Annotated in this window: 206 protein-coding genes, 7 tRNA genes, 1 pseudogene and 1 riboswitch (2 of these 215 only partly in view); of the genes and pseudogenes, 88 read left to right on the forward strand and 126 right to left on the reverse strand. The window is 60.0% G+C overall.

Translation table 11 applies throughout. The features are described 5' to 3' along the window. Nucleotides 1–345, forward strand: partial view of a YqaA family protein gene (locus F3J08_RS07820; RefSeq protein ID WP_122038707.1) — the 3' portion only. Its footprint begins 234 nt before the window's first position; 345 of the gene's 579 nt are visible here — the last part of the coding sequence; the start codon falls outside the window, past its left edge; it ends in the stop codon at nt 343–345. Between the two features lie 20 nt (nt 346–365). After that, complete coding sequence (locus tag F3J08_RS07825; protein ID WP_166929168.1) at nt 366–1,367, forward strand: SDR family oxidoreductase; 1,002 nt, start codon at nt 366–368, stop codon at nt 1,365–1,367. 70 nt (nt 1,368–1,437) lie between these two features. Here F3J08_RS07825 and F3J08_RS07830 read toward each other — a convergent pair whose 3' ends face one another. From F3J08_RS07830 to F3J08_RS07840, 3 genes are read right to left on the reverse strand one after another with little or no spacing between them, the layout of a single operon-like run. Next, nucleotides 1,438–1,824, reverse strand: a complete 387-nt coding sequence (locus tag F3J08_RS07830) for a hypothetical protein (RefSeq protein WP_122038709.1) — start codon at nt 1,822–1,824, stop codon at nt 1,438–1,440. Nucleotides 1,825–1,856: 32 nt separating this feature from the next. Continuing rightward, nucleotides 1,857–2,759 carry a 4-(cytidine 5'-diphospho)-2-C-methyl-D-erythritol kinase gene (locus tag F3J08_RS07835; protein ID WP_240149215.1) on the reverse strand — a complete coding sequence of 301 codons (903 nt, stop codon included), beginning with the start codon at nt 2,757–2,759 and terminating at the stop codon, nt 1,857–1,859. A gap of 8 nt (nt 2,760–2,767) precedes the next feature. Continuing rightward, complete coding sequence (locus F3J08_RS07840; RefSeq protein ID WP_166929170.1) at nt 2,768–4,630, reverse strand: tetratricopeptide repeat protein; 1,863 nt, start codon at nt 4,628–4,630, stop codon at nt 2,768–2,770. 48 nt (nt 4,631–4,678) lie between these two features. On the opposite strand from F3J08_RS07840, the gene F3J08_RS07845 reads away from it, so the two are divergent. Both F3J08_RS07845 and F3J08_RS07850 read left to right on the forward strand, forming a co-directional pair. Then, the gene (locus F3J08_RS07845) at nt 4,679–5,494 is read left to right on the forward strand and encodes a uracil-DNA glycosylase family protein (protein ID WP_166929171.1); all 816 of its coding nucleotides are present in this window, start codon (nt 4,679–4,681) and stop codon (nt 5,492–5,494) included. Between the two features lie 178 nt (nt 5,495–5,672). Continuing rightward, on the forward strand, nt 5,673–7,679 hold the full coding sequence (locus F3J08_RS07850) for a transglycosylase SLT domain-containing protein (RefSeq protein ID WP_166929172.1): 2,007 nt from the start codon (nt 5,673–5,675) through the stop codon (nt 7,677–7,679). 103 nt (nt 7,680–7,782) lie between these two features. On the opposite strand, the gene F3J08_RS07855 is transcribed toward F3J08_RS07850, so the two are convergent. From F3J08_RS07855 to hpnH, 4 genes are all read right to left on the reverse strand, one after another. Continuing rightward, complete coding sequence (locus tag F3J08_RS07855) at nt 7,783–8,406, reverse strand: ATP-binding cassette domain-containing protein (RefSeq protein ID WP_166929174.1); 624 nt, start codon at nt 8,404–8,406, stop codon at nt 7,783–7,785. Then, a complete protein-coding gene (locus F3J08_RS07860; protein WP_166929175.1) occupies nt 8,403–9,704 on the reverse strand; it encodes a hypothetical protein in 1,302 nt (433 codons plus the stop codon). The genes F3J08_RS07855 and F3J08_RS07860 overlap by 4 nt, the downstream gene beginning before the upstream one ends. Nucleotides 9,705–9,749: 45 nt before the next feature. Continuing rightward, nucleotides 9,750–11,042, reverse strand: coding sequence for a hemolysin family protein (locus tag F3J08_RS07865; protein ID WP_023978793.1), 1,293 nt, complete (start codon nt 11,040–11,042; stop codon nt 9,750–9,752). Nucleotides 11,043–11,187: 145 nt separating this feature from the next. Then, nucleotides 11,188–12,375 (reverse strand): adenosyl-hopene transferase HpnH, encoded by a 1,188-nt coding sequence (hpnH, locus tag F3J08_RS07870; RefSeq protein WP_062163765.1) that lies wholly within the window; start codon nt 12,373–12,375, stop codon nt 11,188–11,190. A 544-nt stretch (nt 12,376–12,919) separates the two neighbouring features. Here hpnH and F3J08_RS07875 point away from each other — a divergent pair. The 4 genes from F3J08_RS07875 (at nt 12,920) to hpnK (ending at nt 17,294) form a co-directional block, all read left to right on the forward strand. Then, nucleotides 12,920–13,618, forward strand: a complete 699-nt coding sequence (locus F3J08_RS07875) for an ABC transporter substrate-binding protein (RefSeq protein ID WP_166929177.1) — start codon at nt 12,920–12,922, stop codon at nt 13,616–13,618. 54 nt (nt 13,619–13,672) lie between these two features. Further along, on the forward strand, nt 13,673–14,878 hold the full coding sequence (gene hpnI, locus F3J08_RS07880; protein WP_240149216.1) for a bacteriohopanetetrol glucosamine biosynthesis glycosyltransferase HpnI: 1,206 nt from the start codon (nt 13,673–13,675) through the stop codon (nt 14,876–14,878). Nucleotides 14,879–14,988: 110 nt separating this feature from the next. Then, entirely contained in the window at nt 14,989–16,413 is a 1,425-nt protein-coding gene (gene hpnJ / locus F3J08_RS07885; protein ID WP_023978797.1) for a hopanoid biosynthesis associated radical SAM protein HpnJ, read from the forward strand. 23 nt (nt 16,414–16,436) lie between these two features. After that, a complete protein-coding gene (gene hpnK, locus F3J08_RS07890; protein ID WP_166929178.1) occupies nt 16,437–17,294 on the forward strand; it encodes a hopanoid biosynthesis-associated protein HpnK in 858 nt (285 codons plus the stop codon). A 96-nt stretch (nt 17,295–17,390) separates the two neighbouring features. Here the strand turns inward: hpnK and trxA are convergent, their stop codons facing one another. Beyond that, complete coding sequence (gene trxA / locus F3J08_RS07895) at nt 17,391–17,717, reverse strand: thioredoxin TrxA (RefSeq protein WP_031240847.1); 327 nt, start codon at nt 17,715–17,717, stop codon at nt 17,391–17,393. A 172-nt stretch (nt 17,718–17,889) separates the two neighbouring features. Between trxA and F3J08_RS07900 the strand changes: the two genes are divergently transcribed. Together F3J08_RS07900 and F3J08_RS07905 are read left to right on the forward strand one after the other, a co-directional pair. After that, a complete protein-coding gene (locus F3J08_RS07900; protein ID WP_166929179.1) occupies nt 17,890–18,828 on the forward strand; it encodes a VOC family protein in 939 nt (312 codons plus the stop codon). Continuing rightward, the gene (locus tag F3J08_RS07905) at nt 18,825–19,079 is read left to right on the forward strand and encodes a hypothetical protein (protein WP_162922194.1); all 255 of its coding nucleotides are present in this window, start codon (nt 18,825–18,827) and stop codon (nt 19,077–19,079) included. The genes F3J08_RS07900 and F3J08_RS07905 overlap by 4 nt, the downstream gene beginning before the upstream one ends. 106 nt (nt 19,080–19,185) lie before the next feature. On the opposite strand, the gene addA is transcribed toward F3J08_RS07905, so the two are convergent. From addA to tsaE, 3 genes are read right to left on the reverse strand one after another with little or no spacing between them, the layout of a single operon-like run. Further along, nucleotides 19,186–22,734 (reverse strand): double-strand break repair helicase AddA, encoded by a 3,549-nt coding sequence (gene addA / locus F3J08_RS07910; RefSeq protein ID WP_166929181.1) that lies wholly within the window; start codon nt 22,732–22,734, stop codon nt 19,186–19,188. Continuing rightward, entirely contained in the window at nt 22,731–25,712 is a 2,982-nt protein-coding gene (gene addB / locus F3J08_RS07915; RefSeq protein ID WP_166929184.1) for a double-strand break repair protein AddB, read from the reverse strand. Before addB ends, addA begins: the two co-directional genes overlap by 4 nt. After that, the gene (gene tsaE / locus F3J08_RS07920) at nt 25,709–26,143 is read right to left on the reverse strand and encodes a tRNA (adenosine(37)-N6)-threonylcarbamoyltransferase complex ATPase subunit type 1 TsaE (protein ID WP_166929186.1); all 435 of its coding nucleotides are present in this window, start codon (nt 26,141–26,143) and stop codon (nt 25,709–25,711) included. The genes addB and tsaE overlap by 4 nt, the downstream gene beginning before the upstream one ends. A gap of 205 nt (nt 26,144–26,348) precedes the next feature. Here tsaE and F3J08_RS07925 point away from each other — a divergent pair, with 205 nt between their 5' ends. Beyond that, nucleotides 26,349–27,104 (forward strand): hypothetical protein, encoded by a 756-nt coding sequence (locus F3J08_RS07925; RefSeq protein WP_166929188.1) that lies wholly within the window; start codon nt 26,349–26,351, stop codon nt 27,102–27,104. 54 nt (nt 27,105–27,158) lie between these two features. Here F3J08_RS07925 and F3J08_RS07930 read toward each other — a convergent pair whose 3' ends face one another. Both F3J08_RS07930 and F3J08_RS07935 read right to left on the reverse strand, forming a co-directional pair. Further along, nucleotides 27,159–27,797, reverse strand: coding sequence for a trimeric intracellular cation channel family protein (locus F3J08_RS07930; RefSeq protein ID WP_370458688.1), 639 nt, complete (start codon nt 27,795–27,797; stop codon nt 27,159–27,161). Beyond that, nucleotides 27,794–28,819, reverse strand: coding sequence for a low specificity L-threonine aldolase (locus F3J08_RS07935; protein WP_370458689.1), 1,026 nt, complete (start codon nt 28,817–28,819; stop codon nt 27,794–27,796). Before F3J08_RS07935 ends, F3J08_RS07930 begins: the two co-directional genes overlap by 4 nt. 58 nt (nt 28,820–28,877) lie before the next feature. Continuing rightward, nucleotides 28,878–28,989, reverse strand: a riboswitch (SAM-I-IV-variant riboswitch). A gap of 209 nt (nt 28,990–29,198) precedes the next feature. Here F3J08_RS07935 and F3J08_RS07940 point away from each other — a divergent pair. The 3 genes from F3J08_RS07940 to F3J08_RS07950 are packed head-to-tail and all read left to right on the forward strand — an operon-like array spanning nt 29,199 to nt 32,681. Next, nucleotides 29,199–30,221: an NAD(P)/FAD-dependent oxidoreductase gene (locus tag F3J08_RS07940; RefSeq protein WP_166929191.1), complete on the forward strand. Its 1,023-nt coding sequence runs from the start codon at nt 29,199–29,201 to the stop codon at nt 30,219–30,221. Nucleotides 30,222–30,279: 58 nt separating this feature from the next. Beyond that, nucleotides 30,280–31,425: an alanine racemase gene (gene alr, locus F3J08_RS07945; protein ID WP_166929193.1), complete on the forward strand. Its 1,146-nt coding sequence runs from the start codon at nt 30,280–30,282 to the stop codon at nt 31,423–31,425. Then, complete coding sequence (locus F3J08_RS07950) at nt 31,422–32,681, forward strand: D-amino acid dehydrogenase (protein WP_166929195.1); 1,260 nt, start codon at nt 31,422–31,424, stop codon at nt 32,679–32,681. The genes alr and F3J08_RS07950 overlap by 4 nt, the downstream gene beginning before the upstream one ends. An 86-nt stretch (nt 32,682–32,767) precedes the next feature. Here F3J08_RS07950 and F3J08_RS07955 read toward each other — a convergent pair whose 3' ends face one another. The 4 genes from F3J08_RS07955 to F3J08_RS07970 all read right to left on the reverse strand — a co-directional run bounded on the left by F3J08_RS07955 (nt 32,768) and on the right by F3J08_RS07970 (nt 37,456). Beyond that, nucleotides 32,768–33,601, reverse strand: coding sequence for an SDR family oxidoreductase (locus F3J08_RS07955; RefSeq protein WP_023979250.1), 834 nt, complete (start codon nt 33,599–33,601; stop codon nt 32,768–32,770). Between the two features lie 226 nt (nt 33,602–33,827). Continuing rightward, nucleotides 33,828–34,124 (reverse strand): hypothetical protein, encoded by a 297-nt coding sequence (locus F3J08_RS07960; RefSeq protein ID WP_122048949.1) that lies wholly within the window; start codon nt 34,122–34,124, stop codon nt 33,828–33,830. A gap of 222 nt (nt 34,125–34,346) precedes the next feature. Continuing rightward, nucleotides 34,347–36,170 carry a translational GTPase TypA gene (gene typA, locus F3J08_RS07965; protein WP_062163757.1) on the reverse strand — a complete coding sequence of 608 codons (1,824 nt, stop codon included), beginning with the start codon at nt 36,168–36,170 and terminating at the stop codon, nt 34,347–34,349. 308 nt (nt 36,171–36,478) lie between these two features. After that, nucleotides 36,479–37,456, reverse strand: a complete 978-nt coding sequence (locus F3J08_RS07970) for an adenosine kinase (RefSeq protein WP_166929197.1) — start codon at nt 37,454–37,456, stop codon at nt 36,479–36,481. 477 nt (nt 37,457–37,933) lie between these two features. Between F3J08_RS07970 and F3J08_RS07975 the strand changes: the two genes are divergently transcribed. Beyond that, nucleotides 37,934–38,449, forward strand: a complete 516-nt coding sequence (locus tag F3J08_RS07975) for a polymer-forming cytoskeletal protein (RefSeq protein ID WP_166929198.1) — start codon at nt 37,934–37,936, stop codon at nt 38,447–38,449. A 79-nt stretch (nt 38,450–38,528) separates the two neighbouring features. Here the strand turns inward: F3J08_RS07975 and F3J08_RS07980 are convergent, their stop codons facing one another. Beyond that, nucleotides 38,529–39,278 (reverse strand): GcrA family cell cycle regulator, encoded by a 750-nt coding sequence (locus tag F3J08_RS07980; protein ID WP_166929199.1) that lies wholly within the window; start codon nt 39,276–39,278, stop codon nt 38,529–38,531. Between the two features lie 298 nt (nt 39,279–39,576). Continuing rightward, nucleotides 39,577–40,761 carry a ribonuclease D gene (rnd, locus tag F3J08_RS07985; RefSeq protein WP_166929200.1) on the reverse strand — a complete coding sequence of 395 codons (1,185 nt, stop codon included), beginning with the start codon at nt 40,759–40,761 and terminating at the stop codon, nt 39,577–39,579. Between the two features lie 29 nt (nt 40,762–40,790). Between rnd and queF the strand changes: the two genes are divergently transcribed. Together queF and F3J08_RS07995 are read left to right on the forward strand one after the other, a co-directional pair. Continuing rightward, nucleotides 40,791–41,261 (forward strand): preQ(1) synthase, encoded by a 471-nt coding sequence (queF, locus tag F3J08_RS07990; RefSeq protein ID WP_023979818.1) that lies wholly within the window; start codon nt 40,791–40,793, stop codon nt 41,259–41,261. Between the two features lie 120 nt (nt 41,262–41,381). After that, nucleotides 41,382–42,446, forward strand: coding sequence for a hypothetical protein (locus F3J08_RS07995; protein WP_166929201.1), 1,065 nt, complete (start codon nt 41,382–41,384; stop codon nt 42,444–42,446). A gap of 79 nt (nt 42,447–42,525) precedes the next feature. Here F3J08_RS07995 and atpC read toward each other — a convergent pair whose 3' ends face one another. From atpC to atpH, 5 genes are read right to left on the reverse strand one after another with little or no spacing between them, the layout of a single operon-like run. Then, a complete protein-coding gene (atpC, locus tag F3J08_RS08000) occupies nt 42,526–42,945 on the reverse strand; it encodes an ATP synthase F1 subunit epsilon (protein WP_122038477.1) in 420 nt (139 codons plus the stop codon). 4 nt (nt 42,946–42,949) lie between these two features. Continuing rightward, a complete protein-coding gene (gene atpD / locus F3J08_RS08005; RefSeq protein WP_122038476.1) occupies nt 42,950–44,404 on the reverse strand; it encodes a F0F1 ATP synthase subunit beta in 1,455 nt (484 codons plus the stop codon). 26 nt (nt 44,405–44,430) lie between these two features. Next, nucleotides 44,431–45,306, reverse strand: a complete 876-nt coding sequence (locus F3J08_RS08010) for a F0F1 ATP synthase subunit gamma (RefSeq protein WP_062163754.1) — start codon at nt 45,304–45,306, stop codon at nt 44,431–44,433. Between the two features lie 9 nt (nt 45,307–45,315). Continuing rightward, the gene (gene atpA, locus F3J08_RS08015) at nt 45,316–46,851 is read right to left on the reverse strand and encodes a F0F1 ATP synthase subunit alpha (protein WP_035444199.1); all 1,536 of its coding nucleotides are present in this window, start codon (nt 46,849–46,851) and stop codon (nt 45,316–45,318) included. Further along, nucleotides 46,851–47,399 (reverse strand): ATP synthase F1 subunit delta, encoded by a 549-nt coding sequence (gene atpH / locus F3J08_RS08020; protein WP_031241589.1) that lies wholly within the window; start codon nt 47,397–47,399, stop codon nt 46,851–46,853. The genes atpA and atpH overlap by 1 nt, the downstream gene beginning before the upstream one ends. 469 nt (nt 47,400–47,868) lie before the next feature. On the opposite strand from atpH, the gene F3J08_RS08025 reads away from it, so the two are divergent. Continuing rightward, complete coding sequence (locus tag F3J08_RS08025) at nt 47,869–48,429, forward strand: cupin domain-containing protein (protein ID WP_122038475.1); 561 nt, start codon at nt 47,869–47,871, stop codon at nt 48,427–48,429. A gap of 80 nt (nt 48,430–48,509) precedes the next feature. On the opposite strand, the gene F3J08_RS08030 is transcribed toward F3J08_RS08025, so the two are convergent. Next, a tRNA-Gly gene (locus F3J08_RS08030) sits at nt 48,510–48,583 on the reverse strand. A gap of 184 nt (nt 48,584–48,767) precedes the next feature. On the opposite strand from F3J08_RS08030, the gene F3J08_RS08035 reads away from it, so the two are divergent. From F3J08_RS08035 to nusG, 3 genes are all read left to right on the forward strand, one after another. Continuing rightward, nucleotides 48,768–48,844 (forward strand) — tRNA-Trp (locus F3J08_RS08035). 83 nt (nt 48,845–48,927) lie between these two features. Next, on the forward strand, nt 48,928–49,224 hold the full coding sequence (gene secE / locus F3J08_RS16945; RefSeq protein WP_081866850.1) for a preprotein translocase subunit SecE: 297 nt from the start codon (nt 48,928–48,930) through the stop codon (nt 49,222–49,224). A gap of 11 nt (nt 49,225–49,235) precedes the next feature. Further along, a complete protein-coding gene (gene nusG / locus F3J08_RS08045; protein WP_023979810.1) occupies nt 49,236–49,766 on the forward strand; it encodes a transcription termination/antitermination protein NusG in 531 nt (176 codons plus the stop codon). A gap of 121 nt (nt 49,767–49,887) precedes the next feature. On the opposite strand, the gene F3J08_RS08050 is transcribed toward nusG, so the two are convergent. From F3J08_RS08050 to F3J08_RS08060, 3 genes are all read right to left on the reverse strand, one after another. Then, complete coding sequence (locus F3J08_RS08050; protein ID WP_166929202.1) at nt 49,888–50,487, reverse strand: membrane integrity-associated transporter subunit PqiC; 600 nt, start codon at nt 50,485–50,487, stop codon at nt 49,888–49,890. A 61-nt stretch (nt 50,488–50,548) separates the two neighbouring features. After that, on the reverse strand, nt 50,549–52,192 hold the full coding sequence (locus tag F3J08_RS08055; RefSeq protein ID WP_122038520.1) for an intermembrane transport protein PqiB: 1,644 nt from the start codon (nt 52,190–52,192) through the stop codon (nt 50,549–50,551). Between the two features lie 38 nt (nt 52,193–52,230). Continuing rightward, nucleotides 52,231–53,706, reverse strand: a complete 1,476-nt coding sequence (locus F3J08_RS08060) for a paraquat-inducible protein A (RefSeq protein WP_122038474.1) — start codon at nt 53,704–53,706, stop codon at nt 52,231–52,233. A 92-nt stretch (nt 53,707–53,798) separates the two neighbouring features. Here F3J08_RS08060 and F3J08_RS08065 point away from each other — a divergent pair. Continuing rightward, nucleotides 53,799–53,873 (forward strand) — tRNA-Thr (locus F3J08_RS08065). A 26-nt stretch (nt 53,874–53,899) separates the two neighbouring features. Here the strand turns inward: F3J08_RS08065 and F3J08_RS08070 are convergent. The 3 genes from F3J08_RS08070 to F3J08_RS08080 all read right to left on the reverse strand — a co-directional run bounded on the left by F3J08_RS08070 (nt 53,900) and on the right by F3J08_RS08080 (nt 56,790). Further along, entirely contained in the window at nt 53,900–55,348 is a 1,449-nt protein-coding gene (locus tag F3J08_RS08070) for an APC family permease (RefSeq protein WP_166929203.1), read from the reverse strand. 115 nt (nt 55,349–55,463) lie between these two features. Next, on the reverse strand, nt 55,464–56,420 hold the full coding sequence (locus tag F3J08_RS08075; protein WP_240149218.1) for a hypothetical protein: 957 nt from the start codon (nt 56,418–56,420) through the stop codon (nt 55,464–55,466). Nucleotides 56,421–56,715: 295 nt separating this feature from the next. Then, nucleotides 56,716–56,790 (reverse strand) — tRNA-Gly (locus F3J08_RS08080). A 219-nt stretch (nt 56,791–57,009) separates the two neighbouring features. On the opposite strand from F3J08_RS08080, the gene F3J08_RS08085 reads away from it, so the two are divergent. Further along, entirely contained in the window at nt 57,010–57,984 is a 975-nt protein-coding gene (locus F3J08_RS08085; RefSeq protein WP_166929205.1) for a tetratricopeptide repeat protein, read from the forward strand. Between the two features lie 109 nt (nt 57,985–58,093). Next, nucleotides 58,094–58,273, forward strand: coding sequence for a Trm112 family protein (locus F3J08_RS08090; protein ID WP_166929207.1), 180 nt, complete (start codon nt 58,094–58,096; stop codon nt 58,271–58,273). A 23-nt stretch (nt 58,274–58,296) separates the two neighbouring features. Here the strand turns inward: F3J08_RS08090 and F3J08_RS08095 are convergent, their stop codons facing one another. After that, the gene (locus F3J08_RS08095; RefSeq protein ID WP_166929209.1) at nt 58,297–59,043 is read right to left on the reverse strand and encodes a class I SAM-dependent methyltransferase; all 747 of its coding nucleotides are present in this window, start codon (nt 59,041–59,043) and stop codon (nt 58,297–58,299) included. Beyond that, complete coding sequence (locus tag F3J08_RS08100; RefSeq protein WP_166929211.1) at nt 59,040–59,348, reverse strand: hypothetical protein; 309 nt, start codon at nt 59,346–59,348, stop codon at nt 59,040–59,042. Before F3J08_RS08100 ends, F3J08_RS08095 begins: the two co-directional genes overlap by 4 nt. Nucleotides 59,349–59,441: 93 nt before the next feature. On the opposite strand from F3J08_RS08100, the gene F3J08_RS08105 reads away from it, so the two are divergent. After that, complete coding sequence (locus F3J08_RS08105) at nt 59,442–60,104, forward strand: tyrosine-protein phosphatase (protein ID WP_166929213.1); 663 nt, start codon at nt 59,442–59,444, stop codon at nt 60,102–60,104. A 33-nt stretch (nt 60,105–60,137) separates the two neighbouring features. Here F3J08_RS08105 and F3J08_RS08110 read toward each other — a convergent pair whose 3' ends face one another. The 5 genes from F3J08_RS08110 to F3J08_RS08130 all read right to left on the reverse strand — a co-directional run bounded on the left by F3J08_RS08110 (nt 60,138) and on the right by F3J08_RS08130 (nt 64,101). Then, nucleotides 60,138–60,638 carry a helix-turn-helix domain-containing protein gene (locus tag F3J08_RS08110; RefSeq protein WP_240149219.1) on the reverse strand — a complete coding sequence of 167 codons (501 nt, stop codon included), beginning with the start codon at nt 60,636–60,638 and terminating at the stop codon, nt 60,138–60,140. A 65-nt stretch (nt 60,639–60,703) separates the two neighbouring features. Next, the gene (gene lnt, locus F3J08_RS08115; protein ID WP_166929217.1) at nt 60,704–62,167 is read right to left on the reverse strand and encodes an apolipoprotein N-acyltransferase; all 1,464 of its coding nucleotides are present in this window, start codon (nt 62,165–62,167) and stop codon (nt 60,704–60,706) included. A 78-nt stretch (nt 62,168–62,245) separates the two neighbouring features. Further along, entirely contained in the window at nt 62,246–63,145 is a 900-nt protein-coding gene (locus F3J08_RS08120; RefSeq protein ID WP_122038465.1) for a GNAT family N-acetyltransferase, read from the reverse strand. After that, nucleotides 63,145–63,636 carry a Fur family transcriptional regulator gene (locus F3J08_RS08125; protein ID WP_023979764.1) on the reverse strand — a complete coding sequence of 164 codons (492 nt, stop codon included), beginning with the start codon at nt 63,634–63,636 and terminating at the stop codon, nt 63,145–63,147. Before F3J08_RS08125 ends, F3J08_RS08120 begins: the two co-directional genes overlap by 1 nt. Before the next feature lie 66 nt (nt 63,637–63,702). Next, a complete protein-coding gene (locus tag F3J08_RS08130; RefSeq protein ID WP_031241519.1) occupies nt 63,703–64,101 on the reverse strand; it encodes a MucR family transcriptional regulator in 399 nt (132 codons plus the stop codon). A 98-nt stretch (nt 64,102–64,199) separates the two neighbouring features. Here F3J08_RS08130 and F3J08_RS08135 point away from each other — a divergent pair, with 98 nt between their 5' ends. Next, nucleotides 64,200–64,433: a sulfurtransferase TusA family protein gene (locus F3J08_RS08135; RefSeq protein ID WP_166929219.1), complete on the forward strand. Its 234-nt coding sequence runs from the start codon at nt 64,200–64,202 to the stop codon at nt 64,431–64,433. Here the strand turns inward: F3J08_RS08135 and rimI are convergent. From rimI to F3J08_RS08220, 17 genes are all read right to left on the reverse strand, one after another. After that, a complete protein-coding gene (rimI, locus tag F3J08_RS17535) occupies nt 64,406–64,870 on the reverse strand; it encodes a ribosomal protein S18-alanine N-acetyltransferase (protein WP_166929221.1) in 465 nt (154 codons plus the stop codon). The genes F3J08_RS08135 and rimI overlap by 28 nt on opposite strands. Beyond that, the gene (locus F3J08_RS08145; protein WP_166929223.1) at nt 64,867–65,529 is read right to left on the reverse strand and encodes a tRNA (adenosine(37)-N6)-threonylcarbamoyltransferase complex dimerization subunit type 1 TsaB; all 663 of its coding nucleotides are present in this window, start codon (nt 65,527–65,529) and stop codon (nt 64,867–64,869) included. Before F3J08_RS08145 ends, rimI begins: the two co-directional genes overlap by 4 nt. Beyond that, the gene (locus F3J08_RS08150) at nt 65,529–66,242 is read right to left on the reverse strand and encodes a malonic semialdehyde reductase (RefSeq protein WP_240386395.1); all 714 of its coding nucleotides are present in this window, start codon (nt 66,240–66,242) and stop codon (nt 65,529–65,531) included. The genes F3J08_RS08145 and F3J08_RS08150 overlap by 1 nt, the downstream gene beginning before the upstream one ends. A 4-nt stretch (nt 66,243–66,246) precedes the next feature. Continuing rightward, nucleotides 66,247–66,810: a NifU family protein gene (locus F3J08_RS08155; RefSeq protein ID WP_122038459.1), complete on the reverse strand. Its 564-nt coding sequence runs from the start codon at nt 66,808–66,810 to the stop codon at nt 66,247–66,249. Nucleotides 66,811–66,885: 75 nt separating this feature from the next. Then, nucleotides 66,886–68,169 (reverse strand): ATP-binding protein, encoded by a 1,284-nt coding sequence (locus tag F3J08_RS08160; RefSeq protein ID WP_240149221.1) that lies wholly within the window; start codon nt 68,167–68,169, stop codon nt 66,886–66,888. Between the two features lie 84 nt (nt 68,170–68,253). Beyond that, on the reverse strand, nt 68,254–69,030 hold the full coding sequence (locus F3J08_RS08165; RefSeq protein WP_240149222.1) for a response regulator: 777 nt from the start codon (nt 69,028–69,030) through the stop codon (nt 68,254–68,256). A 98-nt stretch (nt 69,031–69,128) separates the two neighbouring features. After that, a complete protein-coding gene (locus tag F3J08_RS08170; protein ID WP_370458690.1) occupies nt 69,129–70,385 on the reverse strand; it encodes a hypothetical protein in 1,257 nt (418 codons plus the stop codon). Continuing rightward, complete coding sequence (locus tag F3J08_RS08175; RefSeq protein ID WP_023979755.1) at nt 70,386–70,820, reverse strand: biopolymer transporter ExbD; 435 nt, start codon at nt 70,818–70,820, stop codon at nt 70,386–70,388. A 121-nt stretch (nt 70,821–70,941) separates the two neighbouring features. Beyond that, the gene (locus F3J08_RS08180) at nt 70,942–71,364 is read right to left on the reverse strand and encodes a biopolymer transporter ExbD (RefSeq protein ID WP_023979754.1); all 423 of its coding nucleotides are present in this window, start codon (nt 71,362–71,364) and stop codon (nt 70,942–70,944) included. Between the two features lie 2 nt (nt 71,365–71,366). Next, complete coding sequence (locus tag F3J08_RS08185) at nt 71,367–72,440, reverse strand: MotA/TolQ/ExbB proton channel family protein (RefSeq protein ID WP_122038456.1); 1,074 nt, start codon at nt 72,438–72,440, stop codon at nt 71,367–71,369. Between the two features lie 200 nt (nt 72,441–72,640). Further along, nucleotides 72,641–73,300 carry an energy transducer TonB gene (locus F3J08_RS08190; RefSeq protein WP_023979752.1) on the reverse strand — a complete coding sequence of 220 codons (660 nt, stop codon included), beginning with the start codon at nt 73,298–73,300 and terminating at the stop codon, nt 72,641–72,643. A gap of 387 nt (nt 73,301–73,687) precedes the next feature. Then, a protein-coding gene (gene prfB / locus F3J08_RS08195) for a peptide chain release factor 2 (RefSeq protein WP_122048714.1) occupies nt 73,688–74,819 on the reverse strand; the annotation gives its coding sequence in 2 pieces (ribosomal slippage) (nt 73,688–74,749 and nt 74,751–74,819; 1,131 coding nt in all). A gap of 29 nt (nt 74,820–74,848) precedes the next feature. Beyond that, nucleotides 74,849–77,506, reverse strand: coding sequence for a penicillin-binding protein 1A (locus F3J08_RS08200; protein WP_166929507.1), 2,658 nt, complete (start codon nt 77,504–77,506; stop codon nt 74,849–74,851). A gap of 155 nt (nt 77,507–77,661) precedes the next feature. Next, complete coding sequence (locus F3J08_RS08205) at nt 77,662–78,546, reverse strand: aldo/keto reductase (RefSeq protein WP_166929227.1); 885 nt, start codon at nt 78,544–78,546, stop codon at nt 77,662–77,664. Between the two features lie 163 nt (nt 78,547–78,709). Continuing rightward, on the reverse strand, nt 78,710–78,892 hold the full coding sequence (locus F3J08_RS08210) for a hypothetical protein (RefSeq protein WP_166929229.1): 183 nt from the start codon (nt 78,890–78,892) through the stop codon (nt 78,710–78,712). Continuing rightward, the gene (locus F3J08_RS08215; protein WP_166929231.1) at nt 78,889–80,334 is read right to left on the reverse strand and encodes a Hint domain-containing protein; all 1,446 of its coding nucleotides are present in this window, start codon (nt 80,332–80,334) and stop codon (nt 78,889–78,891) included. The genes F3J08_RS08210 and F3J08_RS08215 overlap by 4 nt, the downstream gene beginning before the upstream one ends. 480 nt (nt 80,335–80,814) lie before the next feature. Continuing rightward, nucleotides 80,815–82,002 carry an SMP-30/gluconolactonase/LRE family protein gene (locus F3J08_RS08220; RefSeq protein WP_370458700.1) on the reverse strand — a complete coding sequence of 396 codons (1,188 nt, stop codon included), beginning with the start codon at nt 82,000–82,002 and terminating at the stop codon, nt 80,815–80,817. A gap of 247 nt (nt 82,003–82,249) precedes the next feature. Between F3J08_RS08220 and pgm the strand changes: the two genes are divergently transcribed. Beyond that, on the forward strand, nt 82,250–83,896 hold the full coding sequence (gene pgm / locus F3J08_RS08225) for a phosphoglucomutase (alpha-D-glucose-1,6-bisphosphate-dependent) (RefSeq protein ID WP_166929234.1): 1,647 nt from the start codon (nt 82,250–82,252) through the stop codon (nt 83,894–83,896). A gap of 263 nt (nt 83,897–84,159) precedes the next feature. Next, entirely contained in the window at nt 84,160–85,545 is a 1,386-nt protein-coding gene (locus tag F3J08_RS08230; RefSeq protein ID WP_166929236.1) for a S9 family peptidase, read from the forward strand. A gap of 50 nt (nt 85,546–85,595) precedes the next feature. Here the strand turns inward: F3J08_RS08230 and F3J08_RS08235 are convergent, their stop codons facing one another. The 6 genes from F3J08_RS08235 to F3J08_RS08260 all read right to left on the reverse strand — a co-directional run bounded on the left by F3J08_RS08235 (nt 85,596) and on the right by F3J08_RS08260 (nt 93,817). Continuing rightward, on the reverse strand, nt 85,596–87,920 hold the full coding sequence (locus F3J08_RS08235; RefSeq protein ID WP_166929237.1) for a TonB-dependent receptor: 2,325 nt from the start codon (nt 87,918–87,920) through the stop codon (nt 85,596–85,598). A gap of 173 nt (nt 87,921–88,093) precedes the next feature. Further along, nucleotides 88,094–88,651 (reverse strand): cytochrome b, encoded by a 558-nt coding sequence (locus tag F3J08_RS08240; RefSeq protein WP_166929239.1) that lies wholly within the window; start codon nt 88,649–88,651, stop codon nt 88,094–88,096. 43 nt (nt 88,652–88,694) lie between these two features. Then, nucleotides 88,695–89,195, reverse strand: a complete 501-nt coding sequence (locus F3J08_RS08245; protein WP_240149223.1) for a pseudoazurin — start codon at nt 89,193–89,195, stop codon at nt 88,695–88,697. Nucleotides 89,196–89,333: 138 nt separating this feature from the next. Then, a complete protein-coding gene (gene katG / locus F3J08_RS08250; protein WP_240149248.1) occupies nt 89,334–91,529 on the reverse strand; it encodes a catalase/peroxidase HPI in 2,196 nt (731 codons plus the stop codon). Nucleotides 91,530–91,832: 303 nt separating this feature from the next. Continuing rightward, the gene (hemC, locus tag F3J08_RS08255; RefSeq protein WP_166929243.1) at nt 91,833–92,885 is read right to left on the reverse strand and encodes a hydroxymethylbilane synthase; all 1,053 of its coding nucleotides are present in this window, start codon (nt 92,883–92,885) and stop codon (nt 91,833–91,835) included. A gap of 149 nt (nt 92,886–93,034) precedes the next feature. Beyond that, on the reverse strand, nt 93,035–93,817 hold the full coding sequence (locus F3J08_RS08260) for a GntR family transcriptional regulator (protein ID WP_240149224.1): 783 nt from the start codon (nt 93,815–93,817) through the stop codon (nt 93,035–93,037). Nucleotides 93,818–93,959: 142 nt separating this feature from the next. Between F3J08_RS08260 and F3J08_RS08265 the strand changes: the two genes are divergently transcribed. From F3J08_RS08265 to F3J08_RS08275, 3 genes are all read left to right on the forward strand, one after another. Further along, nucleotides 93,960–96,329 (forward strand): TonB-dependent receptor, encoded by a 2,370-nt coding sequence (locus tag F3J08_RS08265; protein ID WP_240149225.1) that lies wholly within the window; start codon nt 93,960–93,962, stop codon nt 96,327–96,329. Between the two features lie 65 nt (nt 96,330–96,394). Further along, a complete protein-coding gene (locus F3J08_RS08270; RefSeq protein ID WP_205206829.1) occupies nt 96,395–97,684 on the forward strand; it encodes a cation:dicarboxylate symporter family transporter in 1,290 nt (429 codons plus the stop codon). Nucleotides 97,685–97,695: 11 nt separating this feature from the next. Beyond that, nucleotides 97,696–98,742: an Ldh family oxidoreductase gene (locus tag F3J08_RS08275; RefSeq protein ID WP_166929245.1), complete on the forward strand. Its 1,047-nt coding sequence runs from the start codon at nt 97,696–97,698 to the stop codon at nt 98,740–98,742. Between the two features lie 300 nt (nt 98,743–99,042). On the opposite strand, the gene F3J08_RS08280 is transcribed toward F3J08_RS08275, so the two are convergent. Genes F3J08_RS08280 through F3J08_RS08290 form a run of 3 tightly spaced genes read right to left on the reverse strand, consistent with a single transcriptional unit; the run spans nt 99,043 to nt 101,585 of the window. After that, entirely contained in the window at nt 99,043–99,894 is an 852-nt protein-coding gene (locus F3J08_RS08280) for a hypothetical protein (RefSeq protein WP_122038443.1), read from the reverse strand. Next, on the reverse strand, nt 99,891–100,898 hold the full coding sequence (locus tag F3J08_RS08285) for a hypothetical protein (protein ID WP_023979737.1): 1,008 nt from the start codon (nt 100,896–100,898) through the stop codon (nt 99,891–99,893). The genes F3J08_RS08280 and F3J08_RS08285 overlap by 4 nt, the downstream gene beginning before the upstream one ends. An 18-nt stretch (nt 100,899–100,916) precedes the next feature. Next, nucleotides 100,917–101,585 (reverse strand): ATP-dependent Clp protease proteolytic subunit, encoded by a 669-nt coding sequence (locus tag F3J08_RS08290; RefSeq protein ID WP_166929247.1) that lies wholly within the window; start codon nt 101,583–101,585, stop codon nt 100,917–100,919. A gap of 184 nt (nt 101,586–101,769) precedes the next feature. Here F3J08_RS08290 and F3J08_RS08295 point away from each other — a divergent pair, with 184 nt between their 5' ends. From F3J08_RS08295 to F3J08_RS08330, 8 genes are all read left to right on the forward strand, one after another. Continuing rightward, nucleotides 101,770–102,771 carry a hypothetical protein gene (locus F3J08_RS08295; protein ID WP_166929248.1) on the forward strand — a complete coding sequence of 334 codons (1,002 nt, stop codon included), beginning with the start codon at nt 101,770–101,772 and terminating at the stop codon, nt 102,769–102,771. Between the two features lie 99 nt (nt 102,772–102,870). Continuing rightward, complete coding sequence (locus F3J08_RS08300; protein WP_062163717.1) at nt 102,871–104,076, forward strand: LL-diaminopimelate aminotransferase; 1,206 nt, start codon at nt 102,871–102,873, stop codon at nt 104,074–104,076. Then, nucleotides 104,073–105,386, forward strand: a complete 1,314-nt coding sequence (locus F3J08_RS08305; protein WP_166929250.1) for a homoserine dehydrogenase — start codon at nt 104,073–104,075, stop codon at nt 105,384–105,386. Before F3J08_RS08300 ends, F3J08_RS08305 begins: the two co-directional genes overlap by 4 nt. An 84-nt stretch (nt 105,387–105,470) precedes the next feature. Continuing rightward, complete coding sequence (gene glpX / locus F3J08_RS08310) at nt 105,471–106,463, forward strand: class II fructose-bisphosphatase (RefSeq protein ID WP_023979732.1); 993 nt, start codon at nt 105,471–105,473, stop codon at nt 106,461–106,463. 21 nt (nt 106,464–106,484) lie between these two features. Further along, a complete protein-coding gene (gene recJ, locus F3J08_RS08315) occupies nt 106,485–108,293 on the forward strand; it encodes a single-stranded-DNA-specific exonuclease RecJ (RefSeq protein ID WP_166929252.1) in 1,809 nt (602 codons plus the stop codon). 47 nt (nt 108,294–108,340) lie between these two features. Continuing rightward, nucleotides 108,341–108,416, forward strand: a tRNA-Glu gene (locus F3J08_RS08320). 228 nt (nt 108,417–108,644) lie between these two features. After that, nucleotides 108,645–109,661, forward strand: coding sequence for a tyrosine-type recombinase/integrase (locus F3J08_RS08325; protein ID WP_240149226.1), 1,017 nt, complete (start codon nt 108,645–108,647; stop codon nt 109,659–109,661). A gap of 431 nt (nt 109,662–110,092) precedes the next feature. Then, nucleotides 110,093–110,500, forward strand: coding sequence for a VOC family protein (locus F3J08_RS08330; RefSeq protein ID WP_122038513.1), 408 nt, complete (start codon nt 110,093–110,095; stop codon nt 110,498–110,500). A 310-nt stretch (nt 110,501–110,810) separates the two neighbouring features. Here F3J08_RS08330 and F3J08_RS08335 read toward each other — a convergent pair whose 3' ends face one another. After that, nucleotides 110,811–111,182, reverse strand: coding sequence for a helix-turn-helix domain-containing protein (locus F3J08_RS08335; RefSeq protein ID WP_166929254.1), 372 nt, complete (start codon nt 111,180–111,182; stop codon nt 110,811–110,813). Between the two features lie 101 nt (nt 111,183–111,283). Between F3J08_RS08335 and F3J08_RS08340 the strand changes: the two genes are divergently transcribed. The 5 genes from F3J08_RS08340 (at nt 111,284) to F3J08_RS08360 (ending at nt 114,333) form a co-directional block, all read left to right on the forward strand. Continuing rightward, complete coding sequence (locus F3J08_RS08340) at nt 111,284–112,318, forward strand: zinc-binding alcohol dehydrogenase family protein (protein WP_166929255.1); 1,035 nt, start codon at nt 111,284–111,286, stop codon at nt 112,316–112,318. After that, complete coding sequence (locus F3J08_RS08345) at nt 112,315–112,500, forward strand: hypothetical protein (RefSeq protein WP_166929257.1); 186 nt, start codon at nt 112,315–112,317, stop codon at nt 112,498–112,500. The genes F3J08_RS08340 and F3J08_RS08345 overlap by 4 nt, the downstream gene beginning before the upstream one ends. Continuing rightward, nucleotides 112,497–112,919 (forward strand): cupin domain-containing protein, encoded by a 423-nt coding sequence (locus F3J08_RS08350; protein WP_166929259.1) that lies wholly within the window; start codon nt 112,497–112,499, stop codon nt 112,917–112,919. Before F3J08_RS08345 ends, F3J08_RS08350 begins: the two co-directional genes overlap by 4 nt. A gap of 136 nt (nt 112,920–113,055) precedes the next feature. Further along, the gene (locus F3J08_RS08355) at nt 113,056–114,048 is read left to right on the forward strand and encodes an L-dopachrome tautomerase-related protein (RefSeq protein ID WP_370458691.1); all 993 of its coding nucleotides are present in this window, start codon (nt 113,056–113,058) and stop codon (nt 114,046–114,048) included. Between the two features lie 117 nt (nt 114,049–114,165). Then, the gene (locus tag F3J08_RS08360; protein WP_166929263.1) at nt 114,166–114,333 is read left to right on the forward strand and encodes a hypothetical protein; all 168 of its coding nucleotides are present in this window, start codon (nt 114,166–114,168) and stop codon (nt 114,331–114,333) included. A gap of 482 nt (nt 114,334–114,815) precedes the next feature. Here F3J08_RS08360 and F3J08_RS08365 read toward each other — a convergent pair whose 3' ends face one another. The 8 genes from F3J08_RS08365 to F3J08_RS08395 all read right to left on the reverse strand — a co-directional run bounded on the left by F3J08_RS08365 (nt 114,816) and on the right by F3J08_RS08395 (nt 121,228). Continuing rightward, nucleotides 114,816–115,838 (reverse strand): helix-turn-helix domain-containing protein, encoded by a 1,023-nt coding sequence (locus F3J08_RS08365; RefSeq protein WP_166929265.1) that lies wholly within the window; start codon nt 115,836–115,838, stop codon nt 114,816–114,818. 82 nt (nt 115,839–115,920) lie between these two features. Then, nucleotides 115,921–116,376, reverse strand: coding sequence for a nitrile hydratase accessory protein (locus F3J08_RS08370; RefSeq protein WP_166929267.1), 456 nt, complete (start codon nt 116,374–116,376; stop codon nt 115,921–115,923). A gap of 1 nt (nt 116,377) precedes the next feature. Further along, nucleotides 116,378–116,731, reverse strand: a complete 354-nt coding sequence (locus F3J08_RS17380; RefSeq protein ID WP_205206830.1) for an SH3-like domain-containing protein — start codon at nt 116,729–116,731, stop codon at nt 116,378–116,380. Next, nucleotides 116,728–117,033 carry an SH3-like domain-containing protein gene (locus F3J08_RS17385; protein WP_205206831.1) on the reverse strand — a complete coding sequence of 102 codons (306 nt, stop codon included), beginning with the start codon at nt 117,031–117,033 and terminating at the stop codon, nt 116,728–116,730. Before F3J08_RS17385 ends, F3J08_RS17380 begins: the two co-directional genes overlap by 4 nt. After that, on the reverse strand, nt 117,030–117,689 hold the full coding sequence (gene nthA / locus F3J08_RS08380; protein WP_166929269.1) for a nitrile hydratase subunit alpha: 660 nt from the start codon (nt 117,687–117,689) through the stop codon (nt 117,030–117,032). Before nthA ends, F3J08_RS17385 begins: the two co-directional genes overlap by 4 nt. Before the next feature lie 39 nt (nt 117,690–117,728). Beyond that, a complete protein-coding gene (locus tag F3J08_RS08385) occupies nt 117,729–119,252 on the reverse strand; it encodes an amidase (RefSeq protein WP_166929271.1) in 1,524 nt (507 codons plus the stop codon). Then, nucleotides 119,249–120,295: a phenylacetaldoxime dehydratase family protein gene (locus F3J08_RS08390; protein ID WP_166929273.1), complete on the reverse strand. Its 1,047-nt coding sequence runs from the start codon at nt 120,293–120,295 to the stop codon at nt 119,249–119,251. The genes F3J08_RS08385 and F3J08_RS08390 overlap by 4 nt, the downstream gene beginning before the upstream one ends. A 33-nt stretch (nt 120,296–120,328) precedes the next feature. Beyond that, nucleotides 120,329–121,228: a transporter gene (locus tag F3J08_RS08395; protein ID WP_205206833.1), complete on the reverse strand. Its 900-nt coding sequence runs from the start codon at nt 121,226–121,228 to the stop codon at nt 120,329–120,331. A gap of 864 nt (nt 121,229–122,092) precedes the next feature. Between F3J08_RS08395 and F3J08_RS08400 the strand changes: the two genes are divergently transcribed. Further along, nucleotides 122,093–123,409, forward strand: a complete 1,317-nt coding sequence (locus F3J08_RS08400; RefSeq protein WP_205206834.1) for an LLM class flavin-dependent oxidoreductase — start codon at nt 122,093–122,095, stop codon at nt 123,407–123,409. 771 nt (nt 123,410–124,180) lie between these two features. On the opposite strand, the gene F3J08_RS08405 is transcribed toward F3J08_RS08400, so the two are convergent. Further along, entirely contained in the window at nt 124,181–125,044 is an 864-nt protein-coding gene (locus tag F3J08_RS08405) for a helix-turn-helix domain-containing protein (RefSeq protein ID WP_166929275.1), read from the reverse strand. Between the two features lie 98 nt (nt 125,045–125,142). Here F3J08_RS08405 and F3J08_RS08410 point away from each other — a divergent pair, with 98 nt between their 5' ends. The 7 genes and pseudogenes from F3J08_RS08410 to F3J08_RS08435 all read left to right on the forward strand — a co-directional run bounded on the left by F3J08_RS08410 (nt 125,143) and on the right by F3J08_RS08435 (nt 131,074). Then, a complete protein-coding gene (locus F3J08_RS08410; RefSeq protein ID WP_166929277.1) occupies nt 125,143–126,036 on the forward strand; it encodes an SDR family oxidoreductase in 894 nt (297 codons plus the stop codon). Nucleotides 126,037–126,306: 270 nt separating this feature from the next. Then, nucleotides 126,307–127,185: a LysR family transcriptional regulator gene (locus F3J08_RS08415; protein WP_166929279.1), complete on the forward strand. Its 879-nt coding sequence runs from the start codon at nt 126,307–126,309 to the stop codon at nt 127,183–127,185. A gap of 210 nt (nt 127,186–127,395) precedes the next feature. Then, a complete protein-coding gene (locus tag F3J08_RS08420; RefSeq protein WP_166929281.1) occupies nt 127,396–128,352 on the forward strand; it encodes a DUF1852 domain-containing protein in 957 nt (318 codons plus the stop codon). A gap of 96 nt (nt 128,353–128,448) precedes the next feature. Then, the gene (locus F3J08_RS08425; protein ID WP_166929283.1) at nt 128,449–129,480 is read left to right on the forward strand and encodes a methionine synthase; all 1,032 of its coding nucleotides are present in this window, start codon (nt 128,449–128,451) and stop codon (nt 129,478–129,480) included. A gap of 134 nt (nt 129,481–129,614) precedes the next feature. Then, nucleotides 129,615–129,743: pseudogene (locus tag F3J08_RS17540) on the forward strand (hypothetical protein); the annotation flags it as partial. 22 nt (nt 129,744–129,765) lie between these two features. Next, a complete protein-coding gene (locus F3J08_RS17160; protein ID WP_370458692.1) occupies nt 129,766–130,167 on the forward strand; it encodes a flavin reductase family protein in 402 nt (133 codons plus the stop codon). A gap of 25 nt (nt 130,168–130,192) precedes the next feature. After that, nucleotides 130,193–131,074 carry a methylenetetrahydrofolate reductase gene (locus F3J08_RS08435; protein ID WP_166929514.1) on the forward strand — a complete coding sequence of 294 codons (882 nt, stop codon included), beginning with the start codon at nt 130,193–130,195 and terminating at the stop codon, nt 131,072–131,074. Between the two features lie 78 nt (nt 131,075–131,152). Here the strand turns inward: F3J08_RS08435 and purU are convergent, their stop codons facing one another. The 5 genes from purU to F3J08_RS08455 all read right to left on the reverse strand — a co-directional run bounded on the left by purU (nt 131,153) and on the right by F3J08_RS08455 (nt 137,831). Further along, complete coding sequence (gene purU, locus F3J08_RS08440; RefSeq protein ID WP_023978189.1) at nt 131,153–132,037, reverse strand: formyltetrahydrofolate deformylase; 885 nt, start codon at nt 132,035–132,037, stop codon at nt 131,153–131,155. A gap of 198 nt (nt 132,038–132,235) precedes the next feature. Further along, nucleotides 132,236–133,351 (reverse strand): metallophosphoesterase, encoded by a 1,116-nt coding sequence (locus F3J08_RS08445; protein ID WP_205206836.1) that lies wholly within the window; start codon nt 133,349–133,351, stop codon nt 132,236–132,238. Between the two features lie 143 nt (nt 133,352–133,494). After that, on the reverse strand, nt 133,495–134,667 hold the full coding sequence (locus F3J08_RS17165; protein ID WP_370458701.1) for a TonB-dependent receptor domain-containing protein: 1,173 nt from the start codon (nt 134,665–134,667) through the stop codon (nt 133,495–133,497). A gap of 18 nt (nt 134,668–134,685) precedes the next feature. Continuing rightward, entirely contained in the window at nt 134,686–136,848 is a 2,163-nt protein-coding gene (locus F3J08_RS17170) for a TonB-dependent receptor plug domain-containing protein (RefSeq protein WP_240149227.1), read from the reverse strand. Nucleotides 136,849–137,135: 287 nt separating this feature from the next. Then, a complete protein-coding gene (locus F3J08_RS08455) occupies nt 137,136–137,831 on the reverse strand; it encodes an aspartate/glutamate racemase family protein (RefSeq protein WP_166929287.1) in 696 nt (231 codons plus the stop codon). A gap of 375 nt (nt 137,832–138,206) precedes the next feature. Between F3J08_RS08455 and F3J08_RS08460 the strand changes: the two genes are divergently transcribed. From F3J08_RS08460 to F3J08_RS08475, 4 genes are read left to right on the forward strand one after another with little or no spacing between them, the layout of a single operon-like run. After that, nucleotides 138,207–139,577 carry an NAD(P)-dependent oxidoreductase gene (locus tag F3J08_RS08460; protein ID WP_166929289.1) on the forward strand — a complete coding sequence of 457 codons (1,371 nt, stop codon included), beginning with the start codon at nt 138,207–138,209 and terminating at the stop codon, nt 139,575–139,577. A 2-nt stretch (nt 139,578–139,579) separates the two neighbouring features. Next, nucleotides 139,580–140,848: an NAD-dependent dihydropyrimidine dehydrogenase subunit PreA gene (preA, locus tag F3J08_RS08465; RefSeq protein WP_166929291.1), complete on the forward strand. Its 1,269-nt coding sequence runs from the start codon at nt 139,580–139,582 to the stop codon at nt 140,846–140,848. Nucleotides 140,849–140,864: 16 nt separating this feature from the next. Next, a complete protein-coding gene (locus F3J08_RS08470; RefSeq protein WP_166929293.1) occupies nt 140,865–142,100 on the forward strand; it encodes a M20 family metallo-hydrolase in 1,236 nt (411 codons plus the stop codon). A 59-nt stretch (nt 142,101–142,159) separates the two neighbouring features. Next, the gene (locus tag F3J08_RS08475) at nt 142,160–142,927 is read left to right on the forward strand and encodes a TetR family transcriptional regulator C-terminal domain-containing protein (RefSeq protein ID WP_240149228.1); all 768 of its coding nucleotides are present in this window, start codon (nt 142,160–142,162) and stop codon (nt 142,925–142,927) included. Here F3J08_RS08475 and F3J08_RS08480 read toward each other — a convergent pair. After that, complete coding sequence (locus F3J08_RS08480) at nt 142,887–144,341, reverse strand: NCS1 family nucleobase:cation symporter-1 (protein WP_166929295.1); 1,455 nt, start codon at nt 144,339–144,341, stop codon at nt 142,887–142,889. The two genes, F3J08_RS08475 and F3J08_RS08480, sit on opposite strands and share 41 nt — an antisense overlap. A 226-nt stretch (nt 144,342–144,567) precedes the next feature. Here F3J08_RS08480 and hydA point away from each other — a divergent pair, with 226 nt between their 5' ends. Beyond that, nucleotides 144,568–145,962, forward strand: coding sequence for a dihydropyrimidinase (gene hydA, locus F3J08_RS08485; RefSeq protein WP_166929518.1), 1,395 nt, complete (start codon nt 144,568–144,570; stop codon nt 145,960–145,962). Nucleotides 145,963–145,983: 21 nt separating this feature from the next. Here the strand turns inward: hydA and galE are convergent, their stop codons facing one another. From galE to F3J08_RS08505, 4 genes are all read right to left on the reverse strand, one after another. Continuing rightward, nucleotides 145,984–146,973: a UDP-glucose 4-epimerase GalE gene (gene galE, locus F3J08_RS08490; protein WP_166929297.1), complete on the reverse strand. Its 990-nt coding sequence runs from the start codon at nt 146,971–146,973 to the stop codon at nt 145,984–145,986. 281 nt (nt 146,974–147,254) lie between these two features. Beyond that, nucleotides 147,255–148,568 (reverse strand): folylpolyglutamate synthase/dihydrofolate synthase family protein, encoded by a 1,314-nt coding sequence (locus tag F3J08_RS08495; protein WP_166929299.1) that lies wholly within the window; start codon nt 148,566–148,568, stop codon nt 147,255–147,257. Between the two features lie 76 nt (nt 148,569–148,644). Next, nucleotides 148,645–149,514, reverse strand: coding sequence for an acetyl-CoA carboxylase, carboxyltransferase subunit beta (gene accD, locus F3J08_RS08500; protein WP_062163697.1), 870 nt, complete (start codon nt 149,512–149,514; stop codon nt 148,645–148,647). 194 nt (nt 149,515–149,708) lie between these two features. Continuing rightward, a complete protein-coding gene (locus F3J08_RS08505; protein ID WP_166929301.1) occupies nt 149,709–151,190 on the reverse strand; it encodes a sugar porter family MFS transporter in 1,482 nt (493 codons plus the stop codon). A gap of 67 nt (nt 151,191–151,257) precedes the next feature. Here F3J08_RS08505 and F3J08_RS17390 point away from each other — a divergent pair, with 67 nt between their 5' ends. Next, nucleotides 151,258–151,383, forward strand: a complete 126-nt coding sequence (locus tag F3J08_RS17390; protein ID WP_255493460.1) for a hypothetical protein — start codon at nt 151,258–151,260, stop codon at nt 151,381–151,383. A 136-nt stretch (nt 151,384–151,519) separates the two neighbouring features. Here the strand turns inward: F3J08_RS17390 and F3J08_RS08510 are convergent, their stop codons facing one another. The 3 genes from F3J08_RS08510 to F3J08_RS08520 are packed head-to-tail and all read right to left on the reverse strand — an operon-like array spanning nt 151,520 to nt 153,932. Next, a complete protein-coding gene (locus F3J08_RS08510) occupies nt 151,520–152,353 on the reverse strand; it encodes a metal ABC transporter permease (RefSeq protein WP_166929520.1) in 834 nt (277 codons plus the stop codon). After that, complete coding sequence (locus tag F3J08_RS08515) at nt 152,340–153,017, reverse strand: metal ABC transporter ATP-binding protein (protein WP_166929303.1); 678 nt, start codon at nt 153,015–153,017, stop codon at nt 152,340–152,342. Before F3J08_RS08515 ends, F3J08_RS08510 begins: the two co-directional genes overlap by 14 nt. A gap of 6 nt (nt 153,018–153,023) precedes the next feature. Further along, nucleotides 153,024–153,932 (reverse strand): metal ABC transporter solute-binding protein, Zn/Mn family, encoded by a 909-nt coding sequence (locus tag F3J08_RS08520; protein ID WP_166929305.1) that lies wholly within the window; start codon nt 153,930–153,932, stop codon nt 153,024–153,026. 90 nt (nt 153,933–154,022) lie between these two features. Here F3J08_RS08520 and F3J08_RS08525 point away from each other — a divergent pair, with 90 nt between their 5' ends. Genes F3J08_RS08525 through F3J08_RS08540 form a run of 4 tightly spaced genes read left to right on the forward strand, consistent with a single transcriptional unit; the run spans nt 154,023 to nt 157,503 of the window. After that, nucleotides 154,023–154,523 (forward strand): Fur family transcriptional regulator, encoded by a 501-nt coding sequence (locus F3J08_RS08525; protein ID WP_023978207.1) that lies wholly within the window; start codon nt 154,023–154,025, stop codon nt 154,521–154,523. Between the two features lie 19 nt (nt 154,524–154,542). Continuing rightward, complete coding sequence (locus F3J08_RS08530) at nt 154,543–155,037, forward strand: hypothetical protein (RefSeq protein WP_166929306.1); 495 nt, start codon at nt 154,543–154,545, stop codon at nt 155,035–155,037. 33 nt (nt 155,038–155,070) lie between these two features. Continuing rightward, nucleotides 155,071–156,078: an asparaginase gene (locus F3J08_RS08535; protein ID WP_166929307.1), complete on the forward strand. Its 1,008-nt coding sequence runs from the start codon at nt 155,071–155,073 to the stop codon at nt 156,076–156,078. Between the two features lie 9 nt (nt 156,079–156,087). Then, the gene (locus F3J08_RS08540) at nt 156,088–157,503 is read left to right on the forward strand and encodes a sugar porter family MFS transporter (RefSeq protein ID WP_166929308.1); all 1,416 of its coding nucleotides are present in this window, start codon (nt 156,088–156,090) and stop codon (nt 157,501–157,503) included. 171 nt (nt 157,504–157,674) lie between these two features. Here F3J08_RS08540 and F3J08_RS08545 read toward each other — a convergent pair whose 3' ends face one another. Then, on the reverse strand, nt 157,675–158,646 hold the full coding sequence (locus F3J08_RS08545) for an AraC family transcriptional regulator (RefSeq protein ID WP_205206837.1): 972 nt from the start codon (nt 158,644–158,646) through the stop codon (nt 157,675–157,677). 60 nt (nt 158,647–158,706) lie between these two features. On the opposite strand from F3J08_RS08545, the gene F3J08_RS08550 reads away from it, so the two are divergent. Both F3J08_RS08550 and F3J08_RS08555 read left to right on the forward strand, forming a co-directional pair. Next, nucleotides 158,707–159,825, forward strand: coding sequence for a zinc-binding alcohol dehydrogenase family protein (locus F3J08_RS08550; protein WP_166929309.1), 1,119 nt, complete (start codon nt 158,707–158,709; stop codon nt 159,823–159,825). A gap of 326 nt (nt 159,826–160,151) precedes the next feature. Continuing rightward, nucleotides 160,152–161,501, forward strand: coding sequence for an inorganic phosphate transporter (locus F3J08_RS08555; protein ID WP_166929310.1), 1,350 nt, complete (start codon nt 160,152–160,154; stop codon nt 161,499–161,501). Between the two features lie 25 nt (nt 161,502–161,526). Here the strand turns inward: F3J08_RS08555 and F3J08_RS08560 are convergent, their stop codons facing one another. Next, the gene (locus F3J08_RS08560) at nt 161,527–162,903 is read right to left on the reverse strand and encodes a glycosyltransferase 61 family protein (protein WP_166929311.1); all 1,377 of its coding nucleotides are present in this window, start codon (nt 162,901–162,903) and stop codon (nt 161,527–161,529) included. 300 nt (nt 162,904–163,203) lie between these two features. Between F3J08_RS08560 and F3J08_RS08565 the strand changes: the two genes are divergently transcribed. Then, nucleotides 163,204–163,968 (forward strand): EAL domain-containing protein, encoded by a 765-nt coding sequence (locus F3J08_RS08565; protein ID WP_370458693.1) that lies wholly within the window; start codon nt 163,204–163,206, stop codon nt 163,966–163,968. Nucleotides 163,969–164,405: 437 nt separating this feature from the next. On the opposite strand, the gene F3J08_RS08570 is transcribed toward F3J08_RS08565, so the two are convergent. Together F3J08_RS08570 and F3J08_RS08575 are read right to left on the reverse strand one after the other, a co-directional pair. Beyond that, nucleotides 164,406–164,480: transfer RNA gene (locus tag F3J08_RS08570), tRNA-Thr, on the reverse strand. Between the two features lie 480 nt (nt 164,481–164,960). Beyond that, nucleotides 164,961–165,491 (reverse strand): SRPBCC domain-containing protein, encoded by a 531-nt coding sequence (locus F3J08_RS08575; protein ID WP_240149229.1) that lies wholly within the window; start codon nt 165,489–165,491, stop codon nt 164,961–164,963. 127 nt (nt 165,492–165,618) lie between these two features. Here F3J08_RS08575 and F3J08_RS08580 point away from each other — a divergent pair, with 127 nt between their 5' ends. Next, nucleotides 165,619–166,590 (forward strand): LysR family transcriptional regulator, encoded by a 972-nt coding sequence (locus F3J08_RS08580; RefSeq protein WP_166929312.1) that lies wholly within the window; start codon nt 165,619–165,621, stop codon nt 166,588–166,590. A gap of 57 nt (nt 166,591–166,647) precedes the next feature. On the opposite strand, the gene glnA is transcribed toward F3J08_RS08580, so the two are convergent. Further along, a complete protein-coding gene (gene glnA / locus F3J08_RS08585; protein ID WP_023978322.1) occupies nt 166,648–168,135 on the reverse strand; it encodes a type I glutamate--ammonia ligase in 1,488 nt (495 codons plus the stop codon). 456 nt (nt 168,136–168,591) lie between these two features. Between glnA and F3J08_RS08590 the strand changes: the two genes are divergently transcribed. Then, nucleotides 168,592–169,788 carry an aminotransferase gene (locus tag F3J08_RS08590; protein WP_166929314.1) on the forward strand — a complete coding sequence of 399 codons (1,197 nt, stop codon included), beginning with the start codon at nt 168,592–168,594 and terminating at the stop codon, nt 169,786–169,788. Here the strand turns inward: F3J08_RS08590 and treF are convergent. Then, entirely contained in the window at nt 169,776–172,061 is a 2,286-nt protein-coding gene (gene treF / locus F3J08_RS08595) for an alpha,alpha-trehalase TreF (protein ID WP_166929316.1), read from the reverse strand. The genes F3J08_RS08590 and treF overlap by 13 nt on opposite strands. A 199-nt stretch (nt 172,062–172,260) precedes the next feature. Here treF and F3J08_RS08600 point away from each other — a divergent pair, with 199 nt between their 5' ends. Together F3J08_RS08600 and tldD are read left to right on the forward strand one after the other, a co-directional pair. Then, on the forward strand, nt 172,261–173,394 hold the full coding sequence (locus tag F3J08_RS08600; RefSeq protein WP_205206838.1) for an MFS transporter: 1,134 nt from the start codon (nt 172,261–172,263) through the stop codon (nt 173,392–173,394). Between the two features lie 126 nt (nt 173,395–173,520). Next, entirely contained in the window at nt 173,521–174,984 is a 1,464-nt protein-coding gene (tldD, locus tag F3J08_RS08605) for a metalloprotease TldD (RefSeq protein WP_166929318.1), read from the forward strand. Between the two features lie 87 nt (nt 174,985–175,071). Here tldD and F3J08_RS08610 read toward each other — a convergent pair whose 3' ends face one another. Together F3J08_RS08610 and F3J08_RS08615 are read right to left on the reverse strand one after the other, a co-directional pair. After that, the gene (locus F3J08_RS08610) at nt 175,072–175,512 is read right to left on the reverse strand and encodes a hypothetical protein (RefSeq protein ID WP_240149230.1); all 441 of its coding nucleotides are present in this window, start codon (nt 175,510–175,512) and stop codon (nt 175,072–175,074) included. An 84-nt stretch (nt 175,513–175,596) separates the two neighbouring features. Beyond that, nucleotides 175,597–176,001 carry a hypothetical protein gene (locus F3J08_RS08615; protein WP_166929320.1) on the reverse strand — a complete coding sequence of 135 codons (405 nt, stop codon included), beginning with the start codon at nt 175,999–176,001 and terminating at the stop codon, nt 175,597–175,599. A 137-nt stretch (nt 176,002–176,138) separates the two neighbouring features. On the opposite strand from F3J08_RS08615, the gene F3J08_RS08620 reads away from it, so the two are divergent. Together F3J08_RS08620 and F3J08_RS08625 are read left to right on the forward strand one after the other, a co-directional pair. Continuing rightward, on the forward strand, nt 176,139–176,402 hold the full coding sequence (locus F3J08_RS08620) for a DksA/TraR family C4-type zinc finger protein (RefSeq protein ID WP_122038400.1): 264 nt from the start codon (nt 176,139–176,141) through the stop codon (nt 176,400–176,402). A gap of 56 nt (nt 176,403–176,458) precedes the next feature. Beyond that, nucleotides 176,459–177,514 (forward strand): hypothetical protein, encoded by a 1,056-nt coding sequence (locus F3J08_RS08625; RefSeq protein ID WP_166929322.1) that lies wholly within the window; start codon nt 176,459–176,461, stop codon nt 177,512–177,514. On the opposite strand, the gene F3J08_RS08630 is transcribed toward F3J08_RS08625, so the two are convergent. From F3J08_RS08630 to F3J08_RS08655, 6 genes are all read right to left on the reverse strand, one after another. Then, entirely contained in the window at nt 177,481–178,416 is a 936-nt protein-coding gene (locus F3J08_RS08630; protein ID WP_166929324.1) for a 2-hydroxyacid dehydrogenase, read from the reverse strand. The genes F3J08_RS08625 and F3J08_RS08630 overlap by 34 nt on opposite strands. 136 nt (nt 178,417–178,552) lie before the next feature. After that, nucleotides 178,553–179,428, reverse strand: coding sequence for a 2-keto-4-pentenoate hydratase (locus F3J08_RS08635; protein WP_166929326.1), 876 nt, complete (start codon nt 179,426–179,428; stop codon nt 178,553–178,555). 90 nt (nt 179,429–179,518) lie between these two features. Continuing rightward, on the reverse strand, nt 179,519–180,331 hold the full coding sequence (locus tag F3J08_RS08640) for a hypothetical protein (protein WP_166929328.1): 813 nt from the start codon (nt 180,329–180,331) through the stop codon (nt 179,519–179,521). Nucleotides 180,332–180,433: 102 nt separating this feature from the next. Next, the gene (locus tag F3J08_RS08645) at nt 180,434–180,913 is read right to left on the reverse strand and encodes a YaiI/YqxD family protein (protein ID WP_023978310.1); all 480 of its coding nucleotides are present in this window, start codon (nt 180,911–180,913) and stop codon (nt 180,434–180,436) included. Nucleotides 180,914–181,086: 173 nt separating this feature from the next. Continuing rightward, nucleotides 181,087–182,643: a DegQ family serine endoprotease gene (locus tag F3J08_RS08650; RefSeq protein WP_166929330.1), complete on the reverse strand. Its 1,557-nt coding sequence runs from the start codon at nt 182,641–182,643 to the stop codon at nt 181,087–181,089. 107 nt (nt 182,644–182,750) lie between these two features. Continuing rightward, nucleotides 182,751–183,197 carry a nucleoside deaminase gene (locus tag F3J08_RS08655; protein WP_166929529.1) on the reverse strand — a complete coding sequence of 149 codons (447 nt, stop codon included), beginning with the start codon at nt 183,195–183,197 and terminating at the stop codon, nt 182,751–182,753. 203 nt (nt 183,198–183,400) lie between these two features. On the opposite strand from F3J08_RS08655, the gene F3J08_RS08660 reads away from it, so the two are divergent. From F3J08_RS08660 to F3J08_RS08680, 5 genes are all read left to right on the forward strand, one after another. Then, a complete protein-coding gene (locus tag F3J08_RS08660) occupies nt 183,401–184,174 on the forward strand; it encodes a gamma-glutamyl-gamma-aminobutyrate hydrolase family protein (protein ID WP_166929332.1) in 774 nt (257 codons plus the stop codon). After that, the gene (locus F3J08_RS08665; protein WP_051757741.1) at nt 184,171–184,977 is read left to right on the forward strand and encodes a pseudouridine synthase; all 807 of its coding nucleotides are present in this window, start codon (nt 184,171–184,173) and stop codon (nt 184,975–184,977) included. Before F3J08_RS08660 ends, F3J08_RS08665 begins: the two co-directional genes overlap by 4 nt. Beyond that, nucleotides 184,977–185,531 (forward strand): 16S rRNA (guanine(966)-N(2))-methyltransferase RsmD, encoded by a 555-nt coding sequence (gene rsmD / locus F3J08_RS08670; protein ID WP_166929334.1) that lies wholly within the window; start codon nt 184,977–184,979, stop codon nt 185,529–185,531. Before F3J08_RS08665 ends, rsmD begins: the two co-directional genes overlap by 1 nt. Nucleotides 185,532–185,926: 395 nt before the next feature. Then, nucleotides 185,927–188,590 carry a DNA translocase FtsK gene (locus tag F3J08_RS08675; RefSeq protein ID WP_166929336.1) on the forward strand — a complete coding sequence of 888 codons (2,664 nt, stop codon included), beginning with the start codon at nt 185,927–185,929 and terminating at the stop codon, nt 188,588–188,590. A gap of 61 nt (nt 188,591–188,651) precedes the next feature. Further along, entirely contained in the window at nt 188,652–189,341 is a 690-nt protein-coding gene (locus F3J08_RS08680) for an RluA family pseudouridine synthase (protein WP_240149231.1), read from the forward strand. Here the strand turns inward: F3J08_RS08680 and F3J08_RS08685 are convergent. The 12 genes from F3J08_RS08685 to F3J08_RS08740 all read right to left on the reverse strand — a co-directional run bounded on the left by F3J08_RS08685 (nt 189,314) and on the right by F3J08_RS08740 (nt 205,977). Continuing rightward, nucleotides 189,314–190,333, reverse strand: coding sequence for a glycosyltransferase (locus F3J08_RS08685; protein WP_370458694.1), 1,020 nt, complete (start codon nt 190,331–190,333; stop codon nt 189,314–189,316). The genes F3J08_RS08680 and F3J08_RS08685 overlap by 28 nt on opposite strands. Before the next feature lie 2 nt (nt 190,334–190,335). After that, the gene (gene rfbD / locus F3J08_RS08690) at nt 190,336–191,238 is read right to left on the reverse strand and encodes a dTDP-4-dehydrorhamnose reductase (protein ID WP_166929338.1); all 903 of its coding nucleotides are present in this window, start codon (nt 191,236–191,238) and stop codon (nt 190,336–190,338) included. Next, nucleotides 191,235–191,795, reverse strand: coding sequence for a dTDP-4-dehydrorhamnose 3,5-epimerase (gene rfbC / locus F3J08_RS08695; RefSeq protein ID WP_122038388.1), 561 nt, complete (start codon nt 191,793–191,795; stop codon nt 191,235–191,237). Before rfbC ends, rfbD begins: the two co-directional genes overlap by 4 nt. Nucleotides 191,796–191,805: 10 nt before the next feature. Then, on the reverse strand, nt 191,806–192,717 hold the full coding sequence (gene rfbA, locus F3J08_RS08700; RefSeq protein WP_122038387.1) for a glucose-1-phosphate thymidylyltransferase RfbA: 912 nt from the start codon (nt 192,715–192,717) through the stop codon (nt 191,806–191,808). Further along, nucleotides 192,714–193,769 (reverse strand): dTDP-glucose 4,6-dehydratase, encoded by a 1,056-nt coding sequence (rfbB, locus tag F3J08_RS08705; protein ID WP_166929340.1) that lies wholly within the window; start codon nt 193,767–193,769, stop codon nt 192,714–192,716. Before rfbB ends, rfbA begins: the two co-directional genes overlap by 4 nt. Nucleotides 193,770–194,260: 491 nt before the next feature. Then, the gene (locus F3J08_RS08710) at nt 194,261–195,538 is read right to left on the reverse strand and encodes an MATE family efflux transporter (RefSeq protein WP_166929533.1); all 1,278 of its coding nucleotides are present in this window, start codon (nt 195,536–195,538) and stop codon (nt 194,261–194,263) included. 321 nt (nt 195,539–195,859) lie between these two features. Continuing rightward, complete coding sequence (locus F3J08_RS08715) at nt 195,860–197,647, reverse strand: DUF885 family protein (RefSeq protein ID WP_205206839.1); 1,788 nt, start codon at nt 197,645–197,647, stop codon at nt 195,860–195,862. Nucleotides 197,648–197,697: 50 nt separating this feature from the next. Continuing rightward, nucleotides 197,698–199,197 carry an efflux transporter outer membrane subunit gene (locus F3J08_RS08720; RefSeq protein ID WP_166929342.1) on the reverse strand — a complete coding sequence of 500 codons (1,500 nt, stop codon included), beginning with the start codon at nt 199,195–199,197 and terminating at the stop codon, nt 197,698–197,700. After that, nucleotides 199,194–202,286, reverse strand: a complete 3,093-nt coding sequence (locus F3J08_RS08725) for a CusA/CzcA family heavy metal efflux RND transporter (RefSeq protein WP_166929344.1) — start codon at nt 202,284–202,286, stop codon at nt 199,194–199,196. The genes F3J08_RS08720 and F3J08_RS08725 overlap by 4 nt, the downstream gene beginning before the upstream one ends. A 34-nt stretch (nt 202,287–202,320) precedes the next feature. Then, the gene (locus tag F3J08_RS08730) at nt 202,321–203,466 is read right to left on the reverse strand and encodes an efflux RND transporter periplasmic adaptor subunit (protein ID WP_166929346.1); all 1,146 of its coding nucleotides are present in this window, start codon (nt 203,464–203,466) and stop codon (nt 202,321–202,323) included. Nucleotides 203,467–203,749: 283 nt separating this feature from the next. Then, nucleotides 203,750–204,562, reverse strand: coding sequence for an SDR family oxidoreductase (locus F3J08_RS08735; protein WP_166929348.1), 813 nt, complete (start codon nt 204,560–204,562; stop codon nt 203,750–203,752). A gap of 254 nt (nt 204,563–204,816) precedes the next feature. Beyond that, entirely contained in the window at nt 204,817–205,977 is a 1,161-nt protein-coding gene (locus F3J08_RS08740; RefSeq protein ID WP_240149253.1) for an AI-2E family transporter, read from the reverse strand. Between the two features lie 367 nt (nt 205,978–206,344). Here F3J08_RS08740 and pqqA point away from each other — a divergent pair, with 367 nt between their 5' ends. The 5 genes from pqqA to pqqE all read left to right on the forward strand — a co-directional run bounded on the left by pqqA (nt 206,345) and on the right by pqqE (nt 209,579). After that, the gene (gene pqqA, locus F3J08_RS08745; RefSeq protein ID WP_023978294.1) at nt 206,345–206,425 is read left to right on the forward strand and encodes a pyrroloquinoline quinone precursor peptide PqqA; all 81 of its coding nucleotides are present in this window, start codon (nt 206,345–206,347) and stop codon (nt 206,423–206,425) included. Between the two features lie 115 nt (nt 206,426–206,540). After that, nucleotides 206,541–207,452 carry a pyrroloquinoline quinone biosynthesis protein PqqB gene (pqqB, locus tag F3J08_RS08750; protein WP_166929350.1) on the forward strand — a complete coding sequence of 304 codons (912 nt, stop codon included), beginning with the start codon at nt 206,541–206,543 and terminating at the stop codon, nt 207,450–207,452. Then, nucleotides 207,449–208,195: a pyrroloquinoline-quinone synthase PqqC gene (gene pqqC / locus F3J08_RS08755; RefSeq protein WP_166929352.1), complete on the forward strand. Its 747-nt coding sequence runs from the start codon at nt 207,449–207,451 to the stop codon at nt 208,193–208,195. Before pqqB ends, pqqC begins: the two co-directional genes overlap by 4 nt. Then, entirely contained in the window at nt 208,192–208,500 is a 309-nt protein-coding gene (gene pqqD / locus F3J08_RS08760) for a pyrroloquinoline quinone biosynthesis peptide chaperone PqqD (protein WP_370458695.1), read from the forward strand. Before pqqC ends, pqqD begins: the two co-directional genes overlap by 4 nt. Next, nucleotides 208,497–209,579, forward strand: a complete 1,083-nt coding sequence (pqqE, locus tag F3J08_RS08765) for a pyrroloquinoline quinone biosynthesis protein PqqE (RefSeq protein ID WP_166929356.1) — start codon at nt 208,497–208,499, stop codon at nt 209,577–209,579. The genes pqqD and pqqE overlap by 4 nt, the downstream gene beginning before the upstream one ends. Before the next feature lie 104 nt (nt 209,580–209,683). On the opposite strand, the gene hemJ is transcribed toward pqqE, so the two are convergent. The 3 genes from hemJ to hemE are packed head-to-tail and all read right to left on the reverse strand — an operon-like array spanning nt 209,684 to nt 211,883. Continuing rightward, entirely contained in the window at nt 209,684–210,136 is a 453-nt protein-coding gene (gene hemJ / locus F3J08_RS08770) for a protoporphyrinogen oxidase HemJ (protein ID WP_166929358.1), read from the reverse strand. Then, on the reverse strand, nt 210,133–210,840 hold the full coding sequence (locus tag F3J08_RS08775) for an HAD family phosphatase (RefSeq protein ID WP_166929360.1): 708 nt from the start codon (nt 210,838–210,840) through the stop codon (nt 210,133–210,135). The genes hemJ and F3J08_RS08775 overlap by 4 nt, the downstream gene beginning before the upstream one ends. An 8-nt stretch (nt 210,841–210,848) precedes the next feature. Further along, nucleotides 210,849–211,883 (reverse strand): uroporphyrinogen decarboxylase, encoded by a 1,035-nt coding sequence (gene hemE / locus F3J08_RS08780; RefSeq protein ID WP_166929536.1) that lies wholly within the window; start codon nt 211,881–211,883, stop codon nt 210,849–210,851. A 339-nt stretch (nt 211,884–212,222) separates the two neighbouring features. Between hemE and F3J08_RS08785 the strand changes: the two genes are divergently transcribed. From F3J08_RS08785 to F3J08_RS17175, 7 genes are all read left to right on the forward strand, one after another. Beyond that, complete coding sequence (locus F3J08_RS08785; RefSeq protein ID WP_166929362.1) at nt 212,223–212,855, forward strand: nucleoside triphosphate pyrophosphatase; 633 nt, start codon at nt 212,223–212,225, stop codon at nt 212,853–212,855. 82 nt (nt 212,856–212,937) lie between these two features. Next, nucleotides 212,938–213,013 (forward strand) — tRNA-Ala (locus F3J08_RS08790). Nucleotides 213,014–213,183: 170 nt separating this feature from the next. Further along, nucleotides 213,184–213,477 carry a YtcA family lipoprotein gene (locus tag F3J08_RS08795; RefSeq protein WP_166929364.1) on the forward strand — a complete coding sequence of 98 codons (294 nt, stop codon included), beginning with the start codon at nt 213,184–213,186 and terminating at the stop codon, nt 213,475–213,477. Nucleotides 213,478–213,486: 9 nt separating this feature from the next. Further along, a complete protein-coding gene (locus tag F3J08_RS08800; RefSeq protein ID WP_035439556.1) occupies nt 213,487–214,509 on the forward strand; it encodes a biotin/lipoyl-binding protein in 1,023 nt (340 codons plus the stop codon). A 23-nt stretch (nt 214,510–214,532) separates the two neighbouring features. Continuing rightward, nucleotides 214,533–216,710: an FUSC family protein gene (locus F3J08_RS08805; RefSeq protein WP_166929366.1), complete on the forward strand. Its 2,178-nt coding sequence runs from the start codon at nt 214,533–214,535 to the stop codon at nt 216,708–216,710. Nucleotides 216,711–216,738: 28 nt separating this feature from the next. Continuing rightward, the gene (locus F3J08_RS08810; protein WP_166929368.1) at nt 216,739–218,316 is read left to right on the forward strand and encodes a TolC family protein; all 1,578 of its coding nucleotides are present in this window, start codon (nt 216,739–216,741) and stop codon (nt 218,314–218,316) included. After that, complete coding sequence (locus F3J08_RS17175) at nt 218,313–218,771, forward strand: MarR family winged helix-turn-helix transcriptional regulator (protein WP_062165576.1); 459 nt, start codon at nt 218,313–218,315, stop codon at nt 218,769–218,771. The genes F3J08_RS08810 and F3J08_RS17175 overlap by 4 nt, the downstream gene beginning before the upstream one ends. A gap of 78 nt (nt 218,772–218,849) precedes the next feature. Here the strand turns inward: F3J08_RS17175 and F3J08_RS08820 are convergent, their stop codons facing one another. The 10 genes from F3J08_RS08820 to dnaK all read right to left on the reverse strand — a co-directional run. Next, entirely contained in the window at nt 218,850–219,977 is a 1,128-nt protein-coding gene (locus F3J08_RS08820; RefSeq protein ID WP_122038496.1) for an alanine--glyoxylate aminotransferase family protein, read from the reverse strand. Nucleotides 219,978–220,018: 41 nt separating this feature from the next. Next, on the reverse strand, nt 220,019–221,269 hold the full coding sequence (locus F3J08_RS08825) for an allantoate amidohydrolase (RefSeq protein WP_240149232.1): 1,251 nt from the start codon (nt 221,267–221,269) through the stop codon (nt 220,019–220,021). A gap of 459 nt (nt 221,270–221,728) precedes the next feature. Next, a complete protein-coding gene (locus F3J08_RS08830; RefSeq protein WP_023978279.1) occupies nt 221,729–222,643 on the reverse strand; it encodes an FAD-binding protein in 915 nt (304 codons plus the stop codon). A gap of 2 nt (nt 222,644–222,645) precedes the next feature. After that, nucleotides 222,646–223,395, reverse strand: a complete 750-nt coding sequence (locus tag F3J08_RS08835) for an electron transfer flavoprotein subunit beta/FixA family protein (RefSeq protein ID WP_023978278.1) — start codon at nt 223,393–223,395, stop codon at nt 222,646–222,648. A gap of 59 nt (nt 223,396–223,454) precedes the next feature. Then, a complete protein-coding gene (locus F3J08_RS08840) occupies nt 223,455–225,098 on the reverse strand; it encodes an electron transfer flavoprotein-ubiquinone oxidoreductase (protein WP_205206840.1) in 1,644 nt (547 codons plus the stop codon). 24 nt (nt 225,099–225,122) lie between these two features. Next, on the reverse strand, nt 225,123–225,836 hold the full coding sequence (locus F3J08_RS08845; RefSeq protein WP_166929540.1) for a tRNA (guanosine(46)-N(7))-methyltransferase TrmB: 714 nt from the start codon (nt 225,834–225,836) through the stop codon (nt 225,123–225,125). A 9-nt stretch (nt 225,837–225,845) separates the two neighbouring features. Beyond that, entirely contained in the window at nt 225,846–227,033 is a 1,188-nt protein-coding gene (gene metK / locus F3J08_RS08850) for a methionine adenosyltransferase (protein ID WP_166929370.1), read from the reverse strand. 146 nt (nt 227,034–227,179) lie between these two features. Then, entirely contained in the window at nt 227,180–227,923 is a 744-nt protein-coding gene (gene dapB / locus F3J08_RS08855) for a 4-hydroxy-tetrahydrodipicolinate reductase (protein WP_166929372.1), read from the reverse strand. Nucleotides 227,924–227,928: 5 nt separating this feature from the next. After that, the gene (gene dnaJ / locus F3J08_RS08860; protein WP_023978273.1) at nt 227,929–229,071 is read right to left on the reverse strand and encodes a molecular chaperone DnaJ; all 1,143 of its coding nucleotides are present in this window, start codon (nt 229,069–229,071) and stop codon (nt 227,929–227,931) included. 183 nt (nt 229,072–229,254) lie between these two features. Then, nucleotides 229,255–230,686 carry the 3' portion of a molecular chaperone DnaK gene (gene dnaK / locus F3J08_RS08865; RefSeq protein WP_166929374.1) on the reverse strand. The gene runs 473 nt beyond the window's last position, so 1,432 of the gene's 1,905 nt are visible here — the last part of the coding sequence; its start codon lies off the right edge, out of view — the gene reads right to left on this strand; the stop codon is at nt 229,255–229,257.

The following is a 230,686-nucleotide window of genomic DNA, read 5'->3' on the forward strand; positions in this document are numbered from 1 at the left end:
CAGCACGTCGCGCTTCCCATCGTCCATTTCTATCATGCCGAGCACACACTTGCCGTCATGCAGGAGAAGTTCCGCCAGTATGGTGTGGCCATCATCCTGCTCAAGGGGCTGACACCCATCCCTTTCAAGATCGTCACGATCGCGGCAGGTGCAGCGCATTTCGCGATCCTGCCGTTTATCGCAGCCAGTCTGGTCACACGCGGGGCACGCTTCTTTCTGGTTGCAACCCTGCTCTGGTTCTACGGGGCACCTATCCGCGATTTCATCGAGCGCCGCCTGACCCTCGTTCTCGCAGGCTTTCTCTTTCTCATCATCGCTGGCATTCTGGCTGTCACCCTTCTGTAGACCAAATAAGGATTGCCGCCATGCCCAACCAGATTGCCGTCGTCACAGGCGCCGGAGCCGGTATCGGGCGAGCCACCGTGCGTATGCTGGCATCCTATGGCTTCGATATTGCCCTGATTGGTCGAAACGAGCAGCGACTTCAGGACGCCGCTCAGGAACTTGAGGCAAGCGCGGTGCGCACCCTCACCCTGCAGGTGGATGTGTCAGACGCCGCAGCGCTCGCCCAGGCTGCCGAGCAGGTCGAACGCAATCTGGGTCCGATCACGGTCTGGATCAACGCAGCGGGCGTTACCGCCATCGGCCCGGTCCTGTCGCTCGATGAGGCCACATTGCGCCGCGTGACCGATGTAACCTACCTAGGCTCCGTTTTCGGCACACAGGCAGCGCTGGCCTGCATGCGCCGCCGTGGCAGCGGCACGATCGTCAATCTGGGTCTGGCTCACCCGCTGCGCGGCCTGCCCTTGCAGTCTGCCGTCAATGGCGCTCATGCGGCAATCAGCGCCTTTTGCGACAGTGTCCGCCCCGAAATCCGCGCACTTTCTGATCGCATCGATCTCACAGTCGTGCATCTGCCCTCCATCAACACGACAAGACTGGGCTGGAGTCGCAACCTCTCGGGTCATACCCTCAAGCCAGTCGGGCGCATCTACGAGCCCGAGATTGCAGCCCACGCGATCTGCCAGGCTGTCCTGGGCCATCATCGTGACATCTGGGTTGGGGCATCATCCATTCTGCCAAGCCTGATCAATGGGCTTGCCCCTTCGCTGCGCGACCGCTTTCTGGCGCGCAAGGGTTTCAAGGCACAATTTGGCACCGGCACGCCGGAAGATGCACCGGACTCCTTTCTGGAAAGCGTCGAAGGCGCTTACGCAGCACACGGTCCCTATGAGGGAATTCCGCTCCGCGAACAGGGTCGCAAGCCGCTGCTGCTGACAATTCCGCGGCGCATCGGTCTGGGTGCGTCCCTGCTGGCTCTGGCCGGGATCGTGGCCTTGTGGCGCGCTGCACGGGACAAGAACTGACGCCGCGTCCCGTCTCCTGAAAGCCTTGACCCCCTGATTGTCAGCAAACGGACAATCAGGGCTTTCACGCCTAGCTCGGTCGGCGGCTGGTATTCGTCGACATGATCGCACGATGGTGCTTGAGGCCATTGACCAGCTTCTCGGCGTCCTCCGGCCCGAACACCAACCCGACCGGCCCGAATGCCGGATGCTGGAAAGCCAGCGTCGAGCCTTCAGTCAGGGCATCGATCTGAAGCGCCCAATTCGTGCTGTAAACGGGCAGGAACGGCGCATTGCCAATGGGGGGCTGGGCCTGCCCGGCTGTCATGGCAAAACGTACCCGACCAAGGCTCGCAATAAGCTGGCTCAGCTGGTTCAGGGTCAGATCTATTTCTCCGGAGATCCCGCTACCTTCGAGAAAGCGCAATGTCGCGCCTGTGCCATCGTCTTTCTGCACAACCTGCATTCTTGCACCCATGTCGTGATCGTCCTCTTCCCGGGTTTTTCAGATCAGTTTGCTGGTGCGTGGATCCATCCAGCCTCGGCCCACCATCCATGGCGACGAAGACTACTCACAGCACGCATTGCCTCAGACAGGTTTTCATATAGCCCGAAACAGGTCGCGCCCGAACCACTCATGCGTGAGAAAAGGCAGGATTCGGTATCGGCAAGGGCGTCGAGAACGGTGCCAATAACCGGATGAAGCGCAATGGCCGGGGGTTGAAGGTCGTTCGATGTCGCTGCCAGCGTCGCGCACATGGCATGCACATCATCCCAGCGCGCGGGCAGACTGGCTGGCGGTCGAAACCCTGCGCCCGATTCCTTCCATGCCTTGAATACGGCGGGCGTCGGCACCGCGATACCGGGATTGACCAGCACCATGGCACAACGCGGCAAGACCGGCGCAGCCACCAGCGTCTCACCAATACCCTGCATACGCTGTGTTTTCTGAGCCAGACAGACAGGCACATCAGCCCCCAGCCCTGCCGCAACCGTGGCGAGATCAGCCGATTCACACGACCATGCCTGAGAGAGGAGGCGAAGTGCAGCAGCAGCATCGGCCGAGCCACCGCCGATGCCTGAAGCGACAGGCAGGTTCTTGGTCAGGCGCATATGCCAGTCCGGGGTCGAGGATGGCACCGCGGCAGCTTCGCGCAAGGCCGCGGCGGCACGGAGCACCAGATTATCCGGACCGGCATCCAGCCCGGCCCCGAAGGGCCCGTCAATGACAAGACGCCCTTTTTCACCGGGTAAAGCCGGTGCCTCCAGAACCAGACGATCGGCCGTGTCTGCAAAAACGGCCAGCGAATCCAGCTCATGGTAACCGTTGTCACGTCGACCCGTGACGTGGAGAAACAGGTTGATCTTGGCGCGGGCGCTGGAGTGATCGGGGGTCATGCCGTCTGGGCTCATGGTCTGTCTCATCGTGACGGGGGGATGGGCCGACCACGCAAAACAGGCAGATCGGGCCCATTGGCGAGCGCAGCCTCGATCAGGGCCTTTGTTTCCGGCTCGGGCTTGTTGTTGAGCGCCTGGCTCCACTGGTCGCGCGCTTCGAGCTGGCGCCCCTGATACCAGTAGGCCACGCCCAGATGATACGCGATCTCGGGATCGCCCGGCGCAGCATTGACGGCGGAAAGCAGAAGCGGAAGCGCCTGCGCCAGATCACCATTCTGCTTGAGAAGCGCCCAGGCATAGCTGTCCCGTATCTCGGCGTCATCCGGTGCAAGGTCCATGGCGTGACGAAGAAGCTTGAGCGCCTGCTCCGGTCGCTCGCCATGCAGCACATCGGAGTAACCCGCATAGTTGAGCAGCATCGGCTCCGAAGGCGCAAGCGCAAGCGCCCGGTCGAGATCGGCCTGAGCCTTGTCGCGTCGGCCCATATGATCCCATGCCATCGCGCGCCCAAGCAGCAACGGCCAGACCCGCGCCTCCATGACGCTGACATGATTGAGCGCCCGCGTGTAGGTATCCACCGCTGCCTGATACGCCCCAAGCTGGTCCTGCGTGGCGCCCAGTTCATTGAGGATATCAGGGTTGTCAGGATTGGCCCTGGCCACACGCTCAAGCGCCCGCAACGCTGCTTTCAGGTCATGGCGCCTGAGGGCGATCTGGGCCTGGGCATGGTCTGACAGGGGGGCCAGCGGATCCTCATCCGCCACGTGGTCGAGTGCCGTCTGGGCCAGGTCGGCCTGACCATCGTTGCGAAGTTCCTCGGCCAGAAGAATCTTTGCCAGGGTCAGATCCGGCCGGAGCAGCAAGGCCTGACGCAGGAGCAGGATCTTGAGCTGCCGGATATCCTTCAGCTTGTCATCATTCTGGTCAGCCTGATCGGCGGGGCCGGCGGTTCCCTCCTCACCACGGTCGCGGGTGGTGGTGTCACCCAGAAGGGTGGTGATACCAACATAGAATTCCGCCAGCCCCTGGGACGGGTCAAATCCGGCGCCAAGTTCCTGCGGGCGCAGCCGGTCAGCCACGAGCTGAAACGCGGGGAGCACCCCACCAACCTGATGCAGTCTTTTGAGCGCAGCGTCACGATGATGTCTGAAGGCAAGCCAGTCGGCCTCGAACTGCATCGTCTGCACCCGCAGAAGCGGAGGCATGGATCCGGCGCTGGCATCCAAGCGGGCAAACAGCCCATCGGTGCGGGCCTCGTCGCGCAGCGATGCGATACGTGCCTCTTGCAGCAAGGCGAGATAGGCCACCGGGTCGAGCGAAGCGGTGGATTGTGCCGGACGATTGGCATCATCCTGCGTGGGAGAGACTCCGTACTGGCACCAGTCCAGCAATCCCTGTCCAGCCAGACGCAGGAAACCCTGAGAGGCCTTGCTATGCAGGGAGAAATAAGCTGCCGCGTCTTTCCACTGCCTGTCACGAAAGGCTGCGGTTCCCATCACGATGCGTGAGAGGCTCTCCTTTGGCAGAAGGCGCGCCAGCGTCAGGGCGTGGCCGGCAGCTTCCTCGCCTGCGTCCATGGCGTTGTAGCGCAGGGCCATGAGCATGAAATCCGGCTCGCGATAGCCGTGCATCACGGCACCGAACAATGCCTGCGCCGCATCGGGAATATTGTTGCGCTGAACCGATACGATACTTCCAAGCAGGCTCCCTGTGAGCGACCAGGCCGGGGCGGCAGCCTCCCGCACCTGAAAGGCTCCGGGCTGATGGTCACGTGCCGACGGGATTGCCTCGGCCGCATGAGGGGCAGCGCCCGGCACCGTCACGAGGGGCACGGCTGTCAGAGTGGCGAGAAGAACGCGCCGGAGCGGAGAGTGCTTGGTTTGCATCGTGCCGCAATCTAGACTGAACGCGAGCAGACACCAAACTGATAAGATATGATGCCCCTTTCCCTGTCCGGTCAGGACCAATCCGAAATTCTCGCCCTGCTGGAGCTCTACCGGGAGTGGGGGGTGGACTGTCTTCTGGATGAGACCCCGCCCCAAAGGCTCGATCGTCCTGCCTTGCTCACAGCACGACCGTCAGGCCGAGCCGCCACCGGGGGCAATAGCCGCACGGGTGACCGTGTGCATGGCGGCGCACCGGGCAGTGCTGCGCCGGCGGTCACAGCACGTGCCGCACCGATCGATCCTGAAACGGCACGGCTGTGGGGTGTGGGGGCCTTTCCGGAGTGCGCCCTGTCACGCACCGCCTCGACCAGTGTCCGGCCCCATATCGTGCCCGGCGCGAAGCTGATGCTCATTGGCGATGCGCCCGACGCCGATGAAGACCGGTCGGGTGATGTGTTTGCCGGAGAGACAGGCAAATTGCTCGACATGATCCTGCCCAGCATCGGGCTCGATCGCAGTACGCTTTCGCAGGCACCTGCCCTTCCCTGGCGTCCGCCGGGCGGCCGCGCTGTCTCGACCATAGAGAGCCGGGAATGTCGGGCCCTGCTCAATGCGGTCATTGCCCATGCCCGGCCAGAGCGGCTGATTCTCCTTGGACCGACACCGCTGCGCATTCTCGTTGATGAACAGGCGAGCGTGGCCCGTTCGCGTGGCGCGTGGATCGCTTTGCGACTCGACGATGGACATGACGTGCAGGCGCTCGTTCTGCAGCATCCACAACAGATGATTGCGAGTGCCCGTGCCCGCCGGGAGATGTGGAAAGACCTTGTTTTCATGGCAGAAAGCCTCGCCGCTGCGGGCTGACACGGACAGTTGCAAAGGCTTAATAAAAAAAATTGATTTTTGCCCGGAAAAACGCGGTTTTTCGCCTGTATCCCTCTGGTAGAATTCAGCAAACAATCTTAGAATAGCGAACTCCTTTGGTGTGACCTTTTGGCCACTCTTGCTTTGACATGCAGGAGGGGCTACGAGCATCCCCACCATGCGAGGAATTTCTTATTTCGCGTCGAGTAATAGCGCCCGTGCTTTCATGCTGTGCGCGATGCTTGTGGCGGGAGCGACGTTCAACCCGCTTCGTGCCCAGGAAAGCAGACCGACGCTTAACCCTGCCGATCATGACAATGCCCAGAGCGAGGAAACGGCGTTTGCTACGCCGCGATCCTACACGCCTGGGGGTTCGAATGGTCTTCCCCATCCCCTTACCGCGTCAGATGCCGCGCTGCTGAAAGAGGCGTTCCGCGCCCAGCGTGCCGGTGATTTCGAGACCGCCATTGCCCGCTCCCGTGCTGCCCATGATGGCATCCTGATGGGTGACCTTCTGGCGGAACGCTATCTCAACCCATCCTATCACCCACAGCCGGTGCAATTGCGCCTGTGGCTCAAGACCTTCTCGAGCCTTGCCGATGCCGGGGCCATACAGAACCTGCTGGTCTCACTCAGCCCCAAAGGCAGCGTGACCCTGCAGAACTTCCCAACGCCTCTAGCCCCTTCAGATACGGCATCAAACGTCACCACGGGTACGACAGACCCGCTCTCTCACCTTCTCAACCGTAATCCCCTGCTGGACCGCACCGTTAGCGAGCGTGTTTCCTGGGGGCTGAAGGGCGGTCAGAGCGCCGTCAAACTCATTGATTCCACCCCAGGCATGACGCCGCTCTATGCCGCGCAGCTCAAGGCGGAAGTGGCGCTAGGCATGTTGAGCGCCGGTGAAACCGGCTTTGCCCTGGAAACGGCCCGCAAGGGATTCGCCCAGAGCGAGAGCCAGCTTGGCTATGCCGGGTACGTGGCAGGCCTTGCCGCCTGGCGTCAGGGCAAACTGAGTGATGCGGCCCGACTTTTCGAGCAGGCCTCACGCGCCCGGACCACCAACAACGACATTCGCGCTGCCAGCGCCTACTGGGCTGCTCGTGTGCACCGTCATCTGCCGGGCCCTGCCACTCTGGCAACATCGTGGTTGCAGCGCGCTGCGGCTGAACCGGGCACATTCTATGGCATTCTGGCCAGACAAACCCTTGGGCTGCATCATGCTGGCAAGATCGCTGCCAGTGCAGAGGACACCCAGGCAGGGAATGCCACGGCGCTTCAGTCGGACGAGACCGCGCTCCAGAATCCGATCCCGGTGATGGGCGAAATCGATATCGATGCCGTCGCCGCTACGCCGCAGGGACCGCGCTTGTTCGCCCTGCTTCAGATTGGCGAAACGGCCCGTGCGGAAGCGCTTCTGCGTCGCATGTGGCCCGACATCGTCTCCGATACCGCACTCTGCCATTCCGTGCAGCTGGTTGCCGCTGCGGCCGGGCTGCATGACCTGTCAGAGCAGATTGCCACCATCCTTGGCTCACGCGACGGGCGTCCGGCCCATCTGGCCGGGTTCCCCACTCCGCAGCTTTCACCACGTCATGGTTTCAAGATGGATCCGGCGCTCGTCTATGCCCTGACGCGTCTGGAATCGAATTTCGATCCGAAGGCGTCATCCAGTGCCGGCGCGCACGGTCTGATGCAGATCCGCCCCCTGACGGCGAGCTTTGTGAGCGGGCCCAAACCCGCTCTCGACTCCCACGGCGTCGCGATCATCAACGTCCCGGCCGATATGGTCGGTCGCCTGCATAACCCGGCGGTCAATCTCGAGATCGGCCAGCTTTACGTTCAGTATCTGGCTGGCCTTTCGGAGCGCTCGGATGCTTCACCCAAGGGGGGCGATCTGATTCACACCCTTGCCTCCTATAATGCCGGACCGGGTGCCATCGCGCGCTGGGAAAGCGGCACGCCCCACGAGGCAGAGCTGGCCCATGATCCGCTTCTCTTCATGGAGCTTCTCCCCAACGGCGAGACGCGTGACTACGTCCATCACGCCTTCACCTATCTGTGGATCTATGCCGACAAGCTCGGCCTGCCCGCGCCGTCGCTCCATGCTCTGGCCCACGCCCAGTGGCCGGCCTTCGCCGAGGAACAGGAAATCGCCAGCGCGCGGCCAGTGACCTATCACTGAAGGTCTCAGGTCGTCAGGCGTCGCCTGACCTCCACGACTTGATGCCTGCCTCAGGCAGGCAAGCGGTTCCTGATGAGGGCGATGCCGGAACACGGTGTCGCCCTCACTCTTTTCCCAGCGTTTCCATTCTGATGATCCGCGCCCCAAGCGCCTTGAGAAAAAGGCTGTCATGGGACGAGAGCAGGATACAGGCCGACCGCGCTGTTTCTGCAAGCAGCGTCATCAGATAATCGCGTGAGGCCGCATCGAGCCCGTTGCCTGGCTCATCCATCAGCAATAGCTGCGGTGTACCTATGAAAGCCGAGGCGATGAGCATCTTGCGCCGCGTTCCGAGCGACAGCGCGTCATAGCGCTTGTCGAGATGCGATGTGAGACCGAACCCCTCGATCAGATCCGGCGAGACATCGGGCGCCTTGCGTGCCCAGGCGCACAGGGCCATGAGGTCACGCCCGGTCATGAACGGATAGACCGCTCCTTCGTCCGGGACATAGGCAAGGCATGATTTGGCTGCGACGGACTGGCGTGCGAGGTCATGGCCCGCGATCATCACCCGGCCCTTCTGCGGTTTCGCGACCCCGGACAAACCACGAAGCAGGGTTGATTTCCCCGTGCCGTTGCCGCCCCAGAGCCCATGCAGACCCACACCAAGTGCGAAGGTCACCGAAGAGAATACTGGCCGTCCCTTATAGGCCATCTCAAGGTCGGTGCAGAGCAGTATATCGGTCATGCGAAAGCCCCAAAGAGGATGACTGAAATCCACAGCGCGGAAAGGGCGAGCGCAGGCATGGGTCGCCAGCGCGGATCGATCGGGATGATGGCTCTCAGCGCCGAAACCAGTAACAGATAGGAGGCGAGCACGAGGAGCGCGCCCAGCAGCGAGATCAGCCCATGCAGAACAAGAGGCAGCAGACAAAGAAGCCCCGGGATCACAAACAAACCCACTACGAGACCGATATCGCGCCTGACCCAGAAGAACCGAGGCAGAGGCAAGGCCAGACAGAATCCCGAGGCCTGCTCATGCGCTTCGGCAAGCGCAGCGAAAGGCACCAGACTGCCTTGCGCGATGAGCCCCATGGCCACGATCTCAACGGGCATGGAGCGGGAATCGTAATCAAAGCCATGCAGAAGTGCCCATAGGGCAACCGGCAGGACCCAGACGATCAGCATCACACCGGGCGTTGTGTTACCGCGCTCGATACAGCACCGTATCTGTAGACGCAGGATCGGGTTCAGGCGGCTCAGTCCCGTGAGGGGAAACGACGAGACCCGGCGTGCGTAACGTCCGGCGCCGTTCCAGTCCCCCAGACGCGCACTCAGGCTCAGGCCTGCCCCGGCAATGAGAACCGGCAAGGCGAGCATCGGCAGGGTGGCGCCAGAAGCCTCCATACCGCACGCCATCGCGAGTGCCGCATCGGCCATTACGATGAAGGGCACCAGAACTGGCGCAGCTTCGATACGCGCGGCCTGCAGCAGAATGGTCAGCCCCGTAAAAACAAGGCCTCTCATTATATAGAGCAGGACAACCATCGGGGCCTTGAAGCCGATCAGCACGAGGCCGACCGGCAGAGGCAGAAGCAGGGGAAGATCGAGCACAAAGGCAAGCCCTGCGGCAATCGTCAGACGCTCGCTCAGTGGGATGGGCAGGCTGTCCAGATAGCCGCGAAAGGGTCCGCCACGCAGGATCGGCCGGAGTCCCTCCACCCAGAGCAGGGCGCTGATCTGCGCAAAAGCCATTGCCCCAAGATGCAGGCCCATTGCCTGCGGAAAAACGCCCGGCGTGGCGAAAAGGAAAACCATGAAATGCGCCGCCCGAACCAATAGGGCGACGATTGGCAGGGCCGGGGAAAGGAAAATAATGACAAGCAGCACGAGCCAGCGCTGCATGAGACGCGCCTTGCCAGCATGCAGCAGATAACGCAGCCTCAGGCGAAAGAAGGCAGAAAGGCTGTAAGGGGCAACAGCCATGCGCGTCGGGAGGGATTCCGCCGAATGGGAAGAGGACGGTGTCGCGTGCTCTGTCGTCACATTATTCCCTCACGCCATTTAGAGGTCAGAGCGCGACACTGAACCTCAGTTTTCAGCCAGAACCTGACGGCTTGCGCGCACCTTGGTCACGCGGCGCTGTTCCATTTCCACCACCTCGAACAACCACCCCGCAAAAACCACCTTGTCACCCTTGGCGGGGACGCGGCGCAGCAGGGCAAGAATGGCCCCGGCCAGCGTATGATAACTGCCTGCAGCAGGCAGATCGGGCAGATCCAGCACCGAGCGCACCTCATCGGCAGGCATGAAACCGTCGAGCACATATTCGTCGCGCTGCTGCGGATTTTCGCGCTCTGTCTTGTTCTTCTCAGCACTTTCATCGCCCACGATCGCCTCGAAGATATCAGACGGTGTCACGATGCCCTCGAATGAGCCGTATTCATCCAGCACGAAGGCAATGCCAAGACGCTCGCCGCGCATCCGCTCGATCATGTCCTGTGCCGTCAGGCTATCGGGTACAACGATGGGCTGGCGCAGGGCCGCTTCAATCGAAATCGGCAGCCCCTGAAGCAGACGATCCATCAGGTCCTTGGCCAGCACCACACCCACAGGATGATCCACATCGCCCTCGCAGACGAGAATACGTGTGTAGGTGGACTGGCGCAGCTTCACGATCAGTGCATCGCGGCTTGCATGCCGGTCGACCCAGAACAACTCGTTACGCGGGGTCATGATGGCACGCACAGGACGATCAGCCAGACGAAGCAGGCGCTCGATCATGATGCGCTCTTCGGTCTCCAGCACCCCGGCCTGGGCACCTTCTGCCAGAATGGCGCGCAACTCCTCCTCGGTAATGGCGGCACGGGTCAGGCCGCCTACCCCGAACACGCGCAGCACGAGATTCGATGTGCCGCTCAGCAGGGCCACAATCGGACGTGAAATGGTGAGTAGGGCAGAAAGGATGAAAGAGAGGCGTGCCGCCATTTTTTCGGGCTGCTGAAGCGCCAGTTGCTTGGGTACCAATTCGCCGAACACCAGCATGGCGAAGGTAATGGCCATCACCACAATGCCAATCGACAATTCATTGGCGAAGGGCCGCAGCATGTCGCTGCGTCGTATCAGCAGGGCCAGATCCTCTTCAATCTGGCTACCGCCGAAAGCACCTTCGAGAATCGAGACAAGCGTCATGCCGATCTGCACGGTGGGCAGGAAGGCATGCGGCTCATCAGCCAGACGCAACGCCCGCTCTGCGCCACGTACCCCACGCTTGACCAGCGCCGCAAGCCGCGGCCGCTTGGCCGAGATCAGCGCCATTTCGCCCATGGCGAAAATGCTGTTCAGGGCAATGAGAAGACAGATGACCAGAATGGGGGTGAGCATGGTGCCCTTCGTTCAGAGAAAAAGAAAAGGCGGACATACACATCGTATGTCCGCCCTTTCAGGATAAGGCGCTCATGCCTGTCTTGACCAGTATGCCGGGCATGGTTGCCCTGCCCTGCAAAGGATGGTCCGGGTGCAAGGCCCTTTAGTCAGCGGCGTCAGCGACCTCGACCGGCTTTTCCTCAGCCTTGTGGACGCGCACACGCGGGCCACGAGCCGGCTTGCGGGATTCGAGCAGGGTCACCTGTTCGGCCACCTGAGCCTCGTACTTGTATTCCGCCGGGCGCTGGTTCTCGAGCGAGATCTCGGGGACCATCGGCTTTTCGGTCTCAGGGCCGAACAGCGCAACCTTCGCAATGTGCCAGGGGCGCTTGACTGCATCCATGACAGCTGTGGATTCGTAGCCTGAATGGACCATGCAATCGGCGCATTTTTCATAGGCGCCAGTGCCGTACTGTTCCCAGGCCGTATCGTCCATCAGCTCCTTGAACGTCTTGGCATAGCCTTCGCCCAGCAGGTAGCAGGGACGCTGCCAGCCAAAGACGGTACGCAGGGGCTTGCCCCAGGGCGTGCAATGATAATTCTCGTTGCCAGCCAGGAAGTTCAGGAAGAGCGGCGACTGCGTGAAGCGCCATTTCTTGCCCTTGCCCAGACGGAAGATGTCACGGAAGAGCTGCTTGGTCTTCTGGCGGTTCAGGAAGTGCTCCTGATCGGGCGCACGCTCATAGGCATAACCCGGTGCCGTCATGACGCCATCGACGCCAAGCGCCATGACTTCATCGAAGAACCGCGCCACGCGTTCGGGCTGAGCACCGTCGAACAGCGTGCAGTTGATCGAGACGCGGAAGCCGCGCTCCTTGGCCTTGCGGATGGCTGCGACCGCGCGCTCATACACACCTTCCTGGCAGACGGACGAGTCGTGCATCGCCTTGTCGCCATCGAGATGGATATCCCACGAGAAGAACGGGTTCGGCTCATAATCGTCGAGCTTCTTCTCGAGCAGAAGACCGTTCGTGCAGAGATAAACGTATTTCTTGCGCGCCGTCAGACCCTTGACAATCTCGGGCATCTCCTTGTGCAGGAGAGGCTCACCGCCGGCGATGGCGATGACAGGGGCGTCGGCTTCGGCATCGGCATCCAGACATTCCTGCAGGCTGAGGCGCTGGTTCAGGATCTGAGCCGGATAATCGATCTTGCCGCAACCCGCGCAGGCAAGGTTACAGCGAAACAGGGGTTCGAGCATCAGAACGAGCGGATAGCGCTTGCGACCCAGAAGATGCTGCTTGACCACATAGCGCCCGACACGGACGGCCTGCATCAATGGAACGGCCATGTAACTCTATGCTCCTACACCAGGTGACAGGCTCTGACAGCGCAGGAAAAAGCGCCATGACCCTGCCACTCAGACGTCATATGTTGAGACCCGTTGGCGTTGAGACCCGCCGGTTCTTATGGATCCGAAAGAAATAAACATCGGAATAATGACAGGCGTGCCAGACCCGATACAAGACCTGAAACGAGACGAACGGGACGGTAAAACGTGGCCTATACACCGTCCCGTGGTCCCATCTCAACATCTGCGACGTTTCATTGCACAGGCTGTGTCATTTTGGCGACATCACAACGTAATGACTAACCAAATTTTAAGCTGAAACAAGTTGCGCAACTCCAAACGATGCGCTCATTCCCACGCACCGTTACTGGAGAAGAGTGGCAAGATTGCACTTTTCGACATTATGTCGGACATATGCCCGCGTGGTCAGGCTTCTGATGACTTGTAATTGATATGAGCCATCCCAGTTTTCCGACTACGGATCCAGATATATGTCGATCCCGCCGCGCAGGCCTGTCGCGCGGGAAGATTTTGAGGACGCAGCATGACACAGCTTACCAGCAGAACGATCAAAGCCGCCTCAGTCCGGCGCCGCAAAGGAATTGCGTCCCGTTACGCGGCCCTCGGTGTTCTGGCCCTTTTGTCGGCTCCAGTCGTTTCTGTTGCGCTGATCACGCCCGCTCTTGCCCAGACAAGCGCTCCTTCTTCAGCTGCTATCGCACCAATCAATGCGCTCTACGCAGCCCTCGGGCAGATCCAGGCACCGTCCAGCAGCTCGACTGCAGCACGCGCCCAAATCATGGCCCCCGTTATCGACAAGGTCTTCGATCTGTCGACTGTCCTGCACAACTCGATTGGCATGCGCTACACCACCCTCTCGGCCGATGAGCAGACGAAACTTCTTGCTGCTTTTCGTCAGTTCACGATCGCGCGCTATGTGTCGAGCTTCAAACAGGGCGGCGAAGCGAAGTTCACCGTCAGCCCCACCACGCGACCCGCACCCACGGGCGGCAGCACGCTCGTCAACACGACGATTGGCGATGGCTCCGATACGGCCACTGCTATCAATTATGTCATGATGCCTTCGGGCGGCGGTTATCGCATCGTCGATATTCTGCTGAATGGCCATATCAGCCAGGTTGCCGCCCAGCGTGCCGATTTCAGCTCGACCCTCGCCCGTGGCGGTGCAGATGCTTTGGTGACCTTGCTTAACCGCAAGACTGCAAAGTTCATGAACAACTAAGATGCGCTGTCGGCCGCAAGAGATGGAAGCTCCCGGAAAGGGCAGAGGTGTCGTTTGCTTCGAGCCCTGACTTGGGCCAGCGCTCTCGACGTGCTGGGCTATGCCTCAGCCTGTCTTGCCGTGGCCGGCTGCACACAATCTGTCATCGGTGCAGGCCTGATTGCTGCATTTCAACGTCGCGAGCGACGGACGCGCGCCCAGTCCGCGCCCTCTGAGCATGGCTGGCCGCCTGTCACGGTGCTCAAACCCCTGCACGGGGACGAGCCACTGCTCGAAGAGGCGCTGCGGAGCTTCTGCGAGCAGGATTATCCGCTGTATCAGGTCGTCTTCGGCGTCCAGCGCAGCGATGACCCTGCCATAGCTATCGTACAGCGCCTCCAGCAGGAATATCCGGACCTCAATCTGGACCTTGTGATCGATGGCACCCCTCACGGGACCAATCGCAAGATTGCCAATCTGATCAACATGTATCCCTCAGCGCGGCATGACATCCTGATCATCTCCGATTCCGATATCCATGTACGACAGGGCTATCTGAGCGATATCGTTCTTGCCTTGTCGCCCCCCGGGATAGGACTTGTCACAACCCTCTATGCTGGTCTGGCGGCAACGCGCAGTGTGGTCCGCCAATTTGCGGCCAGTCAGATCAACCATAATTTCATGCCAGGCGTCATGATGTCGCGCCTTCTCGGACGACAGGACTGCCTGGGTGCCACCATGGCATTCACCCGCACCACGCTCGAACGGATTGGTGGTCTGGCCGCGCTTGCAGAGCATGTGGCCGACGACGCCGTTCTGGGTCAGCTTGTCCGTGCAAACGGTCAGGAAATTGCGCTCGCTCGCTGCCTGACATGGACAACGGTGGCCGAAGCCTCGACACGCGACATGATCGATCACGAGTTGCGCTGGGGCCGCACGGTCAAGAATGTCGAGCCCGTCGGCTATGGATTATCCGCCATCCAGCTTCCCCTGTTCTGGGCAAGCGTCACACTGGCCTGTTTCCAGGCCACTCTGTGGGCAGAAATCTTTTTCCTGGCCGTCTGGATGATCCGCAGTGCCGCGGCCTTTTTCATAGACCGTCTGGTGGGGCAGTTCAGTGCGGCTGTCTATGCTCTTTTTCCCCTGCGTGAATGGCTCTCTGCTGCCATCATGGTGGGGAGCGCCAGAGGTCAGAAAGTGGAATGGCGTGGGCAGACGCTCCACATACGTCGCGCCGTGCCGGTGCCTCCGCCTGTGCAACCTGTCGAACCCGGCGATTAGACTTTTTACTGTTTCCGCCCCATATGCTGGGGCATTCGTCAGGCAATACTGATTCTTTCACTCCCACGGGATCTTACGACCCGGCCGTTATTACCGAGGAAGCCTTCATCATGATGCGCACGCTGTTCCTTCAGCCCCCCTCCTTTGATGGTTTCGATGGCGGCGCCGGGTCGCGCTATCAGGCCAAGCGCGAAATCCGTTCCTTTTGGTTCCCGACCTGGCTGGCCCAGCCGGCTGCCATGGTCGAGGGCTCGCGCCTCATCGACGCCCCCCCGGCCGGTATGGGCATGGAGCCGATCCTCAAGGACGTGATGAATCGCGACCTGGTGGTGATGCACACCTCAACCCCGTCTTTCGCCTCAGACGTCCGCGTCGCGCAGATGCTGAAAGATGCCAACCCCAAGCTGATGATCGGCATGGTCGGTGCCAAGGTTGCCGTGCAGCCGGACGAGTCGATGGCCAAGGGCAGCCCGATCGATTTCGTGGCGCGCAACGAGTTCGATTTCACGATCAAGGAAATTGCCGAAGGCCGCGACCTGAAGGACGTGGACGGCATCACTTGGCGCAACAAGGATGGCGAAATTATCGCCAACCGTGACCGCGCCATGATCGAGGACATGGATTCCCTTCCCTTCGTGACGGAAGTCTACAAGCGCGACCTGAAGATCGAGGACTACTTCATCGGGTATCTGATGCACCCGTACATCTCGATTTATACGGGCCGTGGCTGCAAGTCGCGCTGCACCTTCTGCCTGTGGCCGCAGACCGTGGGTGGCCATCGCTACCGCACGCGCAGCCCCGAGCACGTGGCTGCCGAAATCCGTCTCGCCAAGCAGTATTTCCCGCAGGTGAAGGAGTTCATGTTCGATGACGACACCTTCACCGATGACCTGCCCCGTGCAGAGGCCATCGCGCGTGAAATGGGCAAGCTGGGTGTCACCTGGTCGTGCAACGCCAAGGCGAACGTGCCTTATGAAACGCTCAAGATCATGAAGGAAAACGGGCTGCGCCTGCTTCTGGTTGGCTATGAAAGCGGCAATCAGCAGATCCTTCACAACATCAAGAAGGGTATGCGCGTTGAAGTGGCGCGCGAGTTCACCAAGAACTGCCACAAGCTGGGCATCAAGATTCACGGCACCTTCATCGTCGGCCTGCCTGGCGAGACGAAGGAGACCATTCAGGAAACCATCCAGTTCGCCCGCGAGATCAACCCGCACACGCTGCAGGTTTCGCTGGCAGCTCCCTATCCCGGCACCGCACTGCACAAGCAGGCCACCGAGAATGGCTGGTTTAACGAAGCTGAAGCCGAACTGATTGACGAGAATGGCGTGCAGATTGCTCCGCTGCACTACCCACATCTGTCGCACACCGAGATATTCAACTCGGTTGAGGAATTCTACCGCAAGTTCTATTTCCGTGCGCCGAAGATCGCCTCGATCGTCAACGAGATGGTCCGCAGCCCGCAGATGATGAAGCGCCGTCTGCGCGAGGGCGTGGAGTTCTTCCAGTTCCTCAAGGGCCGCAACGCCGCCTGATCGCTCAGGCGTCGTTTACTCCCATGCGTCGTCTGATTGTCTCGGCCGATGATTTCGGCCTAAGTGAAGAGGTCAACGAAGCCATCGAGATCGCCCATCGTGACGGGTTGCTCTCGACGGCCAGCCTCATGGTTTCCGGCCCGGCCAGCATGGATGCCGTGCGCCGGGCCAGACGCCTGCCCAATCTGCGGGTCGGGCTTCATCTGGTGGTGATCGAGGGCGACACCGCCCTGCCCGGTGCCACCATACCGGCCATCGCCACCCCTGATGACCGCTTCGGCACGAGCCAGCTCGGCCTTGGCGTTTCCTATTTCTTCCGCCCTGCCGCGCGCCGGGCGCTATCCCGCGAGATCGAGGCGCAGTTTCGGGCTTTTCTGGCGTCAGGGCTCACCCTCGATCATGCCAATGCCCACAAGCACATGCATCTGCATCCCACCGTGGGGCGGCTTCTGATCGAGACCGGGCAGCATTACGGCCTGCGCCATGTCCGGACACCCTGCGAGCCTCCCGCGCCACTGGCAGCGGCAGAAACGCATTTCGATTCACTGGGTGCAGCGGCCTTGCGACGCTGGTGCAATGTCCTGCGCCATCAGATTGCCCGCGCCGGAATGAACACCAACGATCATTGCTTCGGACTGGCCTGGAGCGGACAGATGCGCGCCGGGCGCGTGGCGGGACTGATCCCGCATCTGCCCGAGGGACTGTCAGAACTCTATTTTCATCCGGCTTTGAGCCAGAATAACCTGCTGCACCGCCTCATGCCGGATTACGACCAAAGCGGCGAGTTCGATGCCCTTGTGAGCCCGGAGCTTCGTCAGGCTGTGCGCTCAGCCAATATCAGGCTGAGTGACTGGTCAGGACGGACAATGAACGCGGCCTGAGCCGGTCGCGTCTGCGGCAGAACGGGCTGCGGTGCCCGCCTTACTGACCGCCCCTTCCACAAAGCCGGTTCGGCTCCCCGGAAAGGGCGGAACGTTTCAGAGGGCGGAATCCACCCAGGCCTTCAGGGCGCTCTTGGGCAGGGCGCCGGTCTTCTGGGCGACAACTTCACCATTCTTGAAGACCATAAGAGTCGGGATGCTGCGAACGCCAAAGCGCGTCGGTGCCTCGGGGTTCTCGTCGATATTGATCTTGGCAACCGTCAGACGGCCCTTGTACTCACCACCGATCTCGTCGAGCGCAGGAGCGATCATCTTGCACGGGCCACACCACTCCGCCCAGAAATCGACCAGCACGGGGCCTTCGGCCTGCAGCACATCCTTGTCAAATCCGCTGTCGCTGACAGCAACGGTGTTCTCGCTCATCTTGTTCTCCCATATGCCTGCGAGCCGTTACGGGCTCGCGTGAATGAGACATATCAGCAGTTCGGCCGCAGCCTTCAAGAGCTAGTGAAGGTTGAAACACATCCTCTGGAGAAACACCGACGCAGCGGGGACGTTTTATTCAACAACGTCATCATGTTACTGGAGGTTTTCCTTGGTCGAACAATCTGCTTTTCGCAAGCTCTGGGTGGGGCTGCTCTGCAGTACAAGCGTTCTCGCCGCTATCCCCGCCGCCATGGCGGAGTCTGCACCGGTCCAGCCTTTCACCCCGCTGAGCACACCAGCAACCCACCGTATTCTACCGGGCAAGATCGTCTTTTCGATGCTGGTCACCCCGGATCTGACCAAGGCACAGGCTTTCTATTCTCAACTCTTCGGCTGGAGCTTCCGTGCCGTTGGGGATGGCAAGATACCACGGGTCGAGATTCTTCAGGGTACGCGGCCTATCGGAACAATGGTCGCCCATGCTCAGCTTCACCCTGCACGCGACACACCGTTCTGGATACCTTTCATCTCGACATCGGACACGGCGACCGTAGCTCGCGTAACCCGCAGACAACGGGGCAAGGTGTTGTTCGGTCCTCATCAGATCACCGGATTAGGCCAGACTGTTATCGTGTCCGACCCGCAACACGGCATCTATGCGGCGCTCAGCGCCCAAGCCGGTGATCCCGCCGATCAGCCGGGGGATCCCACTCTCAATACCTGGTCGTGGGCCACGCTGCTGGCGCCGAACCCCAAGGAGGAGGCCGGGTATTATCAGCTCCTCTTCAACTACAAGGTCATGGCCGCGCCTGAAGCCGATAATGGCAGTCATTTTATCATTGCCTCGCAGGACAAGGAACGAGCCAGCCTCAATACCCTCCCCGATGGCATGGAAGAAAGGGACCATGCCCGCTGGATCCAGTTCGTACAGGTCGGCAACACGGCTGACGCAGCCAACAGGGCAACCGCACTGGGTGGAGAAGTCATTGTGCCCCCACACGTCGACAGGGATGGTGCGATCGTCGCGATCCTGTCTGATCCTTCAGGAGCCGTTTTTGGCGTCATCGAAGCCCAGAAAGATCTGCTGGAAATGGGGGCAGCTCAATGAGAAAGCCTTTTGCATGCCTCGCGCTTCTCTCGATATGCTCGCTTGGTCTGACAGGCTGTGGCTATGACGACTATTACGGCGGCAACTATTACGGCTATCCGGGTGGTTGGGGGCGTCACGGCTGGAACACTGGCTACACCGTAGGCCCCCATTATAGCGGTAGGGGTTGGGGTGGGCCGGGCTACCGACGCAACTACGACCGCCGGAACAACAATCACGACAACCACCGTCATGACTGGCGTCGTCACTAGACTGTCCCAGCCTGCCCTGCACCCATTCCTCGTGCAGGCAATACCTCTTATCAGTCAGGTATCGCCTTTGCTTCAGCCCCACCTCTGCTCACGCTGTGCGAGACCGTCAGATGAAACTGATGGTGGGGCCTTCGGTCCATACCAGCGCCATAACGAGTTCATGATCAGGGTAGATCTGCTTGAGCACCGCGCCATAGGCCTCCATCTGCCGTCGATAGGCGGCAGGAATGGCCTGACCGGGCCGTGGCGGGTTCTGCCCCGTCTTGTAATCGCACAGCATGATCTGACTGTCGCTGACGCACAGGCGATCCACCTGCCCCAGCACCACCTGACCAAAGGCCACGCCGGTAATCGGCTGCTCTGAAAGACTGCCCGGGCCAAAAAGCGGTGCCAGCGCCCTGTCAGTGAGTATGGCCAGCACCTGCCCGACCAGACGCGTCACATCGTCAGACAACAGATCATGCGACGGATGAGAGAGCCAGGCATGGGCCAGATCCCGCCATTCCGCTTCCGGCCTGTCAGGCAACCACTGCAGCAGGCGATGAACCAGTGTGCCGCGATCGATCGCACGGGCACGCCTGTTTTCACGCCCGGTCACCAGTCTGAGGGGCGAAATGGCGGGCGGCGCGGCGCCATACTGCGCATTATCGGGGCGGCTCGGAGCCAGGGGGCGCGTCAGAGGTGATTCCTGGGGGGCAGCCAAAGCATGCCATTCCGGTGCCTGACCGAAAATGGCCGGCATGGCGTCCGGCACGACCGGTGAGACCGCTCTGGCCTGACGGGCCTGTTGGGCAGGTGCCGCCTCAATGATCAGGGTCTCCCCCTCCCAACCACCCCCAAACGGTGCGGGAACGGCAGCGAGCGACTGGAACCCGGCCTCACACAATGCATACCATGATGTTTCCGCAGGCTTCTTTCTTGGCTCCCAACCGCACACCACCAGCCAGTCACTGGCGCGTGTCAGCGCCACATAAAGCAGACGGTTACGTTCGGCCTGGGCTGCGGCCTTCTCCTCGGCCTTGAGCCTGTCACCCAGGTCAGACGCCAGTTCCTTGCCGGGCATCCAGACTGGCAGATCAAGCCCGTTCTGATGTGTCCAGAGCAGCTTTTTCTCGCCCTGCACATCACCGGTCATATCGGGCAGCACCACCAGACGGGCCTGCAAGCCCTTGGAGCCATGCACCGTCATGATGCGCACGGCATCGATCTCGGCTTCCGCTTCACGCTTGACAGTCAGGCTGCTTGACGCCAGCCAGTGCAGAAAGCCCTGCATGGACGGGGCGTGCAGCGCCTCGAAGCGCAAGGCGGCGGAAAGCAGATCATCAAGCGGTTCGGCGGCCTCGGGACCGAGACGGGCGAGAGCCCTTGCCCGCCCCTCATGACGGCCCAGCGCATCGGCGAGAATCTGATAGGGCGTGGCAAAATCGATTCGGGTCTGTAGCGCTGACAGACGCTCCCAGGCGCTCTGCCATTCCGGACGCTCACGATGGCGCTCCCGCAGGGCTGTCCAGAGCGGTATCTCACCTCGCTCCATCGCCAGATCCATCAGCGAATGGTCACTGACGCCCCCGAATGGGGAGGTCAGCACGGAAGCCAGGGTGAGATTGTCCTGAGGCAGAAGCAAAGCATGACAGAGCGCCATCATATCCTGCACCGCCAGCGAGTCCGTCAGCCCGACCCCGACCAATGTGGCAACCTCCACCCCCTGCCCCTTGAGGGCACGGATCAGGGCACGCAGGAAGGATGAGCGACGTGGCACCAGAACCAGCACCTCACCGGCCCGCAACGGTGTCTGACCGGGCTGGGGCGGTTTGCCAATCTGGGCAGCAATCCACTGGGCAAGATGATCGGCCAGCTTCTGGGGTGCGCGGCTTTGCCCTGCATTGCCTGTCGGCGCAGCCCAGGGGTCGTCGATACCGTCTTTCTCATCCTTTGGCACGAGCGGCCACAGCTCGACGCGCCCCCCCTGACCGGGGCGGGCAGAACGATGGGGCGGCAGGGTATCGCGCCCCGGCTCGCGCAATCCGTCTGCGGCCAGAGGGTTGGTAAAGACGGCATCGACCAGATCGAGAACCGGGGCAACCGAGCGAAACGAGACCCCGATTTCGGGCGTACGCCATTCCTGCGCGGCACCGATGACCATGTCACGAAAGCGGTCGCGCGCACGAAACAATCCCTGTGGATCGGCCCCCTGAAAGGCATAGATGGACTGCTTGAAGTCACCTACGGCAAAAACCGTTCGGGGCCGCCCTTCCATGTCGCGGGCGCTTTCACCCACGAAGAATTCCTCGATCAGGGCTGTGGCAATTTCCCATTGCGCGGCAGACGTATCCTGCACTTCGTCCAGCAGCAGGTGGTCGAGCCCGCCATCGAGCTTATAGAGCACCCATGATGCGCCCGGGTCGCGCAGCAGATCGCGCGTGCTGGCAATCAGATCGTCATAATCGACCAGCCCACGGAGCGTCTTGTCCTGTGCGTAGCGTTCGAGCGTGGGAGCCGCCAGCGCAAAGAGAGCCAGATTGAGCGCGATCAGACGCTGGACAGCAATGCGGCGCCCCAGCGCAATCTGCCGCTCGGCCTCGCGGTTAAACGCCTCCATGATATGGGGGCGATCCCGGTTGATGGCGGCGGGCACGAAGCCTTTGGCGGCGCGGGGTGTGCCGGTACCGGTGACGAAAACCGCATACCAGTCCTCTGCATCCCGTTCCTGCGGTGTGCGGGACAGGGCATCCAGCATCCGGCCCAGCATAGCCTGCATGGTTGGTGTACCGAGGGGGAGAGCCTCCTGGGCGCAACGCCGCAGCGTCGCCTCATCAGGTGAGACCGTGCGCTGGGCCAGAAGGTCGTCAAGACTTTCCTCACCGGCATCGAAAGCGCGCCGATAGGCCCGCTCGATGCGCCCCGGCTCGATCTGCCATCGGGCAAAACTCTGACGCAGCCGCGCCGCACGCCCCTGAAGCGCCCTGATGCGATCGAGATAGTCTTCAAGCCCGACCTGCCCGGCCAGCAGGGAGAGCCTTTCTTCCATAACGGGGTCACGGGCGGCGCGTGAGAGCGTCTGCTCGATGGCATTGGCCAGAGCGAGACCGGAATCCGTCTCTTCCATCAGGGTGAAATGCGGGTTGATCGCAGCTTCAAGCGGGAAACGACGCAGCAATGACTGACAGAAAGCGTGGATCGTGCCGATCTTCATGCCGCCGGGCAGATCAAGCACCCGCACAAAAAGCGCGCGGGCCGCCTGACGCGTCTCGGGAGAGACGGGTACGCTCAGCGCATGCAATTCACCATCGAGTGCCGCATCGGGTAGCGACACCCAGCGCCCGAGGCGGGACTGCAGACGATTGGCCATTTCGGCGGCTGCCGCCCGCGTGAACGTCAGACACTGGATGCGGGCAGGGTCACAGCCGGGCAGAAGCACGGGGGAGCCTGTTTGCGGGTCGGTCACCAGAACAGGCAGCATGAGCCGCAACAGGCGGTCGATCAGCAGCTTGGTCTTGCCACTGCCCGCCGAGGCCGAGACAAAAACCGAAGCCAGCGGGTCGGAAGCCAGACGCTGGATGTCATTGGCGGATGCGATGATCTGGGCATTGCCAAGTGGAGTATTGTGCGCCGGAGTATTGTGCGCCGGGGGGGTGTGCGCCGGGTTCTGGCTCATTCTCCGCCCTCCTCACGCGCCGCACTCCATTCCGACACACGCGCCAGATGGGCGTAATCGCTGTAGCGCGGCACATAATCGGGGTGCGGGTGTGAGCGATACGCTGTTGCCGGGTTATCGAAAGCCTCGATGCGTCGGCGCAACCTGTCGAGGGATGTCTCGACCAGATCGGCCAGATCCTCCGGTTTGCGCGGTACCGAAAGTTCCTCACCGCGATTCCGGTCGCCGGTCAGCCGCCAGTAAAGCAGAGAGGCTGTCTCGGCGGGCGGCAGACCGGCAAAACCACCAAGACGCAGCATGGCGGCTTCCAGCACAAGTTGCGAGCTCCACCCGGCTTCCACATCACTCACCTTTGGCAGGCTTCCGGTCTTGTAATCGATGATGGTCGCCCGCCCGTCCGATCCAATCTCGATCCGATCCGCGCGTGCATTGAGTTTGAAGGGTGCATAGGGCGGCGTCAGGGTCAGGGTGCCTTTCTGCTCCGTACTGATCCGGGACGGTTTCTCTCTCCCGGCCTCGCGCTCGCAAACCCAATCGGCAATACGCATCAGTCGCGGGCGCCACCAGGCTGCAAGAGCTGGCCGAAGGTCTCGCCCCTCCATTGCCTTGAGCAGCGCTGCATGAAGCGCCCTGCCCCCGTTTTGCCCTGCGGCCAGCCAGGCATCGATGCCGTCATGCACCACCACACCGATATCCGAGCGGTCCGCAGCCTCTTCCAGAGCAGGCAGGGCTCTCAGGCCCAGCACGTGACGGGCATAGATGGCGTAAGGGTCACGCAGCCACAGATCGATTTCCGTTACCGAAAGCCGCCTTGGCCTGCGGGCCACAGGCGGGCGCGGTTCAGGCGGCGGCACTGGACGGGCTGCCCCTTGCGGCTGGTCCAGATGGGCCTGCCAGAAAAGGGCCGGATGGCTGGGCAGGTTTTGCCCCCGTCCTTCAAGCAGGGCATCGAGCCGCACAAGCCAACGTGCCGGAACGGCAGGTGCCCCATCGCGTCGCGATGCGCTCGACAGGACAATTTCCTCACCCGACAGGAACGCTGTGGTGAAGTCATGCGCCGCCGTGCCCACCAGTCGTTCTGGCGAAGGCAGGCCTGCGCGCGTGCGCATCGGGCGGCTGAGCCACGGGCCGGGATCGGTGGCAGGCGGCCATATCCCCTCATTGAGCCCACCCAGAATGACAAGATTGGCAAACTGCAACCGGGCCTCAAGCACACCCAGTATCGAGACCCGGGGGTGAAGAGCTTCGCCATCGCGCCCCTGCAACACGCGCTGGCCAAACACCATCTGCCCCGCCATCGAGGCGAGCAGGAAGGCAGGCATGCCCGCCAGACCGTGCGGCGGCAGAACGGCACCATGAGTCATCAGGCTGGCGACATGGCGCGACAGGGCGTGGCCCTCTGCCCCAAGCCAGAGGCGCTCTTCACCCGGCTGATCCTGTGTCGTGGCCAGCGCCTCTGCCGCACGAACGAGCAAGGTGAGCAGATCCGGCAAGGGAAGATCCCCACATTCCAGAAGCGGCGACATCGCTTCCGAAAGCCGTTCCAGAAAATCCGATAGTGGCTCGGCCTGATCGGGGCTGTCTGCTGTCTCGGCCGCGCTCTGATCCTGCTTCTGCAGCGCAAGGCGCAGTCCGGCCATGCCGGGTGGTGGCGCAGGACCGCGCAGCACCAGTCGCTCGAGGCGACGCGCCGTGGCACGGCAATTGCCCGGTGTGCTGCCCAGCGCGACAAGCGGATGCTTGAGCAGCGCCAGCAGGGCAACGGGGGCCAGATTGGCAACAGCCGCTTCAGCCACAAGGCGCAGCAGGATGGAAGCAGGCGTGAGTGCCAGCGCCTCACCTGCGCTGTCATCCGCGACAATACCGTAACGAAGCAGTTCCGTTGCCACGCGGCGCGCCAGAGCGCGGTCGGGTGTTACCAGTGAGGCCGTCCGACCGGGAGTTTCGACCGCATGACGCAGGATCATGGCGAGAGTGGCGGCCTCCTGCTGCTGGTCATCGGCATCGACACGCGTGATGCCGGCCAGTGGCAGGGGGGTCGTGCTTTCTCCCCAGGCCGAAAGGCCTTCCATCGGGCGCATGAACAGGCTCGTCAGGGCCGCACGTGCCTGAAGGGCCTGTGCGGCGGCCTTGTCCGCATTGGGCGGGAGGTCGTCCCAGAGCGCGATGGTTTCACGGGAAACACCCAGATCGCTGACGAGACGTCGGAATCCGGATTGCGGATGGCTCTCCGGCAATGTGTCCCACAGCGTTTCCGGCAGATCGAGATCCACACCGGGCAGAATGACACAGCCCTGAGGCGCATCGAGCACCGCACGCAGGATGGCACAGACGGCAAACATGCCATCGGTGAATCCGACAGCCCAAAGCGGCCCCTGAGGCGGAGCATCACGCCAGCGCGCCGCCTGCGCCTGCAGGACCGCCACCTGTCGTGCGACAGGGTTCACTAACCCGGTTTCCTGCAGCCATTGCGGCCAGGCGTCGGTAACGATGTGCAGAAACTGCAGCGTTTTATGCCAGTGATCGGCAAAGCGCGGCTCGGCGGCATCGGGCAGACGCTCGCGCAGATCGACACCAACGCGCTCGGCATCATCCATCAGCTCTGCAAGGGCGGAAGCCAGCGGCCAGGCCTGCTCCAGAGTCAGGTCAGCGCTGAATACGCCTCTGGCCTGAAGCACCAGTGCCGCCAGAACCGACAGGCGGCGCAGCTTGTCCACCGCAGGCGGGAAGGAAAACGCCTCGGCTCCCGAAAGCGCCAGATCCTCCTCATTCACATCACCAACCGGCACGATGCGGGGTAGTAGTGCTGCCTTGCCATCCAGAGAGCGCAAAAACGCCTCGGTGAGATTACGGGCAGCGCGTCGGCTCGGTACGAGAATCAGCGCATTATCGGCCTCCTGCTGCGCCGGTCCGGCCAGCCAGCGACGCGCCACATCGTCGAGAAAGGAGCGATCGGGTGGAATCGTCGCCAGTGTCACAGCCGGTCGTCCCACCCCGTGACCCGCGCCAGCCTCTCCGTTTCTCCCGGCCCCGGCAAAAGGGTCAGATGCAGAGCATGCGGCGGCAGCTCGTCACCCGCGCGCTCGGGCCACTCCACCAGCATGATTCCTTCCTGAACCTCGTCCCAGCCCAGTTCGAACAGGGCATCAGGTCCGTCCAGCCGCCAGAGGTCGAAATGCGCCACGGTGGCCTTGGGCAGTTCATAAATCTGCACCAGAGAGAATGTCGGGCTGGGTACCTCGAGCGAGGGATCATCCGCCAGCGCACGCAAAAACGCTCGGGCAAAGACGCTCTTGCCCATACCCATCTCACCATGAAGCGCGATCACATCTCCCGGCCGCGACAACTCTGCCAGACGGGCAGCAAGGGCTTCGGTGGCGGGCTGATCGGGGAGGTCGATTTGGCTCATACTGACAGTGTAGAGCCGGGGTAACAGGATGGGTAGGGGCCAGCGGAACCGATGACTCCCAAAAAATGACTATGCTGTCGAGCCCCGATCCTTCCGAATTTCTACTGGCTCGATCAGGACAGGCGGGATCCGTTCCCATGCATTCATTGCGACAAGACTATCCTGCAGCACCACAGCGACATTCATGATGGACTCTTGATAAGGATTGGCATCAATTGAGCTGCAAGAAACCAATCCAATAAAAATCGAAACGACAGCGACAATGAACAAGACTGCGAATAACGCAATTTCAGAACTGGTGCAGAACCACGCTTTTAGTGGACCGGGCAATCCGGGTTCCGCCGATGCACGGGCGCTCTGGCTTTGCGGTATAGAATACGGAGAATCTCCGGATCAACGTGGCTCAGCAGAGGAAATCGAGGATTACAGTGTTGCCATGCAATGGCGAAACTGGACCTATAATCGCAACGCCTTCAAGCTGATTTCAGCGATAGAGGGGCAACCTGTCGAGTCTGCACAGGCCTATGCGGAAAAGCAGAAAATCTTCGAAAGCAAGATAGCTCCCTATTTCCAGACCAATCTTTTCCCCGTCGAGTGCCACTCCCTCGAAACATGGTCCGAACAGGCTCAGGCACGCAGCGGCTATACAGACAAAAATGCCTATATTGCAGCCGTGCGGGCCTCATGCTTTGCATTGATGCATCAGCAGATACTCTCCCACAAACCACGCCTTTTCATCGGCGTGGGCACTACACATCTTGATGATTTTTGTCGGGTCGTACTGGGCGCATCCGCTGCGCCGGAGAAGCGGGACTTTACTGTCAATGGCCACAACAAGACCGTGTACCTGCAATCTGGCGAGATTCCTTTTGCCGTCGTGCCTCATCTGTCATCCCCGAGCGGCCTTAACAGCAACGAAGCCCTCCAGCGGGCCGGGGACCTGATCCGGGAGATTCTTTAACGCACGATCAGAAGGAGCGGGGCACCACCCCGCATCCTGCAACGGTAGCAGAACTCACCGCCGGTAAGCAGGCAGATCAACCTTGTGCAGGATCGCATGACCACGCAGGGCAAAGCCCAAAACGACCGCGACCGCGCCAGCGAGAATGGGCTGCACACCCATCCCGGTCAGGCCAACATAGAGTCCGGCGGCCAGCGCGGCGGCGGTGACGTATAATTCCGGACGGATCACGATCGAGGGCAGTCCGGCCAGAACATCGCGTATGATGCCGCCCATACAGGCTGTCACCACGCCCATGATGGCAGCAGGCAGCCAGGGAATACCATAGGCAATGGCCTTGGCGGCGCCGTAAACGGCATAGGATGCCAGCCCCAGCCCATCGAACCAGTCGATCGCCCGTTCGTGCCAGTAGCGATGCGGCGTGAACCAGACCAGCAAGGCGATGCCCAGGCACACGGCCCGAGGTGCTGTCGCATGCATCCAGAACACCGGAGCGCCAATCAGCAGGTCACGCAACGTCCCGCCACCGACCCCTGTCATGGCCGCAAAGAAGGCAAAGGTCACGATGTTCTGCCGTGCCTTGGCTGCCACGAGCGCGCCGGAGATCGCAAAAACTGCCGTCCCTGCCATATCGAGATCCGACAGGGTGGAGACCGATAATGCATGGATGGAAGCAAGTGTGGCTGGGCTCACGCGGCAAGGGCCTCGATGTCATCAGCCAGCTGCGTCACACGGGCCGGATCGGCATCCCATGCAAACATGAAACGCGCGCCCCCGCCGATGAAGGTGTAGAAACGCCAGCCCCGCTCGCGCAGCCCCTCCAGCACAGCCTCTGGCGCCTTGAGAAACACCGCATTGGCCTGCACGGGAAACATGAGCGACAAGCCCGGAAGTGCCTCGATACGCGAGGCCAGGGCGCGGGCGCAGCTATTGCCATGCGCGCCATTTTGCAGCCAGGCCCCGCTTTCGAGCAGACCGATCCAGGGCGCGGAAATAAAGCGCATTTTCGAGGCCAGTTGCCCGGCCTGCTTGCAGCGATAGTCAAAGCCTTCGGCAAGGGCTGAGTCGAAAAACAGAATGGCCTCGCCTACCCCCATGCCGTTCTTGGTGCCACCGAAACACAATACATCCACACCGGCCTGCCATGTCATTTCGGCAGGGGTGCAGCCCAGTGCCGCACAGGCATTGGCAAAGCGTGCGCCATCCATATGCAGACGCAGGCCGAGCTCGCGGCAGGTTTCTGAAATGGCGCGTATCTCGGCCAGGGAATAGACCTCGCCCGTCTCGGTTGGCTGGGTGATCGTCACCACCTTGGGCTTGGGGTAATGGATATCGCTGCGACAGGTTGCCAGCGCACGGATATCCTCGGGGAAAAGCTTGGCATGATCGGTCCGCGCCACCAGCAGCTTGGAGCCATTGGAGAAGAACTCGGGGGCTCCACACTCATCGGTTTCGACATGGGCGAAAGACGAGCAGATCACACTGTTATAGGACTGGCAGAGCGCCGCCAGCGCGAGTGAATTGGCCGCCGTGCCGTTGAAGGCAAAGAACACCTCGCAGCGTGTCTCGAACAGTGCACGAAAGCTGTCAGCGGCGCGGCTGGTCCATTCATCATCGCCATAGGCCGGAACGGAGCCTTTATTGGCCTGATGCATGATGTCCCATACTTCGGGGCAGATACCGGCATAATTGTCACTGGCAAATTGCTGGGCCACAGGCTGGAAATCCTTGCGCTTCTGAAAAAGCAGTATGGGCTTGCGGCAAGGAGGGTGTGGCGTGTCCCGAGATTGCCGGAGCGGCCACATCTCTCCGGTTGCCCGGAGATACCACCTTGCCCGGGAGCAGGTTGGCGCCGGTGAAACGATACCGGCTCTTGATGCTGGGTCTCTCGTATCAAAGCCCCAGCGCCACGGCAAGGGTGAGCCTCTTCGGCCGTCTATCAGCCGACAACCGCCTGCAAACAGAGTGACACGACCCAACAGGCACAGAAGCCATGTGAGGGGGGTGCATCGCAGGAAAGAATGTGGTTTCTTTCAGCCTCGTTGCGAAGCATGACCGGGCCAACAGGCCGGACAGATATGGATGACAGCTGACATGGGCCAGACCCCTCTCGACATCGATGTAGCCATTATCGGTGCAGGGCCGACCGCGCTTTTTGCCGCGTTCGAGTGCAGCATGCTCAAACTTTCCTGTGTCCTGATTGACGCGTTGAGCGAGATTGGTGGCCAATGCGCGGCGCTGTATCCTGAAAAGCCGATCTATGACATTCCGGCGCACCCCTCGATTGAAGGCGGTGCCCTAATTGCCGCGCTCGATGCCCAGATCGCCCCCTTCGATGTGCCCCGCCTTCTGGGCCAGCGCGTGGAAAAGCTGTCGGGCCAGCGCGGCGCCTTCACGCTCGAGACAGACAAGAGCAATGTGGTGACGGCGCGCGCCGTGATCATCGCGGCAGGAGCAGGCGCGTTCGGCCCGAATCGGCCGCCGCTCGATGGTCTCGATGCCTATGAGGCGAGTGGCGCTGTTCAGTATTACGTGCGCAAGCGCGCCGATTTTGCAGGCAAGCGCATTGTGGTGGCAGGCGGTGGCGATTCCGCCCTCGACTGGGCGCTGTCGCTCTCCGACATTGCAGAAAAGATCTATCTGCTTCATCGCCGCGACCGCTTCCGTGGTGCGCCCGAAACCCTCTCCCAGATCGAAGCCCGTGTGGCCGAAGGGCGTATCGAAAAAGTCGTGCCCTATCAGCTTCACGCATTGCAGGGCGAGAATGGCGCCCTTACCGCGGTCGATGTGATCGATCTCGAGGGCCAGACCCGTCGCATCGAAGCCGATACGCTGCTGCCTTTCTATGGTCTCTCGACCGATCTCGGCCCGATTGCCACCTGGAATATCGATACCGTGCGCAGCACGATTCCCGTCACGCCCTCCAGCATGGAAACCAGCCTGCCCGGCGTTTTTGCCATTGGTGACATCGCCACCTATCCCGGCAAGCTGAAGCTGATCCTGCAGGGGTTCAGCGAGGGAGCCATGGCAGCCCATGCCATTCACCCCATCGTCCACCCCGATCAGGCGCTTCACTTTGAATATTCCACAAGTAAGGGTGTGCCGTCAGGGTCTTGAGCCGTGACAGGGCCCCGGTTTAGTATGATCCCGAAATGATCGAAAGACGCGAACCCTGATGACAACCCAGCCAGACGAGGCGCAAACCGACGCAGTCAGACGTGCCGGTGGATGGCTTCGTATCGACCTCGACGCCATCAAGCAGAATTACCAGCTGCTGAAATCCCGTGTGGGACCCGATGTCGCCGTCGGGGCCGCGGTGAAGGCGGATGCCTACGGGCTGGGTGTGACGCGTGTCGCCCCTGCCCTCTATCGCGCCGGATGCCGCCGGTTCTTTGTTGCCACCGTTGAGGAGGGGCTGGAGCTGCGCCCCATTCTGGCGGCCGATGCTGTCATCTGTATCCTCAATGGCCCGGCTCCGGGCAGCGAGGCGCTTTTGCAGGACAAAGGGCTCACACCGGTTCTGAACAGCCTCGTCCATGTGCGCCGCTGGGCCGCACTGTGCCGTGATACGGGCGTGCGCTCCCCCTGTCTGCTTCAGCTCGACAGCGGCATGTCGCGCTTCGGTCTGTCCGAGGCCGATATCGATACGCTCATTGCTGAAAACACCCTTGCCGATCTGGCCATTGATTACATCATGAGCCATCTGGCCTGCGCGGATGAATACCATTCGCCGCGCAATGAGGGACAGCGCCTGCAATTCGAGGCCCTGCGCCGCAAGCTCCCGGCCCTGCCTGCCAGTCTTGCAGCGTCGAGCGGTATTTTCCTGGGGGAAGCCTTCCATCATGATCTGGTCCGGCCGGGTTATGCACTTTATGGCGGCAACCCGACCCCGGATCGCGCCAATCCCATGCATCCGGTTGTCACCCTGCTGGCCGGCATGGTGCAGGATCGCTGGATCGCCCCGGATGTGGCGGTAGGCTACAGCGCGCGTTTCATCGCGACAAAGCCCACGCGTATCGCAACCCTTTCCGTCGGCTATGCCGATGGTTTCCACAGACGCGGCGGTGGCCTTGCCAGCGCCGTTCTGCCTGACAGCCCTGATATCCTGTTGCCCATCGTGGGGCGGATTTCGATGGACTGCATGGCGCTGGATCTGACCGCGCTGGGAGACAGCCCCCTGCCCCCCGGCACCGGTTTCGAGCTGATCGGCCCCCATCGTCCGCTGGACGAACTGGCCGCGGCACTGGATACGATCGGATATGAGTTGCTGACCGGACTCGGGAAGCGCTTCCATCGTGAATATATCGAGAGTTCACAATGAAGATCATCGTCATGGGCGCCGGTGTCATCGGCGTCACCACAGCCTGGTATCTTGCCGAGCAGGGTCATGAGGTCGAGGTCATCGACCGCCAGCCGGGCGTCGGGCTCGAAACCTCTTTCGCCAATGCCGGTCAGGTCTCCCCCGGCTATTCCACGCCCTGGGCCATGCCGGGCCTGCCGCTCAAGGCGATGCGCTGGATGCTCGAAAAGCACGCGCCGCTGGTTGTGCGTGCTGCTGCCGTCAACATGCCGATGCTGCGCTTCATGACGCAGCTTCTGACCAACTGTACGCATCATGCCTATGACATCAACAAGAGCCGTATGCTGCGCATTGCGGAATACAGCCGTGACTGTCAGGCCGAACTGCGCCGCAGCACCGGCATTACCTATGACGATGGACAGAAGGGCCTGATCCAGCTCTTCCGCACCGACAAGCAGATCGAACATGCCCATGAGGACATGCGCCTGCTTGAGGAAAGCGGCGTTGCCCACGAATTGCTGGGCGTGGACGACGTGCTGAAATACGAGCCCGGCCTTGCCGGCGCACGTCAGATTCTCAAGGGTGGCCTGCGTCTGCCCGGTGACGAATCCGGAGATGCCTATCTCTTCACACAGCGCCTTGCCGCCATGGCAGCAGAGAAGGGCGTGAGCTTCCGCTTCCGCACCGAAATCGAGGCCATCGAAGCGGCGAGCGACGCCATCTACGGTATCCGCACCAGTGCGGGCCGCCTGACGGCCGATGCCTATGTGCTGGCACTGGGCAGCTACTCGCCCCGCCTGCTCAAGCCCATTGAACTCGATCTGCCGGTCTATCCGGTCAAGGGCTACTCCCTGACAGCCCCGATCACCGATGAGAGCCGTGTCCCGACCTCTACGGTCAATGACGAGACCTACAAGGTTGCCATGACACGCCTTGGCGATCGCATTCGCATTGGTGGTACGGCAGAACTGACGGGGTGGCGCCTCAAGCTGAGCCAGGACCGTCGCGAAACGCTCGAACTGTCGTTCAACGACATGTTCGGCGGTGCCGATCTGAGCCGTGCCCGCTACTGGACCGGGCTGCGCCCCTGCACGCCGGATGGCACACCCGTCATCGGGCCGTCCGGGCGCTACAGCAATCTGTGGCTGAACACGGGCCACGGCACACTGGGCTGGACCATGGCCTGCGGCTCGGGTCGTATCCTCGCCGACCGTATCAGCGGCAAGCGCACCGATATCCCTTCGCTGGATCTGTCGCTGGACCGCTACACGTCCTGAAGCCACACAAGGCTTTCGCCTAAGTATGAGAGGGGGATCCTCCCCCTCGAATGCCTTCCTGCCGGGCCTGGCGGAAACACCAATGCTCAGCCCGGTGCAGATAGTTGCCCCGCACGCATGGCCGCGATAACACCGCCATCGATCAGCAGATCACCCCCCGTAATGAAACCGGCATCCTGCCCAAGCAAAAAATGAGCTGCGATTGCGATCTCATCAGGGGGTGACATACGTTTCGCCGGTGAGGCCTCGACCATGGCGCGATAGGCGTCACCCGATGCGGAAGCCAGTTCATGCGTGGCAAGCGGGGTGACCACAATCCCTGGGCTTATGGCGTTCACCCGCGCACCGCGTGTGCCCCATCTCACCGCCTCGGCCTGCACCCTCAGACTGTTTGCGCGCTTGGCAACGATATAAGCCATCATACTGTCAGTGATGACATCAGGTTGCAGGCAGGGCAGCTCAAGCAGTGAGGCCGCAGGGGTCAGCGCCAGTTGCGTCTCGTCCGACGGGGAAAGTGGATGGGGCATATGCCCTGCCATGCTGGCAACGATCAGGCCTGATCCACCAGAGGCAATCACCTCGCCAAAGGCCTCAAATACCAGTGCAGCACCGTAAAGGTCGACTTCAAGCACCTTGGCGGGTGGGGCCATATTGGGCGAAACGCCAGCCGTATTGATCACCTGCATGACCGGCCCCATTGCAGCAGCCATCTGGGCAAGTGTGTGAACGCTTTCTGGCGAGCAGACATCGATCACCTGGGTTGCCACGTCATAGCCGGCGTCGCGCAGGGTCCCAGCCGTGCGTTGCAACAGAGCCTGATCGATATCGGCCAGGAGCAGATGCTTGCCCATGCCCTGTCGTCGCGCAATGGCCAGACCAATACCACCCGCACCGATGACGACCACGATTTCCCTGCTCACTATCCCTGTCTCCCGTTCCCGTATGGGTATGCCTCCTAAAGAAGCATCGCCGATGGAGAGAGGTATAAAGGCGAGCATTACCGGTGATTAGACGCCCCGTTCAGCGTGAACCTATATCGATCATTCATCAATCGGCCAAGAAACCAATGAGATAGACCCGAAGTGACAGGCACAAAAAAACGGGGCCATTTCGGGCCCCGTTTTTCAGACTCGATCATGTGATCGATCAGTTGCCTGCTGCGTCCTTCTCGGCGGCAGCGGCTGCACCCTTCTTGTGATGCTTGTGCTTGTGCTTATGCTTGCCCTTATGCGTGGCAGCCTTGTCTTCCGTCGGAGCAGCGGGAGCTGCTTCAGAGGCCGGAGCCGGGGCCGTAGCTTCCGGAGCAGCAGGCGCGGCTGCCGGGGCAGCGGGAGCTGCAGCAGCAGGGGCTGCTTCCTGCGTGGTCTGAGCGAAAGCAGGGGCGCTCAGCGTCATGGCAAGAGCGGCAACACCGGTGAGAAGACGACGATTGAAAACGAGCATAAAACAAGCTCCAGAATACAAATTCACATAATCACAGGCGTCAGTCAGACTGTAGAACAGGCCGCCTGCACTTATGACATAACGAACGCTATCAGTATTTTTCAGTCTCGTCTTGAAGAAAATTAGATAAAATACGTGTAATCGCACCGTAAAGGCATGTTTATGCCTTAATGCCGACATGATCATAAAAAAAGGCCACCGAATGGTGGCCTTTCCTTAGTGTCAGGCGTCTGACTTGACTTTCGACATACGCTTGCGCTCATTCGGGTCCAGGTAGCGCTTGCGAATACGCACGGCAGAAGGCGTCACCTCAACCAGCTCATCGTCCTCAATATAGGCGATCGCCTGCTCAAGGCTCATCTTGCGCGGCGGCGTCAGGAGCAGCGCATCATCCTTGCCAGCGGCACGGATGTTGGTCAGCTTCTTTTCACGGACAGCGTTCACATCGAGATCGTTCTCGCGCGAATGCTCACCCAGGATCATGCCCGTGTAGATCTTCTCGCCAGCTTCGACGAACAGCGTGCCACGATCCTGCAGCGAGAACAGGGCGTACTGCGTGGTCGCACCGTCTTCTGCCGAGATCAGCGAGCCGTTGCGACGGCCATCGATCGTGCCTGCATAGGGCTTATAGCCCGCGAACAGACGGTTCATGATGCCCGTGCCGCGCGTGTCGGTCAGGAACTCGCCGTGATAGCCGATCAGGCCGCGCGACGGGATGAGGAAGGTCAGACGGACCTTGTCACCACCCGACGGACGCATGTCCTGCATCACGCCCTTACGCATCGACATCTTTTCGACGACCACGCCCGAATAGGGCTCGTCGACATCGACCAGAACCTCTTCGTACGGCTCTTCACGCTCGCCGGTCTCTTCGTTGTTCCGGAAGAGAACGCGCGGACGACCGATGGTCAGCTCGAAGCCTTCGCGACGCATGGTCTCGATCAGCACGCCAAGCTGAAGTTCGCCACGACCGGCAACCTCGAAGGCCTCGCTTTCGGCGCTCTCGGTCACCTTGATGGCCACGTTGCCTTCGGTTTCCTTGAACAGACGGTCACGGATCTGGCGCGACGTTACCTTCTTGCCTTCACGACCACCCAGAGGGCCGTCATTGATGCGGAAGGTCATGGTCAGGGTCGGCGGATCGACCGGGGTCGAGGGCAGCGGCGCATCGAGAGCCGGGTCTGCAATGGTGTCGGGGATAGTGGCGTCGGACAGACCAGCCACAGCCACGATGTCACCGGCTTCGGCTTCATCCACCGGCACGCGATCCAGACCGCGGAACGACAGCAGCTTGGTCAGACGACCCGTTTCCACGATCGTGCCATCGGGGCGCAGCACGCGCACCGGCATGTTCACGCGGGCGCGGCCCTGCTCGATACGACCCGTCAGGATGCGGCCCAGGAAGTTATCGCTTTCGAGAATGGTCGAAACCATGCCGAACGGCGCTTCCTTGTCGAGGCCCGGCGTCGGCACGTGGCGCAGCACCAGGTCGAACAGCGGGGACAGATCCTTGCGGGGACCGTTCATTTCCAGATCGGCCCAGCCCTGACGGCCCGAGGCGTACAGCATCGGGAAGTCGAGCTGATGCTCGTCGGCGCCCAGAGCTGCGAACAGGTCGAAGATTTCTTCATGAACTTCGTCGGGGCGGGCATCGCCACGGTCGATCTTGTTCACGACCACAATCGGACGCAGGCCACGGGCCAGCGCCTTGCCCAGCACGAACTTGGTCTGCGGCAGAGCGCCTTCAGCCGAGTCGACCAGGATGATCGCGCCGTCCACCATGCTCAGGATACGCTCGACCTCACCACCGAAATCGGCGTGGCCCGGCGTGTCGATGATGTTGATGCGCGTCTCGTTCCAGACGACCGAGGTGCACTTGGCAAGAATGGTGATGCCGCGCTCACGCTCGAGGTCATTGCTGTCCATCGCGCGCTCAGCAACGTGCTGGTTTTCGCGGAACGAGCCGGATTGCTTGAGAAGCTGGTCAACAAGGGTGGTCTTGCCATGATCGACGTGCGCGATAATGGCGATGTTACGGATTTCCATGAAGCGGTCCTGATCGGGCTTGCAGGGTCATGCCCTGCCGGATCGCTCCCTGGGAACGACACAAAGCCGGGACTGACGGATTGGCCGTGTTCTGCACAATTTCCCGTCAGAGTGCAATGAAAGGATCGGAAAGACCGGGTTTTTTAGCATTTCCGGGCCTTCTTCTAACGTAATACAGGCCCCTGCCCCGCCTCTTTGATAGAAGTAGGCCCTTTCCTCCCTGTGCAGTGAGGCACGGTATCGAGGCGCGGGTTTCCAAAGGGCGACCGCCCTTTGGCAGAGTTCGGGGCGGCGCCCCGAAAAAGCCCTCAGGCCTTGAGCGCGAAATCCGCGGCAGGGCGTGCCCCCATGCGGGTGATGATCGCACCAGCAGCTTCGTTGCCCAGACGGCCACATGCTTCGAGGCTGCGGCCCTTGGCCAGTCCAGCCAGGAATCCGGCAGCAAAGGCATCGCCCGCACCCGTCGTATCGACCACCTTCACGGGTTCCGTCGGAACGACCAGCTTCTCGCCATTGGAGAGAATGACCGCGCCCTTCTCACTGCGGGTCAGCACGACAAGGGCAGCGTCACGCCCGGCCTGCGTGGCGGCGGCGTCGAAATCCTCGGTCTCGTAAAGGGCACAGATCTCTGCCTCATTGGCAAAGAGAATATCGATATGCCCGGCGACCAGCGCACGGAAGGCAGCATGATGGCGTGCCACGCAGAACGTATCCGACAGGGTCAGGGCCACGCGGCGACCGGCCTTGTGCGCCGTCTCGGCCGCAAGGATGAAAGCGGCCTGCGCGCGGTCCTTGTCGAACAGATAGCCCTCCATATAAGTCACGGCGGCAGCAGAGACGGCTGCCTGATCCACATCCTCGGGTCCGAACTCGGTGCAGATGCCCAGATAGGTGTGCATGGTACGCTGCCCGTCGGGCGTGACGAGAATGATGCAGCGTGCGGTTGGGCGATCGGCGTTCTGAACGGGGGCTGATGGGTAAAACAGCTTCTGCGCGGCGATGTCACGGGCGTAGCCAAGCCCTGCCTCATCATCTGCCACCTTGCCCAGATACCCCACGCGAGCGCCCAGACGGGCTGCAACGACTGCCGTGTTGGCGGCAGAGCCGCCCCCCATGATCTGCTCCGGGGTGATCTGTGCCTCGATAGAGGCAGCCTGCTCGGCGTCGATCAGTGTCATGCTGCCCAGCGGCGAGCCGAGCGCCGTAAGTGTGTCCTGTGAGACCGGAGCGAGAATGTCGACGATAGCGTTGCCAATGCAAAGCAGGTCGAGAGTGGGTGCAGTCATAAGAGCTCCGATGCGATGAAATTTAGTGGAGAAAACAGGGTTCACGCCATGAAATCAACATGATCAGACGTGATCGTAATGTTGCGTGAACGACAGGTTCGGCATTCTTTCCGACAGGCCATGACACAAGACCGGGTCAGGGTCAAAAACCGCGAAAACCTGCTGTTTATCCGCTTGTCGCTTGCGCAACATAACGTGTAAGCCGGGTTAGGGCGTGAAGCACCCCAGAGGGGATTTTGCGTCTGTCACCAGCCGCCAGCGGCACCCAAACCGCCACCTTTCAGAACGCGCAGCGGGGTTCTCTTGTTTAAACGACGCAAACCAGAAGATACAGCAACGCCCTCATCTTCAGGTGCATCGGCCAGTATCGGCCAAAAACCGGCTGCCCCGACGACGGGCAGCGCTTCGCTTTTCCCCGAGCGTCCGGCCCCAGCGGCTGACGCCTCACCAGCCTCACAAGTCAAGGATTCTGCCGCGATGGGTCGTTCGCCGTTCCCCACCCCTCCCTCACCTGCCACGCCTGCCACCCCGGCAGCCCCTGCCCGCCCCGCGGCAGCAGCGGCTTCGGCACCTGGCGGGCGTCGTGAAGCAACCGACCGCCGCACGCTGGTCGTTGGACGCGGCATTTCGGTGCAGGGTTCGATTCAGGATGCCGAGCGCCTTGTTGTCGAGGGAACGGTTGAGGCCACGCTGCTTCAGGCTACCGAGCTTTCGGTTGCACAGGGCGGTGTCTTCCGCGGTGAAATCGAAGTTGAGGATGCCGACCTTGCAGGTACGATCGACGGCACACTGACCGTTCGTGGCAATCTGACCGTGCGTGCTACGGGCCGTTTGATTGGCAAGACGCGCACCCGCCGCCTGCAGGTCGAGGATGGCGGCCAGATCACGGGTCATCTGGAAATGATCACCGGTGACATGCCTGCCCGACCGGCCCCTGTCGAGGCCCCTGTCCCTGCAATCGAGAAGACTGAAGAGACCACCCCTTCAGCCTGATCCGTTCTGGCGACAGGCAACAAAAAAGCCCGGTCCAGCAGGACCGGGCTTTTTTCATTCATCCTTGTGCAGGCCCGTTTCAGCCAACGCTTTCGCGACGGTCACGCAGCTTCACATAAGCAATCGCGCAATGCTCGGCGCAGTAGGGCTTGCCGGGAACGGGCTTGGCTCCGCAGAAATGGAAACCCGGGGTTCCAGGATCGCCGTTGGGCCAGCAGCAGGCCGGACCACGACGCGGTGACGTGTTAGCCGTCAGCGGGCGCAGGAGCGGGCGGAGCATCAGATCTGGCGCCATGGTCTTGGCCTCTGCGGATTTGCGGGGCGGAGCGGATTTCGCGGCAGTTGCAGGCTCATTTTCGATTGTCGCAGCAGGACTGGCCGATGCCGATCCGGCAGCGGACGATGTCGGCGTGGCGGCGGTTGGGCGGTCAGCCATGACCGGGGCCGGCGCATCCTCTACCAGTGCAGCAGGTGCTGCCTTGACGCCGACAACCTCACTGGCCTTTTCCTGCACCGCTTCGACGGGTTTTTCAGCAGCTTTGGCAGGCGTCTTTTCGCTGGCCGGGATTGTGACCGGTTCCGCAGCTTTTGGCGCGACAGATTCAGCGGACGGCGCCGATGTGGTATCCATACCCGTCTCAGGAGCAGCATCCTTGCGGGACTTGGCCGCAGCACGGATGGGCGAAGGGCGTGGCGGCAAACCAAGACGGTGCGCCTTGCCCACAACAGCATTCTTCGTGATCGAAAGCTGTCGTCCGATCTCGGCTGTCGATAGTCCTTCCTGCCAAAGCGTCTGAAGACGGGAGATTATTTCGTCAGTCCATTCCATCGCCCGTGCTCCTCATTCAGTCCTGTGACGTAAAACTAGGGTGTCGATACGACTTGCTCAATCCGTAAATCGGATTTTTCTATGATGAGACTGGCGCATAAACACAGAGCTCTTGCCGGAGTCAATCTGAACCCGCTCGAATTACCAAAGAATGACGTGACATTCTCTGACAGGGGGTACTGATCGCTGATCGCCCTCACCCTTCCCTGTCAGGCTTCCCCTGTACCACGCCTTGCCTGCGTATGATGCCTCCGGGCGATACCGCAGGGCAGGATCTGGCACGAAATCAGGGCAGTATTCAGGCCTGATCGTTGCGGATTAGCCGTACCGAGCGGCCTTCAACGGCAAGCTGGATATCACCTCGCAAGAGCGCAAGGGCATCCTCACCAAAAACAGCGCGGCGCCATCCCTTGAGAACCGGGCTATCGGTTTCACCTAGTGCCAGACTGTCCAGATCCTCACTCGTCGCGACAAGCTTGGGGGCCACGCGGTTGGCCTCGCAACTGGCGGCAAGCACGACCTTGAGCAGCGCAACCAATGCCGCCGAAGGCTTGGCCCCCTCGGATTTGCGCGGTGGCCGCGGAAGGTCCTTCTCGGGCAGAACAAGGCCTGTCTGGATTGCCGCCAGAAGACCCGGCGCAGCCTTGCCCTCGGCAAAACCACGGGAGACACCACGCACACGGGAGAGAGCGTCAGTATCCTGCGGGCGAACAGCCGCAATTTCGAGCAGGCTCTCATCGCGGATGAGGCGCTGACGAGGGATGTTCAGCGCCTGCGCCTCAAGTTCACGCCATGCCGCAACCTCACGCAAGACGCCAAGCATGCGACGGTTATTGGTGCGGGCCTTCAGCCGCTCCCACTGGCGGCGCGGATCGGGGCGGAAGGTCGCCGGATCATTCAGGACAGCAAGCTCCGCATCAGCCCAGTGCAGACGGTTCTGCTTTTCCAGTTCGTCATGCAGGGCAAGATAGACATCGCGCAGATGCGTGACATCTGCTGCGGCATAGGCAATCTGCGCCGTGGAGAGCGGACGCGCTGCCCAGTCGCTGAAGCGATGGGTCTTGTCGATGCTCGCGCCGGTAATGGCATTGACAAGCGTGTCATAACCCACCTGATCGCCATAGCCCCCCACCATTGCCGCCACCTGTGTGTCGAAAATGGAGCGAGGCAGGGCATCGAACAGATGCAGGAAGATTTCCAGATCCTGTCGGGCAGCGTGGAAGACCTTCACACAGCTTTCCGTTGCCAGCAGATCGGCCAGCGGCGCAAGGTCGATCCCCGGTGCCAGCGTGTCGATCACGGCAACATCCGACACGCCGCCAAGCTGCACCACGCAAAGTTCGGGCCAGTATGTATGCTCGCGCACGAACTCCGTATCGATCGTAACGAACGGCTCCTGCTTGAGTCGGGCGCAGAGTTGCGCCAAATCGTCTGTAGAAGACACGATGACTGGGGCTGGGAAACCGGCTTGAGACACTTGCATTTCCCATCCATACATCAGGGCAGACCCACATGACCACATCAGAGAACGATCTCGCGGCACTCAGCCAGCTTGGCCGACAGACCGTACAGCCAGACAGCCCGGAAACCGCAACGCTCGAACGTGTGCCAAGCCCGCATAAGGGCCGCGATTATGTGGTGCGTTTCACCGCACCAGAGTTTACCTCGCTCTGCCCGGTGACGGGTCAGCCCGATTTCGCTCATATCGTGATCGACTATATTCCGGATGAATGGATCGTCGAGAGCAAGTCGCTCAAGCTCTATCTTACCAGTTTTCGCAATCATGGTGCGTTTCATGAGGATTGCTCTGTCAGCATTGCCACGAAACTGGTCGAGGTGCTGAACCCCAAATGGCTGCGTATTGGTGCCTACTGGTATCCGCGCGGTGGTATTCCCATCGACGTATTCTGGCAGACCGGCCTGCCGCCCGAGGGCGTGTGGGTGCCTGCACAGGATGTCCCTGGCTATCGTGGTCGCGGCTGAAGTCACAAGGGGCGAAACCCTGTTCCCGCTCTTGCCCTGAGCACAAGAAAAACAGTTTTAATGGCGCTCGCCGGTGCAGGTCTGAGAGGATGGTAACTCCATCCTTTCAGGAGCGATGATATGAACGGTTTAGCCCTGTCCTGCCCGGTGGCCATCTGTATTGGCATCGCCCTTTATCCGGCCCCGCTCATCGCACAAGACGCATCAGCCGCCATGCCCGACACGATGCTCTTTCTGATTCAGCAACGGTGCAGTACACCGGGCGCTCTTCCGGGTGATCTCCATTGTGGGCATATGCGCCCGATCAGCCCCGGTGAAGACCCCCTCTATCGCCTGAGTAACGGCCTTGAAGGTGCAGGTCGCATCGATATGATCAATGTGCCCGTCTGGCGAAATGGAAAATGGCGGGTGGTCAGCCCGGATGGGCATGTTGATGCCAGCAACGCAACCGATCGAGGGGGCGTATCTATCGAGGGGGCTGGCCCATTGTACCTCTCGGTTCTCGGTAGCTGGAGCCCCGTCGCTTTCTCCAGTTTTGCGAACAGTTCATGCGAAACCATGCCAGATCGTTCCGAGCGTTTTCTGGACTCATGGGTCCTGGGACCGCCCCACAACACCCGCGCATTGGCAGGACATGGCGTAACGCACAGCGGCAACCTTATGCAGAAGGAAGGCAGGGCTAGCGGTCAGGCCTGCCCGGCCCGTTATCGCGCAGCCGCCTTCAGCTGGGTCAGGGAAGACTATGTCTATCGCTCAGGCCGCAGATTTCCGAGCCTCATCTCGGTGCATTACAGTGCTGCCAATGCACAAGGCCAACCCGGACCGGCTCAGCAGCGCGAACGCCTCTATCTGGCATGGGGGCTCGGTCTGGCACGGTGGGAAAAATGGTCGCGCGAGGATTGGCAGAGTACCCGGACAGGTGAAACAGCGCTCGCTCAAGCCAGACGCGTTTTTGAGTCAGGCCGTTGCAATGAACCTGCCGAGGACCGTGAACAGGGAGATGGCGTACGCTACAGTCCGGTTTCCTCCGCAGACTCCTATGCCGAAACAATTCGCGAATCGACCGACGCACCACCGTATCGCTGGTATCTTACACAATGCCAGGATTACACCTCCCTGCGCGCTGGTCCTGCGCAGGATCTGATGAGGCTAAGCCAGAAAGCCAGCCCGGCATTCTGGCAGTGAGGCAGGCAGGGTCGATAAAAGACCAAAAAAAAGGCCGGTGCCCATAGACGACCGGCCTTACTACTGATCGATGTATCAATCAGTAGAGGGGGTGCGTTGCCTCAGCGGCTTCGATCGCAGCGCGTGTAGCCTGAATCTTGCGCGAGATGCGCTCAATATCCACGAGGTCGTCAGCAGCCACATTGGTGAGCTGAAGTTCGAGGGTCTCGAGACGTGATTCAGCTTCCGTGAGGATGATGTCCTGAATTGGCAGGGCCTCGTCAGCCAGAATCGTGCAGCGATCAGCCGTGATATCGGCGAAACCACCGGAGACGAAAAAGCGCTCGGTTACGACGCCCCCCTCGTAAAGGGAGACGACGCCACCGCGCAGCAGGAGCATGATCGGCGCATGATCCGGCATGGCCGCGATATCGCCTTCCTCGCCCGGGATGACTGCCATTTCGACTTCCTTGCGGAAGAGCAGCTTTTCCGGGCTGATGATTTCGACCTGAACCGGCATGGGCTTACGCCGACTCCTTCATCTTCTCGGCCTTGGCAATCGCTTCATCGATCGGCCCGACCATGTAGAAAGCGCCTTCCGGCAGGTGGTCATACTCACCGGCCACAATAGCCTTGAAGCTGCGCACGGTGTCATCGAGAGCGACGAGCTTGCCCGGCGAACCCGTGAAGACCTCGGCCACGTGGAAAGGCTGCGACAGGAAGCGCTGGATGCGACGGGCGCGTGCCACGACCTGCTTGTCCTCTTCCGACAGCTCATCCATGCCCAGGATCGCGATGATGTCCTGCAGGCCCTTATAGGTCTGGAGGATACGCTGCACGTCACGGGCCACCTGATAGTGCTCTTCACCAACGATCTTGGGGTCGAGCGAGCGTGAGGTGGAGTCGAGCGGGTCAACAGCCGGATAGATGCCCATTTCCGCGATCGAGCGGTTCAGCACGGTCGTGGCATCAAGATGGGCGAAGGTCGCGGCAGGTGCCGGATCGGTCAGATCGTCGGCAGGCACGTAAACGGCCTGAACCGAGGTGATCGAGCCCTTCTTGGTGGAGGTGATGCGTTCCTGCAGGGCGCCCATCTCGGTGGCCAGCGTCGGCTGGTAACCCACGGCTGAAGGAATACGACCCAGCAGAGCCGAGACTTCCGAACCGGCCTGGGTAAAGCGGAAGATGTTGTCCACGAAGAACAGCACGTCCTGGCCTTCCTCATCGCGGAAATATTCTGCGAGAGACAGGGCGGACAGGGCAACGCGGGCGCGGGCACCCGGCGGCTCGTTCATCTGGCCATAAACCAGTGCCACCTTGGAGCCAGCCGTCGAGCCGTCTTCACCGATCTTGATCACGCCGGCATCCTGCATTTCGAAATACAGGTCGTTGCCTTCACGCGTACGCTCACCGACACCGGCAAAGACGGACACGCCGCCATGAGCCTTGGCGATGTTGTTGATCAGTTCCTGGATGATAACGGTCTTGCCAACGCCAGCGCCGCCGAACAGACCGATCTTGCCGCCCTTGAGGTACGGGCAGAGCAGATCGACAACCTTGATACCGGTGACCAGAATCTCGGAAGCCGCAGCCTGGTCCTCGAAAGAGGGAGCCTTGCGGTGAATCGGATAGTGCTTGTCGGACACGACAGGGCCGCGCTCATCGACGGGCTCGCCGATGACGTTGAGGATACGGCCGAGCGTCGCCGGGCCAACCGGCACCGTGATCTGGGCACCGGTATCCTTCACTTCGCTACCACGGACCAGACCATCGGTGCTGTCCATGGCGATGCAGCGCACTTCGCGCTCACCAATTTCCTGTGCCACTTCGAGCACAAGGGTCTGGTCGCCAATCTGGACGTGCAGCGCATTGAGAATATGCGGCAGCGTGCCTTCGAACTGGACATCGACCACGGGACCGCGGACCTGCGTCACGCGACCCACGACGTTGCTGCTGGCAGACGACAGAGTTTCGGACATCGTATTTCGGCTCCTGCGTAAAAGTCTCAGACGGCTTCAGCGCCGGAGATGATCTCGATAAGTTCTTTGGTGATGTTGCTCTGGCGGGTGCGGTTATAGCGCTGCGACAGAGAGTCGATCGCCTTGCCTGCATTCCGTGTCGCGTTATCCATGGCCGTCATGCGTGCACCCTGCTCACCAGCCGCACTTTCAAGAAGCGCAGCGAAGAACTGGACCTGGATATTACGCGGCAGAAGCTGAGCGAGCAGCTCGGCTTCGTTGGGCTCAAATTCATATTGAGCGGTATATTCACTGGCGTTGTCGTTCTCGGCCACGGGCAGCGGGACGAGTGCCTCTTCCGTCGGGATCTGGGTCATGGCGTTGACGAAGCGGTTGAACACCACCGTCACGCGATCGACCTGACCATCGGTAAGCAGCTCCGTAACGCGCTGGCCGAGGTCGACAGCCTTCTGGAACTGTACCTCGCGGCCAGCCGTGCCTTCGTAACGCTCGATCAGCTTGCCGGGGAAGATGCGCGCCATGGCCTCACCGCCCTTGCGGCCGACCGGCAGGATACGCACCGTTTCGCCCTGCGATTCGAGACGCGAGACGATCTGGCGCACCGAGCGCACCAGATTGGCATTGAAGCCACCCGCCAGACCGAAATCGCTGGTCAGCAAAACGACAAGATGGGTCGAGCCCTTGCCGCCTTCGAGAAGCACGGGCAACTCGCCCTGGCCTGAAGTTGCCGTCGCAAGCTCGGACAACATGCGGCGCATGGCGGCAGCATAGGGACGCGAGGCCTCGGCATGCTTCTGAAAACGGCGCAGCTTGGACGCTGCGACCATCTTCATGGCACTCGTGATCTTGCGCTGCGATTTCACGCCCGCGATCCGGGCGCGCAGTTCCTTCAGCGAGGGCATGGTCCGTCCTTAGGCTGCAAAGCGCTTGTTGAACGCCGTCAGCAGTTCGGTCAGCTTGGCTTCGACTTCCGGCTTGATCTGACGATCGGTGCGGATGGCGTCGAGGATGGCCTTGCCCGAGCTGCGCATTTCGGCCAGCAGAGTGGCTTCGTAACGCACGACCTGATCGACCTTGACCACGTCGACAAAGCCACGCGTACCGGCGAACAGCACGACAACCTGCTCCTCAACCGGCAGCGGCGAGGTCTGGGGCTGCTTCAGCAGTTCCGTCAGGCGTGCGCCACGCTCAAGCTGCTTGCGGGTAGCAGGGTCCAGATCGGAAGCGAACTGCGAGAACGCAGCCATTTCACGGTACTGGGCGAGGTCGAGCTTGATCTTGCCGGCAACCTGCTTCATCGCCTTGATCTGGGCAGCCGAACCAACGCGCGACACCGAACCACCGACGTTCACGGCGGGGCGGATGCCCTTGTAGAACAGGTCGGTCTCAAGGAAGATCTGACCGTCAGTGATCGAAATCACGTTGGTCGGGATATAGGCGGCAACGTCACCAGCCTGCGTCTCGATCACCGGCAGAGCCGTCAGCGAACCACCGCCGAACTCGTCGGACATCTTGGCAGCACGCTCGAGCAGACGCGAGTGCAGATAGAACACGTCACCCGGGAAAGCCTCACGGCCCGGCGGACGACGCAGCAGCAGCGACATCTGGCGATAGGCCACAGCCTGCTTCGACAGATCGTCATAGCAGATCAGGGCGTGCATGCCGTTGTCACGGAAGAACTCACCCATCGAGCAGGCCGAGTACGGTGCCAGGTACTGCATCGGTGCCGGATCGGACGCCGTGGCGGCGACGACGATGGAATATTCCATCGAGCCTTCTTCCGTCAGCGTGCGAACGAGGTTGGCAACGGTCGAACGCTTCTGGCCGATCGCGACATAGATGCAGTAAAGCTTCTGCTTCTCGTCACCCGTGGCGTTGACAGGCTTTTGGGCCACGATGGTGTCGATCAGAATGGCGGTCTTGCCGGTCTGACGGTCACCGATCACGAGTTCACGCTGGCCACGGCCAATCGGCACCAGGGCGTCGATCGCCTTGATACCGGTCTGCATCGGCTCGCACACGGACTGGCGCGGCATGATGCCCGGAGCCTTCACTTCGGCGCGCTTCATGACGACGTCGGTCAGCGGGCCCTTGCCGTCGATCGGGTTGCCGAGCGCGTCAACAACGCGACCAAGAAGCCCCTTGCCGACCGGCACTTCAACCACGGCGCCCGTACGGGTGACGGTGTCACCTTCACGGATGCCATCGCCATCACCGAACACGACGATACCGACGCTGTCCTCTTCGAGGTTCAGCACCATGCCGCGGTCGCCCGTAGCCTGGAAATCGACCATTTCGCCGGACATGGCATTCGACAGGCCATAGACGCGCGCGATACCGTCGCCGATGGACAGGACGGTGCCCGTCTCGGAGACCTGCGCTTCGTCATTGAAGGACGCGATCTGCTGCTTGAGGATGTCCGAAATCTCTGCGGGACGGATATCCATCACGCGGCTCCCTTCATGGCATTCTGGATGCGGGTCAGACGCCCGCGAATGGAGGTATCAAAAAGCTTGGCGCCAATCTGCACGACAAGACCACCGATCAGCTCAGGCTGAACGCGCTCGATCATGGAGACACGGGCATAGCCCGCCTCGGCCAGGCGAGTCTGCAAGGCGCTGCGCTGACCAGCCGTAAGAGGCTGCGCGCTGCGCACTTCGGCAATCGTCTCGCCACGACGCTTGGCGTCGAGGGCAAGAACGGCACCGAGAATTTCATCAATGCGTGATGCACGACGGTTGCGTGACACCACACCAATAAAGCGCTTGAGCGTCTCGCTGAAGCCCTGCGCCTTGAGAACAGCTTCCAGGCCCTGGCCTGCCTGGCGGGAATCGAGGCTCTGGTCGGCCAGAAATTCGCGCAGCGCCGCACTTTCCGCAATCAGCTTGCGCAGGGCGCGCACCTGATCCAGCACTTCAGGGAGCACCGATTTCTCTTCAGCATATTCATAGAGCGCGAGAGCGTAGCGTTGCGCCATGCCCCCCGACGCATCCATGCTGACCTGCGGTGCCTCGGCTGTTTCGACCACTGTCACGTCCGGCGTTCCCACCCCAATTACACAAACATCCTGATGACCATCGCGACCATAGTGCAGGGCATGTGCCCAACGCATCGTTCATGGAACCGATTGATCATGACTCAGATAACGAGACTGTTCGTCCCGATTCCGCAATAACGGATCAGGCCTCGCGGGGCGTCTAGCACGCAGGCCGCGCCAAGTGCAACTGACACTCTAGGGCCTGGGGCGCTGAAATCGCCGCCTTGCCTCTCTTCTGGCGGGGAGCACCTGCCCAAACACCGCCCCTGCCCGGTCCTGCGCCCATGCAGGCTCAAGGCAGCGTCATGACTCTCTCGCGTGGACACCCGATGCCAGACCGGTTCGTTCCCGAGGTTGCACTTATGCGTGTGATTTTGCCAAAACCCCGTCACCACCCCCAACTGAGAGCCAAAGGCCCCTTTACCTGATGCTTCCTGCCTACCTTGCACGCCCCCTGCCCTGCCGCCGCACGCTATCTTCTGTTTCGATTCTAGCGGTGATGGTGCCCTTCACGGCTTTAGCCCAGCCAGAGATGCCATCCGTCGAGCAACCTGCCGGTGTGCCTTACTGGGATAACTGGACTGATGAGCAGGGTGTGAGCCATCTCACGAAATGCAAGCTGAAGAATTTTACCCTGAGCCGCCTTGCTGCCCACGCCGATCCGCAATGGGTGAATCATGCCCAGCAGGGTGAGGCACGCATGGTGACCAGCATCCAGCCCGCCCACTGGAAGGGTGGCTGGCACGCCCCTGAGAGCGTGCAATGGATCATCCCCATTCAGGGCGTGTGGTTCGTGCAAAGCATGGATGGGACGCGCGTCGAGCTGAACCCCGGTGATGCTCTTCTCAGTGAGGATGTCGGGGCAAAGTCCGATGCACAGGGCCATACAGGCCATCTGTCCGGGAATGTGGGCGACGCGCCGGTTGCGCTCATGATCACGCAATTCGCCTCGGCCCATGCGAGCCACAGGCCCTGTGCGACCGAATGACAGACGACATGCATCAGCCCACGGCAGGGCGCGAGACATTAGCCTTTAAGAAAGACTGATTTTTCCGGAGGGATATCGGCTGGAGCGGGCGAAGGGAATCGAACCCTCCTCAGAAGCTTGGAAGGCTACTGCATTACCACTATGCTACGCCCGCGCTTCAGCTGATGGCTCTCCCTAACGCTGATCCCGCATTGAAGCAAGAGACAGTTTTGCTCGAAAAACTGCAAATGATCTCTTGACTTAAAAGCCCGAGCGCCGCATTACGCCGCAAGTGGTCTCGTCATGACCCAACCCGACCGGATGTTTCATCCTTGACGGTTGACCAGGCGGACGACGCTAGGGGTGTAGCTCAATTGGCTAGAGCGCCGGTCTCCAAAACCGGAGGTTGAGAGTTCGAGACCCTCCGCCCCTGCCACCACGCCGCAGCCGCTGGTTTACTCCAGCGAGCGGAGTCGGGCGCGGTATTCCGCCACGCGCGGCTTTCTGAAGAATATGAGGATGACGGTGTCGGTCACTACCCCAAAACACGGGTCGCAGCAGTCTTCGCCCTCCAAGGGAGGCGCTTCGAAAGACGCCCCGAAACCCTCGTCCAAACCAGCCGTCCGTTTCAATCTGGTTCAGTACCTGAAGGACGTACGTACGGAAGCGACCAGGATCACCTGGCCGACACGCCGTAACACGCTGGTCACCACGGGCGCCGTCCTTGCCATGGCTGCCCTTACCTCAGTTTTCTTTTTCGTTGTCGACCAGGTCATCGGGCTTGGCGTGCGCGAACTCTTTGGCGTTGGAGGCTAAGACGAACAACCATGGCTAAGCGTTGGTACGTCGTGCATGTCTATTCCGGGTTCGAGAAGAAGATTGCGACCCACATCAAGGAACAGGCAGCCCAGAAGGGTCTGAGCGACCAGTTCGAGGAAGTGCTGGTTCCGTCAGAGGACGTCACCGAGGTTCGTCGTGGTCGCAAGATCAATGCCGAGCGCAAGTTCTTCCCCGGTTATGTGCTGGTGAAAATGGAACTGACCGATGATGCATGGCATCTGGTCAAGGACACTCCCAAGGTCACCGGCTTTCTGGGAACGCGCAATCGTCCGTCGCCCATCACTGAAGCCGAAGCAGAGCGTATGCTCAAGCAGGCAGAAGAAGGTGTGGAGCGTCCGCGTTCCGCCCTTACCTTCGAGATTGGCGAGCAGATCCGCGTGGCCGATGGCCCGTTCACCTCTTTCAATGGCGTCATCGAGGAAGTGGACGAAGAGCGTTCGCGCCTCAAGGTCAGCGTCTCGATCTTCGGTCGTTCCACCCCGGTGGAGCTGGACTACACTCAGGTCGAAAAGCTCTGATCGTCTCGCGATAGACAAAAAAACCCCGCTTCCGAAAGGAGGCGGGTTTTTTTTATGCCCTCTACCCCAAACCAGGAGAGCCTTTCTCGCCAACGGCGGCGGGGCAAGGCCCCGCTTACCCTCAGGGCGTGATCGGCAACACCGGCAGAGCGCGGATTTTCTGCGCAGCCAGATCAGCGAGCTGACCGGTTAACGTACTGAGCCCCGCCACGAGCGTGTTGGCCCGTTTGTTGTCCAGATGGGCCTGAAGCTGCACCGGCACAGTGAGGTTAGGGCCAATACCCGGCTTGTCACCATGCACCGAGAGCGATCCCGTCAGCAGGGCGTTGCCCTGCTGATCCGCGTTGAACGACGTAATCGTGACCTCAACAAAGGCCTGCGCCTTGGTCGAGACGGCATCGTTCTGTGCAAAGACCGTACTGCCCGGCAGGCGCTGGGCCAGATCATGCGTGAGCACACGACCGATCATGTCACCGATGGGCTCGCTCCACGCATTTCCCTTGGCGATTTCCAGCTTGTAGTCCTTGTCCTGTCGCACGATTTCATCGCGATCGAGGCTGGCCGTCACGACCGGGGTTCGCACTTCAACCGTGACCGGCCCCCCGGGTTGGGCCACACCGGGAACAGCCGCCACAGAATAAAGTGTCGGGTCGCTGCCACAGGCGGTCAGTGCAGTGCCCATGACACCCAGCATCAACGCGCTGGCGCATAGTCGAGGCATCACGCGCCCCAGCGACCGGGAACGCGATTGACCGAGGAGAGGGGAGGAAAAAATCTGCACGTCAGTGGCGTCCCGTAATCAAGGCTGAAGGATGATGGTTGAGATAATCCGTCAGGAAACGAATGGAGCGTGCGGCTTGGCTGAGCTGCGTGATCATGGCCTGCAGATCCCGATGGAAATCGGTATCGCCGCCATAGCTTGCGAGAACGGTCTGCGCATTTTTCAGTGTGCCCTGCAGGGCGTCGCTCATGGCAGGAAGCTTCTTGAGAAGCGGCTTCATCCCTTCGTTCGCATTCTGGGTCAGCTCCGAGATATGACGCAGTGAATCGCGCAGCGCGACGATCGACTGCTTGACCTCGGGGCTGGCGAGACGTTGGTCCGCATGGGCCAGAAGATCATTCAGATGCTCGCCAATCTGGGTGAGGGGCATGGCGGCCACCTTGTCCATGGTCGTGGCGGCTGAGGCCATGATGCCGTCAATCCCGCCAGGCTGGCTCGGGATAATGGCCACATCGTCCTCATAGGTCAGCGACGCAGGCTTGGCGTTCTTGACGAATTGCAGACCGATCATCGATTCGCCCGTCAGGAAGCTGGCGCTCTCGACTGAGGCGCGCATCCCCTTGGCAACGAAAGCCTCCAGCAGCTTGTGCTGCGAGTCCCGCGATGTTTCCTCGCTGTTTAGAACGCGCTCGGGCTCAAGCTCCATTTCCACACGTACCCGTGCTGTGGCGTCCTGCTCGTTCACCTTGAGTGAGACATCGGTCACACTGCCCACCTGGATACCGAACATGCTGACCGAAGCTCCGGACGTAAGTCCCTTCACTGAGCTGTCGATATAGGTCGCTGCCTTCACACGCTGATGGTAACGCGCATTGTCGGCTTCAGCCTGGCTTGCATAGAGACGGAACACCGAGTTGGCCGGTGCCTGCGGGGCATCGACTTTCAGGCGACGCGTCGGAAGTCCAAAGGCCACACCGCCGGAGAGGAGCGCCTGGAGTGAGGTCAGCTGAACCTTGAGGCCGCCGGCACCGAGACCCACCTGCACGCCCGAGACGTTCCAGAAACGCGAATCGGTGCGAAGGTAATGGTCATAGGGTGATTTGACGAAAACCTGGACCATGATCGGCCCTTCGCCCCCCGGTGGCATGGTGTAGCCAAGAACCTCGCCTACAGACATGTCGCGGAAGAATACGGGAGCCCCTTCACCGATCGACCCCAGCGTCGGCGTGACCAGCATGAAGGTGGAGCCGGGCTGGTCGGAACGCACGCCGGGTGCAGCTTCGAGCCCTGTAAAATTGGACTCATAGCGACCACCCTTCTCACCCGGATCGATCGCGATATACGCACCGGAAAGCAGAGTTTCGAGCCCGGTAATGCTGGCCCCGTTGATGCGGGGTCGCACTACCCAGAAGCGCGTATGATCGGTCAGGATGTCTTCCGTATCCCCGTTCATGCGCACATGGACGATCACGCGGCGCATGTCTGGTGTCAGGCTGATATCCTGCACCGTGCCCAGCGTGACGGCCTTGTTCTTGACCTGTGTCTGCCCTGCGGTCAGGCCGGAAGCCGTATCGAAGGTGATGGTGATGTCAGGACCGCGATTGGCAAAGCTGCGCCACGCAAGCCACCCGGCGATAACCACAGCAATGATTGGGATCAGCCAGACAATCGAGAAACGTGTCTTCCTGATTCCTGCCTTTTTCATGCCAGAGGTCTGGGGCGGGGTTTGATCGTTGTTGTCGCTCACGCGCGCTCAGGCTCCATATCGTGAGGAGGAAATGAAGAACCGGCCTCGGAGATCCCTCCCTGACCGGAATTTTGTCTCGCTTCGTCCGGGGCAGGCACAGGGCCGTTCTCCCCTGCGGCATCCCACATGCTGCGTGGGTCGAAGCTATGCACCGCAAAGATCGTCACGATGACGACGATGGTGAAGAAAACCACACCCGGATCAGCCAAAACATTGGCGAGAAAATTAAAATGAACGATCGCAACAAGAATTGAGATCATGAAAACATCGATCATCGACCAGCGCCCGATGATATCGATCAGACGATAGAGCTTGGTCAGCAGGCGCAAGCCGCGTTTCTGCTTACGCCACGTACCGAAAACCATCAGCGCCAATGACACGATCTTGAGTACCGGCACGGTGATGGAAGCGAACAGCACCAGCAGGGCAAGCGGAATCAGATTGGACTGCCACAGTTCGATCACACCATGAATGATAGTACTTGTGTCGGGCTGACCCATCTTTGTGTAGGTCATCACAGGCAGCATATTGGCAGGGATATAGCAGATGATCCCGGCCAGAAGCAGGGCAGCGGCATTGGTCAGGCTGTTCGACTTCCGACGACGCAGGATCTGATGGCATCGCGGGCAATCGCCCATGTCACCCTCGCGCGACACTTCATGATCGAACGCCATCACCAGTCCGCAGGAGTGACAGGACAGCATATGCTGAATGGGCGGCATCGATTCGTCAGTTGCCGTCAGATGCTCGACAGGCAGGATCCGCCCCTGACCATCCGCCATCTCCTCGCGGATATCGCGGTTGTCCCAGATGCGCTCGACATCGAGGGTAGAATCTGTGGCCGCCATGGTGATCATGAGCGCGGCAATCAGAAAGACCCCGGCCTGAAGGTCGACAATCGCAAGATCGATCAGCTTGGTATAGGCGACGAAGACACCGAGAATATAGACCTCGATCATCGACCATTCGCGCAGTCTTTCGTACCAGGACATCAGACGCGGCGCCCAGTCAGGCATAGTGCGACGGCTGGCGCCCACCAGAATCGCCCCCATAAGGGCAATAACCACACCGGGCATGATGAGCGTGGTCAACCCGACAATCAGGCCGATCTCGCCAAATCCTTCCCGACCAAGCTCGATCGGCCCGGTGAGAATGGTGACTGTATTGACGCGCCCATGCACGTTGATGGTGAGAAGCTGCGTGATGAGTAGCGCAATATAAAGCGCTGCCGAGGCCAGGCAGAAGGCGGTAGGTGCTGCAATCGGCGGTGTTCGACGCCTGCGAGCCAACTGGGCATCGCAGCGCGTGCAATAGGCCACCTGACCCCGCCTCAGGCGGGGTACAGTCTGGAACAGGCCGCAATCGGGGCACTCCCGCAGACCCTCCACGACCTTGAGGGTTGGTGTGGGAGGCACGGCGGAAGTCATGGTGACAGCGTTGCGCCAGAGACGCTTGTGGAAGCGATCAGACATGAATCATAGTGTAGCGGACGATTCCATTGAGAGATAGGTGTTTGCCCTGTTGCAGTCGGCCCCGGTCTCGGCTATAGCACCGCGCCAAGGACGCCGACATAGCTCAGGGGTAGAGCAACTGATTCGTAATCAGTAGGTCCTCGGTTCAATTCCGAGTGTCGGCACCATCTCCCCCCCTGCATTTTGCGCTCGATCAGTTTGATGCGTGACCAGGCTTGGTTTGCCTGCGGCCAAGCAACCAACCCGCGACGCAATACAACGCGAGAAACCCTAGCGGGATCCACTCGCCGCGCAGGGTTTGCGCGGTCAGGTCGGTCAGCACTGTCGCCAGATTGATCAGGCAGGCCAGTATGGCCAGAACCGGCACGATTCCGATCCAGAGCCCACCAAAACGCATACCGCCCAGCGGCACCCGAAACCGTGCCTGAGGCAGGCTTTCATCACCGCGAAGCTTCATAACGGCGAAGGCGATCACCAGAAAGCCGATCATCGTGCCGATACTGACGAGATCGGCCAGCAAGGTAATGGGAAGGAGCGCAGCCGTAAGCGCGGTCAGGCCTGTGGTCAGCGCAATGGCGAGCACTGGCGCACCCGTCCTGGCATCGACCAGACTGAGTCGCGGGCTGATAAAGCGATCATGGGAAAGGATGTGGCAAAGGCGGGACTGCCCATAAAGGCTGACAAACAGCACTGAGCCCAGACCGATGACAGAACCAAATTGCAGCACGAGCGCCAGAGCAGGCATGGCCAGCGCCTGCACTGCCAGCGCAACAGGGCTGGCGGTGCCAAGCTGGCGAAACGGCACAAGCCCGGTCATCACCAGTGAAACCATGACGTAGAGCACCGCACTGATTGCCAGGGCGCCAATAAGCCCGAACGGAACATCCCGCCCCGGTTGTCGCGCTTCAGAAGCCGCAATCGAAATCGAATCGAAGCCAAGATAGGCAAAAGACACGACAGCAACCGCACGCAACAGCCCGGCGATGCCAAAGTGGAACCCGCCTTCTGAAGGCGGCAGGAAGGGATGCCAGAGAGCCGGCTTTACCTGCGAACACCCTACCCCGACAAAAACCACCAGCACAGCAAGCTTCAGAAGCACAAAGGCGACGTTAGCCCTGCTTGCCTGACGGATACCGCGTGACAGGACCAAGCCAAGAACAAGCACCAGAAAGAGCGCCACTGCATTGATCTGCGCCACGAGATGGAAGCCGCCATCCTGCCAGATGACGGTCGACCCGCTAAGAGAAGCAGGCAGGGTAATGCCGCAGCCCGACAGGAATTTGGCGAGATAGCCCGTCAACCCGACAGAAACAGCCGATCCGGCCAGCGCATATTCCAGCACCAGCATCCAGGCGACCCACCAGGCAGGCCCCACGCCCAGCACTGCTCGTGCATAACCGTAAGCACCGCCCATGGAACGCGGGAGCGCTGAGGCGAGCTCGGCATAGCAGAGCCCGATAAAGCCACAACTGATGGCCGCAAGAACAAAGGAAAGGGAGACAGCCGGACCGGCATATTGCGAAGCGGCGACACCGGGCAGAACATAGATACCCGCGCCCACCACGCTACCGATCCCCATCATCAGCAGGCTGAATGGACCGAGCTGGCGATGAAGAGTGCGAGACGGGCCGTCTGTCGCCATGAAAGGGTTCCTTAAAGCGGATCAGCGCCAAGCTGTGGCGTGGTCTCGCATCCAAGGCAAGCCCTGTTCAGCTATCAAAAACTCCACCGAGGCGATACGGCTATCCATTTCGCAATCAGAACATCATGTTAACTGCAATCTGCGGTGCAACATCCATGGTGGTATTGTGCCCCGCATAGAAAACCGACGCCCCCGCAATGACGCCGAAGCGCGGTGACCAGCTGAATTCCAGCGCCGGCGCCACCATCCAGTCTCCAGATGACCCGTTGATGTGATCGACACGTCGCCCCATCGCGTCAGAACCCCAGATACGCGCACCATTGGCCCAGTCACGCACCATATCAACCGCGAGCACCCAGCGCTGGTTGAACCCATATTCGAGCGAGAAGCCGGTCTGGCCACTCATGCCAGGTCGCCCACGCCCAACGAAACCCTTGGTGGTGCCATAGCTGGTCACGTTATCCAGACGAGCCGAGGTAACGGCACGGCGGAATGTCCCCCACATACGAAGCCGCAGGGTATGATCATGCGGCAGGTCATAAGTCGACTGTTCCACCAGCGCCGTGCGGAAAACATAGGCACCATTGCCCACGCCATCCTGACTGCGGCCAAGGTCGGAATAATCACCCGTCGGCATGAGCATGCCCACGAACAGGCTCAGCGATGGGATATAACGTTTGGGGTTGGGGTCCAGAAAGCGCCAAAGGAAGTCGACCGGCATATCGCCAAATTTCAGACTGCTGGTCGTGCCATCTCCACGCTTCCAACCATAAGAGATGGCCGGAAAGATCTGGATACTGACATTGTCAGTCAGTCCGTACTTGACCATCGTCGAATTGCTGATGGTTCTCTGACCTGGCCCGGATGACATGGTGCGACCATTGGCCCCGAGATAGTCAACGGGCTGATTATAAGTCAGGTAGGGTTCGATCCCGAGCACACCCGCCTTGAATTGCGGTCCGGACGGCGAAATGAGAGAGCCTGTGTACCACTGCTCGCGCTTCGGCTGTGGCTCAGCATCCGAAGCCCAGACCCTGTTGCCCATGCCGCAGGGAAGTGAGAGAGCAGACATCAGCCCCGCAATGGCTGGAACTGACCGGAAAAAGCTCTTGATCGTGGGAAAATGTCTCAAAATCTCGCCGCGTTATTTTTTTGTTACCCCAAGACGGTTAAAAACCTTCCGAGGGTGACGCAACCTGTCCAGCGCGAGAATTAACTGATCGAAGAGTCAGCTTCGTTGGTATGCAAGGAGTTTAAGCGCAGAAGCTCACAAAGAATTCAGGAAAGTAATTCCTGCTCTTCGAAAAGTTCTCATAATTTTTGATGGTATTTCGAAAGCGCCGCTCCAGATAAATCAGCAGATTATCTGGAGCGGGCGATGGGATTCGAACCCACGACCCCAACCTTGGCAAGGTTGTGCTCTACCCCTGAGCTACGCCCGCGTTCCGTTGGACGGGTAATTACTGCCTGAGGCCGTAGCGCGCAAGAGGGTTTTTTAAAAAATATGCTTTTTTTTCGCTTTTCTTTCTTGGGAGCCTCTCCCGACGCCGCGCACCCAGGCTCGGACTTGCGTCCTGCACGCTTCAGAACAATCTTGTAGCCATGATGATCAACAGGTGATGCCAGCGAAAAGCCGTGCATCATCGGGACAGAGAGATTCCATGGACTATATCATTGGGCAGAATCGCCCCCAGCCCGGAAACGACGCAGGTCTGACCCCGTCCCCCGGCGCTCTTGGTACACAAGGTGCACTTATCGTAGATGCCGATCAGCGCAGCTTCATGCCTGAGGTGCTCGAAGCCAGCCGGCAGCTTCCCGTACTTGTGGATTTCTGGGCGCCCTGGTGCGGACCCTGCAAGCAACTGACCCCCGTGCTCGAGCGCGCCGTGACGGCGGCCGGCGGTCGGGTCAAGCTGGTCAAGGTCGATATTGAAGCCAATGCCGCGCTTGCTGCACAGCTTGCGCAGGTTGGTCTGCCTATCCAGTCGATCCCGCTCGTGGCCGCCTTTTATAAGGGCCAGATTGTCGACATCCTGCAGGGTGCCCAGCCCGAGAGCGAAGTACGCCGCTTTATCGAGCAGATCGTCAAGGCAACGGGCGCCACGTTGCCAAGCGCGGATATCCTTGCCGCGGCTTCGGCTGCCCTGCAGGAAGGTCAGGCAGAGGAAGCCGCCGGGCTGTTTGCCTCGCTGCTCGAAATCGAGCCGGAAAACCCCGAGGGCTGGGGTGGCATGATCCGGGCACTGACGGCTTTGGGTGATGATGAGGGTGCGGACGAAGCCCTGAGTCAGGTACCACCCAAGCTGGCAGAGCACCCGGCCGTGACAGGCGCACGCGCTGCCCTGGCCCTGCACAAGGAGAGCCATCAGGCGGCATCGGCGCTCGACGGGCTCCGGGCGGAGTGTGCGGCTTCTCCCGACGATCTCGCTTTGCGCTTTCGTCTGGCTGGTGCCCTGAATGGTGCGGGCCATAAATCGGAGGCAGCTGACACCCTGCTTGCCATCATCAAACAGGACCGCGAGTGGAATGACGGCGCAGCGCGCGCCGAATTGCTGCGCTTCTTCGAAGCCTGGGGCAATACCGATCCGGCAACCTTGCCTGCGCGACGCAAGCTGTCAGCCCTGCTCTTTTCCTGAACCACACATCGCGGCTGCCATCCTGCCTTCTTCCCCTGCAAAAGGGGAATGACGAAGGCAGGGTCGAAGCCATTCAACCCCCTCTCCTATCCATCAGAAGGATTCACCTATGGCTCAGGATCTCGATCCCCGCCTGCTTTCCATGCTTGTCTGCCCGGTGACAAAGGAAGCGCTCGTCTATGATCGCGAGGCACAGGAGCTTGTCAGCAAGGGGGCCCGCCTTGCTTACCCGGTGCGCGACGGCATCCCGGTGATGCTGCCGGAAGAAGCCCGCCCTCTGGCCGACTGAAACGCCATGACCGGCGCCGTGCTCTAACGCACCGTGAAAAGCGCCGTATCGAGCGTAAAGCTCCCGTCAGCCTCGACAGCAAAATGCTGTCGGGTTCCGGCATCTGTCGCCCTCTGGAGGGACAGAATGGCCTGCTGATGCAAGGCAGGCGTCCGGGTTCGCGCAACCCATGAGGCGAAGTCAAGCTTCAGGCGCAAGGGCTGATAGTCTTCCAGCGCAAATCCAGCACTCTCAAGACTGCGCCTCCACTCCGAGACGCGATAATTGCGCATGTGCGAGGGATCGCGCAGGGTTTCGATCGCCTGCAGCACGGAATCGGCCATAGGGGCCTCCGGGGCGACCGTGTCGATAAAGATCCCCAGACCGCCCCGTCTCAGCACGCGGCGCGCCTCATTGAGCCCCGCCTGCAGATCGCACCAGTGATGGGCACTGAAGCGGCTGGCCACCACATCGAAAATGCCCTCTGCAAAGGGCAGGGATTCCGCAAAACCCCCGACAGGGCGAATCCGGGTCAGCCCACGGCGCTCTGCCTCGTTCCTGACGGCATTAGCCATGCTCAATGTCGGGTCATAAGCCACGACCTGCCCGCAGAACGGAGCCATGGCATAGCTTACATGGCCGCCGCCACAACCGAGATCGAGGGCCACACCGGGGGTCTCTTCACGCAGCAGCGCAACGAGACGCTCCAGATCCTCCCCGACTGCGTGGGTCTGGCTGCTGACATAATCATTGGCGCGAGGGCCATAATGCCCGGTGACGAATTCGCTCATGGATTCCCTCTCTTGCCGTAGGAGACTTCGGCATCGGGCACGGCATATTGGGGTTTGACCTCACTGGTCGTCACGGTCTCGGTGGCGAGGCCCGGCAGAACCGGCGGACCCGACGCCCCGTCCATGCCCGGTATGGCAACCGGCAGCGAAGCATAGGCGCGTGCCATGTGATCACGATGGGGTGACTGACCGGGCGGATGTCCCGGTGGACCATTCACGGCCAGATCCGGCTTCGGGGGGCCGAATGTATTATCCGCACAGCCGGCAAGAACCATCAGAAAGAGGAGGAGCGAGGCTGAACGCATGACGAATCTTGTATCAACCTCATTCACTGGCGGCAATTGACGGATGATGCCGCGTGCGGCAGGCATCGCACAGCAAATCGAGGGAGAGTTTTCGTGTTTGATGGATCGCTGGCAACTGCCACAGGCCGACGCAAGGCGTGGATCGACAGTCTTTTCGTCGATCATGCCATTTTCCGTCTACCCTGGACCAATCTCGCTACCGTCGTGCCAGGCAAGGTCTATCGCTGCAATCACCCCACCCCCGCACGCCTGGCCCGGCTCAAGCGGAAGCTGGGCCTGCGCACGCTGATCAATCTCCGCGGGCATCGGCGCTGCGGTTCAGATGCCCTCTCACGGCAGGCCGCGCAAACACTGGGCCTCGATCATATCGACATGGCTTTCGAAAGCCGTGGCGCACCGCATCGCGACAGGATCCTGCGCTTTGCCGGACTGTATGCACAGATCGAACGCCCGATGCTCATGCACTGCAAGTCAGGTGCCGACCGCGCAGGCCTGGCCTCGGCATTGGTCATCCTGTTCGAAGGCGGGACAGCCGCTCAGGCGCTGCGCCAGTTGCACTGGCGTTTCGGGCATTTCAACCGGGCTCGTACCGGCATTCTCGACGCATTTGTCCTGCGCTATCAGGCCGAGGCTGAAGGGCGCATACCCTTCATGCACTGGGTCGAGCATGAATATGACGAAATCAGGCTCAAAAAGGATTTCACGGCGGGTAGACTGGCGTCGTTCGTGACAGACAAGGTGTTACGCCGGGAATAAGCCCTGACAGAGGGAAAAATGCGCGTTTGTGCATCAATCCGAGGACGCCATGCTTTTCACCAGATTGACCAGCTGGAGCCTTACCCTTGCATCGGCGATATTCCGGAAAGCCTGAAGGAGCTCGACAGACAACACATCAAGCTGTGGGCCAATCTCTCCACCGGCCACCGGACCAGCGACAGTAAAGCCGGTGTCAGAGTCAGCATTGATAAACGAGGAAGGCGCTTCGGAAAAACCGGAAGGAGACGTGCCCATCCTGCTCCCACGCACACTCTGTGGGCCGCCAGCTGCCGCCAGGTCATCAAAGAAAAAGCCAATAGGTACGTTCAGAACACGTGACATCTCGTAAAGCCGGCTCGCTCCAACCTTGTTTGCCCCACGCTCGTATTTCTGCACCTGCTGGAACGTCAATCCAAGTGCAGCACCAAGCTTTTCTTGGGACATACCAAGCAATGTCCGCCGCAACCTGATCCGTGCGCCAACGAGTGCATCAATCGGACCAGCCGCCGAAGCGCTTTTTGCGGTATTACTCATGAAGTAAGGACTCATATTCGGGGTTAATCACAAGCACCGAATGGTGCCGATTAACTTTTTATTATCTATCTGCGACGATACCCAAGAAAAACAGCTAGCAGCATGCAGAGGACACACAAACTGACAGGCACAATTCTTCCGTAGGAAGAAAAGATAGTGGGCTGGTGCGGCGAGGGTAAGGCGAGCACAAGGCTGTCAGCCGTGCCCCACGGTAACCGGGCGATTTCATGCCCGGCGCCATTGAAGGCCGCGGTTATTCCCATATTCGCTGACTGAACGACGGGCAGGCCTTCCTCTACTGCGCGGATCCTGACGGTCGCCAGATGCTGGCGCGGCCCTGCGCTGTTACCAAACCAGGCGTCGTTGGTAACATTCGCCAACCAGTCAGGACGCTTGGCACCTGTGACATGCCCGGAGAATATGATTTCGTAACAGACGAGGGGTCCCACCGCTCCCAGTGCCGGCAGTGACCAGGTGGCAAGGCCGTTCCCGGGCGTCAGTTGTCCCGGCAGCAGGTTGAACGGTATGAATCGTGGCTGGTATTCTCCAAACGGGACAAGCGTGGACTTGTCATAGACGGCCCTGATCTGCCCGCTTTCATCAAGGGCGAAGATACTGTTGTAAAACCGGTTATCAGCATCGCGCCGATCCGAGCCAATCATTCCCCAGGCACCATCTGCTGCCTGGGCAATCATTCGCCTTGCAGGCTCGTCTTCGTCCAGAAGTCCGGGGAAGCCCGATTCAGGCCAGAGATAGACAAGACCCCGATCCTCATTCAGATCTCTCGCCTTCGCGATGGCTTCGTTGGTCAGGCGCAGATAGAGCCTGAAGGCCTGCATGGCCCCATCGCGCGAGAGAATATCGCGCTCGCGCACGTTTCCCTGCAGGAGCGCCACTACAGGGTTCCTGACAGACGAAAGCCGGGGATGGGTCAGGCTGTAGGCGCCCCACGCACACCAGATGCACACGGCTCCGATCAAACCAAGACGGGCTTTGCGACCATGCCAGACCAGCAACCCGCACAGGACAGCCACAAGGGTCAGCCCGTCCACCCCGATGACGGCCGCAGGCTGGATAAGAATGTCACCCAAAAGACCAGGAAGTTCGAAAACACTGCCGGTCGGGTTCCAGGGAAAGCCTGTGAAAATGAAAACGCGCGCCATGTCAGCCAGCGTCCAGAGCGCGGCCAGCATGACCATGCGTGATGCGCCTTCAGGCATAAGGCGGCACAGCAGGACGGGCACCATGATGAAAGGCGCAAGAATCAGCGCACAGCCCGGTGCGGCGATAGGTACGGCCCACCAGAAATCATGCGCTCGAGTCAATATGGCATTCGTCAGCCAGGACAGCGCCGCAGTGTGATAGCCAAGACCGAAGAAAAAGGCATGCAGCGCAAGCTGGCGAATGCTCGCCGCGTCCTGTGTGCAGCGATAAAGATATAGCAGCCCAAGGGCAAGCGCAGGCAGACAGTACAGAGGCGGGAGCGCCAGTGAGGCAAGCGCCCCGACGGCGAGGTCAGCCAGAATCATTTTCCAAGTGGAAAATGGAAGCCGGCTCGAGGGAAAGGAAGCGTTCCGGAGCCGGAAAGTCACATTTTACTCCTGGTCTTATTCGAGAGCGTCTCTCAGACGACGCTCATAATGGCGGTAGTACTTGTCCGCCAGAAGCTCGCTTTTGACGAGAACAGCCACATCCGTCGTATTGAACTGCTCATCCACGACGGCCCCATCGCCGATGAATCCTCCAAGCCGCAGATAGCCCTTGATAAGGGGCGGCAGCTTAGACAGGCACTTCCGATGATCCAGCAGATGCGGGTCACTGCGCTGCATATCGACGTAGCGGTCTGGCAGAGCGCGGATGCGAAGCGCCGGTGGGGCGAGGTGATTGTGATACAGGTAAGTTAGTTCATCAGCCATGAGGTCGGGATTGGTCCCCGGCAGACTGGCACAGCCAAACAAAACATCGATGCGATGCAGGAAGATGTACGAAGCAATACCCCGCCACAGCAGTTGCATGGCGGAACGACCGCGGTAACGCTGATCGACACAGGAACGACCCACCTCAAGCAGGCGGCCAGGGAACTCGGTGAGCGTCGAGATATCGTACTCGCTCGACGTATAGAAACGCCCGAGCTGAGCGGCCTTGTCACTGGTCAGGAGGCGATAGGTTCCCACCACGCCCTCAGCGCCTGAAGAAACAGCATGATCGATCACGAGAAGATGGTCCGCCACTTCGTCGAAATCGTCGATATCGCGCTTCAGGCGAGCTGTGCGTTCATCCGCACGGGCTCCCATTTCCTCAAAGAACACGCGGTAGCGAAGAGCCTGCGCGGCCTCGCGCTCAGCATCGGTGGTGGCGATACGCACACCGAGCTGCCCACCCCGAAGTTCAGGAAAGGACTCACGGGAAAGGTCGAGGCTGGAAAGCGACTGACCTGCGGAAGAGGCGCTTTCGCCATCCGTAACAAGAAGACGCAGGATTTCGGCGTGGGAAGGGTTGGCGCTCATCAATCCTGACCTGTTGAGCCGCCTGCCTTCTGGGGCATACGGCGGCCAAAGAGTTCGAGACGATGCGACACCAGATCGAAGCCAAGGCGGCGGGCCAGAGCCTCCATCAGGGCGGCATGGTCCTCATCCTCAAATTCGACCACATGACCGGAGTCGACATCGATAAGATGGTAATGATGCTGATGGCCGGGCTCGCTGGCCTCATAACGCGCACGACCACCACCGAAATCACGACGCTCCAGAATGCCTTTTTCCTCGAGCAGGCGAACTGTGCGGTAGACTGTGGCGATGGAAATCCGCGCATCGAGCTGGGAGGCGCGTCGGTACAATTCCTCGACGTCCGGATGATCTTCAGCCTCGGACAGGACGCGCGCAATGACACGGCGTTGCCCTGTCATCTTGAGGCCCCGGTCGATACATAATTGCCCGATGCGTGACTCTTCCTGAGCCCGCCCGCTTCGCTTTGCGTCAGCTTTCGCTTCAGATACCATGAAATATGGCGTAGCCGAAAATCCGGCCCTTTGCCAACGTTAAGTATCGGGCAAAGGGCGCCTTTCTCATCGACGGTGACCAAGACCGATCTTGCGAGCGAGATTTGAGCGATGGCTTGCATAATTCGGCGCGACCATCGGATATTCCGGCGGCAGATCCCATCGTTCGCGATATTGCTGGGGCGTCATGTCATAGACAGTCTGGAGGTGACGACGGAGCAGTTTCAGCTTTTTGCCGTCTTCAAGACAGATGATATAATCCGGAAATACTGACTTCTTCGGGGGGACCGCAGGCGTCGGCTTGATAATCTCGGGCTTGGTATTGGCAACATTTGACAAAGTCTGATGAATTGTCCGGATGAGATTAGGCAGGTCCTGACCCGAAACTTCATTATGAGCCACATAGGCAGAGATGATCTGTGTTGTTAGCTTTTGCAAAATCAAGTTATCTGGGTCGCTCGACATATATATTTCCTCAATGAATACATCTTTCAGACATGAATACACTGACGAAACCGCATAGTACAAGAAAATATAATCATCGAATAAAGGAAAACATCTTAATGTCTACGCAAATTATTGATATCACTAACAAGATATGCCCCATGACCACAGTCTACGTCCGTCTTGCGCTCGATCGAGCTGCAAGTGGCGAGAGGCTTGTTGTTTTCCTTAAAGGAGAAGAGACGCGTCGCAACGTGCTCACCCTGCTGGAGACCCTTGGGCAGACGGCCGAATGGTCGGTTGCGGACGATGTCGCAGAGGGTGATTATCGCATCTCGTTATGTAAATCGTGACGCATAACCAGGGCATCGCTCCGGTCAGAGTAGTAGGCGCGCCTCACTCCGCACTTCACGAATCCTTGGGCATTGTAAAGTGCGATTGCAGCCCTGTTTTTTACAGAGACTTCAAGGAAAAGACTTCGCACACCCCGGGCAGCGAGAGAATTCATGCCATTTTGCATCATCAGACGCGCAAACCCCTTTCGACGACAGGTGGGCAACACGGCAATCGTCAAGATTTCCGCTTCGTCGAGGCAGTGACGCACAAGCAGCAATCCGGCAGGCGCGTCGCTCTCCGTTATCAGCCACCCCACGACCCCGGGCGTGACCAGCAGGTCCTGAAACGCTGCCTCCCCCCATTGTTCGGGTTCCTCAAAAACCTCCCGATGCAACTCAGCACAGATCCCAGCATGAACAACGTTCAAGGCAACGAGCGAAACCTGATGCGTCATCCCCGTGGTGCGGGGCGCAACCCACGAGCCGGCAATTTGGCTTCAGGGGCATCTATGTAAAGAGGTTCGAGCATAGCGCTGTTGGCTGCCAGAAGGCCCGCTTCGAGAATCATGTGTATGTCTGGGCGAGAGGTTTCCGGCCCGGCTGACGGAGAGACGTCCCGCGCCAGCATATCAACACCACTCCCGACGAGCGGTGCATCCTCGCCTTCACTTTGTCCGGATAGAAATGCCTCTGGTGCTCCTGCCCAGAATGAGCCGTCAGCCCATTCGGCGAACAAACGATCACGTCGTGCCTGCGTTAGACAGATCGCATTTTCCAGCCCGGGGCGTGTGCGAAAACAGGCTCCTGTCGTGACGCCTCTCAACTGCGCGCCAAAGCCTGACGCAAGGCCGTTCGCCAAGGCCAGACTGGCACGCAAACCAGTGAATGACCCTGGCCCCAGAACGGCGACGATCAGCTCCGGCCCTTGTTGCCAGCCAGGCAAACTGAAGAAGTCGCGACAACGTGCGGCAAGGGATGCCGTCGCTCCCAGCCCTTCGATTGCCACATGGGCGACGCAACGACGCCCCTCAAAAATCGCCAGATCCCCTGCGCTCGATGGACCCAGTGTCGCGCCATTCAGCACCAGGCTGCGCGTATCTGCCGTCAATGCCATCAGAGGACGAGGCAGGCTTCGTCGAAGGCAAGCCGCATGGCGCGCTCTGTGGGTGGCGGCGCATCCGCGTAGCCCAGACCGGCGATGAAATTGATGCGCCAGCCTGTGTCGGAGAGGAAATCGTCTTCAACTGTATAGCCGTCGAACCCGGAGAACGGTGCGACATCAAGACCGAGGGCACGTGCTGCCAGAATCAGGTAGCCACCTTGCAGGGAGCCGTTACGAAACGCTGTCTCTTCCGACAGTCCGACATCCGCAGCAAACCAGTTCCGCAGGTGTTCCTCGCGGCTCAGGCGGGGCAGATGCTCAAAAAACAGAGGGTCGTGACATACAAGCACGACGACCGGTGCGCTGAGGCAGCGCTCGATATTGCCCGCAGAGAGGGCTGGTCGCAGACGCTCCTTCATATCGTCAGAGGTTAGGAAAACGAGACGCGCGGGACAGCAATTGCCCGATGTGGGCCCAAGCTTGACGAGATCGTAGAGCGTTACAAGCGTCTCACGCTCGACTGACCGGGCTGACCAGCTGACGGGTGTACGGGCCTGTCGAAACAGGCGATCGAGTGCCAGCGCATCAAGAGCTTGCGGCAAAGCGGGCGCATCACCCGGGGCGACGTCATGGTCACGCCGGGTACTGCCAGTCATGACAGTCTGATCAGGGCTCGAGCCATCCAGCGACACCGGGACAGGGGACTCTGGCTGACTCTCACTCACGGCTTCAATCCTCGACCTGCTCTACTGCCACCACTTCAGGGACGTAGTGACGCAGCATGTTTTCAACACCATGCTTCAGTGTGGCACGCGATGAAGGGCAGCCAGCGCAGGCGCCCTGCATCGTCAGGCGCACAACACCGTCACGATAGCCTCTGAATACGATATCACCCCCGTCTCCTGCAACGGCAGGGCGAACGCGCGTATCGAGCAGTTCGCGGATCTGGGCGACAACGGCTTCGTCCTCAGGGGCAATTGCCTCTTCCTGGGCTTCGGCGACCGACTCGAGGCTTGGCTGGCCGGAATCGAAATGACTGGTGATAGCTGCTAGGAGCAGAGGCTTGAGCGTATTCCAGCTGAATTCGTCTGTCTTGGTGACGGAGATGAAGTCGCCACCGAGGAAAACACCGCACACACCCTGCACCGCAAAGAGGGTGGTGGCGAGGGGCGAACGGCCTTCAGCAGCACCGGCATCAGCGAAATCGGCTGTTCCACGGTGGCCCGTTACGGCCCGACCGGGGAGGAACTTGAGGGTGGCGGGGTTCGGGGTATCTTCGGTCTCGATAAACATCACAGCTCTCGGATCACAGTTATCGCTGTGACATGTGCCATCAATCGCGACTCCGCAAGTCCCTTATCCCCCGATTCAGGCCGCAGGTGGTTCCAGCGGCAGCATGACCTGCACGCACAATCCGCGTCCCGGCACGTTATGCAGATCAACCTTGCCCTTTGCCCGCCCGACCTCACGCGTGACGATCGCAAGCCCCAGACCCATGCCACCTGTCGCACGCGAACGCGAGCCTTCAACCCGATAGAATGCCGAGAGAACATTCTCCAACTCGGCCTCCGGAATACCCGGTCCGTCATCGACAACCGAAATAACGACTTCCTTCCCGTCTGTCTCCAGCGTGACATGGGCGTCGCCACCATAGTTGCAGGCATTATCAATGAGATTGGCAAAGACACGCTTGATTGCGAGTGGGCGGACCTTGGCGTGGCAACGATCCGGCCCCGTATAGCTTGTCTCGCGTCCCCGATCACTCTGGGAGTCAAGTAATGTGTTCAGGGTAGCCACAAGATCGACCTGCTTGATGGGCTCAGGATCCAGATCACCTGCCAGATAGGCCAGGACACCTGTCACCATGGCTTCCATCTCATCGATATCCGCCTCAATCGCGAGTTGCGTCTCCTCATCGTCCATGAAGCCGGCACGCAATCGCAAGCGCGCAAGCGGCGTACGCAGGTCATGCGAGACGGCAGCAAGGATCTCGGTCCGATCGGTAATGAGCCGACGTATGCGGTGCTGCATCTTGTTGATTGCCTGAGCGAGCCCGCGGACCTCTCGCGGTCCCCGCTCATCAACCATTGCCCACTGCATATCGTCAGATTTGGCAATGCTGTCAGCCACATGGGCCAGAGCGCGCAGAGGTGTGCTGAGCGCCCGCACGATCATGGCAGCGGCGATTGCCACAGCACCTGCGGTGATAGCTGCGGATGCCAGCCCACCCGTCATATGCCTGTGCTTGAGAATGCCCGGCACGTTGAAAGCCAACCGGCTGCCATCCGCCAGCTGAAGGCTGCCGTGAATGCTCGAAGAATCGGCACGATCAGCCCAGACACGCACGTCCGCCTTACCCAGATCACGGTCATTCGCAATCAGGCTTTCCTCGACCTGACGCAGCCTGTGCGGCTGGTCGAGATCAATTGGCTGATTGGCCGACCGCCAGCTGACACTGATTCCGTTATCCGAGAGGAGGGCGCCCAGTAATCCGCGCTGGCTGATAGGCGTTGTGCGGAGCACACGCAGATCGGTGCTCAGCTCCTCGGCGAGCTGCGTTATACGGCTATCATCATCGATATAGGTCTCGGCCTCTTCGTAGAAAAAGGCGCTCGCCACAAAGACCAGGACGACCGCCGCGAGCAAAACCATGCTCACGCGGCCGACAAGACCAACCGGCCATAAACGGATGATTCGGGGTGTGTTACCCCCTCCAAGACTCAAAGGCATGAGGTCTTAGACGCGCTCGACTTCCGCCACGAAGATATAACCGAGGCCACGCACAGTACGGATGAGCGCATCAGCATCGGCACCAAGCTTGCGACGCAGGCGGCTGACCAGAACGTCGATGCTTCGGTCAGATACGTCGCCGAGCCGCGTGCGGGAGAGCTCAAGGAGTCGGTCACGCGCAATGACGCGCTGCGGGTTGTCGAGAAAGCTCGTAAGCAGATCGTGTTCGGCGCCGGAAATATCGACCACAGCGCCTGAAGGATCGGTCAACTCGCGGCGACGCAGATCGAGCTTCCAGCCAGCAAAGAGAATTGTCTCCTTGCGTGAGACTTCGGTCGGGGCCGCACCCTGGCCGCGACGCAACACGGCGCGGACACGGGCCAGAAGTTCGCGCTGGCCGAAAGGCTTGGCTACATAGTCATCCGCGCCGATCTCGAGACCGAGAACGCGGTCGCGCTCTTCGCCACGGGCAGAAACCATGATGATCGGGGTCTGGGCGAGAGGGGCTTCACCGGGGTGATTGGTGCCCTGCCCACTGCGGATGGCGCGGCAAAGCTCGACACCACTGGTTTTGGGCAGCATGACGTCCATGACGAAAAGGTCTACCGGACCAACAGCCAGAGCGTCCCACATCTCGTCCCCCGAGGCGACACTGCGGACCCGAAATCCATCACCCTGTAAGGCGCGCTGGATCAGGGTACGCATACCAGGATCATCCTCCACGATGAGGATACGCGCCGGCAGGTCAGCAGCGGGGGAAGGAGCAGTAGGAGCTGTCGTCATTATCCCATCGATCATTCTGTGGTAAACGAGATTTGATACAATCTATGTCTCGGTTCGCGCAAGAACAACCGTATTGATGGGAAAGGACTTATTTTACCTTACTTTGATGGTTTTGTCAGGAGAAGTGTCCAGAGCTGGGCAAGATCCTGCGACCCATGATCCCCATGAACATCAGCGAAAGTCTTGATCGCATCGGCCTTTCGACCGCCATCCATCTGGGCCATGCCAAACTGGAGCTTGGCTCCCTCAGGTGCTGTCGGGTTTTTGCCAAGCCCTTCGCGCATCAGCGCAAGGCCCTCATCCACCTGACCGTTCAGCACAAGATTATATCCCGCGGTGAGAGACGGTGCTGCACTCGGCATCTTGCGAGCCGCCTCAGCATCCGCCGCCAGTGTGGCCTTGGTCTCGGCGGCACGCTTGACCACCATGGCCTTCAGGCGGGCTTCACGCGCGGCACCCTGGTCCTTGCCCAGCGCCCCGGAAGCATAGGCCTGATTCATCAGGTTCAGCCCAAGCTGCGGCAGGCCGGACTGAACAGCGCGCTCGACCATATCCATGTAATCTGACGGGTCCTTGAGCACGCCTGTCGTCATGCGCAGACGCTCGAGGTTGAACTGCAGGGCGTCAGGCATCTGGGGGTCGGCTGCCAGATTATGGATCAGCATCGCCCAGTAATCAGGCTTGGAGTAGTACTTGGCGAGCAGCACATAGGCATGCGTCTCGTTCGCCGAATCCTTCATCTGATGATAGCAGGTCGCCAGGAACTGAAGCTGGTTCTCGGGCGGGATACGCTTGGCCTTGATCTCGTCGTTGATCTGGTCCTGCTGCACGCGCGCAGCGTTCTTGTAGTCCTGCTGCAGATAATAGGACTGGACCAGAAGCGTCTGCATCTGGGCGTTCGGGCCGGCAATCTTGAGATAGCGCTCGATAGCCGGAACAGCGTGCGCATAATCCTTGGCATTATAGGCCATGGTCGCGTTGGCCATCAGCATCTGCTGCTTGGCTGCCGCGGGTGTACGCGGTGACGCGATCAGGACGTCATAGGCCTTGGAGGCTGCGGCCACATCGCCCGACGAGGCAGCAACAGCCGCACGCATCTGGGCAATGGTGTATTTCTCGTAATCGGTTTTCCCCGGAATCGCATCAGCCGCGTTCACGGCGCTCATGGCCTTGGCGTAGTTTTTCGCGCCCAGAGCCGTTTGCGCTTCCTGCAGGGGTTTGCCGACCTTGGCACTCAGCTGGTCTTCAGCATGAGCGATCGTGACGAGCGAAGACCCGATGACCGGAACGAAAGAGGAGGCTGCCAGAAGCGAGCTGGCAACCAGGAGGGCGCGAGAACAACGGGGAAAACGCACTTACTGTCCTTCCATGAACTGGTCTTGACCGACGATACCGAGCTTGGTGATGCCAAGACGCTGGGCGTCGGCAAGCACATGGGCAACCGTCTTGTAGTCTGCCAGGCGATTGGGGTGAATATGCATCTCGGGCTGATCGGGCAGGTTTGCCGCGTTCATGAAACGCGCCTGAAGATCGGCTTCGGAAGAGACGGGTTCGCCATTCCAGCTGATGGAATTGTCGAAATCGACCGCAACCGTGACAACCTTGGGCTCTTCGGTGCTCGGCGGCGGATTGCCCTGCGGCAGGTCCAGCGCGACCGAATGCGTCTGAAGCGGAATGGTGATGATCAGCATGATGAGCAGCACGAGCATGACGTCAATCAGGGGCGTCGTGTTGATATCGACGATGCCCTCGTCTTCATGCGTGCTGTCGGATCCGACGCTCATGGCCATGAGAGAACTCTCCAACAGGCGGAAAGCCGGCCAAGACCGGCATCCGGAAAAAACGGAGCCGGAGCCCCCTGCGACCCTGTGGGATCAGCAGAAGGCTCCTGAAGCGGGGTCCTGACCGAAATCAGGAGTGAGGCTGCTCAGTGATGAAATCGATGCGATAGATGCCAGCTTCCTGGCAGGTCGCGACGATTTTGCCGACAGCTTCGTAACGGGCCTTGCCGTCACCCCGGATCTGGATCTGGGGCTGGGGCTTGATGACTGCGACCTTCTCGAGACGATCGAGCAGATCCTGATGACCACGCAGAGGAACTTCGTTCCAGTACGCCTGACCATTCGCCGTGACCGCCAGGACAATGTTGCCTGGCTTGGTCTGAGTCGGCTGGTTGGCGTCGCGCGGCAGCTGCACCTTCACGGAATGCGTCGCAACCGGGATGGTGATCAGGAAGATGATGAGAAGAACGAGCATGACGTCAACGAGCGGCGTCGTGTTGATCGCCGAGACGACTTCGTCTTCTTCACCACCCCCACCGACGTTCATCGCCATGATCAGGCAACTCGCGAGCTGGTGGTCGTGGTCGTCGGGCTGTGGTCAGGGCTGACCGTCGGGGCAACACCGTGACGGAAGCCACCCAGCAGGACGGACTGGACGTCGGCAGCAAAGTTGCGCACGCGATCCATGGCGCCCTTGTTGCGACGGACGAGCAGGTTGTAGCCCAGAACGGCCGGAACAGCGGTGGCAAGACCGATAGCCGTCATGATGAGCGATTCACCGACCGGACCGGCAACCTTGTCGATCGAAGCCTGGCCTGCAATGCCGATGGCGGTCAGGGCGTGGTAGATACCCCAGACGGTGCCGAACAGACCGACGAACGGCGAGGTCGAACCCACGGTACCGAGGAAGGCGAGGCCGCCCTGCAGACGCGTGTTGATGGTGTCAACCGAACGCTGAACGGACATGGCGGTCCAGCTATGCAGGTCGATGGCGTCGCGCATCGAGCCTTCATGGTGCTCGGCAGCCACAATGCCCGTCTCGGCGATGTAGCGGAACGGCGATGCCGGCTTCAGAGCAGCAGCGCCTTCCTGAACGGTCGGCTTGGTCCAGAATTCACGTGCCGCTTCCTTGGAAGCCGCGAACACCTTGGACTGTTCCAGGAACTTGGTGACCATGATGATCCAGGTGCCTGCGGACATGATGACCATGATCAGCAGAACGCCACGGGCAATGGCATCACCGTTGGACCAGAGAGCGCTCAGGCCATACGGGTTTTCCTGCGACTTCGGCGCGGTTGCCTCGGCAGGAGCTTCAGGAGCCGGGGCAGCGGCGTCAGGTGCAGGGGCACCAGCGGCCGGAGCAGCAGCGTCAGGGGCCGGGGCGCCGGGAGCGGGCGCAGCCGCATCGGGAGCCGGGGCGCCGGGGGCAGCCGGAGCAGCGGCGTCAGGCGCTGCAGGGGCCGGGGCTGCGGGAGCCGGGGCAGCAGCGTCGGGAGCAGGAGCCGCAGGCTGGGCAGCCGGGGTTTCCTGGGCAAGAGCAACGGCCGGCACGACCACACCTTGCGCCACGGCAAGCGTGACTGCCAGGGCCGGGGCGGCGAGAGCGGGAAGGCGGAACAGTCTCGTCATTAACTCCAAATCCTCTGAAAAAGAGCCCCTTCGAGAAGGACTCTGGCAGTGCCGCCCCGTTCTCTGCCGGGCGCGGCTTGGTTTATCACTTTCCGGGGCGCGGAGGCTGCCTGCCCCCTGCCCCGTCGGAAAAAGAAGCCAGAGCTTCTCTTCCGTCATTCCGTCAGGCGACCGGGGCTTTCACTCCGGTCGCCATGCACTCAGTCATCACCCAGGGTGAAGTTGATGTGCAGGGTATGGTGATGCTCGACCACCGGCTGTCCATTCGTGACCGCAGGCTGGTAACGGGCCTTGCGGAGGAACTCCATGGCAGCTTCGACGAAGGCATGACCACCCGTCGAATTGGTGACCTGGCAGTTTGACGTACGACCGTCGGTACCGATGTCACAGGCCACGGTGACGCTGCCTTCGCGGTTTTCCTCCAGCATCTCCTCAGGGAAGACCGGACGGGCACCGTTGATCGGCGAGGCACCAGCCGAGTGATCCGGCACAGGCGGGCCCTTCGGCGCTGCGGGAGCGGGCGGCGCATTATTGGCAGGCGGCACGGGTGCCGGCGGCTTTTCATGCGTGACCTGCTTGATCACATGCTTCTGTGGCGGCGGCTGAATCTGGATCTTCGGCGGCGGTATGTACGGCGGCGGCGGCGTCGTCATCTGCGGCGGCGGCGGCGGCGGCGGCGGCGGCGGCGGCTTCTTCGGCTCCGTGATGATCTTCGTCTTGATCGGCGGATGGAACTGTTCGACGATTTTCGAACCCAACCCGTTCACCAAGGCGTAGATCACAACGACATGGAAAAGCACAGCGATTGCGATGCCGACGATGTACTTCGTCGGGCGTCGCTCCTGCTCGGCGTAGTTCATCGGTTGTGTCACTCCAAACCCTCTGTCCTGAGCCCCACACCTCTCTTGGCGAGAGGGGCGGACCGACTTGATAATATCGCAACCGCCCCATGCGACTTGCGTTCCGGTCAGGCGTCAGTCTGGCCGACACATCCCGAAATGTTTACCATGCTCCCAGCGCATGGCTCCCGTGCAAATTGGGCAAAGGTAAGGCACTGCTGTCAAGTCAGTTTCGTTTCGTTCGTACCGTTTTCCGACAGGCAAGGTTTTGCATACCAGCGGCACGACACTTTGAGACACAGTGAAACGGAACATTAATTCACTGCAAGAGTAATATTTATGAAACGCGCAAAAAGAGGCTGAAAGTCTTGCACCGCAAGAGATTCAGCCCCTGGTCGCCAAAGCCATCTATTGGGCGTTGGCGCTGGCCTCCGAACGCGTTGCGCCTACGCGTTGGGCAAGTGCTGCGGACATGAAATCGTCCAGCGCGCCATCAAGCACTGCATCGGGATTGCCTTTTTCCACCCCGGTGCGGAGATCCTTCACCAATTGATACGGCGCCAGAACGTATGAACGAATCTGGTGCCCCCAGCCGATATCGGTCTTGGCTGCCTCGGTCTGGGCTGCGGCAGCTTCGCGCTTCTGCAGCTCGGCCTCGTACAGGCGGGCCTTCAGCATCTGCATGGCCGTTGCACGGTTGCGGTGCTGTGAGCGGTCGGTCTGACAGGCGACAACAATACCGGTCGGGATATGCGTGATGCGAATCGCCGAATCGGTCTTGTTGACGTGCTGCCCACCTGCGCCGGAGGCCCGGAACGTGTCGACCTTGAGATCGCCGTCATTCACCTCGATCTCGATCGTGTCGTCCACGACGGGATAGACCCAGACGGAAGCGAAAGAGGTCTGGCGGCGGGCGGCGGCGTCAAACGGCGAGATGCGCACGAGTCGATGCACGCCAGCCTCGGTCTTAAGCCAGCCATAGGCATTGGCACCCGTGACCAGAAGCGTGGCAGACTTGATACCAGCCTGCTCGCCCTCGCTGGTTTCCATGATGGTCACCTTGTAGCCGCGCTGCTCTGCCCAGCGCGTATACATGCGCAGCATCATTTCGGCCCAGTCCTGAGCCTCCGTGCCACCGGCGCCGGCATTGACCTCGATATAGCAGTCATTGCTATCTGCCTCACCCGAGAGCAGGCTCTCGATCTGGCGTGCATTGGCCTGCTCGGCGAGTTTGCGCAGGGTCGCAACGGCTTCGGCAACCGTATCCTGATCCTGTTCGTCCTCGGCCAGTTCGACAAGCTCAAGCATATCGGCAGTGTCCTGCTCGATCTTCTCGACGCCCTCGATCTGGGTCGCCAGCAGCGTTCGCTCACGCATCAGCTTCTGCGCGGCGTCGGCATCATTCCACAGGTCGGGGTCTTCTACCCGGTGATTGAGTTCGGCGAGACGTGTCTGTGCAGCATCCCAGTCAAAGATGCCTCCTCAGCAGTGCCACCGACTGCTTGATCTGCTCCGATAGGGCCTCGGTTTCGGCCGACATGATTCATGCTCCTGCGTGTTCGATGGGTCTCAATAAAGCCCGCCCATGCCAATGTCACCCTGTGGCTGGGCATTGGGAGCCTGTTGTTTTTTGGCGGCGCCCGAATTCTCGCCGCCTGGCTCGCTCAGCCCGGCCTGACTCGACGCCCCTGCCATATCGGTTTCCGTATCATACAGATCGGTTCCGGTATCCGCCGCAGTGAGCGCTTCTGTCCCTGCACCAAAGCCATTGAGGGCGATGCTCATACCCGGCACCTGATCAGCCTTGAATCCATCGACTGCCATCAGTCGGCCTGTGTCGTAGCGGGCAAGGGTCACGCCCTCCGGCACACGGAAATGCAGATCCGGCCGCCCCTCGAGGGCTACCTTCATGAAACGGTTCCAGATCGGCCCGGCAATACGCCCACCCGTCTCGCTCTTGCCGAGCGATTGCGGGGTGTCGAACCCGACCCAGACCACTGTGACGATATCAGGGGTGAAGCCGGCAAACCACGCGTCGCGGAAGTCCTGACTGGTGCCAGTCTTGCCTGCTATGTCACGCGTGATGCCCTGCCCCGCAATCGTGCCCGTGCCACGCTTGATCACGTCCTGCATCATGGCCGTAATCTGATAGGCGCTTGCCGCACTGGCCACCTGTCGGCGATTGTCCTGCACCTGCGGCACCTCCACACTGCCGGGAACCGGGCCCGAAGGGGCGACAGGCGCAGGCGTGGCGGGTGCTGTCATATCGGCCGGGTTGCCGGAGGATGCGGCAGCAGGTGTTGCGCCGGGGGCTACAGCCGGGGTCACGATTGCTGTCTGGTTGGGGGCCTGCATGGTCGTGCCAAGAGCGAGGCCCTCGGGCTTCCACAGGACACTGCCATCGCGATCCAGCACCTCATCAATCAAGCTGGGTGTCACCAGCTTGCCGCCGGAAGCGATCGTGGCATAGGCCCCTGCCTCACGCAGCACCGTGGTCTCGACCGCTCCAAGAGCGGCAGGGAGCACATGCGGCATCTGGTCGACCAGCCCGATGGAGATCGCCATATCGGCCACGGATTTCATGCCCAGATGCGCTGCAAGGCGGATCGTCACGAGATTGCGGCTCTCACGCAGGGCATCATGCAGGGTTGTCGGGCCCCAGTTGTCTTCCTCGTAATTCTTGGGATGCCAGTCACCATAGGAAACCGGTGCATCATCGAACTTCTCGGAGGGCGGTATGCCCTGCTCCATCGCATCGAGATAGACAAAGGGCTTGAACGATGACCCGGGCTGACGCAGCGCCTGTGTGGCACGGTTGAACTGCGATTCCTTGAACGACCAGCCGCCCACCATCGCCAGCACACGCCCGGTGCGCGCATCGAGACTGACAAGTGCGCCCTCAACCTTAGGAACCTGTCGCACGGCGACGCGACCGGACTCAGCCTGAGGCTCGATCATGATCACATCACCGGCGGCCAGTGTCCCGGCATTGCGCATCCAGCCCAGATCCTTGGCGATGACCTGACCTTCCTGCTTTTCTCCTTGTGAGAGCCAACCGACGCGCCCTTGAGCAGGGTTCAGGACGACTGCCAGACGCCACTGATCGATCATGCCAGCAGGAGGCGTAACGTCTTTCAGCGCCTCAACCCAGCCGTCACCGGCCACAGCATCGTGCAGCTTCGTCACAGGGCCACGCCAGCGGCTATGGCTGCGGTCGTACTCCATGAGCCCCTGACGAAGGCTCAGGGTCGCTGCATCCTGCAATTTGCGATCGAGGCTCGTATGCACCTCAAGGCCGCCCTGCATGGCACGGTCAGGCCCGTAACGATCAATCAGCTGACGACGCACCTCGCTGCCAAACCATTCGGCATTGGGCAGCGGGCCGAAACGCACCGCATCATGCGGAATGAGAGGCTCTTTCTGTCCGGCTGCGGCCTCTTCGTGCGAGATGGCATGGATTTCGGCCATGCGGTCCAGTACCCAGTTCCGGCGCTCGATGGCACGCTCGGGATGGCGGTATGGGTTATAATTGGCAGGTGACTTCGGCAGCGCGCCCAGGAAAGCTGCCTCGGCATTGGTCAGCTGATCAAGCGGCTTGTTGAAATAGGTCTGCGCAGCCGCGGCCACACCATAGGCCCCGTTACCGAGATAGATCCCGTTGAGATAGATTTCGAGGATCTTGTCCTTGCTCAGCGTCTGCTCGATGCGCAGCGCCAGAAGGGCTTCCTTCTCCTTGCGCTCCAGCGTGCGGGCATTGCTGTTGAGCAGCATGTTGCGTGCAACCTGCTGCGTGATGGTCGAGGCACCCAGAGCCCGCTTGCTGCGATGGGTCAGGTTGGTCAGCTCGGCTCGCATGATGGCCAGAGGGTCCAGACCTGCATGGGTATAGAAATTCTGATCCTCAGGCGCGATGAAGGCATTTTTCACGCGCTCGGGAATGGCGTTGATCGGGATATAGATCCGGCGTTCGGCTGCCAGCTCGGCCATGATGTGATCGTCAGACGTATAGATACGGCTGACGGTCGGCGGCTGGTATGTCTTGAGCGTGTCGACGCTCGGCAGATCGGACGCAACACGCTCATACTGATGCCAGACGAACAGCCCCGATCCGGCCACCCCCACCAAAGCAATACCGGCAGCGATTGCAAGGCCCTGGCGCCAGCGGCGGAAACGCGGGCCACGAGGCGGCTGGCGCCCCCCTTCGGGACCGCGTTGCCCGCCCCCCATAGGGACGCGCCCGTTGCCTCCGCCACCTTGGGCAGTCGAGAACCAGAACAGGGGGAACCCGGTGGAGGAAAGGGCGGTGGTGGCGTGGATCATGGCAAGCGTTCTAGCATTGTCCAGCGCCCTCGTCGCCCCCTGCAATCATGGCAGGAAAAGCCTTAATTTTCGGAACTTTCCCAGGCCTCGCGGCCCTGCTTGTCCAGAGCTGCGCACTCCTCCTCGCTCAATGTGATGGAAGCAGCCCGGACATTCTCTTCCAAATGAGCGGGACTGCCGGTTCCGGGAATAGGCAACATGACCGGCGAACGGTGCAGGAGCCACGCCAGGGCAATCTGCCCCGGTGAGGCATCACGGTCTTTCGCTATGGCATCGAGCACCGTGCCGGGGCGAGCCAGAGACCCGGCAGCCAGCGGTGCCCAGGGAATGAAGCCAATCTGGTGCGCCTCGCAGTAATCGAGCACATCCTCAGATTTGCGATCGACAAGATTGAAACGGTTCTGGACAGTCGTCACAGGGAAGAAAGCGCCTGCCCGTTCGATCATCGGCACATCGACTTCGGACAGACCGACATGACGGATCAGCCCCTCTTGCTGCAGTTTGGCTATGGCCTCGAACTGCGTCTCTGGCGGGCAGTCAGCCCCCACACGGTGAAGCTGCCACAGATCAATACGTTCCACGCCCAGCCGACGGAGCGACATGAGCACGCATTGACGCAGATAATCAGGATGACCAACAGGACGCCAGATATCGGGGCCATGACGTGTCAGGCCACCCTTGGTGGCAATAACCTGCCCGCCATAGGGAAAGAGCGCCTCGCGTATCAGATCTTCCGAGACGAAAGGTCCGTAGGAATCGGCCGTATCGATCAGGGTAATTCCAAGATCGCGCGTATGACGCAAGGTCGCGACAGCCTGTTCGTGGCTCTGTGGCGCTCCCCACACCCCCTTGCCGGTAATGCGCATGGCGCCAAAACCGAGCCGGACGACTTCGAGATCACCACCTATGGCAAAAACGCCGGATCGGGCTGCGTCGATGGATGGCATTGTGTGAACTCCGCGTTGACTGGATGTCCAATCAACGCGAACAGACCCGACCGGGTTTGTGTGTATGCCTCTGTTCACCTATCCCGTGGGTAAGAGACGCTTCCCAAACGGGGCGATCCATGATGGGGACCGGGCAAACCGCCCCCCCTGTCGGAGCGCCCGGTTATCCCGCGCTGGCCCTCAAATCGCCTGCGGCATCCTCATCGGCGCAAAGATAGGGACCTCCGGCGAGGATCTCGAGCGAGACAAGCCTGTGTTCCTCTCCAAGCGTATCCGCCACAAAGAGGAATCCGTCTCCACTCGTCCATCGCGATGCGCCCCCAGCATAATTGTGCCAGCCGCTCATCTCGCAGTCCGAGAGATGCCTGTCATAATCCACGATCTCACCAGAGACGAATTGCAGGATCTCCCCACCAGTACACCGAGATTACGCCGGTCATCATGGAAAGGACCGACGATATCGCAGGGACGTGCCGTACGGGAACGGATGGTCACGCTCTGCGCCGAAGGCGGAAGCTGGAACACATGCTTCGCGCCAGCAACGCGCAGGGGCCGAACAATCACCCCGTCATCCGTCACCAGATGTAGATCAGCGTGATCGGTCAATGCCTGCTCCGGCTTCGTAACGGCAGGCTGCATTTTTTCGATACGATTATAGATCGGTTCCACACGCTCGCGATCCGTCATGAGCGGTGCAGCCGCATCACGGTCCCAGCTCAACATCCCGATAACAGGGTCAATACGCGAGGACTGGACGCTGAACATCGCCCGATTACCCGTATCAAGATAGCTTTCGGATAGCACACCATCAGCGGCCACAACCGAGTGTTCTTTCGTCTCGAAATGATAGAAAGCATACTCCTCGCGAGACTTGTCATAGAAGATGGAGTGGCCATTCACCAGCATACGCGCAGGGATGAAATGGCCGTCCAGCAACAGGCCATGCTCGGCAGTGACGTAAAGATCGCGGGTCGGCATATCTGCCCCCAACGCATCCTTGCGGATGCAGACAGGATACCCGGCAAGATCATCGGGCAGAGTCCGATCAATCCTGCAATGGCCACTGCCAGTCCAGATCACCTTGCGCGACTGAGGCGTGCCATCGACAATGGCCGTAATCCGGTCACCCACCCGGATCTGCTCGACCGCCACCGATCCTTCGGGCGTTTCGATCTGGACACCGGCGAGATAACAGACGGCCAGGATAATCCCGGTGCCGGAATCGATAATCGAATAGCCGGTGGTCCCCACGTTCTGGATGTTCAGCGTCAGAACGCGACCGTCTTTCAAGGTCAGATAAAGTGCATTGGCCGTTTTCGAGACGGAAGCAATCTGGCTTTTCGTCACGCCGTTGATCCGGATCTTGTCGGACAGGCTGTCGCTGGCGCCATTAAAACCTGTGATCAGGGTTGTTGGGAGGGAGCCGGCAGAGAGCGTCATCGTCGCATAGCTGGTGCCAGCAAGGTTGATCGTACCTCCTACGCTTCCACTCAACTCAGCGGCTGCACCAGCAAGTAGCGATACAGTTCCCTGAATCTGGCCATTCTGGACAGTAATCGTGGCACCAGAGGCAATGGTCTGATTCTGGACTGAACCTGTTACTGTCTCGACTGAGCCCTGGCCGTAAACAGTCCCACCAGAGATCGACCCTGCATTGTTTGTCGGTCCCTGAAGCAGCACGTTAGTGCCGCAAGTGATCCGCGAACCAGCCTCAATCGTGATATTCGTAAACTTCACGTTGCTTTCGGCGGTGACACCGACTGACGCCCTCATAGAGGAGTCTGACATGGCAGAACCACTCTTGAGCGTAAGCGCCCCGCCACTCACGATTTCAGAGCGTATGTTTCCGCCAGCCTCTACGGTTGTCACGCAGTTCCGCGTTGTGCCTCCAGCAAGTGCCCCGCCTGCTTTCACGAGGATCGTCGCGTTTAGAAACCCGTAAGAGTTGGATATACCAGAAGAGATGATGAAATTACCGGCCACCCGAAACAACCTTATTTATTTTTGGATTTCTTAGGTGATAACATCTTATAAATATTTTTTATATTGAAAATTATACTTGAATTGTTTTGATGAGAAATCGTATTTTCTTATGAATTTCTACAACCGCCGCTATGCATGCCTGCTTTCGAGAACCATACATGCTGTGAGAAGCGTCGGTATTTTTCGACTGCGCAATAGAGATATGGGGCGACAGTCTGGCCTGCGCGGCACAACTCCCGCGGCTTCACACCCGCGGTCGCAAGCGACCACGGGCCGTGTAATGACTCAGGACGAAGCGGCACCCTGCACACCCACCTGAAGCATATAAAGCGCGCTTCCCGCGCACATCACGATATGGTCGCGCTTCGGACCGGCAAAGGTCAGGTTCGAGCATCCCTGCGGCAGGCGAATACGGCCGAGCAGCACGCCCTGCGGGCTGAAGACGAACACACCGCACAGACCGAGCGGCCCTGTCACGCCACACCACAGATTGCCGAAAACATCGGCCCTGAACCCGTCAGGATTCATCTGCGCGCCATGAAAGCGCATGTCAGCAAAAACACGCCCATTGGCCAGACTGTCACCCTGCACATCGAACACGTGAATAGCCTGGTCACCACCCTTTTTCTGACCCGGCCCAGCCGGGGTCGAGGCGATATAGAGCTTCTTGAAATCGGGGGAGAAGGCCAGACCATTCGGGCAGGTCACGTCCTTTTCCAGCAGCACAGCCTTGAGCGTACCATCCGGGGCGAGGCGGAACACGTGATCCTGCTGGCGCCTGACACCGCCAATCTCGCCAATCAGCTCACGACCGATCTTCCACTTGATCTTGCCATCAGGATTGGTCGGGCCGCCCGGTTCATCGGCATGACCTTCGGAGATGTTGGTTCCATAGCCCGGATCGGTAAACCAGATGCTGCCATCGGGATGCGGTACAACATCGTTGGGCGAGTTGAGGCCCTTGCCCTCGAATTTATCGGCAAGCACGGTCACGCTGCCATCATGCTCGAAACGAACGACGCGACGGAAGAAGTCCTGACAGGTGATCAACCGCCCCTGGAAATCGAAGCAGTTACCGTTGGCTGCATAACTGTCAGGACGGAACTCGGTGACTTCGCCCGTCTCCCAGATATAGCGCAGTGCCTTGGACTGCACGACGTCACTGAAAACCAGATAACGCCCCTCGCTGCTCCATGCTGGCCCCTCGGTCCAGTCGCCCTTGTCATAGATGCGGCGTATGGGGGCTGCGAAATAGGTGAGGTTACTGAAGGACGGATCGAGCGCGATCACATCCGGGTCCGGGAAATAGGCCGGTCCCGCCGACGCTCCCCATTGACGTGGCGGCTGGCTGATCACGCTCGGCGGTGATGCCGTGACATCCGTAGCGGCGCGTGCCGGCAGGGCAGCGCAGACAGCGCCACCCAGCGCCGTCGTCAGAAACCCTCGGCGAGCGAGGGGCATCTTGAGTTCCATCATATCGTCCTGTGAGCGTTATCATTCCTGTTGCCATGCCAGGAACGTTCCGCATCGTAATCCGGACGGGAACAGTTTTGTATCAAGTTATTGTCAGTACCCTTTATTGCCCGATCCGTGTCTCGCCTGCCTCATAACGGCCATGTGAAGTGCCTAGGTGTGGCTTTCGCCGCATTGACTCGGTGCCATTGGGCGGTGTCACCTGAAAAGGTCAAAACCGTCTGCAAGATCAAGGACCCGGATACCCATGACTGCTGTCAGCCCTCTCGCCGGCAAGACGCTGGACCCCTCCGCCCTCGCCGATATTCCGGCGCTCATCGGGGCTTACTACAACCGCAAGCCTGACCCGGCCATTGCCGCGCAGCGCGTATCCTTCGGCACGTCAGGTCATCGTGGGTCGTCGCTCCATACCAGCTTCAACGAGAACCACATCCTCGCCATTGCGGAAGCCATCTGCCGCTACCGCAAGGACAAGGGTATTACGGGGCCGCTTTTCATCGGCATCGACTCCCATGCGCTGTCCGACCCGGCACAGCGCTCCGCCATCGAGGTCTTTGCCGCGCACGGTGTGGAAGTCCGCATCGACTGCAACAGCCGCTTCACCCCCACACCTGTCGTCTCGCATGCCATCCTGACCTACAACAGGGGACGCAGCGAAGGTCTGGCCGATGGTGTGGTCATCACGCCTTCGCATAATCCGCCCATCGATGGCGGCTTCAAATACAATCCCCCTCATGGTGGCCCGGCCGACACCGACATCACCAAGGTGATCCAGGATCAGGCCAACGCCTTCCTGACCGCAGGGCTCAAGGACGTGCACCGCCTGCCCTATGAGGAGGCGCGCAAGGCCGATTGTGTGCGCGGCCATGATTTCATCACGCCTTATGTGGATGATCTGGGTGCCGTGATCGACATGGAGGCCATCCGCAACTCTACCATCCGCATCGGCATCGACCCGCTGGGTGGGGCGGCGCTGGATTACTGGCCAGCCATCATCAAGCGCTATGACCTCAAGGCCACGATTGTCAGCACCGAACTCGACCCGACCTTCGGTTTCATGACGGCTGACTGGGATGGACAGATCCGCATGGATTGCTCCTCCCCCTACGCCATGGCCCGTCTGATCGGCATGGGCTCGCAGTTCGATGTGGCTTTTGCGACCGATACCGATGCCGATCGCCATGGCATCGTCTCGCGTCCCGACGGGCTGATGAACCCGAACCATTATCTGGCCGTCGCCATCTGGTACCTGTTCAACAACCGCCCCGGATGGAGCCAGGATGCCGGCATCGGCAAGACGCTGGTCAGCTCGGCCCTGATCGACCGCGTGGCCACCAAGATCGGCCGCAAGGTGGTCGAGGTTCCGGTTGGCTTCAAATGGTTCGTGGACGGGCTCTATAACGGCACCCTCGGTTTCGGTGGCGAGGAAAGCGCCGGCGCGTCGTTCCTTCGTCGCGATGGCAGCGTCTGGTCCACCGACAAGGACGGGCTCATCCTCGGGCTGTTGGCCGCCGAAATTACGGCGGTTACCGGCAAGACCCCGTCCGAGCATTACAAGGCCCTGACGGCGGAGCTCGGCGCTCCCTTCTATCAGCGCATCGATGCCGCAGCGAACGCCGCGCAAAAAGCCATTCTCTCCAAGCTGACGCCGGAACAGCTTCCCATGACCCATCTGGCCGGTGACGCGGTTCTGGCCAAGCTGACCCGTGCGCCCGGCAATGATGCGCCGATTGGGGGACTGAAAGTCACGACAGAAAATGGCTGGTTCGCTGCCCGCCCGTCCGGCACCGAGGATGTCTACAAGATCTATGCCGAAAGCTTCGTGAGCGAGGATCACCTGAAGCAGATCCAGAAAGACGCCCAGAACGCCATCTCGGCCCTGTTCGACGCCTGAAGCCTCTCCCCCTCTCCGGTCCTGACCCTCAGACCGGGGAGGGCCCAGCCCGTTCGATATCGGGCGTTGGGGGCTGGCTCTCAACGCCTCCGCCCCTACCCTCGATTCCTGCCCCGGTGTCACGATGGCTCTGGCTTCATAAGCCCGTGACGCACCCCCACCCTGTCGGAAAACGCGTTGCATCAGACCTTGATCGCTCCATGATATGACCTGTGCCGGCGGGCTTTGCCATCGGCCGGGTTCGGGCATGGAGTATTCAGGTCATGGCGCTGGCAAGACTTATTCTGACGCTCTGCGGCATGGGCACAGCCCTTGCGGCGCCCCCCACGCCTGCCGGCGACTGGCAGGGCACCCTTGCCCTGCCCCAGGGGCAGTCCCTTCCACTTGTGCTACACCTCTCGCCGCGGGCTGGCGCACCACAAGGCGAGTGGTCAGCCACACTCGACAGCCCCGCGCAATCTGCTTTTGGCCTGCCTGTACAACGTGCCACGCTGGAAGGGCAGACACTCACCCTGGACCTGCCCGGACTTTCCGCCCGCTATGTTGGCACCCTGAGCGGACCGGACAATATTCTTGCGGGGACATGGTCACAGGGAGCGTCCTCCTTTCCCCTGCGCATGGCCCGAGCGACCGGCATGGCAGCGGCAGCCGAAAGTGCGGCGCCTTCGCGACCGCAGACACCGCACCCCCCTTTCCCCTATCGCAGCGAAGATGTCGCTTTCGATAATCCATCCGGACCGTCCCATCTTACCGGCACACTGACCTTGCCTCAGGGCAAGGGCCCCTTCCCGGCTGTCATCCTCATTACCGGCTCAGGGTTGCAGGACCGCGACGAGACGATCGCAGGGCATAAGCCCTTCCTGCTCTGGGCCGACACGCTCACCCGTCAGGGCATCGCTGTCCTGCGTCTGGATGACAGACAGAGAGGGGGTTCGACCGGCCCAGTCACGACCGCCACCACAGAAGATTTCGCCTCGGATATCGCTGCTGCACTTCGCTTCATGCGCCATCGCCACGATATCGATCCGCAAAGAACCGGCCTCATGGGCCATAGTGAGGGCGGCGTCATCGCGGCGATGATTGCTGCCCGTGATCGACAGATCAGTTTTATCGTCATGCTGGAAGCCCCGGCCGTACCGGGGCGACAGATCATGCTCGCCCAGAGACACTGGGCTGCTGCGGCCCGGCATGTGCCGGACGCTGTTTCCCGTCAGAGCGATGTTTTGTTTGAAACGGTGCTCGACGCCATGACACCACAGCAATCCCAGAAAGCCGCCGAGCAAGCTGCGAACAGTGCATGGAACCGCCTGAACGGGACGCAATCCGGCCTGCCGGACAGTCTGCATGATCTCACCCTGCCTGCCATACGCTTTTACGACCGCTACGATCCCGCCGTGGCTCTGTCGCAGGTGAGCTGTCCTGTTCTGGCCACCCTGGGCAGCAAGGACAGGCAGGTACATCGGCCCGCCTTGCAAAAAGCCCTGTCACGCAACCCGCACGCCAGCATCGTCGAGTTCCCCGGTCTCAATCACCTGCTTCAGAAAGCCGGGACGGGGGATGTGAATGAATACGCCCTGATCGAAAACGACATCGACCCGAGCGCTCTGAAAGCGGTGACTGACTGGATCAGGACGCAAACCCATCCATGACAGGCAACGGGTCGCAGCCGTACCGCCGCAACCCGAGATACCTGTTTGGCTCAATTGTAATTGCCTGACAGGCTTACCACCGCGGCGAAACCGGAGCCGATGTCATAGGTCGGCTGGGAGCCTGTCAGACCACTCCCATAAACGCCGCGATGGGCTGTGGCAGCGGCAGTGTAGCCATAGACACCGGACAGATAATGCTGGTCGGAGATATTGATGAGATTGAGCATGAGCTTGGGCAGCACATGCCCGAATTTCGGCAGGTTGCGACCAAGCGAGATATCGGCCGTCATATAGGACGGGATGCTCTGATCGTTCATCAATGTGGCATATTGCGCGTCCGAATAGCGCAGGTTGAAGGTCCCGAAATTGGTTCCGTCGTCATAACTCAGTCCCATCGTGGCAAGGAATTTCGGCGCGCCGGGTTCCTGCTTGCCCTTGGTGGGCAGATAATCCCCCTGATAGGCGATATTATTGCCGATACGCGTCATCATGTACTGACCCGATGCATAGGCGCTCAGATGGTGCCAGGGATGAGTCGCAAGTTCGAGCTGCAGGCCATTGGCTTCCTGCCCGCCAGCATCAATCACCTGCGCCACGATATTGGTCGATCCAGGCTGATAGGTTGCACTCGTGATCTGATGATGGGTCATGTTGTAGTGAAAATAGGCGATATTCGCCATCATCGCGCCGCTGTAACGATAACCGATTTCCTCGCCGATCATGTATTCCGGCTCATAGGGATCGAGCGGGGTGGAAGTGGGCTGCCCATTCAGATGGCTGTACATCGAAACCTGTGAGTTCAGGCTGCTCGGCATACGATAACCTGTCGTGCCGTTGATATAGACCTGACTGGCCTGATCGAATCGGTAGCTCGCCAGAAATTGCGGGGCCGGTATGAACGCATTGCGCACGGATTTATAGGGCGTGGCACCGGGTAGATCCATCGTGTACTGCCGGTTGAACATGGCCGTCTTGAGCCCGGCCTCAAGCACAAGACGATCGTTCAGGAGGCTCACCTTGTCATTGATCGCCAGTGTGTTGGCCTGTTGCAGGGCGTTCTCGGGGTCCTCATTGATCGGCATACCGCCAAACGCCGTCAGATAGCCGGTTGAGCGCGTCCACTGCCCCTGCGCATTGATCGGATAATAGCGCTGATTCGAGGATTCATTGGCGTAGGAATACCAGTAGGAAACGCTCAGAGTATTGAAGGAACGCTTCCAGCTTCCCACCAGATTCAGCCCCGATGACAAGGTAAACCAGGGCTGATGGACAGCCGTACGGAGCGTTGCCGATGAGGGCGCGTAGCCATCGAGATGATCGTAGCGCTGTGTGCCGATATAGCCGCCCGAAACCGGTACATTGGCGCCCCAGAAATAGGGGCCGTTGAATTCGACCCCATAGGCTGTGGCATCGAGCGACAGTCCATGATCGAAGCCGAAATGGTTCTTGAGCGCGCCGAAAACCGTGCCGGTATTGCGCTTGTTGATTTCATAAAAGCCCGGCGAACTCGGATCCTTCGTGGTATTGTACCCCACACCATAAGTCCGCCACTGGCCGAGTGTCGGATAAAGCCACGAGGTCTGATCGGACTTGGTATAGCCGAATATCGCTTCGGAATCGCTGTGCGTATTCCAGCTTTTGGTCAGGGCGGCATCCACATGCCAGCGGCTGACCGATCCGGGCCCGCGCCAGAGATTGCCGCTCGAATAGGACCCGGAGGCAAAACCATAAACCCCGCTATGACCGATCTCACCGGTGTCGTAACGCACGAATTCCTTGTTCAGGCTATGTGTCCCGCCAGATGCCTGTGCGAACAGGTTCTGATGGGTGGCAGGCTTGCGTAATGTCATCGAGAGTTGCGCCCCGACCGCATTGTAGACGGGAGCGTTGACGTCTGCCGAACCCTGCATGACCGAAATCGACCCCATGTTTTCGGTATCGACCATCGACGGGGTGTAAACACTGTAGGTAAACGGATTGGCGGCCGGAATGCCCTCGTAGGTCACCCCGATTTCCGTCCGGTCCAGACCACGTATGTGGAAGGATTCGAAGGAGGCCGTCAGTGGCCCCTGACTCGATCCGACCACCCCCGGCAGATTGGCAATCAGACCCGTTGGCGTGGACATGGGCGATTGTTTTTCGATGAAATCAGCCGTGAGCGTGCTGATTGTCCTGGGGGTAAGGTGCTTCACCATCATGCCACCCCCGCCCTCACGATGACGCCCCGATACTTTCACCTGCTCTTCTTTTGCTGCCACCACAGGTTTCACTGCCATGACGGGGCGGGGCGAAGGTTTGGCAGGTTTAGGCTCAGCCTGCGCACGGACGCTGTCGAGACACATTAGTGATACGGCAAACAGAAGCGATTTTTTCATCGGACCATCCGAGGGTTACGGGAAGATGGTCCGGGATATGAAATAAGATGCGCCAGCAATATCCGTTTATAAAAATTTCATTGTTTTGACAACACAATATTCATGATTCACAACAACATTTTATTTTACAAATAAACAATAAATCATTGCTGCGTCACTGGCGCAGGAATGACCTACTTATCTGACCTGACAAACAGAATACGTCGCACCATCCCGTCGCGCCGGATCAGATGATACAGCGCCGCCAGACCATGCAGCAGGATCAGCGCCGCAAAACTCCAGACGACAGCGTGATGCACGTTACGCAAAACCGCTTCGTTTCTGTCCGTGTGAGCAAGAGGCAGAAGCGGCCAGTCGAACCACCCGAAAATCGAGAGCGGCAGTTCCAGCGTTGCGCAGGAAGCCAGGGCCCAGCCCGAAACAGGGGCAAGAAGCTGCAAACCATAAAGCGCCCCATGCACCGCATCGGCAAGCCGCGCCTGCCAGATGCTGGTCCGGAGGGGATGGGGTGGCGGCTTGTGCCCGAGGCGCCAGATCACGCGCAGCGCAACCAGCAGCAGGATGACCACACCCAGAGCGCGATGAATCTGGAAAACCGAAAACGCCGCTGTGTCAGGCAGCCCCGCACGATCCATCGCAAACCCGAGCAGGATCTGCCCGATCACGAGCAGGGCGAGGCACCAATGCAGCAGAATGGCCACGAAGGTGTAGTGCGGTGGCCTTTCGCGCATTGACGCATGATACGTCCTGCCACCCAGCCTGACCGCCATCGGGTCAGCCTCGATCGAGCGTGTCGAAAAGCTTTCTGAACCGTATTGCCGCTGCACCGGGCTGCGACACAGCCTTGGCCGCCGCTTCATTGTCCGGTTTGTCGACCACGACCATGCCCACCATACCCATCCAGTAATGGGGCAGGCATTTATAACCATACAGGCCCGGCTTGCTGAACGTCACGTTCAGATCATGACCCATGGGACCGGTGAATGGAGCCGCACCCTCAGGCAGCATACCGGGAATCGACTGCACATTATGGCCGGGGTCGGCCGCGATGAAATGTACCGTATCGCCCGCATGGATGTGGACGATGGCAGGATCAAAACCACGGCCGCCATCGGGCGCATGGCTCAGCATCCTGACATCCACCGTCGCCGCATGAGCCACGCTGAGCGACGCGGCACAGATCAGGGTCGCACCGGTCAGAACCATGAAGAACGAGGGGAAAAAGGCCTGAAGAGCCTGCGGCGGGGCAATCAGGCGTGAAAAAAGACGGGTCATTTGAATGGTCTCCCCGAAGTGAGAGGCGCAGGAGGCAATCTGGCAGGGATCCGGCGAACGGCCCCTGTCTGCAGCCCATGTCTTGCGGCCCCTGTCTCATGGCCCCGGCTGGATGCCAGACGGGGCCGTGTGCGGTCATTACTGGCGGTGCAGGTCGAAGCGATCGAGCGTCATGACCTTGGTCCAGGCGCTGGCGAAATCCTTCACGAATTTCGCCTTGGCATCGTCAGAGGCATAGACCTCGACAACGGCACGCAATTCAGCATTCGCACCAAAGATCAGATCGACCGAGGAGGCCGTCCAGCGCGGCTTGTTCGTCTCACGATCCAGCCCGTCATACACGCCCGGCTGCGTCGACTTCTCCCAGCGCGTGGACATATCGAGCAGATTGACAAAGAAGTCGTTGCTCAGTGTCCCGGGACGCGTAGTCAGAACACCCTGTGCGGAATGGCCGGTATTGATGTCCAGAACACGCAGGCCGCCCAGAAGTACAGTCATTTCCGGTACGCTCAGCGAGAGATTGCTGGCACGATCGACGAGCATCTGTGTGGGTGATTTCTCGTCCGGCTCGGCGCGATAATAGTTCCGGAAAGCATCGGCGCTGAGTTCCAGCAGGGCAAAGCTCTGCTTATCCGTCTGCTCGGGACCGGCATCCACACGGCCTGGGGCAAAAGGCAGATCCAGCGCGACACCGGCTTTATGCGCCGCCTGCTCGACACCCACATTGCCCGCCAGCACGATCACATCGGCCAGCGACACCTTGCGCCCATGATGCGCGCCGCCATTGAAATGCTGCTGCACCGCCTCGAGCTTCGACAGAACGGATTTCAGCTCTGCCGGATCATTGACGGCCCAGTCATTCTCGGGCGCCAGACGGATACGGGCGCCATTGGCTCCGCCGCGATGATCGGAGTCACGGAACGATGCGGCAGAGGCCCAGGCGGTCTTGATCATCTCGCGCTCTGTCAGCCCGGATGCCGCGATTGCCTTCTTCAGCTCGCGAATATCCGCCGCATTGACCATTGCGCCCTGTGCCGCCGGAAGCGGGTCCTGCCACAGGAAATCGGCCGCTGGGACTTCTGGCCCGAAATAGCGCGATTTCGGCCCCATATCGCGATGGGTCAACTTGAACCACGCATGGGCGAACGCATCGGCAAACTGCTCGGGATGAGCGGCCCAGCGCGTGATGATGGCGCGATAGGACGGATCGGTACGCAGCGCGATATCGGTCGTGAACATCATGAGCGGATGCAGCTTGTTCGGATCGCTCGCATCCGGAACGATGTTCTCTGCGTCCTTGGGGACCCATTGCGTGGCCCCGGCCGGGCTCTTGGTCTTGACCCATTCATGACCCAGCAGATTGTCGAGATATTGCGAGGTGAAATGGATCGGATCAGCCGACCATGCGCCCTCGAGCCCGCTGGTGATGGCATCGGTCGCCTTCAGCTTGCCTTGTACGCAGTGATTGGCCCAGCCCAGACCCTGCTGCTCGACAGGTGCCGCGGCAGGGGCCACGCCCACGCATTTGGTGGCCGAGGCCGCACCATGCGCCTTGCCGAAAGTATGACCGCCTGCAATCAGGGCAACGGTTTCCTCGTCATTCATCGCCATGCGCCCAAAGGCGAGACGGATCATCTGTGCCGCAGCTGCCGGGTCCGGCACACCATTCGGGCCTTCCGGATTTACATAGATCAGGCCCTTGGTGGTCGAGGCCAAAGGCTTGGGCAGGTGGCCCCCAGGCTCAACGCTGGATTTCTTGACCTGTGAATCGACGTTCGAGCTCATGAACTGTGTGCCGGGGCCCCAATAGACCAGCTCGCTCTGCCAGTCATCGGCACGGCCGCCGGCGAAACCAAGGGTTTTGAAGCCCATGGATTCGAGCGCGACATTACCCGTCAGCACCATCAGATCGCCCCATGAGAGATCACGGCCATATTTCTTCTTCACTGGCCACAGCAGGCGACGCGCCTTGTCGAGGCTCGCATTATCGGGCCAGCTATTCAGCTGTTCAAAGCGCTGCTCGCCGCCCTCTTCACCCCCTCGACCGTCCATGGCGCGATAGGTGCCCGCTGCGTGCCAGGCCATACGAACGAAGAACGGGGCATAGGTACCGTAATCGGCAGGCCACCAGGGCTGAGACTGGGTCAGGGTCTTGCGGATATCCGCCTTGACGGCTGCCAGATCGAGCTTGCTGAAATCACGCGTATAGACGAAATCCGGCCCATAGGGGTTTGACTCGCTGTCATGCACACGCAAAGGCGACAGGTTCAGACGTGTCGGCCAGTAGAATTCATTCGGGTTCTCGATCCCATCCGCCCGCGCCGCGTGAGGCATGGCGGTCAGGGTTGTGGTTGCGATCAAGGCCGCCATACCGAATTTCAGCAATCTCATTTCCAGACTCCAGAACAATCACGAATGACCCGCTCCTGTTCCGGGTCATTACTGTTGTTTCTGTCCTATGGACTTCATTCTTATTGATCCAACCGTTTGTCTCTATATCTCTGACAGGAAAAACCCTGATTCTGTAATTGCCATGACGAGAAAATTTTCTCGCCGTGTTTATCCACAACGAAAAATGCCCTGCCTCACCAGACAGGACACGCCGTAATCAGAGATCAGGAAAAGTTCGGACGGGTGTTACCAGCCGGGTTGGCCAATCAACGCATCGAATATCCGGGCTGGTGTATCACGACGCAGGATACCGGCCAGTTCAGTTCCCAATAAGGCCGCCTCATCCACGCTGCCTTTTAGGGAACGACGCAGCATGAAACTACCATCCTCAGACGCCACAAGCCCATGCAGGGTCAGAACCTGCCCGGCGATGGTGGCATAACCACCCACCGGCGTCCGGCATGATCCGTCCAGACCGGCCAGCAATGCACGCTCTGCCGTTGCGGCATAACGCGCTAGCCTGTCCTCCAGAGCAGGCATGAGCGCGCGGGCACCCGCATCACGGCGGCGCAAGGTGATGCCGATAATCCCCTGACCACAAGCCGGGAGCATATCGTCAGGTTCGAAAATCACATCGACCCGAGCCCCCATTCCCAGACGTTTCATCCCGGCGAGCGCCAGAAATGTGGCGTCGCACGCCCCGGCCTCCAGCTTGGCCAGACGCGTCTGGACATTGCCGCGTATGAGGCAGAAACGCAGATCGGGACGGCGCGCGAGAAGCTGCGCCTGACGCCGTACCGAAGCGCAGCCGATCAGGGCGCCTTTTGGCAGACAGTCCAGTGGATCACCCTCGGGGCGGACAGCATCGCGATCACGCAGAACCAGCCCATCACGGGGGTCTTCACGACGCAGGACGCAACCCAGCATCAGATCGTCCGGCAGAAAGGTTTCCAGATCCTTGAGGCTATGCACGGCAAAATCGATGTCGCCCGCCCTGAGCGCTTCATGGATTTCACGGGAAAAAAGCCCCTTGCCGCCGATCTCTGCCAGACGCCGCGCCTGATCACGGTCACCACGGGTCGAGATCGGATGCTCTTTCACCGAGCCGAAGATTTCCAGGAAGGGAAAGGCCTCGCCTAGTTGCGCCATGAAGCTGCGCGTCTGTACCAGCGCCAGAGGCGATGCACGCGTGCCGACGCGCAGATCCTTGCCGAAAACAGGGTGACGAAGCACCTCGGATGGAAGGGTCGCAGCCTGACTGGGCTCAAGAATCGGGAAAGGCACTGGCGAGATCGTCATGACCAAGGGCTTAGCCCTGCAATCCTGACAGAGGTAATTGTTTGTATCGTGCTCAGTAAAAGGTCTGACCTATCTGTGCCTTTGCCGGGCAACCTTGTCGAGACGCGCCTGCAAGCGCATCAGGCCCGACAAGCCCGACGCCATCAGGGTTACGGCTCGGCCAGCGCCTCGTGCAGGCGATCATGACGGTTGCTGCGAGCGCGATTACGCAGCGCCTTTTCCAGGTGGATCAGATGATCGCGCGTGATACGCAGCGCCTCATCACGATCACCACGCTCCATCGCAACAATCAGCGCTTCATGATCGTGGCAGGAATGCTGGGCATCCTCATCCGACTGGTAGAGCGCAGCGATCAGCACCGTGCGTGCTGTGAGGTTCTCAAGAATATTGGCAATGACCGAATTGCCCAGCACATCGGCAATATGAACGTGAAAATGCCCGAGCAGATAAGAGCGCCGCGCCAGATCCTGCCCTTCAATCGCACTCTGCTGCGCAACGAGATGGCTGCGAAGCCGGGCAATCGCCTCCGGCCCTACGAGACCGTGATCCAGAATCAGCCCTGATTCGACCGCACGACGCGCCTCGATCACCTCCCGGGCTTCCGCCACGCTGGGCTCGATCACAAACCAGCCGCGGCGCGGCGTGACATCCACCAGACCGCGTGAGCTAAGCCTGATCATGGCCTCACGCACCATCGTGCGCGAGACGCCGAAGATCTCTCCGACCTCTTTCTCACCGAAACGTTCGCCAGGCGCGATCCGCCCCGAAAGAACGGCGCGAATGATCTTTTCCTCGATCACGAGCCCGCTGGCACGTTCCGGTTCGCTTTTCTCATAGGACCTGTCTTCAGGAAGCCTGTTTTCGTAGAGCATCCCCGTTTTATGCCCATCTCCCCGGACTTGGGCAAGCACCGGCACGCAGGTCACCGCCATCCACTCGGTGAGGATACGAAATGAAACGGTTCCCGCTCTTTTTTTCATTCCGAAGTTGAATTGAACACAATTGTATTCTAATTGGTATACAAGAAGTTCCCCATCGAGCCGCTGCCTGCCATCCTGATGCCCGGAGTCATAGATGCCACCCCTTGCGACATCACGCCCTGCCCGCCCCTTCTCGTGTCGTGCCACGCTTCTCGTCACGACGTTTGCAGCATGTCCCCTGTTGATGAGCGCGACAGCCTGGATCAGCCCGGCCAACGCTGCTGGCCAGAGCGCAAAACCGGCGCTGCACAGCAAGTCCAGCAAGGCAAATGTGCATCGTCAGGCAGGTAGCCGTCGCCCGTCATCCCTCGCGGGTAGCAGCGAAACCGTGCATGTCTCGGCGCGGCGTGGCGTGACCAGTGCAGGCCAGCATGATGCTCATTCCGAAACCGTTCTGTCCCGTCAGGAATTGCAGAACCGGAACGTTCGGCAGCTGACAGATATCGTGCGCGTGGCACCCAACCTGACCATCCAGCCGAGCTTTGGCAGCGCCGCCCTCAATTTCGCCCTGCGTGGCGTGGGGCTGATGGATTTTACCCAGAATAATACGCCTTCGGTCATGCCCTATGTCGATGGCATCGCCTATCCGGTCAGCATCATGACCACCGGTATCCTGTTCGATATGGATGACGTGTCCGTCGCCCCTGGTGCCTCGGGCTTCACCCATGGTCAGCCCACCACCGGCGGCGAGATCAACTTCCACACGGGCGATCCGACGCAGCAATTTCATGCCGGCCTGACGGAGGATATCGCCAGCTACGGGCGCAATCGCGTCGAGGGCTTCGTTTCGGGGCCACTGTCAAAAAGCGTGTCCTATCGCATTGCCGGGCAGTCCCTCACGGGTGGCGGCTTTCAGCGCAATGCGCAGGGCACAGGGTACGGCAACAGCAATATCGGCGCGCTGCGTGGCAAACTGCGCTGGAAGATTGATGAGACCTCGCGCCTTGATATCGGGGGCCATTGGACAACCGACCAGTCGGAATCCTCCTCGGGTCACAATCTCTATAATTCCTATGGTGTGCCCATCACGGGGGATATCTACCAGACGGCATGGGGTCTCGATCCACGTTTTGCCAAGATCATTGGCATCAACCCAAACAACACGAAGCCGCGTGAGGATAATCTCTTCTGGGGCGCGAATGTGCGCTACACCAAGGAATTCAACTGGGCACGTCTGTGGTCACAAAGCGCCTATGAGATGGTTGACGAACATGAGCTGACGAACCAGACCAACTCGGTCAAATCCTATGGCAACATGTTCCGCAACAACCAGACCAATGTGTTTTCTCAGGAAGTAAAGCTGGAATCGCGTGACCCGAAAGCGCGCTTCCATTGGGAAACCGGCCTGTATTACAGCCGCTCGCGCATGGCACAGAGCTTCTGGTACGACAGCTCCGATCGTCCCGGCACCACGCCGCTGAACGAGACGTCCTATCGTCAGAACCAGCAGAACTTCAACCAGTACGTGCAGCTCAGCTACCGCGTCCTGCCCAAGCTCACGCTGATCGGCGCGATCAACCACGATTCCGACGACCGCCAGATGCTCAATCTGACGAGCACCAACGTCAATCTGAATACCGGACTCGCCACCTCGCAAACCAATTTCGGTAATTCGGGCGCGCTCACCAACCAGTTCGGCGGCCGCGTCGGGGCGCAGTATCAGGTGACGCCCAATATCATGGGCTATGCCATCTTCTCCAAAGGGTTCAAGCCCGGCGGCTTCTCGGCCAATATCACCCAGAACGCCAACCAGCTTCGCCCCTTCAAGCCTGAATCCGTGCTCACCTATGAGGGCGGCTTCAAATCCATGCTGTTCAACCGCCGCCTGCGCTTCAATGCGGCCGGGTTCTATTATGATTACCGCGACCAGCAGATCCTTGGCAGTATCCTGGTGCCCCCCTACGGCGTGCTGGGTGGCTATGTAAACGCCCCGCGCTCCTATATCTACGGTGCCGAATTCGACATGGAGGCCCATCCGTTTCACGGGCTCGTGCTCACCCAGAATTTTGGGTACCAGAATGGTGTGTACACCCAGTTCCAGAGCCTGAATCGCAGCGCCACCACGGCACAATTTGCTTCTACCGGTGTCTGGTCGCCCGTCTATACCAACTACAATGGCTACAATATGGGGCTTGCCAACCTCACCCTGTCTGGCGCTGCCGTGTATAGCTGGAACGTATTTGCCGATTATCGCATGAGTTTCGACGTCGATTACAACTATCGTGGCGCCCAGACACAGCCGCAGCATATTGGCGATGGCGGCATCTATCGTGCACCGGCCTATTTCCTGCTCAACTCCTTCCTGACCTTTGCGGCGCCCAAGCAACACTGGTCGCTCACTGTTTATGGGCAGAATCTGGCCGACCGGCGCTACTGGCTGTCAGGCGGTACGCAGGCAACGTTCTATGGCGTCATTCCCGGCCTGCCCCGTTTCGTCGGTGCGAAGATCAACGTAACCTATTGATCGCACGATACGACCACCCCTGAGGTGGGGCACTCTGCCCCACCCCACCCGACCGGAGAGCCGATTTGAGCACCCATGACCTGAAACGATCCGCCCGTTATCGCCCCGGTATCTTCGTTCAGGTCATTATCGCCACGCTGGCCGGCATAGCGCTCGGTCTGTTTGCGCCCCAGCTCGCCCATCAATGCCGGTGGCTGACCGATCTCTTCCTGCGCCTGATCCTGATGATTGTGGGGCCGCTTCTATTCTGCATTGTCGTGAGCGGCATCACCGGCGCTGGATCTCTGGGCGCCGTGGGGAAACTCGGCAGCCGGGCGCTCATCTATTTCGAGGCCATGACCACACTGGTCCTGCTGCTTTCGGTCGGGGCGGCACTCCTGCTCCATCCGGGGCGCGGCATGAGCTACACGCCCAGCCCCGAAGATGCGCACGCCGTTGCCAGCTATGCCGCCAATGCCCATGCGTTGCACGGTCAGGGCATAACGGGGTTCATTCTCAACCTCATTCCCCGCTCCCCTGTGGCCGCTTTTGCTGAAGGCAATATTCTTCAGATCCTGTTTTTCGCCGTACTACTTGGCTGCTGCCTGTCGCGACTTGGCGAAGCAGGGGCTCCGGTGACGCGCCTGATCGAGAGTTTCTCCTCACTCTTCTCACGCATGATGCGTGTGATCATCATGACAGCGCCGCTTGGGGTGTTTGGCGCTGTGGCGATGACGGTGGCGGAATACGGGCTTGATGCCATCGATCACCTGGCGGTGTTCGTCATCCTCTACTTCACCGCCATCGCTTTCTTCATCATCTTCATCCTGGGTGGGCTGCTGGCTTTTTGCAAAATCAACCCTCTGCATTTTGCGCGTTATTTCCGTGAGGAAATCCTGATCGTCACCGCCACGACAAGCTCGGATTCCGTGCTGCCCAGCATCATGACCAAGCTTGAAGCCATGGGCATTTCCCGACAGGTGGTGGGGCTTGTCGTTCCGGCAGGCTATTCTCTCAACCTTGATGCCCTGTCGATCTATCTTGGTTTTGCGGTGGTCTTTCTGGCCGAAGTCACCCACACGCCTCTTACGCTCACACAGATTCTATCAATGCTGGCGACGGCCCTCATCACGTCGAAGGGTGCACATGGCGTGCCGGGAATTGCCATCGTCGTGCTGGCGGCAACCCTTGCCGCCGCACCATCCATCCCGCTTTCGAGTCTTGTCCTGCTGATTGCCGTCGACTGGTTTAGCGGTATTGCCCGGGCGGTAGGCAACCTTGCAGGCAATTGCGTTGCGCCGGTTGTTCTTGCAGCATGGCAGGGCGCGCTGGACCGCGAACGGGCACACAAGATGCTCGGCACACATAACCGATGAAACGGGATCTCATGGACACTGCCAATCGTTATCCGGCCCCTCGTCTGGCCGAAGCCTGTCAGGCAAAACTCGTCGCTGCCGGTGCACGGCCGGAGGATGCTTCCCAGACCGTGCGCGCCATGATGCATGCCTCACGCCTTGGGACAGACAGTCACGGCGTACGACTGATCGGCTACTATGTCGACATGCTGAAAAGAGGGGGCGTCAACACACAGCCCCAACGCACCTTTACCCAGACAGCACCGGCAACCGGCCGTCTGGACGCCGATTTCGGACTTGCCCATGCTGCATCCTATGAGGCCATGGACGAGGCGATCACGCTGGCACGCCACGCGGGCATTGGGGCCGTCACCGTACATCACTCCACCCATTATGGCGCTGGCGGAGCCTACGCGCTGGCAGCTGCCGAGCAGGGTTTTGTGTCGCTCGTCCTGAGCAATTCCGATCCTGCTGTGGCACTCTCCGGCGGACGGGCACCGTTCCACGGCACAAATCCCATCGCCATGGCGGCCCCCGTGCGGGACAGGCGTCCCTGGCTGCTCGACATGGCAACATCGTCCATTCCCTTCAACCGGGTGAAGCTTTATCGCAGCCTCGGCCTGCCCCTGCCACCGGAAGTTGCTTTGAATGAAGAGGGGCACCCCACACTGGACGCCAATCAGGCGCGCTTCCTGCAACCTCTGGGAGGCATGGCCTATGGCCATAAGGGCGCGGCTCTGGCGGGTATGGTCACAATCCTTTCAGCCGTTCTCTCGGGAGCGGACCCTGATCCCATCATGACCTCGACGGCTGCCGCTCAGGAAGGCCACAAGCCGCAAAACGTCGGTCATATCATGGTGGCTTTCGACCCGAACCGCTTCATAGGACAAGACGCCTTTGAAGCCGGAATGAGGGACTATCTCGACCTTCTACGGGCCTCACCCGCAGCGGAGCCGGGGGTACCGGTCTGTGCACCGGGAGACAAGGAGTGGGAAGAAGCCGATCTCCGCTCTGATCTTGGCATCCCGGTTGACCCGGATACGGAGCGCCTTCTCGATCTGATCGGAGCCAAGGCATAAGGCACGATTTTTTGCTGCTGGCTTCATGCATGCACGGGTTTGTCTTGTGTGCGGTCAGCAGCAATCCACCGGGATTCCTGACTCGCTCAATCAGATATTCAGGGGGTGATTGTCATTGGGCGAGATAGGGCGAAGCCTTACATCGGGACGCCTTACCTCCGCAAACCCAGCCCCCATTCATCAAGATGGCGACACACCGCGTTTCTCAGTCTGGCCAGTCGGGGCTTCAAAGAACGATTGCCCCTGAGCAGAAGATAGGACGAAACCTTTCTCTGACGCGCGGCAGACTAGAAATCGCCATCAACCTTTAAGCCGTCGCCCCTTGTCCCACAAACGCAGTCCGCGCAGAGCCATATCAGCAATGCCGGGCAATAGCCGGGGCTGCATCAGGCCAGGATCAAAGGCTGTCATGCGTCGCGCGTTCTCGCGATAGCAATCCTCGACAAAACCCCGGAACGAGAAACCATCGAGAAAGAGATTGGTCTGGGTCACCGCGAAATCCCGCCCGTCATTAGGCTCCTGCCCGCGTTTCACCATCCCAAGCAGTCGGCTCAGCGCGCGTATGTAGAAACGCAGCGATTTGACGGAACGCCTCGCACGGCCAAGACCACGGCGCTTTTCTCGCCACGCCATATAATTGATGAAGAAAACGATATGCCGCGTTTCCTCGAACATCAGGATGTCGAAAATCTCGAACATCTTTTCGGGCAGAAACTGTGATTGACGGGCGCTTTTGAAAGCCCCGAAACCCAGAAAAGCGTCAAGGCACTCGCCAAAGCCAAAATCGATGAAGGCTGTTTCGAGATCGGCAGGGAATGTCTCAAGCGGCTGCTTGCGCGCGTCCAGACCGTATCGTTCGATCATGACGCGGATCAGATCGGCGTGGCGGGCCTCTTCATAGCCCTGTAGCCGTACCGCCTCCTTGACCTCGGGATCGATGATCTGGGGAGTGAAGGCATCGACAATTGCGCCGGCCCGGCGCTCGGTGTGATACACCTCCTGCCAGAACGGTACGGCGCGGAGCCGGGTCAGCTCCTCCTCTGTCAGCTCGGGCCACGGCAGGGTTTCCGGGTCGAAAACCTGATGCGTATCGATAAACTGCTGACAGAAATAATGCTTATGGGCTTCTGACCCCGGCTCAATCACACTCATGCAGGCGCGTGCTGCTCCTTATGCCCGAGGCGGGCGCGTACGGCCCCCGATGCTTTTCCCCACAGACGATAGGCAGCCAGCCCGGTCTTGACGAGTGTCGGGGTCGTAGTGGGACGCAGCAGACGGTGGTCGTAACCGGAGAAGCGGCGGTCATTTTCATCAAGGCAGAGCTGCATCAGCTCTGGCACCTTGATGTCCATGTCCGTCATATCCTTGGCGCCGGTCACGGTGAAATTGTTGTCCTGCGTGTGCTCGTTGCCCTCGGCATCGATCGAACGGGCCAGATCCATGCGCTCATAGGCGAGGAACGCCCAGACACCCAGAACACGCGCTTCAAAAACAGGGCGCTTCCACCACGGCATGGTGGCGCGATGCCAGGCCAGCCAGTTGGCGAAAAGCAGGATATGGCGACACTCTTCCTGCATCACAGGCTCGAACGTCTCGATCAGTTCCATGGGGAACAGACCGGCACGCTCGGCAAGGGCAAACAGGCCGAACGCAAAGAAGCTGTCCACACACTCCGAGAAACCGGTCACGAGATACGCCCACTCGGTGTCTTTCGGCTCGATATAGGGCGGCTCGGGGGCCATCGGAATGTTGTAGGCTTCAACGAGCTTGGAGAGCACCTCCTTGTGGCGGTTCTCCTCCCAGGCATTGCGACGCAGGGCGTCTTTCATGTCGGGATCATCGATCATGTCGGCATAGGCCGCCATGCGCAGGCGTGCCTTGCCTTCGGTCTGCACAGCGATATCCCAGATCGGCAGCGAGGTGATGCGATGCAGGGTCTGCGGGTCGAGCTTGGGCCACTCGATGACCGAAGGCTTGTAAGGGTTGAAAGTCTCCCTGAACATGTCGGCCACGGCGCGCTTGTGTTCCTCGGTGCCCGGCTTGAGCGGGCCTGGAATGGCGCTGCTCCAGTGACGGGCTTCGAAATCGGCCTTGGCCAGGGTCTTGTCTGACGGCGCATCGGGAAGATGGCTGTAGAGTTGTTCAAGACGTGACATGAGAGAGACTTCCTCTTCTTATTCCTTGATATCGCTCATTTTATTGATGACGCGCGAGACGAGACCATACGCAATGGCCTCTTCTGCCGACATCCAGTGATTGCGATCCGTGTCCTTGGCGATCTTCTCGTAGGACTGACCGGTTTCACGAGCAAACAGTCGGTTCAGGCGCTCGCGCATCTTGATGATTTCGCGGGCCTCGATGTCGATATCGGTTGCCGGGCCACGAACGCCGCCCATCGGCTGATGCAGCAGGAAGCGCGTGTTGGGCAGACACAGACGACGCTCGGGACGACCTGCGGCAAAAATCAGCGCGCCAGCCGATGCAACCCAGCCCGTGCCGATCATGTTCACGGGAGCGATGGAGTCCACAAAGCGGATCATGTCATGAATGGTGTCACCACTCTCGACATGGCCACCCGGTGAATTGACGTAGATATCGATCGGCTTGTCCGAAGCTCCGGCCAGTGCAAGCAGACGACCTGTGACATCACGGGCCACCTTGTCGTTGATGCCGCCAAAGATCAGCACCTTGCGCTGCTCGAACAGCTTGCCCTCGATTTCGGTACCGGGGGCCTTTTCTGCGGGCTCCTTGGTCTCCGGAGAGTCGGGGTTCTGTGTATCGGGATCTTCATCGTCGAGACGTGGTGCGATACGGAAGATGTCCTGAGGCGTCGTGCCACGCATTATGGTGTTCCTATGTCCATACAGCCTGTTCATCCCTTCTATGTTGCGCTTGATAGGCGGCCCTCACAAGAGCCCCGCCGATTTTTGCTCGGGATCAGGCATCTCGCCACGAGGGGCGGGAACGGTTAGGGTGTCGTGAGCGCGGTGATACCGGACAAGAAACTCATAAGGTCGTTGGGAAGAAATGCAGAAAACAGGCTGGCTGCACAAAGGCCTTGTCATGACAGGCATGGCGTCGCTCACGATGCCCCTGGCCGCCTGCGGTCACAGAGACGCCGTCGATACGGTCGGTAACTGGTATCATCAGTACCAGGGCGGCGAGATTTCCAAGCAGCGCCCCCCTGCACCGGGGGCTCATGGCAATTACCCCCATGTCGGGCTGACACCGACCACCCAGGTCGATCTGCCCAGCGCCTCTGCCCGACAGGCCCTTACGGACAAGCTGACGCTCCAGCGCAATCTCAGCCAGCATCTTGCCGTGGCTGACGGCCCGCTCATCATCCCGGCGCCGCCACCGCAGCCCAAGCCGCGTCCCGCGGGCAATGACAGTGGCTCATCGATGAGCGTTGTGGCGCCCGGCCAGACACCGCCAGCGACGCCTGCAACGGTATCGGCACCGGCATCGGCACCGGCTGCTGCACCGGCTGCTGCACCGGCTCCCAAGCCTGCGGCTGCCAAACCGGCAGCGAAGAAGGCTGCGCCCGCCGAAACAGTGCCGCCCGAAGCCGCCCTGCCTGAGGTCACACGCTTTGCGCCGCCGCCGATCAAACCGGGCGAGCTGCCGCAAATCGGTGATCTGCCGCCCCAGGCGCCACGTTTTCCCGGCTTCGATATCCCGCGCGATGCCGCCCTGCCGGACATTGCACCGCCCTCTTATGACCTGACCGAGCCCCATGGCACGCTGATCCGCTTCAAGCAGGCGTCCGATCAGATCGCGAATGGCCAGGACGGCACGATCGGCAAATTCTTGGGCACGCGCGGCCCTCATGACGTGGTCTATGTGAAGGGCTTCGGCGAAATCACGTCATTCCGCCCTGAAGAGCAGGTTATTGGCATCAAGCTAGGCCTGCTGCGCGCGCGCGTGGTGGCACAGAGCCTGATTCTGCACGGCGTCTCCGCATCGGATATCCGTCTGAGCGCCGGTGCGCTGGGGCGTGGCGTGAGAATTGACCGCTCGCCTTACTGAGGACGGTTCACCCGGTTCTGGAAACAGGTTAGTGAAGATTGTCGGAGTCGCCCTGACTCCGGTAATTTTATTTCAACCCTGTGCCCCCGAGCCGAAAAAATGACCGAAGAGTTTCACCGTATCCGTCGCCTGCCGCCCTATGTCTTTGCCGAAGTGAACAAGGCCAAGGCCGCGGCCCGAGCGCATGGTGAAGACATCATCGATCTGGGCATGGGCAACCCCGACAGCCCCACACCGCCCCATATCGTCAAGAAGCTTGTCGAGACCGTGGCCGACCCGCGCAGCCATCGCTACTCGGTCAGCCGCGGTATTCCCGGTCTGCGTCGCGCCCTGGCCGGGTATTATGAGCGCCGCTTTGGTGTGGATCTGAACCCCGAGACCGAAGTCATCGCGACCCTGGGCTCGAAGGAAGGTCTGGCCAATCTGTCATCGGCCATTACCAGCCCTGGCGACACGATTCTCGTGCCGAATCCGTCCTACCCCATTCATCAGTTTGGCTTCATCATTGCCGGCGCTTCGGTACGCTCCATTCCCGCCACACCGGATGAGGACATGTTGCGCGCGCTTGAACGGGCGGTGCGTCATTCCGTCCCCAAGCCGACTGCGCTCATCGTGAACTTTCCGTCCAACCCGACGGCCTTCACGGCGTCGCTGGATTTCTACAAGGAGTTGGTCGCTTTCGCCCGTCGCGAGCAGATCTGGATCCTGTCCGATCTGGCCTATTGCGAAATCTATTTCGGCGACGAGCCGCCACCGTCGATCCTGCAGGTGCCGGGCGCCAAGGACATCGCGGTCGAGTTCACCTCACTGTCGAAGACCTATTCCATGGCCGGCTGGCGCATGGGCTTTGCCGCAGGCAATCCGCATCTGATCCAGGCCCTCACACGCATCAAGTCCTATCTCGATTACGGCGCCTTCACCCCCATTCAGGTGGCAGCTGTCGCGGCCCTGAGCGGCCCGCAGGATTGCGTGGCCGAAATTCGGGACATGTATCGCGAGCGTCGCGACGTGTTGATCCGCGGGCTGCATGCTGCGGGTTGGGACGTCCCCTCTCCCCAGGGCTCGATGTTCGCCTGGGCGCCTATCCCGGAGCGCTTTGCCGAAATGGGTAGCGTCGATTTCAGCAAGCTGTTGCTGAAAGAGGCCGGTGTAGCCGTGGCCCCGGGTCTTGGCTTTGGTGAATATGGCGAAGGCTTCGTTCGTATCGGTCTTGTCGAGAACACGCAGCGCCTGCGTCAGGCTACGCGTGCCATCAAGACCTTCCTCAACAAACACGGCGTCAAACAGGCAGAGGCAGTTTCGTGAACGGTCAAACACTTCATCTTGGTATTGCTGGTCTTGGCACGGTCGGGGCTGGCGTAGTGCGCCTTCTGCGTGAGAACGCTCAGGCCATTACTGCCCGTGCCGGACGGACCATCGAGGTGGTCGCTGTCTCGGCCCGCGATCGCACCCGCGACCGTGGCGTCGATCTTGCCGGTCTGACCTGGCATGATGACCCCATTGCGCTGGCCAGCGACCCGAAGGTCGATGTGGTGCTGGAGCTGATTGGCGGCGCAGAGGGGTCAGCCCGCGCGCTGGTCGAAACCGCCCTGAAGGCTGGCAAGCCGGTCGTAACCGCCAACAAGGCCCTGCTTGCCATTCATGGTGCGGCTCTGGCCACGCTGGCCCGCGAGAACAACACCTCCCTGCTATTCGAAGCCTCGGTGGCAGGCGGCATCCCGGCCATCAAGCTCGTGCGTGAGGGTCTGGCAGCCGATAATCTGGTGCGCGTTGGCGGCATCCTGAACGGCACCTGCAATTACATCCTGACCGCCATGCGCGAGTCGGGCCGCGATTTTGGCGATATTCTCGCCGAGGCGCAGGCCCTTGGGTATGCCGAAGCGGACCCTTCCACCGATGTCGATGGCTGGGACGCCGCCCACAAGCTCGCCATACTTGCCGGCCTTGCCTTTGGTCAGCCGGTGCGGTTCGACAGCCTGCATGTCGAGGGAATCCGCAACATCGCCGCGTGCGATCAGGCATTTGCCCGCGAGATGGGCTATCGCATCAAGCTGCTGGGCAGCGCGCGCCGTGATGGGCAGGGCACCATCGAGGCCTCAATGCGCCCGTGCATGGTGCCGCAATCCGCTCCGATCGCGAATGTGGACGGCGTTTTCAATGCCGTCCTGACCGAGGGCGCCTTCAGCGGCCCGATGCTGATTGAAGGCCGTGGTGCGGGTGCAGGACCGACCGCCAGCGCCGTAATGGCGGATGTGATCGATCTCGCCCGGGGAACAGCCCTGCCCGTATGGGGGATGGACCCACGGCCCGAAATCGCGTGTGCCCCGCGCGAAAACCTGGCCGGGCAGTATTATCTGCGCCTCTTTGTGCAGGATCGCCCCGGCGTGGTGGCCGATATTACGGCGGCCTTGCGCGACTATGGCGTATCCCTGCGCGCCCTCTCGCAACATGCGGCGGAGGAGGCCGGAAAAACGGCTTCTTCACAGACGGTTGTTCCGCTGGCGCTTGTCACACATGAAACCAGCGAGGCGGCCATGCTTTCCGTCCTGACGGCCCTCGAGCCCCTGGAAACTGTCGTCGGCACACCGCTGCTCATGAAAATCGAGACTGTGTGATGTGGCAAAGGCGGCACATCCCGGCATAACAGGGCGTGTCGCAATTCCGGCTCAGCTGGATAGAGTACAGATAGGATATACCGGATGCCTTTCTCTCCTAAGTATAAAGTGACGGATCGCAACCTCGCGCTCGAGCTCGTGCGCGTGACAGAAGCTGCGGCCATCTCGTCATCGGCCTGGACTGGCCGTGGGGAAAAGAACGAGGCTGACGGTGCAGCCGTCCAGGCCATGCGGGCCGCTTTCGACACCGTCGCGATCGAGGGTACGGTCGTGATCGGCGAAGGCGAGATGGACGAAGCCCCGATGCTCTATATCGGCGAAAAGGTGGGTGCCGGCGGTCCCAAGATGGACATCGCCGTCGACCCGCTCGAAGGCACCAATCTCTGCGCCAAGGACATGCCGAACGCCATGACGATGGTGGCACTGGCCGAGAGCGGTAACTTCCTCCATGCGCCTGACATCTACATGCAGAAGCTGGTGGTGGGCCCGAACCTGCCGGACGATCTGATCGATATCGACGCCCCGATCGAGACCACGCTGCGTGACCTTGCCAAGGCCAAGGGCAAGGATATCTCCTCGCTCACCATGTGTGCGCTCGACCGCGAACGTCATGAGGAGCTGATTGCCCGCGCCCGTGAAGCCGGCGCTCGCGTCATGCTGCTGACCGATGGCGACGTTGCTGCCGCCATTGCGGCCTGTATGGATGAGAGCCGTGTGGACATCTATGCGGGTTCGGGTGGCGCGCCGGAAGGTGTTCTGGCCGCCGCAGCCGTGCGCTGCGTGGGTGGCCAGATGCAGGGCCGCCTGATGTTCGAGGATGAGAGCCAGATCGAGCGCGCCCGCTCGATGGATCCGGGCAATGACCCGACCCGCAAGCTCGGCCTGCATGACATGGCCCGTGGCGACGTGCTTTTCTCGGCCACCGGTGTCACGACCGGAACATTGCTGCGCGGCGTGCGCTTCTATGGCCCGACCGTTGCCCGCACCCACTCCATCGTCATGCGCTCCAAGTCTGCCACGGTGCGCTTCATTGAGGGGCGGCACAATTTCACCACCAAGACGTGGGCAGGTCACTGATCCCACCCTATAAAGGAGCGTATGTCTGACGCTCCTACGATCATCGCTTCGCCAGAACCGGTTCTTTCTGTCCATGAAAGTGGCAGTCAGCGTTCCTGGGTCTGGCGCGATGACAGGCTGGCCAGCGGTGATGGTCGCATCGCCCTGGCCATCGCGCAGCGCGCCGCCATTCCCGAATTATTGGCCCGCATCCTGCATAGCCGCGGGGTCGATGCCGCCCGTATCCCTGCTTTTCTCGACCCGAAGCTGCGCGACTGGTTGCCGGACCCGTCTTGCCTCACAGGCATGAACGACGCCGCCCTGCGACTGGCCAATGCCGTCAAGGGGGGTGAGACCATTGGCGTCTTCGGTGATTACGATGTCGACGGCGCCTGCGGCACCACCCTCCTGACCGAAACCCTTCGCGAGCTGGGGTGTCCGGTCTTTTTCCATATTCCCGACCGGCAGAAGGAAGGTTACGGCCCCAACGGGCCAGCCCTGGAAGGCCTGCGCGCCAAAGGGGCGAGCCTGCTTATCTGTGTCGATTGTGGGACGGCCGCCGTTGATCTGCTCACCAGCCTCAAAGAGGGTGGCGATATTATCGTGCTGGACCATCACAAGCCAGACGGGGCCATTCTGCCTGACTGTCTGGTGGTCAACCCCAACCGCCTCGATTGCGAGTCGGGGCTGGGGCATCTTTGCGCCACGAGCGTTGCCTTCCTTACGCTGATTGCTACCTGCCGGACGTTGCGCGCGTCGGGCTGGTTTGACGCGCATGAGGAGCCTGCCCTGCTGCGCAAGCTCGATCTGGTGGCACTGGCCACCATCTGCGATGTGATGCCCCTGCGCGACCTCAACCGCGCTTTCGTCGCCCAAGGCCTGCGCGTGATGGGCCGTGGCGAGCGGCTGGGCCTATCCACCCTGGCTTCCGTGGCAGGGGTGAAAGAGACAGCCAGCGCCATGGCCTGTGGCTTTGCCATCGGGCCACGAATCAATGCGGGCGGCCGTATTGCGCAAGCCGAACTCGGGGTAAAGCTGCTCCTGAGCGACGATGCGTTCGAGGCCCGGGCGCTGGCCGAAAAACTCGATGAAATCAACCGGCAGCGCCAGACTGTCGAGGCGGATATTCTCAACGAGGCCTATGCCCAGGCCGAAGCGCAGCTTGAGGCCGGTCACGCGGCCCTGTTCCTGCATGGCGAGGACTGGCATCCGGGTGTTGTTGGTATCGTCGCCAGTCGTGTCCGTGAGCGTTGCAACAGGCCTGTGCTGGTTGGCGCCCTTCAGGATGGCAGGATCAAGGGCTCGGCCCGCTCTGTGCCGGGCATCGACCTTGGGGCGGCTGTGATCAATGCCTGCCAGTCGGGGTTGCTGCTTACCGGTGGCGGTCACGCCATGGCGGCCGGGTTCTCCCTCGACGCAGCAAGAGCAGCTGAATTCCACCAGTTCCTTGACGAGGCGCTTGCTCCGGCCAGACTCCGCCCGCGCCACGACTCACTTTGCATAGACGGCGTACTGACCCTTCGCGGGGCAACGACGGAAATTGCCGCACAACTGGCACGCCTCGGCCCCTTCGGGGCTGGCCATGAAGAGCCGGTCATTGCCATCAGCCGCGTTCGTGCCGTCAAGACCGAGCGTATCGGGCGCGATGGCAACACGCTGCGTGTCATCCTGCAGGGCGAGGATGGCGGCAGGCTGCGTGGTCTGGTCTTTCGCGCCGCAGACAAGGCTTTCGCTGCCCTGCTGGAAGACCGGGCTATGCCGGTGCTTCACGTGGCGGGGCAACTGCGCTGCGAGCAGTGGAACGGTCAGGATATGCTGAGCTTTTTTATTTTGGACGCTGCCACGATTTAGGGTTGACCCCCATCCGGGGGTGGGATAATCAGCCGCTCACGCCTCCAGTCCCGTTCGTCTAGAGGCCTAGGACACCGCCCTTTCACGGCGGTAACACGGGTTCGAATCCCGTACGGGACACCACGGCATTGGCCGCAGTACTCTGCGGGGTGCAGCGGATTAGAAGCACAATCCTGATTTACCAGAATGTTGATTTTGAGCCATTCCTGAGCCCATCAGGAAGACATGGCTCTTTGGTATCAGGGGCTTCGCATGAGCGAATCATGAAGATCAGGCATCGATCCGGCCACAGGTAAACCACTCCCCAAGGGCGTATGGTACCGTGGACCCGGCCAGTATCAGGCTCGCAAAATGGTCGACGGCAAACGCCTGAGAAAGACCTTCGCATCCTCAGCACTGGCTCGTCGCTGGCTCACTGAAAAACGTGCCGAGGTCGATCTTCGCCAGTTCAAGCACAAATTGTTCCTCGACAAGACGCCTCTCAGACGATTGGTGGTGTGCTATCGCAACGAATGCATGATCCATCGCCAGCCGGATCGCACTGATCACATCCCTGCCCTCCTTGATGACCCTGTCGTTAATGTCATTGTGAGTAAATGGCAGCCTGCTGACGTTCGGGCCTTTCGTGATCGCATGCTGTCCGACGGCTATGCGCCAGCGACCGTGGTCAAGCGGCTCAATCTCCTCGCAAGCGTCGTGCAGCATGCGATTAGCGAGTGGGATATCCACACGGTCAATCATGCTTCGGGCAGGGTTGTGAAACGTCCGCAAGGCGCTGACAGGAAGCGTAACAGGCGACTGGCCATTTTTGACAATGAGCACAGTCTTCAGAGTGAATATGACCGCCTTGTCGAGGTCGTTTCGACATCCAAGCATCCCGATGATGTATGGCTCGTCAAATGGTCGATCGAACAAGCCTGCCGTTTATCGGAATCCGTTTCTCTCAGCTGGAAAGACATCGATTTCCGCAGTCGCACGCTTTCGCTTGCCCGGGTTAAGGGCGAGCGACACAGGGAGGAGCTCGGTCCTGAGAAACGCCCACTGCGACGCCTTCTCGTCGACAAACTTGAGCAGACGCCGCACAGGCCGGAGCCACACGAGAAGATCTTTGATATCGGCAATGAGAAGGCGTTCTCTGTCCGCTTTGGTCGGATGACCAGGCGTGCAGGCCTGACAAACCTCACCTTCCACGATCCGCGCCATGAGGCGACATTGCGTCTCGCGCGCTCTCTCGCCAACCCGCTTGCTCTGATGCGTGTCACCGGGCATCACGATCTGAAATCGCTCGACCGCTACTACCAGCCTGCCATGCAGGAACTCACGGACAAGATTGAGGCTAATGAGCCAACGTCTATGGAACCGGCATGACCTTCCCCTCACACCTGCTTCCGCTTCTTTCGCTTATCGCGAGCAGGTGCGGGGGACACGAAATGCGCGTTTTGGGGACGGAAACTGTGCCTTAGGGGCTCTTGGTTTATGCCGATCTGCTCGAAGCCGGACGGCAGACTCGGACCTCATGTCGCTCTGTTCCGTTATTCATTAAGCTACTGTGATATGGACACAACTGACGAAGCTGCTTGACCGTTGCTGCTGACGTCATCCAAGATGCATTGCCTAAAAAGACAGCGATGCAGGTATGGTGACAACCTGTGGTCTCTCCGGAGACAGTCACGCTTGAGCGAATGAACCCGCTCTTGGCCATGGCCGGACACGACGAGGATTGGCCTCGTCCGTGGTCGGTCGTCGTTGTCCAGATCGCGGCCGGCTCGTGTCCGTCTCACCAACGGAAAGACACAGTCATGAAGCTGAATCATATCAACCTCTACAGCCATGATACTGAGGCTGATCGCGCAATGCTCGAACAGTACTTCGGCCTACGCACTCTCGTTGTTCGTGGGAACAAGATGGCCGTCCTGCAGGACAAAGACGGGCTGGTGCTGATCGTCAATCACTTCGAAAACAAGCTCGAAGGCTTCGATTATCCCGGGCAATTCGATATCCTGCACATTGGCTTCATTCAGGAGTCTCGCGAGGACGTCGACACTCTCTATCAGCGTCTAAGCGCGGATGGCTGGGAAGTACAGGCTCCATGCAATGCGCATGGCGCATGGTCTTTCTACTTTAGAGCGAAGGGTGGCTATTTCATTGAAGTGACTACATTAACGCCAATTCGCCCCGAAGAAGCGTATCAGGAGGACCCACAATAACGCCTGGCACGAGCGGCCGAGTAACCAGACCTAGCTGTCTGATCTACGACGTGGGATCCGAAAGGCAGCTAGCGTCTCCAACTTTCACACATTGACGGTTGTGACCGTTTTCCAGAAGCTGACATTGCAGTGCTCACGTCGACAGACGGAATTTGGGACATTCCAGCCGAACCCCGTCACGTCAACCTACAGAAAACCGCGCCTGTGTCTCAGCCAGTCATAGACGCTGCCGCATACCGATCAACCAGACTGCACAAAAGACAAACGATACAATTCCGGCAGCAAAGATTTTTGCGGGCCACTCTATCCGTCAGACCACAATTGCTTCCTGCACGGCCTCCTTTGTCTTGAATTTGGTATGTGCGTCTCCCCAGTGCTTAAGCGCCATAATGACGGGCTCAAGGGTCCGGCCGCGATCTGTAAGGCTATACTCGACCTTGGGCGGAACCTGCGGAAATACTTCGCGATGAATGAATTTGTCTTCCTCAAGCTCACGAAGCTGCATGGTTAACATGCGCTGCGTAACATTCGGTAGAACCTTGCGGAGAGCATTGAAACGCATCGTTCCCTGCAGAAGATGGAACAGGATCACACCCTTCCATTTTCCGTCGATCAACTGGAGGGTTGCTTCAACGGCGCAGCCGGGATTGCAATCAAGGCTCTTGTGACGAATGCGGGGCATAACGGTATCATTTCCGATACTATGGACAGTATATGTGCGTTCTTGTGTAAAATCACCATAGATTCTTATTTGTGCTCCATACAACCACGGAGCATAGAGACATGCGTGCTATCGGCTTTCAGTCCCCGCATCCGATCGACAATGCAGACGCGTTGCGGGACATCAATCTGCCCGATCCGGTTCCATCAGGGCGCGACCTTCTCGTTGAAATCCGTGCGATCTCGGTCAATCCGGTCGACGTCAAGGTTCGAGCGAGCGCCAAGCCTGAGTCCGGTCAATGGCGTGTTCTCGGCTACGACGCCGCAGGTGTCGTCAAGGCAATAGGGCCAGACGTCACCAGTTTCGCAATTGGTGATGAGGTCTTCTATGCTGGCGCGCTGCAACGCCCTGGCACGAACGCCGAGTTCCATCTGGTGGATGAACGAATTGTCGGCCATAAACCCCGGACCCTGGACTGGGCACAGGCAGCAGCTCTTCCGCTTACAACCCTTACGGCTTGGGAGATGCTGTTTGATCGGCTTGATATCCGCCGCCCGGTGCCTGGAACGCAACCGTCGCTCCTCATCATCGGAGGTGCCGGCGGTGTCGGATCGATCGCAACTCAGCTAGCCCGCGTGCTGACGGACATCACCGTCATCGCGACCGCCTCGCGCCCGGAAACGCAAGAGTGGGTGCGCGATCTGGGTGCGCATTATGTGATCGATCACCGTCAGCCGCTCGCGCCTCAGGTCGCACAGCTGCCGACCGGCGCACCGGGATTCGTCTTCAGTACGACCGAGACCACGCAGCATCTCAGCAACATCGTCGAACTTCTGGCACCGCAAGGGCATCTTGGTTTGATCGACGATCCTGCGGAACTTAACGCCATGCCACTCAAGCGTAAGAGCCTGTCGCTGCATTGGGAGCTGATGTTCACGCGCTCAATGTATGCGACCGCCGACATGGACCACCAGGGAAAAATCCTGAACAAGGTCGCTGCCCTGATCGATGGCGGACGCATCCGCACCACTCTGGGCGAGCATTTCGGGCCGATCAATGCGAAAAATCTGCGTCGCGCGCACGCGCTCATTGAGAGTGGTCGTGCGCGTGGCAAGCTGGTGCTCGAAGGCTTCGGCTCAGCGGGAGACGTTGCATGAAAACCCGTTTCACAAATATGCGGCAAACCTCCGCTGCGTCAGACGACAAGACGCTACTGCCTGGTGGGAGTGCGTTCGCCCATCTCCGGATGGTGGGTAATGGCAAGGTCTCGGCTTTCTACCAGGCTGCGGACACGGCGTACCCGCGCTGCTTCCTCGGGGCAAAAGGAGCCGTATCATGACGATTGGACAAGGTCTGCCTTCTGGCGGCCGCTTCGACCTGCACGCCATTGCCGCCACATTTCCCACAACAGCGGATACGATGCTGATGGACACCTATCTGACCGATAGCGAGTCCCGCAGTATCCGCCTCTTTCGGGTCTATCACGGCGTACCTGCCCATTATCACACCCAGTGCGACGAAATTCTCTATGTCCTGACCGGCGAGGGAACGTTCTGGATCGACGATCCCGCGAGCGAAGCCGCTTTCGCTCCCGGTCAGTTGCTTGTGTTCCCCCAGCGGGCAATCCACGCGCTGCCGAAAATCCTGACTCCGTCGGTGGTCTTCCTCGCGATCGATACTCCGCGTCGGGCGCAGGACGATGTCACGTTCGTCGGCCAGCCCAACGAAACGCAGCCAATTTTTATCGCAGGGATCTGACGTTATGTGCACCATGCATTTTGCCTTGTCCTGCGCACGCTTGTTCCGGGGGCGTGTCATAAAGACCGCCTTGGTGGCGGCGTTCGTTGTTTTCGGAGATGCCGGGGCAGGATACGCAAACTCTGCTCGGGTTGAAGTGAAAAGTGACACAATGGACTGGAATGCCGTAGCGCTTGCGGCGGGCCAGGTTTTTGTCGGGGGGCCACGCTGGACGGGTTTTTCCGGCCCGTCTGTCGCCATTGTCACGAAATCGAAAGCGCTTGCGCCTTTTCCAACTGCAGAATGGAATGACTGGAAACCAGGGCTTGATGCCACCCACAGGTTCGTCAACGTCAATGCGCTGCATGTCGGTCCTGATGGTAGCCTTTGGGTTGTCGACACCGGAAGTCCCCAATTTGGCGGCACGATTGTGAAGAACGGTGCGAAACTGGTACGCATAAACCCGATGACGGGTGCCGTTATCCGAGTCTATCCGTTCGGTGCAGATGTTGCGCCAGATGGGAGCTACATCGACGATATCCGTATCAACGGCGCCCATGCCTATTTAACTGATGCGGGAAAGGGCGCGCTTCTCGTTGTCGACATTGAGAGCGGGTCGGTCCGACGGGTGCTCGACGACAATCCCGCCACAACAGTGCGACAGGATCGTCCTATCGTTGTGGAGGGCGAGACTGTGCGGATCAGTGACGATTCACCACTTCATGTGAATGTCGATCCGCTGGAGGTCAGTCCGGATGGCAGAACACTCTATTTCGGGCCACTCGAAGGTCCTTGGTCGCAAGTTCCAACAGCGGCTCTCGATGACCCATCCGTGTCGCGTACGAGCCTTGCGGCATTGGTGAAGCCATGGGCCGATCTTCCGCCGATCGGCGGCAGCATCATGGATGAACGCGGCAGACTTTATTATTCGGTACTTGCCAACGACACGATTTACTGCCGAACCCCGTCGGGCAAGACCATCAAACTTCTGACAGATCATCGTTTGCACTGGGCCGACGCGCCGTTTCTCACAAAGGATGGGCGGCTATGGTTCCCTGTCGCCCAGTTGGACCGCCTGCCAGTGTTTCAGCACGGCGTATCGAAAATCCAAAAGCCGTTCATCATCATGTCATTGCCGATCAATCCGTGAGACGAGGTTCGCTACCGCGGGGCGGAGGGCCCGCTACACCGCCGGGCTTTGGAGTTTCCTGAACCGTTCCCAGGGTTGAGACCTCTTGCACTATCGTTCATTCCGGCAAGATATCCCATGTTCCTCCGATTTCGTATCGCCGCCTTGAGCCTGGGTATTGCACTAACAACCAGCGCACAGGCCGGCACATTGCCAGTGGAAATGGTCGCCAATATCCTCGGTGCCATGCCTGCAGGTATCGCCGTACTACCCAACGAACGCATCTTCGTGAATTATCCTCAATGAGGTGATTCTCCCCCTTCCGCGATCACCTAGATTCGAGCGGGCAAGGTTGTACCCATAGCGGATGGCATATTCGGCAATGGACCGGATGCTACTCATCGCCTCGTCAGTTCTTGAAGCGTCGTGGCTGGCATCAATAACGTTTCATAAATACGCGATACAGGCGCACCAAAATTCAGCGCACCGGTTGCCGGAAGGGTAAAACTCGTCGGGTTTGATCCATCACGCGGCAACGTAGTTCGCTCGATCGTCCTCGGGCCGGATGTCGTCACGCACCCGCGAGGGGCTTTGGAACAGGATCGCAAGCCTTATCGATCGGGTCACGACCGACGAATGCGCCAGCTTCTTTACCGTCATGGGGCATGAGCCAGCATGAAATAAAAACGCTCTAATACACCGGGATAGTGAGGCGTGCGGCATGCGATACGCAGTATTGATGAAAGGATAATATCAATATAGCGCCTCACGTAGCGACGTATTGACTATCATCTTTTGGGAACTCCCTCTTTTCGCCACTCTCGCGGTGTGACGCCGAACCTTTTCTTAAATGCACGACTGAAATGAGACATATCATTGAATCCCCAACGTAGCGCGACGTCGGCGATGCTATCCACAGTACGCGCTCCTCCAGTCCCGGAAAGCGAGTGTGCACAGCGATCAAGACGTTTGAGAAGGACATAACGTATAAGCGAAGTTCCCTCGGCAGCGAACAGCTTGTTGATATACCGCGCTGATAACCCGCTGGCCGAAGCGATCATCGCTGCGTCGAGATCGGGATCATGAAGGTGCGTGTTGACATACCTTTTGACACGCAAAAGAGTGCCCGAGCGCAAGTGCGGACTATCGCCAATGGAACCATTAATTCCACCCAAGGTCATAGCCAACATGCTTATCGCAGGATCGGCCAGGCGCGTCATCTCGTCAGCGCTCAGCTGTCCGATCTGTCGACCCAGCGCGCCAAGGTAAGACGAAAGTACGTTTCCGACGCCCTGAGATACGGCGAGCGATGTGGCTACCCTGTCTTCTGCGTTGACGAGTAGATTATTGAGTATAGGTCTGGAGATGCTGAAGACCACCTCCTGCCACTGTCCTTCGAACCGGAGCGAATGTGGCCGCGTGGCATCATAGATTGCCATGTCACCTACCTCGAGGATGGCGTGGCTGCCACTCTGTTCAATAATCTGTTTACCCTGCAGCATCAGTACCGCGAAATAGCGATCCTCGTAGTCGCTGCGAGCCTCACGAAACCTCCTGTCTACACTTTGCTCAGAAGCCGATATTACTGAAAGGCGTAGGTCGCTAAATCGCTGCGAGAGGACTTTCCCGAAAAAATCATGCCGCGGAATAGCGGATATCTGCACATCCGCGAACAACCTCAGGATTATTTCCCTCCAATATTCGATACGTCGCTCACCAGACTGGTGAACCGACAAATCGAGCAGAGGGTCAGCCCAGTCCTCAGGTTGAAGAATACCGGAAGATGAGGGAGAGTCGGGTGATTTATTCACAGCTGGCAATCTCCCTTTTCACAAAACATGAAGAGCCTAAGCCAGAGAGTGAGACGAGCCCCAACCGGAGGGCGTGGGAACGCTAGCCTCTGATTGCCGGACTTATATGGATCGGAACACCCCGCAAGGGTGCCGTTGGAGCGCCCTGAGACGGCAGAGTTATCCCATGCTCCTGCAGGATGACAGGCATACCGTGAGGTGTATGGAGATGTGCATGAAGCCATGCAGCATGCTTTGCATCAAGGCTCTCAATGGGGAGATACCCTTTCGCAGAAAGCAGGCTCTCCAGCGCGGAAGCCCATTGCCTGTAATAGGTATCATTTACACATTCGCCAGCTTCGGCTGGCAAGGCAGCTACGGTGCGGGAGAAAACGTTCACCCATTCCGGCCACGAAAACAGCCCTGTCTCATGAAGATGTACAGCGAGCCCCCAGACGCGGGCATGCCACGGCGCCCCAAAGGGAGCGGTCTCCATAGGAATAGCCCGTGCCACACTCTCTTCATGGTCGCAGGGAGAAACTTCAGAGGCGTTCAGCATATCACACATCCTCCAGATAATTTTCCCAAAGATCGATATGGACGCAGTCCTGCGCGGACGCACCTTCCCCCCACAGCTCAGATGCTTCAAAACGAATATTGTACACATGCTGTGGAGAGGGGATGCTTCCATGTGCCATTGTGTCGGCGAAAGTGAAAACGCCATGATCCATGACAACTATGCCGACACGTGAGCGAACATAGCGAGGCAGTCTTGTATGGGTGGCGGGGTTCATGTTGCGCGCTCTTATACGGTCGCCGACCTTGAACCGCGGCGTGATCTCCTCTGTCGAAACCCGAGACGATGCCCCTGTTCGCACGACAATTGGAACGAGATCCAAAGTCAGTACAGTCATCCCACTGATCCTTCGCGCATGCGTTTGCCAATCTCGTCAACAGAAAGCACCTGACGTGATATGAGTAGAGCCTCAATGGCGTGAACCCAGTGTTCGTAATAGCTGGATCGAAGATAGGTGGCTGGGTCCATCAGTTCAATTTCGTGACGGAACTCATCCACATTGAAATGACCTCCCGCGAAAGTCGCAATGAATAAAGCGAAGATCCGGCCCTCCCAAACATGGGCAAAGACGGGCTCGCTTGCAGGAGGATTGACCGGTCCCATACCGTGCATTCCGCCCAAGTCATGGATTCCATTCATAACGGCGCTCCATTCAGGTCACCCCTCTCTGCCTGCGCAGGGGGAGAGATGATACCGGTCCCAATCATTGAGTCACGCGTGACGAGGGGAGCAAGTTGCTCAGCCGTCCACCCCTCCGTGCCAGCAGGACGCTGAGGGAGAACCATATACCTGATTTCGGCGCTACTATCCCAAACCCGGACTTCTTTCGTCTCCGGGACTGTTAATCCGAATTCCGCGAGTACCGCCCGTGGTTCACGGACGATGCGGGCACGATATGGGGCTGCCTTATACCAGGCAGGAGGTAATCCCAGCACAGGCCAAGGATAGCAGGAGCAGAGAGTGCAAACGATAATATTGTGAATGCCGTCCGTATTCTCGACGACGATCATATCCTCACCCTGGCCCCCCGAAAATCCCATCTCCGAAATTGCGGCCGTAGCATCATCGAGTAAGCGAGCGAGAAAGGCCGGTTCGCTCCAGGCTCGTGCCACTACGGCGGCGCCGTTCCTGGGACCAATGTGATTCTGATAGGTGTCGACAAGTGCATCGAGCGCCGCAGGATCAACCAGGTTCTTGTCAACCAAAAGCGACTCAATAGACTCTACGCGCAGTTCCAGATCGTCTGGCAAAGGACCATGATCGTGGGAATGAGAATGGTCTGGGTGTTTACTCATGTCAGATATACTCCAGAGGAGGAGGCCACACTCGTATTCTCAGTGCACTCTCGATCGCCAATCGAGGGCGTCTTCGAGAGCATACGCGGCACGGTAGATTGTGGCCTCGTCGTAGTAACGCCCGACGAGTTGTAGCCCGATTGGCAGGTCTTCGCTTGAAGCGCATGGCAATGAGATCGCCGGATGGCCCGAGGCATCGAACGGTGCGGTATTCCCCAACATTTCGAAGGCGCGCGCGAGATTATCCGCTACCGACGCGTTCGAACCAGGCAACCGGCTCGCTCGTATCGGTAAAGTAGGCATCAGCAAGATATCTACCTCTTCCAAAGCGAGATCATAGGCCAGGCGCAATCGACGGGCTAAATTCTGCGCCTTTCCATAGAATTTGCCATGATAGTGGCGATCCATATGTTCGGCAGCAATCAGGGTTGTCCGCAGTGTGGGAGGAAGCTTTTCAGCTTGACTGCGCCACTCCGCGTGGTGGGTCATCATCTGCGTCATATAAAGCCCGCGCCAATTGTGCCCATGACTATTCCCCGCCATCATCTGCGCACTTGCCCCCTCGGTCGCAATCGCGAGCCAGATGGCGGGCGCGACTTTATGCATTGGAACCGAAATACGGCTCACCCGCCCGCCCAACGCCTCACATAAATGAGCTGCATCCTCAACAGCGCGCTGCACTACCGGCTCGATGCCAGGACCGTCGAAGGCCTCGACCAGTATACCGATACGCAGTCCCGATAGGCTCTTGCCAATACCGGCGGAATAGTCGGTTTTGCCGATATTGGTTTGCTGGCGAGGATCTAATCCGTCAAAACCAGCGATGACTTGTAAAAGCGCTGCGTTATCTGCAACGTTACAGCTCATGGGTCCGAGGTGATCGAGCGTCTGCTCGATTGGCATGGCGCCCGTATAGGGTACCAGACCAAAAGTGGGCTTCATGCCAATCACGCCGCAGAACGACGCTGGAATGCGCACCGCCCCTCCCTGATCGCTGCCGATTGCCATATCGGCTTCGCCCGCTGCCAAAAGGGCCCCGTTTCCCGATGAAGATCCACCAGCCGAGAAGCCAGCCTTTCGCGGATTGGTTACCGGACCGGTATGACTAGTGTGCGACCCGCCGGAAAAACAGAAATATTCGCATACGGATTTGCCGGTGATTGTTGCGCCGGCGTCCAGGACACGCGAAACAACCGTCGCATCGACCTCTGGCACATAGCCAGCGAAGGTTGATGATCCATTGTCCATCTCGACGCCGGCTACACAAATATTATCCTTGATGACAACGCGCTTACCATGTAGCGGCCCTGTAGCCGCGCCCGAGATCACTGTCTTCCTGTGCCAGGCGCCGTATGGATTTTCAAAGGCGTCCGGGAGATACCCACCATTACGGCTGTAGCGCGGGGCCGGCACGTAATCCGGTAGGGCATCCAACAGGTCATATGCCTCAAAGGTTGAGGCCAAGGCTGCCCCATAAGCGCTTGCCTCACCCGAGGTCAGAGGAAAGCCGAGTTTTGCAGCAATATCGGCAATCTCTCTTTGGTTTGGACGCCGTATCGTCATGCCGCGTCCCTCATCATACCGGTACCGGGATGACAATTGATGTACTCATAAAACTGATGTGTACCGTCGAAAACCGAGACCTCGTGATAAAGACGGAGCTCACGAATGCCGGCGATCACCTCGAAGAAGACACCGAAAATTCTCAAATGGGTCGGGTGGCTCTCAGCCCACGCTTCGAGATGGCGCAATGATTTCCAGTGACCGATATTGTAACTCTCGTCTTGCAGATTACCATCAATATCGATCGATTGTACGTAGCGGTTGCTATAGCAGCCTACCTCCTCTCCGTTATCTCGTAGGAAATCCATGCCGTTGCGCAATGTGGGCTCTATGCGATCCAGATACAGAGTTCGCTCGGCATCTCCAGCATTGCGCCAATCCTGACCCGATCGTATCAGCGCCAAATTGTCATGCGAATGGATGACTACCCTCGTACCTTCGGCGGTTGCATGTTCGAGCCGACGCAAGATGCCGTTAGCTTCCATAGGATCGTTTTGCGAGAGCGCAAATCGGTCACGCATCGATCCCCAATAACCATGTTCCTGTATTTCGCCGCTGGTGCGGTCCATCACTGCACCAACGCCTGGAAAACTGGTTTGAAACGCGTAAAGGGTCTCAAACTGGCGCGCGTCCGGTGCCACACACTCGCGAAAATACCCCAGCCTCTCGGTCAGCCGCTCAGGGGCCGCCCACCAGGATGCAATAGAGGCATCATTACACCAGCGTTCATAAGTTTCGAAGTCACGCCAATAACCAACAACAATGAAGTTGCCATACCCCTGGTTATCCTGGTGAAAAGTCAGATCATGATTGCCAGGACCATTTTCATGGTCGAAGTCCGCAACTATTTTGCGTAGCGCCAAGAGCGCGGCCTCTCTCAGTGTCGCGTCTTTGAATTGCACCCCGAAATAACCCATTGAGACCCGAGTAAGATCGACATCTGCCCGCGCCACATACATGGGGAAGGGAGGCTGATAATCGTCGGCCACTCGTTTGGCCATTGTGCGTGGACAACGAAGGTGTTGGTCAACTGCGGATTCCATGACGGACCTCATTCAGTCAGCATTGTTGATCGATCAGAAGATGTGCGCGTATCGACACTGCACTGTGATATTGCTAGCCAGCCCATTGGATACGCTCACGTCGGTCCCGGCTTGCAGAAGTAGCTGATCCCGTGGTGCAACAAACCGGATGGCCGTCAGGTTCAGACGCGTACTCGATGAGGCTGCTGCATTGGGAATACCGTTCAGCAGCGTCTTTCCACCCCAGGACTGTGAAATACCAAGAGCTAAGGTTGTCTTGGGATTGGGCATGTATCGACCGATACCCTGTACGAAATAGCTCTCGCTTTGCGACATACGCCCATTCGAGACATTGAAGCGATTATTGTCCCCATACCAAATGACGTCACCAATCAGGTCGAAGGCCCAGTGGGTGCCAAAATGGTGGATATAGGCCCCCTGAAAGTCTAGGGAGACACGATGCTCCCCCAGGTTCAGCGATCGCCTGCGATCATAACTTCCCGTCGGTAAATAAAGATATACGGTCGCGCTCAACGTATCATGATGATCATTGAGCCGGTATTTGAGCGGAGCCGTCAAAATGAGGTCGCCTACACCAGTCGTACTACCGAGCGCTTTCGCTGCCCCGGAAGCTGTCACGTTCCCGAATGGGAGAAGAAACTGAGGGTCGATTGTCAAACGCTTCGTGAGCGAAAACACGTGAAGCAGTCGCGCAATGCCGAGGTTCGATCTTACATTGAAGTTTGATACCTTGGTGTCCCCCATGTACAGGGAGTCCGTGTTGACATAGTTGTAGTACACCACCGCAATAGTGGATTTTAGTGGGAATTGTTCATAATCCCCCGGATTAACCTCAGCCGCCCTGGCACACGCAGGGCCCATCAAGGCGATCGCTAGACTGAACCCAGCGCAGCGCAATGATTTCGGCTTTCCCTCCCCCAAGACAGTGCTCATAGCGCAGATTACCTGTTGTAAGACGTTGAAGGGACGCGGTTAGTGCGTGCCGCGTTCAGCGCTATATTGTCGGCTGATATTCTATTATTATTTCGTTTCCGGGATGATTTCTTGACCGAGAAGGCCATAAATTTTGACCGAGGCGGCCATGCTTGCACCTTGTCAGCACCCCTGCGGGATGCCGCAAGTCGCCTATTTGCAAGTGATGTCGGCTGCCAGAACCAGCGCTCATGCGCATCAGGGCCAGGCGTTCATTCGACCACGTATTCTTTTCATAAGAGTAATCTCTGGAAGCCTCGGGGCGAGGTCTGCGGCAAGTTGTATCTTCAGTTTCCTAAGGCAGTCATATCGATAAACAGACGCCGTTCTCCTTCGCACAGAGCCTGCAGTATCTGGTGCGTGCGCTGAGGCACCGTTGGGCGAAGCAAATGCGCGACCATTCCGGGGAGCCTTGCGAACACTCAGATTCCCTGATGATCCGCTTTTATGTGAGCGCTTCTGCACTCAACGTACGCTCCGCGCTTGACAAATCACTATAAAAATTTGTTATTTTATATATGCACGATAGGATTTGACAGATTTGGACGCCTGAGGCAGGGTTATCTGGAAAACCAGCGTTATTTTTTGTGAAAACCTGAATTGGTCCGCCGTTCGCATCCTTGACCTTACGAGTTGCCACATCGGAGCGGGTTCAGCCTGGCGAAGGTTTAATCAACGCAGTGCCTGCATCCAGCCTGTGACTGACGCTCAAGCTGGGCCGTTGGTCTGAGGGTCATACCAATATTGCCTACAAACACTACAGGCAGTTTCGACCAATAATTTCATGGTGGGATGATAATCCCTGGATAGAGGATCTGACCGATCATGACCGAAATACTGATCAACGCGTTCGACATGGCCTGCATTTCGCATCAGGCAAGCGGTCTCTGGCGCCATCCCGACGACCAAGCTTCCCGTTATAAAACGATTTCATACTGGACCGAGCTGGCCAAGACCCTTGAGCGTGGCCTGTTTGATGGGTTGTTCATTGCGGATGTACTTGGGATCTATGATGTCTATGGCGGGAACTCTCAAGCTGCTCTGCGCAATGCATCCCAGGTCCCTGTGAATGACCCTTCCCTCATCATCGCAGCAATGGCGGCGGTGACGACGCATCTGGGCTTCGGTCTTACTGCGACATTGTCTTTCGAACACCCTTATCCATTTGCGCGCAAGATGAGCACCCTCGATCACCTGACTCAGGGACGAATTGGCTGGAATATTGTCACCGGATATCTCGACAGCGCGGCCCGCGGCAATGGTCAGTCGCAGCAGCAAAATCACGATACGCGCTATGACATTGCTGACGATTATCTGGCCGTCGTAAAAAAGCTCTGGAACGAGAGTTGGGATGATGACGCGGTTATCAATGATCGAGTGAATGGGATCTACACCGATCCTGATAAGGTCCGACGCATAAAATACGACGGCCCTTATTTTTCGGTGGACGCTATTCACTTATGTGAACCCTCGCCACAACTTGTTCCGGTTCTTTATCAGGCAGGTACTTCTGCGAAGGGGCGAGGATTTGCTGGAAAACATGCTGAATGCGTGTTTCTCGCAGGGCCTACATCAACGATTGTGCGCAGTAGTGCGACCGCAATCCGTGACGCGGTCGCAGCGCAGGGGAGAAACCGGGACTCTGTCAAAATATTCTCGTTAGTAACTGTCATCACTGCAGCATCTGACGCGGAGGCAATTGAGAAATATGAGGAGTACAGACGCTACGTTAGCCTTGAAGGGGCTTTGACACTGATGTCAGGATGGACAGGCATCGATTTCTCTTCTTACGATCCGGAGGAGCCCGTTCGACATATTCGCAGTAACGCAATACACTCCGCGATCGATGCTTTGACCATAAGTGATCCCGATCGCATATGGATGGTACGAGAGCTCGCCGAACATTCCGCGATTGGCGGCATGGGGGTAACATTTGTTGGTGGCCCGCAGACCATATCCGACCAATTGGAGGACTGGATCGAGGAGACAGGTGTGGACGGGTTTAACCTTGCCTATGCCATCACGCCGGGTAGCTTCGAGGACTTCATCACATATGTTATTCCCGAACTACAGCATAGGAAGCGTTACAAGACCCAATATAGACCCGGTACTCTGCGCGAAAAAATATTCTCGTCGACGTAGGCCGGCAAGTTACTGTTAATGTATATGGCCCACCCCGAGGTAATCGCGCGTACTGTAAAAAATGTCAACCTACGTATAATTATCATAATCGAGGATTTCATCGCTATAAAGTAATAGTAATTATATCAACGTCACCCGTTCCCTTGTCCTGGTAGAAATCGGTCTGGCAGATTCATGACGCTATAGGAATATTACGTGGACGGCATAACCCTTTGCCCGGTGCCGCGCCCTTCTCTCGACGGTCAACAACGCCGGGTTCTCGCATCGCGAAGCGGGACTATCAGCCCTAAATCCGTCTCTCGCAATCCATCGAACATCGTAAGAAAGGCTTCTTGCAGGCGCGTTCGCATGACAGATGGGATGGTAAAGCCAGAGGCTGGGCGAATGCCTGCCCATCTTAGAGACAATTTTATGGAGCGACCCATCACGCTATCGCCTGCAAGTTCGATCACTCGACCAGGGTACCGAGCAGGTGTCTCGAACACGTCTGCAGTGAACCAGGCAACATCCTACACCGAGACAAGCTGCATGGCCTGATCCGGCCTCAAATAGGTCCTCATCATGCAAAGCATAGTGATCCGAAAAACCAGGCTTGAGAGGCTTTCCATGAACGCCGCAGAACGGAAAACCATTATTGGCAAGTCCAATGAGGCAATGTGCCGCTCGCTTGGCCATTCGCTCCCGAAAATGCTGTCCGAGATCCTGCGCGATATGCTGGAGACCGTGTTATGGCATCTGTGGCCGCGGCCTGCCCGCATCCGACACATCACATCAATCCTGGCCATCCCGGTCAGCCATCGGGACGCCATTGTCCGGAAATGTCTCTGCCATGAGGCGCTGGATGCGCTCGAGATCGCCTGTCGTAGCCGGATTATAGATGATCAGGCCAAGATCTGGCCGCCCATCGACAGCGAACCCTGAATATTCGAGTTCGATCAGCCCTACGGCAGGATGTTGCAGGCGCTTGGTTCCCTCACCTTGCTGCAACACGTCATTATGCTGCCAGAGCGCCGCGAAATCCGGGCTGGCAGCGCTCAGTTCAGCGACAAGCCTGTCGATCTCGGCAGAAGCACCGGCCCGCACCACGTCGGCACGAAAAGCCGCGACCACCGAATAGGCGAGGCTCGACCAGTCCGTCTGCATCGCGCGTATACGGGGCGTACAAAAAACGATCTTGAGGATATTGCAGTCTTCCCGCGCCAGTTTGCTGTAATCGGTGAGCACACAGGAGGCCGCCCGGTTCCAGGCAACGACATCCCACAAGGGTGTCTTGACGATGGCTGGGCTCCAGGTGAGCGCATCAAGCACGCGTTGCAGGCGCGGCGTGATGCCTTCGGCCGCCCTGTACCGCCGTTCTGGCGGATGCCCGAGCGCCAGCATATACAGATGCTCGCGCTCTGCTTCGGTCAGCAGCATCCCCTTGGCAATACGATCAAGCACATCCGCCGAGGGCGAACCCGCCCGCCCCTGCTCCAGCCAGGTGTACCATGTGGGGCTGATATTGGCGCGTTGCGCGACTTCCTCCCGGCGCAGCCCCGGCGTGCGTCGCCTTGTGGCGGGAAAGCCAAATGCCGCCGGATCGAGACGATCACGCCTGTCTCGCAGATAGGCGCCAAGTGCGGTGGAAGAAGTCACTTCAAGCCTGTCAGTGCTGATACTATGATAAAGTCACTACTGTAACAGGATGAGTATGGCGGCCATGATCATGATCTGACAACCAAGGAAACTGGATCATGCGCGTTTTTCTGACCGGGGCGAACGGTTTTATCGGCGCCAAACTCGTTGCAGAACTTATTGGAGCAGGCCATCAGGTGCTCGGCCTGACACGCTCGACGGCTGGCGCGCAAAGGCTCCAGGCCGCAGGTGCAGAAGCGCTGCACGGCGATCTTGAGGATCTCGCCAGCCTGCGCGCAGGAGCGGCAGGAAGCGACGGCGTTATCCATACCGCGTTCGACCATGACTTCGCGCATTATCTTGCCAATTGCGAGAAAGACCGACGCGCTATCGACGCCATCGGTGAGGCGCTTGAGGGTTCGAACCACCCCTTCGTAATCACCTCCACAACGCTGTTCGGCGAAGCTCGTCCCGGCGCGTGCGCGGATGAGGATGTCTTCAACGCCCAGCACAAAAATCCACGGGTTATTTCGGAAATCGCAGCGCAGGGGATGATTGATCGCGGCCGGAATGTCTCGCTGGTGCGTCTGTCGCAAATTCACGATACGGCGCGTCAGGGCCTCGTGACATTCCTGATCCAGCTCGCCCGCGAGACAGGGCGTTCCGCCTATATTGCGGACACGGATTATCGCTGGTCGGCAGCCCCTGTTTCGGCCACCGTCACACTCTATCGTCTGGCGCTTGAAAAGCAGGCCCACGGCGCACGCTATCACGCAACGGCAGAAGAAGGTGTGTCGGTACGCGCCATTGCGGAAAGGATCGGGCAAACTCTCGGCTTGCCCGTCACCGGACTGAGCGAGGATGAGGCAATGGCCCATTTCGGCTGGTTATATGGCTTCGTTAGCAAGGACATGACGGCCTCGAGTCAGAAGACACAGCAACGCCTTGGCTGGCAGCCCATTGGGGCCAGCTTGCTGAGTGACATCGACAATATCAACCCTCAGGCGGCGTAAGTCGGCAGATCGTGACCTTGCTGGCGTATCCCATAAGGGCTGCGCCAGCTTGTTTTTGACCACTCACCGCGCTCACTGCGACGAAAACCGCCATTTCCCTGCCGAACGTACGAGGCCGGCTGCGTCACCGGGGCGCAAAAGCCGGAGCGGCGTGCCGGGGCCAGAGAGACGCCGGTCGCGCTCCCGGACCGTGATCATGCCAGACCATCTGCTTGATTCCTGCCTGAAATTCATCACAGATGAGGGAAACCTGACGGATATTCATGGATCATGATCGACATTCAGCCGCTGGCCATTTTGCGTGAAATCCATCGCACCGGCAGCCTGACACAGGCGGCAGAACAATTATGCCTGACCCAGTCTGCCGTCAGTCATGCCATCCGCCGTTTCGAGGACCGATACAGCGTCAAGCTCTTCGAGCGCGAAGGCCACAAATTGCGCTTTACCCTCGCCGGAGACTATCTGCTCGGACTCGCCCAGCGCGTCCTGCCGCAGCTTGAGCATGGTGCCGGTGTGCTGGAAGATTATGCGCGCGGTCGGCGGGGCTCAATCCGTATCGGTATGGAATGTCACCCCTGCCAGGACTGGCTGATGCAGGTGGTCGATCCCTTTCTTGCTGCGTGGCCTGATGTCGAACTCGACGTCACGACCGCCTTTCAGTTTGGCGGCCTGACGGCTCTGCTCGGCCACGAAATCGATATTCTCGTCACGCCCGATCCGATGGCGCGCCCAGAGCTCACCTTCACGCCCGTCTTCGACTACGAGCTCGTACTGGCCGTGTCCGACACGCACCCTCTGGCGCAAAAACACCATATCGAGCCTTCTGACCTCACAACCGAGACACTGATCACCTATCCCGTCTCGCGCGAGCGGCTTGATATCTACACGCAATTCCTCGTCCCGGCCCATGCCCTGCCGCGGCGGCACCGCACGGTGGAAACCACAGATCTGATGCTGCGCCTCGTGGCATCCGGACGGGCTGTCAGCGCCACACCGGACTGGCTGCTACGCAAGGTGAAAGGGGTGAAAGGAGTCAGGATCGGTAACGGAATTCTCAAATCCATCCATCTGGGCCACCGCACGGGTACGGCACCCCCATATCTGGACGGATTCATCAAACTGGCAGCCAGTGTCAAAATCGACTCATGACGCCGATGATCAACGGCGCCGGGCCTACAGCATCCCGCGTGTCTTTCTGACACGACGAGGAAAAACATGACAGATTGTCATGTTATGACGAATTATAATCATTTGTCTTCATGATGGGTCACGCCAGATAAACGGGCCTCGCTCGCACCGCGCGGCGGCACTCTCAACGTGGCGCGGAAAACAGGTTCCAGCAGAGGATACCCGCCCATCATGACCCGTGATTTCACCTTCAAGGTCAAAAGCCTCCGGTTTGACGAAAACTATGCGCCGGCTCCCGGTACGCGGCTGACCACCAATTTCGCCAATCTCGCGAGAGGTGAATCCCGTCAGGAAAACCTGCGGGCGGCGCTGCACATGATCGATCATCGCTTCAACGATCTCGCTCGATGGGACAACCCTGAGGGTCATCGCTATGCGCTCGAACTCGATATCGTCTCCATCGATATGGATATCACCGGGTCCGGTGAGAGCTTTCCTGCCATCGAGCTTCTCAGGACCACGATCATCGACCGGACCAGTGGCAAGCGCATCGAGGGCATCGTAGGCAATAATTTCTCATCCTATGTGCGCGACTATGATTTCAGCGTACTCCTGCCCGAGCATAATCGCGGACGTGACGGTTTTTCCGTTCCCGATGATTTCGGCGTTCTGCATGGCAGGATCTTCAAGGCTTTCATCGCCTCGGAGGTCTACACGGCCCATTTCACGAAGCCTCCCGTGATCTGCCTGAGCGTTTCTGAAAACAAGATCTATACCCGCACCACCAATGCGCATCCCGTGCTGGGCGTGGAATACACACCAAACGAGACCTCACTGACCGAAAGCTATTTTGGCAAGATGGGGATGCAGGTGCGCTATTTCATGCCGCCCGGATGCGTCGCGCCCCTCGCCTTCTATTTCTCTGGCGATCTGCTCAATGATTATACGCCTCTCGAACTGATCAGCACGATCAGCACGATGGAGACTTTCCAGCGTATCTATCGCCCGGAAATCTACAACGCGAACTCGGCTGCCGCCTCACGCTACAAGCCCAGCCTGCGCCAGAACGATTATTCCAACACCCGTGTGGTCTATGACCGCGAGGAGCGCACGCGCCTCGCCATCGAGCAGGGACGATTTGCAGGCGAGCATTTCATTGCGCCGCACAAAACCCTTCTCGAGCAATGATCCAGCCGCTACGCCGCCTGAGCCCTTCATTCTGCATCACTATGCCGCCCCTGCGGGCTATCCCTCTGCCCCCCCCCCTGCGAAGAGTCATATTTCATGAAGAAGCTTCTCCCCACTGCGACTGCTGGCAGCCTGCCAAAGCCCTCATGGCTTGCCGAGCCCGAAAAGCTCTGGTCCCCCTGGAAAATGGACGGCGAGGCTCTGGTTGAGGCCAAACAGGATGCGCTTCGCGTCTCGCTGCTTGAGCAGCAGGTGGCAGGCGTCGATATCGTCAGCGACGGCGAGCAGACACGCCAGCATTTTGTAACCACCTTCATCGAGCATCTCGCCGGTGTCGATTTCGAGAAGCGCGAGACCGTCACCATTCGCAACCGCTACGAAGCCAGCGTACCCACGGTCGTGAGCGCGGTCGCGCGTGAGAAGCCGGTTTTTGTCGAGGATGCAAAATTCCTGCGTCAGCAGACCAAGGCGCCAATCAAATGGGCACTGCCTGGCCCCATGACCATGATCGACACGCTGTATGACGCGCACTACAAAAGCCGCGAGAAACTGGCCTGGGAATTTGCCGCCATTCTCAATGCCGAAGCCCGTGAGCTGGAGCAGGCCGGTGTGGATATCATCCAGTTCGATGAGCCAGCCTTCAACGTGTTTTTCGACGAGGTCAATGACTGGGGCATTGCCACGCTGGAGCGCGCCATAGAAGGGCTGAAATGCCAGACCGCCGTCCATATCTGCTACGGCTATGGCATCAAGGCCAATACAGACTGGAAAAAGACGCTGGGCCATGAATGGCGCCAGTACGAGCGCACCTTCCCGAAGCTGCAGGCCTCGAACATCGATCTCGTGTCGCTGGAGTGCCAGAACTCCCATGTGCCGATGGAACTGATCGAATTGCTGCGTGGCAAGAAGGTGATGGTCGGAGCCATCGATGTCGCAAGCAACCGCATCGAAACCCCGGAAGAAGTTGCGGATACCCTGCGCAAGGCGCTCCAGTTTGTTGATGCCGAAAATCTCTGCCCCTGCACGAATTGCGGCATGGCGCCCCTTTCACGCAACGTGGCCAGAGGCAAACTTCAGGCTCTCGCCGCCGGTGCCGAGATCGTCCGTCGCGAGCTGACCTGCGCCTGATCCCACCCTCTCGACAATGAGCGAGACGATGCCGGTTGGCCGCAAAAGCTGACCGGCCTGTTTTTCAGGATTCGGCCCCAATGGCGGCAGGGCCGCATTTTCCGCGTTCATTAAACGAAGATTCGGCAGAGATCATGACAGAAGCCCCCCTGAAGCACAGTCCTGACATCAAGGCCCAAAACAGCCTCGATCCAAAAGCCCTGCGCGCCTGCTGTGGGCAGTTCGCGACCGGCGTCACGGTTGTGACGACACGCACAGAGGAGGGCGATCACGGCATGATGGTCAGTGCTTTCATGTCGGTCTCGCTCGACCCCCCCCCTGATTGGTGTCTGTGTTGGTACGCGTTCCACTCTTCTGGCGCGGGTCCGCCATGCTGGTCGGTTTGCCGTCAGTGTCCTCGCGCAGGATATGGAGGCCCATGCCATGCATTTTGCGGGACGACGCAACGACACATTGCAGGATCTGTTCGAGCCGTGCGACGGCTTGCCGGTTCTGAAAGGCGCAGGGGCGGTCTTCACAACGGATCTCGTGCAGCAGGTAACGACGGGAGATCATGTCATACTGATCGGTCAGGTATGCAGCATGGCCCATGACAAGGCCGCACGCCCGCTCCTGCATCATGCCGGGCAGTTCAAATCCATCGCCTCTCCAGATTCATGCAGCCCTGAACGACAACACAGGGCATGATCCCCATAACGGGCAGGGGGATGTGATGGCGGTACAATCACCGGGGAAAACGGACGGGGCACACGACCCGGATCGGCTCTGGCGCTTTTCGCTCGAGGTCACGACCAGGGATCTGCCATCCCTGAAAGGCATGATGTCATCGGGAGCATCACCCCTGGGGCCAGTCACACCTGTCATGATCCCTCATCTGGCCAATGACACGCAAGCAGCGCGTCTGAAGGCCGTCGGCACCATCAGGACGCTTGGTCTGCTCCCTGTGCCGCATTTCTCTGCCCGACGCCTTCCCTCGAAAGCGGCCTGCGAGACCCTGCTGGCGCAGATGGTGACCGAGGCCGGGATTGAGCGATGCTTTATTGTCGCAGGGGACCCGTCCGAGCCTGCAGGCCCTTTTGCCGACAGCGCTGCCCTGCTGGCAACCGGCCTGTTCGAGGAGGCTGGGATCAGGGTTGTCGGTGTCGGGGGATATCCGGAAGGCCATCCCCTCATGACGCCTGAACAAGGCTGGACGGTGTTGCAGCATAAATGCCGCGATATCGAGGCACGGGGCATGACGCCGGAAATTGTCACGCAATTCGGCTTCGATGCTCAGGCCATCACGACATGGCTCATTCGCCTGCGTGAACGTGGGATCACATGCCACGTCAGAATAGGCGTTCCGGGACCTGCGTCGATCGCCTCCCTGCTGCGTTTTGCCGCACGCTGCGGGGTAGGCGCCTCTGCTTCCGTACTTTCCCGATATGGCATATCGCTTGGCAAGTTACTGGGAAGCGCCGGACCGGACCAGCTGATCACGCAGCTTGAAGAGCAGCTGGCCGACGCGCATGGCCCGGTCAGCCTGCATTTCTACCCGTTCGGTAATCTCGGGCGCACCATGGACTGGATTGGCCAGCGCATCGGCAAAGGGTGATGGATCCCAGAACCGCCATGACCATCGCCCGGTGATCGCTGCTGACAGCGATCCCGTGCAACAGGGGCGCTGTCTGGCTCAGCCGTTACGTGACGAGGCAAAGGATCCCGGGCTTGCGGGAAAGACCACCGTGCTGCGGCCGTTGAGAAACACACGTCTGTGAGCATGGGCATGGATTGCGCGTGCCAGCACCTGACTTTCCACATCACGTCCCAGCGTGACGTAGTCTTCAGGTGACTGGTTGTGCGATACGCGAATGATGTCCTGCTCGATAATCGGCCCCTCATCGAGTTCCGCCGTGACATAATGCGCGGTCGCACCGATCAGCTTGACGCCACGCGCATGAGCCTGATGGTAGGGATGAGCGCCCTTGAAACTGGGCAGGAAGGAGTGATGGATGTTGATCGTGCGCCCTGACAGGGCCTGACACATCTCATCAGACAGAACCTGCATATAGCGCGCCAGCACCACAAGCTGCGCCCCGCTGTCGCGAATGATGGCAAGCTGCTGCGCTTCGGCCTCGGGTTTGTTTTCCTTCGTCACCCGGATGTAATGGAAGGGTATGTCGTGGTTGACCACCAGCTTCTGAAAATCCAGATGATTGGAAATTACCGCAACGATATTGATTGGCAGGGCCCCGATACGGGTGCGATAGAGCAGATCGTTCAGGCAATGGCCGAACCGTGACACCATGATCACGACATTCAGCCGCTCATTTTCGTCATGGAAGGTGGCGGTCATGCCGTATTGCGCGGCGATCGGGGCGAAATCGCGCTGCAATTCCTCAAGGCTCGTATTCGCCTCGGCCAGAAAACTGGTCCGCATGAAAAAGCGGTTCGATTCGACGTCGTCAAACTGTGAGCTATCGCGGATATTGCAGTCTTTTCCCGCGAGATAACCCGAGATTACAGCCACAATTCCACGACGTGCCTCGCACGTTACCGTAACGCAATAACGGCCCATCCTCTTCCCCCTGTCCATCGCCGGCATGTCGCTGATTCATCGCCGAGGCATGATATCCCCAGCCTGCACCCTGACCGGCCGCACGGTTTATCACAACCGCCTTTATCCCGGCGGGACGTAGCAGCTTCATGCGACCGTGCCTACAGCAAGCCATAGCCTGCTAGACTGTGACGCGCCCTGCCCTTTTCGCGCCAGCGGTCAGGCTGATTTGAGGTGAAAGCAGGTAATTTCGGACGGTCTGCCAAGGCGGAGTGCGAAGCCGGGCCAGATACCGGTGCCGTTGCTCACGTAAAGCGTCATGGCACCAATTTCGTAGCGGCGGGAAACAAAACCGTTATTGCCACGCGCCACCATGCGGTCCAGACCATAGATCATCCCGCCATGCGTATGGCCCGAAAGCTGAAGCGCCACGCCCTGAGTAGCCGCCTGACGCGCGCCGCCGGGCTGATGATCGAGCAGAATGACAGGCGCGCCTTCAGGACGTCCTGCCAGCGCCGCCGCCAGATCGGGCCTGGCCTCACCATGACCGGCTGCGGAGTGATCTGTCACACCCGCAAACACCAGCGACGCCCCGTCGCGGGTGATGAGTCGATGCGTGTTGAGCAGCATGTGAAAGCCAAGCGTGCCGATATGCTGCATCCACTCGCGATAATCGAAAAAATATTCATGGTTACCCGGACAGGCCATCAGCCCGTCAGGGGCCACAAGCTGCGCGAGCGGTGCAACGTCGTCGCGACGCATGGCTACCGATCCATCGATAAAATCCCCGGTCACGACGATCAGATCTGCACCGATGGCATTGGTGCGTGACACCACCTCCTCGGCCCAGCGACGCGGGAAAACTCGGGTGATGTGCAGGTCGGTCAGCTGGGCAATGCGATAGCCGTCAAAAGCAGGGTCGAGCCCCGCGATGCTGACTGTCTCATGCCTGACCGGCGGTACACGCACGGCATTCCACACTCCCAGCGCCGACAGCAAGGCGGCCAGCCCACCGATTGCGACGCGCGGGGTCGTACCGATCACGATGCCATGCCACTGCACCAATGCCACCAGAGCCGCGACAATATCGACCATGATTTGCCCGACGGTCACGAACATCAGGGCGCCGAACGCCCAGTTGAACAGGATGACCACAGGGCGCGGCATTTCCGGCGCAAAGACAGAGCCGGAAGAAAGGCGGCTCCACTGGTGAAAGAGCGCCGCTCCAACGATCAGGATGATCGCAACCAGTTTGACGGGAAGTGCCAGAGGAAGCGGCCAGAGCCAGTTCAGAATGACAACGACGAAAAGCGTACCGAAAATGAATGGGCGCAAGAGACAGATGATCCTGAAAATGAGGCCGTAACAGGCAACGCTCCTGCAAGGCAAACGGTTTTCCCTGTGCCGCGCTACTTTTAGGACCATCGGGAAAGGCGCGTTGAAAAACCCCTCTGCTTTTGCAGAGGGGTGCGGTTGCATCAGAAATGCACGCCGATATTGAGCTGGAAGCTGCGCCCGATAAAGGCCTCGTAATAACGGTTGGTATCATAGATGCCCGGGTCTTTCGGCAGGGCATCGGTGATGTTGTTGATGACGAAATTAGCGGCAAGATTCTTGGTTATTTCATACGCCAGGGAGAGATTGAAATAGGCGAATGAAGGACGCTTGTTATCCTGATAACGCGTGGCCGGTACCTGCACCGCGTACTGGGTCGGCCCATACCAGAGCGTCTGCCACTGGGCCGAGAACGGACCGCGCATGTAGTTCAGGTTGAGCGTGAAGTTGTCATTGGGTGCGTCTGTCGTTCCCGAGAGGAAATAGGTGCTGCCCAGATAGGTGTTCTGGCTCTTGAGATAGTGAACGTAGTTGCCGCTCAGATCGATTTCACCGGCACCGTCACCCAGCCCGAAACGCGACAGGGGAGCGTAGTAGTCGAAGGTTGCCTGCAAAGCCTGCGTCTCATAGCTGGCAATATTGTAATAGCCTGCGCTGAAGGTCGAGAGCTGACCGGAGGAGTCACGTGTGAAGGTATTGCAGAAGGCATTGGACGGGTAGCTGGACGAGTCATAGCAGGCATTCATCAGATCCTGCGCGCCCAGAGAGGTGATGGCGTTTTTCACCTTCACGTCTACAAAAGACGCCTTCATGTCGAGGCCACGCACGAAATGCGGCCGGAATTCGAGGCTGCCCGTATAGCTCTTTGAGGTTTCATTCTTGAGGTTGCTATTGCCGCCTGCGCTGCCCGGAATAGTGTAGAAATTGAAGTTGGAGGTGAAGGGTTGGGTGATGCCTGCCTTGGCGCAGTTTGCCGCACGAATGGCCGGGTTGGGGCCGGAACCAATGCCTGCGTCGGAGCACGGATCAACGCCTGTTTCGTAATCGGTGGAGCGGGGCGAAAACAGTTCCGTCACGGAGGGATTACGCACTGACTGGGCATAATTGCCGCTCAGGCCGAAATCCTCGGTCGGCCACCAGGCACCGCCGAACATGTAGGTCCAGTAATTGCCGGTCATGCTGTTATTGATGAAGCGACCATTGGCTGTGGCTGACAGGTTATAGATACCTGGCACGTTCATGGCCGGCGAGACGAAAGGCACGTCCAGCTCGCCGAACGCTTCATGCGTATGATACGCGCCACCCGTGGGCGGAATAGCCGTGCTGTTGCCGTATTACTGATACGTGCCATCACCCTGCGGCCAGCCACGGAAGAACGCGCCCGGATCGAAATGATACCCTTCGCGGCGATGCTCATAGCCGAGATCCCACCGGATATCGCCTGCGGGCAGGCGAAACACCGTTGAACTCAGTTCGGCCTGGATATCGCGCTGGGTATTGTTGTTACGTGAATGGGCATCTGAAATGACATAGTCACGTGCGCCCGGCGTCATCTGGTTATAGCCGAAAGGATTGAGCGGCTCGCAGGTCGAACTGCGCGTGGCGATGGGCGCATTCTGATAGCCCGAAGCGCATACGATATTGCCGCTGGAATCACGCACGGCATTGAGGGCATTGACGAGGTTGGGAATGACGATGGAGGGCGTCCAGGTATCATTCATGTAGCGCGTGTATTCACCGCGCACTTTCCAGTCGAACTTGCGCCCCACTGCATTGAAATCACCGGCAAGGCCGCCCTGGAAGCGGTACATCTGCACCTTCGTGCGATAGAGGCCCGCGTCGAGGTCCTGATTCAGACGGTTCAGATAGAAGGTGTCTGTCGGCTGGCCATTGGCAGCGAGGGCATTCTTTATCGTCTGCTGCTCGGCGCTGGTCAGATAGGGATTGCTCGTGCTCAGCGCATAGGCGCCATTGACGACATCGTTGGTGTAATAGCTGCTGCTCATCGGGCCAGCCGTATTGAGCGTCAGGGGATTGTCGAACTGGGTTGTGCTCCATGTGCCCTGACCCACCTGGCTTTCGGCGCTGCCACGGGCATACCAGCCCTGCCACGTGGCATGGATGTGCCGGGTAATGTCGTAATGCCCGAGCAGCGTCAGGTTCAGCTTGTCATTGGGGGCGATCAGCTGATTGTAGTCCTGCAGGGCGATACCATTCCCGCCGATACCGTGCGTGGTGTCTCCCTTGAGATAGGCATTCGCCTGAAGCGGAATGAGCGACTGGCCATTCTGGCTGAACATGAGCGGCATATTGGCGGCATTGGCCACGGCGTTATTAGCCTGACCGGCCAGCGCGGCTCCAGCAGACCCCGCATAGACCGGGAGATTCCCATAATCACCGGTGATCATGGGAATACCGGTCACGGAGTTCTGGATGAACCGTGAGCCAGCGCCCAATACATAGGTATAGGGCGAGCTCTGCCCGAGTGGCACGCGATGATAAAGCACCGCGTCACGCCCGAACACATCAGGCCGGTCATTGGCGACCATACCGCCCTGGTTGCGGTACTCCACATCAAAGACCATGCCGCCCTTGTCGTGGTCGAAATTGCGGCCCGCCTTGAAGGTCAGCTTCTCACCCGGTGCATCGAGCTTTTGCGACCAGTTGCCCTGGGCATTGAAATCGACACCGGTGAATCGGTCATCGAGCGTATAGTTCATCACGCCCGCCACGGCGTCGGCACCATAGGCCGCGCCCGCGCCGCCAAGGCGCGTATCGATACCCTTGATGAGCGAGGTCGGAATCGTGCTCACATCCACCTGCGAGCCCGAGCCAGCACCATAGATCGAGGCCGTCGCGCCACCGCCCATACGCATGCCATCGATCAGGGTCAGCGTACGCTGGGCGCCCAGATTGAGGAGGCCGATAAAGGACTGACCAGCCCCGAAGCTGCCCTGGTTACCGATGGTGGAATTCCCACCCTGGCTGATTGCCGGATTTTCACGAAGCAGGGCCGTGCCAAGGTCGTAATATCCTCGGCGTCGGATCTGCTCCCCACCCAAGGTCGATCCTGCCATGACATTCGTCAGGCGCGATTGTGACAGGCGCGTGCCGGTGACGATGATGGTCTCTTTCTGCGGCGAGGAATCCGCCGTTTCCACGCCACTTGAGAAAGGCAGGGCAGGCTGGGCGGCAGCACTCGACGCGCCGTTTTGCGGTGCCGTGCCTGCACCGGTTACCGCAGCGCTGCCACCGGCGCTCCCTGCCGCCACGCCCACCTTCGAGGGCGTTGCCCTGGCCGTTGCATGAGCCGGTTTCTTCGTTGCGTGAGATGATCGACGCGCGGTGGTCTTCTTGTGCGCGGTCCCCGCCCCCTGAGCGATGGTCTGGGCAAGGCCCTCTGCCGGCGCAGCAAACACTGTGCAGAACAGGGCAACCATCAATGTGCTCTGCCGCAAGCCCCTGTGACGATAAGGCAATGTTACCCGGCGCACCATCGTGAGACTCCCGTCAATATGTTTCGTAAAATTAACGATACACACCGTAAGGAAATTTTTCCGGTTTGGTATCTATAACGAAACGATAACGAAAATTGGTTGCGATCGTTGTTTTTTCGCAACATAGCGTTACTGCTCGCGCTGCGATGACAGTCAACACCCATCAAACAACGGTAGAAATCCCATCTGACATGTGAATAACCATGCGATTGGGCGATAACGCGCTGATAACGCTTGGCGACCCGGATCAGGAAGTAATGCGCTCCTCTGCGTGTCTGGTCGTCCTGTCAGTCAGCCAGCGCCTTTTCGAGGGTGGCCTGAACATGCAGGGCTGTCGTATCGAAAAGCGGCACCGTGCAATCCTCAGCCCCGACAAGCAGCATGATTTCCGTGCATCCCAGAATGATCGCCTCAGCACCCGAAGCGACAAGGCGGGCCATGATGGCGCGATAAAGCGCGCGGGATGACGGGCTGATCTGCCCGGCCACGAGCTCGTCATAGATGATACGATGCACGTCCATGCGGTCCCGTTCGTCGGGAATGATCACCTCCAGACCATAACGCTCGGTCAGTCGCTTCCTGTAGAAATCCTGCTCCATGGTAAAGCGCGTGCCCAACAGCCCGATGCGGCGAAAGCCGCTTTGCCTGATCTGTTCGCCGGTGGCGTCAGCGATATGCAGGATGGGAATCGATAGTTGCGCCTGCACCGCATCCGCCACGCAGTGCATGGTGTTCGTACAGATAACCAGATCATCCGCTCCCGCCTTTTCCAGATGACGCGCGGCCTCAATCAGACGCTCGGTCAGAACATCCCATGCGCCACGATGCTGGAGATCCTTGATCTCGGCGAAGTCGAATGACCACAAAAGACAGCGTGCAGACGAGGCTGGACCAAGCCTGTCACGCACACCTTCATTGAGCAGACGATAATACATGGCCGAGCTCTCCCAGCTCATACCGCCCAGAAGCCCGATCATTCTCATCGTGTATCCCCACTCTTTGCTTTGTCGTGACCAGCGCTTCACCCTATAGCGTCAGCAGAAGGGGCGTTCCAATCCGGTAACGCTTTCTGGGCCAGATGCAAAAATGTTCCACTTCTTTGCCGTTACGGCATCGCGCAAGCGACACACTTCCCCCGGCATCCCCCTTGCTAGCACGGATTATGTATCGACATCGGAACAGACAGGTGTGCGACATGTTTCCTTGCCCCCGCTGTTCTGACCGCCGCGCTTCGCAACGGGATCAGGCAGAAAGCCTCGGGTGTCAGATATCTGAACATATGGTCAGATTTTACTTGCAGCGCGCATCATCCCGACCGTAACGTTCGTTTTACGGAACAAACAGAACCGGATTCTCCCATGCGCCCTGATATTGCCTGTGGTCGCCTGCCCCAAGATATTCTGGCGCGAAATTTCGCGGATGCCCATCCGGGACTGACCCCCGAACAGGCAGCGCTGGAAGCCGATCGATGTTTCTATTGTTATGACGCGCCCTGTATCGAGGCCTGTCCGACCGATATCGACATTCCGCGCTTCATCAAGGCCATTGCCTCGCGGAACACGGCCGGTGCGGCCAGGACCATCCTGCAATCAAACATCCTCGGAGGCTCTTGCGCCCGCGTCTGCCCGACCGAGATCCTGTGCGAACAGAAATGTGTGCACACCGCCATCGAAACCCATAAACCTGTTCGCATCGGCGCCCTGCAGCGCTACGCCACAGACTGGCAGATGGCCCAGGACACCCACCCTTTCACACGCGCCACCCCGACGGGGCGACATATCGCTATCGTGGGCGCGGGTCCTGCAGGTCTCGCCTGTGCTCATCGTCTGGCCATGCACGGTCATGAGGTAACGCTGTTCGACCGGCACGAAAAGGCGGGCGGCCTGAATGAATATGGTGTTGCCGCCTACAAGCTGGCGGATGATTTTGCCCAGAAGGAAATCGATTTCCTGATGGCAATCGGCGGCATTCATTATCAGGGACGGGCCATTCTGGGCGAAACGATCCACCTCGCCACGTTGCGACAGGATTACGACGCCGTCTTTCTGGCAATCGGCCTGTCCGGCGTGCGGGCCCTTGGCCTCCCCGGCGAGACCATGCCTGGCGTCAAGGATGCCGTGGCATTCATCGAACATCTGCGCTCCCACCCGCTGGCCTCGGTGCAGGTCGGGCGCCGTGTTGTCGTGATCGGTGGAGGCAACACGGCCATCGACGCCGCCGTACAGGCGAAACGCCTCGGCGCCGAAGAAGTCACGCTGGTTTATCGTCGGGGTGAGCCCACCATGTCGGCCACCGAAGTCGAGCGCGAGTGGGCGCAGACCAACGGGGTCACGCTCCGGCTCTGGGCCGCACCAACCCGGCTGGAATTCGACAATGGGGCCCTCACCGGCGTGACATTCAGACGCACTGACGCAGCCGCAGAGGCGTCGACAGGCCCCACTGCACCCCCCGTCGACTTCACGATTGCCGCAGATATGGTGCTCAAGGCCATCGGACAGGTTTTTGTTCCTGACCCGGTTTTGCAGGATCAGATCCTGATCGAGAATGGCCGCCTGGTAGTGGACGAAAAAGGCCGCACCACACTGGCTGGCGTCTATGCTGGCGGCGACTGCACGGCAGGTGAAGATCTCACCGTGGCTGCCGTACGCGACGGGCGCGAGGCGGCACAGGCCATTCACTGCGACCTGACCCCTGACGATCTTTCCCTCTCCTGCACAGGAGCTCTCTGATCATGGCCGATCTGCGCACCAGTTTTGCCGGCATCACCTCACCCAACCCGTTCTGGCTGGCCTCAGCCCCACCCACCGACAAGGAATATAATGTCCGTCGCGCCTATGAAGCGGGATGGGGCGGCGTGGTGTGGAAAACGCTCGGAGAAGACCCGCCGGTAGTCAATCTCAGCTCGCGTTACGGCGCCCTTCAGTTCGAGGGCAAGCGTCTTATGGGGCTCAATAATATCGAGCTGATTTCCGACAGGCCGCTGGCGACCAACATTGCCGAGATCAAGCGCGTGAAGCGTGATTTCCCGGACCGGGCGCTCATCGTCAGCCTTATGGTGCCGTGCGAGGAGCATCGCTGGAAGGCCATTCTGCCGCTTATCGAGGAAACGGGGGCGGACGGAATCGAGCTGAATTTCGGCTGTCCGCATGGCATGTCCGAGCGCAATATGGGCTCTGCCGTGGGGCAGGTGCCTGAATATGTCGAGATGGTCACGCGCTGGTGCAAGCAGAACACGCGCATGCCGGTCATCGTCAAACTGACCCCCAATGTCACCAATATCCTCATGCCCGCACGCGCTGCCCGTCGTGGCGGAGCCGATGCGGTGTCGCTCATCAACACCATCCAGTCGGTCATCGGAGTCGATCTGGACGCCATGGCCCCCATGCCGGTCGTGGGGGGCAAGGGCACGCATGGCGGCTATTGCGGCCCGGCGGTCAAGCCCATCGCCCTGCGCATGATTGGCGAGATTGCCCGCGATCCCGAAATGGCGGGAATACCCATCTCGGGCATGGGGGGCATCAGCAACTGGCGGGACTCCGCCGAATTCCTCGCCATGGGGTCGAGTGCGCTTCAGGTTTGCACGGCGGCCATGCATTACGGATTCCGTATCGTCGAGGACATGATCGACGGGCTCTCGAACTGGATGGACAGCAAGGATTACGCGACCCTGCCCGATCTGAGCGGGCGGGCCGTGTCGCGCTTCGTGCCCTGGAACCAGCTCAACATGAAGTTCCGCACCATCGCGCAAATCGATCAGGAAAGCTGTGTGGGGTGTGGACTGTGCCATATCGCCTGTGAGGACACCTCGCATCAGGCCATCGCCAAAAGCACCGGGCCGAACCGTCGCGAATACAGCGTGATCGTGGACGAATGTGTGGGCTGCAATCTCTGCGCCCATGTCTGCCCGGTGGATGATTGCATCACCATGATACCGCAGCCTGTTGACGGCGAGATGACTTGGCTCGACCATCCCTCCAATCCGCATCGTCTCTCCGCCTGAAAGGATCACCCGCCGCATGAGCAATATCCGTATCGATGGCCGCGCCCTCTGGGCCGATCTCATGGAAACTGCGCGTTTTGGCGGGACCGCCAAGGGGGGAATCAAGCGCCTGACCCTGACGGAAGAGGACCGTCAGGTACGTGACTGGTTTGCTGCCACCTGCACGGCGCTCGGCTGCACGGTTACGGTCGATCGACTGGGTAACATGTTCGCCCGTCTTGAGGGGCAGGATAGCAGCCTGCCGCCCCTGACCATGGGGAGCCATCTCGACACCCAGCCCACAGGCGGCAAGTTCGACGGAATTCTGGGTGTGCTGGGCGGCTTGGCCGTGCTGCGTGCATTGCGCGAAGCCGGGCATGTGTTGCGTCACCCCGTCGAGCTTATCAACTGGACCAATGAAGAAGGCTCGCGGTTTTCTCCCCCCATGATGTGCTCCGGCGCGTTTGCAGGCGTTTTTACGGAGGAGGAGATTCTCGACAAGCGTGACCGCGCCGGCGAACGTTTTGGCGACGCACTGGAAGCGATTGGTTACCGTGGCACGCAGCAATGCGGCGATCACCCGGTCGCCGCCTATTTCGAGCTCCATATTGAACAGGGGCCGATCCTCGAGGTCGAAAATCGGGTCATCGGCGCCGTAACCGGCGTGCAGGGGATGCGCTGGTATGAGGTCACGGTAACAGGCCGCGATGCCCATGCAGGCTCAACCCCCATGACCATGCGCGCCGACACGCTTCTGGCGGCTGCACGCATGATCAGTGCCGTATCGGATGTCGCCACGGCTCATGCACCCAAAGGTCTTGGTACTGTCGGCCTGATCGAGAACCGGCCGAACAGCCATAATGTCGTACCGGGAGAAACCTTCTTCACCATCGATCTGCGCCATCCTGAAGATGCAACGCTTGCCGTGATGGAGCAGGAAATGAAGCAGGCTCTCACCAATCTTGCCGAGCAGGCCGGGGTGGAACTTGCCCTGCGCCAGATCTGGGATGCCCCTGCCGTCCCGTTCGACCGACGCTGCATCGGCATGGTGTCTGACGCCGCGCGTGATGCCGGATTCGAGGCAATGGAAATTGTGTCCGGCCCCGGCCATGATGCCGCCTATACGGCGCGCGTGACCCCAACCGCCATGATTTTCGTCCCCTGTCGTGACGGGTTGAGCCATAACGAAGCCGAAAGCATTACCGAAGCCGAGGCCGAAGCCGGTGCAAATGTGCTGCTGGGCGCCCTGCTGCGCGCCGACAAGGTCTTTTGAGACCAGGTCAGCCCGCAAGACAGGATCCCGACGGCTCAAGAAGCAGGAGACAGGACGGAATGACCGATAATACTGTGCCCCTCGCCGGAAGGATCCTGCCCCATAAGGATCACCTCGCCTCTGGTCACCATGACAGCGCAGGCAGTGACCTCGCCCCTCGTGGCTTCAGGGCAAAAGCGTCACCTGACGCCGACACAATCAAAAAGCCCAGAAGACCCAGTGCCCCGCGTCAGGCGATGATGCCCCAGATCCTCAATGCCGCCGAGACGACCTTCGGGACGCGAGGCCTGAATGGCACGCGCCTGGAGGAGATTGCTGCGCTTTGCGACATTCCCAAGGCCAATATCCTCTATTATTTCGGCTCCAAGGAGGAGCTGTACAACGCCACGCTCAAAAGACTTCTTGATGTCTGGCTGGATGATGCCGATCACTGGCTCAGCGCCGATCGTGACCCGATTGAGGGCATGGAAGGCTATCTGCGCGCCAAGATTGCGTTCTCACGCACCCGGCCGGAAGGGTCGCGGCTTTTCGCTCAGGAACTGCGTTCAGGAGGGCAGCGGCTCGAAGGCTTTCTGAAGGACGTGCTCCGCGCCCATGTAGACCGCCATGCCGCGATCTTTCTCGACTGGCAGTCACGGGGGCTCATGACCCCCATAGACCCCACCCATTTCCTGTGCCTGCTCTGGTCTGGAACACAGGCCTACGCAGATATGCAGGTCCAGTTCGAGGCCCTGCTCGACACGGCCCCTCTGGGTGAGCGCGATTATGATACCGCGCTCGAAACCTTCATGATTCTTGTGAGGCCGCTCTTCCCCCGCGGGGGCTGAGACCCGAAAGGCCGAAGTGAAACACGCCGCCGGTCACAAGCCCGATCACCCAGGCGTAGTTCTGCGCACCATGCAGGGCGGGGACGAAGACCACCATGAGCCCCAGCACCACCGATAGCGCCAATGCCAGAACAGCACGCCGATTGACGCCGCCCCGGTACCAGTACGGGCCATCAGGCGCTGTGGAATAAAGACCAGGCAAATCGAGACTGGCTTTTTGCACGTGATAATAATCGACCAGCAGGATGCCCGTAACTGGTGCAATGAACAGGCCGAGAATATCGAGTGTCAGATGAATAAGCTCGGGATGAGCGTAGAGATTCCACGGTGTCAGCAGGATAGCCCCGATTGAGGCAATCAGCCCCCCTTTGCGCCACGAGATGCTGGCAGGGGCAATATTGGAGAAATCGAACGCGGCCGAGACGAAATTGGCCGAGATATTGATCCCGATCGTGGCGGAGACAAGGGTGATCGTCCCGACAAGCATGATGGTCGGACTGTCGAACATCATGATGGTTCCGGCCGGATCCAGGATCAGCCGCCCCAGTGCAGAACGCGCCAGCACGAGTGTGGTCAGAACCAGCATGACAAACGCCATGAAATTGACGGGCAATCCCCAGAAATTGCCCCGACGCACATCAGACATGCTCGTGCCGTAACGGGCAAAATCACCAAAATTGAGAATGATCGGCGAAAAATAGGCCAAGGTCAGGGAGGCCACGCTGAAAACCCCGGCAAGGGCGACCGGCCAGCTGACGACCGACTGGGGCAGCACCGAGAGATGGAAGGCACCGTGCGTGCGCCATAAAAGCGCGATATCGAGCCCGAGAATGACAATATAAATGGCAGGCCCTGCCCAGTCGATGAAGTGCCTGATGGACTCCATTCCTCGCCAGAATACGGCAATCTGCAACAGCCAGACAAAAAGGAACGCACCCCAGCCCAGCAGGGACAGCCCAAGAGCACCATGCAGATGCGAATCCGCATAGCCCATCACACCAGGGTCCATGTGCAGGATGAACAGAACGATCGCATTCGAGGCCAGCCAGGTCTGTATGCCGTACCAGCCGACCGCGATGACGCCACGCACCAGCGCGGGAACGACCGCGCCATACACACCGAAGGCCCCCCGTATGACCACCGGAAACGGCACGCCAGAGCGCAGGCTGGGGACCGCCACCAGATTGCACAGCACATGTACGATGATTACCGCCGTCAGAAGCCCGGACAGCACAGCACTGACCGGCAGCCCCATGGTGAAAAAGCTGCCAATGGTCATGTAACCCGCAACGCTGTGAACATTGGACATCCACAGGAACAGATAGTCTTTCCAGGCCCAGTGCCGCTCCGACACGGGAGCGAGATCCTCATTCGATAACGGCCCAGAGAGCATGTTCACGTGTGCCTGCGTCATCGCCATCCTTTCCGGTCGTCCCGTCATGATCACCCTGTCATGACTGCCCCGCTCTGCCGAGCTTGTCACGACCCTCACGGCATGGCCATCCTGCATGATCCATGCTGGACGCCCGGCGTGCCAGCAATAGATTGACCATCTGGTCAGGCTAGTCTTATGATTTCGGTATTACAACGATATTATGGCTGGTTCTTTTATCCGGGCTTTCTCACAGGAGAACAGTGTCATGCTGCTCATCAAGGGTGGAACGATCGTCACAGCCGAGCGCAGTATGCGCGGTGATGTCCTGTGTGACGATGAAGGCCGGATTGCCGCCACAGGTCCCGATCTGGAACAGCCAACAGATTGTACGCTGGTCGATGCCACTGGTCTGCTGGTCATGCCGGGTGGAATCGACCCCCATACCCATATGGAAATGCCATTCATGGGTACGACCGCGAGCGACGATTTCTACACCGGCACGGCGGCAGGGCTGGCGGGCGGAACGACAAGCATCATTGATTTTGTCATACCCGCAGCCGGGCAGCGCTTGTTCGAGGCGTGGCAGGACTGGCGATGCAAGGCCGAAAAAGCCGCCGCCGATTACGGATTCCATGTCGCGGTCACGCATTGGGACGAACAGGTACACGAGGATATGGGTCGTCTGGTGCAGGAAGGCGGCGTCAACTCCTTCAAGCACTTCATGGCTTATAAAAACGCCCTGATGATTGACGATACCGTCTTTCTGCGCTCCATGAGCCGTGCTGGCGCGCTGGGCGCCCTTTGCACCGTCCACGCTGAAAACGGTGACGCCGTGTCATTCCTTCAGGCGCAGCTTCTCGCCGCGGGCGAAACCGGCCCCCATGCCCATCCGCTGTCACGCCCCGCCGAGGTCGAAGGCGAGGCAGCCCAGCGCGCCATTACCTTGGCGACACTTCAGAACACCCCGCTTTATATCGTGCATGTCTCGACCCGCGAGGCCACGGAAGCCATCGCTGCAGCCCGTCTCAAGGGCATGAAGGTCTATGGCGAGGTACTTCCGCAGCATCTCGTTTTCGATGAGAGCGTCTATCATAATGAGGACTGGCTCTCCGCTGCCCGCCATGTCATGAGCCCGCCCTTTCGCGCCAGATCCCATCAGCACGCCCTGTGGGGCGGGCTGGTTTCGGGGCAGCTACAGACAACCGCCACGGATCATTGCTGCTTTTGTCGCGACCAGAAGGAACGCGGCCGCGATGATTTCACGAAAATCCCCAATGGCGTGCCGGGGATCGAGGAACGCATGAGCGTGCTGTGGCATCACGGGGTTGTCAGTGGTCGCCTGACACCGGAGCAGTTCGTGGCCATCACGTCGACCAACACGGCCCGTATCTTCAATATCTTCCCCAGAAAAGGCTGTATCGCACCGGGGGCAGATGCCGATCTGGTATTGTGGGACCCAACCGCCTCACGCACACTCTCTGCCGCCACCCTGCATCAGAACGTCGATTACACGCTTTATGAAGGCATGACCCTGACCGGCCTTGCGAGAAAAACCATCAGCCAGGGCGAGGTCGTCTGGGATGATGGGACCCTTCGCGCCGTACGCGGCAAAGGCCGTTACGTACCCCGACCCGCTTTCAGCGTCGCCCAGGCGTTCTGACGAAGGCGCATCCGGGGCTTGTCATACCCTGCAATAGCCCTGGGGATGCGCCTCGCGCCAGCGAAAGGCGGTCTCGACAATCGTGTCGAGATCCGACAGCCGCGGTGTCCAGCCTGTATCTGTGCGGAAACTGCCTGAGTCGGCGATCAGTGTTGCCGGATCACCCCCGCGTCGCGGTGCCGCGTCCCACGGCAGCTTGCGACCACTGACGCGCTCGACGGCGCGGATGACTTCGATATTGGAGAATCCGCGCCCGCTACCGATGTTGTAGCGCACGCTGCGATCATCGATGCTGGCGAGCGCACATTCATAGGCGGTCGAGAGATCGCCAACATGCAGGTAATCGCGCACGCATGTGCCATCACGGGTTGGATAGTCGGTACCAAAAACGCTCAGTTGCGGGCGACGCCCCAGGGCAGCGTCGATGGCAATTGGCACAAGATGTGTCTCGGGCCGATGGTCTTCCCCGGCGCGGCCCAGAACATCGGCGCCGGCTGCATTGAAATAGCGCAGGCAGGCGCTACGCAAACCGTGAATGCGGTCAGCCCAGTGCAGGACCCGCTCGATCATGTATTTGCTCTCCCCATAGGGGGAGCCGGGATCGACCGGCGCATTTTCCGGTATCGGGGCATCACGCTCAGGACCGCCAAAAAGCGCAGCCGTCGAGGAGAATACAAGCTTGCGCACATCATGCCTGACCAGCGCGCGAATGAGGTTGAGGGACGAGATATAGTTCTGTTCGAAGTAGCGCAGAGGGTCGGCCATGCTCTCACCGACGAGTGAGATTGCCGCAAAATGCAGGGCTGCATCGAAATCCTGACTGCCAACCACCGCGTCCAGAGCCTGCGCATCCATCATATCGATCTGATGAAGCGCCACACCCGATGGCACGACCGCTAGATGGCCTGTGCTGAGATTATCGACAACAACGACCTCGTGCCCGGCATCCAGCAAGCCAAGCACGGCATGGCTGCCTACAAACCCAGCCCCGCCGGTTACGAGGTAACGCATCTCTCACTCCTCCATTCCGCCCTTGCGCGCCTCGCCTGCATTCGTCGCCCCTGAGGCAGGGTGGATATGGCTCTACCTGATCATTGCCATAAAATATACGAGCACCTGCTGGCACTCATTATTCGTCATCCTGTTCTTTTTCGTTTTTATTATACGAATAGATACAATGACCATTGAGTCTGATGCATCGCGATAAAACTTCGTCCTAATCAATAGAGGCGCAACGGTTCATTTTGCAGCACCATACTCTCATTACCCTGCGATCAGACGCTGAACACATCTCAGCGAGGCAATGTGCCATCCTGCCTCAGAACCACGCCTGCCAGATAGAGACTGCCACAGATCAGCACCCGTGATGGAGGCCCTTCGAAGCGGGGGAGGACCGCTGCGATTGTCGGCCCGGCAACAGCATGACTACCTGAGGCCTCGATGATGGCTTCGACAGGCAGGGCGAGATGCTGGCCCTCTTCTGCCACGGCATGAAGTGTCGTCGCATGACGCTGTACGGGTCGGAGAAAACCCGCGGCATCCTTGCTCTGCTTCATGCCAACAATGACATGCAGCGGACGGTCGGACCAGTCGGCCAACGTGGCCGAGAGCGCTTCGCCAGCATTGGGATTATGCCCGCCATCAAGCCACAACTCCCACCCTGCAGGCAAAAGGGCGGCAAGCCTGCCTTCCAGACGCTGCAATCGGGCGGGCCATTGCGTATGGGCGATTCCGGCCCAGGCCCGGTCAGGCAGGGGGAAGCCGCTGGCCCGCAGGGCGGCCACGGCCAGAGTGGCATTCGCGACCTGATGCACACCCTTCAGCCCCGGTGCCGGCAGCGACAGGACCCCGAGCGGATCCTGATAGGTCAGGGTGCCATCAGGATTACGATCGCAGGTTACATCGCGTCCAACCTCCCACAGCGGGGCCTTGCAGGACGCGGCCTGAGCCTCGATCACCTGTCGTGCCTCATCATGCTGGAGAGCGCATACAACCGGCACACCCGGCTTGATGATACCAGCCTTCTCGGCAGCAATCAGGCCGAGTGTTTCACCCAGAAAGGCCTGATGGTCGAGATCGACCGGCGTGATCACACACACGATCGGGCACGCAACAACATTGGTCGCATCCAGACGACCGCCCAGACCGACTTCGAGAATCGTCAGATCCGCAGGTGTGCGTGCAAACAGCAGCAGACCCGCAGCCGTCAGAACCTCGAACACGGTAATAGGCGCGCCATTATTGATGCGCTCGATTTCCTCGAGTGTCGCAACCAGCGCCTCTTCGGTCACCAGTGTGCCCGCCACGCGAAACCGCTCCGTCACGTCCACCAGATGCGGGCTGGTCATGACATGAACGCGCAGCCCGGCCTCTTCGGCTATGGCGCGCAAGGTGGCGCAGGTACTGCCCTTGCCATTCGTCCCCGCCACATGAATGACGGGCGGCAGCGCGCGTTCAGGGTTGCCCAGCTTGTCGAGCAGGGCGTGCAGTCGGGTGAGGGAGAGATCGATCAGCTTGGGATAAAGCGCCTGCACACGGGCCAGCACGACACCGGTCCGGCCCTCATATTCATCGCTGAGTCTGGCCGGGGCGGCTTGGGTCGTCATGGGTCAATCCGTGTGGGAGCGAAAGAAAAAACCCCGCCCTGTTACGCAGGACGGGGCCAGCAGGGAGCAGAGCCCGTCAGGCTGCTTCAGAAGCAGCAGCAGGCTTGTTCATCATCATGCCAATCAGACGGCCAAGCATGGTCTGAAGCTCGGGACGCGCCACAACCATGTCCACCATGCCGTGGTCACGCAGATACTCGGAACGCTGGAAGCCCTCGGGCAGCTTCTCGCGCACCGTATCCTGAATGACGCGAGGGCCGGTAAAGGCAATCAGCGCCTCGGGTTCGGCAATCTGCACATCGCCCAGCATGGCGAACGAAGCCGAGACACCGCCCGTCGTCGGGTTGGTCAGCACAACGATATAGGGCAGACCGGCATCCTTGAGCATCTCGACGCCAATGGTCGTGCGCGGCATCTGCATGAGCGACAGAACGCCCTCCTGCATGCGGGCACCACCCGAGGCGGTGTAGATCACCAGTGCCGCCTTCTGCAGCACGGCCAGACGGCAGGCCGCGATGAAGGCTTCGCCAAGAGCCGTGCCCATGGTGCCTGCCATGAATTCATAGGCCATGACGGCCACAACGGCATCATGACCACCGATCTTGCCGTGGGCCACAGCCAGGGACTCATCAAGATGGGTCTTGGTCTTGGCGTCCTTCAGGCGGTCGGCATATTTCTTCTGGTCACGAAAGCCGAGCGGATCGCTGGGGACCTTGGGCAGCTCGATCTTGGTGTATTTGCCGTCATCGAAGGTCCACTGAAGGCGCTCATTGGCCAGCGCCTTGCCATGATGGCCGCAATGAGGGCAGACGCGCTGGGCCTTCTCGAGATCCTTGATCAGGATCATCTGCGAGCAGGACTCACAGCTGGTCCACAAATTCTCCGGCACTTCGCGCTGCAGAAGGCCACGGATTTTCGGTCGAACGTATTCGGTCAGCCAGCTCATCTTGATCCTACTTCTCGCCCGATCCGCATGGATTTCCCTGGCGTGCAGGCGTTGCGGTCGAATGGGCAATCGTCATTCAGAGCCCGCTTTTAGCGATTTCTGCGGCGCAATGCCAGTTTCACGAAAAAGGGGTGGCCCCTCCCTGAAAGGCCACCCCCATCGTCACGCGAACTCCCCCCTTGGAGCTGTATGGCTCAGGCGGCTACTTCTGCCTGAACGTCTTCAGAAACGATGCGTGTCTGCCCCTTGCTGGGGCGAAAGCGCTTTTCGTGCAGGGCAAGCTCGATATCCTCAAGCGTGGCGCCGGCTGTTTCTGGCACGAAGAAAAAGATGAACGCTACCGAGGCCAGATTGACCGCCGCATAGAACCACATGGTGCCACCCAGCGTGATGAGCTGCACCAGCGTCAGCGCCGTGCCCGTCACCAGCAGATCAGATCCCCAGAGCGTTGCAGCATGAAGGCTGGTGGCCTGACCACGCATGGAAAGCGGGAACATCTCGGCGCCAAGCAGCCAGCCGCAGACCTGGATGCCGCCCGAATTGAACGCCATGAACAGCAGCAGGAACACGATCACCAGATAGGAGCCCACGCTGCCTGCGGCAGGGTGCATGGCAAATACGATGCCAAGACCAATCAGACTGACAATGGAACCCGGCCCCATGATCAGCATGAGACGACGACGGCCCACCCGGTCGACGATCAGACAGCCAATGAAGGTCATGATGCAATAGGTGATGGCCACACCCAGCGAGGCCATAAGCGCCGATGAAGCGCCAAATCCGGCATCGCGCAGAAAGGTCGGCGCATAATAGATCATCATTTCCAGACCGCCGCACTGGGTGAAAAAGGCCACGCCCAGAGCAGCAACAAGGGCCGGACGCACCCAGGGCCGGAACAGTCCCTTCCAGCCACGATTGCGCGGATCGGCAGATTCCGCGTTCTCGCGCATCTCACGCACTTCCTTGCGGATCACCTTTTTCGATGTACGGATGCGCCCGAGCTCGATGATAGCGCGCTTCATGCCTTCATTTTCAGCAGTCCAGCGTGGGCTCTTGGGCATGAAGAACATGGAGACAAAGACAATGGCAGCAGGCACGGCGGCAAGGCCCACCATCGGGCGCCAGCCCCAGGCCTCACGTTCGGTATAGCCGATGATGTTGGCCAACAGGATACCAAGCCCGATGGCCACATTGAACATCGTGACCAGTGTGCCGCGCTTCTCCGCCGGTGCAAGCTCCGAAATATACATCGGCACAACCTGCGTGGACCCGCCCACGGCGAAGCCGAGGAACACGCGTGAAACGATCAGCAGCCAGACATCAGGCGAAAAGGCGCAGGCCAGCGCCCCGAGCACGAACACGCCGCTGACCAGCGTTACGCAGGCGCGTCGTCCGTATTTCTCGGAAAAGGACCCGGCTGCCAGAGCGCCGAGAATGGCGCCTGCCAGAATAGCCGAAGCCACCATTTCCTGCATGGTACTGCTGAGATGAAAATCATCGGAGATGAGCAGCAGCGCACCGGAAATAATCCCGGTATCGTAGCCATACAGACCACCACAGATTGCAGCGACCACGGCCGCCAGAATCAGGATATATCGTGCATAGGGAGAGACCTCGATCGGATGATCGTCATGAGGAATCGTCCCGGCGTCAGTTGTCTCTGAATTATTTTTCATGACGATATAACTGAAGACCAGCAAACTGGTTTAAGATTGGCGCGCAAAAAACAACAAGGAGCCATTCATGGCAAAGCCGCACAAGCCCAAACCGGATGTACCCACAATCAATATGCGTGAACTGATCATCATGCATATTGTGCTTGCGGTGTTCGTGGTGGGTATCATGGTGCTCGACTGGCACCTGGACTGATCGCCAGAGTCAGATCGTCTACAGCCGGGTGATAGTCCGATTCATTACGATAACAGGTGGAAAATCCGGTCTTGGACGATAAGTCTCTCCCGACCCTGGGCACCTTGCCCAGATTGCCTCTGCGGTACAGCCCGGATCATGAACGCGCAGCTGCGATAAGCCCGCGGTTGGCGATCGCCCGCGCCAGCAGATAGCAAAGCGCTGCCCCCGCACTGATGCAGAACGAGACCGGCACCCCGGTATACCAAGCCACGACAAGGCCGCCCCAGGACAGGGCCAGGGCCAGAAGTGCGGAAACCAATAGCCCTGCCCAGGGTGAGAGACCAAGGCGCAGGGTGCATGAGGCTGGCCCGACCAGCAGGCTGAACACCAGCAGAATTCCGATCGTGCGCGAGCCTATGGCCGTAGCCAGCGCTACCAGCATCATGAAGCCGCAGGCCACAACGCGCAGCCGCACGCCTCTTGCTGCTGCGAGGTCCGGGTCGAGGCTGGCAAACAATAAGGGCCGACCCAGCACGCAAAGCCCGGCCAAAGACACCCCCCCAAGCGCCAGCAACATACGCAGGGTCGCCCGGTCCACACCAAGCACATTGCCAAAAAGCAGAGCCGTGGTGCTGCTGGCAGGGGTATGGGCCATTTGCAGGAACAGCAGACCAAGCCCGAGGCTGGCAGCCAGCACCAGACCGATCACACTGTCCCGCTGACTGGCGCTCGCCGCATTGGCACGCAGATCGCCCTGCGGCTCCCAGCCGAGCACCAGCCCTGCCGCCAGAGCAGAGAGCACCATGCCTGTCAAAGGCGTCATGCCGATGAGTACGGCACCAGTGGCCCCTGCAAAGCCGATATGCGAGAGCGCATGCCCCGCAAAACTCTGGCCGCGCAACACCAGAAACCACCCGACCAGACCGCACAGAACTGCCACGACACCCGACGCCATGAAGGCATTCTGCATGAACTCATAATGCAGCATCATGGAGCTCCAGTTTCTGACCACTGATCCGGAGCAGATGATCGGCAAAGGGCCGGACGGCGTCGAGCCCGTGGCAGGACATGAGAACCGACATGCCGGTTTCGCGGCATCGTTTATGCAGCATCGATAAAATCCGCGTCTGCCATTGCGTATCCATACCGCTCAATGGTTCATCCAGAACAAGAAAGGACGGACCATCCAGCAGGGCCTCGGCAAGGAAAAGCCGTTGCCGCTCCCCACCTGAAAGCTGGCTGAGCGGTTGCCGGGCCAGGGCCTCGGCTCCTGTGAGAGTCAAAGCGGCCCCGATACGGGCATTCAGTTTCCCGCCCCAGCCCGGCAGGCCGAAAGAGGCCCCCCGCCATGAAGCCGCCAAGAGCGCATGGCCGGTCATCTGCGGCGCAGGCAGACGACGATCCTGAGGCATGTAACCGATCTGCCCCCTTATGGCGGCAGGATTGCGACCCAGCACTTCAATTCGCCCCTGCTGAGGGCGGTGCAGACCAAGCAACGTGCGCAGCAATGTCGTCTTGCCATGTCCGTTCGCCCCATCCAGCACGGTGAAGCTTCCAGCCGGCAAGATGAGATTTGCCTGCGCAAACAGGACCCGGCTGCCATGGGCCAGGGTCACATCATGCAGGGTCAGGGCATCGGGCAGATCAGTCATGGCCAATCAGTTACGAATGTCCAGCGCAGCTGCAAGCCGGTTAAGCCGCACGGTCATCCAGTCCTGCCACAGCAAAGGGGGGGCAGGAAATTCGTCAAAGGCCACGACAGCAATACCGGAGCGATGGGCCAGCGCGATCAGGCGTGAGATGGACGACGTTTCGACCGCCGGGTTGATGACAAGCGCCTTGACGGCCTTCTGCTGGAGGGCCTCTTCCAGCCGCGCCACATCGCGCGGCGCAGGATCAACATGATTCATGACCGCCAGCGCAAAGTCCGGATCGATAATCTCCAGACCAAGCGCTGCAAAAACAGGTCCCCCAACGGGCTCTGTAACAGCAACCTTCATGCCCTGCGTGCGGGGACGCAGGATTTTCAGCCGGGCATTGAAGCCATCGAGCATCCGGTGAAACCGCGTCTGTGCGGCGGCAATATCGTCTGCCTTGTGGGGAAGCAGCGCAGCAAGGTCACGGGCAAGGGCATCCACCACCCGGCCAACAGCCTCGGGGTCATCGAAGAGATGCGGGTTGTCACCCGGCTTCAGCCCGGCAAGATCGAATGCCGATATGACACGACGCGCCGCATTGGGCTGCGCATCCAACAGCGGGGTCATCCAGTCATCATAATGGCCGCCTGTCATCACTACGAGACTGGATTGCGCCAGAGTAAGCGCCATATCAGGCGTGACCTGAAAATCATGCGGGTCGATGCGCGGTGAGGTCAGGACACTGGCAGGGCTGACAGAATCCCCCCCCAGCCCTGTGGCGAGATCGCACCAGAGCGCTTCGGCACAGAAAATCCGGGCCTTGGGCGTCTGCGTTGCGACCGGCGTACCGGCAGCAGACTGCGCCCGGCTGGTTCCGGCAAGGCCGTGCAGGGCGAGGGCACAGAGCATGATGAGCAGAAGCTGGCGCAAAAAAGTCGCCTTTAGTTATATTATAACGACTGGGATACGCGATATAGAGGCGGAACTCTGGTCAGGACAAGCCGGAAAAGGAATTTCCAGATGCTCACCCTTACGGCAACGACAGATCAGCCCGCGTTTTCGGCAGACACACAGGCCCTGCTGGACCGTGCAGCGTCTTTCTGCGCGACGCGTGCCAGCCGCCTGACAGAAACCAGACGACTGGTGCTCGGCCTTATTCTGGAAAGCAGCAAGCCGGTAGGTGCCTATGAGATACTCGACCATCTCAGGCAGTATCAGCGCAATGCCGCCCCACCCACTGTCTATCGGGCACTCGACTTCCTGCTCGCGCAAGGGCTGATCCATCGTATCGAGCGCATGAGCGCCTTCATTGGCTGCGCGCATCGTCTGGAGTGTCATCATGGTCACGGGTGCGGGCATCGCGCCCAGTTCCTAATCTGCAGTGGCTGCGGCACGGTGAGCGAGGTTGAGGATAGCGAGATCTCCCACGCCATTGCGCGTGCGGCCGCAAAAATCGGGTTCAGGCCGCACCAGTCCACGGTCGAGATCGAAGGGCTGTGCGCAACGTGTCAGAAAGGCTGATCGGTCAAAGCCGCTTCTGATGGCCTCCTCGGGGAAGCTCCCTTTTACCGATGGCGAAAGCCGCTCGCGCCCTGCCGCTCGCCACACGCGCAGGACGCCACCCGGCCCGGTATCCCCTGACAGCACCCAGCCCGACCTTTTCGATTATGTACCGCCCGTCAGACGCACCCGTCTCGACCCCGAGGAGGCTCCCCTCCTGCTGGTCACGACAAGGGCCTTTTCCGACCGGGAAAAAGACGATGGCTGGCTCTATTGCCTGGCGAGCGCTGAAGCTGGCGAGGCATTGCTTCAGGACGGGCTTCCCCTCGATGCGCGCTACCCCCTCCTGCTATGCGCCCGCCCCGCCGTGCTGGCGTTGCTGATCGACCACGCGCAAACAGGAGATGGGGTGCAGCCCGTTCTTCTGCGGGTGCGCCATGCCCATGTTGCGCCATGGCTCGAAAATGACCCCGACATGAGTGCGCGTCTGGGCGCATCCTGCTATCTGCTGTCGAGACAGATACCGCTCGGCTGAGCCCGGGCCCTTCCAGCTTTCAAGGAAACCGTCATGGACGATATCGCTATCGCCGAAGTCACACGCGGCGGCCGCGTTGAATCACGTCACCTCGGGCGCATCGCTGTCATGGACGATGCCGGTCGCGTCGTTCATGGTCTGGGTGCCATCGACAACCCCGTCTTTCCACGCTCGACGGTCAAGGCCCTGCTGGCCCTGCCGCTTGTCGCCACAGGCGCGGCCGACCGTCTTGGCCTGACTGACGCCGAACTTGCTCTGGCCTGTGCCTCGCATAATGGCGAGCCCCGCCATGCCGAGACGGCGGCTGCCATGCTCGGCAAGGCGGGTCAGGGTCTGACCTGTCTGGAATGTGGGGCGCACTGGCCCACCTATGACAAGGCAGCACAGGCGCTTGCCGCCTCGGGCGGCGTGCCAAACGCGCTGCACAACAACTGCTCTGGCAAACATGCCGGGCTGATCTGCCTCGCCATTGACCAGTCGCTCGATCCGAAGGGGTATATCGATCCGTCCCACGAGGCGCAGCGTCAGGTAACCGAGGCGCTCGTCATGGCGACCTCGACCCCGCATAACGATCAAAACCGCGGGCTGGATGGGTGTTCCATGCCAACCTACGCCGTTCCTCTGGCGGCTCTGGCCACGGGTTTTGCCCGATTTGGCACAGGCAAAAATTTTTCACAAAGCGATGCGTCGGCAGCGTCACGCCTGCGTTCAGCAGTCGCGTCCAATCCCTTCATGGTGGCAGGGAGCGGACGTTTCGATACGACATTGATGACGCATTTCGGTAACCGGATCTTCTGCAAGATGGGTGCAGAAGGGGTCATGGTCGCGTCTCTGCCCGAGCTGGGGCTGGGAATTGCGATCAAGACCGATGACGGGGCAAACCGGGCAGCCGAAGTGGCGCTTGCCGCCCTTCTGCTCGACCTGGAAGACGCGCACTGGTCTGATCAGGACCGCGAGGTGCTCGCCGGATTGTCGCATCAGGTCATGAGAAACTGGAATGGACGAGAAGTCGGCACACTGCGTGCCGCCGGTAAAGGATAAGACCGAAAGATGGCGATAGATACAGATGCCGGAAACTCAGATGGCGTGCTGGCGTCGGTTTTCGATGCAACCAAGTTCAAGATTATCGTAATCGGGGTACTGGCCGCGCTTGCGGGTTTGATGTCAGGTCTTGATATCGGCGTGGTTGCCGGTGCGCTCGATTTCTTCGCCAAGCAGTTCGATGCCTCAACTTTTGCCCAGGAATGGGTGGTGAGCTCCATGATGGCGGGTGCTGCCGTGGGCGCGCTTGCCGCGGGCTGGATGTCTCATGCGCTCGGCCGCAAGCGCTCGCTCATCGCGGGTGCGTCGATTTTCGTCATCGGCTCCATCGGTTGTGCGCTGAGCTGGTCCATTCCCTCCATGATTACCTTTCGCGTGGTCATGGGGCTAGCTGTCGGTATCTCAGCCTTCACCGCACCACTCTACCTGTCGGAAATCGCCAGTGAGGCAACACGCGGTGCAATGGTATCGACCTACCAGCTGATGGTGACAGTCGGTATTTTCCTCGCCTTCCTGTCCAACACCTATTTCTCTTATAGCGGCAACTGGCGCTGGATGTTCGGTGTGGCCGCCATCCCGGCTGCTCTCTTCCTGATCGGCGTGCTTTTCCTGCCCTACAGCCCACGCTGGCTGATCATGCAGGGACGTCACAAGGAAGCGCGGGAAGTGCTGCTCTCCCTGCGTGAAGACCCGCTTGAGGCCGCAAAGGAAATCAAGGCCATTCGCGAGCAGCTCGAAATTAAGCAGCACGGCTTCGAATTGCTCAAGACGAACTCGAATTTCCGTCGTTCGATCGCACTCGGCATCATGCTGCAGGCCATGCAGCAGCTCGCTGGCATCAATATCATCATGTATTATGCGCCGAAGATTCTCTCGAGCGCCGGATTCGATGCCACATCGCAGATGTGGTGCACGGCCATCATCGGTCTGGTGAACATGCTCGCGACGTTCATCGCGGTCGGTCTTGTCGATAAATGGGGCCGCAAGCCCATTCTCTATATCGGCTTTTCCGTCATGGCGCTGGGTATGGCTGCGCTTGCCGTGCTGCTCAACACCGACATGTCCGGTGAGACATCGAAATTCATCGCCATTTTCCTGCTGCTGCTGTTCTGCACGGGTTTTGCGATGTCAGCGGGTCCGCTCATGTGGGTGCTCTGCTCCGAAATCCAGCCGATGCAGGGGCGTAATCTGGGTATCTCGCTTTCGACGCTCACCAACTGGATTACCAACATGGTGGTGGGCGCCAGCTTCCTGACGCTCATGAACACGTTCGGCACCTCCGGCACGTTCTGGCTGTTTGCCGGACTGAATGCCTCCTTCATCGTGCTCACCTTCGCCTTTGTGCCCGAGACGAAGGGTATGTCGCTTGAAGTGATCGAAAAGCGCCTGATGAGCGGCGAGAAGCTGCGTAAACTCGGACGCTGAATTTTCCACCGGGGGGCCACCATGCCCCCCAACAGTTCATGGGCCCAACCGTGCCCTCAAGGCTCGAGGCAGTGTCTTTCCCTCGGCCATATGACCCGCTCCTGATCGGTTTGAGGTGAGCTATCCACGTTCCCGTGCAGAGCCGGATGCGCCTTTCTCACCTTCAGACAATCATCGGCTCTCTTTCGGGCGTCGTGATCCCGCATCCCGGCCATAGGCACGGGGCGATTGGCCCATTGCCCGCTTGAACGCTGCGCCAAACGCACTCTCAGAATCATAGCCAACCGAAAGAGCCACCTCGCCCAGTGTGAGGGGCGAATGCCTTATTCGATCCGCTGCGAGCATCATGCGCCAGCGGGTCAGATAAGCGATGGGCGTTTCACCCGTGACGCGCCGGAAATACGCAGCAAAGCTTGCTCGGGACATGCCCGCCACACCGGCGAGTTCGCGCAGCGTCCAGCGCCGGGCGACATCTGCATGCATGGCGCCAAGCGCTCGGCTCATGGCCGGAACAGCCAACGCTGCGAGCCACCCCTGTCGCGCCGCGCCTTCTTCGAGATGGGCGCGCAAGGCTTCCACCAGAAGCGCCTGAGCCAGATGGCTGGCAAGAAGCGCACCACCCGGACGCGGTGTCCCAAGTTCGCGCATAAGGCGCCGGATACCATCGCGAAGCACAGCCTTGCTGGCATCAGCATGGATATGCAAAAGCGGTGGCACGGCGTCGAGCAGGCTATCGAGCGCCACCCCTTCGAACCCGAAAAATCCACCGATACCCCGACAGGCCTCGCCCCCGTTGAGTGTCGCCAGCGCGCCCGGCGGCACGCTTGTCAGGAGGGCTATGGCATCGACAGGATGGACCGCCGCAGACGAAAAGAGAAAGACCTCCCGCCTTGCAGCCATCAGCACGAGATCACCCTCCTGCAGGCGCACAGGCGCTTCATCTCGCGCGAAGCGGAACCAGCAGCTTCCCGCCTCGATTGCAAAGCAGCGGAGCCCCTCTGCTGCCGGGAAGGAGAGCGCCCAGTCGCCCCCGGCTGCCAGACCACGAAAGCCATAGCCACCCGGGCGCATCAGCGTGAGGATATCGGAAAGAGGGTCCATCAGTCTCAGACGATCGCGACAGGAATACCGACCATCGAGCATGGAGGGTCCATATCGATTACGCCTAGATCATGTTCAGCGCTATCTGAAAGGACGCACCTCATGGTTGAACATGCTGCCCTGTGGCTGCCCGCCAGTCGTCGTGGGCTGATTGTGGGTCCTGCGCCCGCTGTTGCGCCGGGGCCGGGCGAGATCGTCATTCGCGCCCATGCGGTCGCGGTCAATCCGTTCGATCGCTACATCCAGACAATGGGCGACGTGATAACGTCCTATCTGACCTATCCCGCTGTGCTCGGCACCGATGTGGCTGGCGAGGTTCTCGCTATTGGCGCAGGCGTGACGCGCTTCGCCCCGGGGGATCGCGTAGTCGGGCAGGCTGCGGGACTTGAGAAAAGCCGCAACCGGGCTGCCGAAGGGGCTTTTCAGGAAAAGGTCCTGCTGCTCGCACATATGACCGCGCCCATACCGGCGCACCTCTCCTATGAACAGGCGGCCGTCCTTCCTCTGGGGCTGTCCACAGCAGCATGTGGCATGTACCAGAAAGACTTTCTTGGCCTCGCTGCACCGCAGATCAACCCGGTCCCGACCGGAGAGACCCTGCTCGTCTGGGGCGGTTCGACCAGCGTAGGCAGCAACGCCATACAGCTTGCCCGTGCATCGGGTTATGAGGTCATCACCACATGCAGCCCTCATAATTTCGGCTATGTCCGGTCGCTCGGTGCAAGCGAGGCGTTCGATTATAACAGCCTTGACGTCAAGCGCGCGATTATCGGGGCGTTGCGTGGGCGAAAGATGGCTGGCGCCATCGCAATCGGCCAGGGATCGGCGAAGACCTGTATGGATATCCTTGCCCAGAGCACAGGTCGCCGCTTCGTGGCTCAGGCCACACCGCCTACATCGTTCGACAGTGTTCCCGCCGGAAAGGGACGGTGGCGCAAACTGGTGCCTTGCGTCGCCAGAATGATCATGGGCAATCTTGCCCTGACGCTTCGATCCTACCGCCTTGGGGCAGCCACCAGGATGATTTGGGCCGGCTCTCTTATCCACAACGATGTAGGGCCGATGATTTACGAGACTTACCTGCCCAAAGCGCTCGCACAGGATGCTTATAAAGCCATGCCGCCCGCCCATGTTGTCGGGCATGGTCTTGGCCACGTTCCAGAAGCCATGGAACAACAGCGCCGTGGTGTGTCTGCGTGCAAGCTCGTGGTGACCTTGTGAGACGGCGCCCGGATATCGCTCGACCGAAAGACGGTTTCACTCCCTTGAAAGCCGCAAAACAGGTTCGGACGGCCAACAGAACAAGAGAAACCCTCGCATAATATCCCCCGGCTGGCCGGAGAGACATAACCCGGAATGGGCGCAGGCGCAGGCAGGAGATCCTCTGCGGCTGCGCTGCCTGGTGGAGGAAAGGCTGGAACTCTGGCGAGATCGCGCCCCTCTTCCCTGCAATCATGAAGTTTCAGAGAAACCCTGCGTCAAAGTCTTTCACAAACGTCAACGCTGACAGAGATTGGGAGCATCCTGCTGCAAAGGCTTCCTGATCGATGCTTCACTTTGCTCCTTCCTCCACGGGATCGCTGATCATGCTCGCGATCTGCTTCCTGCTTGTCTGTATCTTCGAATTTGCCAATGGCTTTCATGATACGGCCAACGCGGTTGCAACGGTGATCTACACCAACTCGCTCAAGCCCCGTGTGGCTGTCATCTGGTCGGGGCTCATGAACCTGCTGGGTGTGCTGCTGGGCGGCATTGCCGTGGCGTATGCACTGGTCGAACTACTCCCGCCCGATGTGCTGACACCCCCCAATGGCAACCCGGCGGTGCCGATGCTGGTGGCGCTTTTCGGCACGGCACTGGCCTGGAATCTCTGCACCTGGTGGTTCGGGATCCCAAACTCATCCTCGCATTGCACGATCGGGGCGCTGATCGGCATCGCCATCGGGGATTCATTCCTGCATGCGCGTGATCTGGGTCATAGCGTGGATTGGGGGCAGATCTGGAAGGTCCTGCGTGCGCTTGCCATCTCGCCTCTGCTCGGCTTTTTTCTGGCCGGACTGCTCTATCTGCTCATTCGCTTCGCTGTGCGGATGCCAGCCCTTTTCACCCCCCCAAAACCCGATGAGAGCCCAAACCCGATTGTCCGGGCGCTGCTGATCCTGACCTGCACTTCCGTCAGCTTCTCGCATGGCAGCAACGATGGACAAAAGAGCATCGGGCTTATCATGCTGACAATCATCGGCCTGATGCCCGCCACTTATGCCATGAACCCGGATCATCCGACGGATCGCACAGCTCTGGCCCAGATGGCGCAGGAGGCAAGGCCCCTGATCGCCCAATATGACCGCTACAGCTTCAAACCGGACGCACTGGCCTCCATCGACCGCCTGAAAATGGTCACCACACCCGCAACACCGGCCCAGATCCGCGGCGACGTCTATGAAATTCTCTCGGGACTGCGGGATGTGAGTGCCAATCCGGCCTCCTCGTCGCAGGAGAAACAGACGAGCACACGGCTTGCCAAGGCGCTTCGCCCGACTGTCGAATATGCGCCCTACTGGGTCCGTGTGCTCAGCGCCCTGTGTCTTGGTGTCGGCACGATGGTGGGGTACCGCCGCATCGTCAAGACGCTGGGAGAGGGCATAGGCAAGCAGCATCTGACCCCCGCACAGGGGGCTGCCTCCGAACTTGTCGGCGCTGGCCTCATTGCCTCAGCGGGCTATACCGGATTGCCGGTTTCAACCACGCATATCATCACCTCAGGCGTGGCAGGCACGATGGTTGCCGCCGGATCGGGCATCAATATGCGTATGCTCGCGAAAATCGCCCTGGCATGGCTTCTGACCCTGCCCGTCACAATCACGATTTCGGCCTGCGCCTTTTATCTGCTGAACTAACCGCGTGATCGCAAACTGACTCCGGTCAAGGCGCGATTAGCGTGAATTGCTCCCATCCATCTGGCACAAGACGATCGCAGCAGACACGCCCATCGGGCAAGGCGCACAGAAACCGCCCGGTGGTATGGTTTTTCAGGGCGACCCTGTCATGTGCAAGGCGCTGGTAGCGAAAAAAGACTACCGCCCCCTGCTGCGTGTTCTGTTCCACTGACAGACAATCTCCCGTCGACGTCGTCAGGGCTGCCCAGCCGTGATCGTCCAGACTGACAAGCACCTTCTCGATACGCGTCCCGCCGCCGGATCCATGCCGCAGCAACCCTGTCTGCCGGTCAATCTGAAGACAGGTGTCATGAGCCGTACGCAAGGCCCGATCAGGCATGCGGTCAACCCTGATCGGGGGATCATCATTTTTTACCTGAGCCCATGCACCTTGCTGCACCAGATCGCAGAAATGGCGCGCGACCCTCGATGGATCGGTGAGGCGGTAGATAGCAGGCTCTCCAATGACGAATTTTTCCGTCCTGATACCGGGGGTCTGGGCATAGATCATTCTGGCACGATTGACCTGATCCATGAGCACATAGTTGGAAGACACCAGTCCATCGCAGCACAGGGCAACTCCGATGGGTCGAGCGCAGAAAATGCTGTTGTGAAAAGCCGACCCGACAAATCCTGCTGTCGGACGATGGGATGAGAACAACCCGATCTGCTGCCTGATCGACAAGGCCTCCGGTGAGATCACCATAAAGCCTGCATGGTGGAGCCGGGTCGCAACCTCATCTTCGCCCAGGATGACGCGCATCTGGCTCTGGAACCCCGAGCGTGTGAGATAGAGCGGAACCGAGTCCGTCATTTGCTCGCCATAGCGTTCCCCAAGGTCATTACAGAACCGCGCAAGCGCATGATGGGCAAAGTGATTTTCCTCAAAGGCCGAACCGGCAACGATGACCGCACGCAGGCGCGTGGGCCGGTCGAACACCACAAAGTCGTCGCGGCACAAACCGAGGAGGTCGAAAAGCTCCCTTATCCACGTAAGGGAAAAGAGTTCTTCAAGCGATTTCTCGGCATGGACCAGTATCCTCAACCCTTGGTAACTCTGCCGCCCAAGCCAGTAACGCGGCAGGGTTTCGGTGAGGAAATGACCAAAATGGTTGGTGATATTGCCACCATAGAAATAGAGCAGGTCGGGTGCTGTGGGGAAGGCCGATGAGGGGCTGACACAGCAGCTCTGATTTTGCCCCAGACTGGCATTTGGCCAGCCACGACGCGGACCGGCGGTCTGGATCAGACGTCCGTAGGGATCATAGAGTCCGTATTCGGCATCGTAATGCCCCGGGATGCGGGGGATATAGAGCGTGTCATAGCGGGTTTCGACTGGGGGATCCCGGTCGAACACCTTCATTCCCGCATCCATACAAACTGCATTCTCGTACATACGAGAAACTATATTTATAGAAATACTATTATCAAATGTTATTATACGAAAGATTACCTATTTATCTACAACAAAGAGAGATTCGCCATATTTGCGGCGTCAAGACCCTGATCACGCCTTGCCTGCCCAGGTTAGCGGTTGCGTCCGGTCCCTTCCCCTTTTTGTCGGCTGTCATAAAAATAATCGCTCTGCCTGATTCAGAATCACCAACTTGTGAGCATCACTCGCGTTCGGGATGGCGCGAAGTCGATGCGGGAGGGTAGCGCGATGATGGCATCATTCTGGGGTGGTGGAAAACGAAAGGCGTGCGTTGGGTGCAGCGACGGCACGGGCTTTGATGTCCCCATCACCATGGCTTTCCAGCCAATCTTCGATCTCTCAACGCGACAGATCTTCGCCTATGAGGCATTGGTCCGTGGAAAGAACGGTGCCAGTGCCCAGGAGATCCTCTCACGCGTCACGCCTGAAAACCGCTACGCCTTCGACCAGACATGCCGGGTGACGGCCATCACTCTTGCTTCGGAACTTGGACTGGTTGAGCAGGGTGCGCTCCTCTCCATCAACTTCCTGCCCAATGCTGTCTATGATCCGGCGACCTGTATCGGCGCGACGCTTGAAGCAGCAGAGCGTGTCGATTTTCCAACCAATCGCATCCTGTTCGAGTTCTGCGAAAACGAAACGCTGGATACGGAGCATCTTCTACACATTCTCCAGACCTATGATCGCATGGGCTTCAAGACGGCCATTGACGATTTTGGTGCTGGCTATGCCGGATTGAGCCTGCTTTCGCGCTTCCAGCCAGACTACGTGAAGCTCGATATGGGCCTGTCACGTGACATCGACACCACCCCGGTCAAGCAGGTCATGATGCGCCATACCATCGCCATGCTGGAAGGGCTCAATGTCACGCCAATATGCGAAGGTGTCGAAACCCCTGAGGAAGCCAAGGTTCTGTCGGATCTCGGTATTTCGCTCCAGCAAGGCTATATCTACGCCAAACCGGCTCTGGCCGAGTTGCCGATGCTGCACTGAAACGACGCGAGGTGAATCCTGTGAGATGTCATCCTCGTTGCCTTCTTACATAGGGCGTTTCTGTTTCTCGTCTTTCTGACTGCCAACCTACCCTAGCGTTGCTATCGGCACCGGCAGCACGCGCCCGCAGTCGAGCAGGATAAAATTCGCCTGGATCACTATCTCCGTGATCCGCTGATCGTTATCAGTCTTTCGCGAGAACGCCCTTTTTCCTCTGTCCGAACAATGCGAAGCGAAGAACGGGGTCGTCGATCACCCGAACTTATCCAGCTCTGATCATCGTCAACTACGGGCATTGATGCGGGTATGGGCGTTTTACGCCTGAGGGGGAGGCAGGTAGGCCATTGTCTGCAACCGGCCCGGAAAGAGGGGAAAAGTGCCCATCCTAGCCGCCAGTGAAATGCGTCTCACGCGGCGTTTGGTTGTCCGCAATATCATGGTGCCGGGTGAGGGATTTGAACCCCCGACCTTCGGTTTACAAAACCGCTGCACTACCACTGTGCTAACCCGGCATGGCGCATGAACGGGTTGCTTTTCGTCGCTAATCGCAGATTCGTCAAGATCTTTCCCGCGCAACGATCATGACAACCTGCACAGCCCCTCGCATCTCGGCGGTACGTTCGCTTGTACAGGGTCATTCCTTTCGATGCGTGTGTGGGCCTGAGAACAACGTAAATTTGAGCCCGATATGTATTCCGATAGTAGCGCAAGCAGCCTTTCTCGGGTCCCCACATGCCGGTTCCATACGCGCACGGACAGAACGAACGTATCCGACCGCTGGGAGTACAGCCGCACACCATCCGGACGCGAGCACCGCAGCGCTCTCAGTTCTTGATAGAACCGTTATGCCTCTCACCGCTGCAACGCCCTGAACCGAACCGGCACGAGAGTTGCCGACAAATCGACCACGCCGCCAAACCGATAACAGGCATCTCTTGGGCCTGTCCCAACTGCGCCACTGCTGATCGGCGGCCCTGGCCTGGATACTGATCTCAGAATGAGGCCTGCGCTTGTCTTATCAGCCCATCCAGCCAGTCCTGATGGCCATTGAGCATCGGGTTGGGCCGGGTAGTGGCCAGTGCTTTGGCGGTTGCCCCGTTCTGGGTCTCCTGCGTCAGGACACGCAGACGGTTGCCAGTCAGCATCTCGACAAGCCAGGCATGATGCACGTCAAGCCGCGTCTCGGTGCCCTTCTCTCCCGCCCAGCCATGCCAGGCCAATCTGCCGGGTCTGCCGTGTTCGGGTGCCACATATTCCGTGACGTGGGCCTCGACAGGGAAACCGAAGGTTTCGAAGGCAAAGTGACATCCTGCCGATAATTGCGGGCCATCGCCGTTGTGAATACGCGGGTTGGCCGAGTTCGCGTAGTAGCGAGGCCATTCGTCCGGATGTGTCAGAAGTGCCCACACGCGAAGCAACGGCACGTCAGCCACGATGCATTCATTGGAAACGAAATTATCCGCCTGGCCGGGTAGGTACCCCTCAGGCCATAGAATGGCGTTCATCACAGGATAGGGGGTCATTGCGGCATCTCCTCTGCACTGCTCCCTGAACTGTCAGATTTGTCCCATCATGAAAAATCATGGTTGATTATTCAGTCCATCACTTCATGTGATGAATCGAACATTCTTCGTGGAGGGGAAAGCTCTTATGGACAGGCTCGGAAGGCTCGATCTCACACAGCTGCGTGCACTCGACCTGCTCGTCACCACACAAAGCGTCACCCGTACCGCATCCCTCATGAGCGTCACACAACCCGCCATAAGCAACATGCTTGCCCGGCTGCGTGAGACCTTTGACGATCCACTCCTCGTGCGTCAGGGGCGGTCACTCGTCTGCACACCCCGCGCGCTTGCCCTAGCCCAGCCATTACGTGCGATTCTGACGCAGCTCGATAGTCTGGCAGAGCCTGTCATTTTCGATCCGGCAACCGCCTCTCTTACCCTGTCTGTTGCCGCCACCGATTATGCGATCCACACGGTTCTCCTCCCCTTCATCGCCCGATTGCGGGTCGTGGCGCCGGGCATACGCATTGCCCTGCATGACCTGAACGGGGAGACAGCGCAGGACCATCTTGAACGTGGAGTTCTCGACTGGGCGTTGCTTTCCAGCGAAGCCTGCACGCCGACGCTGCATGCACAAAAGCTTTTTCATGAGACATGGCTCTGTGCGACCCGTCTTGGGCATCCCGCCCTCTCCGGAGGCATGACACTCGACCGGTTCTGCAAGGCTGATCATGTGATGGTATCGCCGGACGGAGGCGGCTTCGAGGCCATGACAGACGCTGCGCTGCGCCGTTTGAACCTTAAACGCCACGTGGCCGTCTCCGCCTCGGGCTTTCTGACGGTGCCTGATCTTCTGACCCGCACAGATCTTGTCGCCGTGCTGCCCTCACGCCTGCTGGCGACACGTCATGATCTGACGGTTTTCGCGCCACCTGCGCCACTCGTCCTGCCGGGTTTTGACAAATATCATGTCTGGGGAGAGCGCACCCATGCGGATCCTGCCCACCGCGCCTTGCGTAAGCTGCTATCCGATACGTGCCATGACCTGGCACTTCCCTCCTCCAACCAGCACGGCCACAGCCTGACAACCGATGTCATGCCGACCCGCGCGGGGTGAGAGAAATGGCGCAGACATAAAAAAAGCCCGGCACGAAGGCCGGGCTTTTTCCTCGGATCAGACCGAGTAGTACATTTCGAACTCGGCCGGGTGCGGCGTGTGCTCGAACTTGTAGACTTCTTTCCACTTCAGCTCGATGTAGCTCTCGATCTGGTCCTTGGTGAAGACATCGCCTTCGAGCAGGAACGCGAAATCGGCTTCAAGAGCCTGAAGGGCTTCACGGAGCGAACCGCAGACCGTCGGGATCTGGGCCAGCTCTTCCTTCGGCAGTTCGTACAGATCCTTGTCCATGGCTTCGCCCGGATGGATCTTGTTACGGATGCCGTCGAGGCCAGCCATCAGCATGGCGGCGAAGGCAAGGTAGGGGTTGGCGGTCGGATCCGGGAAACGGACCTCAATGCGCTTTGCCTTCGGGCCCACCGAGTACGGAATACGGCACGAGGCCGAACGGTTGGCAGCCGAGTAAGCGAGCAGGACGGGGGCTTCAAAGCCCGGGATCAGACGCTTGTAGGAGTTGGTCGACGGGTTGGTGAAGGCGTTCAGCGCCTTGGCATGCTTGATGATGCCGCCGATGTAGAACAGCGCATCTTCCGACAGGCCAGCATACTGGTCACCTGCAAAAAGCGGCTTGCCATCGCGCCAGATCGACTGATGCACATGCATGCCCGAACCGTTATCGCCAGCGATGGGCTTCGGCATGAAGGTGGCCGTCTTGCCATAGGAATGGGCGACGTTGTGCACACAGTACTTGTAGATCTGCATGAAGTCGGCCGACTGCACCAGCGTAGCAAACTTCGTGCCCAGCTCGTGCTGCGACTGTGCCACTTCGTGGTGGTGCTTTTCGATCGGCAGGCCCATCTCACCCATGGTGGAGAGCATCTCGGCGCGCAGGTCGCCTTCGCTATCGACCGGAGCAACCGGGAAGTAACCGCCCTTGACCACCGGACGATGGCCCATATTGCCTTCCGGGTAGTCCTTCATCGAGGCGTCGGGGCCTTCGATGCTGTCGAGCTGATACGTGCCGTAGTTCGGGCCCGTGCCGAACTTGACGTTGTCGAAAATGAAGAACTCGGCTTCAGGACCGAAGAAGGCGGTGTCACCCAGGCCTGTGGTCTTCAGATAGGCTTCAGCAGCCTTGGCCGTCGCGCGCGGGTCGCGTGCATAGAAATTGCCGGTGCGGGGCTCGACGATATCGCAGATCAGGATCAGCTGCGGCTTGGCCGAGAACGGGTCCATGACGGCTGTGGTCGGGTCGGGCAGGAGCACCATGTCGGATTCGTTGATGGCCTTCCAGCCAGCAATCGACGAACCATCGAACATGAAGCCTTCAACGAAGGTGTCTTCCTCGATGGTGGTGTGCCACTGGGTCGTGTGGTGCCACTTGCCCTTCGGGTCGGTGAAGCGCAGGTCAACCAGCTCGACGGAGTGTTCCTGCATCAGCTCGAAAACGCGCTTTACAGCGGCGCTGTCCGGCTTGCCCGGCTTGGGCGCTGCAATCGTGGAGGACGCAGCCTTGGACGCCGCGGCTGGAGCTTTTTTCGCCATTTGTCAACTACCTGTTTCTGCCTCAAGGGGCCGCACTGATCGGCTGCAAAACGATTAGGACAGGATTCGCGAACTGTCGAGTATTCCAAAGGTTTTTTACGCGTCTGACGCAACGAAAAAGACCCTCTCGGAGCCCCATCAGCCCCCCATATCCCTTTCCGGAAGCAAAACGACGCATGACAGACCAACAGAAATAGCATATCGGAGCGTTTCGCTCCCTTATCGTTGTTTTTTTCTGCCTTGCACGCGACTGTGATGTGCCTTGACCGGTGGAGTCCCGGTTTCGACCGGGCTGACAGCCGGCAGGACTGCGAGACCACGCCCCGTTCACACGACCGGAACCGTGTTAGGCCGCCATCGACACCATGAAGGTGCGACAGCATGCGGGATCAGGCCGATTTTACACCCCGCATTAAGCCGGTATCATGCCCTGTCCCTTTCCAGCGCAGGCCCGGCATGAAAAAACCAAACGCCTTTCTCAGCTCTTTGCCAACCACCATTTTTACCACCATGTCCCAGCTCGCCGCTGCACATGGGGCGGTGAATCTGGGGCAGGGCTTTCCCGATACGGAAGGCCCTGCTGCGTTGATCGATGCGGCTGCGGAGGCGCTGAAAGACCAGCGCAACCAGTATGCTCCTCTGACCGGTCTGCCCGAACTGCGTGAGGCGGTGGCAAGGGCCAATGCCCGCGACTATGGCCTGCAGGTCGATCCGGCGCAGGAAGTGATCGTGACCTCAGGCGCCACGGAGGCGCTTGCCGTCAGCATGATGGCACTCATCGAGCCGGGTGACGAGGTCGTGCTGATCGAGCCGCTTTACGACACCTATCTGCCCATGCTGCGTATGCTTGGTGCCGTGCCGCGCTGTGTGCGGGTGGAAGCCCCTGACTGGCACCTGCCCGAGGCCGATCTGCGGGCAGCCTTTTCGGCCAGAACGAAGCTCGTTCTGCTCAACTCGCCCATGAACCCCAGCGGCAAGGTCTTCACTACGGACGAGCTCGATCTTATCGCCTCGCTTGTGCTCGAGCATGATTGCTATGCCCTGTGCGACGAGGTTTACGAGCATCTGACATTCGGGGTGAAACATATCCCGCTCATGACACGGCCCGGCATGCGCGAACGCGCCATTCGCATTGGCAGTGCCGGAAAGAGCTTCTCGGTAACCGGGTGGAAGATCGGTTACATCACTGCCTGCCCTGATCTCGCTGCCGTCATCGCAAAGGCTCATCAGATCGTCGCGTTTTCCAGCGCACCGAACCTTCAGCGCGCTGTCGCGAAGGGGCTGGATCTGGGAGAGGCGTTCTTCACCGAATTATCCGACAGCCTGCGGGCGCGACGCGACCTGTTTGCCAATGGGCTGCATGCGCTCGGCTTCCCTACCCTGCCCGCTGACGGAAGTTATTTTGTCGTTGCCGACATTACTGCCCACGCCCGGGGACGCGATGACGTCGCGTTCTGCCGTGATCTCGTGGCCGAGGCAGGAGTCGCCGCTATCCCGGTCTCGGCATTTTATGACCCCGAGGGTGCGCCCCCACCGCGCCACCTGATACGCTTTGCGTTCTGCAAGACAGAAGCCGTGCTTCACGAAGCGCTCAGGCGTCTGGCTCTTTGCTACACCTCGACCCCACACGGAGAACCAGTTCAGGAAGGTTGATAGGCTGTCATCTTGCGGGTCGGCACACGCTGATCGAGCGGGGTGGGTTCCACACTGCTTGCCCCGTTGCCCGCCCCACTGGCCGCGGCATCGTCCGGTGCTTCACCGGGCTTCGTGGCCGGGTTGGCTGCGGTCCCCTCGGTAGTGGCCGCCTTGGGTGCGTCCTGCTGCGCGTCGCTATTTATGGTGCTCACATGAGCGGTTTTTTCCTGAGCACCCGTCTCGACATCCCCTGCCGGTTTCGCAGGGGCCATCACCGGATCATTGGCCTCCGGACCAACCGCGCTATAGGGGTCGCTTGGGGGCAGAACATCAATGGGCGGCTGGCTCGAAAGCGGGTTACGCTGAAGTATTGTGCTCGTGTCGCCGGGATAGCGACGCATCAGCCCAAGCAGGGTGCCATTGGTCCAGCCAAAGCCGATCTGCATGGGATATTCACCCCCACCCTTGCCTCCGGTGGCACTGATTGTCGGGGATTCGACATCGTATTTCTCGAGGAGAACACCTGATTTTTCATAGGTGCCGATTACACGCGCCATCCAGCGCCGGGCAATGGTCTCGGCCAGTTCCGTATCGCCGTAGTTGTTGAGCCCCTTGATGGCCATCCACTCCTCAGGTGCCCAGCCATTCGGCGCGTCCCATTGCTGCCCGCTCTCATGGTCAGTCGCCATGATGCCACCGGGCCGCAGAAGCTTGTCCCTGATCGTTTCCGCAACCGCCATTGCCTGATCCTGCGAGGCAATACGCAGGAAAAGAGGCATGGCCGTTGCCGCTGAAAGCACATCGGTCAGGCGACCCTTGCGCCAGTCATAGTCATAAAAGGCCTGACGATCATCGTCCCAGAACACGCGCCGCATGACGGCCACACGCTCATCAGCCCGCTGCCCATAAAGCCTGGCCAGCTTGCGCTGTCCCGTCAGGGCGTAGGCATGTTCAAGCGTCTGCTCCAGATGCACCATCAGGGCGTTCACCTCGATGGGTGCCAGATCGGTCGTGTGAATGGTCGCCAGTGTATGGCCATCGGCCAGCCAGCGTGACGAGAAATCCCACCCGGTTTCCGACCCGGCCCGCAGGTCACGATAGACATCCGCAGGAGGGCGCGATGGGGCGCGGGCAGCCGTTGCAACGTCTTCAGGGTAGCTTTCATCACGGGGCGTATCGAGATCATCCCAATGGCGCAGCAGCAGGGTTCCGTCATGCAGGCGCACCACATGCCGATAGGCCTGACCCGGCTTGAGCGTGTCCGCCCCTTCCATCCAGTAGGCGTACTCTTTCTGCAATTGGGGAAGGTAGCGTTTATAGGCCCCCTGCCCGTCATGCTGCGCCAGAAGATCGACCATCAGCGAGAAGAAAGGCGGCTCTGAGCGGCTGAGATAGTAGGTGCGTGTACCATTGGGAATATGATCATAGCGATCGATCAGCGATGCCATATCGCCGATCATCCCGCGCAGGAGATCCCACTGCCCGGTCTCATACAGACCGATCATGGTGAAATACGTATCCCAGTAATACAGCTCCGAAAAACGCCCACCAGGCACCACGTAGGGATGAGGCAGGGGCAGAAGCGAAGAGTAGGACATGGGCTTGTCAGGCTGACGTGTCAGAACGCCCCACATGCCCTGGATATAATCGTAGATGTTCTCATCCGCCTTGCGTCGATAGGACACATCACGCCTGATCGGCGGCGAGAAGTGCTGCTGATAGAAATCGCGCAGACTGAAATCCGGATGATGCCGCTGCGTTTCCCAGTCGTTCAGGAGATCGGCTGGGGCCTCGTCCGGGCGCGAATCAGCGACATTCTTGAAGTCGGGCGCCAGATGCGCACCGCCGATGGCGGCGAAAAGCCCACCCAGCGCGATGGAAGGCGAACGCAGATCCTGAGGCACGGAGGCGACATGTAGTGACTGTGCGGCTTCGCTTGCTACCGTAACGCGGCGTGATGGTGCCTGCGAGCTTGTGCTCTCGGGCTGCGTCGTTGGTGACGCAACCGGGGAGTCGCTCGCCTTGCTCGCATTATCCGGATTTCGGGTTTGTTTTTCAGTGCCCGTTGCATCGACACGCGCTGGAGTCTGGGGATTCGTTGCGCTGGAAGCAGACGCCTTGGCCCCGGCGCTGTTATCCTGAGCCTGCGCCCAGCCTCCGCCCAGAACGAGCAGGGACACGCCCAGACAAAGCAGTTTCGACGCCGATAAATGTCGCTGTCGTGTCCGGCCCCCGGAGACTGCGGACAAAGGTTGCTGCGAGAAAGCAAGGGAATGGCCCGACTGCGTCATGAATTCTCCTGGAACACGGTCCTTCAGGGGCTGGTTTGCCTTCTCCGTATCAGGCTCCCGGCCTGACCGGGCAGCAGGCTCTTCGCAATCTCGCCCGGACGGCATGGCATTGTTTTGTCATGCGCACCCGCGCTGTCCGATGGCATTTGAGAGCCCTGTTGAGACATGGACGATGCATGCCACTGAAGGACGGGTTTTGATGATGAACAGGCCAGAGCTGAAGAGGTTGCAAAACAGCACACGAACCGTCTTCTTTCTGACGGGGGCCATATTTGCCCTCTGGTCATGCCTTGTCCCCGTTGTGAAACATCATGCAGGGCTCAATGATGGCAGCCTGGGCCTGCTTCTGCTTTGTCTCGGCTGCGGGTCCGTGCTGGGCATGCCTCTTGCCGGATTATGGGTGGGCCGCTGGGGCTGCCGTCCCGTCGCCCTTGGCGGGCTGGGCCTTGCCGGCGCGGTACTGTTGCCCCTGTCATGGCTGAGTTTTCTGCCGGGGCTGGCATTGGGCATTTTCCTGCTGGGCGTCGGGCTCGGTGCGGTGGAGACAGCCATCAACATCCAGGCTGTGGAGGTCGAGCAGCGCAGCGACACGCCCCTGCTTTCAGGGTTTCATGCCTGGTTCAGCATTGGAGGGGCCGTAGGCGCTGCGGCTTCTCCTGTGCTCATCCTGACCGGTATGCCGCTCTGGTCCATCATCCTGTCAGGACAGATCCTTGTGTTTGTTCTGGCCCTTCGTGTGTGGCCCGGGCTGCTGCATCAGCCCGAACCGGGCGGTGGCGAGGGTTTTGCGCTGCCCCGTGGGCTGGTCTGGGTGCTGGGACTCCTGACGGGCATTGCCTTTCTGGCCGAGGGCGCGATGCTCGACTGGGGGGCTGTGTTTCTGCAGGGGCGACCCTCGTTCGGCGTACAGCCGGGCTGGGGCTACGCCGTGTTTGCGACGGCCATGACCCTAGGGCGACTGAGTGGCGACCACGTCATTGCGCTATGCGGGCGTCCGCTCATCATGGGTCTGGGCGGGCTCTGCGCGGGGAGCGGATTTGCGCTGGTCGTGATGGCCCCTGTCGCCCCGCTCGCACTGGCGGGGTTCTTCCTGATCGGGCTTGGCTGCGCCAATATCGTGCCTGTGCTTTACAATTGCGCCGGGCGACAGCGGGTCATGAAAGCCTCGACCGCCGTCGCCGCCATCACCACCCTTGGCTATGCCGGAATTCTGGCCGGACCGGCCCTTGTGGGTGCGGTCGCTCATGCCACCAGCCTCTCCAGCGCTTTCCTCATGCTGGCCGCCCTGATGATCGTCGTGGCCGGATTCTGCCGTCTGGCCCGCCAGAGCTGACGCTACCAACCTGACACCACCAACCCGGCCATCGGGGATGTTTTTTATTCCTCTGTCGGGTTTCCCCTCGCATTTGAAGGGCGGAGAGGCCATGTGTCTGGGTTCAAGAAGGAGCTTTTGGGAATCATGACCTCTCACGCCGACGCCACGCCCCTTTCTGCCCTTGCTGTGACCGATCGCCTGTTTTTCGAACGGGCAGACAGCACCCTGACGCGGGATGAGGCGGAGAAAATCGTCAGCCGGTCGCTTGAGGGCATCGAGGATGGCGAGCTCTTCCTCGAATATCGCGAAAGCGAGTCCATTGTGCTCGATGACGGCGTGATACGCTCCGCCAGCTTCGATACGTCATCGGGGTTCGGTCTGCGTTCCGTCATCGGTCCCGAAACCGGCTTTGCGCATTCCGACGAGATCAGCAAAAGCGCCCTGGAGCGTGCAGCAGGTGCGGTCTCGGTCGTGCGTCAGGGGCGCAGCGGCACACTTGCCGCGCCGCCGCAGGCCACGAACCGCCGTCTTTACGCACCTGAAAGCCCCCTGAGCGATACGGATTTTGCCGCGCGCGCCGCCGTACTGGGTGAGATCGACACCTATGCGCGTGGTCTCGGGCCCGAAGTGGTGCAGGTCTCGGCTAGCATCGCGACAGAGTGGCAAGCGGTACAGATCATGCGCGATTCAGGTTTTCGCACCGCCGATCTGCGCCCCCTCGTCAGGCTCAATGTGTCCGTGGTGCTTGAGCGCGACGGACGTCGCGAGAGTGGCAGCCGCGGTATGGGCGGACGCTACAGCCTGTCACGCCTGCTGGGGCGCGAAACATGGCAGGAAGCGGTGGACGAAGCGGTACGCCGCGCCAAAGTAAGTCTAGAGGCTGGCCCGGCACCCGCTGGCGAAATGGATGTTGTGCTCGGACCGGGCTGGCCCGGCATCCTGCTGCATGAAGCGGTCGGGCACGGGCTGGAGGGTGATTTCAACCGCAAGGGGACGTCGAGCTTCAGCAATATGGTTGGCAAGCGCGTGGCCGCCCCCGGCGTGACCGTGGTGGATGACGGAACACTGGCTGAAGGGCGCGGCTCGCTTACCATTGATGATGAGGGCACTCCCTCGGGTCGCACGGTCATGATCGAGGATGGCATCCTGCGCGGCTTCATTCAGGACCGGCTGAATGCCCGACTGATGGGCGTGGCGCCAACCGGCAATGGGCGTCGCCAGTCCTATGCCCATGCGCCGTTGCCACGCATGACCAACACCCTCATGCTGGGCGGTGATGCCACAACAGAAGAGATGATCTGCTCGACCAGAAAGGGCCTCTATGCGGTCGATTTCGGCGGCGGACAGGTGGACATCACTTCGGGAAAATTCGTCTTTGCCATGTCGGAGGCCTATCTGATCGAGGAGGGCAAGGTGACACGCCCCGTCAAGGGCGCAACCCTCATCGGCAACGGATTCGATGCCATGAACAAGATTTCCATGATCGGTCAGGACGTGGCGCTGGACCCCGGTATCGGCACATGTGGCAAGGCAGGTCAGGGCGTGCCCGTGGGTGTGGGTCAGCCCACGCTGAAACTGGCCGGGCTGACAGTTGGCGGAACAGCCTGACAAAGGCTTTTGGCAGGTACGCCCCTGTCGTGTTCTTGCGCCCCGCCTGATTGCAGGCGAGGCGGGGACGTTCTGAAGCGCGTTGGTTCAGCCCTTGCAGCGGCGTGTGGCGCCAAAAGCCATGCCCGTCACCATGGCCGCATAGACCAGCGCCATATCCCGCTTTGAAAAGACCAGTTCCCAGCCGGGGGTGAAACGCTTTGGGGTTGCCTTGTAATCGACCAGGGCTGAAACCGGACCAAGAGCCAGCGTCACCAGCAGCGCCTTGAACAGGCCCGGCTGTTTTCCAAGGGCCCGATCGTACAGCACGGCCCAGAACAGCACGGCCGCCACATTGGTGGCGGCACCGGTGCCTGAGTGAAGTCCATCAAAATGCCTGACCCGGCTCGCTGCGTCGCCCTTCAGCCAATGGGCCGTGCAATTGACACCGGGGGCAGCACTTCCAGTTCGTATTGCAGAGAGGGCCAGCAAGGCAGCATTGCAGGCGAGTGAACCGTAAAGCGTGATACCGGGAATACGGGATGTCATGAGGCTGTCTCCAGACATAACAAGGCGGCAGTAAACGGAGAAACGTCTGACAAAAGGTTATGATCCCACACGAGTTTCATGCAGCTAATAGAGCGTGAGACAGATCGCACCGCCGGTAATGATCATGGTCCAGAAGATCGAGACCATGATGCGATGGCGTATGGCGCGCAGGGCCAGCACTCTCATCAGCGGATCGAGTTGCCGGTCAATGTCGGTATCGGCCTCATGACCCAGCGCCACAATACGGTCCTCCGGCCGCACTCTCACGGCCTTGCACCACTCCTCTCGAAGCTTCTCCAGTTCGCTGCGTCGGTAGAATCGCTGCGACCGGATACGTAGAGCAGCCGGGAGACACCGGAAAAACCGCAAGGCCCTGAAGAGACCGGATTCTAGACCAAGGAGCCGGGCCGCTGACGCAGTGTCCAGAAGCTCCATGACGGGTAATCTTCTGACGACAGAAGCAGAGTCCCTGTCTCCCTGACGTTCCATGAGGCATCTCCCGCATCACCGATATGTGAACGGCGGATATCCGGACCGGTTCATCACGAATTTCTGATGCTGTGACCTCCTTAAAGTCACGAGCTTCTGAACCAGATTCTAGGTTGGGCAAGTTAAGGAAATCTCTCATGGCAACAGGCTGGGCGCCCGACGGTGCCGTTCAGGATCAGATCGATGATACGATCGCCGATGCAGTAAGCCGTGCACGCGCGGCCATGCCGCATGGTGAGAGCTGCGCCGAATGTGTGAATTGCGGAGAGGACATACCTGTTGCCCGGCAAAAAGCACTGCCGGGTGTGCGGCTTTGCATCGATTGCCAGTCCGAGCGCGACAGGAGGCCGGTTTTTACAGGAATCAACCGTCGCGGAAGCAAGGACAGCCAACTGAGATGAGCGCGGCGTGCGCCATACTGCCTGCAACAATGCGATGTTTGTTCATTCAACATGGAATGCGTGGAGCCTTCTACCTCAGCCTCACAACCTGCATTCTCTTCGGTCTTGCCGGAGGGGCTTTAGCTCAGGGGCAGCCGGTACCGCCCGATTGCATTGAAGGTGCGGTCACCCTGCCGCTTCTGGGTGGATCGGGCGACTCACCGATCATCCCTGCCACGCTGAATGGCCGCCCCATCGCTCTTTATTTCTCTCATGGCTTCGACAGGCTTTATGTCGGGAATATGGATGGGTTCGACACTTACGACACCCACCGATCCGCCATGATCACGACAAACGGGATCTACACTGACCCTCAGCCCATCATTCAGGCAGGGCAGCTGGCCATAGGCCCCCTCGATATGGGAACGCCGGACATGATCCAGCTTGAGGATTATCCAACCCAGAGGATTGGCTCACGGCCTCTGATCGGGGTGATCGGGCGCGAGGCTTTCTCACACCTCGCCGTGCTGGTGGATATGCCCCATAGCGCCTTCGCACTGATCCGGTTCAGCCGTGATGCGGCGTGCCGCTCTGCACCCGCCGCTCTGATCGGCGCTGGGGCGCAAGCCCTGCCTTTACGTGAAAAAGGGCTGATCCCGGTCAGCATTGATGGAGTGACCCGTGATTTCGTGCCTGATGCCGATACACCAGTCACGACGATACCGACGATATGGCTCGACCCGGTAAAGGACGATCCTGCCGACCCGGCAGGAAATTCCGGCGTTGCGCTTTATGGTACCATTCACTCGCACCTCAAGCGCACGACCGTAAAGTCGATGCGTATGGGGGCGATGTCACTCGATCACATGTCGGTCTATGCCCAGGACGATCTCGGCAGGGGGTTGCTCGGAACCGATTTCTTCCAGAATCACATCGTCCTTTTTGATGATCCGGATGACCGGGTCTATCTGCTGCCCAGCGCATCGCTGCCTCAAAAGCCGGGGGAAAACCTCCATTTCGACCGGTTTCGCACCGGTCGAACGAGCGTGGAGGATCTCTCAGGCAGGGCTCGCCGTATCGATCGTAAAAATCGGGCCGGTCAGAGCACAGGCGTCAGAAGCGGCTTGCCCTGAAAGAAAGCGGCAAGGTTGTCGAACACCAGACGCCCCATGGCGTGACGCGTCTCGACGGTCGAACTCGCGCGATGGGCCTGAAGCACCACGTTATCCAGTGCCCAGAATGCTTCATCCATCCTGGGCTCCTGCTCGAAAACATCCAGCCCGGCACCGCGAATGGCCCCGGTCTGCAAGGCCTCGAGCAATGCGGCCTCATCCACCACGCTGCCGCGTGCCACATTGATGAGGAAGCCGGTCGGCCCAAGCGCCTCGAGCATCTCACGATCGATCATGTGGAAGGAGCGTGCGCCGCCCGAGACACACAGCACCAGCACATCGGCCCATTCGGCCAGAACGCGCAAATCCGGATAGAACGGGTATTGGGGTGTGTCACTCTGCTCACGCGAGCTGAAATAGGCGATGGTCATGTCGAAGGCGGCAGCGCGCTTGGCCACGGCCTTGCCGATGGCCCCAAACCCGGCAATACCCAGCTTGCGCCCCTTGAGCGTCCATGAGTTTGGCACGGTTTCATGGCCCCAGCGCCCGGCGCGTACGAAACGATCGCTTGTCGTGATGCCCCGCATCGTATCGAGCATCAGACCCATGGCCATATCGGCAACATCTTCAGTCAGCACGCCCTGAGCCGTGGCCAGACGGATCTGTCGGCGGCGACATTCATCCAGATCGATCCTGTCGTAACCCACGCCATTGACCGAAATGACTTTAAGATTGGGCAGGGCATCCATGATGGCGCGTGGCAAGCCACTGCCGCCACCAGTTGTCACACCCTCTATCCGCTCAGCCAGTGGCCCGAGTGCCTCCAGCGTGGTGAACTGATGCAGATTAAAAGGCGACCCAAGCTGCTCGTTGAAGCTGGCAGGCATCGGGTCGATCATCAGAATATCTGTCTTGGTGGCCATGATACGTCCGTCATGCGGGTTGCAGATCCTGCAACCCTAGGAAGAACCCGACCACTTTGTGCATCACCTTGGCGTGACGCAAAAAATACGCCGATGATGCGTCCACACGTGGCCGGTATGATCCATGCCAACGCGCTCAACTGCGAAAAGGCGCACCGATGCGGGTTTCGACCGGGAAAAGCCCTTCGAAGGCGACACAGATTTCGGCCGGATCTTCAAGAAACAGCGTGCCCATGGTCGAGCCTGTCGTGACCACATCGCCAGCCTTAAGCGGGCGTCCGCGTTCCATAGCGTGATTGGCCAGCCAGGTGAGCAGACGAAGCGGGTCACCCGCCTTGTTGCCGCCTCTCTGATCGTAGCGCTTCTCGCCATTCACCAGCATGGTCATGGGCAGGGTGGTTGGTGTGAAGTCGCGCCACTCGGTAACGCCACGCCCGACCACCAGCACGCCATGGCTGCCCTGATCGGCCAGATGCGACAGATTGTGCTGTGTATCGGGCGCGACGAAACGCGTATCGAGCAATTCGATGGCAGCGTGGATGGCGCCAATGGCGTCGGCCACCTCTTCCACGGTCCAGGGCGTATCACGCGCAGGCAGATCTTTCGCGAAAGAATAGGCTATCTCTGCCTCAACGCCATGAAAGCGGCAGAAGGACGGAGAAAGATCATGCCCGCTTTCGAACACCGTTGCCCGGTGCAGCGGTGCACAGGCCGGAGTCGCTGTGGGTGTGGCTGCGCCCACCTTCCATCCCACGATTTCTCCCTTGCCCGACGCGCTCAATGCGCGTGCCACAACGTCCTGCACCGCATAGGCGGCCTTGGGATTGATGGGAACGATGGTCTCGGGGACGGTATGCAGCGGCTTGTTTGTGCGCCGGGCATCGAGAAGGAGCGAGGCCAGATGTTCATCCGGCGCTGTTTCCCGGGCGGTATCCTGTATCGAAGCGGTCATGAAATCGGTCATTTCCAGAACAAGGTCGTCAGCAAGATGGCATAGGTCGTCATGCACCATCCTTCCGTTCAGCCAGCCGAATGGGGGACAATCTGACCACAGGATCAAGATGACACAAATGTAAGAATTTAGCCATCTTTGGTTTTGAGTTCATGAAGACCCGAAAAGATTGCCTGTCCCGGTCTGTTCGGGTCGGTCGAGCGCGAGAGCCTGAAAAAAGCGCAGATCGAAGCTGCGGGAGACGACATGATGCGCTGCAGCAGTCAGGGTTGCGACCACAAGACATCCCGCTATCAGATACGTGCCGGGGGGAGAACTGGCGGTGATTTTCTCCACCAGAACGGTCGCCAGAGCGAAAGGGATGGCCATAACGACATTCCAGAACACGTAGCTCCATACATGCCCTTTCATCGCCTCAAAGCTGCGCCTGATCCGAAAACCTGCATGCCCGCTTTCCCACGCCACATAGCTCATCATGAGGCAGCGCACGATCAGCCAGATCCAGAAAGCGCCCAGCAGACACAGGAAAAGCATACCCCCTGCCTTCGCCGAAAAACCCGCGTTTCCGTTGACATAATCACTGAGGCTGGAAGCCACCAGCAGGGTCAGTACGGTCGGAAGGCCCTGAACGATCACGTTGACGCCCAGTGACTGCAATGCGCCCCGGTCCAGCCGCCAAAGGGCGACACCTTGCCAGGGTGTCAGACTGGCTCGGGTAACGGTGAGCGTCAGAAACCACATCGCGATCGTGTCGAGACCACCCAGCATCAGCGGCTCGAAATGCGCCGAGACGCCATGACCTGATATCCCGTCCGGCCAGTTCATCTGGCTGATCGCCGCAAACAGACAACTTGCGATGATCAGACCGCCTGACAGCGTCAGGACATCCGTGCGGTTGAGGAAGCCCAGTCGGAAACTCTCGCGCATGAGTCGGCCAGCGTCCGAAAAGGAGATCTTTTTCATTCCCGCAGATCCTGTTTCTGAAGGGCCCGGTAACGGGGAGAGGGAGTCACGAACGAAGATTGCTCAACACTTTTTCACGAGGGAGATAATCTCGCTCGGACACTAACCAGGCGGCAGGGTCATGGGGCGCAGGCGCGGTTTGCGCGCCTTGTTGACCAGCGTATCCAGCGCGGAGAGGAAGCGCGATCGGTCGGCCTTGCCAAAAGCGGCACCACCCGGCGTCATCATCCCCGCCGAACGCAGATCGGTCATGAGATTACGCATGGCCAGCGCCATGCCGATGGCATCGCCATCGAGCACTCGCCCCTTGGGGTCAAGAACATGCACACCTTTTTCGACACAACGTGCGGCGAGCGGGATATCGGCGGTGATCACGATATCATTCTCGACAGAACGCTCCGCAATCCAGTCATCGGCCACATCTGGGCCAGCCTCAACCACCACACGTTCGATCAGGGGAGAGTCAGGCAGGGCAATCATGCGATTGGCCACAACCAGTGTATGCAGGCCATAGCGCCCGGCCACGCGATAGACCTCGTCCTTGACCGGACAGGCATCGGAATCAATGAAGATACGGGTCATGCCGCTACTGTGCCGCAGCCCGATCATCGTCGCAAATCCTGCGCGACCGGCCCTGACCCTGCCACTATGAAAAAAGGGGCACGGTTTGCTCACCCCGCCCCTTTTTTTCAGTCTCTCACAGCCTCACGAGGCGGTTTTCCCCATGCCGCTCTGGCATGGAGAATCTGAAGCACTCAGTTACCGTCATCGTTGCTGTCATCATCGCTGTCGCTTCCGCCCGGAGCGATGGCGATGAAGATCTGCTGACCATCGCGGAGCACACGCAGCAGCACAGGCTGCTTGTTCTTGAGCACACCACGCACGGCGGTCAGCACAGCGCGGGGGTTGTCGACAGCCGTGTTGCCAACACCCTGAATGATGTCACCCGGACGCACACCAGCCTGCTCGGCAGGTGACCCGGGGACAATCTGGCTGATCACCGCCCCCTTGACGGTGTCATCCACACCAAGCTGCTGGCGCATGTCACGCGAAAGCGGTGCGAGGGAAATACCGATCTTGCCGCCATTGGTCTGGCCGCTATCGTCTCCGGCGCCGGAGTCTGCTCCCTCGCCATCCTTGGGCATATTGCCGATCTTGGCGGTGATGGTCTGGCTCTTGCCGTCACGCAGGATGGTCAGCGTCGCATCCGTGCCGGGTTTCATCGAGACGGTATGCACGACCAGATCGTGAACGCTCTTGATCTTGGCCCCGTTCAGCGCCGTTACGACGTCACCACTCTTCAGGCCAGCCTTGTCGGCCGGGCCGCCCTTGGTGACCTGCGCCACAAGAGCCCCTTCAGGCGGCGCCCCCGGCTCGCTCGGCTTCAGGCCGAGAGCCTGCGCCAGCGTGGGCGAAATGCGCTGCATCAGCACACCCAGATAGCCACGCGTGACGTGACCGGAGGTGCGGAGCTGGTCCACCACACTCTTGACCGTGTTGGACGGAATAGCAAAGCCAATGCCGATCGACCCGCCTGAGGGCGAGATGATGGCCGCATTCACACCAATCACCTTGCCATTCTGGCTGAAGAGCGGACCACCCGAGTTGCCATGATTGATTGGCGCATCGATCTGGATGAAATCGTCATACGGTCCGGCATTCAGATCGCGACCGCGGGCCGAGACGATACCCGCCGTGACCGTGCCACCGAGACCGAACGGGTTACCCACGGCCACGACCCACTCACCGGGCTGCACATTGTCTGAATCGCCCAGCTCGATGAAAGGCAGCTTGCCGTTGGGCTTGATCTTGAGCAGGGCCACATCGGTCTTGGGGTCACGCCCCACGATCTTGGCAGGCAGGGTCGTGCCATCGTCCAGCGTGACCGAAACCTTTGTGGCACCGTTCACCACGTGGTTGTTTGTGACGATATAACCATCATTGGAGATGATGAAGCCCGAGCCGCGGGCCTCGACGGTACGACGGGGCTGCTGCTGCTGCGGTGCCATCTGGAACGGGAAGGGGAACGGGAACGGCATGCCCTGCGGCATCTGCTGGCCGCCGCCGCCTTCTTCCTGCTCGGCCACATCGGCGCGGATGTGGGAGGTGATGGAAACGACAGCAGGCTTCACCTGCTTCACCAGATTGACGAAATTCGGCAGCGTCTGAAGCTGGGTCTGGGGCGTGATCGGCCCTTCTGCCCAGGCGGGAGACGAGGCACCAACCCCGATGGACAGCGCAGTGGCTGCAACCAGAGCCAGTGAACGGAATTTGCGTGAAGGCGTCAAACGAACAGGCATGGCGTCAGTCATGATCTTTCCAGCTTTGGCACCATCAGGGTGCGGTGTGATCAAGAGAACTTATGAACCGACCTTCGGTTCGTCCAGAATAGGGGCGCGTAAAAACGTGGTAATCCGTTTCAGGACGCGCGCGATTCCCGCAATGTTATGAAAAACTTCTTCAGCAATTCAGCATTTTCGTGCTCGCGTACCCCGCCAATCACTTCAGGCCGATGCAGACAGGCCGGTTGCTCAAAAATGCGTGGTCCGTGATCGACCCCGCCCCCCTTCGGGTCGTAGGCACCATAAATCACCCGTCCAAGGCGAAAATGCGTCATGGCGCTTGCACACATGGGGCAGGGCTCCAGCGTCACGACCAGGGTGCACGAGGCGAGCGACCGCGACCCAAGCACCCGCGCCGCTTCCCTCATTGCGAGAATTTCCGCGTGGGCACTGGGGTCGACCCTTTGCTCAACCTCATTCGAGGCACAGGCCAGAACCTGTCCATCTGCCCCAAGCACGACTGCACCCACAGGCACCTCGCCCCGTGAGGCCGCTTCGCGGGCGGCCCCGAGAGCACAGCTCATGGCCTCGGACGGGTCCAGACGCGGCGGGCTGGTGCCATCGCCACGCCTATCAGGGGGGGCGCTTTCATCCCCTGTCCAGCTAAGGGGGGAAGAACCATGACTATGCTTCTGCCTCATGCCGTATGACCCCCCTCCCATCGTTCGTCGTGCTATCCTGCACGCCTGCCTTCTGTTTGCCGGAAAACCCTGCTTACATCCACCTCATGACACGCGCGCCCCTCATCGGCCTCACCCTCGATATCGAGCCGGGTAGCCCACAGGATTTTTCCCGCTGGCCCTATCACGCCCTGCGGCAAAACTATTTCGATGCCATCCGCAACGCAGGCGGCCTGCCAGTGGGGCTGCCCCACGAGCCTGATCTGGCGCAGGCCTATATGGAGCGTCTGGACGGGCTGGTTGTCACCGGAGGCGCGTTCGATCCCGACCCTGCACTCTATGGTGAGGCCCTGCACCCGCAGACGACCCTCAAACCGGGGCGCACGAACGCCGAACTGGCCTATATTGCAGCCGCCCGCCGTCGTAGCCTGCCGGTACTCGGCATCTGCGGCGGCATGCAATTGATGGCCATTGCCTGGGGTGGGACACTGCACCAGCATCTTCCCGATCATGCACCGGGGCCTATTGCCCATGAACAGCCGAACCCGCGCGACGAAGCCGGTCACGATGTGATCCTCGTTCCCGGATCGCGTCTGGCCCACTACGCCGGATGCACGACCATGCGGGTCAATTCCTCCCATCATCAGGGCGTGCGCGACCCCGGGGGCCTATTGGTAAGTGCCCATGCCTCTGATGGCCTGATCGAGGCGATCGAAGCTCCCGGCACCGGCGACGACACCGGCAACGACACTGGCAACGGAATTTTTTATCTGGGGGTGCAGTGGCACCCGGAATTCGCTATCGATCCGGGTGACGCGCGTCTGTTGGCTGGTTTCATCGACGCGGCCCGACACGCGACACCACAGGACAGACGAGCATGACCGAAGAACAGAAGGGCGAACGCATCGCCAAATGGATGGCCCGCGCAGGCGTGGGCAGCCGACGCGACATCGAACGCATGATCGAGGCCGGTCGCATCCGCATGAACGGCTCTTCGGTCGAGCATCCCGCCACCTTCGTACAGGATGGCGACATCATCCAGCTCGATGGCAAGGTGATCGGGGGCAAGGAACACACCCGTGTCTGGCGCTATCACAAGCCGGACGGGCTCATGACCACCCATCGTGACCCGCAGGGACGACCCACCGTGTTCGACTCCCTGCCTGAGGGCATGCCGCGCGTCGTCAGCGTCGGGCGTCTGGACATCAATTCCGAAGGGCTGCTTCTGCTCACCAATGACGGTGAGCTTGCCCGCCGCCTTGAGCTGCCTTCCAATGCCTGGATACGCCGCTACCGTGTGCGCGTGTTCGGCGTTGTGGACGAGCGCAAGCTGGCTGCTCTGGCTCATGGCTCGGAATTCGATGGAGTGCGCTATGGTCCCATTGAAGCCGGTCTGGACTCGCAGAAGGGCGATAACGCCTGGCTGACTGTCAGCCTTCAGGAAGGCAAGAACCGTGAAATCCGGCGCGTCATGATGGGTCTCAACCTGCATGTCAGCCGTCTGATCCGCGTCTCCTATGGCCCCTTCCAGCTAGGCACGCTGCAAAAGCGCGAGATTGAAGAGGTGCAGGGCAAGATCCTGCGCGAGCAGATCCCCGGCCTTGCAGCAGCCCCACGTCGCGTGCGCCGGGTGGTCAGGGATACGACCCCCGACACGACCAGCCCGGATGCCGAAGAAGAATAATGCGTATCGTCGGCGGTGAACGCAAAGGCGTCGCGCTTCAGGCGCCACGGGGCGAGACCACCCGCCCCACCTCTGATCGCGCCCGTCAGGCCGTGTTCGACATGCTGGCCCACGCCCCCTGGGCCGGTTCGGACTTCCTGAGCAGCGCCCATGTGCTCGATGCCTTTGCCGGCACTGGCGCGCTGGGGCTCGAAGCCCTGTCACGCGGCGCTGCTTCCGCCGTTTTCATGGAGCAGGACCGCAGCGCCCGCGCCGTGATTTCGGCCAATATCCGCGCCTGCCGCTTCGAGGACCGCGACCTGTCCGTGCTGACCTGCGATGTCACGCGTGCGCCACGCGCGCCGCGCCCCTGCACGCTCGTCTTTCTGGACCCGCCTTATGGCAAGGACCTTGTCCCGTCTGCGCTCAAGGCTCTGGCCCGCTCTGGCTGGATTGCCCCTGAAGCCATTATCGTGGCTGAAACCGCAGTGAAGGACGAACTCGCCATCGAGCTTCCCCTGTTGACCGAACGGCGCTTCGGTGTGGCCCAGGTCAGGATCTGGCGCGCATCCTGACGCCGTGCCGTCTCCGCATATCCCTAACCGGACAAGCGCTGGTGCGGCTCACCTGAAATCAGACATCTTCCCAAAGGATGACTGCCCTCGAGCGGAATGTGAGGCAGCGTTCCGTCATAAGCCGTGATTGCGCGGCAGTCTCTCCTTCGTGAACGCAAGAGCCTGCTTCAGCCATGTGCAGGCCCTGGGCATACTTCCCACCGGGGCCGTGCAAGGCAGCGTCCTGCAAGGCGTCGCGACACCACCTGAATAACGGCAGATTCCGGCCTTTTTTGCTCTCGTCTCCGGGCGGCGTTCCGCTATAGTTCTGCCACACGACACGTATAGATCCAGACGATGCTCGATGCCCCATGCGCGGGGTATGACGTATTGCGCAAAAACAGGAAGACGCGAATTTGGCCTCGTTCAGCCGCTTCTTTTCATCAGGCACGACAGCGCCACGGCAGCGCGGCCCGTTTCAGGACAGGCTGACGGAGCTTGGCGGCTTCATTTTGCTGGCCCTTGCTCTGGCGCTGGGCGTGGCCCTGTGGAGTTACAATCCGCAGGATCCCTCATTCGACACAGCCACGACAGCGGTGCCGACAAACCTGCTGGGTCAGCCCGGCGCGACGCTGGCCGATGCCCTGGTACAATGGCTGGGTCTGGCCAGTGCATTGCCCATTATCGTGATGCTGTGCTGGGCCTGGCAGATCGTACGCCACCATGCGCTGAGCGTACCGATCCTGCGGTTCATCGCCTTTTTCTGTCTTTTGCCTGTTGCGGCCGCGCTGATTGCCACTTTGCAGGTCCTGATACCGGCCTTGACCACAAGCTGGCCGTCGCGCGCGGGGCTGGGAGGGCAACTCGGGCTTGTTCTTGCTGATCATCTGGTCGCGACTGGCCATGCAGCGCTGGGGCGAGCCGGCGGCGTTGTCTTTTCGCTGCTCGGTCTGCTGCTGACGATCCTGCTTGTTCCTCTGGCTGTCGGATTGCGTCGCAGCGAATGGCGCGCTCTGTTCCGCGGCGCCCGTTCCGTTGGCCGCAGCTCCGAAAATCTGGCGCGGCGCATGGGAAACAAGGCCCGCCACTCTGCACCGCCGGACTGGAGCAGCTATGAGCCGGTCGAGGCCAATGCCTATCGCCACGAGCACCCCTACCCTACACCAAGACGGAGCCAGGACACCGCGCGCGCACCGTTCATCCCGGCCAATACCGGATGGCTGCAACCTCCTGACAAGATAGAAGAGCCGGTTCCGGCCCTGCGCCAGCAGGCGACAAACCCGCAACCGGCGCCGGCTCCCGAACCCGCCCCTTCCAATCCTTATGCCATGCAGCTGGCCCAGATCGCCCGTGATCAGGACAGCGCACCAAGGCCTGCTGCCGTCACACGCTATGCTGAAATCGAGGACGCGGCCCCGTTCACCGAAGATCACGCCCCGCCACCCCAGCAGGAGGAAGAGCCAAGGCGTGGATTCTTCGGTTTTGGTCGCGCACGCTCCGAGCGCAGCGCTCAGCCCCAGCCTGCACCCGCCGCCCGTCAGGGTTGGGAGAATACAGGCTGGCAGCCGCCATCGCTGGGCCTGCTGCGCAAGGCACCCGCTCATGGCGGCAATGGCCCGTCCAATGAGGTCTTGCAGGCCAATGCCCGCCTGCTGGAGCAGGTTCTTTCCGATTACGGTGTGCAGGGTCAGATTGGCGATATCCATGCCGGCCCGGTGGTCACGCTTTACGAGCTCGAACCGGCACCCGGTATTCGCTCTGCCCGCGTGATCGGTCTGGCGGATGATATTGCGCGCTCGCTTTCGGTACTGAGTGTGCGTATTGCCACCGTGCCGGGGCGCAATGTCATCGGTATCGAAGTCCCCAATGCCTCGCGCGAAACGGTGTATTTTTCGGAGCTGCTGGATACGCCCGAATTTCACGAACCGGGGGAGCAGCTGCGTCTGGCGCTTGGCAAGGACATTGCGGGCAATCCGGTTTATGCCGATCTGGCCAAGATGCCGCATCTGCTGATTGCCGGTACCACAGGCTCGGGCAAATCGGTTGGCGTCAATGCCATGATCCTGTCGCTGCTCTACCGGCTTACGCCGGAAGAGTGCCGCCTGATCATGATCGACCCGAAAATTCTTGAACTCTCGATCTATGACGGGATTCCGCATCTGCTGACGCCTGTTGTCACCGAGCCGAACAAGGCGGTGGCCGCGCTCAAATGGACCGTGCGCGAGATGGACAAGCGCTACCGCTCCATGGCGCATCTGCAAGTACGCAATATCACGGGCTATAACCAGCGTGTGCGTCAGGTCCGCTCGACGGGAGAACTGGTGACGCGTCGCGTGCAGACCGGTTTCGACCCCGAGACCGGCCAGCCGGTTTTCGACGAACAGCAGCTTGCGCTCGAGACAATGCCGCATATCGTGGTGGTGATCGACGAAATGGCCGATCTGATGATGGTGGCAGGCAAGGAAATCGAAGCTGCGGTGCAGCGTCTGGCGCAGAAGGCCCGTGCGGCCGGCATCCATGTGATCATGGCCACGCAGCGCCCCTCGGTCGATGTGATTACCGGCACCATCAAGGCCAATTTCCCGACGCGTATCTCCTTCCAGGTGATCAGCAAATTCGACAGCCGCACCATTCTGGGTGAGCAGGGTTCCGAGCAGCTTCTGGGCCAGGGCGACATGCTCTACATGCAGGGCGCGGCCCGTATCACCCGTGTGCATGGGCCTTTCGTAGCCGATAGCGAGGTCGAGGATGTGGTGGCCGATCTGCGCAGCAAGGGCGAGCCTGTCTATAACGACGAGGTGATCTCTAGCCTTGAAGATGAAGGCGGAAGCGCCTCGTCGAGCGGAAACGGTATGGGTGGCGGCAATTACGATGCCGAATCCAGCCTGTTCGATCAGGCTGTCGATCTGGTAACGCGCGAGGGCAAGGCCTCGACCTCATTCATCCAGCGTCACCTGTCGATCGGCTATAATCGCGCGGCCAAGATCATCGAGCAAATGGAGAAGGAAGGGATCGTGAGCGCTGCCAATCATGTGGGCAAGCGCGAAGTCCTTGCCCGCCGTCAGCGCGACGAGGACTGACCCCCCCTCCCCTGCCCTGACGCCGTTTTATGCCCAGCCTGTACGATGACTGACCGCCCCAATGCCTGACCGCCCGATGACCGACCATGCGATAAGCGACCGCTTTCCCTATCCGGTTCTTTATGAGAGCCCGCGCCTGGTCGTGATCGACAAACCTGCCGGGCTTCCGGTCCATCCAGGGCCCAAGGCACGCCATTCTGTCGAAGCGCTTTTTCCCCTGCTGTCGCGTCGCAAGGATGGCCCGTGGCTGGTGCACCGCCTCGATACAGACACATCCGGCTGTCTGATGATTGCTCTGCGCAAGCAGGCCCTCGTGGAGGCACAGGCGCTTTTTGCCTCAGGCAACGTCCGCAAGACCTACTGGGCGGTCGTCCATCGCGGTCCGACGGAGAATGAAGGTCTGATCGACGCTCCCCTGCGCAAGGTGAGTACGCAGGCGGGCTGGCATATGGAAACACACCCCGAAGGACAAAGCGCCCGCACCTCATGGCGGGTCCTTTCCCGCGGCAGGACGCATGCCCTTATTGAATTGACCCTGCTAACAGGGCGCACTCACCAGGCGCGCGTCCATTGTGCGCTACTGGGTTGCCCCATTCTTGGTGATGAACGCTATGGCGGCAGAGAGGGTGCCCTGCACCTCATGAGCCGCTCGCTCGATCTGTCTTTGCGCGATGATCAGGTGAGTGCGCGGGCAACTCCTCCTGGTTTCATGCGCGAAAGCTGTCAGGCTTTCGGGCTGGAATTGCCGTAAAGCAGGAACCACAGCCGGAACAGCCACGTCTCGGCCATACGCTGGCGCACAAAGCCGCGTTCCCTGATCAGAAAACGGAGTCGCTCCCTGATCCCGCCACCCAGCGCCTTGCGCAAACGCAGAAGAAATGCCCGTGATTCCGGTTGGAGATGCACCGAAAGATCGGGTTGCAGAAGATGCGTCGTCAGCGCGACATGAAGGGCCATGAACGATTTGGGGCCGCGCCGTATGGCACGCAGGCCACGGGTCAGGATTGAGCGTTCGACCCCGACTGCATTGCGACGATGCTGCCGATAAAGCGCCACACAGCGCTCATCGAAGATGAAGTGTCCTCCCATACCCAGAACGAGGGCGTAGCTCCACCAGTCATGGAGTATGCCCTTGGGTGGCAGGGTGGAACGTATCAGCGCAGCCGCCGCAGGGTTGAGCAGGACGGTATGGCCCGTGGCCAGATTCTGGATGAGAGCCGTACGAAAATCAGGCTGACGGCGAAGCGGTAGCGAAGGTCCCAATACCGTAAGAGACTCATCGGCAAGAAACTGACGCGCACAATAAAGGGCAGGTCCCTCACAGCCGCCTAGGGCCTGACGGCCCCATTGCAGTTTCTCGGGAACCCAGACGTCGTCCTGATCTGCAAATGCGATCAGCGCATCCGGAGGTGCCGCATCAAGCAGAAGCGCGTAGGAAAGGGCAACACCGATATTGCAGGGTTCGGCGTCAATTTCGACGCAGCGCCCCTGACCACGATGCTCCTGAAAGGAGAGCATGATGGCGCGTGAAGCATCTTGCGAGCCGTCGTCACGCCAGTAGAGGCACCAGTTGCTTTCTGTCTGTGCCAGAAAGCTGTCGAGTTGCTGGTTGAGAAACGCCTCACCATTATAGACGGACAACAGAATCGCAACGGGCGGCACCGAGGCCGCCCGCTCCGTATCACGCCCCCCCACCGCATAAAGATGCGGTGGTGAGGTCAGAACACTATTGCCCCGCGCCACGCTCAGGCCGACTGCGCCGCAAAATGCTCGTCAACAGCGCGGGCAACGCCATCGCGCCAGTCAGGCAGGCGGATACCAAAGACCTGTTCGAGCTTGCTGCAATCAAGGCGTGAATCCTGCGGGCGCTTGGCCGGGGTAGGCCAGTCCTGCGTGCGGATGGCGGTCACCTCGACCGGCATGGTCTGACCATGACGCACGGCCTCTTCAAGAGCAGCCACCGCAAGTCCGTGCCAGCTTGTTTCACCTGTGCCACAGGCATGATAGATGCCGGCAAACCTGTCCTGCCAACCGGCCTCGATCTGGTCCGCAATGCCCAGAATGGCCTTGGCCAGATCATCGGCATTGGTGGGGCAACCATACTGATCGCCCACAACCTTCAGATGCGTGTTCTTCGCCCCGGCATTGACCATGGTCCGCACGAAGTTCTTGCAATGCCCGGAATAAACCCAGGCCGTACGCAGGATCACGCTCTTCGGCTGCGCCTTCAGCACGGCCTGCTCACCTGCCGCCTTGGTGCGACCGTAAACCGTCTGTGGCGTAACGGGGTCGGTTTCGACATAGGGCGAGCCCTTGTCACCGGCATACACGTAGTCGGTTGAGACATGAATGAGCGGCATGTCCTGCGCTGCGCAAAGACGTGCCAGCTCGGCCGGACCGGTCTCGTTGGCGGCTTCTGCGCCCGCGATCTCGCTTTCCGCCAGATCCACAGCCGTCCAGGCGGCCGCATTCACCACCAGAGCGGGCGTGTAACGCGCCAGCGTCGCTGCCATGGTCTCCGGGTTGGCGAGATCGAATTCGGGACGACCGACAACGATCACACGATCTCCGCCAAGGGTCTTCAGCGAGGTGGCGAGCTGACCTTGCCCACCCGTGACAAGGATCGTTTTTTCAGATGCCGTGCTCATGAATACTGGAACCATCCCTTGGCTTCAGTGAAATGGGGCGCAACCTGATCCTTGTCGGACAGAACAACCTCGTCTGCGCTGATTGGCCAGTCAATGGCCAGATGCGGGCAGTTCCAGATAACCGCGCGTTCCGACGCCTTGTCGTAAAGCGACGTGCACTTATACTGAACCTCGGTGTTTTCCTGCAGGGTCACGAACCCATGCAGGAAGCCCGGCGGCACCCAGAGCTGCGACCAGTTTTCCTCTGACAATTCCGCTGCAACCCACTTGCCGTAGGTGGGCGAGCCGGTGCGGGCATCGATTGCCACGTCCCAGATTGCGCCCTTGGTGCAACGCACGAGCTTGCCCTGAACATAAGGCGCAACCTGGCAATGCAGGCCACGCACGACGCCCTTCTGAACGGAAAGGCTCTGATTGTCCTGCACAAAGGTCAGATCGATCCCGGCCTCGACCATCTTCTGATGGTTGTAGGTTTCCGAGAAGAACCCGCGTGAGTCGCTGAAGCGCTGCGGCGTGACAAGGATGACGTCAGGAATGGCGAGACGTTCGACTTTCATGAACCTGCTCCTAGTTTCGGCCAGAATGAGACTGGTTTGCCAGCTCGAGCAGCATGCGGCCCAGCTCTGTTTTTTTCTTCGCGTTGCCCTGCATCAGGAGCTGCTCGCGATCGATGAAGCCCATGCGATAGGCGACTTCGGTCGGTGAGCCAACCAGCATGCCCTGACGGGACTGGATCGTCTGAACGAACAGACCAGCCTGCATCAGGCTATCCGGCATTCCGGCATCAAGCCAAGCACAGCCGCGGCCCAGACGATCGACCTGCAATGTGCCTTGTTCCAGATACATCTGGTTCAGATCGGTAATCTCGAGCTCACCGCGCGGGCTCGGCTTGACCCTCTTGGCGAATTCCACAACGCGATGGTCGTAGAAATAGAGACCGGTCACAGCCCAGTTCGATTCAGGCTCCGTAGGCTTTTCAACGATGCCGAGGGCACGGCCGCTATCATCGAAGCTGACCACGCCATAACGCTCGGGGTCGCGCACCTGATAAGCGAAAACCGTTGCCCCTTCGGGGCGAGACGCCGCCGCACGCAGCAGCACACCCAGATGATCGGCAAAGATCAGGTTGTCACCCAGCGCCAGAGCGCAGGGCGAGCCGTCGATCCAGTCTTCTGCAATCAGGAAGGCCTGTGCCAGGCCGTCCGGAGAGGGCTGTTCGCGATACTCGAAACGCACACCAAACTGCGACCCGTCGCCAAGCAGGCGCTTGAACTGCGGCAGGTCATGGGGTGTGGAGATGATCATGATATCCTGAATGCCAGCCAGCATGAGCGTGGTCAGCGGATAATAGATCATCGGCTTGTCATAAACCGGCAGGAGCTGCTTCGAGGTCGCCAGCGTCATGGGATGCAGGCGTGTGCCCGACCCACCGGCCAAAAGAATGCCCTTCATCGGCTTGGAGGCAGCGATGGCGTTCATGCTTTTGTTCCCAGTCTCTGTCCGGTGTAGCGGCGGGCACGGATGCCTTCCCACCAGTTGCGGTTATCGAGGTACCATTGGACCGTGCGGCGGATGCCGGTTTCGAAATCGTGCTTCGCCTTCCAGTCCAGAGCCTTTTCGGCATGGCTGGGGTCGATCTCGTAACGGAAATCATGGCCGGGTCGATCCGTCACGAAACGAATCAGACGCTCGCGCGGGCCTGCCGGGTCGGGCGACAGTTCGTCCAGTACGGCACAGATGGTCTTGACGACATCAAGGTTGGTGCGCGGCTGACGGGCACCAATGGCATAGGTCTCACCCGGCTGACCCTGTTCGACGGCCTTGACCAGCGCCTCGGCGTGATCCTCGACAAACAGCCAGTCGCGAATGTTCTCGCCCTTGCCATAAACCGGCAGTTCCTTGCCTTCGAGCGCGTTGATCGTCACCAGCGGGATGAGCTTTTCGGGGAAATGCCAGACACCATAGTTATTCGTGGTGTTCGTGACGAAAGTCGGCAGACCATAGGTATGGTACCAGGCGCGCACGAGATGATCCGAAGCGGCCTTCGACGCTGAATAAGGGCTCCGCGGATCGTAGGGGGTCGTCTCGGTGAACGGTGGATCATCGAGCTCAAGATGCCCGAAGACCTCATCGGTCGAGATATGATGAAAGCGAAACGCTTTCTGTGCTGCGGCATCAAGGGTCTGCCAGTAGCGACGGGCGGCCTCAAGAAGCGCATAGGTACCCGTGACGTTGGTCTCGACGAATACGCCGGGCCCGTCGATAGAGCGATCGACATGGCTCTCGGCCGCCAGATGCATGACGGCATCGGGACGGTACTCATCGAACAGCTTCTGGAGTTCGACACCATTGACGATGTTGACAGCCGCATGGCGATAGCGCGGGTCAGCCGCCACCTCGCCCACAGTCTCTTCCGAGGCTGCATAGGTCATGCAATCCACGTTGAGAACGTCGTGTGAGGTCTGACGGATCAGATGCCTGACCACGGCAGATCCGATGAAACCACACCCACCTGTCAATAATATACGCATTGCTACTCTCAGTCACAGCATTCAATACAGGCAGCATCTGGGTCAACCTGACCCGCGCCGAGGGTCACTGAATACAATCCGAAAGGGTGATGTGGAAAGACGATATATATAACAAAATACGCTAGAGTAGCGTCATATTGCGTATTTATAACAAACATATCTTATAATTGACGCCAACAATCCACACCGATATCCAGTCCTTGATTTACATTTTCAGCGTCGATTTGACGGTCATTGAAACAATCAAAATGTAAAACACGAAAAAATATTTGGATTGTTGTATATGTATAAATTATCCTGCATATATTGAGTTTTCTAATATTTATTTACTATATAGTACTCAGTGTTTGTGATAAAATAACAATAATTTATTATGTTTTTCTTTATGGTCATGATCCGGCATCTTTTACCCATATAGGGTCTGAGATAAGGCATCATTGCCACCAGACATCGCCAGATGAAGTCAACAGCGCGTGATTACCACAGGATATTCAGATCCGCCTGATCACCCTGAAAGCCGTCAGCGCTGCAAAGCTGCCAAACAGAACCACACCCAGCGACTGCCCGACCAGAATGCCTATCGGACCATAATGTGATCCGATCCAGACAAACGGGATCGTTCCCAGCGTCGCCCGGCCCCAGTTGAACGCGGTCGAATAGAGCGGATGGCCCAGATTATTGAAGGCCGTGTTCGACACGAATAGCAGCCCCACAAAGAAGTAACTCGCCACCAGCCAGCAGCAGAACAGCGTGACGATCCGGATCGCCACCCCCTTGGCAGCAAACAGGTGTAAAATGGGTGTGTGGAATGCCGCGAGAATGGCCCAGGTGAGCAGAACACAGAGCCCAGTCAGCTTGAGCGACGCATAGAGCGTCTCACGCACCCGGTCTTTTTTCCCTGCCCCAAGATTCTGCGACATGATCGGCCCGACCGAGCCGGTCAGGGCAAAAACGAAAGCAAAGGCGACCGGCACGATGCGATCAATCGTCGCCTGCCCGGATATTGCCTCCAACCCGAACCCGGACATGAAATGGGTGGTGAACAATCCGCCAACAGGGGTTGCCAGATTTGTGGCGATGGCAGGCAAAGCCACAGCCCCGATCTGACGCGTTGCAGGGGCAATGGCCCATAGGCGTGGCCATTCGAGCATACGGTGCTCACGCAGGCTCACGAAGCCAAACAGCACCACGGCGCTGCGGGAGAGAATTGTGCTGATCGCCGCCCCGGTCAGCCCCATATGGAACCCGAAAATCAGAATGGGGTCGAGAATGGCCGAGACAAACGCGCCTACCAGGGTCACCTGCATGGAGCGACGGGCATCTCCCACGCAGCGCAGCAACGCCGATTGCGCCATGCCGTAGCAGACCAGGGGCAAGAATGGTGAAACCAGATGCAGGAATCCGGTTGCCTGCGCCAGAGCCTCCCCGCGTGCACCCAGCAGGGCCAGAAACGCCGCGGCGAAAACCGCTGTCAGACAGCCCAGCACGGCCGTCACCGCGATCATGACGACCATGAACGCCGAGGCAAACCGCCGCGCCCTGATGATCCGGCGCGCACCGATGAGCCGGCCAATGACTGCCCCGAGCCCGATGGTCATGCCAATCGACACCGCCACCTGAACATAGCCCAGCGCAGCGGCAAACCCGATTGCCGCTGTCAGGGCCGGGTCATGCAGATGCGAGATATACCAGAAATTGAGCAGATCGACCGCAAAGACGGCCATCAGTCCGATAGCCCCAGTGCCCGCCATCACGATGACATGGCGCATGATGCTGCCATGAACGAAACGCGCGGGCCGGGTGGCCTTCAGATCAACCGCAGGTTCCGAATCCTGAACCGTTGATGCATCAGGGGATATCTTGGCGGGGGAAGGAGCAGTCAGAGACATATCCTCCCGATCCTGCCCGTTTCCCGCCCTTCTGGAAACGACAGAAATCCCGAAAGATCCTTTTTTTGAGAGCCGCCCTACGGATCAGAGCGCTCAGGGATGAGTGCGAGGCTTTGCCCTGCCCTCATCCCTGCTCATGAAGCGTCGCTTTCACGAGAACGACCATCCACTATCGAGGCGAGTGCCCGCGCCTCCCGGGTCTTACTTTTCGCTCTTCACTGTCTTGATCCAGGCATCCACCCGGTCGGCAAGGAGGTTGAGCGGCAGGGCGCCACCGGAGAGAACGACATCGTGGAACTTGCGAATGTCGAATTTCGGTCCCAGTTCCGTCTTGGCCTTTTCACGCAGGCGAAGAATGGTCTGCTGGCCCAGCATGTAACCCAGCGCCTGACCGGGCCAAGCAATATAACGGTCGGTCTCGGCCTGCATGTCCGGCTCGCTGGTGGGCGGATGGGCATGGAAGAATTCCAGCATCTGGGCGCGGGTCCAGTGCAGGTCATGCACACCGGTATCGAGCACCAGACGATCGGCACGCAGCAACTCGCCATTCAGGCGACCATAATCGCTGTAGAGATCCTTGTAAAAGCCCAGCTCCTTGCCAAGACCCTCGGCGTACAGCGCCCAGCCCTCGATATAGGCATTATAGAAACCCTGCTGGCGGAAAGGCGGCAGCGGCAGGGATTGAGCGGTGGAGATCTGGAAGTGATGACCCGGAACACCCTCATGATAGGCGGTATCCTCGATCGTGTAGATATCGCGCTTGGCGAAATCGCCGGTGTTGACGAACACGATGCCGGGGCGTGAACCATCGGGCGTTCCCTGATGGTATTCGGCACCGGCAGCCTCAGCCTCGCGATAGCGCTCGACAGGACGTACTTCCAGCTTCGTGGTCGGGATCTTGTCGAAATCGCGGGTAAGGGCGGGCTCCATCTGCGCGATATACTTGCGGTACAGATCGATGATCTGTTCGCGCGAGGTTGCGTAGAGCTTGGGATCCTTGGCTACCGAAGCGCGCAGGGCTGCAAGGTCGGCAAATCCGAGCTTATGAGCGATCTCGCCCATTTCGCCCTCGATCCTGGCAACCTGATCGAGCCCGAGCTGATGGATTTCCTTGGGGGACATGGTGGTGGTGGTCAGGGTGCGGATGTCATAGCGATAAAGCGCATCGCCACCGGGGAGAGCCCATACACCATCCTGAGCCCGGCCATGCGCCGTGTAGCCCTGCTTCATGAAGGTCGCGAGGCGCTGATAGGCCGGGCGCACATCATGATCGATAGCCGTCAGGATAGCCTTGCGGAGTCGCGCCTGATCGGCAGCGGGCACAGCGGCCGGGAATTTCGTAACGGGTTCGCCAAACGGGCTCTTTTCGCCAGCGGGCGCTGCAATCTGCTCCACCTGCTGCTCTGCCTTCTCAAGGAGGAAGCGCGGCGGCATCAATCCGTCTTTCTCGCCAAGACGCGCCAGGGCAATCACCTGATCGATCGCCTTGGGGATGGCGCGCAGGCGAGCAAGATAATCCTCATACTGCTTCGTGGTGTCGAAGGGGATGCTCGAAACGAAACCCGGATATTCCAGCTGGGCACCATTCATCTGGTCGATCGGCATCTCATAGGTCTTGAGACGGATCCCTTCGAGCGTGTCCTGGATCTGCTGGATGATCATTGCACGGCTGATCTGTCGCTGGTCATCAAGTGACGCTGGCGCGATAGCCTCGAACTTCTTCAGAAAGCCCGTCAGAACAGGCACGGATCCCTTGATATGGGCAAGGGACAGATCGCTCCAGCGGTCGTTGTAACGGTAATCGCCAATCGACGTCGCCATTTCAGGCGCGTCTTTAAGCTCGTACTGCCACTCCTCATCCAGAAGGCGATCGAACGCGGCCGCCGCCTTGTTGTCCGACGGCGCAGCAGGGGCCCCGAGAGCCGTTGTCGAGGCAAGAAGGCAGCCAAGCCCCATCAGGGCGAGGCGTGAGGAGCGGGGGAATCTCATAAGCGTCGGATCTCCTGGGGCGCGCCGGGCGCACGGAGATCCGAACCGGGTCAGAACGCCGCGTGCCAGTCTGTCGAGGGAACCTTCATAGCGGTATCGTTACGATGCCACCACCCTCCCCCGAGAGCCTGAAACAGGGCGACGCTATCGGTGAAGCGCGTGGCTCTGGCCTGAATCAGGTTGAGCCGCGCCTCAAGTTCGATCTGCACCGCCGCCTGGAGCAGCACCGGGCTGATATCTCCATAGGACATCTGGCTTTGCGAAATGCGCAGACTGCGCACAGCCGCATCCTCATTGGCTGCGCTGATGGTAAGCGCGTCAGAATCATCCTGAAGGGCATGCAGTGTGTCGGCCACGTTCTGCATCGAGGTCAGTACGGTGTTCTTGTACTGCTCGGTGGCCGCCAGAAGATTGGCGCGCGCCTGACGCTCCAGATGCATCAGCTCAAAACCCTGAAAGATCGGCTGAGCCACCATCGCGCCGATCGACCAGTTGCCATAGCCGGGGGTGAAGAACTGGCTCATGGCATTGATGGCCTGACCCGGTGTCGCGGAAAGCTGCACATTGGGCAGACGGTTGGCAATGGCGACGCCCACCTGCGCACTGGCGCTGTGCATCTGCGATTCCGCAGCGCGTATGTCGGGGCGCTGGGTCAGAAGCGCGCTGGGCAGGCTGACGGGCAGGGTCGCGGGCAGGCGATAGGCCTCAAGCGGAATCTCGGGCAACACCTCGTCGGGCGTCGTGCCGACCAGTGCAGCAATCTGATCGTGAGCCTGCTCGGCCTGCAGATGCAAGGGGGGCAAGGTCGCCTGCGCCTGGGTCACCGCGGCTTTCTGGGCCAGAAGCTGGGCTTCAGAGATATCCCCAAGCCTGAACTGCTTTTCCATCACACCAAGAAGCTTCTGCTGGTTGGCAATGATGTCGCTCGTGGTGTTGATCTGGGCGTTGAGGCTCGACTGCGTGATGAGCGAGACAATCAGCGTATTGATCAGCGTATTGGTGGTGGCAATCAGCTGGAAGCGCTGCATTTCCGCCTGCGCCGCCTGGGATTCCACCTGACGGCGTAACCCGCCCCACAGATCGGGCTGATAGGAAATGTTCAGCTGAAGCGTGTGCAGGTTATACAAATAGTCATTATTGCCCGGCACAGGTGACAGCGCCTTGGACGTCTTGTTGCGTGTCGGGTTGAATGAGGCCGAGATGCTGGGCAGCAAGGGTGCGCCCGCGACCTTGGTCTGTTCATAGGCAGCCTTGAGCGTCGCCTGTGCTGATCTGAGTGACGGGTTGTTCTGCAATGCCCGCGTGACCAGGGCATCGAGTTGCGGCACGCCCAGCGCCTGCCACCAGGCGCCCGACAGATCGGCCCCGGCGGTCAGGGTCTGGGCAGCTCCCGCTGAACCGGTTCCGGTCGTGCCATGAATGGAGGCCGGGAGGGCCTTACTCTGGTAACCGCCCGTTTTGAGCATGTCAGGACGATGGAAATTCGGGCCAATGGCGCAGCCCGAGAGCGCCAGACTGGCGGCGCAGGTCAAAAGCACACGGCGTTTCATGACACACCTCCCGAACGGCGCGCCTTGCGGCGTTCGATGTAATGCTCCAGCTCGAAAAAGAAGACCGGCAGAACAAAAAGGGTCAGCAGGGTTGCAATGCCGAGCCCGCCCACGACAACGGTCGCCAGACCACGCTGCACGTCGGTGCCGACACCTGTAGCCAGTGCTGCGGGCAGCATGCCTGCGCTGGCAACCGTAGCCGTCATCAGCACGGGGCGGAAACGTTCGGCTGCACCGGCCAGCACGGAATCATGGATGCTCAGCCCTGCGCGATGATGGCGGTTGATGGCCGCAATCATGATGATGCCGTTCTGCACCGCCACGCCAAACAGCGCGATGAAGCCCACAGCCGTCGCGATATTGAGTGTCTCGCCACGCAGATGAAGCGCGATGAGCCCGCCCAGCGTGGCCAGCGGCACAACACTGAGCACCAGCACAGCATGACGGAACGTCCCGAACTCCATGAAAAGCAGCAACAGCATGATCGAGAACATCACGAGCAACGCCACGCCCAGACGGGCCTGCGCACGCTGCTCCTGCTCGAAGCTGCCAGCCCATTGCAGGCGATATTTGCGGGGGTCGAAATGCACCTCTGAGGCAATGCGCTTTTGCGCGTCCTCCAGATATTGCGAGAGCGGGCGCACACCATTATCGACGCGAATGGTGATCTGACGCTCGCCCATCTCATGGGCGATATTGCTCTCACCCATATGCAGCCCGACATCGGCCACCTCGGCCAGTGTCACCGGAGCGCCTTCGGTCGAGCGCAGGGGAAGCGCGCGTATGGACGCCAGATCGGTCAGATCATGCGAGCCGACATGCAGCGTCGCATTATACACGCGGTCTTCCACATAGACCTGTGTGATGGCGCCATCGCCAATCGCGTTCTGCACGACTGTGCTGATATCGGACACGTTGATGCCATAGCGTGCCGCCTGCTCGCGCCGCGGTGTCACCATCAGCTGCGGAATCTGCGGCTCCTGAAAGATCGAGGCATCGGTCGTGCCAGGCACCTCATGCAGGATGTTCACGATCTGACGGCCAATGCGGCGCAGTTCATGGAAATCATTGCCATAGACACGCAACACGAGCGGCGAATGGGCGCCGCCCACCAGATCGTTCATGCCATCCTGAATCGGCTGGCTGATCCCAAAGCTGATGCCGGGGATCTGATAGAGACGCTCGCGCAGGCGGGCGATGAACTGGGCCTTGGTCTCGCCGTTGGCCCACTGGTCATAAGGCTTTAGACCGACCGGCATTTCGATGTGGGAAAACGTCCACGGATCGGTGCCGTCATCGTTACGACCAAGCTGGGTGATGGCGTAGGAAGTCTCGGGGAATTCGCGGACGGCAGAGCGAACCTCGCTTGCGATACGGCTGCCTTCATCCAGCGAAATGCCCGTGGGCAACTGCACCTGAAGCCAGAGCGCGCCTTCGTCCAGATCGGGCAGGAACTCGCGCCCGATCGTAGCCCCCAGAATGACCACCGAAAGCAGCGCAGCACCACCCCCGATATAGGTCACGAGCGGGCGGGCCAGCATGTGATTGAGCCCACGCTCATAGGCATGATGCAGGGCTTCCAGCGGGCGGTTATGCCAGATGCGTCTTGGCTTGTACAAAGCCAGATAGCTCAGCGTCGGGATCAGGCAGAGGGCACAGGCCAGTGCCCCCATGAGCGCAAAGCTCACCGTATAGGCCATAGGCCGGAACAGCTTGCCCTCGCTCCCCTCAAACGCGAAGAGCGGCGAATAGGCCACGATGATGATGAGCGTGGAGGAGAAGATCGAGCGTCCCGCGATACGCGCCACGCTCAGGACTTCGGTGCTGGTCAGGGTGGCCTTGGGTGATTCCTCGCGCAGGCGCAGGATCGCCTCGGTAATCACGATGGCCCCGTCCACGATCACACCGAAATCGATGGCACCGAGCGAGAACAGATTGGCCGCCATGCCAAAGAAATGCATGAGCACGAAAACGGTGGAAAGCGCGAGTGGTATGGTGACGGCAGTGACGACCGCACTGCGGGGGCTGCCGAGAAAGAGGGTCAGAATGACCAGAACGAGGCCGATACCCTCGACCATGGTCTCGCCAACCTTATGGGTGGTGGCCTTCACCAGATTATCGCGGTCGATATAGGGAACAAGCCGTACATCGAGCGGCTTCAGGCGCTCCTGAAGCCCGTCCACCACGTGATGCACGTTGTCCAGAACGAGCGAGGGGTTGGCACCTGACAGCATGGTCACGATGCCCTCGATGGTATCGGGGTTATTGTCCTTGCCCAGAATACCTTCGCGGATCTGATGCCCGAACTGCACCTGCCCCAGATCGCTTAGCAGCACCGGCGTGCCGTTATGCTGCGCCACGACGATGCGCTTCATGTCGTCCAGCGTGTGGATCATGCCCACACCACGCACGATATAGGATTGCTCACCGCGCGTGATACGCCCGCCCGCCGCATTGGCGTTATTGTTCTTGATGGCGTTGACCACGTCATCGGTGCTCAGCCCGTAACGCAGCAGGGCGTCCGGCTTGAGCACGAGCTGATACTCGCGCGTCAGACCGCCGAAATTATTGACGTTGACGATGCCCGGCACACGCTGAAGCGTAGGGATGACAATCCAGCGCTGCACGTCCGAAAGCTGCATCAGATCCATCGAGTCCGATTCCAGCGTGTAGCGGAAAATCTCGCCGGCAGGGCCGGTGATCGGGCCAAGCTGCGGGGTCACGCCATCGGGCATGCTCGCCGTGCCGAGCAGTTCCAGCACCAGCTGGCGCGCCGTGAACACATCGATGCCGTCATGGAAGATCAGGGTGATCAGCGACAGGCCGAACGTGCTGCTCGAACGGCTCTCGGTCACGCCCGGAACGGCTGCCAGAGCCCGTTCCAGAGGCACGGTAACCTGCTGTTCCATTTCCTCGGCGGCCAGGCCGGAAACCTGGGTGGTGACCTGCACATTGACTGCCCCGAGATCGGGATAGGCCTCGACGGGCAACACACGCCAGGCATAACCGCCCGCAAGAGCCAGAAAGACGGCGCAGATGAAAATGATGTGGCGGCGCGCAAAGCACCAGGAGATCAGGGTCGCAATCACGGATTAGGAAGCTCTCATCTGCGGCGCTGACAAATCAGTCATTATCGTTGAGAAGAATAGCGCCACGCGTGACGATATGCTCACCACCCTGCAAGCCCGAGAGAACGCGAACGCTCTCCCCCTCGTCATAGCTGACCGTTACGGCACGACGGCGGAAATGCATGGGGGCACCATCCTGCACGAAGACCGTAAGGCGGTCGTTGTTCATTAGAAGGGCGGTCTTGGGAATGATCACCATATCCGGCTGCTGAACCGCAATCTCGACATCGGCAAACATGTTGGGGCGCAGGGCACCATCAGGATTGTCACACAGGATATGCGCAATGACCCGGCGCGTATCGCTGTGCAGGGCAGGGTCGATCGACTGGACGGGCGCTACGCAATGCCGGCCGGGCAGGGCGCTGATGGCAGCATTCATCGGCTGGCCAACGGACACCATACCCGCGGACTCCTCGGGAATTTCAGCGTCGATCTGCACCTGGGAGATATCGAGCAGAACCGCCTGAACGGCTGTGGCATCCGTGATGTTCACACCCGGTGCCAGCGTGGTGCTGGCCACCAGCCCGTCTATCGGCGCCACCAGTCTCACCAGACCCTCGCCATCCTGGTCGGTGCGGCTGTTGAGGGATTCAAGACGACGCTCGGCACGCTGGCGCTCGGCGCGGGCCTGAGCCAGATCGTTGCTGGCAGAGTCCAGATCCTTGCGGGCATTACCCCCGATAGAGAGAACCTCCTGGGCGCGTTTGACCACCTGCGCCTGATAGGTCTCCTGCGCCCGCGCCTTGAGCAGATCAGCATAGGCCTGATCGAGATCGCCCGAGGCCAGAACCGCCAGAACATCACCCTTGTGTACGATCTGACCGGGCTGAAGGCTGGTTGCCGTTACATGGCCCGTAACTGGCGTCAGGATATTGATGCTGCGTGTGGGCTGCGCCTGAACCATGCCGGGCACACGCAACCCGTGGGCCAGCCTGCTCGTTGTGACAGGCTCGACATGCAAACGCTTCATGAGCGGGGAGTCATCGGTTACGATAACCATACCGTTCTCACGGGCGAGCTGGGCTCTCGGCCGATCGGAATGCGATGCCCCATGTTCATGGATGATCGTGATAACGATCCCGAGAAGGACAATGGCGATGAGCGCTGCCAGACCAAGGCGGCGTAGGAAAGGTGCCTGCATGGTCAGGCAAGGCCGTCATGGGAGCGCATCAGAACCTCGGCTCAGGATGTTTTGAAATAGTTTGTTGCGGTTGATAGCCGTTCAACCATGCTTCGCCAAGCGGTCTCCAGCCTCAGAACGATGTTCTAATAGGACAGGTCGGTTCAAGGCGCATGATAATTTCATGTCATACGCCGAACCAGGATAATTTCGTATTGAATTCGAGTGGAAGCTGGCGGCGTCGGACAGCGCATCAGGCACCCCCTTGGGGCACCCTGCCCGTCCGATTACCTGCCCTTCAGCGCTATGGCGTGCCGTAGAAAAACTGGGCGGTTGCACCACCGTCGATGAGGAAGTCACTTCCCGTTATATAGCCGCCTTCAGCACCGGTAATCAGTGCCGCGAGTGCGGCCACCTCGTCGGGTGTCCCAGCGCGGCCTGCCGGAGCATCGGCAAGCATCTGGCGATAAAACGCTGCCCGCTCACCGTGCAGTTCGTCATAGGCAAGCGGCGTGATGATGATCCCGGGACTGATTGCATTGATGCGGGCGCCGCGTGTTCCCCAACGTGGCGCTTCTCCCCTGACCCGCAATGAGTTGCAGCGCTTGGACATCTGATAGGCAAGAAGCGTGTCCGTAATCTCCCGCACGAAGGGAAGGGCAAGGAGCCTATCAGCGGGCGTCGTGGCCAGCTGCCTGTCCTGCTCGGCACTGAGAGCCGGCATTCGATGGCCCGACTGGGATGAGATCACGATCCCTGATCCCCCTTTTGCGACAGCCTGCCCGAACTCTTCGAGCAGCATGGCTGTTCCGTAGAGGTCAACCTTGAGGATGGTCTCTACTGGCGCCTGTGATGGCGATACACCGGCTGCCTGAACGAGAGACATGAGCGGGCCGATCTTGCCGGCCGCCTCGACAAGGGCCCGGACAGACCGCCTTTCCGAGACATCGACAGTGACCACACTTGTCTCGAACCCTGCCAGTTCGAGAATACCGGCCGCCTTCTCTGCGTTTTCCAGGTGCAGATCAGCGACCACGACGTGACGCCCACTGCTTATACGGCGGGCAATTGCCTGACCAATCGATCCGGCCCCGACAACGACGGTAACGTCCTTCATGCGCTCTCCCTGATTGCAGGAACCCTGCACCCCCCTGCAAATGCAGGGGGTGGTTCCGATCAGATGATACAAAGCCCGTGTGCCGCCCATTAGTGCCCGTTCGGGACATGGCTTTATGCATCTGGTTCATGAAACCAGACTCGTAAGCCCCCGGATTGCTCGTATGCCAGTCACAACGGTGATCAGGATTGTGCCGATTTCATTTCTGCCCGACCTGATCCCACCGGGCAGAGCGCTAGACCATCATCCCCCAGTCAGGAAGCTGCCTCGGGCTTGACCTCAGGGCCAAGCGTACGAAGCGATCGTGGTCTTACAGGTCCGCCCAGCACGTGCCCGATGGGTGAAAGCCCCTCGATATGGTCGCAGAAGATCTTGAACACGGCGAGCATGGGTACGGACAGGAACGCTCCGCCAATCCCCCACATCCAGTCCCAGAACAGAAGGGAAGCCATGACCAGCACCGGGTTGAGTGTGAAGCGCTTGGCCAGAAGCATCGGGGTGATCGTCTCACCTTCGAGGATATGGATGCACAGATAGATGGCGGGTGGCAGGAGCGACATCAGGAAAGACGGAAAACTGATCAGCGCCACGCAGAAATAGACGACCACGCCAGTCAGCGGCCCGATGATCGGTACGTAATTCAGCAGGAAGGCCAGAACACCCCAGAGCAGCGGATTGGGCATACCGGTCAGCCAGCATTGCAGCAGGTTCAGCAACCCCACGAGAATGTTCATGATGGTAATGGTGGCAAGATAGAGCGAGACATTGCGCTCGATCTGCGTCGTGATCTGCACCAGCCGTCTCTTGTCTGAGTAGGTCGGCATGATCTCCACGATACGACGCAGCAGGCTGTCGCCTTCCGTCATCAGGAAGAACAGCATCAGCAGCATGGTGAAGAACTCACCCATGAATGCCCGCGTCCCGATCAGGAAGGAGGACCCCCAGACGCGCAGCGTCTCAGCGCCATTCGAGGCCGATGACGCCGCAGCCGAGGCAGCGGTCACATGATGATGCCCACCACTGGACATCAGGGCGATCACCCGCAGATAGCCGCGCTGGACCGAGTCAATCGGCCCCTGAAGAAAGGCGAGTTTCTGCTGAAGCGCAGGAAGGCTCTGCGGCACCTTGGTCAGCCACGCTGCGGCCGGCACCGAAATGGCGGTGCCAATGCAGACGACCAGCAGGAACATGGCGATGATCAGCAACAGCGCCGAGATAGGCTTCGGGATACGCAGCCGCCCATGCAGAAAACGCATCGGCCCGATCATCAGCAGATTGACGACCATCGCAAAAACGAACGGCAGCACGATATCGGCGGCAAAATAGAGGGTGTAGAACACCGCCAGAAGCGACAGGATGAGAATACCGACATCACGCAGGCCGAGGCTGTGACGCATCATGGCCTTGCGGATCATCCCGGCCTGATGCACGTCATTCCGCTCTTCGGAATTATCGGTATCGGACGGGGCATCGGGCATGATTTTTGCCCCTGCGCCGGTTTGGGCGAGGCGTGGCACGCCTCCCTTGGACCCGGTTTCAGGCTGGGGCATGTCCGAAGTCAGCGGCGGGCCTGACATGGCGGGCGTTTCTTTCCTGAAAGACGGGTTGCTGCGCGGGAAAAGGCGCTGTCATGAACGTCGATCAACCACCCCGGACCGCAAACGTTGCCATCAACGTGATGCGCGTTACATTTTATTGGGTTGAATCACGTTGGCTTGCAACCCATTTTCGGGTTCTATCTTTAGGCTGATACAGCACATTGTTTCATTGAAGGATATCGTCATGGCCTGGAACACCCCGAAGGTTACCGAAATTCCGCTCGGCGCCGAAATCAACTCCTATGTCTGCGGCCAGAAGAAGTAAGTTCTTCGCAGGACCGTATTATCTTCAACAGCCGCACCCCTTGTGCGGCTGTTGTCGTTTCTGGCCGGGCTGAACGGCCCTCTGCCAGCCGATCACGAACAGACCGACCCTGACCATGCTCGATATCATCGTTCTTGGCAGCGGTGCCGGTGGTGGGTTTCCGCAATGGAATTCGAACGCCCCGGCTTGCCGCGCCGCAAGAGAGGGCAGAATTCCCTCTCGCAGCCAGGCCTCCCTCGCCGTCAGCGGCGATGGCAAGCACTGGTTCCTGCTTAATGCCTCGCCTGATCTCAGAGCCCAGATCCTGGCAACGCCGGAACTACATGCGCAGGACGCGCTGCGTTCCACGCCGATACAGGGCGTTATTCTGACCAATGGCGAAATCGATTCCATCACCGGGCTGTTGACTTTGCGCGAGCGCGAGCCCTTCCGGCTTTATGGCACGTCCGCCACACTGGCCCAGCTGGATGCCAATCCGATTTTCGAGGCCGTAAACCGTGAGATTGTGCCACGCCTGCCGCTCGATGACGAAACACCCCTCACCCTGCCGAACAAGGACGGCACAGCTTCAGGCCTGACGCTCACCGCCTTTGATGTGCCTGGCAAGGCACCGCTTTATGCCGAGCATCTGCCAAGCCAGAAGGGCGAGACAATCGGGCTCGAAATTACCGACGGAAAGCACACGATGGTCTTCCTGCCAGCCTGTGCCGATCTCACCCCTTCCATACGCACACGCATTCGCGCTGCCGATGCGCTGTTCATGGAAGGAACGCTCTGGCGTGATGATGAGATGATCCGTGCCGGGCTCAGCCCGAAAACCGGTCTGCGCATGGGGCATATCTCGATGTCCGGCCCGCAAGGCATCATCGAGACCTTGCATGATGCGCCCTCCCATCGCGTCTTCATTCACATCAACAACTCGAACCCCGTCCTCGTACCGGACTCGCCGGAACGCCGGATGGCGGAAGAAGCAGGCTGGATCATCGGTGAAGATGGCCTGCGCCTGACCCTTGGAGAAAGATCATGACGGTTCTGTCCCCCGATGCCCTCGAAGCCCGCCTGCGTGAAATCGGTGCCGAGCGCTATCACAACCGTCATGCCTTCCATCGTGCCCTGCATGACGGCAAGCTGAACCGCACACAGGTTCAGGCCTGGGCCCTCAACCGCTACTATTATCAGGCGACCATTCCGGTGAAGGACGCCACATTGCTCGCTCGCCTGCCCACGGCCGAACTGCGCCGCGAATGGCGACGCCGTCTCGAGGACCATGACGGCAACGAACCCGGCACGGGTGGCATTGCGCGCTGGCTGAAACTGACCGACGGGCTTGGCCTGTCGCGTGACTATGTCGAAAGCCTGCAAGGCATGCTGCCCGCGACCGGCTTTGCCGTGGAAGCCTATGTGCATTACGTGCGCGACCGCTCTGTTCTGGCGGCCATTGCGTCATCGCTTACCGAGCTTTTCTCGCCCACCATCATCAGTGAGCGCGTCTCCGGCATGCTGCGCCACTATGATTTCATCTCGGAAGAGACACTGGCCTATTTCGCCCCACGCCTCACCCAGGCGCCGCGTGATTCCGATTTCGCGCTGGCCTATGTGAAGGAACACGCCCGCACTGCCGAGCAGCAGAAAGAGGTCATCGACGCGCTGATCTTCAAATGCAACGTGCTCTGGACCATGCTCGATGCGCTACAGCATGTGTATATGGAAGGCCATCCCGCCCCCGGCGCCTTTGCCGGTGCCCATACCCCGGAGGCTTTCAGCGCGTGAGCGTTTCGGAAGACAGCATTCTGAAATTTACCCGCGGTCATCGCCTGCAGCATGACTGCGTGCGCGATGTCTGGCTCGTTCAGGCTCCTGAAAAGGCCTTTATTGCCGATCCCATTGCCGCTGCCATCCTGCGCCTCGTCGATGGCGCCCGCCCCTTGAGCGCCATCATCGACGACCTCGCTGCAACCTATCATGCCCCCCGCGAAACCATCGCGACCGATGTGCAGGTTCTGCTTGCCTCGCTGATGGATCAGAAAGTTCTGGTCGAACAAAGCCCTCGGAACGGGCAAACTCCCGCGTCATGAGCTTTACCCCGCCTCCCATGAGCCTGCTGGCCGAGCTGACCCATCGCTGCCCGCTCGCCTGCCCCTATTGCTCCAATCCGATCGATCTGGAGCGACGTGCGTCTGAAATGACCACGGCCGACTGGCTGCGCGTGCTGGACGAGGCTGCGGCACTCGGGGTGTTGCAGGTTCACTTCTCAGGCGGTGAACCCATGGCGCGGCATGACCTGCCCGAACTGGTGCGTCACGCCAGTGCGCTCAATCTCTATACCAATCTCATTACCTCAGGCGTGCTCATCAACGAGGCGACCCTCTCCGCCCTTGATGAGGCTGGCCTCGATCATGTCCAGCTCTCCTTTCAGGATGTCGAGGAAGCGGGCGCAGAGCGTATCGGCGGGCTGCGTGGTGCGCAGGCCAAGAAGCTCGAAGCCGCCCGCCTGATCAAGGCACGCGGTATCCCCCTCACGCTCAATTTCGTTGTGCATCGCGAAAATGTGGCGCGCGTGCCTGCCATGCTCGATCTTGCCCATGAACTCGGTGCCGGACGCGTGGAGATTGCTCATACCCAGTATTATGGCTGGGGCCTGAAGAACCGTGATCTGCTCATGCCCTCGGCCGCGCAGCTCGAAGCCTCGACGGAAGCGGTGGTGAAAGCCCGTGCCCGCTTTGGCAACAGCCTCGCCATCGACTATGTCACCCCGGATTATCACGCTGACCAACCCAAGCCCTGCATGGGGGGGTGGGGCCAGCGCTTCGTCAACATCACCCCCTCCGGCAAGGTGCTGCCCTGCCATGCCGCCGAGACCATTCCGAATATCACCTTTCCCAGTGTCACAACCGACTCTCTAGGCGCGATATGGCAGGACTCCCCCCTGTTCAACCTGTTTCGCGGCACGGACTGGATGCCCGAACCCTGCCGTGGTTGCAGCCTGAAGGAAGTCGACTGGGGCGGTTGCCGTTGTCAGGCCCTCGCCCTGACAGGCGATGCGGCAGCCACCGACCCTGTCTGTGCCCGCTCGGACCGTCATGCTCTGGTCATGGAAGCCGCAAGGGCCGGTCATGACGGTGATTTCACCTATCGGCGATTTTCCAAGGCGTAAGATACGCGGCGGGCGGCTCTATACCCCACCAGGGGAAAGTCGTCCTTCTGGACCCTGATGGACTCAACGGAGCTATCCCTTCCGCGAGTGCAGGGCCTTGCCTGTTATCCCGAGAAAGGCCGGGCCACGATCATGATGACGATAACGATCATCAGCAGTGTCGGCACCTCATTGGCAATACGGTAGTAGCGCTCGGGATGAAGCCGCAGGTCATGGGAAAATTCGCGGCGCCACCGGGCACAGAAACCGTGGAAACCGCAAAGCAGCAGAACCGTGACCAGCTTGATCCACCACCACGGGGCGGACCAGTCGATCACACCGGGAAGCGAGGCGAGGAGGCCGCCAGAGATCAGGGTGGCGATCATGGCCGGTGTCATGATGGCGCGGAGCAGACGACGCTCCATGATCTGAAAACGGTCGCTTTCAGGCGTGCCGGGCTGAACCTGTGAATGATAGACGAAAAGCCGCGGTAGATAGAAGTTGCCCGCCATCCATGAGGTGAAGGCGAGGATATGCAGCACCTTGAGCCAGGGAAACCAGGGAAGAAGGGCGCTCATTGGTTTTGCTCTTCCATAATGCTGGCCAGCATGGGGGCAAGTTCATCGAGATGGGCGATACGGCGTAACCCTAGCCAGTCGAGTGCGGGCGATGGCCCTTCGGCACGCAGCAGGATGCAGGCCATACCGGCATCATGTGCCGCCTGCACACCGGTATCGGAATCCTCGATCACCACGCAGGCAGAGGGGGCAACGCCTTCCTGCTCTGCAGCATGGAGGAACACATAGGGGTCTGGCTTGGGCCGCATCATGTCACGAGCCGAATGAACCCTCTCTTTCGGAAAGAAGGGCTCAAATCCGACACGAGCAAATTTGACCTCCATCTCGGGCCATGAGGAATTCGAGCCGACGCGAAAAGGCAGACCGAGCGCCTGCACGGCTGACAGCATGGCAGCAGCGCCCTCGATCGGCGCCGCTTCATCGCGCATCAGATCGACCAGCCGGTTCTGCATGATGGCGACGTAGTCATCACCCAGATCGAGGCCAGTCTCGGCTTCGAGTTCGCGCTTGACCTGACCCAGTGCCTTGCCAGCGAAGCGGTGCAGGGCCTCATCATCGTTCAGGGCAATGCCATGATCGCGGGCAGCCCTGGCCACCAGACGACAGGAAGGCCCCTCACTGTCGATCAGCACGCCATCACAATCGAAGATCACGAGACGAAGCTGACCGGAGGCACAAAGGGCTGAAGGGCGCGTATCGGACATGACGAGCGTCAGCCGATATCGCGCACGGCATCGACCAGCGCGCCGACATGCTCGGGTGGGGTATCGGGCATGACACCGTGACCGAGATTGAACACATGGGGCCGCCCCTTGAGGGCATCGCGGATGGTGCGTACCTCGTCAATCAGACCCTTTCCGCCATTGCGCAGAATGATCGGATCGAGATTCCCCTGAAGAGCCAGCGTGTCAGGACAGAGCGTCGCCATCTGCGCCAGATCGACCGACGTGTCACAGGCCAGCGCATCGACACCGGTCTCACGGGCATATTCGAGGGCCATCAACCCGGCGAGACGGGGAAACCCGATGATCTTCACACCGGGCCGGGCAGCGCGGATGCCCTGCACGATGGCGCGTGTCGGGGCGATCACATGCTGGCGGAACTGGGAAGGAGGCAGCAGACCGGCCCAGCTGTCGAACAGCATGACAGCCTCGGCACCGGCATCGATCTGGCCGATCAGCATGTCGGTCGTTGTTCGGGTCAGCAGGGCGATGAGATCGCCATAGAGCTCCGGGTCCTGCAACGCCATGGCACGGGTGACACCGAACTCCCGCGAGCTGCCGCCATCGACCATGTAGCAGGATACGGTGAAGGGGCTGCCGGCAAAGCCCAGAAGCGTGGTGGACTGAGGCAGTTCGCGAGCCAGAATCCGCAATGTTTCCTGGATTGGTGCCACGGTTTCGGCTACGCGGGCAGGAGACAGAGCCTCAAGCGCAGCCCTGTTGCGGATCGGCTCCATGACAGGGCCGCGCCCTTCGATGAATTTGAGATCCTGACCCATGGCCCAGGGCAGGACGAGGATATCGGAAAACAGGATGGCGCCATCCATGGCAAAGCGCCGGATTGGCTGAAGGGTGAGTTCGGCTGCGATGTCCGGGGTGGTACAGCGCGTCAGGAAGTCTGCCTTGGCGCGCGCGGCGCGGAATTCGGGCAGATAGCGTCCGGCCTGACGCATGAGCCATACCGGAGGCGGCCAGACGGCCTCACCGTGGAGGACACGCAGGAGCGGTTTTGCAGGCGCTGACAGGGGTGAATTTTCGCTATCCATACCGACCAATAACCATAAAAGAAAAAAGATAGATATCCTGTCGGATAGGTTGATCCCTGTGGATGACGGGGTACCCATCTTTCCGAAAACGTACCCCGACTTACCAACACTGTGTACAAACGATAAACCCTTTGGTTTGAGGTATTTGCGCAGGTTATCCCGAAATACCCACAGAAGGCCTGTGTACAACCCACTGGTTCTGCCGAAGAAAGTACAATCCACGGTACTCGGTACGCCCTCTCTCCCAGGCTCGTACAATCCCCATGTACCCCAGTACTGACGGTACTCATTCACCCCTGATTTCAAAGGAGACTCGAGATGGAGTCGAAGCGTGCGAATCCCGGAACGCCAAGGCTGGTACTGGCCAGTGGATCAACGGCCCGGCTTGGTTTGCTGCGAGGTGCCGGTCTCGATGTGGTGTCCTGTCCAGTGGCGCTGGATGAGTCTGTACTGCGTGACAGGATGCGGGCGGAAAACGCGGGTCAGAACGCCATCGCACTGGCGCTCGCAAATGCCAAGGCTCTAGGGTTTTCAACGAATCCGCATTTTATGAGCGCCGATTTCGTAATCGCGGCAGACCAGATTCTGGAGTGCGATGGCGTCGGTTTCGACAAGCCGGAAAACAGGCAGGCGGCCAGGGAACAGCTCATCACCCTGCGCGGGCGTACGCATCGGCTCCAGACGGCTGTCGTGCTGTACAAAGGTGGCGAGAAGCTCTGGGAGCATCTGGCGACACCCGAACTCACCATGCGCGATTTCAGCAATGGCTTTCTGGAGGCCTATATGGAGGCTGAGGGAGACGTACTTCTATCCTGTGTTGGTGCGTACCGCCTTGAGGGGCCGGGTGTACAGCTTTTCAGTACGATCAGGGGTGATCACGACGCCATTCTCGGTTTGCCCCTCCTGCCCTTGCTGGCTGTACTGCGCGATTTCGGTATCGCGAAAAAATAGTGTCAGGGGGGGTTGCCAGAGGCAGAGCCCCCCGCTATACCCGCGCCACTGGCCTGACCCAAGGGGCCGGTTTTGATACGGCGGGGCCATAGCTCAGTTGGGAGAGCGCCTGAATGGCATTCAGGAGGTCGTCGGTTCGATTCCGATTGGCTCCACCATCATCTTCCTCAAAATTCGACTTACGATGCTGCGCTTGGCAAGAATGCAGACGCGCGTGCTTTCTCATGCGAACCAATGGCATGAGATTATCATATTATCAATATGGTTGATATGTAAACCATATCTGTGTCATGGTTCAGGTCTCATTATCAGGATCGACGAGCCAACCATGCGCCTCACCCCATATCCCAGCCGACCAGGTTCGGCCCTGTGGCGGTCACTCCCGTTTTTCATGGCGCTTGGCCTTGCGGGCTGTACACGGGCACCGTTGCAGGATGTGCTGGGATCGTTTTTCCCGTCATGGATGTTGTGTGCCACGATCGGTGCTGTAGCAGCTGCCCTCCTGCGCGCTGTCATCGGGGTTGTCGGTCTGCAGCAGGCTGTGCCTGCCCCGATGCTGACCTATCTCGCTTTCATGGTCGCCATCACCTTCATGGTCTGGCTTGTGTTTTTCGGTCACTAGGCGGTGTCCATGCGCTCTCTTCCATCCCGCATCGGCGGTATCTCGCTCCTTATCCTGTCCCTGGCGGCCTGTGTGATTCTGGGATTTCTGGTGCTGGATCGCCTGCACAGCCGGCCCCGCACTGAAGACGCCTATATCGCGGCCAATATCGTCCACCTTGCACCCGAAGTGAGCGGACGCATTGTTTCCCTGCCCGTTCATGACAACCAGAAGGTCAGGCGTGGCGACATCCTGTATGTGATTGATCCTGAGCCTTATACCTACCGTGTGCAGCAGGCGCAGGCGCAGGTCGATGGTCTGCAGGCCCAGATTGACGTGCAGACCAGTCAGGTCAGTTCCCAGATATCCCACGCCGGTGCCGAGGCCAGCTCGGTAACCAGTGCGCGTGCGCGGCTGACCCTTGCCCAGGCCACGCAGGCCCGCCTATCCCCTCTTGAGAAGCAGGGTTTCGTGACCCGCGAGGCGCTGGATCAGGCACGGGCTGAAACACGCAGTGCCGAGGCAAGCTTGCAATCTGCCCTGCAATCCGCGCTGGCCGCTCGCCAGGCCGTGCGCAGCGTGGCACCCCTGCGGGCCGATCTGGCAGCAGCCCAGGCGGCCTTGCGTGAGGCAGAGCGTGACCTGCGTCTGACCACGGTCAGGGCACCTTGTGATGGCATCGTGACAGACCTGAATGTGGCCGCGGGTGAATACGCCACGACAGGCAAGCCAGTCTTTACACTGGTCGATGACGAGAAATGGTGGGCCATCGCGAATTTCCGCGAGACGCAGCTTGCCGGGCTGGCGCCGGGCCAGAAGGTGACGGTGTATGCCATGGCGCAGCCCGGCACACCCATCAGTGGCACACTCGAAAGTCTCAATGCCGGTGTGGTGCCCGATGAGGGGATGAGCGCCAATGGTCTGCCCAAGGTGCCGCGCACCCTGAACTGGGTGCGCATCGCACAGCGTTTTCCGGTTCGTATCCGGCTTGATAATCCGCCGACTGACCTGATGCGCATCGGAGGCACTCTGGTTGTGGTCGTGATGCGATGAACACCGCCGGGCAGGAGGTGGTGTTGCCAAGGCGAAGGATCTGGCGCGAGGAAACGCCATCGACCTTTGCCTTCCTCAGAAAGGAAATGGCGCCAACTCCCGGTCGGGCGCGCAATACGGCCCTGCTCGTGTTTCAGGTGATTGTCACGATCCTGATTGGCGAGACATTCCGCATCCCCGATCTGCCGGTGCTGGTCTTCATCTGCTTCTTCCTGTCCGGCAATGATGCAGCCTCTAATACCAGCACGGCGCTGATGGGTGGGGCGGTGATTGTGGCGGGCACAGGGCTGACGATCCTTTTCCTGATGCTCAGCCTGTCCGAGCCCGGACTACGCCTGCCCCTGATGCTTCTGCTGACTCTTGCGGCAGGGTTTCTGTCACAGGCCATGACCATGGGGTCTTTGGCCAATATCCTGCTCTTCTGGATCGTCTACATGACCATGAGCGCGGATATGCTGCAGAATGTCGGCTATTCGCTGGACGGGTTCATTGGCAATACGACCGATAGTGCCGTGCCCGATGCGGCGTTCATGCCGCCCGAAGAGGCCATGCTGCATACCCTGCTATGGGTCGGCGTGGTGTTTGTCATCGCACTGTCGATCATTGCGGTGGTCAATCGCCTGGCCGGGCATGATCCGCTCACCATGCTGCGGGCCGGGCTCGCACAGCGTTTTCGTGCCGTGGCGCAGGGGTGCGAAACCGGGGCAAGACCTGAGACGGCCCAGATGCGCCAGATTGCCTCACTGGCCGATCAGGGCGTGGCCTCGCTGCGCCAGTTTCATGACCTGAGCATCAAGCTTCATCCTGAAATCACAAGCCGTCATGTCGGGATTGCGATGATTCGCAATACGGCCCGTCTTGTCATGATCCTGCTGGCCTGGAGCCGGCTCGATACAACCGGGCGAGGCACGGCCTTCCTGCACCGTATGGGGCTGATCGTGGAGCAGTGCGGTGCTGTCTATCGACAGGGGCGCGACAACGTGGCCGTGATCGATTTTGACGAGGCTGCGCTGCAACGCCTTGCCGACGAATTCAGCGATGATCCGAAGCTCTACCCGCTGGCCAGTGAATTCATTCGTTCAGTCACCATCATTCATGGCCTGCTTGTCCGCCCCGAGACGACTGCCGCCCAGTTTGCGCCTGAAATCAAGGCGGCGGCCCGCAGTTTTTTCAAGCCGGATGCCTTTACGAACCCGGCCTATCCGCAGGCGGCCATACGGATCGCGCTTTCCGTGGTTATCTGTTACGCCATCACGCGTTTTACCTCCTGGCCGGGTATCCAGACCTGCGTCGTGACGTGCTTTCTTGTCTCGCTCGGCACAGTGGGTGACTCCGTCCACAAGATGCTCCTGCGTGTCACGGGCGCCATGATCGGGGCGGTATGCGGCATTGGCACCATCCTTACCCTCATGCCATCCCTCACCGATGTTCTCGATCTCATTCTGGTGGTGATCCCGGTGGCTGCCTTCGCAGGCTGGATCAAGAGCGGCAGCGAGCGCATTTCCTATGCCGGTGTGCAGATTGCGATGGCCTATTTCATGACCATCCTGCAGGGCTATGGCCCGACGCTGGACATGGAAACGGCGCGCAACCGCGTTGTGGGTATCCTGATCGGTAATCTCGTCGTGTATCTGATGGCTGCGGCACTATGGCCGGTGAGTGCGACCAATGTGGCGCGCAGCCATCTGGTCGGAGCGGTGCGTCAGCTGGGCGGGCTCATAGCCTTGCGGCGCAAGCATCCTGAGCAGGCTGTCGATATCGGGCAGGAAATGGAACGCGAGAAATTCGGTCGCGCCATTGCTGCGACGCGTATGGCCCTGCGCAATGCACCCTTCGAGGAAGAGCGTCTGAAGGGCAACGCCTTCATTCCCGATATCACCCTGCCGCTTGTGCGTGACATCCAGCTTCTCTCCATCCCCGTGGCCGTCATCTCGGATGTGAGGCGCGCGCCTGACGACACGGCACAGGCGCAGGTTGACCAGCTTGCGGGATGGTTCAGCGAACTGGCGCAATGGCTGGAGGACGGTCGCGACGGTCTTGCCCTTCAGATGCGTCTGCCACCCCTGCCCCTGTTGCCTCATGACCTCCAGCGCATGGTGTGGTTCGGCCTGCTCGATGAGGGGCTGAGGCTGATTATCCAGCGCTATGACCCTGACGCTGAAGCACGGCCCGGACAGGGCGCCATGACAGAACAGGCCTGATGCCCGCCATGCAGCACGGATTTTTCCGATGACCTTAAACCTCGTCTCACACCGCACCCTCCTGTTGCGCGGTATTCCTCTTCTGATGCTCGGTGCGATGCTGGCCGGATGCAATGACACGCGCGATCTGGCGCCGCAGAGTGCCGATCACGCCTGGCATCCCCACGGGGCGACGGGTCTCACCCTGCCGCCCAACATACGCAATCCTTCTCCCGACTGGCCAACAGGCAAGGGTGTCGGAGGGGCATCGTCCGGCGCTGGCCATGCGCAGCATGCCTTGCCGGAGGGACAGGATCATGTGTTGTCACTGCCGCAGCTGATCGATCTGGCTGAGCGCAACAACCCGCGCACGCGCATTGCGTGGGAGAGCGCGCGGCAGGCGGCCATCGGTGTCGGCATGTCGCGTGCCGCCATGCTGCCGCAGCTTACTTTTTCGGCCATGGGCGGTTTCCAGCGCATGGCCCTGCCCCTGCCCAATTATCTGTCGAGCCGCGGTTACCTCACATCGAATGGCGCAGCGGCGTTCCCCAAGCTTGAGCTTGATTATCTGCTTCTCGATTTTGGCCGCACGCGGGCCAGGAGCAATGAAGCGAAATTCCAGACGCTTGCCGCCAATTTCGGGTTTTCGGCGGTTCATCAGCAACTCATTCTGGATGTGATCAGCGCGTATCACAGCCAGCAGGCGGCGCAGGCCATTGTTGCGGCCTCTCATCATGCCGTGGATAATATGGCGCTTTTGCTGCGTGCTGCGCAGTCGCGTCATGAGCATGGCGAGGCAACGATCGTCGACGTGGCTACGGCGCAGCGCAACCTGGCCCAGGCACGTTTCGATCTGGACAAGGCGGTCGATGCCGAGCATGGCGCCCATCATGCCCTGCTGGAGGTAACCGGCCTGCCTGCCACCCTGCCGCTTGAGATAGAGCCGATGCCTGTACAGGCCCTGCCCCAGAGTTCTCCGGGTCAGATCAGGCAGCTTGTGGATCAGGCTCTAGCGTCCCGGCCCGACCTTCTGGCCGATATTGCCAGGTTGCGCGCGTCCGACGAAGCCATTGCGGAATCCAAGGCCGCGCTTTTGCCCCGTATTGCGTTCGCCGGAACAATGTCAGGCTATCTGGGGGCGCTCAAGACCTATGGCACGGGTCGCTCGGCGCCGGCCTCGGCCATTGCACAGCCGGAAGCCGGGGCTTTTCTTCAGGTCAGCTGGCCAATCTATCAGGGGGGCTTGCGAGCCAATGCCATCCACATGGCGCAGTCGCAGCATGATGCAGCCGAGGCGACCCTTCTCAAGGATCGTCTGAGCGTCGAGCGACAGGTGGCTGATAGTCAGGATGCGCTCGAAACGGCACTTGCCCAGGTAAAATCTGCCCGTGTTCTGAACGATGCTGCCCGCACGGCCAATGAAGGAGCCAGTCAGGCCTATGCGCATGGGGTTGGCACCATGACGGATGCGTCTACAGCAGCTGCGGCCCTGTTCGAGGCGCAGGCATCGCTTGCCGTGAGTGTTGCTCAGGCGTTTACCAAGGCGGCAGCGCTGGCCCATGCCACCGGGCAGCTTGATCTGGCGAACAACATGCCCGACGACATGAATACGGCGGCGCCCCGGTGAGCGCCCCGGTGAGCACAGTGGAAGAGAGCCTGACTCTGGGACGCATGATGGGGCTGATTGCCCGGCGCTGGCGGCAGATCCTCGATGTCAGGCTACGCCCGCATGATCTGACCGATGCGACGTGGCAGCCCCTGCTGGAATTGCAGCGATATGGTCGCCCCATGCACCCCAAGGAAATTGCCGAAGCCCTTCTGCTCGACAAATCCTCCATGGTGCGCATCCTCCGCACGCTCGAGGAAAAGGGCTTCATAACCCGCGAGCCCGATGAGGCAGACCGACGGGCCTTTTACGTGCAGATCACTCCGGAAGGTGCCAGGCGCCTCGATGAAGTCCTGCGCTTCTCGCGGGCCATCGAGCAGACCGTTACCGACGGGATCGATGCCGAGGAACTGGCGATTACCCGCAGAGTAATCGCCCGGATTCACAGCCGGCTGAACGGCCCCGGTCTGGACTAGTCCGGCCAGGATCAACCGGCTTTGGGTTGGGTGAGCCCTGATCGCGTGGCTCGGGTCTCACCTGGCCTGCGAGAGTGTTCAGGCCTCGCTTTCCAGAACAGCCTTGAGAGCGGCCAGGGTCAGACGCACCTTGTGCTGCTCGGCATTGTAGCCCATCGCGCCCAGACGCCAGATCTTGCCCACCAGCGGACCAAATGCGGTGCCGATCTCGATCTGGTATTCGTCGCGCATACGGGCCCGCACACGCTCGCCATCAATGCCTTCAGGGATATAAACCCCGGTGACATTGCTCATGCGATACGCGTCCTGACCGTAGAGCGTCAGGCCAAGACCACGCAGCCCTTCAGACATCGCCTTGCCAGCAGCCACATGACGGGCGAAGCGGTTCTCCAGCCCCTCTTCAAGCACCAGACGGGCACATTCGCGTGCGGCGTAGAGCATCGACGTGGCTTCGGTATGGTGGTTCAGGCGCTTTTCGGACCAGTAATCCATGACCATGGCGAGGTCGAAATAGTTCGAACGGATGAACGGTCGTGTACCATCGCTGATGTCATCACGACGAATACCGCTCTCGACCTTGCGGCGTGAGAAAATGAACTCGGCAGCCCGGTCAGAGATCGTGATGGGTGCGCTGCCCGGCGGGCCGCCCATGCATTTCTGCAGGCCAGCCGAGACCACGTCGATCTGCCATTCATCGGTGCGGACCGGCATACCACCGAGTGTCGCTGTGGCATCGACATAGGAAAGGGCACCATAGCGGCGGCAGAGTGCGCCGACGCCTTCAAGCGGCTGCGCCGTGGTGGTGGAGGTGTCGCCATGAATGGCGGCAAACACGGCGGGACGATGCTCGGCTAGTGCGGCCTCGATCTGATCGAGCGTGGCCACCTGACCCCATTCCAGATCGATCGTGGCAATCTCGGCACCAAGGCGCTCGGCAATCTCGCCCAGCAACATACCAAAACGCCCGGAGCGGATGAGCAGAACCTTGGCGCCCGGCTCGATCAATGACGTCAGGGCAGCCTCGATACCGGCGCGGGCTGAGCCATCGATCAGGAATGTCCAGCGGTTTTCGGTCATGAATACCTGACGATAGAGCGCCATCGTCTGGTTCATGTAATCGGTCATCTCGGGATCGAACTGGCCGAGCATGTCCGCCCCCATGGCCCGCAGCACGCGCGGATGCACATTGATGGGGCCCGGCCCCATCAGAAGGCGCTGCGGCGGGTTGATCTCACCGAAAAAACTGCTCACATCGTTTCTCCAAGTCGCGTGACGAAGGTCACCAGGGCCTGATGCGCCGTCTCGACATCGGCGTCATCGACAGATTCTGCTGGGTTGTGGCTGATCCCGCCCTTGCAGCGGATGAACAGCATGGTCATGGGGGCGAGATTGGCCATGATCATGGCATCATGCCCGGCCTGGCTGAGCAGCATGGGGGGCGTGTTGCCCTGCCGTTCTTCCACGGCGCGGCCAAGGAGGGATGTCAGGCGTTCATCGCAAAGCGCGCCAGCCAGATCCTGTATGCGCTCGATATCGAGACGGATGCGCCTACGTGTACAGATGGCCTGCAGCGTGTCACTGACTTCCTGGGCAGCGCTTTCACGCACACCGGGTGTCACCGCCCTGATATCGATGGTCAGAGCGACCTTGCCCGGCACGATATTGGGGGCGCCGTTCTCGACAGTCAGCCAGCCCACTGTCGTCACCAGATCGACCGGGTCCTGTGCGCCGATGCGCTCGATGGCCGAAATTGCCTCGGCGGCGGCGGCCAAGGCATCGCGACGTTCGTGCATGGCGGTTCCGGCGTGGTCTGCCTCGCCTGTCAGTGTGACGCGAAAGCGATATTGAGAGGCGATGCCCCGCACCAGGCCGAGCGGCAGACTGGCGCGCTCCAGATGGGGGGCCTGCTCGATATGCGCTTCGATATAGGCGAAGACGTTCTGCCGTCTGGCGGTATGAAAGCGCGAGACATCCAGCCCCCAGTCCGCAAGGGCCTGACGCAGTGACACGCCATCGCGATCGGTGATGCTGTCATCGATCTGCTGCTTCATGCCGGCAGCAGAGCGCGAGCCCATCATATAGGTGGGGAAACGGGAGCCTTCCTCATCTCCGAAGCCGATGACCTCAAGCGCAAAAGGCAGTCTGAGGCCGCGCTCGTTGAAATAGGCCACGGTCTCGATGCCGAGCAACACACCGAGCATGCCGTCATAGCGCCCACCATCACGCACGCTGTCCACATGCGAGCCGATCAGCAGAACGGGTGCGTCGGGTGTCACACCCGCATAATGCCCGACGAGGTTTCCCACGGCATCGGTTTCAACACTCATGCCCGCCTGGTCCATCCACTGGGCCAGTCTGCCAATCGTGGCCCTGTGCGCCGGGCCGAGATAGGGGCGAAAGAGTCCGTCACTCTGGTCGCTATAGGGAACGATACCGAGTTCGTCGCAACGCGCCCGGGCACGGGCGCCGCCTGCCTGAATGTCCATGATCTGGGTCATGTATACAAGCATGTCCCATGCGAAGCCGAAAAACAATGGAAAGCTGTCCCACAGGAAAGATTCCGTTTCGTCGCGGCCCCATCGGCGTTGCGAGGCGCTTGAATATGGAGGCAATCATGGTGGGGTTATGAGCGTGCTCGACTTCGATACGGCTTGCGGCCGCGTGAAATCAGATCGGTTTGATACCGTCTTGCGGAAGAGCGATGGTAAGCCGCGTATCGTCGGTATAACCGGCCGATCCCCTGAACCGTATTGGCCGCGGGGTAGGAATCGTCGCTGCCGCGTATCGCGATGGCCGGGACGGGTAGTTGCGAGACTGGGGGAAAAGCGTCCCTCTCCGTAATGCATCCGACCGGAGAGGGGTAATGCGGCGCTCTGGCGCCAGACTACGAGCCAGAATGATCTGGCCGTAGGGAACCGAACCTGCCTCGCTGAAAAAGGGGCAGGTTCGGGACGTGTTCAGGCGCCCAGTTCGGCCTTGAGCTGGGGCAGGATCTCGAACAGATCGCCCACGAGGCCGTAATCGGCCACGTTGAAGATCGGGGCTTCGGGGTCCATGTTGATCGCCACGATTACCCGGCTGTCCTTCATGCCTGCCAGATGCTGGATGGCGCCTGAAAGACCGACAGCGATATAGAGATCAGGTGCCACGATCTTGCCGGTCTGACCGACCTGCATTTCGTTCGGGGCAAACCCGGCATCCACCGCCGCGCGCGACGCACCAATGGCAGCGCCCAGCTTGTCAGCCACAGGCTCGAGCAGCTTGAAATTGGCTGCATCCTTCAGGCCGCGCCCACCCGAGATCACCACACGAGCCGATTCCAGTTCGGGGCGGTCGGAATGAGTCAGCTCGATGCCAACATATTCGGCGTCTGGCACCTCGACCGCAGCAGAGACGGCTTCGATCGGCGCCGAGGCATCGCCCAGCTTGGCGGCTTCGAAATTGGCGTTACGCACGGTCAGCACCTTGATCGCATCGCGCGACCGCACGGTGGAGAGTGCGCTACCGGCATAGATCGGACGCACGAAGGTATCGGCGTCGATGATCTCGACCACTTCAGTGATCGGCTGCACATCCAGCAGACCAGCCACGCGGGGCAGGGTGTTCTTGCCATAAGCCGTCGCGGCGGAAACGATATGATCGTAATCCTTGGCGCGATCGGCAATCAGGGCGGCAATGCACTCGGCCAGATGCGGTGTGGAGTCCGCATGAAGAACGCGGGTGATCCCCTCGATCTTCGCGGCTTCCTGTGCGCCTTCTGCGCCGATCAGCAGCACATCGACAGCACCGAAATGGCGGGCTGCGGCAACGGCAGAAAGGCTTGCCTTCTTGATGGCGTTGCCTTCGGCTTCGATCAGAACCAGAGTTGTCATGATCAGATCACCTTCGCTTCGTCACGCAGCTTGCCAACCAGCTCGGCAACGCTTGATACCTTGATACCGGCCTGACGCACGGGCGGCTCGACCACCTTGACTGTTTCCAGACGCGGCGTGATGTCCACGCCCAGCGTATCGGCAGCGATGGTCTCGAGCGGCTTCTTCTTGGCCTTCATGATGTTGGGCATGGTGGCGTAGCGCGGCTCGTTGAGGCGCAGATCGGTGGTGACCACGGCCGGGAGTGCCAGACGCACTGTTTCGAGCCCGCCATCGGCCTCACGCACCACAGTGATGCGCCCGTCCTCGACGGCAACCGAGCTGGCAAACGTGCCCTGCGGCCAGTTGAGGCGTGCTGCCAGGATCTGGCCGGTCGCATTCATGTCGTCATCAATGGCCTGCTTGCCCATGATGACCAGACCGGGATTTTCGCGATCCACAATGGTCTTGAGCAGCTTGGCGACAGCCAGCGGCTCCAGTTCGGCATCGGTCTGCACCAGAATGGCACGATCGGCACCCATGGCCATGGCCGTACGCAGAACGGGCTGGGCCTCGGCCACGCCGATGGTCACCACCACGATTTCGGAGGCAGCGCCTTTTTCGCGAAGCCTGACGGCTTCTTCGACAGCAATTTCATCGAAGGGATTCATCGACATCTTCACGCCTTGCGTGTCGACGCCGCTGTTATCGGCCTTGACGCGGGGCTTGATGTTGTAATCCACCACCCGCTTGACCGGGACCACTATCTTCATCTGTTTCTCGCCGATCCTGGAATTTGTCGTCAGGGTTCATACCTTATTGCGACTCAAAATCACATACCGACAGGATAATTCGGTCCACCGGCCCCTTCGGGCACACACCAGTCGATATTCTGCGTCGGATCCTTGATGTCGCAGGTTTTGCAGTGCACGCAGTTCTGCGCGTTGATCTGCAGGCGCATGGTGCTGTTTTCCTCCAGCGCCTCATACACACCGGCCGGGCAGTAGCGGCTTTCAGGTGAGCGGAAAATGCCCCAGTTGACCGGCAGCCATTTCGACGGGTCACGCAGCTTCAGATGGACCGGCTGGTCCTCCTCATGATTGGTGCCCGACAGGAACACCGATGAGGTGAGGTCGAAGGTCAGCGTGCCATCCGGCTTCGGATAGGCAATGGGCTTGCACTGCTCGGCAGGCTTGAGCGCTTCATGATCCGTATGACGGAAATGCAGCGTCCAGGGCGCGCGGCCACGGAAAATCAGGCTGTCGATCCCGGCATAGAGCGCGCCAAGGCGATTACCCCAGCGGGCAAAGGCGGGGCGCACATTGCGGGCCTCGAACAACTCCTTGAACAGCCAGGAACTCTTGAAACGGCGCGTATAGCTCGTGGCCTCGCAGGGGCCTTCGCCCCCCAGCGCCTCGGCCACGGCCTCGGCGGCCAACATGCCGGATTTCATCGCCGTATGCGTGCCCTTGATCTTGGGCATGTTCAGGAAGCCTGCGGAATCACCCGCCAGGACGCCACCCGGAAAGGACAGACGCGGCAGGGACTGGAAGCCACCCTCTGACAAGGCGCGCGCGCCATAGATCAGACGGCGACCGCCTTCGAGATGCTTCGCAAATTCAGGATGGGTCTTGAGGCGCTGCATCTCCTGAAAGGGAGAGAGCCAGGTATTGCTGTAATCCAGCCCGGTGACAAAACCGTAGGAGACGAGGTTTTCGCCAAAATGATAGAGCCAGGCGCCGCCATAGGTGCCGTCATCCATCGGCCAGCCAAAGCTGTGCTGTACGAAGCCGGGTTTGTGCTTCTCGGCGGGAATTTCCCAGACTTCCTTGATGCCCAGCCCATAGGTCTGTGGGTCCACACCCTGACGCAGATTGAACTGCTTCATGACGCGCTGGCTGATCGAGCCGCGCACGCCCTCGGTCATGATGGTCTGTTTTGCCCGCAGGATCATGCCGGGTGCGAAGTTCGGCCCTTGCTCGCCCTCACGCGTGATGCCCATATCACCGGTGATGACACCGCATAGGCGGCCTTCTTCGATATAGGGTTCGGCGGCGGCAAAGCCGGGGTAGATCTCGACGCCCATATCCTCGGCCTGGGCGCCGAGCCAGCGGCAGACCTCGCCCAGCGACACGACATAATTGCCGTGATTGGCCATGGCGGGCATGAGCTTGTCGATGAAGGGTATGGCGAAGCCGCGCTTTTCGGTCAGGAAAAGCACTTTTTCTTCCGTCACCGGGGTTTTCAGCGGCGCGCCGCGTTCCTGCCAGTCGGGGAAGAGCTCGGCCAGGGCGCGAGGTTCGATCACCGCACCCGAGACGATATGCGCCCCGATTTCGCTGCCTTTTTCAACAAGGCAAATTGTGGCTTCCGGCATGAGTTGACGCAGTCGGATGGCGGCGGAAAGGCCGGCGGGCCCTCCGCCGACGATCACCACGTCGAATTCCATTTCCTCGCGTTCGATTTGCGTGCTCATGCGGTGTTCCGATCCAACTCGGTATCAGGCACCGCGGCGCGTGAACGTCCAGTAGAACGGCACGCGGCCTTCGCGGTAGGCCTTGGCTTCATAGCGTGTGGGTGACCAGCCTTCGGGGCGCTCGCCTTTGGCAGGCGGGGGCGCATCGAACAGATCCTGCGCGCCCATGATCTCGAACACCCAGTCCTGATAGACGGGATGATCGCTCGCAACGCGCCAGACGGCGCCAGGCTTCAACAGGCGGCCCAGTTCGCGAATATTCTCCGGGTGGATGAAGCGACGCTTGGCATGGCGTGCCTTGGGCCACGGATCGGGGAACATCAGATAGGCGCGGTCGAGGCAGCCGTCGGGCAGGGATTTCAGCAGCTGACGCGCATCATCGGGCCAGATACGGAAATGATCCGGCGGGGTGATCGTGTCCTCTTCGCCTTCCGGCACGATGCGGGACATGAGCGAGCACAGCCCGTTCTCGAAAACCTCGGCGGCAATATAGCCGACATCCGGATTGCGCTGTGACTGATCGAGCGCATGTTCGCCGCCGCCGAACCCGATTTCAAGCCAGACGCCCTGAACAGGAGCGCCAGTGAAGGCGGCCTGCGGAGCAGCGGCCTGATCGGGGTTCAGACGGAGCCTGGGCAGTGCCTCGTCGAGAAGGCGCTGCTGGCGGGCGCGGAGCGGGTGCCCGCGCTGGCGGCCATAAAGCCGCTCAGGCTGGGACTTGAGAGAGGTGTCAGACAGTTGGGGACCTCAGCGGTTGAGGGCACCGCGCAGCGAGCTGACCAGATCGGTCTGCTCCCACGTGAAGTTGTCCAGCACCGGATCGGGCACGCGACCGAAATGGCCATAGGCCGATGTCGGCACATAGATCGGACGGTTCAGGCGCAGATGCTTGCGGATGCCGCGCGGCGACAGATCGACCATTTCGTTCAGCAGCTTGCCGAGACGGGCTTCGTCGATATCCTTGCCCGTGCCATCGAGATCCACATAGACCGAGAGCGGCTTGGACACGCCAATGGCGTAGCTGAGCTGGATGGTGCAGCGATCGGAAAGACCGGCAGCAACCACGTTCTTGGCCAGGTAGCGCGCGGCATAGGCAGCCGAACGGTCAACCTTGGTGGGGTCCTTGCCCGAGAAGGCGCCGCCGCCATGGGGGGCTGCACCACCGTAGGTGTCGACAATGATCTTGCGACCCGTCAGGCCGGCATCGCCATCGGGACCACCGATCACGAAGTTACCCGTCGGATTGACGTAGAATTCTTCTTCCGGGCACATCCAGCCTTCCGGCAGGACTTCACGAACCACTTCGCGCAGCATTTCGCGAATGGTGTTCTGGCGCATGCCTTCGATATGCTGCGTCGAGATCACGACCGACGTCGCGCCAACGGGCTTGCCATCAACATAACGCAGCGTGACCTGGCTCTTGGCATCCGGCAGCAGGCCGACGCCCAGAGCATGGCCGCTCTTGCGGTAGTCACGAACCTTCTCGAGGATCGACTGCGCGTAATAGAGCGGGGCCGGCATCAGGTGCTCGGTCTCGCGGGTGGCGAAGCCGAACATGATGCCCTGGTCGCCTGCGCCTTCGTCCTTCTCGCCAGCGCTATCGACGCCAACAGCGATGTCGGCGGACTGCGCATGCAGCAGGGAGGTGATTTCAGCGTTCTTCCAGGAGAAACCTTCCTGGTCGTAACCGATATCCTTGATGGCGTGTCGGGCGCGCTCGATCAGCAATTCGCTGGTGATCGAAGTCGGACCACGAACTTCACCGGCCAGAACGACACGGTTGGTGGTGCAGAGGGTTTCGCACGCAACGCGGGCTTCCGGGTCTGCTTCCAGATAGGCGTCCAGAACGGTATCGCTGATGCGGTCAGAGACCTTGTCCGGATGACCTTCAGAAACGGATTCCGATGTGAAGAGAAATTCGCCGTAGTTACGCACTCAGGGACCTCGCAGGGAATGAGTGAAAGAAAGGAGTACGGACGTGCGACAACCTGCGCCCGACCCGCAAGAGAGGGCTGTCCTTAGAGGCATACAGCCGCAGGGGTCAAGCGTTTGTTATGTTTCAGACGCAAGGCAGGCCCGTTTCAGCCGCCGAATATTTCCGTCATCTCATATAACCCGGCAGGTTTACCTGCCACAAAGCGGGCAGCCTTTACAGCACCCTGGGCAAAGACCCGTCGGTCGAAGGCACGATGCGACAGGGTGATCTGTTCCGTACCCGAAGTCAGGATCAGGCTGTGCTCGCCCACAATCTGCCCGGCCCGCAGTGAGGCAAAACCGATAGCCTCCTCACCCCGTACGCCTGAGCGATTGACTTCCATGACGTCGTTCAGTGCGACACCACGGCCCTCGGCAAGGCGCTCACCAATGGCGAGGGCCGTGCCGGACGGGGCGTCGCGTTTCTGACGGTGATGCGTTTCCAGGATTTCAGCATCATATTCATGGGCCGGCAGTCTGGCGCCGAGCTGACGTGCCAGATCGAGCAACATGGTCAGGCCGGGTGCGAAATTGGCAGCCCGCAGCACCGGGATCCGCGTTGCGGCTGCGCGGATGGCCAGTTCTTCCGCGGCGCCGAACCCTGTTGTCCCGATCACCCAGCCGCAGCCGGCCTGCGCGAAGGCTTCAGCATTGGCCAGTATCGCAGTCGGGCTGCTGACATCGATCACAACATCGCTGCACGCCGCCAGCTGAGCCGGATCTGTCATGATACGCTTCTGCGGATCGGCCTTGCGTGCCAGCCCACCGGAGAGCTCAAGCCCGGATGCCGCGACTTCCTCGACGCAAAGCGCCCCGAGGCGACCGGTGATACCTGCAATGCCGATACGCATGGCTCTTACTTCCCTTCGAAGAAGTCCTTGACCTTGGCGAAGAACCCCGTGTGCTCGGGATTGGCCTTTTCCTGCTCCTGCGCCTCACCAGCCTCTGCCTCGAAAGCCTCGAGAAGTTCTTTCTGGCGGGCGTTGAGGTGATGCGGTGTCTCCACGGCAACCTGGATATACATATCACCCCGTGCGCTGGAACGCAGCACCGAGAAGCCCTTGCCACGCAGGCGGAAATTCTCGCCCGATTGGGTGCCGGCGGGAATCTTCACCTTGGCGCGGCTGCCGTCGATGACAGGCACCTCGATTTCCGTACCGAGCGCCGCCTGCGTCATGCGAAGCGGCACGCGGCAATAGATGTTGGCGCCATCGCGCTGGAAGATATCGCTGCCACCAACCGCGACATGCACATAGAGATCGCCCGGCTGGATACCGCTGCCACCGGCTTCGCCCTCGCCCGTCAGGCGGATGCGTGTGCCATCTTCCACGCCGGCGGGAATGGGAACCTCGATCGAACGCGTCTGCTCGGTTGTGCCGCTTCCCTTGCAGCTTTTGCAGGGATTGCGCACGACCTTGCCCGAGCCCTTGCAGGTGGGGCAGGGACGCTCGACGAGAAAAAAGCCCTGCTGTGCACGCACGGCACCCGCGCCATGACAGGTTGGGCAGGTCACATCGCCGGGGTTGCTGTCAGCCGATCCCGTACCATGGCAGCTTTCGCAGGCAACGCGGGTACGGATCTCGACCGGCTTCTTGACGCCTTCATAGGCCTCGGAAAGCGAGATTTCGACCTGAACCTGAATGTCGTTGCCGGTGCGACGACGACCGCCACCACGACGGCCCCCCATCATGTCGCCAAACATTTCGAAGATGTCATCGAGGCCACCGCCGCCGAATCCGCCCCCGAAACCACCGCCGCCCATACCGCCATTTTCAAAGGCAGCATGACCGAAGCGGTCATAGGCAGCGCGCTTCTGTTCGTCTTTCAGAACATCATAGGCTTCGTTGATTTCCTTGAACTTGTGCTCGGCTGTTTCATCGCCCGGATTACGGTCGGGGTGAAAGCGCATGGCCTGCTTGCGATAGGCCTTTTTGAGCTCATCGGCAGAGGCTGTGCGGGAGACTTCAAGAACAGCGTAGAAATCGATCTTGGTGGCCATGGGAGTCCTCGTCAGGAGATCCAGGGATCAGAATATGCGGCCTGTAATGACCAGCGGGGGCAATCAAAGCAACGCGGATAAAAACCGCGCCGGGCTGAACGGCGAAACGCCCGCCCTTCCCTCAGGAAGGACGGGCGTCAAAAGCATCGAGCCTCTGGAGGGGCAAACCCCTCCTCGGGGAGATCAGTGCTTCTTGCTGTCGTCCACGTCCTCGAAATCGGCATCGACGACGTTTTCGTCCTTGGCAGCATGGGCCTCGCCACCAGCGGCACCCTCTTCAGCCTGAGACTGGGCATAGACAGCCTGACCGATCTTCATGGCAGCCTGGGTCAGACGCTCGGTCGCCGATTTCAGAGCCTCAAGATCCGTGCCGTTCATGGCTTCACGGGTCGCAGCCACTGCCGATTCCGCCTCGGCCTTGTCAGCTGCCGGAACCTTGTCGCCAGCTTCGGTCAGCGACTTTTCAGTCTGATGGATCAGGGCCTCGGCGCTGTTGCGCTGCTCGACCATCTCGCGCTTGGCCTTGTCTGCCGTGGCATTGGCCTCGGCTTCCTTCACCATACGGTCGATATCGGCATCGTTCAGACCACCAGAAGCCTGGATCTTGATCTGCTGTTCCTTGTTGGTCGCCTTGTCCTTGGCCGACACGTTGACGATACCGTTGGCATCGATGTCGAACGTGACTTCGATCTGCGGCACGCCACGCGGAGCCGGAGCAATCCCGGTGAGGTCGAAATTACCGAGCAGCTTGTTGTCTGCCGCCATTTCGCGCTCACCCTGATAGACCTTGATGGTCACGGCGCTCTGGTTGTCATCGGCCGTCGAGAAGGTCTGGCTCTTCTTGGTCGGGATCGTCGTGTTGCGATCGATCAGACGGGTGAAGACACCGCCCAGCGTCTCGATGCCCAGCGAAAGCGGGGTCACGTCGAGGAGCAGAACATCCTTCACGTCGCCCTTGAGCACGGCGCCCTGAACAGCGGCACCAATAGCCACCACTTCGTCAGGGTTGACGTTGCGGGCGGGGTCCTTGCCGAAGAACTGCTTCACGGTCTCGATGACCTTCGGCATACGCGTCATGCCACCGACGAGAATGACTTCGTCGATTTCAGCCGGGGTAACCGAGGCATCCTTGAGCGCGGCGCGGCACGGGCCGAGCGTACGCTGCACCAGATCCTCGACCAGGCTTTCCAGCTTGGCGCGGCTCAGCTTGACCACGAGATGCTTCGGACCCGAGGCATCAGCCGTGATGAAGGGCAGGTTGATTTCGGTTTCCTTGGAGGAGGAAAGCTCGATCTTGGCCTTCTCGGCGGCTTCCTTGAGACGCTGCAGAGCCAGCTTGTCGCCGCGCAGGTCGATGCCCTGGTCGCGCTTGAACTCGTCTGCGAGGTAGCCAATGATGCGGTTATCGAAGTCCTCACCACCAAGGAAGGTGTCACCGTTGGTGGACTTCACTTCGATCACGCCATCGGAGATCTCGAGGATCGACACGTCGAACGTGCCACCACCAAGGTCATAAACGGCCACCGTGCCGGAATCGCGCTTGCCAAGGCCATAGGCCAGAGCGGCAGCCGTCGGCTCGTTGATGATACGCAGCACTTCAAGACCGGCGATACGA

It is taken from the genome of Asaia sp. As-1742, from assembly GCF_011753235.1.
In the GTDB taxonomy this organism is placed as follows: domain Bacteria; phylum Pseudomonadota; class Alphaproteobacteria; order Acetobacterales; family Acetobacteraceae; genus Asaia; species Asaia bogorensis_B.

Bases quoted from the DNA above. Each gene is read 5' to 3' on its own strand.
- F3J08_RS08290 (WP_166929247.1), bottom strand. From the start codon at position 101,585: ATGCGTGGCACGACGCCTCAGGACATCTTCCGTATCGCACCACGTCTC.
- F3J08_RS08100 (WP_166929211.1), bottom strand. From the start codon at position 59,348: ATGCGTTCAGCCTCGCTCCTCCTCTTTCTGATGGTTCTTGCCGGCTGT.
- tldD (WP_166929318.1), top strand. From the start codon at position 173,521: ATGACCTCTCACGCCGACGCCACGCCCCTTTCTGCCCTTGCTGTGACC.
- F3J08_RS08010 (WP_062163754.1), bottom strand. From the start codon at position 45,306: ATGCCCTCGCTGAAGGAACTGCGCGCCCGGATCGCGGGCGTGAAATCG.
- F3J08_RS08810 (WP_166929368.1), top strand. From the start codon at position 216,739: ATGACCTTAAACCTCGTCTCACACCGCACCCTCCTGTTGCGCGGTATT.
- F3J08_RS08535 (WP_166929307.1), top strand. From the start codon at position 155,071: ATGGACGATATCGCTATCGCCGAAGTCACACGCGGCGGCCGCGTTGAA.
- F3J08_RS08640 (WP_166929328.1), bottom strand. From the start codon at position 180,331: ATGAAAAAGATCTCCTTTTCGGACGCTGGCCGACTCATGCGCGAGAGT.
- F3J08_RS08230 (WP_166929236.1), top strand. From the start codon at position 84,160: ATGGCGCTGGCAAGACTTATTCTGACGCTCTGCGGCATGGGCACAGCC.
- F3J08_RS08155 (WP_122038459.1), bottom strand. From the start codon at position 66,810: ATGTTTATCGAGACCGAAGATACCCCGAACCCCGCCACCCTCAAGTTC.
- F3J08_RS08265 (WP_240149225.1), top strand. From the start codon at position 93,960: ATGCCACCCCTTGCGACATCACGCCCTGCCCGCCCCTTCTCGTGTCGT.
- F3J08_RS08385 (WP_166929271.1), bottom strand. From the start codon at position 119,252: ATGACGATACGGCGTCCAAACCAAAGAGAGATTGCCGATATTGCTGCA.
- F3J08_RS08335 (WP_166929254.1), bottom strand. From the start codon at position 111,182: ATGCCCCGCATTCGTCACAAGAGCCTTGATTGCAATCCCGGCTGCGCC.
- nthA (WP_166929269.1), bottom strand. From the start codon at position 117,689: ATGAGTAAACACCCAGACCATTCTCATTCCCACGATCATGGTCCTTTG.
- F3J08_RS08205 (WP_166929227.1), bottom strand. From the start codon at position 78,546: ATGCCATCCATCGACGCAGCCCGATCCGGCGTTTTTGCCATAGGTGGT.
- F3J08_RS08620 (WP_122038400.1), top strand. From the start codon at position 176,139: ATGGCAACAGGCTGGGCGCCCGACGGTGCCGTTCAGGATCAGATCGAT.
- F3J08_RS08835 (WP_023978278.1), bottom strand. From the start codon at position 223,395: ATGAAGATAGTGGTCCCGGTCAAGCGGGTGGTGGATTACAACATCAAG.
- F3J08_RS08400 (WP_205206834.1), top strand. From the start codon at position 122,093: ATGACCGAAATACTGATCAACGCGTTCGACATGGCCTGCATTTCGCAT.
- F3J08_RS08285 (WP_023979737.1), bottom strand. From the start codon at position 100,898: ATGTCACGTCTTGAACAACTCTACAGCCATCTTCCCGATGCGCCGTCA.
- F3J08_RS08655 (WP_166929529.1), bottom strand. From the start codon at position 183,197: ATGAGCTGTGCTCTCGGGGCCGCCCGCGAAGCGGCCTCACGGGGCGAG.
- F3J08_RS08525 (WP_023978207.1), top strand. From the start codon at position 154,023: ATGCTCACCCTTACGGCAACGACAGATCAGCCCGCGTTTTCGGCAGAC.
- F3J08_RS08645 (WP_023978310.1), bottom strand. From the start codon at position 180,913: ATGACCCGTATCTTCATTGATTCCGATGCCTGTCCGGTCAAGGACGAG.
- F3J08_RS08175 (WP_023979755.1), bottom strand. From the start codon at position 70,820: ATGGCCATGAGCGTCGGATCCGACAGCACGCATGAAGACGAGGGCATC.
- F3J08_RS08470 (WP_166929293.1), top strand. From the start codon at position 140,865: ATGAGCAATATCCGTATCGATGGCCGCGCCCTCTGGGCCGATCTCATG.
- galE (WP_166929297.1), bottom strand. From the start codon at position 146,973: ATGCGTTACCTCGTAACCGGCGGGGCTGGGTTTGTAGGCAGCCATGCC.
- F3J08_RS08135 (WP_166929219.1), top strand. From the start codon at position 64,200: ATGTCTACGCAAATTATTGATATCACTAACAAGATATGCCCCATGACC.
- F3J08_RS07940 (WP_166929191.1), top strand. From the start codon at position 29,199: ATGGGCCAGACCCCTCTCGACATCGATGTAGCCATTATCGGTGCAGGG.
- F3J08_RS17385 (WP_205206831.1), bottom strand. From the start codon at position 117,033: ATGAATGGAATCCATGACTTGGGCGGAATGCACGGTATGGGACCGGTC.
- F3J08_RS08590 (WP_166929314.1), top strand. From the start codon at position 168,592: ATGAAAAAACCAAACGCCTTTCTCAGCTCTTTGCCAACCACCATTTTT.
- hpnJ (WP_023978797.1), top strand. From the start codon at position 14,989: ATGATGCGCACGCTGTTCCTTCAGCCCCCCTCCTTTGATGGTTTCGAT.
- F3J08_RS08665 (WP_051757741.1), top strand. From the start codon at position 184,171: ATGACCGAAGAACAGAAGGGCGAACGCATCGCCAAATGGATGGCCCGC.
- rfbA (WP_122038387.1), bottom strand. From the start codon at position 192,717: ATGAACGCCATCGCTGCCTCCAAGCCGATGAAGGGCATTCTTTTGGCC.
- pqqE (WP_166929356.1), top strand. From the start codon at position 208,497: ATGAGCTTTACCCCGCCTCCCATGAGCCTGCTGGCCGAGCTGACCCAT.
- hemC (WP_166929243.1), bottom strand. From the start codon at position 92,885: ATGACGATCTCGCCAGTGCCTTTCCCGATTCTTGAGCCCAGTCAGGCT.
- F3J08_RS08615 (WP_166929320.1), bottom strand. From the start codon at position 176,001: ATGGAACGTCAGGGAGACAGGGACTCTGCTTCTGTCGTCAGAAGATTA.
- F3J08_RS08555 (WP_166929310.1), top strand. From the start codon at position 160,152: ATGCTTCACTTTGCTCCTTCCTCCACGGGATCGCTGATCATGCTCGCG.
- F3J08_RS08625 (WP_166929322.1), top strand. From the start codon at position 176,459: ATGCGTGGAGCCTTCTACCTCAGCCTCACAACCTGCATTCTCTTCGGT.
- F3J08_RS08190 (WP_023979752.1), bottom strand. From the start codon at position 73,300: ATGAACTACGCCGAGCAGGAGCGACGCCCGACGAAGTACATCGTCGGC.
- F3J08_RS08425 (WP_166929283.1), top strand. From the start codon at position 128,449: ATGAAGAAGCTTCTCCCCACTGCGACTGCTGGCAGCCTGCCAAAGCCC.
- F3J08_RS07995 (WP_166929201.1), top strand. From the start codon at position 41,382: ATGAACGGTTTAGCCCTGTCCTGCCCGGTGGCCATCTGTATTGGCATC.
- F3J08_RS08070 (WP_166929203.1), bottom strand. From the start codon at position 55,348: ATGGCGACAGACGGCCCGTCTCGCACTCTTCATCGCCAGCTCGGTCCA.
- trxA (WP_031240847.1), bottom strand. From the start codon at position 17,717: ATGAGCGAGAACACCGTTGCTGTCAGCGACAGCGGATTTGACAAGGAT.
- F3J08_RS17390 (WP_255493460.1), top strand. From the start codon at position 151,258: ATGGCAAAGCCGCACAAGCCCAAACCGGATGTACCCACAATCAATATG.
- F3J08_RS08455 (WP_166929287.1), bottom strand. From the start codon at position 137,831: ATGAGAATGATCGGGCTTCTGGGCGGTATGAGCTGGGAGAGCTCGGCC.
- F3J08_RS08130 (WP_031241519.1), bottom strand. From the start codon at position 64,101: ATGTCGAGCGACCCAGATAACTTGATTTTGCAAAAGCTAACAACACAG.
- F3J08_RS08550 (WP_166929309.1), top strand. From the start codon at position 158,707: ATGGTTGAACATGCTGCCCTGTGGCTGCCCGCCAGTCGTCGTGGGCTG.
- F3J08_RS07980 (WP_166929199.1), bottom strand. From the start codon at position 39,278: ATGGAATGGACTGACGAAATAATCTCCCGTCTTCAGACGCTTTGGCAG.
- F3J08_RS08560 (WP_166929311.1), bottom strand. From the start codon at position 162,903: ATGAAGGTGTTCGACCGGGATCCCCCAGTCGAAACCCGCTATGACACG.
- F3J08_RS07845 (WP_166929171.1), top strand. From the start codon at position 4,679: ATGATGCCCCTTTCCCTGTCCGGTCAGGACCAATCCGAAATTCTCGCC.
- recJ (WP_166929252.1), top strand. From the start codon at position 106,485: ATGTCTGACGCTCCTACGATCATCGCTTCGCCAGAACCGGTTCTTTCT.
- F3J08_RS08325 (WP_240149226.1), top strand. From the start codon at position 108,645: ATGGTCGACGGCAAACGCCTGAGAAAGACCTTCGCATCCTCAGCACTG.
- F3J08_RS08215 (WP_166929231.1), bottom strand. From the start codon at position 80,334: ATGTCAGACTCCTCTATGAGGGCGTCAGTCGGTGTCACCGCCGAAAGC.
- F3J08_RS08185 (WP_122038456.1), bottom strand. From the start codon at position 72,440: ATGACGAGACTGTTCCGCCTTCCCGCTCTCGCCGCCCCGGCCCTGGCA.
- F3J08_RS08495 (WP_166929299.1), bottom strand. From the start codon at position 148,568: ATGACGACCCAAGCCGCCCCGGCCAGACTCAGCGATGAATATGAGGGC.
- secE (WP_081866850.1), top strand. From the start codon at position 48,928: ATGACGGTGTCGGTCACTACCCCAAAACACGGGTCGCAGCAGTCTTCG.
- F3J08_RS08580 (WP_166929312.1), top strand. From the start codon at position 165,619: ATGGACAGGCTCGGAAGGCTCGATCTCACACAGCTGCGTGCACTCGAC.
- F3J08_RS08720 (WP_166929342.1), bottom strand. From the start codon at position 199,197: ATGAAACGCCGTGTGCTTTTGACCTGCGCCGCCAGTCTGGCGCTCTCG.
- F3J08_RS08600 (WP_205206838.1), top strand. From the start codon at position 172,261: ATGATGAACAGGCCAGAGCTGAAGAGGTTGCAAAACAGCACACGAACC.
- F3J08_RS08345 (WP_166929257.1), top strand. From the start codon at position 112,315: ATGAAAACCCGTTTCACAAATATGCGGCAAACCTCCGCTGCGTCAGAC.
- rsmD (WP_166929334.1), top strand. From the start codon at position 184,977: ATGCGTATCGTCGGCGGTGAACGCAAAGGCGTCGCGCTTCAGGCGCCA.
- F3J08_RS08630 (WP_166929324.1), bottom strand. From the start codon at position 178,416: ATGGCCACCAAGACAGATATTCTGATGATCGACCCGATGCCTGCCAGC.
- F3J08_RS08350 (WP_166929259.1), top strand. From the start codon at position 112,497: ATGACGATTGGACAAGGTCTGCCTTCTGGCGGCCGCTTCGACCTGCAC.
- dnaJ (WP_023978273.1), bottom strand. From the start codon at position 229,071: ATGGCCACCAAGATCGATTTCTACGCTGTTCTTGAAGTCTCCCGCACA.
- rimI (WP_166929221.1), bottom strand. From the start codon at position 64,870: ATGACGCATCAGGTTTCGCTCGTTGCCTTGAACGTTGTTCATGCTGGG.
- F3J08_RS08295 (WP_166929248.1), top strand. From the start codon at position 101,770: ATGCAGAAAACAGGCTGGCTGCACAAAGGCCTTGTCATGACAGGCATG.
- F3J08_RS08275 (WP_166929245.1), top strand. From the start codon at position 97,696: ATGGACACTGCCAATCGTTATCCGGCCCCTCGTCTGGCCGAAGCCTGT.
- preA (WP_166929291.1), top strand. From the start codon at position 139,580: ATGGCCGATCTGCGCACCAGTTTTGCCGGCATCACCTCACCCAACCCG.
- F3J08_RS08505 (WP_166929301.1), bottom strand. From the start codon at position 151,190: ATGAAAAATAATTCAGAGACAACTGACGCCGGGACGATTCCTCATGAC.
- F3J08_RS08565 (WP_370458693.1), top strand. From the start codon at position 163,204: ATGATGGCATCATTCTGGGGTGGTGGAAAACGAAAGGCGTGCGTTGGG.
- F3J08_RS08395 (WP_205206833.1), bottom strand. From the start codon at position 121,228: ATGAGCACTGTCTTGGGGGAGGGAAAGCCGAAATCATTGCGCTGCGCT.
- F3J08_RS08730 (WP_166929346.1), bottom strand. From the start codon at position 203,466: ATGCAGGCACCTTTCCTACGCCGCCTTGGTCTGGCAGCGCTCATCGCC.
- rfbC (WP_122038388.1), bottom strand. From the start codon at position 191,795: ATGAAAGTCGAACGTCTCGCCATTCCTGACGTCATCCTTGTCACGCCG.
- atpC (WP_122038477.1), bottom strand. From the start codon at position 42,945: ATGCCGGTTCAGGTCGAAATCATCAGCCCGGAAAAGCTGCTCTTCCGC.
- F3J08_RS07840 (WP_166929170.1), bottom strand. From the start codon at position 4,630: ATGCAAACCAAGCACTCTCCGCTCCGGCGCGTTCTTCTCGCCACTCTG.
- F3J08_RS08110 (WP_240149219.1), bottom strand. From the start codon at position 60,638: ATGAGTAATACCGCAAAAAGCGCTTCGGCGGCTGGTCCGATTGATGCA.
- F3J08_RS08530 (WP_166929306.1), top strand. From the start codon at position 154,543: ATGGCCTCCTCGGGGAAGCTCCCTTTTACCGATGGCGAAAGCCGCTCG.
- F3J08_RS08085 (WP_166929205.1), top strand. From the start codon at position 57,010: ATGGACTATATCATTGGGCAGAATCGCCCCCAGCCCGGAAACGACGCA.
- F3J08_RS08245 (WP_240149223.1), bottom strand. From the start codon at position 89,195: ATGACCCGTCTTTTTTCACGCCTGATTGCCCCGCCGCAGGCTCTTCAG.
- hpnK (WP_166929178.1), top strand. From the start codon at position 16,437: ATGCGTCGTCTGATTGTCTCGGCCGATGATTTCGGCCTAAGTGAAGAG.
- F3J08_RS08165 (WP_240149222.1), bottom strand. From the start codon at position 69,030: ATGACGACAGCTCCTACTGCTCCTTCCCCCGCTGCTGACCTGCCGGCG.
- katG (WP_240149248.1), bottom strand. From the start codon at position 91,529: ATGCCTCACGCGGCGCGGGCGGATGGGATCGAGAACCCGAATGAATTC.
- F3J08_RS07865 (WP_023978793.1), bottom strand. From the start codon at position 11,042: ATGCTCACCCCCATTCTGGTCATCTGTCTTCTCATTGCCCTGAACAGC.
- F3J08_RS08680 (WP_240149231.1), top strand. From the start codon at position 188,652: ATGCCTGACCGCCCGATGACCGACCATGCGATAAGCGACCGCTTTCCC.
- F3J08_RS08220 (WP_370458700.1), bottom strand. From the start codon at position 82,002: ATGGAACTCAAGATGCCCCTCGCTCGCCGAGGGTTTCTGACGACGGCG.
- F3J08_RS08235 (WP_166929237.1), bottom strand. From the start codon at position 87,920: ATGAAAAAATCGCTTCTGTTTGCCGTATCACTAATGTGTCTCGACAGC.
- F3J08_RS08795 (WP_166929364.1), top strand. From the start codon at position 213,184: ATGCGCCTCACCCCATATCCCAGCCGACCAGGTTCGGCCCTGTGGCGG.
- lnt (WP_166929217.1), bottom strand. From the start codon at position 62,167: ATGATTCTGGCTGACCTCGCCGTCGGGGCGCTTGCCTCACTGGCGCTC.
- F3J08_RS08280 (WP_122038443.1), bottom strand. From the start codon at position 99,894: ATGAGTGTGATTGAGCCGGGGTCAGAAGCCCATAAGCATTATTTCTGT.
- addA (WP_166929181.1), bottom strand. From the start codon at position 22,734: ATGAGCCAGAACCCGGCGCACACCCCCCCGGCGCACAATACTCCGGCG.
- F3J08_RS08090 (WP_166929207.1), top strand. From the start codon at position 58,094: ATGGCTCAGGATCTCGATCCCCGCCTGCTTTCCATGCTTGTCTGCCCG.
- nusG (WP_023979810.1), top strand. From the start codon at position 49,236: ATGGCTAAGCGTTGGTACGTCGTGCATGTCTATTCCGGGTTCGAGAAG.
- hydA (WP_166929518.1), top strand. From the start codon at position 144,568: ATGCTGCTCATCAAGGGTGGAACGATCGTCACAGCCGAGCGCAGTATG.
- F3J08_RS08785 (WP_166929362.1), top strand. From the start codon at position 212,223: ATGGAGTCGAAGCGTGCGAATCCCGGAACGCCAAGGCTGGTACTGGCC.
- F3J08_RS08120 (WP_122038465.1), bottom strand. From the start codon at position 63,145: ATGAGCGCCAACCCTTCCCACGCCGAAATCCTGCGTCTTCTTGTTACG.
- F3J08_RS08330 (WP_122038513.1), top strand. From the start codon at position 110,093: ATGAAGCTGAATCATATCAACCTCTACAGCCATGATACTGAGGCTGAT.
- F3J08_RS07850 (WP_166929172.1), top strand. From the start codon at position 5,673: ATGCGAGGAATTTCTTATTTCGCGTCGAGTAATAGCGCCCGTGCTTTC.
- F3J08_RS08435 (WP_166929514.1), top strand. From the start codon at position 130,193: ATGGCGGTACAATCACCGGGGAAAACGGACGGGGCACACGACCCGGAT.
- F3J08_RS08635 (WP_166929326.1), bottom strand. From the start codon at position 179,428: ATGGTGCATGACGACCTATGCCATCTTGCTGACGACCTTGTTCTGGAA.
- F3J08_RS07905 (WP_162922194.1), top strand. From the start codon at position 18,825: ATGAGAAAGCCTTTTGCATGCCTCGCGCTTCTCTCGATATGCTCGCTT.
- tsaE (WP_166929186.1), bottom strand. From the start codon at position 26,143: ATGAGCCAAATCGACCTCCCCGATCAGCCCGCCACCGAAGCCCTTGCT.
- F3J08_RS08180 (WP_023979754.1), bottom strand. From the start codon at position 71,364: ATGGCGATGAACGTCGGTGGGGGTGGTGAAGAAGACGAAGTCGTCTCG.
- F3J08_RS08660 (WP_166929332.1), top strand. From the start codon at position 183,401: ATGACACGCGCGCCCCTCATCGGCCTCACCCTCGATATCGAGCCGGGT.
- pqqB (WP_166929350.1), top strand. From the start codon at position 206,541: ATGCTCGATATCATCGTTCTTGGCAGCGGTGCCGGTGGTGGGTTTCCG.
- purU (WP_023978189.1), bottom strand. From the start codon at position 132,037: ATGGGCCGTTATTGCGTTACGGTAACGTGCGAGGCACGTCGTGGAATT.
- F3J08_RS08060 (WP_122038474.1), bottom strand. From the start codon at position 53,706: ATGTCTGATCGCTTCCACAAGCGTCTCTGGCGCAACGCTGTCACCATG.
- F3J08_RS07975 (WP_166929198.1), top strand. From the start codon at position 37,934: ATGGGTCGTTCGCCGTTCCCCACCCCTCCCTCACCTGCCACGCCTGCC.
- F3J08_RS07830 (WP_122038709.1), bottom strand. From the start codon at position 1,824: ATGGGTGCAAGAATGCAGGTTGTGCAGAAAGACGATGGCACAGGCGCG.
- F3J08_RS08145 (WP_166929223.1), bottom strand. From the start codon at position 65,529: ATGGCATTGACGGCAGATACGCGCAGCCTGGTGCTGAATGGCGCGACA.
- typA (WP_062163757.1), bottom strand. From the start codon at position 36,170: ATGGAAATCCGTAACATCGCCATTATCGCGCACGTCGATCATGGCAAG.
- queF (WP_023979818.1), top strand. From the start codon at position 40,791: ATGACCACATCAGAGAACGATCTCGCGGCACTCAGCCAGCTTGGCCGA.
- F3J08_RS08840 (WP_205206840.1), bottom strand. From the start codon at position 225,098: ATGAGCACGCAAATCGAACGCGAGGAAATGGAATTCGACGTGGTGATC.
- F3J08_RS07835 (WP_240149215.1), bottom strand. From the start codon at position 2,759: ATGAGCCCAGACGGCATGACCCCCGATCACTCCAGCGCCCGCGCCAAG.
- F3J08_RS08515 (WP_166929303.1), bottom strand. From the start codon at position 153,017: ATGACTGATCTGCCCGATGCCCTGACCCTGCATGATGTGACCCTGGCC.
- hpnH (WP_062163765.1), bottom strand. From the start codon at position 12,375: ATGGCCGTTCCATTGATGCAGGCCGTCCGTGTCGGGCGCTATGTGGTC.
- F3J08_RS08545 (WP_205206837.1), bottom strand. From the start codon at position 158,646: ATGCTCGATGGTCGGTATTCCTGTCGCGATCGTCTGAGACTGATGGAC.
- atpD (WP_122038476.1), bottom strand. From the start codon at position 44,404: ATGTCCGAAACTCTGTCGTCTGCCAGCAGCAACGTCGTGGGTCGCGTG.
- F3J08_RS08125 (WP_023979764.1), bottom strand. From the start codon at position 63,636: ATGGTATCTGAAGCGAAAGCTGACGCAAAGCGAAGCGGGCGGGCTCAG.
- accD (WP_062163697.1), bottom strand. From the start codon at position 149,514: ATGAGCTGGCTGACCGAATACGTTCGACCGAAAATCCGTGGCCTTCTG.
- F3J08_RS08420 (WP_166929281.1), top strand. From the start codon at position 127,396: ATGACCCGTGATTTCACCTTCAAGGTCAAAAGCCTCCGGTTTGACGAA.
- F3J08_RS08340 (WP_166929255.1), top strand. From the start codon at position 111,284: ATGCGTGCTATCGGCTTTCAGTCCCCGCATCCGATCGACAATGCAGAC.
- pgm (WP_166929234.1), top strand. From the start codon at position 82,250: ATGACTGCTGTCAGCCCTCTCGCCGGCAAGACGCTGGACCCCTCCGCC.
- F3J08_RS08410 (WP_166929277.1), top strand. From the start codon at position 125,143: ATGCGCGTTTTTCTGACCGGGGCGAACGGTTTTATCGGCGCCAAACTC.
- F3J08_RS08825 (WP_240149232.1), bottom strand. From the start codon at position 221,269: ATGACCCAGATCATGGACATTCAGGCAGGCGGCGCCCGTGCCCGGGCG.
- pqqA (WP_023978294.1), top strand. From the start codon at position 206,345: ATGGCCTGGAACACCCCGAAGGTTACCGAAATTCCGCTCGGCGCCGAA.
- F3J08_RS07875 (WP_166929177.1), top strand. From the start codon at position 12,920: ATGACACAGCTTACCAGCAGAACGATCAAAGCCGCCTCAGTCCGGCGC.
- F3J08_RS08210 (WP_166929229.1), bottom strand. From the start codon at position 78,892: ATGAGCGGCTGGCACAATTATGCTGGGGGCGCATCGCGATGGACGAGT.
- F3J08_RS07825 (WP_166929168.1), top strand. From the start codon at position 366: ATGCCCAACCAGATTGCCGTCGTCACAGGCGCCGGAGCCGGTATCGGG.
- F3J08_RS08575 (WP_240149229.1), bottom strand. From the start codon at position 165,491: ATGACCCCCTATCCTGTGATGAACGCCATTCTATGGCCTGAGGGGTAC.
- alr (WP_166929193.1), top strand. From the start codon at position 30,280: ATGACAACCCAGCCAGACGAGGCGCAAACCGACGCAGTCAGACGTGCC.
- F3J08_RS08510 (WP_166929520.1), bottom strand. From the start codon at position 152,353: ATGCTGCATTATGAGTTCATGCAGAATGCCTTCATGGCGTCGGGTGTC.
- F3J08_RS08075 (WP_240149218.1), bottom strand. From the start codon at position 56,420: ATGTCTGCTCTCTCACTTCCCTGCGGCATGGGCAACAGGGTCTGGGCT.
- F3J08_RS08830 (WP_023978279.1), bottom strand. From the start codon at position 222,643: ATGACAACTCTGGTTCTGATCGAAGCCGAAGGCAACGCCATCAAGAAG.
- hemJ (WP_166929358.1), bottom strand. From the start codon at position 210,136: ATGAGCGCCCTTCTTCCCTGGTTTCCCTGGCTCAAGGTGCTGCATATC.
- F3J08_RS08260 (WP_240149224.1), bottom strand. From the start codon at position 93,817: ATGGCGGTGACCTGCGTGCCGGTGCTTGCCCAAGTCCGGGGAGATGGG.
- F3J08_RS07970 (WP_166929197.1), bottom strand. From the start codon at position 37,456: ATGACTGCACCCACTCTCGACCTGCTTTGCATTGGCAACGCTATCGTC.
- F3J08_RS08160 (WP_240149221.1), bottom strand. From the start codon at position 68,169: ATGGTTTTGCTCGCGGCGGTCGTCCTGGTCTTTGTGGCGAGCGCCTTT.
- F3J08_RS08800 (WP_035439556.1), top strand. From the start codon at position 213,487: ATGCGCTCTCTTCCATCCCGCATCGGCGGTATCTCGCTCCTTATCCTG.
- glnA (WP_023978322.1), bottom strand. From the start codon at position 168,135: ATGGCGAAAAAAGCTCCAGCCGCGGCGTCCAAGGCTGCGTCCTCCACG.
- atpH (WP_031241589.1), bottom strand. From the start codon at position 47,399: ATGGATGCGTCGGGGGGCATGGCGCAACGCTACGCTCTCGCGCTCTAT.
- F3J08_RS08475 (WP_240149228.1), top strand. From the start codon at position 142,160: ATGACCGATAATACTGTGCCCCTCGCCGGAAGGATCCTGCCCCATAAG.
- glpX (WP_023979732.1), top strand. From the start codon at position 105,471: ATGCCTTTCTCTCCTAAGTATAAAGTGACGGATCGCAACCTCGCGCTC.
- dapB (WP_166929372.1), bottom strand. From the start codon at position 227,923: ATGCGTATCGGCATTGCAGGTATCACCGGTCGCCTCGGGGCGCTTTGC.
- F3J08_RS08650 (WP_166929330.1), bottom strand. From the start codon at position 182,643: ATGACTGACGCCATGCCTGTTCGTTTGACGCCTTCACGCAAATTCCGT.
- F3J08_RS08300 (WP_062163717.1), top strand. From the start codon at position 102,871: ATGACCGAAGAGTTTCACCGTATCCGTCGCCTGCCGCCCTATGTCTTT.
- F3J08_RS08740 (WP_240149253.1), bottom strand. From the start codon at position 205,977: ATGATCCGCAAGGCCATGATGCGTCACAGCCTCGGCCTGCGTGATGTC.
- atpA (WP_035444199.1), bottom strand. From the start codon at position 46,851: ATGGATATCCGTCCCGCAGAGATTTCGGACATCCTCAAGCAGCAGATC.
- F3J08_RS07950 (WP_166929195.1), top strand. From the start codon at position 31,422: ATGAAGATCATCGTCATGGGCGCCGGTGTCATCGGCGTCACCACAGCC.
- F3J08_RS08540 (WP_166929308.1), top strand. From the start codon at position 156,088: ATGGCGATAGATACAGATGCCGGAAACTCAGATGGCGTGCTGGCGTCG.
- F3J08_RS08460 (WP_166929289.1), top strand. From the start codon at position 138,207: ATGCGCCCTGATATTGCCTGTGGTCGCCTGCCCCAAGATATTCTGGCG.
- F3J08_RS08390 (WP_166929273.1), bottom strand. From the start codon at position 120,295: ATGGAATCCGCAGTTGACCAACACCTTCGTTGTCCACGCACAATGGCC.
- treF (WP_166929316.1), bottom strand. From the start codon at position 172,061: ATGACGCAGTCGGGCCATTCCCTTGCTTTCTCGCAGCAACCTTTGTCC.
- F3J08_RS08715 (WP_205206839.1), bottom strand. From the start codon at position 197,647: ATGAGATTCCCCCGCTCCTCACGCCTCGCCCTGATGGGGCTTGGCTGC.
- F3J08_RS17170 (WP_240149227.1), bottom strand. From the start codon at position 136,848: ATGGTGCGCCGGGTAACATTGCCTTATCGTCACAGGGGCTTGCGGCAG.
- F3J08_RS08025 (WP_122038475.1), top strand. From the start codon at position 47,869: ATGCTTCCTGCCTACCTTGCACGCCCCCTGCCCTGCCGCCGCACGCTA.
- F3J08_RS08820 (WP_122038496.1), bottom strand. From the start codon at position 219,977: ATGGGGCCGGGCCCCATCAATGTGCATCCGCGCGTGCTGCGGGCCATG.
- F3J08_RS08240 (WP_166929239.1), bottom strand. From the start codon at position 88,651: ATGCGCGAAAGGCCACCGCACTACACCTTCGTGGCCATTCTGCTGCAT.
- F3J08_RS07855 (WP_166929174.1), bottom strand. From the start codon at position 8,406: ATGACCGATATACTGCTCTGCACCGACCTTGAGATGGCCTATAAGGGA.
- F3J08_RS08360 (WP_166929263.1), top strand. From the start codon at position 114,166: ATGTTCCTCCGATTTCGTATCGCCGCCTTGAGCCTGGGTATTGCACTA.
- rnd (WP_166929200.1), bottom strand. From the start codon at position 40,761: ATGCAAGTGTCTCAAGCCGGTTTCCCAGCCCCAGTCATCGTGTCTTCT.
- F3J08_RS08415 (WP_166929279.1), top strand. From the start codon at position 126,307: ATGATCGACATTCAGCCGCTGGCCATTTTGCGTGAAATCCATCGCACC.
- F3J08_RS08735 (WP_166929348.1), bottom strand. From the start codon at position 204,562: ATGAAGGACGTTACCGTCGTTGTCGGGGCCGGATCGATTGGTCAGGCA.
- F3J08_RS08200 (WP_166929507.1), bottom strand. From the start codon at position 77,506: ATGGGGGGCGGGCAACGCGGTCCCGAAGGGGGGCGCCAGCCGCCTCGT.
- rfbD (WP_166929338.1), bottom strand. From the start codon at position 191,238: ATGAGCACGGCATCTGAAAAAACGATCCTTGTCACGGGTGGGCAAGGT.
- F3J08_RS08610 (WP_240149230.1), bottom strand. From the start codon at position 175,512: ATGACATCCCGTATTCCCGGTATCACGCTTTACGGTTCACTCGCCTGC.
- F3J08_RS08710 (WP_166929533.1), bottom strand. From the start codon at position 195,538: ATGCGCCATGTCATCGTGATGGCGGGCACTGGGGCTATCGGACTGATG.
- F3J08_RS08050 (WP_166929202.1), bottom strand. From the start codon at position 50,487: ATGCCTCGACTATGCGCCAGCGCGTTGATGCTGGGTGTCATGGGCACT.
- F3J08_RS08370 (WP_166929267.1), bottom strand. From the start codon at position 116,376: ATGCTGAACGCCTCTGAAGTTTCTCCCTGCGACCATGAAGAGAGTGTG.
- F3J08_RS08055 (WP_122038520.1), bottom strand. From the start codon at position 52,192: ATGAAAAAGGCAGGAATCAGGAAGACACGTTTCTCGATTGTCTGGCTG.
- F3J08_RS08095 (WP_166929209.1), bottom strand. From the start codon at position 59,043: ATGAGCGAATTCGTCACCGGGCATTATGGCCCTCGCGCCAATGATTAT.
- rfbB (WP_166929340.1), bottom strand. From the start codon at position 193,769: ATGCGTATATTATTGACAGGTGGGTGTGGTTTCATCGGATCTGCCGTG.
- F3J08_RS08480 (WP_166929295.1), bottom strand. From the start codon at position 144,341: ATGACGCAGGCACACGTGAACATGCTCTCTGGGCCGTTATCGAATGAG.
- pqqC (WP_166929352.1), top strand. From the start codon at position 207,449: ATGACGGTTCTGTCCCCCGATGCCCTCGAAGCCCGCCTGCGTGAAATC.
- F3J08_RS07960 (WP_122048949.1), bottom strand. From the start codon at position 34,124: ATGCTCGTTTTCAATCGTCGTCTTCTCACCGGTGTTGCCGCTCTTGCC.
- F3J08_RS17380 (WP_205206830.1), bottom strand. From the start codon at position 116,731: ATGACTGTACTGACTTTGGATCTCGTTCCAATTGTCGTGCGAACAGGG.
- F3J08_RS08775 (WP_166929360.1), bottom strand. From the start codon at position 210,840: ATGTCCGATACGCGCCCTTCAGCCCTTTGTGCCTCCGGTCAGCTTCGT.